The following is a 230,686-nucleotide window of genomic DNA, read 5'->3' as shown; positions in this document are numbered from 1 at the left end:
GGCCTCGCGGGCGGCGGCAGCGGAGTGCGGCCACAGATCCTTCGTCTGCTCGTGGCGATGCTCAACGCGCGGGTGCATCCAGTGATCCCCGAGGTGGGCTCGATCGGCGCTTCCGACCTGTGCCAGTTGGCGCACGTCGGCCTGGTCGTCATCGGCGAGGGCAGCGCCGAGTTCGGCGGGGAGGTGCTCGACGGCGCCGCGGCGCTGCGGCGGGCCGGTCTCACACCGGCCGGGCTCGGCCCCAAGGACGGGCATGTGCTGTGCAGCGCGAGCCCGCTGGCCGCCGGTCAGGGCGCACTCGCCCTGCACGAGGCCGCCGCGCTCCTCGCACTGGCCCAGGCGGTCACGGCACTGACCTACGAGGGCTTCCGGGCCAACACCAGCCCGCTCGACCCCCGAGTGCTGCGCCTGCGTGCCGCCCCCGGCCAGGCCCGGGCCGCACGTGAGCTGCTCACCCTGCTGGACGGCGGCGAACTGGGCGATCCCCGAAACGCCCGGCGGGTCCAGGACCCGGTCAGCCTGCGCTGCGCCGCCCAGGTGCACGGCGCCGCGTACGCGGCCCTGGAGTTCGCCGACGCCGCCCTGGATCCGGAACTGAACGGCTGCGGCGACAATCCGGTGGTACTGCCCGACACCGGCGAGATCCTCTCCTCCGGCAACTTCCACACCCCGGCGCTGGCACTGGCTCTCGACACCCTCGCGCTGGCACTGGCCCAGACGGCGGCGGTCTCGGCCGAGCGTATGCGCCGGCTGCTCGATCCCACCGTCAGCGGACTGCCCGCGAACCTCTCCCCGTACGGGCCCGAGCGCTCGGGCTTCGCCCCGCTGACCAAGACGGCGCAGGCGCTCGTCGCCGAGATCCGGATGCTCTCCGCACCGGTGTCCACCGACCCCCGGCACGGCGCGGACGCCGTCGAGGACGACTCGACGAACGCGGCGCTCGGAGCACGCCGGCTGGCCACGGTCCTCGGCCGACTGCGGGCCCTGCTCGCCGTGGAGGCCGTGGTGGCCGCCCAGGCGGTGGACCTGGCCGCGCCGCCCGTCCTGGGGCGTGGACCCCGGCTTCTGCATCGGGCGATCCGAGCGGCCGTGCCCCGCCTCGACGACGACCGGCCCTGCGGGGTGGACGTGGAGGCGGTGAGTCACGGCATCCTGGGGTCCGACGACGTCCGGGACGCGCTGCGCGCGCTGCTGGAAGAATCGTCAGCCCCGGCGGGAGGAACGTCATGACCAGCATCGACGTGCACCAGCACCTGTGGACCCCCTCGCTGGTGGCAGCCCTGCGCTCCCGCCGCGAGCCCCCCTTCCTGGACGGCTGGACCTTGTATCTGCACGGTGAGCCGCCCTACGGGATCCCGCCCACCGACCACGACATCGCCGGCCGCGCGGAACTCGCCGCCGCCGACGGCCTCGGCCGGGTACTCGTCTCGTTGTCCGCCCCGATCGGCGTGGAGTGGCTGCCCGCCGCCGAGGCCCGTCCCCTGCTGGACGCGTATCACGAAGGATCGGCCGCACTCCCGAAACCGTTCGACGCCTGGGCCGCCGCGTGCGTACGGGACATCGATGCCACCGCGACGGCCAAGGACCTCGACCGGGGCTTCGCCGGCCTCCAGCTCCCGGCGAACGCGCTCGCCGACGCGGCGGGTTACGCGCGGTGCGCCCCGCTCCTCGATCTACTCGAAGAACGCGATCTGCCGCTCTTCGTCCACCCCGGACCGGCGGCCGGCGAACCGGCGGGGCCCGGCTGGTGGCCCGCGATGGTCCCGTACGTCCAGCAGATGCACGCCGCCTGGTTCGCCTTCCGCGCCTTCGGCCGGCCCCGCCATCCGCGCCTGCGCGTGTGCTTCGCCCTGCTGGCCGGACTCGCCCCGCTGCACGGGGAACGCTTCGCCGCCCGGGGCGGTGGATCGGAGCCCGGCAAGGACCCCGGCGTCTTCGTCGACACCTCGTCCTACGGTCCTCGTGCCGTCGACGCGGTCGTCCGCGCCCTCGGCAGCGGCGCCGTCGTCCAGGGCTCGGACCGGCCCTACGCGGAGCCGCCGCTGCACCCCGGTTTCGGTCTGGGCGGAGCGGCGGCGTACGCCTTCCGTATCGCCAATCCGAGACGGCTTCTCACCGGGAAGTGACAGCGAAACATTCGGCCTGCTCACCCAGACCAACTCGAACTGCTGACCGACTTTCGGTCCCGATGACGAGCCGGGATGCCGGGTCCTACGACCCGGTGCCCCGGCTCACCTCGCGTTCACGCAGACCGCGCGGGTCGATCACCTCACGGACGAGCCGCAGCTCGGTCTCGTCGGGCAGGCGGGTCTCGGGGGCGCCGGTCGCGTCGATCTCGAAGCCGGTGCCGGCGTGGACCTCCTCCGCGGTGACGCCGGGATGCAGGGAGCGCACGCGCAGCCGGCCGTCGTCCCCGTAGTCGAGGACCGCGAGGTTGGTGACGACCACGCCCAGGTCGTGGAACCTCAGCCCTTTGGCGCCGCGCGCACGGTCGTTGCCCACCCCGCAGACCACGTCGACCTTCTCGACGAAGACCTTCGGGGTGTGCCGGGCCACCCAGTAGTCGGTGCGGTGGTTGGCCGTGTTGCCCGGAGCGCCGCGCACGCCGATGAGCTGCCGCGTGGGGCGACGCCAGTCTCCGATCAGGGAGATGTTCTGGTTCCCGTACCGGTCGATCTGGCTGGCGCCCATCATGCTCTGCCTGCGGCCACTGGCGACGATGTCGAAGACCCGCCGGTACGGCACCCAGCCCTCGACCACACCCCCGTCGGCGGCGGTCCGCCCAAGCGGCGGGGGGTCGCTCATGAAGTAGGCCTCGCCGTCGGTCAGCACCAGGTCCGGGCTGGTCGTCAGCCGGGCGAGACGCGCTCCGATCGAGGGCAGCACCCCGGCCGTGTGCGCCAGCACCTCTCCGGCCCCGCGCCACGCGTCCGCGCAGGCGACGGCACACACCTCGGCCCGGGTGATCTCCGTCATCGCCCCTCCTCCTGTCCCGCGCGGTGGGCGTGGAACTCCGCCACCGCCTCCTGGTACGCCTGTTCGTCGCCGTCGAGGAACGTCTTGCGGAACAGCTTCCAGGAGTCGGCGTCCCGCGCCGCCGACGCGTAGTGCGCCTGGAACGCCTCGTCCCGCCCGTAGTCGGGATCGCAGGAGGTGAAGTGGGCACCGCGGGGCGCCTCGATGACACCGTTGACGAAGAGACGGCTGATCAACAGTGACTGTGCGGGCCCGGAGGCGAGCAGGTCCTCCGGGGCGACGATCCGCTCGGCGCTCACATAGCAGCGGTCGGCCGCCATCGCGAACAGGTCGTCGAAGTACGGATCGGGGCCCAGGTACTGGGCGTTGCCCGCGCGGTCGGCGCGGTTGACGTGCACCAGGGCCACATCCAGTCGCAGCGCCTTCATCGCGACGTACTCATCGTCGTCGTACGGGGAGGCGATCGTCACCAGGTCGGGGTTCATCGTGAGGACGTCGGAGCCCAGGCCCGCGCGGGTGGGCAGGAAGGACAGCCGGCTCGCGGCGGCCCGCAGCCCGGTGACGAACATGCCCTCGTCGTACTCGGCGGTCTCCACGTCGCCCCGTTCCCGTACGGCGCGGAAGTGCGGGTCGAGGGCGATGCTGTCCAGCGAGACGAAGCCGTAGACGAGCTTGCGGACCCTGCCCGCCGCGCACAACAGCCCCACGTCCGGACCGCCGAACGAGACGACGGTCAGATCGCGCACGTCGGCGCGCAGGAGTTCACGCACCAGCGCCATCGGTTTGCGCCGCGATCCCCAGCCGCCGATACCGATCGTCATGCCCGACTCGACGGTGCCGACGAAGTCCTCCAGGGACATCGACTTGTCACCCATGGACCGTTCCTCCCACGCTCTCACCCATACGGAGTCTTACCTAGCAAACAATTGTTAGGTTACGTTGGCTCGACCGACAACCCCCTCGGAAGCCGGGCCCGAGGATTCGTCCCCGCCCCGGCGAGCGGCGCGAGAAGGAGCCCCGGTATGAGCGCCCCCACTGCCCCCGTCCATCCCGCCCTGCACACCGCGCTGTGCGACCTGGTCGGCGTCCGTCACCCGATCGTGCAGACCGGCATGGGGTATGTCTCCGGTCCGGAACTGACGGCCGCCACCGCGGCGGCAGGCGGGCTCGGCATCCTGGCCAGTGCGACGCTCTCCCTCGACGAGACCCGGGACGCCGTCCGTGCCGTCCGGGAGCGCACGGACGCGCCGTTCGGTGTGAACATGCGCGGCGACGCCCCCGACGTCCTGGAGCGCGGCGCCCTCCTGGTGCGCGAGGGCGTGAAGATCGCGTCCTTCGCCCTCGCGCCCAACGAACGCGTCGTGCGCGAGCTGAAGGACTCCGGGCTCGTGGTCATCCCGTCCGTCGGGGCCCGCCGTCACGCAGAGAAGGTCCAGGCGTGGGGTGTGGACGCCGTCGTCGTCCAGGGCGGTGAGGGCGGCGGCCACACCGGGGGCGTACCCACCTCGATCCTGCTCCCGCAGGTCGTGGACGCCGTCGACATCCCGGTCATCGCGGCCGGCGGGTTCCGCGACGGACGGGGGCTGGTGGCCGCGCTCGCCCAGGGCGCCGTCGGCATCGCGATGGGCACCCGGTTCCTGCTGACCAGCGACAGCACCGTGCGCGACTCGGTCAAGGCCGAGTACCTCGCGCGGGGCGTCGCCGACACCGTCGTCACCCCGGTCCTCGACGGCATCCCCCAGCGCGTACTGCGGACCGAGGCGGTGGAACGGCTGCTGAGGGAACGGGCGCCCGCGAGACTCGTCCGTTCGCTGCGGCACGCCGTCGCGTTCCGGAAGGTCTCCGGCACCCCCTGGTCCGACCTGGTCCGCGAGGGACTGGCGATGCGCCGCAGCCATGAACTGGGCTGGTCCCAGGTCGTCATGGCGGCGAACACCCCGATGATGCTGCGCGCCGCCATGGTCGACGGCAGGACGGACCTCGGCACCCTCGCCTCCGGCCAGGTCACGGGCGTGATCGACGACCTGCCCAGCTGCGCCGAACTCGTCGAACGCATCATCGCGGAGGCCGACGCCGTCCTCACCCGCCTGACCACGGCCGGAGCGAAACGGTGACCCCGGACGGCCGCCCCGCGATCCGGCCCCGCGACACAGGAGGTCCCATGGGCACGGAAATCATCACAGCAACCGTCGACGCGCGTGGCATCGCCGAGGTCGTCGTCGACTGCCCGCCGGTCAACGCCCTGCCGGTGGCGGGCTGGTATCAGCTGGCGGAGACGGTCGAACGGCTCGGCCGCGACCCGGATGTGCGGGTGGTGCTGCTGCGTGCCGAGGGGCGCGGTTTCAACGCCGGTGTGGACGTCAAGGAGTTGCAGGCCGACACCAGCCACGCGGCCGTCATCGGGGTGAACCGGGGCTGCTTCGCCGCGTTCGCAGCGGTCTACGACTGTGCGGTGCCGGTCGTCACCGCGGTCCAGGGCTTCTGTCTGGGCGGCGGTATCGGGCTGGTCGGCAACTCGGACGTGATCGTCGCGGCGGACGACGCGTACTTCGGGCTGCCCGAGGTGGACCGGGGTGCGCTGGGCGCGGCCACCCACCTGTCCCGGCTGGTCCCCCAGCACAGGGCCCGCGCCATGATGTACACCTGCGCGACCGCGTCCGCCGCCGAACTGCACGCCTTCGGTTCGGTGCTGGACGTCGTCCCGGCCGTCGGACTGCGGGGCCGGGCCCTGGAGGTCGCCGCCGAGATCGCCGGGAAGAACCCGACGGTGATCCGGGCCGCCAAGGAGGCCTTCAACGGCATCGACCTGTGGGACGTCAAGCGCAGTTACCGCTACGAACAGGGCTTCACCTTCGAGATCAACCTCTCGGGTGTCGCCGCCGAGGTCCGCGACACCTTCGGCGGTCGTGCGAACGGCCGTACGGACGGGAAGGGGTGAGCGGTGGATCTCACCTGGAGTCCCGAGGAGGAGGCGTTCCGGCGGGAGGCCCGGGAGTGGCTCGCGGCGAACGTGCCCAGGAGTCCGCTGCCCTCCGGTGACACCCGTGCGGGGTTCGCCGCCCATCTGGAGTGGGAGCGCACGCTGTTCGAGGCCCGCTGGTCGGTCGTGTCCTGGCCCGAGGCGTACGGCGGGCGGGACGCGTCGCTGTGGCAGTGGCTGGTGTTCGAGGACGAGTACTACCGGGCCGGGGCGCCCGCCCGGGTCACCCAGAACGGCATCTTCCTGCTGGCCCCGACGGTGTTCGCGTTCGGTACGGAGGAGCAGCAGCGGCGCGTTCTGCCGAGGATGGCCGCCGCCCAGGACCTGTGGGCGCAGGGCTGGTCCGAGCCGGGCGCGGGCAGCGACCTCGCCGGTATCCGCAGCCGGGCGGTCCGCGACGAGGAGGCCGGGGGCTGGCGGCTGACCGGCCAGAAGACCTGGACGACTCGCGGCGCCTTCTGCACACACCTGTTCGGCCTCTTCCGCACGGACCCGGCGGCGGAGCGCCACCGCGGCCTCACCTACTTCCTCGTCTCCCTGGACGCACCCGGTGTGACCGTCCGCGGCTTCGAACGCCTCGACGGCGACGAGGGGTTCGCCGAGGTCTTCCTAGACGGCGTCCTCGTGCCGGACGCCGATGTGCTCGGCGGGGTCGGGGAGGGCTGGCGGGTGGCTATGGCGACGACCGGATCCGAGCGCGGGCTGACTCTGCGCTCCCCCGGCCGCTTTCTGCACACCGCCGACCGACTGCTCGATCTCGCGCGGGCGACCGGGCCCGGGGCGCATCGGGACCGGGTCGTTCAGTCGTGGATCGAGGCCCAGGCCTATGAGTTGTTCACCCTGGAACAGGTGACCTCGATCGTCGAGGGCCGGCAGGTCGGCGCCGAGTCCAGCCTGAACAAGCTGTTCTGGTCCCAGCTCGACATCGCCCTGCACGAGACGGCCGCCGACCTGCTCGGTTCCGAGGCCGAGGTCGACGGGCCCTGGAGCCGGGGTTTCCTCTTCTCGCTGGCGGGCCCCATCTACGCCGGGACGAACGAGATCCAGCGCAACATCGTCGCCGAGCGGCTGCTCGGCCTGCCGAGGAGGTGACCGTAGGCGATGCGTTTCGCCGTAACCGAACGGGACGCGGCTCTCGCCGAGGCCGCCGGTGAGGTGCTGGCCAAGCAGGCCGGTACCGAGCAGATCCGGGCCGGGTGGCCCGGTGGACGCGCCGAAAGTGTCGACGTCGTGTGGCGCACCCTGGCCGGGGTCGGTGTCATCGGCGCCCTGATCCCTGAGACCGCCGGGAGCTCCGGCGATCTCGGCCTCGGTCTCGACGAGAACGCGCTCCCGCCCCTGATGGAGGCCCTGGGCCGCGCCGGCCTGCCGGTTCCCGCCGCCGAGACGGTGGCCGTGGGCGCCCCCCTGCTCGCCGCCGCGGGAGCGCCCCAGCTCCCGTCCGTCATCGACGGATCGAGCCTGCTCACGGTGTCCTTCACACCCGATGCTCCGGTCCCCTTCGCCGCACGCGCCGAGTTGATCGCCGTAGCGGACAAGGACCGGCTGCGCCTGTACACGCGCGGCGAGGTGGAGACCGAGCCCGTCGGATCGGTCGACGGCTCGCGGCAGTCGGCCCGGGTCCGCGTCCCGGCGGGCGGTGGGCTGGTGCTGGCCGAGGGGCCCGCCGAGTTGGCGATCGCCCACCGGCGCGGGGTACTGGCCACGGCCGCCCTGCTGGTCGGACTCGCCGGGCGGATGCTCGAACTGACTGTGGCGCATGTCCGGGAGCGACAGCAGTTCGGTGTGCCGGTCGGTTCGTTCCAGGCGGTCAAACACGCCCTGGCCGATGTGGAGCTGGCGGTGCGGTTCGCCCGGCCGGCGGTCCTCGCGGCGGGTTGGGCCCAGGCGGCCCGGGATCCGGAGGCCGCCGTACGGACGTCGATGGCGAAGGTGCTCGCCTCGGAGGCCGCCAGGAAGGCAGCCCGTACGGCGATCCAGTGCCACGGCGCCATCGGGTACACCACTGAGTACGACCTCCATCTGTACGCCAAGCGGGCCTGGGCCCTGGCCGCGGACTGGGGCGGGCCCGCGGAGCACCGGGAGTTCATCGCGCGGCGGCTGGGACTCGCCGGGACGGCCGGCATCGTCGGTGAAGGAGCGGCAACATGAGCGGTATCTGTCGGGACCGGGTCGTCGTCGTCACCGGAGGGGGGCAGGGCCTGGGTCGTGAGCACGCCCTCGCCCTGGCGGCCGAGGGAGCACTGGTCGTGGTCAACGACCTGGGCGAGGCCGCGAAAGCCGTGGCCGAGGAGATCGGGGCCGCCGGGGGCAAGGCTGTCGCCGACCTGGGCGACGTCAGCGACTGGGGTTACGCGGAGCGGCTCATCGGGCGGGCGGTCGACGAGTTCGGCGGACTGCACGCGCTGGTGAACAACGCGGGCATCAACCGCGACCGGATGCTGGTGTCCATGACGGAGGCGGACTGGGACCTGGTCCTGAAGGTCGACCTCAAGGGGCATGCGGCACCGCTGCGGCACGCTGCCGCGTACTGGCGGGAGATGAGCAAGCAGGGCCGGCCAGTCGACGCCAGGATCGTCAACACCAGTTCCGGCGCTGGGCTGTTGGGCAGCGTCGGCCAGGGCAACTACGGCGCCGCGAAGGCGGGGATCGCGGCGCTCACCGTGATCGCCGCCGCCGAACTGGCCCGGTACGGCGTCACCGTGAACGCGATCGCGCCCTCCGCCCGCACCCCGATGACCGAGGCCGTCGAGGCGTTCGCCGAGCAGATGCGGGCACCGGAGTCCGGCTTCGACGCCCCGCACCCAGGCAACGTCTCGCCGCTGGTGGTGTGGCTGGCCTCGGCCGGGTCGGGCGATGTCACCGGCCGCGTCTTCGAGGTCGAGGGCGGCACGATCGGCGTCGCCGACGGCTGGCAGCACGGCCCCCAGCGGGTGCGCGACCGGCGCTGGACTCCCACCGAGATCGGCCCGGCGGTACACGCGCTGCTCACCGAAGCGCCCCTGCCGGCACCGGTGTACGGCGCCTGAACGCGGCCTGGGGATACTCGGGCCCGAACACCCGGCCGCCGAGCCACCACCCGCCGGCGTGCGGGGAAGGACGGCCCCCGCCGAGAACAGGAAAACCGCCGAAAACCACCCGGCGATACGCCCACTGCCCACCGAAGCGCCCTCACCCACACCGGTGTACGGCACCTGAGCACGCAGCCCACGGACAGCGCGGGCCCGAACACCCGGCCGCCGAGCCACCACCCGCCGGTCGGCGGGGGCCGGCGCGTGCGGAGAGTTCGGCCCGGCCCCTCCCACGTCGCCAGGCAGACCGGACCGGCGTCCCCACTCGGCCCGCCGCTGGTGGCCCGGCGGCCGTGCCGGGGGCATGCCGAACCACGGCGCCCCCACAGCGCGGCCGGAGGGAGTGGCCGCGTCAGCGGCCAGTGCGGATCAGCCCCGTCAGATAGCGCCACAGCGACGAACGCTGCCGTGCCGACGGGTCCGGGAGTTCCGTCTCGGCCGACGGGCCCGCCGAGTCGTACGCCAACCGCCGCTCGGGCACCGGGGCGAGTTCGTAGCGGACGGGCAGCGACCGCAGCCCGCGCATGAACGGCGAGGAGCGCCACGGCAGTTGGTCGACGGGGAGGGCGAGGTCCAGATGGGAGAACCGTTCGAACAGCCGGCCCACTCCGACCGACGCCACCGTCGACGCAAGTTCGCGGGCCGGGCACTGGCGCGGTCCGGCGCCCCAGGACAGGTGTGCCCGGGTGCTGACCGTGGTGCTCGGGCAGACGTTCTCGGCGAAGAGGGGGTCGGCGTGCGCGGCGGCGGAGGAGACCCACACCGGGTCGCCCGCCCGGATCGTGTAGTTGCCCAGCACGGTGTCCCTGGCCGCGAAGCGGGGCACGAAGTTGACCAGCGGCGGTTTACGCATGACGACCCGGTTCATGGTCTCCCGGACCATCCCGGCGGACAGGCTGGCCCGTACTCCGCCCTCGCCGGAGATGACCTCGACCACCGTGTTGGAGACGAGGATGCCGACATGGTCGGAGGTCATGCCCAGCAGCATGAACAGCTCGCGGGCCAGTTCGTCGACCGAGAGCCCCGGGTGCGCGGCTATCAGGTACGAGGGGAAGTCGTCCCCGGGCTTGTCCAGTTTCACCGCCGCGAGTTCGGCCAGTGTCGCGAGCAGCCGTTCCAGGGCGGGTTCCGCGTCCGGGCCGGCGTCCAGTACCCGCCACATGTCCATCAGGGCGTCGTCGCCCTGCGAGCCGGGGAAGCCCAGCAGACGGCTGGCGACCATGAGCGGAAGAGGCCGGGAGAACTGGGCTGACAGATCCGCCAGGCCCGTACCACCGCCCTGGCCCATCAGGCTGATCAGTTCGTCGGCGTATTCGGTGACGGCCCTCTTGAGCCGCTTCGCCTGCGGGTGGGCCGGATCCTGGAACGGTTTCAGCGCCACGTCCCATGCGGCCCGCAACGGCCGGTAGCCGGGGCCGCCCTGGATCAGCACATGGTTGACCTCAAGAGACGGTCCGAGCGGCCAGTCGGACGGCACTCTGCCCTCCGAGCGGGCCCGCCACCTCTCGAGTCCCTTGGGCCATCCGTCGTCGTCCTGCAGTACCTGGAGCGACTCCTTGTAGCCCAGGACCAGCCAGGCGGGCACGCCCAGCAGATCGACCGGTGCGACCGGGCCGTGCCGCTGCCGCAGTCGTTCGTACACGAGCGCGGGACGCGTTTCGTAGTCCCTGGTCAACAGCGGTTCAGGGGTCATCTCCTCCAGCCGTGTCTCGTCCAGGTCCACGGATCCGCCGTCGCCCCACTGGGATTTCATCTGCGCGCCGCCCCTCCAACACTCCCCGTACCGGCTCACGTTCAGCCGGTAGTTGGAAACGGTGGGGACCCTACCGCAGGGCGTACGGCGGAGTAACAACGGGGGCGCGACTCACAGGTACGAGCCCGCCGAAGGCGGCTTCCACATGGCCTCCGCGAGGCCTCCACACTGCCTCCACGCCCGGCTTTCAGGCCGCCGAGTATCCGAGCTGGCGCCGCATGTAGGGGGTCAGGAGGGTCTTGGCCTTGGCCAGGGTGGCGGTACGGCCCCCGAGGACAGCGGTCTCACCGCCGGGCACGGGCACCATGGTCACTCCGTCGGCGGGGCCGAACGGCACCACGAGCGGGGTGCGGTGGATCGGACGGTAGAAGCGCGGACGCCTGCGATGCCTGCCCGAACTCTGGAGGTAGGCACGGATGTTGTGTACGGCGAGGTCCGCCTGGGCGAGTGCGACAGGGGTGATCTTGAGTTCGCTCACGTCGTTCACGTCGCCCACCGCGAACACGTCCGGCCATCCCTGGACCCGGAGCGTGCGGTCGACCCTCACATGACCGGCGTCGTTCAGCCAGTCGCTGTGGCCGGCCATGCGCAGCCAGAACGTGTTGGGGGTGGTACCCGTGGCCCAGAAGGAGCGGTCGGCCTCGATGATCTGACCGTGGGCGTCGCGATAGGTGCCGAAGTCGTTGCCCGGCGACATGAAGGAGTCGAGCCGGACCTCCACGTCATGGGACTCCAGCCAGGCGCGGGCCCGCTTCCCGGCGCGTTCGCTGCCCGTGGCATGCAGCAGCGCCTGCCCCGAGTGGGCGAGGGTGACCCGGGCGTCGGGCCGGGCCAGACGGATCTCGGCGGCGAGTTCGACGCCGGAGGGCCCGCCACCGACGACGAGGAGATGATCCGCGGCGGCGATGTTCCGCTGGTGCTGGGCGAACGACTGGGCCGCCTCCTCGACGGTGGTGCCGGTGAACCGGGCCGGTTCCGGGTAGTCGGCGCCGGTGGCGATCACCACCACGTCGTACGGAAGGCGCTCGCCGGATGCCAGCACCACGTGCCGCTCGACGGTGTCGATACGGACCGCCTTGCCCACGACCATCCGGCCGTTGCTCAGCAGTCGGTCGTACGGGATGAACGGAGTGACCGTCCACGCGGGGTGCACTCCCGCCCGCAGAGAGGCGATACGGTGGAAAAAGACCTCCTTGCGGTCCACCAGCGTGACCCGCGCCGTCTCGTCCAGTCGTCGCGCCAGCCGTACGCCCGCATAGCCGCCGCCGATCACCACTACGTCGCCGTCGTGCACGCCGAGTCTCCTGTGCCTGTGGGGGAGCGAGCGCCGGGACGTGGGGGCCGTCGGCCACTCGACTGAGGCCGAGCCTAGCTCTTGAAACTTAAAGAGTCGATGAACTTCGGTGCGCATTCCGTGAAGTGACGGCCGGGACGACCGCCCTCGCGCCGCCCCCGCGAACACGCCGCGCCTGGTGGCGAACGGGGCGTTCCCGGCCGGATGACGGCCCGGTGACGGCCCCCCTTGCCCGCCGGTCCGGCGTAAGTATGGTGACCCCGTGAAGGCGCTGCTGTTGCCCAGTGAGCAGAAAGGTTCAACCAGGTGAGCTCCAGGATCCAGCCGACCGCCCAGGTCGACGAGACGGCCACGATCGGCGACGGGACGACGGTCTGGGATCTGGCCCAGATACGGGAGGACGCCCGGCTGGGCACCGGGTGCATCGTGGGCCGGGGAGCGTATGTCGGCCCGGGGGTGCGGATCGGCGACAACGTGAAGCTCCAGAACTACGCGCTGGTCTACGAGCCGGCGGTGCTCGGCGACGGGGTGTTCGTCGGCCCGGCGGCGGTCTTCACCAACGACTACTTCCCGCGCTCGGTGGACCCGGAGGGCCGGCTGAAGCGCGGTGGCGACTGGGAGGCCGTCGCGGTGGTCGTCGACGAGGGGGCTTCCCTGGGAGCACGTTCGGTGTGTGTGGCGCCGGTGCGCATCGGCCGCTGGGCGCTGGTCGCGGCGGGCGCCGTGGTGACCCGGGACGTGCCCGACTTCGCGCTCGTGGTCGGCGTACCGGCGCGAAGGATCGGCTGGGTCGGCCGGGCCGGCGTACGACTCGGCGAGCGGGAAGGCGAGCCGGGCGTGTGGGAGTGCCCCGAAACGGGCGCGCTGTTCGACGAGAAGGACGGCGAACTCGTCGAGCGCGCGTAACTTTTCAGTCTCACAAATCGCAAATCTTCGAACATCTACAGGCATAACATGTGTGCGAAGTATGCAGAGCAAGCACAATGAGCACACTGACCAGTGCCCAGGGGGGGTTACCGGGTGGATACGCCTGTGCCAAAAGCGAGGAGCGACAACCGCTCCGCCGCCGCATGGCTGATTTCTGACGCATGACGCCTGATTTCTGACGCCTGGCGTCCGAGTCTCCGGCGTCCGACGTCCGTTGTCCGTCGTTTGCTTCCGTCGCGCGCCCAGCTGCGCCGCGGCGATCACCAGTCTGTTCACCACAGGACCCACAGGGGGGTTGGTGTGCCCAAACCATGACCACAACACGTCTGGCAGCGCTCGGTCGTGAGGAACCGCCGCTGCTCGCGCTGGCCCAGCGCCTCCTCAGCGTCGCCGAGGCGGGACTGCCGTCGATGCTTCTTCCCGGCGGCGAGGCCTTCGTCTTCACCATGGCCGGGCGGGAAACCCCCGGCGGTTCCTGGACCCTGGAGCGGCGCGGGACCAGCACCCGGTACGCGGCCATCACCGTGCTGGGCGCCCAGTTCCTTCCCGAGGACCGCCAGCGCGCGGTGCTCGGCGGGCACACGGCCCAGGAGTTCACGGGACTGCTCGTCCAGTCACTGCCCACGGTGACCAACCTCGGTGACGCGGCGCTGATCGCCTGGGCCGCCGCCGAGACCGACCACCCCAAGCTGTCCGACGCCCTCGCTCGGCTGGACGCCCTGGACGACGAGAGTCGGCCGCAGTACACCGTCGAGGCGGCGTGGGTGCTGTCGGCGCTCGCCGCGGCTCGGCAGACGATGGATGTGGAGAGACGTTTCTCCGCAGCTCGGGACCGCCTTCTGCGGGCCCGCATCGGGGACAGTCCGCTGTTCCCCCACGCCACCGGGCCCGGCCTGGTGCCGTGGTACCGGTCGCATGTGAGCTGCTTCGCCGACCAGACGTACCCGCTCCAGGCCCTGGCCCGCGCACACGCGAGCGGCGACGGTGCCGGCGATCCGGAGGCACTGGCCGCCTCCGAGGCGTGCGCGGCCCGTATCTGCGAACTGCAGGGCGACGGCGGGCAGTGGTGGTGGCACTACGACGCGCGCACCGGCGGTGTCGTGGAGGGTTACCCGGTCTACAGCGTCCACCAGCACGCGATGGCGCCGACCGCTCTGTTCGATCTGACCGACGCCGGCGGCAGCGACTTCGGCGCGGCGATCCGCAAGGGCCTGCGCTGGATGACGGACGTACCCGAACTGGCCGCCGGGAACGCGGAGCCGATGATCCTCGACGAACTCGGCGTCACCTGGCGCAAGGTCTACCGGGGTGACCCGAAGAAGGCGGTGCGCGCCGCCCGAGGACTCGGCACCCGAGTCGCTCCGAACCTCCGGCTCAAGGCCCTGGACCGGGTGTACCAGCCCGTCTCCGTGGACCGCGAATGCCGGCCGTACGAATTCGGCTGGATGCTCCACGCCTGGCTGGGGAGACGAATATGAGCGAGCGCCGGACCCTGTTCGGGGTCGAGCTGGACCCGCTGACCATGGACGAGACCGTCGAGCGCTGCCTCGAAGCCGTCCGTGACGGCAGACAGCTGGAGATCGGCGTCGTCAACGCCGCGAAGCTGGTGAACATGCGGCGCGACCAGCGGCTCGCCGACGCCGTGTCCGGCTGCGATCTCGTCGTCGCCGACGGACAGGCCGTCGTCTGGGCCGGCCGGGTGCTGCGCGCCCCGCTGCCCGAACGGGTCGCCGGTATCGACCTGTTCCTGCGGCTGCTGACCGAGGCCGAGTCGGCGGGTATCTCCGTGTACTTCCTCGGCGCCAAGGAAGAGGTGCTGGAGGAGATGCTGCGCCGGGTGGCCGACCGCTTCCCCGGCCTGAAGGTGGCCGGCAGCCGGAACGGCTACTTCGACGACTCCCAGCAGGAAGCCATCGCCGGCGCGATCGCCGACAGCGGCGCCCAGATGCTGTTCCTCGGCATGACCTCGCCGAAGAAGGAGATCTTCACCGCCGCATACGGCGAACGCACCGGCGCCCGCGTCGTGCACGGCGTCGGCGGCTCCTTCGACATCCTCGCGGGGATCACCAAGCGCGCCCCCGAGGCCTGGCAGCGGCTGGGCGTCGAGTGGCTCTACCGCGCGCTGCAGGAGCCGCGCCGACTGGGCCGGCGCTACCTCACCACCAATGCTGCCTTTGTCCTCATGACGGCGCGGGAGTTCTTCCGGCCCACTCCGTCACCCGCTACCGCGAACAGGAGCCACTGATGCGCGTCGTCGTGGTCGGACAGGGATACGTCGGCCTGCCGCTGGCCATCCGCGCCGCCGAGGTCGGACACGAGGTGATCGGCTACGACGTCGACTCCCGGCGGATCAAGACCCTCGCCGCCGGTGAGTCGTTCGTCGAGGACGTGTCCTCCGAGCGGATCCGTGCGGCACTGGACAACGGCTCGTACCGCCCGAGCGAAGCGGCCCGCGACTGCGGCGGTTTCGACATCGCCGTGGTGACCGTGCCGACCCCGCTGCACGAGGGCACTCCCGACCTCCGTTACATCAGGGAGTCGGCGGTCACCCTCGCCCGGTACCTGCGCCCCGGCGCCACCGTCGTCCTGGAGTCGACTACCTACCCCGGCACCACCCAGGAGCTGTTCGCGCCGATCCTGGAGGACGGCTCGGGCCTGACGGCGGGAGCCGACTTCCACCTCGGGTACAGCCCGGAGCGGATCGACCCCGGAAACGCGGTCTGGGGCTTCAAGGAGACCCCGAAGGTCGTCTCCGGGGTCAACGAGGCCTCACTCAAGGCCGTTCAGGACTTCTACGCGCAGCTCGTCGACACCACGGTGCCGGTCAGTTCACCCAAGGAGGCCGAACTCGCCAAGCTCCTGGAGAACACCTTCCGGCATGTGAACATCGCGCTGGTCAACGAGATCGCGATGTTCGCCCACCACCTGGACATCGACGTCTGGCAGGCCATCGACGCGGCCTCCACCAAGCCGTTCGGTTTCATGAAGTTCACGCCCGGACCGGGTGTCGGTGGCCACTGCCTGCCGATCGACCCCTCGTACCTGTCCTGGCGGGTACAGCGTGAACTCGGCCAGAGCTTCCGCTTCGTGGAGCTGGCCAACGACATCAACAACCACATGCCCGAGTACGTGGCGCGCCGGATCAGCGACCTCTTCAACGAGAGACGTCGTTCCGTGAACGGCTCGCGCATCCTGCTGCTCGGTCTCGCGTACAAGAAGAACACCAGCGACGCCCGCGAGTCGCCGGCGCTGCGCATCTCCCAGCTGCTGCTCGACATGGGGGCCCAGGTCAGGGCAGCGGACCCGCACGTGGTCGAGAGTCTGCCGGTGGACAGTCGCCTGGTACGGGTCGAACTGACCCCGGACGAGCTGACGGCCGCCGATGTGGTGGTCCTGCTCACCGACCACGACAGCTTCGACTACGACCTCGTGACCGAGCACGCCCCCTTTGTCCTCGACTGCCGCCGCCGGCTGTCGTCGGGGCCCACGATCGAGGTGCTCTGAGCCATGCCGCGAATCGTCTGCGTCGCCGGGGCCCGCCCCAACTACATGAAGATCAAACCGGTGATGGACGCCCTGGAACGCCGGGGCGCCGAAGTCGTCCTCGTCCACACCGGTCAGCACTACGACCCTGCCATGAACGACGTGTTCTTCTCCGACCTCGGCATCCGCCCGCCCGACCGCTTCCTCGGGGTCGGCTCGGGCAGCCACGCCGAGCAGACCGGACGCGTCATGACCGCGTTCGAACCGCTCCTCGACGAGGTGTCCCCGGACATCGTCGTGGTGGTCGGGGACATCAACTCCACCCTGGCCTGCGCCCTGGTCACCGCGAAGGCCGGCCCGCTGCTCGCCCACGTCGAGTCGGGGCTGCGCAGCCGCGACTGGAGCATGCCGGAGGAGGTCAACCGGGTAGCCACCGACCGGGTCAGCGACTATCTGCTGGCCCCCTCCCCCGACGCCGCCGAGAACCTGCGCGCGGAGGGCTACCGGGACGATCAGATCCACCTGGTCGGCAACGTCATGATCGACACCCTGCTGGCCAATCTGGAGCGGGCCAGAGCCTCGGCCGTCCTGGACGAACACGGCCTGACCAAGGGCGAGTACGGCCTCGTCACCCTGCACCGGCCGGCCAATGTGGACGACCCGGAGGTGCTTACCGGGCTACTCAAGGCTCTGGGGGAGATCGCCGGCCGTCTTCCGCTGGTGCTGCCCGTGCACCCGCGCGCTTCGCGGCGGCTGGCCGAGATCGGCGTCCCCGGGGGCATCCGGCTCGTACCGCCCGCCGGATACCTGGACTTCATCGCCCTGCAGGACTCCGCCCGCGTTGTGCTGACCGACTCCGGTGGCATCCAGGAGGAGACCACCGCGCTGGGCGTGCCCTGTGTGACTCTGCGGGACAACACCGAGCGGCCCATCACCGTCGAGCAGGGCACCAATGTGCTGGCGGGCCGTGATCCGGCACGGATCGTGTCCACCGTGAACCGGGTGCTGGACGCTCCGCCCGCGCCGCGCAGACCCGAACTGTGGGACGGCCACGCGAGTGAACGCATCGCGGACGTGCTGCTGGAGGGGGGCACCGCGAACACGCGGCGGAGACCGACCGACCTGCCGAGAGCCGAGGATCGAACGTTCCCCATATGATCCGCTTGAAACACTTGCTCGTAGAACATTTGGCCGCAAGGGGGGACCACCATGGATCTCGCTGAGATCTTCCGGGTCATGCGCAGGCGCTGGTACGTCCTGCTGCCCGGACTGCTGCTGACCGCCGGTCTGGTGGCCGCCGTCGTGGTGGTGGTCCCGGTCACCTATCAGTCGCAGAGCACAGTGCAGCTCATGAACTCGGAGAAGGCCACCCGCGCGTATGACGGCAACCCCTTCCTCAGCACCCAGACCTCGCTGACCGGAATGGCCGACAGCCTGGCCCGCAACCTCAACTCCGACGGGTCGATCCGGGACCTCAAGTCCCGTGGTGCCAAGGGGAAGTTCGAGGCCAAGATCGCCGACAACGCCCAGGGGCCGCTCCTGTGGCTCACGGTCACCGGCACCGACAAGGCCTCCGTGCTGGCCTCGGACCGCATCCTGACCAAGTACGCGGGGGACCGGCTCAAGCAGTTCCAGGAACAGCAGTCGGTCGCCCCGAACGCCATGATTCGTATGTGGCCCATCGTGGACCCGCAGCCGCCGATGGCGCAGACCAAGACCAGGCTCGAATACATGATCATGGCCGGCGCCGGAGGCCTGGTCCTGACCCTGGCCGCCTCCTTCTACGTGGAGGCACGCCGCAGGCCGCGCCCGCAGGTGCAGTCGGAAGAGCCCGAGCAGCCGGCCGAAGTCCCCGAACCGGCGGCCGATTCCCGTGTCACCGCTCCTCGGCCGTCGGCCGAGGAGTCGCCCGCGGAACGGACCATCGCCCTGCGGACCCCGCCCGCCTGGGCCCGGTCCGCCGTGAACAGTCCCCCCGCGGAGCCGAGGACGGGACGGACCGCCACGGTCGTGGCACCCGCCGCCGAGCCGCTCGACGAGGAGTCGACTCATGGACAGCGTTCGCACACCGGACAGCGAGACCGCTGAACCGAGCGACACCCCCGCTCCGGCCACCGCCTCCCTGGGCGGAAAGGTCCGGTCCGCCGCGCGCTGGAGCCTTATCAACACCGTCGTGATGCGGCTGGGCAACTTCGCGACCGGCATCCTGCTGGCGCGCTTCGCCCTCGGGCCGGCGGAGTGGGGGGTCTACGGCATCTCACAGACCGTGCTGCTGGTCCTGCTGTCCGCGAACGAGCTGGGCGTGGGCCTGGCCATCGTGCGCTGGGAGGGCGACGCACGGCGGTTCGCGCCGACCGTGCTGACCCTCAGCGCCCTCTCCAGCGGTGTGCTGTACGTGGCGCTGTTCGCGGCGGCACCGACGGTGGCGGGCCTGCTCGGCTCGCCGGACGCCGCGGGCGTGCTTCGGGTGATGTGCCTGTGTGTGGTGATCGACGGAATCGCACAGGTACCGGCCGGCTTCCTCACCCGTGAGTTCGCCCAGGGCAGGCGGATGGTCATCGACGGGCTCAACTTCGTGGCCAGCACCGCGGTGACGCTGCTGCTGGCCTTCGAGGGCTGGGGCGCGATGAGCTTCGCCTGGGGAGCCGTCGCGGGGAACGTCGTGGCGCTGGTCGGCTGCGGGCTGGCGGCTCCGGGCACCCTGAAGTTCGGCTGGGACCCCGACCAGGCCCGGGCGCTGCTCAGGTTCGGGCTTCCGCTGGCGGGGGCGAGCATGCTGGCCCTCGCCGTCGTCAACGTCGACACCATGGTGGTGGGCGCGACGCTGGGCAACGTGGCTCTGGGCTTCTACGTCCTCGCCTTCAACATGTCCGGCTGGCCGGTACGGATCATCTCCGAGGCCGCCCGCCGGGTCTCCTTCGCCGGCTTCTCCCGGCTGGCGGACTCGCCGCAGGCGCTGGCCCAGGGCTTCAGCCGCGCGCTGGGTGTGGTGATCACCGGCACCGTCCCGCTCTGCGTCCTGCTCGCCTGCCTCGCGGAGCCGGCCATCGTGACGATCTACGGAGACCGGTGGGCCCCCGCCGCCGCGGCGCTGCCCTGGCTGATGGTCCTCGGCCTGATCCGCATCGGCAGCGAACTCGCCTACGACTGTCTGGTCGCGATCGGCCAGCGCCGGTCGCTCTTCCTGGTGCAGGGTCTGTGGCTGGCGGCGCTGGTCCCGGTACTGCTCGTCGCCGCCAGGCTCCACGGCATCGTGGGCGTCTCACAGGCCCATGTCCTGGTCGCAGGCGGCCTGGTGGTGCCCGTGTTCCTGGTCGCCCTCCGCCGTGGCGGCATCGGTTTCGGCCGGGTCGCCGCCGCCTGTGCGTGGCCCTTCTTCGGCGGGGCCGTGATGGCCGGGATCGTCCTCGGTCTGCAGCCCCTGCTCGGCGACGGGCAGCTCGCCCTTCTCGCCATCAGCGCGATCGCCCTGGCCGGTTACACGCTGTGCGTCCTGCCCAGCCGGGACTTCCTGCGCGGCGTCGGCCGCGGCGACCGGCCCCACCGCGGCCGGCACCGGTCCCCCGCACCCGTCCGGCACCCCCAGAAGGACATGAGGTGAACCCGATGTCACGGCGCATCAGCCGGAACTCGCTCATGGGACTGCTGCTCGCGGCCCTGCTGGCGGTCCTGGGCTCGGCCTGCTCGGGATCGGACCGGTCCGTGTCGCAGGACTGCGCGAAGGACGGGCCGACCTGCGGTACGAACCGGTCCTCGGCGTCACCGAGCCCGGATCCGTCGGCCACGGTCGGCGAGGCGACGAGCAGTCCCACCGCCTCGCCGTCCCCGACGGTGAAGCCCACACCGACCAAGGCGCCCACCGCGACGAAGAAGCCCGAGGCGACGACGGGTGCCACCAGCGCGCCCGGCGCACCCGCGGCCAGGACCAACTGCGCCTCGCCCGGCGCCTGCGGCTTCCCCGACGCCGACACGACCGGTCCGCGCGTCGCCCTCAAGCCCAAGAAGAGCGGCTACTGGGCGATCCGTACCGACGGGCTCGTCATCCGGGGCTGGGACATCACCGGCACGCTCGACATCTACGCGAACAACGTCACCGTCATCGACACCAAGATCACCTCGGACAGTTGGTGGGGCATCAACCTGCGCCCCGGATACAGCGGCCTGAAGGTGCTGCACTCCACGATCACGGCCGTACCCGGCAAGGGTCCGGACAACGGCGGCGTGGACTACGCGGTGTCGAACATGGGGGTCAGCTCCATCGAGGTCGGCTGGTGCGACGTCTCGGTGTTCGGGGACGCCCTGTCCATGGGGCAGGGGAACCTGCACGACAACTACGTGCACGACATCGAGCCGTTCATCAACCTGGGCGGCGAGTGGCAGCACACCAACGCGGTGATCAGCGGCGGCGGCAACACCGGGCACCTGATCATCCGCCACAACACCCTGCTGAACCCGACCAGCCTCAAGCAGGGTGCCTCGGGCAGCATCGGCCTCTTCGCCGACACCGGGGTGGTCCGCAACGTCACCGTGGACGACAACTGGATAGCCGGCGGCGCGTACGCTCTGTACGGCGGTGACACCGGCGCCACCGGAATCAGGGTCACCGACAACATCTTCTCGACGGAGTACCACCCCGGATCCGGCGGCTACGGCGTGGTCGCCCACTGGAACGCGGGCGGCGCCGGGAACGTGTGGAGCAACAACCGGATGTCCGACGGCCGCCTGGTGAAGCCGGAGCCGTCGTCGTGAGCGGGGTGGTGCGCGCGGTCGCACGGGCGCCCTGGACCCTGCTCAAGTCGTTGTTCGGCTGGCTGGTGCTCTTCGAGGTGCGGAACAAGGTCCTGCTGGCCCCCACCGCGGTGCGGCTGCGCCGGATCGAGGACGCCGAGACCCGGCGGCTGGCCGCCGGCCTGCCGTCGCCGCCCTCGGCGCTCGTCGCCACGGTGATCGCCACCCACCGACGCCCCGAGGCGCTGCGTGCCGCGGTCCGCTCGGCTCTGGACCAGACCGTGTCCGACCAGGTCGTCATCGTGGTCGACGACGGCGCCGGCCTGGCCGAACTCCCCGACGATCCAAGGCTGTTCGCCGTCTCCCTGGCAGCCAACACCGGGGTCGCGGGAGTCGTGCGCAATGTGGGTATCCGCCTCAGCCGCTCGCGGTACGTGGCGTTCCTCGACGACGACAACCTCTGGGAACCCGACCACCTGGAACGGGCGCTGGCGGTCCTGGACTCCCCGGGCGGGCCCGACGGCGTCTACACGGCACTGCGCCGCGTCCTGCCCGACGGCAGCGAGAAGGACGTCCTGTCGGTGCCCTACGACCGGCGCAGGGCGGCCCGCGAGTCCTTCCTGGACACCAACGCCTTCGTCGCCCGGCGCGATCGCTCCCTGCGCTTCAGCCGGCTGCGCCGGACACCGGAGGTGATGCCCCGCGAGGACTGGGAGCTGATCCACCGGTACGCGCGTGGGCACCGGGTGCTCCATGTACCGCATCCCACCGTCCGCTACCTGGTGAACCCGGCCAGCTTCTACACCCAGTGGTGACAGCGGGATGAACCGGCCCTGCTGCTCCGACCATCGCCGCGTCGGCCACTGCTCCACCGACCGTTGCTCCGCCGACCGTTGCTCCCTCGACGGTTGCTCCTCTCCCGTTCCGAACACAGGTGGTTGATCCCATGCCCCGCTCCCGCGCCCTCAGGAACAAGTTCGTCGACGCGCCCGGCTCGCTGGGCGAACGCATGCGCGTCGCCCGCTGGGAGCGGTTCCGGCGCTGCTTCCCCGGCATCGAGAACATGAGCGTCCTCGACCTGGGCGGGACGGCCGAGATGTGGCTGCGCGCACCGGTGCGCGCGAAGCACGTCCACCTGATCAACCTGGAGGAACACCCCGCCGAACTCCCGGACTGGATCACCGCGGAGGTCGCCGACGTCACCGACGAGACGGTCGCCGCCGAGCTGAGCGCCAACGGCGGTTACGACCTGGTGTTCTCCAACTCGACCATCGAGCACGTGGGCGGCCACAGCCAGCGCCGCAAGTTCGTCTCGGCCGTGGAGTCCCTGGCGCCGCTGCACTGGATCCAGACGCCGTACCGCTACTTCCCCGTCGAGCCCCACTTCGTGGCGCCCGGCTTCCAGTTCCTGCCGCTGGCCGCGAGGGCCCGTCTCGTGCGGCGCTGGCCGCTCGTCCACAGCCGCCCCGACAGCCCGGAGTCGGCGATGGACGCGGTGATCAACATCGAGCTGCTGACCCGCACCGAAATGCGTTACCTGTTCCCCAGGTCGGTGCTGCTCAGCGAGCGGGTGCTCGGTGCCCCGAAGTCACTCATAGCCGTCAGAACGGAGCCCGTATGCTGAACAACCTGATCAACAGACATGACGCGGACCGGTTACTGCGCAAGGTACGGCGACTGGAACTCGACCCGGTACTCGCCAAGTTACGGGTGCGGGGCGGCGCGCGGGTGGTGCGGCACTGGTCCCAGGTCGACCCGTCGCTGACCGAATGGTGGGCGATACCGGCGGTCGTCAAACGCTGGAACCTGCTGATGACCGGCGATCCCGACACCTCCTTTCCCGAGTACGTGGCCGCCGAGCACTTCGCGCCCCGCACCGATCTTCGCGGCCTGTCGCTCGGGTGCGGCACCGGCGGCAATGAGCTTCTCTGGGCGAGGACCGGCGCCTTCTCCCTTCTGGCGGGCGTGGACGTGGCGCCCGAGCGCATCGCCTTCGCCACCCGCGCCGCCGCCGAGCACGGCCTCGCCGACGTCCTGCGCTTCCGGGTCACCGACGTCAACCGGATGACCGCCGACGGGGAACGCTTCGACGTACTCCTCGGCCTCCAGTCCCTGCACCATTTCGACGACCTCGACGCCGGCCTGCCGAGGCTTGCCCAACTCATCGAACCCGACGGCATGTTCGTGATCGACGAGTTCGTGGGCCCCACCCGGTTCCAGTGGACCGACGGTCAACTGGATGCGGCGAACGTCATGTTGGCCCAGCTCCCCGAGGAGCGGCGGCGCCAGGCCGACGGCCGGATCAAGCGCCGGGTCGTGCGGCCCAGCAGGCTGTCGATGGTGCTGGACGACCCCTCGGAGGCGGTGGACGCGGCGGCGCTGCTGCCGTGCCTGCGGCGCGAGTTCGACGTCGTCGAGGAACGACCGTACGGGGGCACGGTGTTGCACATCGCGTTCTCGGGGATCGCACACAACTTCCGTGACCAGCAGCCTGAGACGCTGGCGCTGCTGGAACGGTGCTTTGCCGCGGAGGACGCGGTGCTTTCTGATGTGGGGCACGATTTCGTGGCCATGGTGTGTCGGCCACGGAGGGCTGGCCAGCCAAGGAGGTTGCCGCTATAGGTTGTCGGACTTCTGCGGCGGCGTCGTGGCTGGTCGCGCAGTTCCTCGCGCCCCTTTCAGGGGGCCGGGGTCTTGTTCAGGGCGCCCGGTGTCGCCAGTGCGGTTGCCGCCGCGCGGGCGGCCGGGCGGCCCAGGGCCGCGCGTGAGGTCTCCCGGAGGAGGACGGCGGAGCGGAACGCCGCCGTGGCGAGGGGGCCGTGGCGCCTGCGGTACAGGCGGACCCGGTTGAGGGTGAGGATGGTCCAGAGGCGGGGCGACACCTGGGAGTCGCCGCCCAGGTGGACGGCCTCGGCTGTCGGCTCCAGCTGGGTGGCGTAGCCCAGGTCCCGCGCGCGCAGGCAGTACTCGGTCTCCTCCGAGTAGAGGAAGAAGGACTCGTCCCACAGGCCGCAGGCGGCCAGACAGTCCCCCGAGACGGCCATGAGGGCGCCGGTCGCCCAGTCCGCGCGCGTGGACCGCTGATACGCGGCGGGGTCGGTCACCAGCTCACTCAGACGCGGGAAGCGCCCGGCGCGGGTGTTTCCGATGAGTGCCTCGCCGAGCGCCCGGGTCACACTCGACTCACGGCGCAGCGAGCGGTGGGGCGTGTCCCGGCCCTCTTCGTAGAGGAGGGGTACGGCGATCCCGACGCCCTGACCGAGACTGTCGACGAGGCGTTTGGCGCAGCCCTCCCGCATCCGGATGTCGGGGTTGCAGATCAGCACGCTCCCGTACTCACCGGCAGCGCCCAGTGCCGCGTTGACCCCGGCCGCGTAGCCGGCGTTGCGGCCGGTCTGGACGACGGTGGCGTCGGGGGCCAGTGTCCTGAGCACCTCGACGGTGTCGTCGGCGGAGTCGTTGTCGGCGACGACGAGCCGCCAGTCGAGGCCGGCCATCCCGTCGGGCAGCGCGGCGAGGAACCCGGGGAGCACTGAGGCGCTGTTCCAGGTGACGACGATGACGGCGACAGGACTCATCGGGACTCCGCGAGTTGGGGGGCCTGGGCCTCGGATGCCTTACGGGGCACGGGGACCGGGACGGCTTCGTCCGCCGATGCCGCTGCCTCGACCGGTGCCTCGGCCGCCTCGCGGCGGATGAAGCCGAGGTAGCTGCCGCCGGCGCCCAGGGTCAGGAAGAACATCCCGGCGTACATGGGGAAGCTGAGCGCGTCGAAGGTGGCGCTGATGACCAGGGCGACCAGTGCCGAGGCGAGGAACGCCTGTCCGAGTTCCCGGTCCGACTCGGTGCGGGCGATCCGGCGGATGGCACCGCCGGTGTGGATCCCGGTGACGAACAGGGCGAGCAGCGCGACGAGTCCCACGATGCCCATCTCGGCCAGGGTCAGCATGTACTGGTTGTCGGTGAAGAAGTACAGGTCGGGGGTGAAGGTGCCGAACCCACGGCCGAACCAGGGGTGTTCGTCGAGATAGGGGACGATCGCGCTGTACTTCACCGTGCGCGCCTGGGTGCTGCTGTCGGAACCGGCGAAGAAGGTCGCGAACAGGTTGGTGATGGTGCCGATCAGCCCCGGAATTATCACCTTGAAACCGGCCACCGACCCCAGGGTGATCCCGATCGCGGCCCAGCGGCGCCCCGGCTTCCAGCGGGGCACCATCACCAGGATCACGATGGCGGCACCGATGATGGACGTCCTGGACACCGTCAGCGGAAGCGCCCCCGCCATGATCGCCACCGGGGCCCAGCGGCGCAGCGCGCCGGCGTGACGGCGTACCGGATCGAACGCCTGGTGGACGGCGAAGGGAACCAGGATGGCCAGCATCCCGCCGAACTCCAGCGGGTGGGCCGTGGTGGAGCGCGGGCGGGTGAACGAGCCGCGGTCCATGGCGCTGATCCCGGCGGTGCTGGACTGCAGGCCGGGGATGTGGATGGAGTCGGCGATGTTGGTCGCCGCGAAGAAGTCGTAGTAGCCGATCAGGGCGACCACCGTGCCCAGGACGACGAGCCGGCGCATCAGGGTCTCCAGCCGGCCGCGCTCCTGGATGCCTGCCGAGGCGAGCACCACCAGTGCCACCCACACGCCGAGCCCGATGAGCCCCCGGTCGGCCCCGAGAACCTCCTCGTGCGAGCTGTCGCGGCTCGCGTCCGCGAGGTACGACAGCAGTACCGCGACGGCGAGGAGGCACATCGCCACGCGCGGCAGCCTGGTGCCCTCGGCGGGACGGATACGGCCGCCGAGCCAGGTCGCGAGATACCAGAGGAGTCCCAGCAGGGCGAAGACGTTCGCGGGGGTGCCGACGCCGCCCAGCGCGGGCAGGGTGAGGTTCGACGGGACGAAGAAGGCCAGCACCAGATAGCCGGTGAGGATCGTCGTGGCGTCCAGCTTCCGCACCAGCAGGCCCCTGGGCGCCCGCTCGGGGGGCTTGACACGATGGCGCCGGGGAACGTACCCGGCCGTGGCACGACCGCGCCGACGGACCACCGCGACGCCCTCGGCCAGGATGGACAGCAGGAACGCGCTGACCATCCCGACGATGAGCACCGACGCGATGTTCTGGTAGCGGGCCTTCGACTGCGAGACCGGTGTCTGTGGCAGCACGACCGGCGCGGCCTGCACGGAGTACCTGGCCGGCACCTTGGAGGCGGCCTGCAGGGCCTTCAGCTGCTCCCCGGTGAAGTTGGTGAGGGTGGTGGTCTCCCGCAGCACCTTCGCCCGGTCGGTGCCGGTGACGCTCAGGGTGAGCAGCGGGCTGTCGGCCTCGGGCGCGAATCCGGCCGTGTAGCGGTCGGTGACGCCGCGGGAGTGCAGTTCCTTGGCCGAGTCGCTCGACTGGAGCGTCCTGATGAGCACGTCCGCCGTGACGACGAGCGAACCGCCCGCGTTCGATATGGGGTTGCCGAAGGTAGGTGCCAGATCGGCGACCGCGGTGGAGTCGAGCAGCGTGACGGAACTCTGCGACTCGTAGGACACCGGGATGGTCCGGTACAGATATCCGCCCGCGAACAGACTGAGCAGGGTGAGAGGCACCATGAAGTACCAACGCCTGCACATGATCGCCCAGATGTCGCCAAGGCTCATGACTTCTCCCCCCGGCCCGGTGCCGCGTGACCGGACGTCCGGGCTCCGGCCAAGCATAGGCCTCGCGATCTGGTGGCGATCCGCCCCCGCGCCTGCGAGGATCGGTGCCGACGGAAGGAATCCCCGTGTCGCCCCGTGACGTCGCCGAAGCGCTGCTCCGCCGCTGGTATGTGCTTGTTCTCGCGCTTTTGCTGACGGCGGCCGGGGCCTACCCCGTGATCCGTCCGGCCCCGGAGTACCTGAGTTCGGCGGTCGTGGTCCTCAAACCGCCGGTGACGGGGAACCAGCCGAACCAGCTGACGAATCTCCAACCGCCGCTCGCCACCCTCTCGTACGGTGTCATCCAGCAGCTCGAATCGCCCGCCGGACGCAGGGAACTGAGCTCCACGGGCGTCCACGGCAGGTATCAGCTGATCCCGCGCAACAGCGGCACCAGCGCGACGCCCGCCTATCTGATCCCCTCGCTGCAGATACAGGCGCGGGCGGCCGACCCGGTGGCGGCCGACACGGCGGTCCGCCGGATCATCGGCGTCTACGCCGAACACGTCGCGGACATCCAGGAGGCGCAGGGGATCTCGGCGGCCGCGCGGATCAACGCCTCTGTGCTGGTCGCCCCGAGCGCGGCCCAGGTGCTCGGCACCAGGAGCCGCGTGCTGGCCGGTACGGCCCTGCTGGGCGCGACCGCCGCGCTGCTGAGCGCGCTGTGGTTCGACCAGTACGCGCTGCGCCGCAGGAGCAGGAAGGGCGTCTCGCCGGACGCGCGTCACCACCCGGGCGGGATTCCGGTGACGGGCTGAGCCCCGCAGCGGGCGCGCGGCACCTCGGCGCCGGTCGGTCGCGGTCCTCGGACTGAACGGGAGCATCAGATGCCGCGGCGCTTCCACGACTCCCACCACAGCCACTCCCGCCCGCGTTCGGCCACCGCCGACCACACCAGTGGCTGCAGGTACGGCATCGTCTTCGCTCCGATCCGCTGTCTGAGCCGCAGCGCGCGGTACTCGGGCAGCGCCTCGAACGACGGGAGGCACTCCTCCGCGAAGGCCACCAGTTCGTCGACCGGGACGACCTCGGTGCGTCCCCGGTCGTAGGCGCGGTAGGCGCGGCGCAGTGCGAAGCGGGCGAGGCGGGTGTGCACGGCCTCCGCGAGCCGGTCGGCCTGGGGCAGCAGGTCGGCGCACTTGTCGAGTACGGAGTCGTAGGCGACGAGGCGTTGGCGCAGGTCGTCGAGCTGGCCGCCGAAGTCGGTGGTGGACATGTTGTTGCCGTGGACGCGGTAGAAGGCCTGGTCGGCCCCGCGTACGTAGCCGACGTCGGCGCGGGCGGCGAGCCGCATCCACATCTCGATGTCGCCGGCGTGGGGAAGCGTGGGGTCGTAGCCGCCGACCTCGCGCTGGAGGCTGGTGCGGACGACGACCTCGGGTGAGGTGATGCAGCCGGTGCCTTCGCGGAACCGGCGGTCCAGCCACCAGTGTCCGGGGTAGACGGTCGAACCGGTGCCACTGGTTCGGGCCTTGGGCAGCGGGCCGCCGTGCTGGAAGCGCAGGGGGCGGCCGTAGGCGAACCCGGCCTCCGGGTGGGCGTCGAGCAGGGCGGCGGCGCGCACCAGCGCGCCGGGGACCAGCCGGTCGTCGGCGGAGAGGAGAGCCACGTAGTCGCCGTCCGCCCATTCGAGGAGGCCCTCGTTGTAGGTGGCGATGTGGCCCTTGTTGGTCTCGTGGACGCGGACCTGGATGCGTGAGTCGGAGGCCGCCAGTTTGAGCGCGGTCTCCGCCGAGTCGTCGGGAGAGGCGTCGTCGATGATGAGTACCCGGACGTCAACGCCGTCCTGCTCGTCCAGGACGCTGCTCACGCAGTCGGCGAGGAAATGGCCGTACTTGTAGCACGGGATCACGACACTGACGGTGCTCATCGGTTGGGAAAGCCAATCCCCGGCGGTGGCCTCCCGCGAGTGTGCGGGAGGCCACCGACAGTGGGTTGTGGTCGGTCAGTTCTTCTTGCGGACGGTCTTGCTGGTGAGGGTCCAGACCCGGGCCGTCACCGTGTGGCGCTGCTTGTCCAGGGCCGTGACCGTGATCTTGAACCGCGTGCCGTCCGGCAGCGGGGCGGACAGGTGGACGGACACCTTGTGGGTGGCCCGGTTGTAGGAGACGACGGCCTTGACCTTGAGCTTCCCGGCGGCCGCGGCCTTGGCGCCCGGCAGGACGGTCACTGTCGCCTTCACCGTGGACAGCTTGGCCGTGCTGGGCAGGGCCGCGACCAGCGCGTGGTCCGCGTCGGCGGTGTGCGCCAGCGAGGAGCTGGTCACCTCCGAGGAGGACGTGCCCGACGTCAGCGACGCGGACGGGTTGTCGGCGGTGAAGATCGGGCCGACCCAGTAGTTCGCGGATCCGTAGGAGCCGTTGGGGAAGGCCACGTCACTGCCGTACCGGTACAGCCCGTTGTGGGCGGTACTGATGTCGGCGGTGGCGGTCAGCGGGTAGGACTTGTGGGCCGACGCGAAGTAGCCGCCGTCCACCGCGTAGTTGCCGTTGGGCGCGTGGTAGGAGACGACGTACGCCGTGTCGGCGCTGATCGCGACCGGGGTCGCGAACGTCATCGTCTGCCAGCCGGAGGCCGACTCGGTGGTGAAGGTGCCGGTGGCGAGGAGCGTGCCGTCGGCGGACCAGAGGCTGCCGGTGTGGGTGCCGGTGTTCGTGGCGCCCTTGTAGAAGGTGACACCGGTGACCCAGCCGCTCGCCGAGGACTGGAACCTGGTGCCCAGTTCGAGGGAGTTGGGGTCGTCGGTGACGGCCGTCCTGGCCGGCACGGTGCTGGTGTTCCACAGCGTGCAGGGGCAGGTGACCGCGGGCGGGGTGGAGCTGGTGGTGAACGACCACGTCACCGGGGCGGTCATGGTGTTGCCCCACAGGTCGGAGGCCTGGACGGAGGCGGTGTACGTGGTGTGCAGCTCCAGTTCCGTCGACGGGGTGAACGTCGCCTTGTTCGACGCGGGGAGCGTGACGGTGCCCGGCACGGTGTTGCCGTTCGGGTCCTTCAGGGTGAACGCCAGGCCCTCGGTGTCGATGGCGTGGTCGAAGACGGCGGACACGGGTGCCGTGATCGACGCGCCGGTGGCGCCTGACGTCGGGGACGTCGAGGTGACGGCGGGCGGGGTCGTACTGGCCCCGGCGGTGTCCAGCACCACGTCGACCCAGTAGTTGCTGCCCGAGGACGCCGAGGACGGGAAGGCGCTGGTCGAGCTGTAGCGGTAGACGCCGTTGCCGCCGTCGGTGCCCGACTGGAGCGCTGTCAGCGGGGCCAGGCCGGCCGCGCTGTTGGAGAAGTAGCCGCCGTCGTAGGAGTACCCGCCGTTGGGGGCGAAGTACGAGGCGACATAGGTGGTGTTGGCCTTGACGGTCACCGGGGTGGCGAAGTTCAGCTGCTGCCAGCCGGAGGCCGTCTCGTTGGTGAAGGTGCCGGTGGCCAGGCGGGTGCCGGAGGCGCTCCACAGGCTGCCGGTGTGGGTGCCGGTGTTGGCGGGCGACTTGTAGAAGCGGACGCCGGTGATGGAACCGGCCACCGTGGTACGGATCTTGACGCCGAGCTCCAGCGGGCCGTTGTCACCCGCGTTGAGGGTGCCGGGCACCGCGGTGGCGGGCCAGACGGTGCAGGGGCAGGCCTGCGGGCCGACGGTCACCGGGCGGGTGGTGACGGCACCGATGTTGACGCTGTCGTCGACCGCGCGGACCTTGATGGAAGCGGAGCCCGGGGCGGTCGGTGTCCAGCTGTAGGTCCAGGACGTCAGTCCGGTGGCGGCGTTCCAGGTGGTGCCGCCGTCGGTGGACACCTCCACGCGGGCCACCACGCCCCCGGAGTCACTGGCGGTGCCACTGATCGTGACCGGCTTCAGTGCCGGGACGGTGACCCCGGAGGCCGGGCTCGTCACGGTGACGGCCGGGCCGGTGGTGTCGGTGGTCGCCGTGGCGGAGACGAGGTTGCTCTGCAGGGTGAGCGGCTGGACGCCCATGTCGGCGAGGACGTTCACCGTCGCCTGCTGCATCCGGGCGTCCTCGGTGACGACGACGTCATCGGGGTCGTACACCGGAAGGTTGGTGAGCCCCCACGACCACTGCACGGTCCCCGCCCCGAACACCAGGGCTCCGGAGTCCTGGTCGCGGAACTCGACGAGATTGTGCGTCGCCGTGCCGTTGCCGTACATGTTGCCCCAGTCGAGGCGGTACTTGCCGTCGTTGATGTCCACGGTCGTGGACGACACGTCGATGGCTCCGGCGGGCCTGGTGGCGTTGTTGAGGTCGCTGTCCCACTCGTAGCCGAGGGTGCCGGTGGGGAAGGTGGCGGTCTGGCCGGACGTGAGGTTGGCGATGGAGGTGTTGCGCCAGATCCGGTTCTTGCCGTACGAGCCGGGGACCGTGATCGCGTCGGCGCGGTAGCCGTTCACCGTGAACATGGAGCCGGTGAGGATGTTCGGCGGCTGGTAGGTCTGACCGTAGGAGGTGCTGGTCGGGTCCATCCAGGTGCCGGTCCAGGTGCCGCTGGGGTCGGCGATGCCGTTGCCCTGCGACATCTTGGTCATCTTGTAGCAGACCAGGGTGCGGTTCGCGGTGCTCGTGCCGTCGTTGCTGGCGGCGAGCCGGGTCTTCCAGAAGACCTCGTTGCCGCTGAAGAAGGCCTGCTTGACGCCTGCTTTCCGGGCCGCCAGGACGTTGGAGTACTGGCTCTGCGTCCAGTACTCGTCATGGCCGGAGGAGAGGTACACCTTGTGCTTCGGCAGCAGGGTCGCGCCGTTGGTCGACACGTCCACGCCCGACAGATAGCTGACGTCGTAGCCGTTGCGCTCCAGCCAGGACAGCATCATGAACTCGGAGCCGTAGATGCCGTTGTCACCGCCGATGTCCAGCGGCCGGTTGTAGCTGACCTCGTAGGCGCGGCCGTCGGGCGCGGGTCCCGCGCCCCCGTAGAGGTCCTGGCCGCCGTAGTCGTTGTAGGCCTGCCAGGTCTGGTCGCTGGTCTGCACGACGATGTCCGAGGTGCTGGAGTCCTTGCGCACGACGAACGGGTACGGCATGACGCCGTCGCCGTCGTTCTGCGTCAGGTTCGCGATGTACAGGCCGGACACCGCGTCGCTGGGCACCGTCCAGTTCACGGTCACGGGCCAGTTGCCGCAGTCGACCAGGCCGGTGCTGCTCTTCGTGGTGCAACTGGCGGGGTTCGCGCCGTAGTTGGCCGGATAGTTCACGGCCACCTGGGCCGCGGTGGATATCAGGCGCGCCCCGTCGCCGTTGTACCAGCCCAGCCGGTAGATCTCGACGTGGTACGTGACCGGTGACTGGATCTTGAACTGGACGGTGTCACCGGCCTGGACGCTCTCCTTGGTGGAGAACCCCTTGATGCCACCGTAGGCGTTGGGCGCGTACCAGTCGGACATGGGGCTGCCCGTCTTGGAGTTCTCGCAGACGACCGGGTTCGAGCCCGTGCCGCACGGATCGGAGACCGCCGCCTGGGCGGGCAGGGCCTGCGGAAGCACCGCCCATATCAACGCTGCTACGACGGCGAGGCGCCCGCCCCGGATCCGTCTGCTCCATCTGTTCATGTGTACCTCTCAGCCGTGCTGTGCACTGTGCAGGGCCGACCCATGGAGTCGGGGTGGAGCGTGATGTGGGGGCCGATCAGCTGTCGAGCGCCGTGGTGAGCGTGTCCACGACGCGTTGTTGCTGTTCGGGGCTTATCTGGGGGAAGAGCGGCAGCGACAGGATCCGGTCCGCCGCCTTCTCGGCGTGGGGGAAGTCGCCCCGGGCGTGGCCGAGATGGCGGTACGCCTCGGTGAGGTGGACGGGAGCGGGGTAGTGCACCCCGGCGCCGATGCCCTCCGCGTTGAGCTTGCCCACGAGGTCGTCGCGGTCCGTGCCGGAGACCTGGACGACGTACAGGTGCCAGACGTGCAGGTTGCCCGCGGCGGTGGCCGGAAGCACGACGCGCCCGGCGGCCGCCAGGTCGGCGAGCAGCTCGTCGTAGCGGGCCGCCGCCGACCGCCGGGCCGCGTTGCCGTCCGCGAGCCGCGCCAGTTTCGCCCGCAGGACGACGGCCTGCAGCCCGTCCAGCCGGCTGTTGAACCCGGGGACGTCGTGGCGGTACTTGGCGACGCCGCCGTGGTTGGCGATGGCGCGGATCAGGTCGGCCGACTCCTCGTCGTCGGTGAGGACCGCGCCCGCGTCTCCGTAGGCGCCGAGGTTCTTGCCCGGGTAGAAGCTGGTCGCGGCGATCCCGCCGCTGCCCGGTGACCGGCCGTCGCGGGTGGCGCCCTGGCACTGGGCGGCGTCCTCGACGACCCGTACGTGGTCGGGCAGTCGGGCGGCCAGGTGTGTCACTTCGGCCATCTGCCCGTACAGGTGCACCGGCACGACCGCGCGGGTGGCGGGGCCGACCGCGTCGAGGGCGGCCTGCGGGTCGAGCAGGTAGGTGTCGGGCAGACAGTCGGCGAGGACGGGTCGTGCGCCGATCCTGGCCACCGCGCCCGCGGTGGCGATGAAGGTGTTGGCGGGTATGACGACCTCGTCGCCGGGCCCGACCCCGCTCGCGCGCAGGGCGAGTTCGACGGCGTCGGTGCCGTTGGCGACGCCCACGCAGTGCGCGACACCGCCGAAGTCGGCGTACTCGCGCTCGAAGGCCCGCACCTCGTCGCCGCCGATGAACGCGGTGTTGGCCAGGACTCGTTCGAATCCGGCCCGTACCTCGTCGGCGACCTCCTCGTGGGCCGCTCTCAGGTCCACAAGCGGTATCTGGTTCATCTCAGCGGTCCCCCCACTGTTGTTCGTGTCGCGAGTTCGTCGAGCGCGGGCGCCGCCGCCTCGCGCAGCCGCCGGGCCGGGCTCCCCACCCAGACCTCGCCCGGCGGCACATCGCCGAGCACGGCACTTCCCATCCCGATCAGCGACCAGGCGCCGATCACCGTGCCCTCCCTGACCAGGGCACCGGAGCCCACATAGGCGCCCCGTTCCAGCCGCACTCCCCCGCCCAGCCGGACGCCGGAGGTGATCGTAGCGAAGTCCTCGACCACGTCGTCATGGGTGAGGACGGCCTGTGGCATCACCGCGACATGCGCGCCCACCCGCACAGCGGCGGTCAGGACACAGTGCGCGAGCAGCACCGAGCCCGGGCCGACCTCCGAGGTCGCCGACACCGACGCCGTCGGGTGGATCACCGTGGCGTAGCGGTCGGCGGGCAGACCGAGCCTGCGGACCAGCCGGGCGCGGGCCGCGTAGTCCCGGGGATTGCCGACGCAGATCACGACCCGTGCCTCGGGCAGGTCGTGGACCAGGTCGCAGCCGCCGAGTACGGGCACACCGTCCACCTCGGTGCCGTGCAGGTCGGAGTTGTCGTCGAGGTGCCCGAGCAGCTCGATGTCACCCGCGTCCCGTACGGCCTGGGCGGTCTCCCGGGCGAAGCCGCCCGCGCCGATGATCAGCAGTCCGCTCATCTTCGGGCCTGTTCACGCAGCGCCGCCACGACGCGGTCCTGCTGGGCCTCGGTCAGCGTGTGGAACAGCGGGAGGATCAGCGAATCCCGGCTGATCCGCTCGGTCACCGGCAGCGGTGCGCTCGGGTGGCCCTCGTAGGCCGGTTCGAGGTGCGAGGCCATGATTCCGCGCCGGGCGGAGACACCGGCGTCGGCGAGCGCGCCGAGCAGGTCGTCCCGGCCGACGGGGAAGTCCTCGTCCAGCAGCACCCAGTAGGACTGGAAGTTGCTCTGCCCGTGCTCGGGGTCACGTACGGGGGTGAGGCCCGGGACGTCCCGCAGCAACGCGTCGTAGCGGGCCGCCAGTTCACGGCGGCGGGCGATCATCGCGTCGAGTTTGCCGAGCTGGACGAGGCCGATGGCGGCCTGGACGTCCGTCATCCGGTAGTTGTAGCCGACCTCGAGGTAGCTCTCCAGGACCGGCTTGTTGCTCGAATGGCGTTCGGCGGCCGAGGCGTTCATGCCGTGCTCGCGCAGCCGGCGCAGGCGTACCGCCCACTCGGCGTCGTCGGTGGTGATCATGCCGCCCTCGCCGGTGGTGACGAGCTTGCGGGGGTGGAAGGACCAGGCGGCGATCAGCGCGCCCTGTCCGACGGGCTTGCCGCCGACGGTCGAGCCGATGGCGCAGGCCGCGTCCTCGACGAGCGGCAGATCCCAGTCGGCGCAGGCGGCGCGCAGGCTGTGCACGTCGGCCGGTACGCCGCCCTGGTGGACGGCGAGGACGGCCTTGGTGCGGGGGGTGCGGACCGCGTCCACGGTGGCCGTGGTCAGGTTGCCGGTGGCGGGGTCGACGTCGGCGAACACGGGTTCGGCGCCGACGTAGCGCACGGCGTTGGCGGTGGCGATGAACGACAGCGACGGCACCACGACCTCGTCGCCGGGTCCGAGGCCGAGCGCGACGAGCGCCAGGTGCAGGGCGGTGGTGCAGGAGCTGACGGCGATGCCGTGCTCGGCGCCCACCCGCTCGGCGAAGGCCTGCTCGAACGCGGCGGCCCGCGGGCCCTGGGCGACCCACCCCGACAGCACGGCGTCGGAGGCGGCCCTGGCCTCCTCCTCGCCGAGCCAGGGGATCATCACCGGGATGCGGTCGGTGCTCACTTGGCGGCCTCCGCTGCGGCGGCGTCGGCGACGCGCTCGGCACGCCACCACTCCACCAGGTCCCTGAGCCCGGTACGCATGTCGATCCGCGCCGTGAAGCCGAGCCGCTCTGCGGCCTGACTGGTGTCGGCGAGCCGCCGGACCACCCCGTTCACCGCGCGGGCGGGCCCGTGCTCCGGCTCCAGGCCGGACGCGCCCATGGCCTCCAGCAGGCCGTCGGCGAGCTGGCGCAGCGAGGTCTCCGTGCCGCTGGCGACGTTGAACACCTCGTCCGTCACATCCGACTCGGCGGCCAGCACATTGGCTCTGGCGATGTCCCGGACGTCGACGAAGTCCATGGTCTGGGTGCCGTCGCCGAGGATCAGCGGCGGCTCGCCCGCCTCGATGCGTTCCATCCAGCGGATGAGCACCTCGGTGTAGAGGCCGTGGATGTCCATCCGCGGGCCGTAGACGTTGAAGTAGCGCAGCGCCACGTAGTCCAGTCCGTACATGGCGTGGAAGCTGCGCAGCATGCCCTCGTTGAAGGCCTTCGCCGCGCCGTAGAACGTGTCGTTGTTGTACGCGTGGTGCCGCTCGGTCGTCGGGAAGGTCTCGGCCATGCCGTAGACGGACGCCGAGGACGAGGCGATCACCTTGCCCACTCCGGCCTCGGCCGCCGCCTCCAGGACGTTGAAGGTGCCGTCGACCATGACCTCGTTGGCCAGCCGGGGCTCCTGCGCGCACTGGGTGATTCGGATCGCGGCGAGATGGAACACCAGGTCGGCGCCCTCGGTGACCTTCCGTACGGTGGCGGCGTCCCGGATGTCACCCTCGACGACCTCCACGACCCCGCTGGGCATGGCTTTGGCGAGGTTGGCTCTCCGGCCCCGGACGAAGTTGTCCAGCACCACGATCTCGCGGGCGCCGCCCTCCGCCAGGAGGTCGACAAGGTTGGAGCCGATGGTGCCGGCTCCCCCGGTGACCAGGATCTTCTTGCCTCGTACGCTGCTCAACTGCCCTGCCCTCTCAGTGATGGTGACCGTCAACGGCCGGCACGCAGGCCGACGACCGCGCCCTTGAACTCCAGGCTCCGGGACGCCGCCTCGAGAATGTCCAGCACCCGCAGGCCCGCCCGGCCGTCGGTCAGCGGCGCCCGGCGCTGTCTGATCGCGTCGCCGAACTCGTCGACCATGCTGCGCAGCGCCTCTTTCTCGCCGATGGCGGGCGCGACCATGTCTCCGGAGCGGTACGAGACGAGCATGTCCCGGCGTTCGTCCGCGCCGATCTCCTGGGGCGCGGACAGGTCCACACCCCGGTCGAAGATCGCCACGCGCTGGGCGGGGTTGAGGTCGTCCCAGATCAGCGTGCGTTTGGCGCCGCCCACCATGGTGGTGCGGACCTTGGTCGGGGACAGCCAGTTGACGTGTACGTGGGCGATGGCCCCCGTGTTGAGCTGGAGTGTCAGGTAGGCGACGCAGGCCTGTCCGGCACCGATCGGGTCGGCCCCGTGGGCGGCGACGGCGACCGGCTCGACGTTGTCGGGGAGGATGAAGTCCAGGATCGACAGGTCGTGCGGGGCGAGGTCCCACATGACGTCGATGTCCTTCTGGACGAGCCCCAGGTTGATGCGCACCGAGTCGACGAAGTGGATCTCGCCGAGTTCCCCGGAGCGGACCAGTTCCCGGATGCGGCCGACAGCGGGCGTGTAGCAGTAGGTGTGGTCGCACATCAGGGTGAGGCCGCGCTCCTCCGCCTCGGTGACCAGCCGCACCCCGTCGGCGTAGGTCGCCGCGAGGGGCTTCTCCACGAGGACGTGCTTTCCGGCGCGCAGGGCGGCCAGGGCGATGTCGAGGTGGGTGCCGGCGGGCGTGGCCACAGCGACGGCGTCCACGGAGGGGTCGCCGAGGACGGCCGCGTAGTCCGCGGTGGCCTGGACGGTCGAGTAACCGCCGAGGACCCGCTGGGCCCGGTCCACGTCGAGGTCGCACAGCCAGCGCAGCCGGAACTGCTCGCTGGCCTGGAAGTTGCGTACGAGGTTGGGGCCCCAGTAGCCCGCCCCGACGACCGCGATCCCCAACGGCTCCGTGGTCTGCGTCACTTGGCTCTTCTTCCCTCGGTCCATCAGTAGGCCCCCGTTCCGCGCACCACAACGGACCCGGTGCGCGCCAGAATCTCCAGGTCGAGTCCCATCGACCAGTTGTCCACGTATCCCAGATCGAGCCGGACCGCCTCGTCCCAGGGCAGGTCCGAGCGGCCGCTGACCTGCCACAGCCCGGTGAGGCCGGGCTTGACGAGCAGCCGGCGCTTGACCTCCGGCGTGTACTCCTCGACCTCCTCCGGCAGCGGCGGGCGGGGGCCGACGAGCGACATGTGGCCGCTGACCACGTTGATGAGCTGCGGCAGTTCGTCGATCGACGTCCGCCGCAGCACCGAACCCACCCGGGTGATCCGCGGGTCCTCCTTCACCTTGAACAGCAGACCGTCGCTGTTCTCGTTGAGGTGCTCCAGTTCCGCCCGGAGGGACTCCGAGTCCGGCCGCATGGTGCGGAACTTGAACATGGTGAAGTGGTCGCCGTACCGGCCCACCCGCCGCTGCCTGAACAGGGTCGACCCGCTGCTGTCCAGCCGGACGATCAGGGCGATCAGCAGCATGGGCAGCGCGAGGAGCACCAGGAGCACCGCCGCGAGCGACCGGTCGAGGAGCTCCTTGGGCAGCCGGGAGATCCGGGTCAGCTTCGGTGCCTGTATCCGCATCAACGGCACCCCGTTGGTGGGGCGTACCGCCAGCCGGGACGCGGACACGTCGGTCAGTACGGGGGCCAGCAGGAAGTCGACGCCCTGTACGGCCGCGGTCCATGACATCCGGCGCAGGACGGAGGCATCGGCCTCGGGGACCGGCAGTGCGACCACGGTGCTGATGCCCATGACCCGGACGACGTCGTCCATGTCGCCGACGCCGCCGAGGACGGGAAGCCCCAGCGCGTGGATCTCCGCCCGGTTCTTCGGATCGCTCAGGCACACCCCGGCGACCTGCAGTTCCTGTGCGCCGCCGCGACGGAGTACGGAGACCAGCTCCACGACGCCGCGAGAGGGCCCGACCAGGAGTGTCGTGCTCCGGTCCCGGCCCCGCGCCCATCTTCGGTGCAGTCGGCGGCGGAGTGCGTATCTGACCGGCAGGGCGATCACGACAGCCGGCACGGTGGCCATGATCATGTCATGGAGGAGCCCCTCGTCGTGCGCGAACACATAGTGCGCGACCGCGGCCAGCGCCGGGAGCACGAGGGCCCCACGAAGCACCCGTCGGTACTCCTCGGTTCCCAGACCCAGGGCGGTGCGGTCGTAGGAGCGGTGGGCGATCATGACGACGATCCACATCGGAGGCAGCACCAGAGCCACCGCCCAGCGGCCGTACACCGCGTGGATCAGGATGGCCGCGACAACGGCGGCAAGGCCGTCCGCGACCAACAGAACGATCCGGTATTTGCGATCCCAACGTCTTCGGCGAGCTTCCGGAGTTCTGCGTTCCGCAACCAGTTGCTCATGCGTGACCTCAATGGCCATGCTCCCCCCACCACATGCGCGGCTACCCCCCGATCGAAGTGCCCTCCACACAGCGACACTGGAAAGCGAGGGAGCGTCAGCGGTTCCCCAACCGCCTCATGCCCCCCAGCATGCTTTTCCTACAAGTTCAAATTCGTGCAAAAAGCCGCACCGTGACATGTAGTCAAGGACAAGTTCCCCACCCAAACCGGTCCGGCGGCACTCAATCTAGACCACCAAACGCAGTGACGGGAACGGTTGAACGAAACACACATCGCATTAGTGACACTGACGGCATACTGCCCACGTGACGAGCATCGTGATACCGGCCCACAACGAGGCACGAGTCATCGGCCGACTCCTCGATTCGCTGCTGGCCGACCTTCCCGAGGACGAGACCGACATCGTGGTCGTATGCAACGGCTGCACGGACGACACCGCGGGAATCGCGGCCGCGTACGGACCGCGCGTCCGGGTGGTCGAGATCCCCACCCCCTCGAAGCACGCCGCTCTGCGGGCGGGCGACGACCACGCCCGCGGCTTCCCCCGCCTCTACGTGGACGCCGACGTCGTGCTCACGGGGGCTGACGTACGGGCGCTGACGGAGCCCCTGGACGACGACACCTCCGACATCCTCGCCACCGCCCCCGACCGGCGGATCCCGCTGGCCGGCTGCGCCTGGCGGGTCCGCGCCTACTACCGGGTGTGGCAGCGGCTCCCCGCCGTCCGGGAGGGACTGTTCGGCCGGGGCGTCATCGCGGTCTCCAAGGCCGGGCACACCAGGATCGCCGCGCTGCCGCCGCTGATGGCGGACGATCTGGCCGCCTCCCTCGCCTTCACCCCGCGGGAGCGGCTCGTGGTCGACGGCGCCGCTGTCGTGGTCCACCCGCCGCGCACCTGGCCGGACCTGATGAGACGGCGCGTCCGGGCCGCGGTGTCCACCGCCCAGGTGGAACAGCACCAGGCACCGGAGGAAGCCTCGGCGCGCACGAGCGTGGCGGATCTGAAAGCCCTGGTCCGCAGGGATCCGAAGCTCCTGCCCAGTGTCGTAGTCTTCGTCGCGGCAGCGGTCGCCGCCCGGCGGGGGGCCAGAAAGGCCATCCGGGCACAGGACTTCGGCACCTGGCTACGGGACGAGAGCAGCCGGCAGAACTGAGCACCGCACCTGGAGTTCTCGATCATGTATCTCACCGACCGTTCCGCCCCCGCACGGGCGGACACCGAACAGGGCCGAAGACGTGGCCCGGGGCGCGGGGTCGCCCCGGTGGTGCTCGTGCTGGGCTCGGTCAGCCTGATAACCGACATCTCCTCGGAGATGGTCACCGCCGTTCTGCCGCTCTACCTCGTCACCACGCTCGGCTTCACCCCGCTGGTGTTCGGCACCCTCGACGGTGTCTACAACGGCGTCAGCGCGCTGGTCCAGCTCACCGGCGGCCACATCGCCGACCGGGTGCGCAACCACAAGCTGATGGCCGGGCTCGGGTACGGTCTGTCCGCACTGTGCAAGCCACTGCTTCTGCTCGTGAGCAGCATCGGCGCCCTCGGCACCGTCCTCGCCCTGGACCGGACCGGCAAGGGCCTGCGCACCGCCCCGCGCGACGCCATGATCTCCCTGTCCACGCCTCCCGAGCGGCAGGGCCGCGCCTTCGGCGTGCACCGGGCGATGGACACCACGGGCGCGATGCTGGGCCCGCTGGCCGCCTTCTTCATCCTGCGCGCGGCGACCGACGGCTACGACGCCGTGTTCGGCGTGAGCGCGTGCGTCGCCGTACTCGGTGTGCTCGTACTGGTGCTGTTCGTACCGGGCAGACGGCGCGACACTCCCGCGGACGAAGCGGGCTCGGCCGACGACAAGCCGCCCGTGCGCGTACGCGAGGCGCTGGCCCTGCTGCGGATTCCCCGGCTGCGGGCACTCGCCCTCTGCGCGGCACTCCTCGGTCTGACGACGGTCAGCGACGCCTTCGTCTACCTGCTCCTGCAACGGCGGGCGGGCATCGCCGACGAGTGGTTCCCACTGCTGCCGCTGGGCACCGCCGCCGTGTTCCTGCTGCTGGCCGTGCCCTTCGGCGCGCTGGCCGACCGGGTCGGGCGCCGCACCGTGTTCCTCGCCGGGCACGTCGGTCTGCTCACCGGCTACGGCCTCCTGCTGTGGGCCCCCGCCACGCCGGCCCTGCCCTTCCTCGTCCTCGCTCTGCACGGCGTGTTCTACGCGGCCACCGACGGCGTGCTGCCGGCCGCCCTCGCCGACGTCGTGCCCGAACAACTGCGCGCCAGCGGCCTCGCCATCGTCGGGACCAGCCAGGCGCTGGCCCGGTTCTGCTGCTCCCTCGCCTTCGGCGCCGCCTGGACGGTGTGGGGCGACGGTCCCGCGCTGGCCGGATCGGCGGTCGGTCTGCTGTGCTGCGCGGTCGTCGCGGCCATGGTGCTGCGGCCGGCCGGTGAGACCCGATGACCACCACAGCCACGATGCCCCAAGGATCCGGATGACCTCGCTGCGCCGCCGCCTGCTCGTACTCGTCGCGGGAGTGCTGGTCCTCGCGGGCGTGGGAACCGGTGTGGTCCTGCACGCCGCCGACCGCGCCGACCGGGCGAACCGGTCGCAGCCGGGCGGGCCCGCCGTCAGTACGGGCAAACTCACACTCGACCAGAAGAGCCGCCTGACGTTCGTCAACGCGGCCGCCGGCCCGCACCGCACCGCGGTCGCCTCGGTCCCGTCCGCCGACCCCGGCGCCGGCCGGACCGCCTCGGACCTGAAGTGCGCGCGCTTCTACGCGGCGGCCGGCACCGGCGTCTGTCTCCAGTCCGTCCCCGGGGTCCTCAAGCAGAGCAACCGCGCCCTGCTTCTGGACGCGAACCTGCGCACCGTACGCACCTACCCGCTCGCGGGCGCCCCCAGCCGGGCCCGGGTCTCCCCCAGTGGCCGTTTCGTCGCCTGGACCGTCTTCGTCTCCGGCGAGTCCTACGCGTCCGCCTTCTTCTCCACCCGGACCTCGGTCCTGGACACCCGCACCATGAAACTGACGCCCAGCCTGGAGACGTTCTCCGTCGTGCTGGACGGCAAGCCGTACCGCGCCTCGGACATCAACTTCTGGGGCGTCACCTTCGCCTCCGACGACGACACCTTCTACGCCACCCTCAACACCGGCAACAAGACCTATCTGGTGCGCGGTTCGCTCTCGGAGCGCAAGGTCACCACCCTGATCGAGAACGTGGAGTGCCCCTCGCTCTCGCCGGACGGGACGCGTGTCGCCTTCAAGAAGCGGGTCCTGTCCCGTACGGCCCTCTGGCACGAGTACGTCCTCGACCTCGGCACCCTCAAGGAGACGGCGCTCGCCGAACGCCACAGCGTCGACGACCAGGCCACCTGGCTCGACAACAGGACGATCGCCTACGCCCTGCCCACCAACGGCAAGGTCGGCAGCAGCGACCTGTGGACGGTACCCGCGAACGGCACGGGCAGCCCCCGCCTGCTGATCGCGGGGGCCTCGTCCCCGGCGCCCCTGTAGCCGGCGAAGGGCGGGAACGCCCGGGTCCGATCCCGCTCAGCCCAGGAAACTCAGTCGAACCTGACGGTTGGCGTTGTCCTTGTTCGTGTCCACCAGACACACCGACTGCCAAGTCCCCAGCTCCAGTCGCCCGCCCAGCACCGGCAGCGTGGCATGTGGTGGGACCAGGGCCGGCAGGACGTGGTCGCGGCCGTGGCCGGGGGTGCCGTGGCGGTGCTGCCAGCGGTCGTCGGCGGGAAGCAGGGTGTGCAGCGCGGCGAGGAGGTCGCTGTCGCTGCCCGCACCCGTCTCGATGACCGCGACTCCGGCGGTGGCATGCGGGACGAAGACGTTGAGGAGACCGTCCCGGCCGTCGGCCACCTCCCTCAGAAACATCTCGCAGTCATGGGTGAGGTCGACGATCGCCTCCCGGCTGCCGGAGACGATGTTCAGGACCTGAGTGGTGAAGGCATGGGACATGCCTCCCATCATCACCCGCCGACCGGGCGCCGCCCGGCCCCGCTTCCACCACTTGACACCAGCGGTCCATTCCGCGAGACACCATTGACCGTGGTCACGTCACCTGGCTACTTTCAGCGGCATGTTGCGTTCAGCCATGCTCACCACGCGCGGTCACATCGACCTGCTGCGGGTGGCCTCCGCCGCGTGTCGCCGCGGCTGCTGACGCCTTCTCCTCCTCCTTTCACGCCCGCCTGGGCGCCGCCCCACCCGCACGTCCGGGATCCTTTCTGATCCGCTCCGGACGCGGCGGCGCCGAGGCACACCTCCTCCCCGGTCGCTCACCTCCTCGTGGAGCACTCATGAGCATCAGCCATGCCCCGCCCGGCTCCCCCAAGCCCGATATATCGACTGAATCGGGTTCCGCTTCGTCCGAACCCGACCGCGGTCACACCGACAGCGGCGTCGGCGGCGACACCGGGCGCGCCCTCCCCGACCTCGAACCCATCGTCCCCAGCTCCACACGCCGTACCCGCGTCCCCCGCTGGCTGCGCCGCACCTCCGGCCCCCTCCTGCTCCTGGCGCTCTGGCAGGTCCTCTGCAGCACGGGCGTGTTGACCGCCGACATCCTCGCCTCCCCGGAGCGCATCGCCGAGGTCGGCAGTGATCTGATCGCCGACGGTTCGCTGGGCAACGCGATGGGCACCTCCCTCCAGCGGGTGGCCCTCGGGCTGCTCCTCGGCACCGTCATCGGCACCGGACTCGCCCTCGTGTCCGGCCTGTTCCGGGTCGGTGAGGACCTCGTCGACGCGCCTGTCCAGATGCTCAGGACCGTGCCGTTCGTCGGTCTGATCCCGCTCTTCATCATCTGGTTCGGCATCGGCGAGGCCCCGAAGATCGCGATCATCACCCTCGGCGTGACCTTCCCGCTCTACCTCAACGTCTACGCCGGGATCCGAGGCGTGGACGCCCAGTTGATCGAGGCCGGGGAGTCGCTCGGACTGTCCCGGTGGGGACTGGTCCGGCACGTCGTCCTGCCGGGCGCGCTGCCCGGGGCGATGACCGGCCTGCGCTACTCCCTCGGCATCGCCTGGCTGGCCCTCGTCTTCGCCGAGCAGATCAACGCGGACGCCGGCATCGGCTTCCTCATGGTGCAGGCGCGGGACTTCCTGCGGACCGACGTGATCGTGGTCTGCCTCATCGTCTACGCGTTCCTCGGCCTGCTGGCCGACTTCGTCGTCCGCTCCCTCGAAAGGCTGCTGCTGCAATGGCGACCCACGTTCACCGGACGCTGACCACACCGACCGTCCGGGTCGACGGACTGACCCGGTCCTTCGACGGCCGCGCCGTCATCGACGACCTGCGACTCGACGTCCGGCCTGGCGAGTTCGTGGCCCTGCTCGGCCGCAGCGGCTGCGGCAAGTCCACACTCCTGCGTATCCTCGCCGGCCTCGACCGCGACATCTCGGGCACCGTCCTGGTTCCGCGCCACAAGGCCGTCGCCTTCCAGGCACCCCGGCTGATGCCGTGGAAGAAGGTGTGGCGCAACGTCCTGCTCGGGCTGCCCGGCAAGCCCGGACGCGAGGTCGCCGAGCAGGCGCTCACCGAGGTCGGCCTCAGCCATCGCTCCGACGCCTGGCCCAAGACGCTGTCCGGCGGCGAGGCCCAACGCGCCTCACTGGCACGGGCGTTGGTTCGCGAGCCCGATCTCCTGCTGCTCGACGAGCCGTTCGGGGCGCTGGACGCGCTCACCCGCATCAAGGCTCAGCGGCTGGTCGGCGAACTCTGGCAACGCAGGGGCTGCGCCGTCCTCTTGGTGACGCACGACGTCGAGGAGGCGGTACTGCTCGCCGACCGCGTCCTGGTGATGGACGAGGGTGTCATCGCGTACGAGACGACGGTCGACCTGGACCGTCCGCGCGACATCACCGACCCACGATTCGCCGAACTGCGCGCCCGGCTCCTCGAACGCCTGGGCGTCGACACCGCCGCCGAAGCCGCCTGATCCGTCGAATACGCGCAACACCCCTCCGCTGCGCCTGATTCGCCCCCTCACCGCATAGAAACGATCGGAACGAACCACCATGCGACGACACCTCGTCACCGCCGCTCTGCTCCTGCCCCTCGCCCTTCTCGCCTCGGCCTGCGGCGGGAGCTCGGCCGCCGACTCCTCCATCGGCTCGGGCAGCGGTACGGACGGCAAGGGGTCCATCACGCTCGACGTCGGTGACCAGAAGGGCGGTTCGGAGGCCGTGCTGCGGGCCGCCGGGGAACTCAAGAACCTGAACTACAAGATCAAGTGGTCCACCTTCACCTCAGGACCGCCCCTTCTCGAAGCCGTGAACGCCAAGGCCGTCGACATCGGCAGCGTCGGCAACACCCCGCCGGTCTTCGCGGCCGGCGCCGGTTCCCACATCACCGTCGTGGGCGCCCTGCGCGGCGGATCCAAGGGCGAGGCCATCCTCGTGCCCAGGAACTCGAAGCTCAGGAGCGCCGCCGACCTCAAGGGCAGGTCCGTTGCCGTGGCGCAGGGTTCCTCCGCGCACTACCAGCTGATCGCCTCCCTCAAGCAGGCCGGGCTCACCCTCGACGACATCAAGGTCAAGTACCTCCAGCCGGCCGACGCGCTGGCCGCGTACACCAGCGGCAGCGTCGACGCGTGGGCGGTGTGGGACCCGTACACCTCACAGATCCTCAAGGGCGGACAGGGGCGCGTCCTGGCCGACGGCGAGGGTGTGGTCAACGGGCTCAACTTCCAGGTGGCGGCGCCCTCCGCGCTGGGGGACAGCAAGAAGGCGGCAGCCATCAAGGACTTCGTGGAGCGACTGCGGCGCGCTCAGGACTGGGTGTACGCGCACCCCGACGCGTGGGCCAAGGTGTGGGCGAAGGACACCGGGCTGCCGTACGAGGTGGCGCTCGCGTCGGTGAACCGGTCCAACGCGACCCGCGTCCCGGTGGCGATCGACGACGCGCTCGTCGCCTCCGAGCAGCGCATCGCCGACACGTTCACGGGCCTCAAGCTCATTCCGAACAAGGTCGACTTCGCGAAGTACGTGGACCGGCGCTTCAACGACGACCTGCCCCCGTCCACCACCGCGCCGCGCCCCAGCAAGGAGTCGTGACCGCGCGACGACCATCCGTCCGACCGGGGTCGGGAAGATCCTCGCCCCTCCCCCGGTTGGTAGAAGCGTGAACAACACCGGGATTCGTGATGGCGTACGAGAAGTCGATGTCGTCGTCATAGGCGCTGGTCAGGCCGGTCTGTCCAGCGCTTATCACCTGCAGCGCACCGGTTTCGTGCCGGAGCGTGACTTCGTGGTGCTCGATCACGCCCCGCGTCCCGGTGGCGCCTGGCAGTTCCGCTGGCCGTCGCTCACCTACGGCAAGGTGCACGGGATGCACGCGCTGCCCGGCATGGAGCTGACGGACGCCGATCCGGCGCGGCCGTCCGCCCAGGTCATCGGCGAGTACTTCGACAGCTACGAGCGCGCGTTCGGTCTGCGGGTGCGCCGGCCCGTGGAGGTACGGGCGGTGCGCGAGGACGGCGGGGACGGACGGCTGCTCGTCGAGACCTCGGACGGCGACTGGTCCGCGCGGGCGCTGATCAACGCCACCGGCACCTGGGACCGGCCGTTCTGGCCGCGCTATCCGGGCCAGGAGACCTTCCGTGGACGGCAGTTGCACACCGCGCAGTACCCCGGGCCCGAGGAGTTCGCGGGACAACGGGTGGTCGTCGTGGGCGGTGGCGCGTCCGGTACCCAGCATCTGATGGAGATCGCTCCGTACGCCGCCGCGACCACCTGGGTGACCCGGCGTCCGCCGGTCTTCCGTGAGGGACCCTTCACGGAGGAGTTCGGGCGGGAGGCCGTCGCGCTCGTCGAGGAGCGGGTACGCCAGGGTCTGCCGCCGAAGAGCGTCGTGTCGGTGACCGGACTGCCCCTGAACGACGCGATCCGGCAGGCGCTCACCGACGGCGTCCTCGACCGGCGGCCCATGTTCGACCGGATCACCCCGGACGGGGTCGAGTGGGCCGACGGAGAGCGTGTCGATGCGGATGTGATCCTCTGGGCGACCGGATTCAGGGCCGCGATCGACCATCTGGCCCCGCTCAGACTGCGCGAGCCCGGCGGCGGCATCCGTGTCGAGGGGACACGCGCTGTCGCCGATCCGCGCGTCCATCTCGTCGGCTACGGCCCGTCGGCGAGCACGATCGGCGCCAACCGGGCCGGCCGGGCAGCCGTACGGGACATCAGGCGGCTGCTCGACCAGGAGCCGGCCGCTGTCTGACGTCCCGTACGACTACGCGGCCCGGATCATCTGGCGGGCAGTCCGCTCTGTTGCCCCTGACCCGGGCTCTGCCGACCTGGGCTCTGCTGACTCTTCTGGTTCTTCTGGTGCTGGTTGAACTCGGCGACGTTGCGCTGGTGTTCGGCGTAGTCGGCCGTGAAGCGGGTGTCACCCGGTTTGACGGTGACGAAGTACAGCCAGTCGCCCGGAGCGGGGTTGATGGCGGCGCGCATCGCCTCCTCGCCGGGGTTGGCGATCGGCGTGGGGGGCAGGCCCATGCGCTGGTAGGAGTTGTACGGACTGTTCAGTCGGGTGTCGTTCGCCGTCGTCCTGAGCGTGGACCTGTTCAGCGCGTAGTTGATCGTGGAGTCCATCTGGAGGGGCATCCCGCGTTCGAGCCGGTTGAAGACGACCCTGGCCACCTTCCCCATGTCCTGCCTGGTGGCGGCCTCGGCCTGGACGATGCTCGCGATGGTGACGGCCTGGTAGACATTCATGGCGTTGCGCTGCGCGCCGGCGGTGATGGGCGGACCGCCGAACCTCTGGTTGGCGGTGTCGACCATGGCCGACAGCAGGGATTCCGGGGTGGCCTTCTCCTTCAGCGGATACGTCGCCGGGAAGAGATAGCCCTCGGGGTTGCCCTCGGCGTCGCCCGGCAGTTTCAGCCGGGCCTTGCCGAGCGACTTCCTCGTGCTTCCGGCCGGCAGGGCGAGAGCCTTGTCGACCGCCTCGTACACCTGCATGGAGCGCCAGCCCTCGGGGATGAGGAGGGAGGTCGGCCGGGGGTCCCCTTCGCTGTCGACGCTCAGCAGCGGCACCGCCACGGCGGTGGCCGCGACGACGGCGCCGGTCGCGATGAGGAGGGCCCGGCCACGGCGCGTCAGGCGAATCGTGCTCCGTGACGGAGTGTTCATCTGCATGCGGGCACGGTAACCCGCAAAGAGTCACAAACCGGGCATATCTTCATCTTGTCCGACCACTGGTGTCACCCGGTCGGCTCCAGCTGGGCATCCCGGCGGACGAGCGCCGCGTACCGCCCGTCCCGCCGCAGCAGCTCCTCGTGCGTACCCCGTTCGACCGCGTGCCCGGAGTCCAGGACCACGATCTGGTCGGCGCCCCGGATGGTGGACAGCCGGTGGGCGATGGTGAGTGTGGTGCGGTTGGCCGACAGGGCGTCGATGGCTTCCTGGACGGCGTGTTCGGTGCGGGTGTCCAGGGCGCTGGTCGCCTCGTCAAGGATGAGGACGGGCGGGTCGCGCAGGATCGTACGGGCGATGGCGAGGCGCTGCTTCTCGCCACCGGAGAAGCGGTGGCCGCGTTCGCCGACGACCGTGTCGTACCCGTCGGGCAGGGACGAGATGTGGTCGTGGATCTGGGCCGCGCGCGCCGCCGCGTGCAACTCCTCGTCGGTGGCGTCGGGTTTGGCGAAGCGCAGGTTGTCGGCGACCGTGGCGTGGAAGAGGTACGTCTCCTGGGAGACGACGCCGACCGCGCGGGCGAGCGTGTCGAAGTCGAGGTCGCGGACGTCGACGCCGTCGATGGTGACCCGGCCGCCCGTCACGTCGTACAGCCGGGGCACGAGGTGGCCCAGCGTGGACTTGCCGGCGCCGGTCGGGCCGACGATCGCCAGGCTGCCGCCCGCCGGGACGGTGATGTCGACGCCGTCGAGAATCGGGCGGCTCTTGTCGTCGTACCGGAACTCGACGCCCTCCAGCCGGACTTCGCCCTTGACCGTGTCGAGGTGGACCGGATTCTCCGGTTCGGTGATGTCGATGGGCAGGTCGAGGTACTCGAAGATGCGCTGGAAGAGCGCCAGCGAGGCCTGGAGCTGGACTCCGGTGCTCAGCAGGCTGACGGCCGGCCGGAACAGTCCCTGCTGGAGCGAGACGAAGGCGACGAGCGTGCCGATCGAGACGGACGGGCCGCCGAACTGGAGGGCGAGGCCCGCGGTCCAGTAGATGACGGCGGGCATGGCGGACATGACGATGCCGATGACGGCCATCCGCCAGCGACCGGCCATGCTGGAGCGCACTTCGAGGTCGACGAGGCCCTCGGACTCCTCGGCGAACGAACGGGTGAGCGAGTCGGAGCGGCCCATCGTTCGGCCGAGCAGAATGCCGCTGACCGACAGCGACTCGGTGACCGTGGCGGCCATCGCGGCCATCTGCTTCTGCCGCTGGGTGGTGATCCGCTTGCGTTCGTTGCCGACGCGGCGGCTGATCCAGACGAACACCGGCAGTAGGAGAAGCGAGACGGCGGTCAGTCGCCAGTCGAGGGCGATCATCGCGACGATCGTGGCGACGACGCTGGTGAAGTTGGAGACCAGGGAGGTCGCGGTGGAGGTGACGGTGGCCTGCATACCGCCGATGTCGTTGGCGATGCGGGACTGGACCTCGCCCGTGCGGGTGCGGGTGAAGAAGGCGAGCGACATGTTCTGCAGGCGGCCGTAGACGGCTGTGCGCAGATCGTGCATGACGCGCTGGCCCACGGTCGTGGAGATCAGCGTCTGCAGCACACCGAGGACACCGCCGAGGACGGCGCTGACGATCATGCCGAGGGCGAGCAGACTGAGCAGTCCGGTGCGGCCTTCGGGGATCGCGACGTCGAGGGTCTCCTTCAGGAGGAAGGGGGTCGCGACGGACACGAGGGACGCGGCGGCCACCAACAGGCCGACCACGGCGAGTCGGCCGCGGTAGGGGCGGAAGAGTTTCAGGATGCGGCGGACCTGGCGCGGCTGCTCCGCCGAGTCGGCGGAGGGGGTCCAGGTGGATTGTTCGGGCTTCATGGGCTCCTTCGGGAGAACCGGCGACGAAGACGACTGCCGGAGCTTAGCTCATTGTTACCTATACTCACAATGAACTGCATCCTGATATTGTTCCCGTATGAGTTCCCCCGACGCCGACGGTCCGCTCGCCGACCAGTTGCTGAGCCTGACCCGCCGTCTGCACCGCATCCACAAACACCAGCTGGAACAGCGCGGAGTCGGCATCACCCCGGCCCAGTCCCGGCTGCTGCGCAGCCTCTCGCACCACCTCCAGCGCCATGGCACTCCGCCCCGGATGGCCGATCTGGCGGAGCATCTGGAGGTCGTACCCCGGGCGGTGACGACGCTGGTGGACGCACTGGAGGCGAGCGGCAGGGTGCGCCGGGTGCCCGATCCCGACAACCGTCGGGTCATCCGGATCGAACTCACGGACGACGGACGAAAGGCGCTGAGCGAGTTGCGCGGAGCCCGCAGGGCGGCGGCGGAGGAGATTCTGGCGCCACTGACGAACGAACAGCGGACGGTACTGGGGGGACTGCTGGACACGCTGACGGACGGCGTCGGCGCGCCGCCCGAGCGCCACTGCTGACATGGATACGGGCCGTGGGTCTTCTCCGGTGACCACCGGAGAAGACCCACGGCCCGTATCAGCGGGACAGGTCAGCTCGCGGGTTCCTTCACGTGGTCGACGTCGGACGCCTCGGCCTCCGCGCCGTTCTCATCGTCCTCAGCCTCTTCGGTGATCACGATTTCCCGGTCCAGCACCTTCCTCGCGCGCTCCAGGTCCAGGGCGCCCTCCCAGCGGGAGACCGCGAAGACGGCGACGCAGTTGCCGAGCAGGTTCGTGACGACGCGCATCGAGTCCATGATGCGGTCGACGCCGAGGAGCAGGGCGACGGCTCCGGCCGGGATGGCGCCGAGCGAGGAGGCGGTCGCGGACAGGGCGAGGAAGGCCGAACCGGGAATGCCGGCCATGCCCTTGCTGGTGAGCATGAGCACCAGGACCACGGTGATCTGCTGGCCGAGGCTGAGGTCCACACCCACGGCCTGGGCGATGAACAGGGTGCCGATGGAGAGATAGAGCGAGGCGCCGTCGAGGTTGAAGGAGTACCCGGTGGGCAGCACCAGCCCCACGGCGTCGTCGCGGGCACCGGCCTTGCGCAGCTTCAGCATCACGCGGGGCATCACGGACTCGGTGGACGCGGTGCCCAGCGCGAGGAGCATCTCCTCACGGATGTAGCGGAGGAACTTCCAGAGGCTGAGCCCGGTGACCATCTTGAGGGCGACGGCCAGCAGCGCGACGAAGAGCGCGGCAGCCGCGTAGCAGAGGATGATCAACTTGGCGTAGGTCTCGATCACGCCGAGTCCGTACTGCCCGATCAGGACGGCCATCGCGCCGAACACGGCGATCGGGGCGAGGCGCATGATGAAGCCGACGACCGCGAAGATGATCTCCTGGGCCTGCTCGACGGCGGGCAGCACCTTCGGCACCTTGGTGTGGCCGAGATGGAGCAGTGCGGCACCCACCAGACAGGCCAGGATCAGCACCTGGAGGAGTTCGTTCTCGGCGAAGGCGCCGATGAAGCTGGTGGGTATGGCGTTGACGATGAACTCGGTCGTGGAGGGCAGTGAGCCGCCGCCCGTCTTCGCGTCGACCGCCGAGGTGTCGAGCGTGGACGGGTCGACGTTCATCCCCGAGCCGGGCTGCACGAGGTTGGCGGCGAGCAGCCCGATGATCAGGGCGAGCGTGCTCGCCACCTCGAACCAGATCAGGGCCTTGAGCCCGATGCGGCCGAACGCCTTGAGGTCTCCGGCCTTGGCGATGCCGACGACGACCACGCAGAACACGAGCGGCGAGATGATCGTCTTGATGAGCCGGGTGAAACCGTCGCCGAGCGGCTTGAGATCCGTGGCCACGTCGGGCCACAGCTTCCCGACGACGATGCCGAGCACGAGCGCGCAGGCAACCTGCGCGAACAGTGAGGTACGCAGTATGCGTGCGACGCGTCGCGGCAGGGACGGTACGGACTGCGGCACGAGCACTCCTCCAAGAAGTTTCTGGGATGCGGAAAACTGCTTCCGCGTCGCACACTATTGATCAGCTGTTCGCGCCGTCTGCGACCTGCGTATGACGGCCGTGTAAATCATCGGCCGCCACCACAGCACGCTCACCGCACTGTCAGCAGCGGTCGCGGTCCTCCGTGAGCACCCCCTGCACGGTCACCAGCGCACGGTCGTGACATCCCGCCGAGCCGTACAGCCGGTAGCGCTCGCTCGTCGTCCCGACGGCGTGACGCTGGTCGCGCGGCACGTTCGCCGTAAACGTCGCGTCGCCCGTGTACGCGTCGTCGAGCCACGACCACGCCGTACGCCGGCCCGCCGAGGTCTCGGTGACGGCCTCCCGGTCGCCCAGTGTCAGCACGGTCCGCAGCCGGTCGCCCGCGCCGAGCGTGGTCGTGCCGTCCATCGTGTACGTCCGGGCCGTGCGGGTCGTTCCGGCCGGCCCGCGCCCGTCGACGGTGACGTTCTCGGCGTCCGTCCAGGTGGCGGTGAGGCCGTCGGTGTTCTCGCCGTCGGTCCAGCGGTGCGTGGAGGTGTTGGTGAGGGCACGGCTGACGGTGGTGACGACCCGGCCGTGCGAGGTGTCGACGTACCCGGCGACGGTCAGACGGTGCGCACCGTCGGTGTCGAGGCGGTGTTGCCGGTCGGCCGAACCGGGGGTGTACGTGGAGGAGTTTACGAGGTCACCCGCGCGGTGGGCGATGAGTCGTCCGGTCACCCGAGCACGCTCGGTGTCCTGCCAGACGAGGACGTTGACGGGGGTGCTCCAGCCCGCCTGCCCCTGTGGGACGCCCACGACGGAGACCTCCACGTCGTGCGGACGGCCGTCGTTGAGAAGCCCGGCGAACGGTGTCAGATCGTATTCGATCGGTTTGATGTCGAAGGCGCGCGGTCCCGGGATCACGTACCAGAGAAAGGGGTTGGACCAGCCGCCTGTCCACACGGTCGGGAACGGGGCGGCGATTCCGGCCAGTTGGCCGTCGACCTTGATCTGCACCTCGCGGTACGGGCCACCCGCCGCCTTGCAGGAGTAGGGAGCGGCGTCCGGGACCGTGAGGTACCAGTACTCCTCGCAGCCGCCGCCGGACCCCGTCGCGTACACCTCGGCGACGATGCGTTCACTGTTGCGCGGGGTGGTGAGGGTGCCGTCGCGGAGGGTGAGAACGCGGTCGGGAGTGTCCTGTGCGGCGGGTGTGCCCGCGTAGAACGTCAGCGTGACCCTGATGTCGAGGATGCCGGTGTAGGTGTCGTCGACAACGTTGCCGATGAGCATCTCGACGGGCTGGGCCCTGCGCAGGGTGTCGCTGTAGCGCGTCACGTCCTTCTCGACGGACCAGGAGATCCCGTCGGGCGAGGGCTGCGGAGTGGAGGTCCGGAGGACTTCGACGCCGCCGATGTGGAGATAGCCGAGGCGGTCGTACTGACGGCCCTTCACCTTGCCGTCCATCCGGAGCACGACCTTGCTCCAGTTCGCGCCGCAGCCGCTCGGGGGCGTGTACGTGCCCTCGAAGGGCGTGAAGTCCTTGAACCGGGCCTCCGCGACGGTGACTTCGCAGGAAGTCCGGCCGGCCGGCCGGGTGACGGGTGGCGCGGCGGTGACCGGGTCGTGCCAGTCGGTGCCGAACTCGGCGGGAACGTCGACCGGGCGGGCGGCCGCCGCCACAGCGGCGGCGGACTGGGCGGGACCCGCCCCGAGGAGGGTGCCGGCCAGAAGGGTCGCTCCGGCAAGCATGGACATGAAGATCCGGCTTCTCATGGCCGGTGTTCTACGGCCAGTCGGCCCCGTACGGCAATGAGGCGAACAACCGCCAATCGGGCCGAATCCACGCCTCTCGCCGGAAAACCGTTTGCCTCCGAGCACTGTGTGACGCGAACCTTTCACGGCCCGTTGTCGGCCTTCCCGGCCCTTCCCACCCCCACATTCACCCCCTCATGCGAGATGCGAGCCACTGGGACGTCATGAAGATCCAAGACCTTCCGTATCCGGACCCCGGTGTACCCGACGCACGCTCCGGCCCCAGATTTCTGTGGTGGCTCTTCCGCAACCAGCTCGGCGGGCAGCTCACCGCCCTCGCCTGGGGACTGGTGCACTTCGTGGCCGTCTCCGGGCTGCCCTTCGGCGTCGGGTTCGCCGTCCAGGCCGTCGTCGACCGCTCGGGCCAGAAGCTGGCCCTCGCGGGCGGGCTGATGGTGCTGTGCGGCGTCGCCATCGCGCTCGGCGACAGCATGCTGCACCGGGCCGCGGTGACCAACTGGATCACGGCGGCCGCCCGGGTCCAGCAACTGCTGGCCCGCAGGACCGCCCAGTTGGGCTCCGCGCTGACGCGACGGGTCGCGGCCGGTGAGATCGTCGCCGTCTCCACCGGGGACGTGGAGAAGATCGGCTGGTTCGTCGAGGCCGTCTCCCGGTTCACCGCCGCCGCCCTGACCGTCGTCCTCGTCTGCGTCGGCCTCTACGTCTACCAGCCGGCACTCGGCATCGTCGTCGCCGTGGGCATCCCGGTCCTCGCCCTGGCGGTACTGCCGCTGCTGCCCAGGGCCACCCGGCGGGCCGACTTCCAGCGCGAGAAGGCGGGCCGCGCCACCGAACTGGCCTCGGACACCGTCGCGGGACTGCGGGTGCTGCGCGGTATCGGCGGCGAGGAACTCTTCCTCGACCGCTATCGCCGGGCCTCGCAGGAAGTACGGCACGCGGCCGTGCGCAGCGCCCGTATGTGGGCACTGATCTCGGCGATCCAGGTGCTGCTGCCGGGCCTGCTGATGGTCGCGGTCGTCTGGCACGGCGTACATCTGGCCAGGCAGGGCCGGATCACCGTCGGAGAACTGGTCACCGTGTACAGCGCGGTCATGCTGCTGTCGTATCCGCTGCGGCACTTCGAGGAGATCGCCATGGCGTACTCCTTCTCCCGACCCTCCGCGAAACGGGCCGCGCGGGTGCTTTCCCTGGAGCGCGCCACGGACACCGCCGGCTCACTCGACGCGATGGTGCCGGCCGGGGATCTGTACGACCCCGCGACCGGGCTGCTGGCACCCGCCGGGTGTCTGACCGCCGTGGTGTGCGGCGATCCGGACGCGGCGGGTCTGCTCGCGGAGCGGCTCGGCGGACATCCTTCCGAGAAGGGCACCTCGGCACTCCTCGGTGGCGTGCCGCTGGACGAACTGCCGCTCTCCAGCACCCGCACGGCCGTCCTCGTCCAGGACAAGGACCCTGTGCTGCTCTCCGGTTCGCTGCGCGAACTGCTCGACGTGCCCTCCTCGGGTGCGGTGAGCGCCGCCGACGCGCTGGCCGCCGCACAGTGCGGGGACGTGCTGGAGGCGCTCGTGCAGGGCTCGCTGGACGCGGAGGACCCCTTGGACGCGCGGATCACCGAGCGAGGACGGTCGTTGTCGGGCGGACAACGCCAACGCCTGGCGCTGGCCCGGTCGCTGATCACCGACCCCGAGGTGCTCGTACTCGACGAACCGACCTCGGCGGTCGACTCGCACACCGAGGCCCGGATCGCGGACGGGGTGCGGGAGTTGCGCGCCGGCCGGACGACGGTCGTGTTCACCTCCTCACCGCTGCTCCTCGACCATGCCGACCGGGTCGTGCTGGTCCACGACGGCGAGGTCGCGGCCGTCGGTGTGCACCGCGAACTGGTGAGCAAGGATCCGCGGTACCGGGCCGTGGTGACCCGGGAGACCGAGGACGAGGCGTCCGTCGGCGACGAGCTGGACGACCTGCGTGACCTGAACGAGCTGGAAGATCTGGAAGAACTCAAGGAAATCGGAGAGACGGCATGATCGGCGTGGCGCCACCGGCGTACGACCCGGCGGCCCCGACAACGGCGAGCACCCTGCCGGTCGGCGCCCCCGCGACCGTACGCGCCTACGTGGCCGAACTGTTCCGCAGGCACCGTCGTGCCTTCCTGCTCCTGGTCACGGTCAACACGGTCTCCGTCCTGGCCTCCATGGCCGGCCCCTACCTGCTGGGTGACCTCGTCGAGCGGGTCTCGGACCACACGCGGGAGCTCCATCTGGAGCTCACCGTCGGCCTGTTCGCCGCGGCGCTGGTCGTGCAGGCCGTGTTCGTACGGCAGGTGCGGTTGCGCGGTGCGATGCTCGGCGAGCGGATGCTGGCCGACCTGCGCGAAGACTTCCTCGTCCGGGCGGTCGGGCTGCCGCCGGGTGTCCTGGAGCGGGCGGGCACCGGTGACCTGCTCTCCCGCATCACGACCGACATCGACCGGCTCGCCAACGCGATGCGCGAGGCGGTGCCTCAGCTCGCCATCGGTGTGGTGTGGGCGGCGCTGTTGCTCGGCGGACTCGTCGTCACCGCGCCGCCGCTGGCGCCCGCCGTACTGCTCGCCGTGCCGCTGCTGGTGGTCGGCTGCCGCTGGTACTTCCGGCGCGCGCCCTCCGGCTACCGCGCGGAGGCCGCCGGGTACGCCGCTGTCGCCGCCGTGCTCGCGGAGACCGTGGACGCCGGGCGGACGATCGAGGCCCACCGCCTGGGCGACCGCCGGGTCGAGCTGTCGGACCGACGGGTCCGTGAGTGGACGGCCTGGGAGCGCTACACACTGTGGCTGCGGTGCGTGCTCTTCCCCGTCATCAACGCCACCCATGTGACCGTGCTGTGCTCGGTGCTCATGATCGGCGGGGTGTTCGTGCTCCAGGGCTGGATCGACGTGGGCCAGCTGACCACCAGCGCCCTGCTCGCCCAGATGCTCGTCGACCCGGTGGGAATCATCCTGCGCTGGTACGACGAGCTCCAGGTCGCCCAGGTGTCGCTGGCCCGGCTGGTCGGAGTCCGGGACATCGAGCCGGACGCCGGGGACTCCTCGCTGGCCCCGCAGGGCCGGGACGTGCACGCGGACCAGGTGCACTTCGGCTACCGGGAGGGTGTGGACGTACTGCGCAAGGTCTCCCTGGAGGTCGCGCCCGGCACCCGACTGGCTCTGGTGGGCCCCTCCGGCGCGGGCAAGTCCACGCTGGGCAGGCTGCTCGCCGGGATCTACGCCCCCAGGGCCGGCCGTATCACGATGGGCGGCGCCGAACTGTCCAGGATGCCCGCCGAGGAGGTCCGCTCGCACGTCGCGCTGGTCAACCAGGAGCACCACGTCTTCGTCGGCTCCCTGCGCGACAACCTGCTGCTCGCCCGCACGGACGCGGGGGACGCCGAGCTGTGGGCGGCGCTGGGCGCGGTCGACGCGGACGGCTGGGCCCGTGCGCTGGACGAGGGCCTGGACACCGAGGTCGGCTCGGGCGGGGCCACGCTCACCCCGGCGCAGGCCCAGCAGATCGCGCTGGCCCGGCTGGTCCTGGCCGACCCGCACACGCTGGTCCTGGACGAGGCGACCTCGCTCCTCGACCCGCGCGCGGCCCGTCATCTGGAGCGGTCCCTGGCCCGGGTCCTGGACGGCCGTACGGTCGTCGCCATCGCCCACCGGCTGCACACGGCCCATGACGCGGACGTCATCGCCGTCGTGGAGAACGGCCGGATCAGCGAGCTGGGCAGCCACGACGACCTGGTCGCGGCGGACGGGGCCTACGCGGCGCTGTGGCGGTCGTGGCACGGGTGAATCACCGGTGGCCGGGCATCGGGACGGGGCCGGTTCGGCGTCGTCCCGTTGCGCGGTCCCGACGATGAGTGGAACGCTGGAAGCGGCTGCCCGCCCCTGTGGGCGGCGCCGGGGCCGGTCCCCACGCACCTGGAGGTACCCGTGGACAGTGACGAGGGATGGGGAGACGACGTCTACCAGCCCGACGGATCCGAGGTACAGGACGACGCGGGTCTGCTGGACGCCGAGGACACCCTGGTCACCGACGGGGTCGATGACCCCCTCGACCGCGGCTGGTCCCCTCCGGACCGGCCCTGGGCGGTGGAGCGCTCCGGTGTGACGGCGGCGGAGCGTCGTCGGGGCGAGACCCTGGACCAGCGCCTTGCCGAGGAACTGCCGGACATCGCGGCACCGGACGGCGACGGCATCGGCGACTGCGCGGGGACCGACGGCGAGCCGCTGGACAACGAGGTGGGCGCCGCCCGCTCCGGCCGTCTGGTGGCCCCGAACGAGGGCGCGCACGAGGACGGGGAGAGCGGGCTGATCGCCACCGACGTGGGTATCGACGGCGCCGCGGCCTCGGCCGAGGAGGCCGCGATGCACATCGTCGACGAGGACGCCCTGTCCGGCTGACCGTCCCCCTGTCCCGAGGGCCCGGTGGGGCCGTCGAACGTTCGAACGAGGAGAACACTCATGCAGCAGGACAAGCAGCCCGCCTACCAGCCGGTCGTCTTCCGGGACCGGGCCGCCGGATACGCCTTCCTGACCCGGTCCACCGCGACGAGCGAACAGACCATCGAGTGGGACGACGGCGAGACGTACCCGGTCGTGGATGTGGAGATCTCCTCGGAGAGCCACCCGTTCTACACCGGCAAGGCCCGGACGGTGGACACCGAGGGCCGCGTCGCCGCGTTCGAACGGCGATACGGCGGCGCGGAGGGCAAGAGCTGAGACCACCGTCTCAGTAGCCGTTGTCCGGCGAACCGGCCTCAGATGAAGTTGAGCGCCGCCGCGCAGCCCACTCCCCCGAGCAGCATGAACGCCGGCATGAGCACCTTGAGCTCCACCCAGCTGCCCGCCCGGAACCGCAGCGCCTTCGGCGGACCGATCGGGTACCAGCGCTTGCGGCCGACCGGGATCGGCCACAGAACCGGGCAGCCGGACACCGTCAGCGCGTCCCCGATGTCGTGCACCAGCGCGCCGAGCACGATCGGCAGCCCGAGCCACAGGTACGTCTGCCCCGGGTCGGTGAACAGCCAGTCCGAGCCGTTGCCCGGCTTGTCCAGCACACCGGCCAGGATCCAGGCACTGGTCGCGGCCAGCAGCCAGACCAGGATGTCGGCGCTGGAGCCACGGGTCGCCCGCCACAGCAGGCCTTCGATGGCGAGCACGATGTGCACGAAGAGGAGCGCCAGCACTCCCCAGCGGCCCCCGGTGATCGCGACGGCGGAGGCGCCCGCGCCGATCAGGACCGCCCACAGCCAGGTGTGCGTCAGCGTCCGGTGCCCGCCCGAGCGGCGCGGATCGCCCTGCTTCTTCGTCGCCTTGTAGACGGCGTAGGAGAGCTTGTCGACGATCTCGCACAGTCCGCGCGAGATCGGTCCGAAGGCCCGCGAGATCGTCGCCGCCTTGTGGTCGAGATCCGGAGCGAGTGCCGCTCCGGCACAGATCAGGGCACCGACCAGGACCACCGGCCAGGGCATCGGCTTGCCCGCCGCGGCCGCGGCGGCTCCGACACCGAGCCAGGCAGCGGCCCCCGAGAGTGAGTGTGCTGGTCCCATCATGGCCGTTTCCCGCCCTATTCCTCGTACGCCGCTGTCCAGTTGACCGGGCGCGCTGACGCTCCGTCGGCGACACAGCGTAGCGGCCATGATCTTCGGACGGGCAGCCGATTCCCCCATCACCTGGGATCACAGGCAAGATGGGGGCGTGACCCTCATCGATCAGCTGCCGCAGACCGCAGACCCCGACGCCCTCTACGAAGCCTTCGAGTCGTGGGCCCAGGAGCGCGGTCTCACGCTCTACCCGCACCAGGAGGAGGCGCTGATCGAGGTGGTCTCGGGTGCGAACGTGATCGTGTCGACGCCCACCGGGTCCGGCAAGAGCATGATCGCGGCGGGTGCGCACTTCGCCGCGCTGGCCCGGGACGAGGTCACGTTCTACACCGCTCCGATCAAGGCCCTGGTCTCGGAGAAGTTCTTCGAGCTGTGCAAGATCTTCGGCACGGAGAACGTCGGCATGCTGACCGGCGACGCCTCCGTCAACTCCGATGCCCCCGTCATCTGCTGCACGGCCGAGGTGCTGGCCTCCATCGCGCTGCGCGACGGCAAACAGGCGGATGTCAACCAGGTAGTGATGGACGAGTTCCACTTCTACGCCGAGGGCGACCGCGGCTGGGCCTGGCAGATCCCGATCCTTGAGCTGCCGCAGGCGCAGTTCATCCTGATGTCGGCGACGCTGGGCGACGTCGCGATGTTCGAGAAGGACCTCACCCGCCGTACCGGCCGCCCGACCTCGGTGGTCCGCTCGGCGACCCGTCCGGTCCCGCTGTCGTACGAGTACAGGCTGACGCCCATGACCGAGACGCTGACGGAGCTGCTGGAGACGAGGCAGGCGCCCGTCTACATCGTGCACTTCACACAGGCGCAGGCGGTGGAGCGGGCGCAGGCGCTGATGAGTATCAACATGTGCACCCGTGAGGAGAAGGACAAGATCGCCGACCTGATCGGCAACTTCCGCTTCACCACCAAGTTCGGCCAGAACCTGTCCCGTTACGTCCGGCACGGCATCGGTGTCCATCACGCCGGCATGCTTCCCAAGTACCGCAGGCTGGTCGAGAAGCTTGCCCAGGCAGGCCTGTTGAAGGTCATCTGCGGCACCGACACCCTCGGCGTCGGCGTCAATGTGCCCATCCGTACGGTGCTGTTCACGGCGCTGACGAAGTACGACGGCAATCGCGTACGGACCCTGCGCGCGCGTGAGTTCCACCAGATCGCCGGCCGGGCGGGCCGCGCGGGCTTCGACACTGCGGGCTTCGTCGTCGCGCAGGCTCCCGAGCACGTCATCGAGAACGAGAAGTCGCTCGCCAAGGCGGGCGACGACCCGAAGAAGCGGCGCAAGGTGGTCCGCAAGAAAGCGCCCGAGGGTTTCGTCGGCTGGACGGAGGGCACCTTCGACAAGCTGATCACCTCCGACCCGGAGCCGCTGACCTCGCGCTTCCGGGTGACTCACACCATGCTGCTGTCGGTGATCGCCCGCCCCGGCAACGCCTTCGACGCGATGCGGCACCTTCTGGAGGACAACCACGAGCCGCGCAAGCAGCAGCTGCGGCACATCCGGCGCGCGATCGCCATCTACCGCTCGTTGCTGGACGGCGGTGTCGTCGAGAAGCTGGACGAGCCCGACCCGACGGGACGCATCGTGCGCCTGACGGTGGATCTCCAGCAGGACTTCGCGCTGAACCAGCCGCTGTCGACCTTCGCGCTGGCCTCGTTCGAGCTTCTGGACCCGGAGTCGCCGTCGTACGCCCTGGACATGGTGTCGGTCGTCGAGTCCACGCTGGACGACCCGCGCCAGATTCTCGCGGCCCAGCAGAACAAGGCGCGCGGCGAGGCCGTCGGGGCGATGAAGGCGGACGGCGTCGAGTACGAGGAGCGCATGGAGCGCCTCCAGGACGTCTCGTACCCGAAGCCGCTGGAAGAGCTGCTCTTCCACGCCTACGACACCTACCGCAAGAGCCACCCGTGGGTCGGCGATCATCCTCTCTCCCCCAAGTCCGTCATCCGTGACATGTACGAACGCGCCATGTCCTTCACCGAGTTGGTCTCCTACTACGATCTGGCCCGCACCGAGGGCATCGTGCTGCGCTATCTCGCCGGCGCCTTCAAGGCCCTCGACCACACCGTCCCCGACGACCTCAAGTCCGAGGACCTGCAGGATCTGATCGCCTGGCTGGGCGAGATGGTGCGCCAGGTCGACTCCAGCCTCCTGGACGAGTGGGAACAGCTCGCCAACCCGGAGGTGATGACCGCTGAGGAGGCCCAGGAGAGGGCTGACCAGGTCAAGCCGGTCACGGCCAACGCGCGGGCCTTCCGTGTGCTCGTCCGCAACGCCATGTTCCGCCGCGTCGAACTGGCCGCGCTCGACCAGGTGGGGGCCCTCGGCGAACTGGACGCGGAGGCAGGCTGGGACGCCGACGCGTGGGGTGAGGCGATGGACAGGTACTGGGACGAGTACGAGGACCTCGGCACCGGCCCCGACGCACGCGGCCCCCGGCTGCTGATGATCGAGGAGGAGCCGCAGAACAGGCTGTGGCGCGTCCGCCAGACCTTCGCCGACCCGAACGGCGACCACGACTGGGGAATCAGCGCGGAGGTCGACCTCGTGGCGTCCGACGCGGAGGGCCGTGCGGTCATCAAGGTAACGGCCGTCGGTCAGCTGTGAACACAGGAGAATCGCACCCATGACGAACGCAGCCGAGAGACTCGTCGACCTGCTGGACCTGGAGCAGATCGAGGTCAACATCTTCCGTGGCCGCAGCCCCGACGAATCCCTCCAACGGGTCTTCGGCGGCCAGGTGGCGGGCCAGGCGCTGGTCGCCGCCGGGCGCACCACGGACGGCGAGCGTCCGGTGCACTCGCTGCACGCGTACTTCCTGCGCCCGGGCCGTCCGGGCGTGCCCATCGTGTACCAGGTCGAACGGGTCCGTGACGGCCGGTCGTTCACGACCCGGCGGGTCACGGCCGTGCAGCAGGGCCGCACGATCTTCAATCTGACCGCCTCCTTTCACAAACCCGAGGAAGGCAGCTTCGAACATCAACTGCCGCCGGCCCGGAAGGTCCCCGATCCGGAGTCCCTGCCGAACGTCACCCAGGAGATCAAGGAGCATCTCGGCGCGCTGCCCGAGCAGTTCGAACGTATGGCGCGCCGTCAGCCCTTCGACATCCGTTATGTGGACCGATTGCTCTGGACCCCCGAGGAGGTCCAGCAGTTGGAACCGCGCAGCGCGGTGTGGATGCGCACCGTCGGCCCACTGGGGGACGACCCGCTCGTCCACACCTGCGCGCTGACGTACGCCAGCGACATGACGCTGCTGGACGCCGTCCGCCTGCCGGTGGAGCCCCTGTTCGGCCCGCGGACCTTCGACATGGCCTCGCTGGACCACGCCATGTGGTTCCACCGGCCGTTCCGCGCGGACGAGTGGTTCCTGTACGACCAGGAGTCACCCATCGCCACGGGTGGGCGCGGGCTGGCCCGCGGCCGGATCTACGACGTCGAGGGCAGGCTGCTCGTCTCCGTGGTCCAGGAGGGGTTGTTCCGGAAGCTGGGCTGAGCGTCGTCCGGCTCAGACCCGCGCGGCGCGCTTGCGGCCCCGTGCGGGTCGTGGGCTTCTGCCTCGCAGACGGCCCAACAGGCCGCGGGTTCGCTGCGGTACACCGGATTTCCCGGACACCTCCGGGCGGCCGTCCCGCAGCGGGGGCTCCGGCCTGGCGCGACCCTGTTCGGGAGCTTCGTGCGCGGGCGGGGTCTGTTCCGACGTAGGGCGCGGCGCGGGTCGGTGGTCGCGGGCCTCGGCGAGGGTTACGGTCAGGTCCGCGCGGAGCCAGAGGATCTCGTCCGGATCGTCCGCCGTCATGATCCGTTCAGCGAGACCGGCGGTGGGTGAACCCGGAACGCCGTGGGCCGGCTGCTGCGGCCGCAAGCGGTTCACATGGGCGCGTTCGTAGGGGTCGTCCACGATTTCCGCCACCTGGGCGGGGTCGAGGAAGGACGCCACGACCGCGGCCCGCGCCCACGGGTCGTCGGCCGCGCGGAGCAGGAATCCCAGTTGCCGTCCCCGCCAGTTGCGGGGCCTCAGGTCCAGGCCTGCTTCGAGTTGGTCCCGCAGGCTCCGCGAGGTGCGGCCGGTCAGCAGCGGGGCGCTGTCCTTGCCGGCGGCGAACTGCCGTAGTTCGTCCGCGAGATACAGCCACACCACGGCCCGGTAGCGATTGAGATAGAAGGTCACCGGTGTCACCAGGCCCAGTCGCGCCAGGCGGGTGAACCGGGTGGGCGTCACCTCCATGAGCTTCGCACCGTCGGCCGTGCCCACCGCTCGGACGCGTTGGCGCAGCGTCTCCGGGAAGTGTTCGTCGTTGCGCAGCCGGTGGATCTCGTCACGGTCGACGCGTCGGCCGCCGCCCCCTTCGTCGGGAACGGTCCGGACGCAACCGAGGTGGACCGCGAGATCGAACTCGCGCCGTTTCAAGCCCAGTTCACGTGCGGCACGGCTCGGTGCGAAGGGCGCTCCGGCGGTGCGGAGCGTGTCGGTGGGCGGTGTGGTGGCGGTCTGAGCGGGTCGCGTGATGCTGACGCCTGACATGGTCGGTCTCCCCCGTGGAGTGGATGGCCCGCACGGTGTGCGCCGGCCTCGGGAAAAACCGTATCCGGTTTGGCGGCCGGCCCGGCAAGGCTGTGGATAACTCTTGCCGGAACGCCATATCCGCAGGTCAGATGTCCGATGTCGGAATGTGTTCGGGTTGTCGGGCATCCACGTCGAGGTGTTCGCCGACCCGGTTGACGAGGAGTGTCATCTCGTAGGCGATCTGGCCGATGTCGGCCTCGGCGGCACTGAGCACGCACAGACAGCTGCCGGTGCCGGCCGCCGTGACGAACAGCACCGCGTCGTCGAACTCGATCATCGTCTGGCGCACCCGGCCCGCGCCGAAGTGGCGTCCCGAGCCTTTCGCCAGGCTGTGCAGGCCCGACGACACGGCGGCCAGATGCTCGGCGTCCTCACGTCGAAGTCCCGTGCTCGCGCCGGTCACCAGCCCGTCGTTCGACAGAACGAGCGCATGTCGTATGTGTTCGACACGCTCGGTCAGATCGTCGAGAAGCCAGCCAAGTCCTTGGTTCTCCGCCATGTTTCCGAATCTCCCCGTACGGCAGGTCCTCCAAGCCGAAGGATCCGGTCAGTCACACTTCCCCACGGCCGCCCTCCGAGCAAGCAGGATGGGCGCATGGCACACAAGATGACTGACGAGGAATGGCGGGCGTTCGTCTCGCACGGCACCCGCACCGGAAAACTGTCGAGCGTCCGCGCCGACGGGAGCCCGCACGTGGCCCCGATCTGGTTTCTACTCGACGGTGACGACCTGGTGTTCAACACGGGGAAGGACACGGTGAAGGGGCGCAACCTGGCCCGCGACGGCCGGATAGCGCTGTGCGTGGACGACGACCGGCCGCCCTTCGACTTCGTCGTGATCCAGGGCCGGGCGACGCTGTCGGAGGAGCTGGCCGACGTCCGGCACTGGGCCGCGCGCATCGGCGCGCGCTACATGGGCGAGGAGCGAGCCGAGGAGTTCGGTGCCCGCAACGGTGTTCCCGGGGAACTGCTCGTCCGCGTCCGCATCGAGAAGGTGCTGGCGCAGGCCGCCGTCGCCCACTGAGGAGGGGCGCGGCCCACCCGCGTACTCCTCGCCTCAGCTCACGGAGTCGAGCAGCCGGGCGGTGTGCATCCGCCCGGCGTACTCGACCAGTCGGATCAGCACTTCCTTGCCCGAGTCGCGGTCGCGGGCGTCGCAGAGCACCACGGGTGTGCCCTGGTCGAGGTCGAGGGCGCGCGACACGTCCTGAGCGTTGTAGGAGCGGGCGCCCGTGAAGCAGTTGACGGCCACCACGAACGGGATGTGGCGGTGCTCGAAATAGTCCACGGCGGGGAAGCAGTCCTCCAGTCGGCGGGTGTCCGCGAGGACGACGGCGCCGAGGGCGCCCTGCGAGAGTTCGTCCCACAGGAACCAGAAGCGGTCCTGGCCCGGCGTGCCGAAGAGGTACAGGGACAGCCCCGAGCGAATGGTGATGCGGCCGAAGTCCATGGCGACGGTCGTGGTGACCTTCTGGTCGACGCCGTCGGTGTCGTCCACCAACTGGCCTGCCTCACTCAGCAGTTCCTCGGTGCGCAGCGGCCTGATCTCACTGACCGCACCGACCAGGGTGGTCTTGCCCACGCCGAATCCGCCGGCGACCAGAATCTTCAGTGCCAGTGCGGACATGTCGTCCTCCGTGGCTTCGGGGTGCTCGGAGACCATCGATCACTTCTCTCGGGAGGGCCGGCATCGGTCGACGTTCATTGATGTGTACCGCGCTCCCGCGGTGGCTCCGCGCGCGGCGTCGCAGCGTGTGCGCGAGGTCGGCGTCACGGCAACGGCTTCTCCTGGCCAAGGAGTTGGGCCTCTCATCTACAGCGCCCTCAGTCCTTCGATCACCTCGCGCAGAATGCGTTCGTCGGGCAGCTGTGCGGGCGGCACCGGGCGGCTGACGGTGACACAGCCCAGTTCCAGGAGGTCGCCGAGCAGCACCCTCACCACCCCTACGGGGAGGTCGGCGTCCGCGGCGAGTTCGGCGACGGACTGTGTCTCCGTCCGGCACAGGTCGATGAGCGTCCGATGCTCGGGGCCGAGCGCGGTGTCGTCGTCCGTGCCGGGAGCGCCCGGGTCGAGCGTGACGAGCGCGATCAGGTCGAAGCGCACCCCCGTGGGGCCGGGTTTGGTGCGTCCGCCCGTCATGGCGTACGGGCGGACGAGGGGCCCGGCCTCGTTGTCGTACCACTGGCTGCCCGGCTCCCGCAGGGTGCCTGTCGTGTCCTCGGTCATCTGTGCGGAGTGCCCTCTCGCCTCATCCGGCTGCGGGCGGGCGGGCCGCTGCCCGCGGCGCCGTGTGAAGGTGCTCGCCCACGCGTTTCACCAGCCGCGCCATCTCGTACGCCACGAGACCTATGTCGGCGGTCACGGCGGTGAGCACCGCGAGGCAGGAGCCGTCGCCCGCGGCGGCGACGAAGAGGAAGCCGTCGTCCATCTCCACCATGGTCTGCCGCACGCCACCGGCGCCGAAGTGCCGTCCCGCGCCCTTGGCAAGGCTGTGGAAGCCCGAGGCGACGGCGGCGAGGTGCTCGGCGTCCTCGCGTTCGAGATCGGTGGAGGCGCCCACCGCGAGCCCGTCGTTGGACAGCACCACCGCGTGCCGTACCTCGCTGACGCGCAGTACGAGGTCGTCCAGCAGCCAGTCGAGTTCGCCGGAGCGCCGCTCCGCCCTCGTGCCCGGATCCTTGATCATGCGCGGTCTCCTTCACTGCTGTCTCTGCCGGTTTCGGAACCTCGGGCGGCTCCGCGGCCGGGTGATCTGCCGCCGCCTCGCACCCAGCCGGCGTGGTACGCCGCCATGCGGTCTCGTACGGCCTCCGGGGTGCGCTTCTCCTCGTTGCCCGGACCCGGCGTCCGAGGCGGCTCCGCCGGGCGCTGTTCCCGGAGTTGAGGAGCGAGGTGCGCCTGGCGGACGCGCCGCGGGAGGTCGTCGCTCTCCTCCGCGTCGCCGGGGTCCTCGGGAGGACGGTGCAGCCGCAGGGCGGTGACTCCTGGTGGTGGGGTTTCGGAGGCGGACTCCGCCACGGCCTGTACGGGAGCCACGAGTGCGGGGCGGTCCGCCGACGCCCGCACCGGCTCCTGGGACGGGGCGGTGGCAGCGGGCACGCGCGCGTACTCGCGCTCGACTGCTCGTTCCCGGTCCACCGCCGCGCGGGGCGAGCGTTCCGCCGCGCCGCCGTGCAGCAGTGCCGTGGGCAGCAGGACGACCGCGGTGGTCCCGCCGTAGGGAGAGGTCCGCAGGTGCACCTTGATGCCGTGCCGCGCGGCGAGCCTGCTGACCACGAAGAGCCCGAGCCGGTCGCTGTCGAACAGGTCGAGCGTCTCGGACTGTTCGATGCGGCGGTTCGCCTCCGCGAGGGTCTCCCGGCCCATCCCGAGCCCCCGGTCCTCGACCTCCACCGCGTAGCCGTTGCCGACCGGCTCGCCGGTGACGCGTACCCGGGTGTGCGGGGGTGAGAACTGGGCGGCGTTCTCGACGATCTCGGCCAGGAGATGCGTGAGGTCGGCGACGGCGGCGCCGGTGACGGCCGCCTCGGGGAATTGGCGTACCTCCACGCGCGCGTAGTCCTCGACTTCGGAGACGGCGGCGCGGACCACGTTCGTCAGGGAGACCGGCAGACGCCAGGCCCGGCCGGGCGCCGCTCCGGAAAGGATGATCAGGCTCTCCGCGTGGCGCCGCATACGGGTGGTGAGGTGGTCCAGCCGGAACAGGTCGCTCAGTTCGTTCGGGTCGTCGGACCTGCGCTCCATGCTGTCCAGGAGGCTCAGTTGGCGGTGGACGAGGACCTGGCTGCGACGCGCGAGGTTGACGAAGACCCCGGAGATGCCGCTGGCGAGTTCCGCGCGTTCCACGGCGGCCCGCAACGCGGCCCGGTGCACGGTGGCGAGGGCCTCCGCGACCTGCTCGGTCTCGTCCTCGGCCGGCGCTCCGGGGGGTGCCTCGGCCCGGATGTCGATCTCCTCTCCCGCGCGCAGCCTCAGCATGGCCTGCGGGAGTTTGTGGCGGGCGATCTCCAGGGCGCTGTTGCGCAGACTCACCAGCTCGACCACGAGGCCGCGTCCGATGCGTACGGAGATCACCAGGGAGGCGAGGACGGAGGCTAGGCCGAAGAGCACCGCGGCGCCGGCCGGGGTGAGCAGGCCCCGGGCGAAGGGATCGGCCCGGTGCGCGACGTCGTTGCCCGCGTCCGTCTCGATGGCTCGCATTCCGCCCTGCACGCGCGCGTGTGTCCTGGCCCAGGTCGCTTCGGGTGCGGCGACGATCGCCCTGACGCCGGGGCGGACACCGAGCACCTTGTCCTCGACGGCGGCCAACGTGGCGTACGCGTTGCCCGCCGCGAGGGTCTGCCAGCTGGTGCGCTCCGGGCCTCGCAGGTCCGGGGCGGTGGCTTCCAGAAGGTTACGGCGCGTGTCGACGGCTCCGGTGAAGAGGCGCAGCCGCTGTCCGTCGAGCCGACCGGCGAGCCGCGCCCCGGCGAGAACGGTGTCCTCCTGGGCCAACGCCTCTCCCGCGCGGGAGAATTCGAGCAGTACGCGCGCGTCGGAGCCGAGTTGGGCGTCCTGGATGCCGGTGAGCGCACCGCCTACGGCGAAGGCTTCGGAGATGCTTTCGGTGTACCGCGCGTACGTCTCGGCCCATCCCGTGCGGCGGTCGAGCACCGACGCTCGCAGCGTGCTCAGTTGTTCGACGCCGACGACGAAGGTTTCCAGTCGCTCCGCGACTCCGGCGGGCAGTTCCTCGCTGTCGGCGACGGTGTTGCGCTCGCCGAGGCGAAGCTTCGCCACGGTCCGGTCGGTGTGCTCCCCGAGCGTCCTGAGTTCGGGTCCCGGGACGGCGGCCGGATCGGTGGCGCGGCGTACGGCGGCCTCGCGTTCGGCCTGGAGCGCGGCGACGGCGGCGGCGATCGGGGCGCGCACCTGGGAGTCGACGCGCTGCGACTGCCGCAGCCGGGCGACGTCCTGGGCCGTGGTGACGGTGGCGTAGGCCCACAGCGCGAGCAGCGAGACAACCGGCACCATCAGCAGGCAGACGATCTTGGCGCGGACGGTTCCTGGCCGCAACCGCCTGCGTCCCGCGCGCGAGGGCACCTCGTCGGGCAGGGTGCCGAGCAACTCGTCGGAGCCTTCGTCGGCCGGCGGACCGGCGTGCGCGCGTCGTCCGCGCGTCGGGGGCGGGGGCGCCGTCCCGGCGCCGGGTATCGAGGTCCTTCGGGGTGTGCGCATGGCCTCCTCGCTCGTGGTGGTTCGGGGTCTGCCCGTGGGTCGTCGACGGCGGCGGCGCGTCACTGACGGGCGGCGACGCTGCCGACCGGTCGCTGGGCGGACGCGGATTCCTGGCGTTCGCCGGCCGTCGGCGACAGGGCGACGAACGCCGAGGTCAGGAAGAGGTAGGACCCGAGGCCGACGGCGAGGGGGAAGATGAACTGCATCGCCGTGGCCCCGGGCAGCGTCTCGCCGGAGGGCGTGACGTCCACGTGCACCGCGAACATCCCGGTGTAGTGCATGCTGCTGACGGCCGCCCCCATGACGAGCGAGGCGACGGTCACCGCCATCGGCGACTTGATGTTCAGAGCCGCCCACAGGGCCGCGGTGGCCGCGACGACGGCGATCACCACGGAGAGCGCGACGAGCGCCGGGTCGTACTTCACGTCGCCGTGCAGGCGTACCGCGGCCATGCCGAGGTAGTGCATGCTCGCCACGCCGAGCCCGGTGGTGAGTCCGCCGACAAAGAGGGCGCGGGATCGGTCGTGTCCGTAGCCGACGGCGAAGACTCCGGTGGAGACGACGGCCATGGCGACGAGGAGACTGAGGATCGTCAGCGGCACGTCGTAACGGATGTCGGTGCCGCCGACGCTGAAGCCGAGCATGGCCACGAAGTGCATGGTCCAGATGCCGGTGCCGATCGCGGAGGCCGCGGTGAAGAGCCAGTTGCGGCGCGAGCGCCCGGTCGCGCCGAGCGCGCGGACGGTGCAGCGCAACCCGAGGGCGGCGCCTGTGCAGGCCATCACGTATGACAGTGCGGGGGTCAGCCAGCCGAAGGCGGCGTGGTCCAGGTGTCCCATGACCAGGGGACGCTAGTGGGGGCATGGGCGCACACCGGGGGCGCATTTCGAAAGGTATTGAAATATGGCAGGGAAATGCGCCTGAACGATCGCGTCCAGCTCGAACATGCGCGCCCTGGGGTACTTCGCGTCTGTACGGGATCATGCGGAACATGAGCGACGACCACACACACGTCCAGGAGTTCTTCACCGTCCGCGCGGCCGACTGGGACAGCAGATTCCCCGACGACGGGCCCGCCTACGCCGCCGCGGTCGCCGACCTGGGGCTGCGTGAGGGGTCCCGTGTGCTGGACGCGGGCTGTGGCACCGGGCGCGCCCTGAAGCCGCTGCGTGCCGCCGTGGGACCCTCGGGAGTGGTCCTGGGCGCGGATCTGACCCCGGCCATGCTGGAGGCCGCGCTTCGGGCCGGACGGGGCCTTGACGGACAGCTGCTGCTCGCCGACGCGGCGGCCCTTCCCCTGCGTTCGGAGTCGCTCGACGCCGTGTTCGCGGCGGGCCTGATCGCGCATCTGCCGCGTCCTGGCGAGAATCTGCGGGAACTCGCGCGCGTGGTGCGCCCCGGCGGCACCCTGGCGCTGTTCCACCCGGTCGGCAGAGCCGCACTGGCTGCCCGGCAGGGCCGGCGAATCACCTCGCGGGACCTGCGGGCGGAGGCGAATCTGGGTCCACTGCTGGCCGGTGCGGGATGGCACATGACGTCGTACGTGGACGAGGACGCACGATTTCTGGCGCTGGCCGTGCGCCCGGGCTGACCGAGGCCCTCGTCGTGCGGGGCGGCGTCACCGCTGATGCCCTCTTCTGCCGTGGGCGCCGCGACTCTACGTTGGACAGCGGCAGGTGGACGCTCAGCCATGGCAACCACACAGGGGGAAGGTGGTCCGCGTGTTCGGCGGTATCCATGAATCGATCACGAGGTTCCTCCGATCCTGGCGCTCGGAAGCGGAAGGGAGCGCGAGGCGGAAGGAACCCGCACACAATCTCTTCGAGGCGGCTGCCGTGTATGTGTCGGCGTGCGCGGAGGACGACCAGGACCGGATGGACGAGGCCGTGGCCTGGGTGTCCCCGGAGGCACTGTCGTTCGGGGTGAACGAGCTGGCGTGCCGTGCCGTCATCGCGCTGGCCAGAGAGCGCGACGAGTCGCCGCGGACGGTGGCCCGGGAACTCCTCGGGCTGCCGACGACCTGACCGAAGCGGGTACATCCGGTCGATTCCCCCTGCCCGGCGGGAAAGCAGCAGCTCCGGGAGGGGTGGGAGTCGTGACAACAGCCTTCCGATCGGATTAGGGTGCGCGCCGACGGAAGAACCGATGGGGAGGCTGGGATGGCAGAGACGGACGAGGAAGCCGTCGCCACCGCGGACGACGCGCTCTACGTGCTCACTGCGGCGCTGCTGACGCCCGCGCAGTTCCCGAGCGTGCTGGGCGACGACTATCCGGAGGCATGTGCGGCGCTCGGACTGGCGCCTCTGGCCGACGGTTACGGGCTGGTGCTCGGCCAGGACGGCGACGGTGCGCGATGGACCGTCGCCATCGACGACGTCTCCCTGGTCGCGGTCGCGATCGCGTCGTGGGACTGCGGAATGGAATACGACCTGTCGCCGGAGGAGCACACGGTCGTCGCGGCTCTGCCCGGCTGGCCTCTCGCCGTGGCCGTCGCGGCTCCCGACGTCCCCGCCCCGCACGACCCGGGCCCCGAGGTCGCGGACCGGCCGCCACTCGCTCCGCCGGACACCACCTCATGGGGCCCTGCCCAGCGCCGTCTGGGCGCCGACGAGATCGCGCGCCAGTGGGCGACCTGGCGGGAGCAGCTCGGTGACGAGGACTTCGCTCCTGCGGGTGGTGGGGCGGCCGCGTCCGGGAGTGAACCGGTGACGGCCGAGGCGGACACGGGCCGGGCCGCGGAGACCGCGGGCACGTCCGAGGTGGGCGCGGCACCTGCCGAAGCCACCCCGGGGCAGGCGGGCGGCGGCGTGAAGCGACCCGCCGCGGGCATCCGGCGCGTCATGGCGGAGGCACGGGCGTACGTGGAGACACCGCCGCCCCTCGGCCGTGTCCGCTCCTCCTTCGCTCCGGGCGACGCGCGGACTCTGCGGGCCGACGGTCCCGGCTGGTCGATGGTGGCAAGAACCGACGACATCGCGTTCGTCCTGCTCGACGACCAGCCCGGAGAGGTACTGCCGGTGGGCCGGGGCCCGGAGCTGCCCGGTCTCCTGGAAGCGCTCGACAAGATGGCCGTACGCCCCAGTTGAGCGCGTCGGTACTCCAGGCGCTTTTGCGGGCCCTTCGGAGGGTCAGCGGCAGTGGGCGCGGGACATCGGGCGACGCCCCCTCAGCGACCGATCTCCTTGCGTGTGACGCGGCGCAGCCTGCGCCGCTGGGCGGGGTCCAGCGTGAGGTAGGCGGCTGCCGGGACTCCCAGCACTATCAGCAGCGCGGCCCACCACGGCAGCCAGAACAACAGGATGATCCCGACTGCCACGCCCCCTGCGGCGATCTTCGCGTTCCTCGACATGAGTGTCGCCTCCTTCGCGGCCAGTGCCGCTCTCTGCTCTGAAAAACGGGCCCGCGCCTCGCACGGTTCCGGACCACGCCCCTGAGACGTCCCTGAGATTCGACCCCTACTCGCCCCTGAGGGGCTCTCCCACCTCGTACATGTGCCGCAGGGCCTGCCGGTGCGAGTCGACGAGCCCTGTCTCCGTAAAGGGCATACCCACCTCACGGCAGTAGGCGCGCACCGTCGGCCGGGCGAGCCGCAGATGGGTGCGGGGCATGCTCGGAAGAGATGGATCGGGCCGACCTGAGGAAACGTACGAAACGGCGCCCGTGGCGACCCTGGCACCACCACCCGTCTCCCGGCGGGAGAATTCCCTGGTGCCATCAGGGGTGCTGTACCCTCGGCGACGCGTACCCCCAGTAGTCAAGTTTGAGGAATGCCCATCACCGTGCAGAGGATTCCCGCGGCGACGCCGTCCGAGATCTCCGAACTGGCCGGCTGCTGTGCCGTGTTCGTACCCGGCGATCCGGCCCGCACCGGCCGGGTGGCGTTCTGGCGACCCGACGGCGCCGCCCCGCCCGCCGTGTCCGCTGGAACCGTCGACGACCTGACCGTGGTCCTGGCCGGAGACCGGGGTGTCGAGCGGACAGCGGTGACCGCCGTCCTGCTCCCGGTGGGTGCCGCGTTGCCGGTCCTCACGCGGGCGCGTGCCGCCGCGCACGGGCACAGGGCGACGGCGTTCTGGGGTACGGCCGCCGTTGTCGCCCTGCAACTGGCCGCGCGCGGACTGCTGCTGCCCGGCCTCTCCGCGGCGGACCACGACGCCTGGCGGGCCGGACCGCTCGGCGCGGCGGACATGGAACGCGTTCGCGAACTCGCCGCCGCGATGCCCCCGGAGGCGCATGCCGTGCCCTTGGAGGACACGGAGCCGCCACGGCTTCCCGACCCCGAGCGGCTGCTGCGGGCCTTTCTGGACGCCGTGGCCGACGCGCTGCCCCGCTCCCCCGCCGCCTCCCTCGCCGCGGGCGGGACCACCTACGCGGCGCGGGAACCGCGACAGGTGCCGGAACAGCGCGTGTGGGCCGCGGAGGTCGCCGCCGGGCACGACGCGGGGGTGCGGATCTCACTGCGGGTGGAGGTACCTGGGCTGGCATCGGCCGGGCCGGACGAGACAGCCCTGCGGTTCCGTGCCGTGCTCCAGGTGCACAGCGTGAGCGAGCCCGGACTGGTCGCGGACGCGGCCGAGGTGTGGGCTTCGGCCGGCGCACCCGGCCGATCCTTCGGCCCCCGCGCGCGGATGGACGCCCTGCTCGCGCTGCGCCGTGCGGCCCGGACCTGGCCGCCACTCACGCCTCTGCTCTCCGCGACCGTGCCGGACGCCGTCGAACTGGCCGACGAGGAGATCACCGAGTTGCTCGGGGAAGGTGCCCGCACCCTGTCCCTCGCCGGGGTGGAGGTGCACTGGCCCAGGGAGCTGGCCCGCAAGCTGACCGCCCGCGCGGTCATCGGGCCGCCCGACGAGGACACGGGCCCCGGGAAAGTCGCGTCGGACACTCCGTCGTTCCTGTCCGCCGACGCGCTGCTCGGCTTCAACTGGCGGTTCGCACTCGGCGACCGGCAACTCACCCGCGAGGAGCTGGACCGGCTCGCCGAGGCGAACCGGCCCGTGGTCAGGCTGCGCGACCAGTGGGTCCTCGTGGACCCCCAGGAGATCCGCCGCGCCCACGCGCAGCAGGACCGCAAGGTCACGCCTGTCGACGCGCTCAGCGCCGCCCTGACGGGTTCCACGGAGGTCGACGGCCGATCGGTCGAGGTACGGCCCACCGGGTGGCTGGCGACCCTCCGGGACCGCATCTCGGACCCGGAGGCGCAGGACCCGGTCGGTCAGCCGGCCTCGCTCGACGCCACGCTGCGCGACTACCAGCTGCGGGGCCTGAACTGGCTGGCCCGGATGACGTCCCTGGGTCTCGGGTGCTGTCTGGCCGACGACATGGGCCTCGGCAAGACGATCACCCTGATCGCACTGCATCTGCACCGGCAGACGGACCGGTCGGCCGCCGGGCCCACCCTCGTCGTCTGCCCGACGTCCCTGATGGGCAACTGGCAGCGCGAGATCGAGCGGTTCGCGCCCGGGACGCCCGTACGCCGCTTCCACGGGTCGCGGCGCGACCTGGAGTCCCTGGTCGACGGCGAGTTCGTACTCACCACGTACGGGACGATGCGCCTGGACGCCCGGCGGCTGGCCGAGGCGCCCTGGGGTCTGGTCGTGGCGGACGAGGCACAGCACGTCAAGAACCCCTACTCCGACACGGCGCGGGAGCTGCGTTCCATCGGTGCACGCGCACGCGTGGCGCTCACCGGCACCCCGGTGGAGAACAACCTGTCGGAACTGTGGGCGATCCTCGACTGGACGACCCCGGGTCTGCTGGGCCGGCTCGGCACCTTCCGTGCGCGGTACGCGCAGTCCGTCGAGGGCGGCCAGGACCCGGCCGCCGCCCAGCGGCTGGCCCGCCTCGTACGCCCGTTCCTGCTTCGGCGGCACAAGTCGGACCCTGGCATCGCACCCGAGTTGCCGCCGAAGACGGAGACCGACCGCGCCGTGTCGCTCACCAAGGAGCAGGCGGGGCTGTACGAGGCGGTGGTGCGGGAGACGCTCGCGGAGATCTCCGCCGCCGGCAGCATGGCCCGACGTGGGCTGATCATGAAGCTGCTGACCGGCCTGAAGCAGATCTGCAACCATCCGGCGCAGTTCCTCAAGGAGGACCGCCCGAAGATCGCGGGACGCTCCGGAAAGCTGGAGCTCCTGGACGAACTGCTCGGCACCATCCTCTCCGAGGGAGCGAGCGTTCTGGTCTTCACCCAGTACGTGCAGATGGCACGGCTGTTGGAACGGCATCTGACGGCGCGCGGGGTGCCCTCGCAGTTCCTCCACGGCGGTACGCCCGTCGCGGAACGCGAGGCGATGGTGGAGCGTTTCCAGGAAGGCGAGGTACCCGTCTTCCTGCTGTCGTTGAAGGCCGCCGGCACGGGCCTGAACCTGACAAGGGCCGAGCACGTAGTGCACTACGACCGCTGGTGGAACCCCGCGGTCGAGGCCCAGGCCACCGACCGCGCGTACCGCATCGGCCAGAGCCGTCCCGTTCAGGTGCACCGTCTGATCGCCGAGGGCACGATCGAGGACCGTATCGCCGAGATGCTGGACCGCAAGCGGGCACTGGCCGACGCGGTGCTCGGCTCGGGTGAGGCGGCGCTCACCGAGCTCACGGACACGGAACTGGCCGATCTGGTGCGGCTGCGAGAGGGGACGTGATGAGTCGGCACGGCGGTGACGAGTACGAGGGTGACCACGACGGTGAGGCGCCCGGCGGCGCCGTGGCCGGGGCCGACCTTGAACGTACGTTCGCCGCGCTCCCTCCCCCGCCGGGGCGCGGATTCGCGGAGACGTGGTGGGGGCGCGCGTGGCTGAAGTCGCTGGAGGACGCGGCGTTGGACGCCGAACAGGTGCGGGTGGGCCGTCGGCTCGCCCGTGCGGGGGCGGTGGGTGCCGTCTCGGTGCGCCCAGGACGTATCACCGCCGTCGTCCTTGACCGCGACCGCACCGCGCACCGGTCCGACGTCCTGCTGCAGGAGCTGTCCGCCGAACAGTGGGACCGCTTCCTGGACATGGCGGTCGAGCGGGCCGGCCATATCGCGGCCCTGCTCGACCGGGACATGCCCTCGCAACTGGTGGAGGACTCCGCTGCCGCCGGAGTCGAACTCCTGCCCGGCATGGGTGATCTGGAGCCGCGGTGCGACTGCGACGCCTGGGACCACTGCGGTCATACGGCCGCTCTCTGCTATCAGGTGGCGCGGCTGCTGGACCAGGACCCGTTCGTCCTGCTGCTGATGCGGGGACGCGGCGAACGCGCCCTGCTGGACGACGTCCAGAGTCGCGGCACCGTCCCCGCCGAGGTGCCCAGCGGGCCGGAGGGTGTGGACGGGGCCGAGGCGTACGCGGCCGGGAGCGTCCTCCCGGCGCTGCCCGCCCTGCCCCCGCTGCCCGAGATCCCCGGCACACCGCCGGCCCTGGACACCGACACGCCGCCCGCGCCCGGGGTGGACCCCGGCGCGCTGGAGTTCCTGGCCGCGCGGACGGCCGTAGAGGCACACCGGCTGCTCGCCGAGGCGCTCGCGGACGGTCATGAACGGCGGCCTTCGGAAGCGGAGTTGACGGTCGGCCAGGACGCGGTGCGACTGGCCGTGGGCGGTCCTCCGGAGGTTTCGGACCGTCTCGCCGAGGGGTCTGGGCGCAGTCGGGAGCAGTTGGCGTCGGCTGTGCGCGCCTGGCGGGTCGGGGGCGTGGCAGCCCTGTCGGTCCTGGAGGAGGAGTGGACGGTCGGGGGCGAACAGCTAGCCCGCGCGCGTGCCGCGATCGACTCCGCCTGGGACGAGGACGAGCGGCCGACGCTGCGGGCGGCTCGCAACCGGTGGACCGTGCTCGGCGCCGAGAGCCAGTTGCGCCTGGGGCGTGACGGCCGCTGGTGGCCGTACCGGAAGCACGGCGGCAGGTGGGTGCCCGCCGGCCGAGCAGCTCAGGACCCGGCGACCGCGCTCGCTTCGATGGAGCACATAACCGTGGAAGAGCCTGGCTGAAGGCACCGCCGTCCGCCGGGACCTACTTCGAGTTCGGCCGCCTTCACGACCTGGCTCTGGTACGCCGCGTCACCGACCTGCGGAAGGAGCGAGTCCAGGTCACTCGGGAACTCGCTCGGCAGCTCCGTCGGGAAGCCGGACGGAAGGTCGGTGGGGAGCCCGGACGGCAGCGTGGGCAGCCTGGTGGGGAGTTCGGTGGGCAGTGCCGTCGGGATACCGAGGGAGGGCTCGGTGGTACGGCTCGGACTGCGGCTGCCCTCGGGCGGATTCCTGTCCGGGCCGCTGTCGCCGCCGGACACCATGAGCACCACGGCGACGACAGCTGCGACCGCGACGACGGCGGCGATCAGGATGAGGAGAGGACCCGGCCTCCCGCCGGGTCCCCGGTGTCCGCCCGGGTGGTCCGCGCTTCCGTGACCTCCCCCGGAGTGCGGGCCGAAGCCCCCGGGAGGCGGGCCGAAGCCCCCGCCCGGAGGCGGACTGTCCCCCGGAGGCCCGGGCGGTTGGGGCGGTACGGGCGGCATGGCCATACCGTCCAGAGTCGCCGCGAACCGGTCAGCACGCGACCCCCACACGGAAGTTGATACGGACTCATGCCATGGACCGCATGATTCCGGAGCAATCCGAGCCAGGATCGGCCACAGAGGACCAACCGCGGCGCGGTTGTCCACGCCGGCGACCGGGGACCCCCTCAGAAGACAGGCGCCCCCGGAACGCGACTCAGCCTCGCGCACCCAGCAGATGGTCCATGGCCAGCTGGTCGAGCTGCTCGAAGGCCATCCCGCGCGCGGCCGTGGCGTCCACGTCGAACTCCTCGAACGCCGAGCGGTCGGCGAGCAGCCCCTGGAGGCCGTCCGCCGCCGTCTGCTGCGCCAGCTCGTCCAGCCGCGAGGCGCGCAGGGCCGCCTGGACCTCCGGGTCGGCACGGAAGGCGGCGGCCCGCTCCTTCAGGATCAGGTAGTTGCGCATGCAGCCGGCCGCCGAAGCCCACACGCCGTCGAGGTCCTCGGTCCTCGGGGGCTTGAAGTCGAAGTGCTTCGGGCCCGCGTAACCGGCGCTCTCCAGAAGGTCGACCAGCCAGAAGGCGGCACGCAGGTCGCCGGCGCCGAAGCGCAGGTCCTGGTCGTACTTGATGCCGGACTGGCCGTTGAGGTCGATGTGGAAGAGCTTGCCCGCCCACAGGGCCTGGGCGATGCCGTGCGGGAAGTTCAGCCCGGCCATCTGCTCGTGCCCGACCTCGGGGTTGACGCCGTACATCTCCGGGCGCTCCAGGCGCTCGATGAAGGCCAGGGCATGGCCGACCGTCGGCAGCAGGATGTCGCCGCGCGGCTCGTTCGGCTTGGGCTCGATCGCGAACTTCAGGTCGTAGCCCTGGGCGACCACGTACTCGCCGAGGAGGTCGAAGGCCTCCTTCATGCGGTCGAGGGCGACGCGTACGTCCTTGGCGGCGCCGGATTCGGCGCCTTCCCGGCCGCCCCAGGCGACGTAGGTCTCCGCGCCGAGTTCGACCGCGAGGTCGATGTTGCGGATCGTCTTGCGCAGCGCGTAGCGGCGCACGTCACGGTCGTTCGCGGTGAAGGCGCCGTCCTTGAAGACGGGGTGCGTGAAGAGGTTGGTGGTGGCCATCGGTACGCGCATACCGGTCGCGTCGAGGGCCTGGCGGAAGCGCTTGATGTGCGACTCGCGCTCGGTGTCCGAGGACCCGAAGGGGATCAGGTCGTCGTCGTGGAAGGTCACTCCGTGAGCACCGAGCTCGGACAGGCGCTGCACCGTCTCGACCGGGTCGAGCGCACGGCGGGTGGCGTCGCCGAACGGGTCCCGTCCCTGCCAGCCGACGGTCCACAGGCCGAAGGTGAACCTGTCCTCGGGGGTGGGCTGGTAGTTCATGCCGCGGCTCCTTGCGTTTGCTCCGACTATTTCGTCATGGCGGTTTACAAATTAGTATGCGGAAGCATCTCTGGGAAGAGACAACGTGTCCCTGAAACGTTTCCCTGAGCAGAGACTGAGGGTGGGGACGGGTCGCCGCGACCCGGACACACACGGAAAACACCAGGCCAGATCCCGCGGAGCCGCGGAAGAGGGAGAGCTCGATGTCAGCAGCCGAGGGTCCGCTCGTTGTCGGCGTGGACACGTCGACCCAGTCCACCAAGGCGCTGGTCGTCGACGCGGCCACGGGGCGGGTGGTGGCAAGCGGCCAGGCGTCGCACACCGTCACCACCGGGGCGGGCCGCGAGAGCGACCCGCGGCAGTGGTGGGACGCCCTGTGCGAGGCGCTGAGCCAATGCGGTGACGCGGCCCGCGAGGCGGCCGCCGTGTCGATCGGCGGCCAGCAGCACGGGCTCGTCACCCTGGACGCGCACGGCGAGCCGGTCCGTCCGGCGCTGCTGTGGAACGACGTGCGCTCCGCGCCCCAGGCCCGTCGGCTGGTCGAGGAACTGGGCGGCGCGAAGACCTGGGCGGAGCGCACGGGAAGCGTTCCCGGCGCCTCCTTCACGGTCACGAAGTGGGCCTGGCTCGCGGAGCACGAGCCGGAGGCGCTTCGGGCCGTCAAGGCCGTACGCCTCCCCCACGACTACCTGACCGAGCGGCTCACGGGCCTGGGCACCACCGACCGCGGCGACGCCTCCGGCACGGGCTGGTGGGCGTCCGGGACGGAGGCCTACGACGCGGAGGTGCTCGCCCATGTGGGGCTCGACCCCGCGCTGCTGCCCCGGGTGGTCCGGCCCGGCGAGGTGGCGGGAACCGTCCGTGACGGCCATGACCTGCCCTTCTCCAAGGGCACCCTGGTCGCCGCGGGCACGGGGGACAACGCGGCCGCCGCCATGGGCCTCGGGCTGCGCCCCGGAACTCCGGTACTGAGCCTCGGCACGTCGGGCACGGTGTACGCGGTCTCGACGCACCGGCCCGCCGACCCCACCGGCACCGTCGCGGGCTTCGCCGACGCACGCGGCGACTGGCTGCCGCTCGCCTGCACCCTCAACTGCACGCTCGCCGTCGACCGCGTGGCGGCGCTGCTCGGCCTGGACCGCGAGGCCGTCGAGCCCGGCACGGGCGTCACGCTCCTGCCCTACCTGGACGGCGAACGCACCCCGAACCTGCCGGGCGCCTCGGGACTGCTGCACGGGTTGCGTCACGACACGACCGGCGGACAGCTCCTCCAGGCCGCGTACGACGGGGCGGTGCACTCGCTGCTCGGCGCTCTCGATCTGGTGCTCGACGCGGAGGCGGACCGATCGGCACCGCTGCTGCTGATCGGCGGCGGCGCACGTGGCACGGCCTGGCAGCAGACCGTACGACGGCTGTCCGGGCGGCCGGTCCAGGTGCCCGAGGCCAAGGAACTCGTCGCGCTCGGCGCCGCGGCGCAGGCGGCGGGCCTGCTGACCGGCGAGGACCCGGCCGCGGTCGCGCGTCGCTGGGACACGGCCCGGGGGCCGGTGCTGGACGCCGTGGAGCGGGACCAGGCGACGCTGGACCGGATCGCCGGGGTACTCTCCGACGCATCGCCGCTGCTGGAGCGGGGGACGGCCGCCGAGTGACGGCCCGAGAGGCGGACACGAGGCGACGGAGCCGCACCGACATCAGCCGGCACCAGCTGAAGGACGTCGGCGTACGCCCGTCCGTGGACGTCGGCTCACGGACACCGACCGAGGACTGACGGAGGCATGACCGCACCGCTGCACGAGGCCCGTCCGCCGGGAGCGGGCGCCCGGCTGCCCGACACCCAGCAGGGCATGCGCCGCCGCAACCTCGCGCGGGTGATGCACACCGTCAGCGCCGAGGGGCCGCTGTCCCGTGCCGGGGTCGCCTCACGCATCGGGCTCACCCGGGCTGCGGTGTCGACGCTGGTGGACGAGCTGATCCGCTCGGGGCTGCTCGAAGAGCTGGGGCCCGAGCGGCCCGGCCGGGTCGGGCGCCCCGGGTCGGCGCTCGCCGTGAGCGGGCGCGGACCGGCCGGGATCGGGGCAGAGGTCGGTGTCGACCATCTCGCGGTCTGCGCGGTCGATCTGCGGGGCGTGGTCCGGGCGCGCGCCGTACGTCACGGCGCCAACCGCGGGCGCTCCCCCGAACCGGTGATCGCGGAACTGACCGGTCTGGTGCGGGAGGTGATCGCCGAGGCGGAGTGCGAGGGCCTGTGGCCGGCCGGGCTCGCGGTCGCCGTACCGGGCCTCGTGGCCCGCGACGGGCACACCGTCGTCCGCGCCCCGAACCTCGACTGGCACGACACCGACCTCGGCGCACTGCTTCCCGTCGACTTGCCCCTGACGGTGGACAACGAGGCCAACCTCGGCGCGCTGGCGGAACTCTGGCTCGGGGACGGCACTCCGCCGGACTTCCTGCATGTGTCGGCCGAGATCGGCATCGGCGCGGCGGTGGTCGTGGACGGGCGACTGCTGCGCGGAACACGCGGATTCGCGGGCGAGTTGGGACATGTGCCGGTCCATCCGGACGGGCCGCGGTGCGCGTGCGGTGGTCGCGGGTGTCTGGAGCAGTACGCGGGTGAGGAGGCGGTCCTGCGGGCGGCGGGCGTCGAGCCGGGCGAGGATCGCGTCGGGCTGCTCGCGGAGCGCGCCGCTCAGGGTGATCCGGACGTACGGCGAGCCCTGGACGGCGCCGGCACGGCACTCGGTATCGCGCTGACCGGGGCGGTCAATCTGCTGGACCCGGAGACCGTCGTCCTGGGCGGCGCGCTGTCCGGGCTCGCGCCGTGGCTGCTGCCCGCGCTGGAGGCGGAACTGGCCCGGCGTACGGCGGGACCCGCCTGTGCGGTGACGGTGTCGGGGCTGGGGCCCGAGGGCCCGCTGCTGGGCGCCGCGCACTCGGTGGTGCGGGCGGTGCTGGACGATCCGGGGGCGGTGGCGGGGCGGGGCTGAGCGGGCGACCTTCCGGGCATCCGCAACCCCCGGGCACACCGGTGCGTCCCTCAACCAGTACTCCTCACCTTCTTCACCTTCCTCGAAAGGCCTTTCACGGATGGAGCGGACCCGGGCGTTCCCCAGCAGACGGCGACTGTTGAGGGGCGCCGCGCTCGCCGTCGGCCCCTACGCCCTGCTGCCCGGGCCGCGGGTCGGCGCCCAGCCCCCGTCGCCCGACTACCCGCCGGCCACCTGGGAGCCCGCGACCACCGCCAACTACACGGCGTCGCAGCGCCCGTTGACCCTGCGTCCCGACCTCGTCGTCATCCATGTCACTCAAGCGTCCTACTCCACGACCCTGGCCGTCTTCCAGCACCCGCGGAAGAAGGTGTCCGCACACTACGTCGTGCGGTCCGGCGACGGGCACGTGGCCCAGTGCGTACGGGAGCACGACATCGCCTGGCACGCGGGCGACTGGAACCACAACCGGCGCAGCATCGGCATCGAGCACGAAGGGTGGGTGGACCGGCCCGGCTGTTTCACGGACGCCCTGTACGAGCGGTCCGCGACGCTCACCGCGACGGTCTGCGCGCGCTACGGCATACCGATGGACCGTTCGCACATCATCGGGCACTACGAAGTGCCCGGCACCGATCACACCGATCCCGGACCGAACTGGGACTGGACGCGATACATGCGCCTCGTCAACGCCGCCTGAGCGGAACGGTGGTGCCGCCGATCGGTCCACCGCGTCGAAACGGTTGTCCGCTTCCTTCGCCCGAGTGACGATGTCACCAGCCGCATCGCCCGCAGGGAGGCCCAGTTGACCGATCCATGGGTGGCCCTGGAGTCGGGAGCCGACCCCGTCGAACGGGGACGGGTGCTGCGTCGCGCGCACGAGACGTTCACCGAGGCGGGGACGGTGACCCGGCCGGTGCGTTCCGTGGTGGCCGACTCCTGGAGACGTTCCGCCCGGGCAGGGGTGGGGCCGGACGGCTCCGCGAGCGTGGAGCTGGCGGACGGTGAGCTCGGCTCCTACCGTGCGGAACATCCGCTGGCCCGGGTGATGCCCCTGTTCCGGGAGCTCATGGGCACCTTCGCCGCCGACGGCGAGCATCTGCTGGCGGTGTGCGACGTGCAGGGCAGGCTGCTGTGGGTCGAGGGGCATCCGGCCACCAGGCGGCAGGCGGGGCGGATCAACTTCGTACCGGGGGCGCGCTGGTCGGAGTCGGCGGTCGGTACGAACGCGCCGGGGACGGCGGTCGCCGTGGACCGGCCGGTGCAGGTGTTCGCGGCCGAGCACTTCATCCGGCAGGTGCAGCCGTGGACGTGCGCGGCGGCTCCGGTGCACGATCCGCGCACCGGGCGGGTGCTCGGTGCCGTGGACATCACCGGTCGGGACGGGCTCGCGCATCCGCACAGTCTCGGGTTCGTGCAGGCGGTGGCACGGGCGGCGGAGTCCCAGTTGGCGCTGCTCGCCCCGGCCCGCCCCGCCGCGGACGCGCTCGATCTGAGCGCGCTGGGCCGTGACGAGGCTCATCTGCTGGCCGCCGGGCGCGCGTTGCGGCTCAGCCGTCGGCACAGCGAGCTCCTTGTCCTGCTCGCCCGCCATCCGGAAGGGCTGACCGGGGACGAGCTGCTGTGCGCGCTGTACGAGGACGAGTCGGTCACACCGGTGACGCTGCGCGCCGAACTGGCCCGGTTGCGCCGGGTCCTGGCTCCCGGGTTGCTGGCGTCGCGCCCGTACCGGTTGACGATGCCGGTCGAGTCGGACATCGCCGTGGTGGAGCGCGCGCTCGACACCGGGGCGATCACCACGGCGGTGCGGGCGTACTCCGGCCCGTTGCTGCCCGGTTCCCGGGCACCGGCGGTGGCGCGGCTGCGGCGCAGGCTCGCCGACGGTCTGCGCACCGCGCTCGTCGCCCGCCGGGACCCGGACCTGCTGGCCGACTGGGTCCACGCGCCGTGGGGCGAGGACGACCTCGACGTATGGCGTGCGCTGGCGGCAGTGCGACCGACGGTGGCCGTACGGACACGCCTGAACGGGCTGGAGTCGGAACAGGCGGCGCCACGGGGATGGGCGCGGCAGTCCGCCCGGCGCTGACCGGCATACCCGGCTTCACCTGGCGCCCCACGGGACGGCACCCTCGTACGTGTCACACGTCGGCGCATCCCTCAGGCGCAACCTGTCTGCAACCTCGCCGGTCCTAGCCTCGCGGCGAGAGCGGCCCAACGGCGGGCGGCTCTGCTGAAGGAGGCAGGCCAGCATGACCCGTTACGCGGCGCCCGGCACCGACGGCGCGATCGTCTCCTACCAGGCGCGCTACGACCACTTCATCGGCGGCGAGTACGTGCCGCCTGTCCGAGGGCAGTACTTCGAGAACCCGAGCCCGGTGAACGGGCAGCCGTTCACGGAGATCGCGCGAGGCACCGCCGAGGACGTGGAGCGCGCGCTCGACGCGGCGCACGCGGCGGCGCCGGCGTGGGGCCGTACGTCCGTGACCCAGCGGTCCGACATCCTGTTGAAGATCGCCGACCGGATGGAGGCGAACCTCGAAGCGCTGGCGGTCGCCGAGACCTGGGAGAACGGCAAGCCGGTACGGGAGACGCTCGCCGCCGACATCCCGCTCGCCATCGACCACTTCCGCTACTTCGCGGGCGCGATCCGAGCGCAGGAGGGGTCGCTCGGCGAACTCGACGACGACACCGTGGCGTACCACTTCCACGAGCCGCTCGGGGTGGTCGCGCAGATCATCCCGTGGAACTTCCCCATCCTGATGGCGGTCTGGAAGCTGGCGCCCGCTCTCGCGGCGGGCAACGCGGTCGTGATCAAGCCCGCCGAGCAGACACCCGCGTCCCTCCACTACTGGATGAGCCTGATCTCGGACCTGCTGCCGGCGGGTGTCGTGAACATCATCAACGGCTTCGGCGTGGAGGCGGGCAAGCCGCTCGCGTCCAGCGCGCGGGTGGCGAAGGTGGCGTTCACGGGTGAGACCACGACGGGGCGGCTGATCATGCAGTACGCCTCGGAGAACATCAAGCCGGTCACGCTGGAGCTGGGCGGCAAGTCGCCGAACATCTTCTTCGACGACGTGTGGGCCGCGGACGACGACTTCCGCGACAAGGCGCTCGAAGGCTTCACCATGTTCGCGCTCAACCAGGGCGAGGTGTGCACCTGCCCGTCCCGGGCGCTCGTCCAGCGCGGCAACTACGCCGACTTCCTCCAGGCGGCGGTCGCCCGCACCGAGCTCATCAAGCCGGGTCACCCGCTCGACACGGACACGATGATCGGCGCGCAGGCCTCCAACGACCAGCTGGAGAAGATCCTCTCGTATCTGGACATCGGCCGGCAGGAGGGTGCCCGGATCCTCACGGGTGGCGAACGCATCGACTACGACGGTGAGTTGAAGGGCGGGTACTACGTCCAGCCGACCATCTTCGAGGGCGACAACCGGATGCGGATCTTCCAGGAGGAGATCTTCGGACCGGTGGTGTCCGTAACCTCCTTCGACGACTTCGACGACGCGATCAAAACCGCCAACGACACGCTGTACGGCCTCGGGGCGGGCGTGTGGACCCGGGACATGAACACCGCCTACCGGGCGGGCCGCGCGATCCAGGCGGGCCGGGTGTGGACCAACTGCTACCACGCGTATCCCGCACACGCGGCGTTCGGCGGCTACAAGCAGTCCGGGATCGGCCGTGAGACCCACAAGATGATGCTGGATCACTATCAGCAGACGAAGAATCTGCTGGTGTCGTATTCGCCGAAGAAGCTGGGCTTCTTCTAGGCAGAGATCAAGGGCGCCTGACCTGGGCAGATGCCCGTCAGGCGCCCTTGATGGCGTATGCCTGGGCCGCGAGTCGGAATATGGCTCTGCTCCCGATACCTCCCACAGCTGTCCCACATCTGACCAGCAGTTCCGGGATATGTCCGGGCCAGATCCCAGCTGACACGCCTTCAGGGGTGGCCGGCCGGCTCTTCCCACCCCTTCATCGACCGCTCGATCAGCCGGTTGGCGTGGGCTCGTGTTTCGGCCAGGAATTTGGCGTAGTAGCGGAAGAGGACATGGATGCTCTGTCCGGCTCGGCGTGCGCACTCTGCGGGGTCGACGCCGGAGGCCAGCCAGAACGAGATGCCTGCATGGCGCAGGTCGTAGGGGCGCTTGGCCAGTTCCAGGGTGTGCTCCTCAGGCGTGAGGGCGGCCTCGCGTGCTCGCCCCCAGGTGATGCCCTGTCAGAGTTCGCCGAGCAAGCGGCAGACCTGATCCAGCACGCTGACGTCGAGGCGGAACTCGTTCAGCATCAGGTTGTTGCCGCCCTGATGCTGTGTGCCCGGATGAACGGCAAGGACGACGACGCTGTCCAGCAGGACGATGCTGCAGGGCATCGCAGTACTCGGCGATCACGAAAGCCTCACGTCAGCGCCTGGCCTCCTCGCGCATGGCGAGCACCGCAGGCGCCGGCGCGGGGTCCGATCTCGGAGCACCTCGTCCTTGGCGTCCTCAAGCCCCAGCGTGAGCCCGGCGATCTCCGCGTCGTCGCCGGGGATCTCCGAGATCTGCAGTGCCTGCTCGACCTCGAACTCGCCCAGATCGGGCGGCAGGCAGTCCACATTCTCCCGGGCGAAGGTCAGCTGTCGGCGAGATGCCGGTCGTCTGCGGCATCGGAAAGGCACTTCACAGTGGCAACAATCCTCATGCGTCCAGACCACCGCGTTTGACGAGCTGGCTCGCGATGACGTTCCGCTGGATCTCGTTGGTGCCCTCGCCGACGATCATCAACGGAGCGTCGCGGAAGTAGCGTTCGACGTCGAACTCCGTGGAGTAGCCGTAACCGCCGTGGATGCGAACGGCGTTGAGGGTGATCTGCATGGCGGTCTCGGAGGCGAACAGCTTCGCCATTCCGGCTTCCATGTCCACCCGGCGTCCGGCGTCCGCCTCCCGGGCCGCGTACAGGGTGAGTTGGCGGGCAGCCGTCAACGAAGTGGCCATGTCCGCGAGGTAGTTGCCGATCGACTGATGCCTCCAGATCGGCTTGCCGAACGACTCCCGCTGCTGGGCGTAGGCGAGGGCGTCCTCGAACGCCGCCCGGCCGACCCCGATCGCGCGGGCGGCGACCTGGAGGCGTCCGGTCTCCAAACCCTTCATCATCTGCGCGAAGCCCTTGCCCTCCACACCGCCGAGTACGGCGTCGGCCGGGGCCCGGTAGTCCTCGAAGGACAGCTCGCAGCTCTCCACTCCCTTGTAGCCGAGCTTGGGCAGGTCACGGGAGACGGTCAGCCCAGGACCGTGCTCCACGAGCAGGATCGAGATGCCGTTGTGGGCCGGCGTGGCGTCCGGGTCGGTCTTGCACAGCAGGGCGATCAGGCCGGACCGGCGGGAGTTGGTGATCCAGGTCTTCGCCCCGTCGACCACGTATCCGCGATCGCCGTCCTTGCGGGCGACAGTGCACATGGCCTGCAGGTCGGAGCCGCCGCCCGGCTCGGTCAGGGCCATGGTCGCGCGGGTCTCGCCGGTGGCCATCTTCGGCAGGTACCGACGCTTCTGCTCCTCCGTGCCGAAGTGCAGCAGCAGCTTGGCGACCACGGTGTGGCCGCCCATCGCGCCGGCCAGGCTCATCCAGCCGCGCGCCAGTTCCTCGGTGATCAGGACATAGCACGGGGTGGAGACGGGGGTGCCGCCGTACGCCTCGGGGACGGCGAGGCCGAAGACGCCGAGCCGCTTCATCTGCTCGATCAGACCCTCGGGGTAGGTGTTCGCGTGCTCCAGTTCCCGGACGACCGGCTTCACCTCCTTGTCGACGAAGTCGCGCACCGTACGGACGATGAACTGCTCGTCCTCGGACAGGATGTCGAGGGTGCTCATGGGACGGGGCTCCTTGCTGAACTGGCGGATGGCGAAAGGCGGTTCAGATGACGCGTTCGGCCCTCAGGCTGTCGATGTCGGCCGTGCCGTACCCCAGCTCGGCCAGGACCGTCTCGGTGTGTTCGCCCGCCGCGGGGACGGGATCCATACGCGGCGCGAGACCCGCCAGGTCCGTCGGCGGCAGCAACGCCGGCACCGTGGCTCCGCCGGGAATCCGTACGTCCCGCCAGCGGTCCCGGCCGCCGAGGACCGGGTGCTCCAGGAACTCCGTCACGTCGTTCACCCCGGCGTTCGCGATGCCCGCCGCGTCCAGCAGCTTCATCGCCTCGTCGCCGTCCAGCTCAGCGAACCGCTCGGCCACAATCGCGTTCAGCTCTTCGCGGTGGGCGACCCGGGAGGAGCCGCCGGCGAAACGTGCATCGGCGGCGAGCCCTGGCAGACCGAGGAACCGGTCACACAGTGCTGCCCATTCGCGCTCGTTCTGGACGGAGAACAGCACCGCCTTGCCGTCGGCGGCGGTGTAGGCGCCGTACGGGGCGATGGTGGCGTGCTGGGTGCCGAGGCGCGGGGGCTGGGTGCCGCCGAAACGGGTGTAGTAGGCGGGCTGGTTCAGCCACTCGGCCAGTGCCTCGAACAGCGAGACCTCCACGGCACGGGCGACGCCGGTGGTGGCGCGGGTGAGCAGCGCGGTGAGGATGCCGGAGTAGGCGTACATGCCTGCGGCGATGTCGGCGATCGAGACGCCGACACGGGCGGAACCGTGCTCGTTGCCGGTGAGCGAGACCAGGCCGGTCTGGCACTGCACCAGCAGGTCGTACGCCTTGCGGTCGGCCCATGGGCCGCTGGAACCGTAGCCCGAGATGGAACACGGGATGAGAGAGGGAAATCGTTCGGCGAGCGCATCAGCGCCCAGACCCATGCGTGCGGCTGCGCCGGGGGCCAGGTTCTGCACGAACACGTCCGCTCCTGTGAGGAGTTGCTCCAGGACGACTCTTCCCGCGTCCGACTTCAGGTCGAGCGTGACGGACTCCTTGGACCGGTTGAGCCACACGAAGTAGCTGGACTCGCCGTGCACGGTGGTGTCGTAGCGGCGGGCGAAGTCGCCTCCGCCCGGCCGCTCCACCTTGATGACCCGGGCACCGAGGTCGGCCAGCTGGCGGGTGGCGAAGGGGGCGGCGACCGCCTGTTCGAGGCTGACGACGGTCAGGCCGGCCAGCGGCAGCGCTTCGGTGGGCTCGGTCATGGGTGACCTCCAGGGGGATGCGGGTCCCGAACCGGGGCTACCATCATGAATGCTCATGGTGATGCCAGTGAAATAGCATTGCGTGATACCCCCATGCACACACCGGATGGCTGCGGAAGGAAGGCCCCTCTTGGACGTCAAGCAGCTCAAGGCGATCGTCACGGTCGCCGAGGTGGGCAGCGTCACGCGTGCCGCGGCGCTGCTGCATCTGGTGCAGCCCGCGGTGACCCGGCAGATCCGCACCCTGGAACAGGAACTCGGCGTCGACCTCTTCGAGCGGACCGGGACGGGCATGCGCCCCACCGAGGCGGGCTCGATCATGGTCGACCGTGCCCGGCGGGCCCTGAACGAGCTGGAGCGGGCCCGCGCCGAGGTGCAACCGGCCCCGGGCGAGGTGTCCGGCATCGTCACCGTCGGCCTGCTGGAGAGCACCAGCGACCTGCTTTCCGAGCCGCTGGTGACCGCTGTCGCCCGCAGCCATCCCGGCGTCGAGCTTCGACTGATGACCGCCTACTCGGGTCACCTCCAGCAGTGGCTCGACGACGGCGACCTGGATCTGACCCTGCTCTACAACCTGGACAGCACGCCCTCACTCAACGCCCACCCGCTGGTGCGCGAGCGTCTGTGGGCGGTCGCTCCGCCGTCGGCCGGCCTGCGTGCCGACCGTCCGGTGCCGCTCGCGGAGGCGGCGGGGCATCGGCTCGTCATGCCCGCCTCGGGGCATGCGCTGCGCCGGCTGATCGACGCGGCGGCGGTGCGCGCCGACTCCGCCCTGGACGTCGTCGTGCAGACCAACTCCATGCGGGTGCAGAAGCAACTCGTCCGTGCGGGGCACGGCTGGACGGTGCTGCCCGGCGTGGGCATCGCCGAGGACGTCGCACAGGGCACCCTGAGCGCCGCGCCGCTGTGCGAGCCCGACGTGTGGCGGTCGATCGTCCTCGGCACTCCGCGGTCCGGGCGCACCCCGCCCGCCGTGGAGGTCGTCGCGCGTGAACTGGTCCGCAGGATCAACTCGGCGGTGGCCGAGGGCAGATGGCCGTCCGCCCGGATCCAGGGCACTGACGCCGCCGAGGACGAGTGACGCGCCGCACCCCGAGAACACCGTCGAAGGAACCTCCATGAACGACACCGGCCCCCGGTCGACCGCCATCGCCCGCGCCCAGGACGGCGTCGCGCTGGCCTACCAGCTCCAAGGCGACGGATATCCGCTCGTCCTCCTGGCCGGGCAGGCGAACAACCACCACTGGTGGGACGCCGTACGCGGGGACTTCCACGCCACGCACTCCACCATCACCCTCGACCAGCGCGGCACCGGTGACAGCGGCAAGCCACGAGGGCCTTACTCCACGCAGCAGTTCGCCGAGGATGTCATCGCCGTCCTCGATCACGCGGGCGTCGAGCGGGCCGACGTCTACGGCACCTCCATGGGTGGCCGCGTGGCCCAGTGGGTGGCCGCCCGCCACCCGGACCGCGTGCGGCGGCTCGTCCTGGGCTGCACCTCGCCAGGCGGCCCGCACGCCGTCGAGCGCGACAGGTCCGTCCGACGGGCCCTGGCCCAGCCGGACCCGGAGGCCGCCCGGCAGGCGCTGACCGACCTGATGTACTCCCCCGCCTGGCGCGCCACCCACCCCGGCCCCTACACCACCCTCGGTGATCCCGGCATGCCCCCGCACGCCCGCCACGGCCATCTGATCGCCAGCAACGGGCACGACGCCTGGGACGCCCTTTCCCTCATCGCCGCGCCCACCTTGATCCTGCACGGCGACCAGGACCGGCTCACTCCGCCGGACAACCTCCCCCTGCTCGCCGCCCGCATACCCGACGCCCGGACGCATCTGTTCCCTGGCGCCCGCCACGCCTACTTCGAGGAGTGCCGCACGGAGGCCGGTCCGCTCGTCGAGGCGTTCCTCGGCGAAGGCGAGCGGTCGTAGCCGAACCACGGGCCATCGGGGCCCGCGGCTCCCGCTATGCGAGCAAGGCATGCGGATATCACGCATTTCTATTGTCCAACCTCATCCATCAGCACCCATGATGTGTGGCACCTTGAGCCGACCGATCAGCGGAGTCGCTACGGATGAGCCAGACACATGCCCCGGCACCCTCCTGGCAGGAGGACGTGTTCACCGCGCTGAAGAAGCGCGGAGTCCAGCAGATCGCCTACGTCCCCGACTCCGGTCACTCCCACACCATCCGTGAGGCCCGACGCGATCCGGCCATCCACGACGTGGTGCTGACCACCGAGGAGGAGGGGGTCGCCGTGGTCAGCGGGGCGTGGCTGGGCGGTCAGCGAGCGGTACTGCTGATGCAGAGCAGTGGCGTCGGCAACTGCGTCAACATGTTCTCCCTGCCGCAGATGGCCCGGTTCCCCTTCCTCACGCTGGTGACGATGCGCGGCGAGTACGCCGAGTTCAACCCGTGGCAGAGCCCCATGGGCCGCACCACCCAGCAGGCCCTGGAGCTCATGGGCATCACCGTCCTGCGGGCCGACGACCCCGAGGACGTCGCGGAGACCGTCGAGGCCGCTCTGGACTCGGTGTTCGAGGCCGGTGAGCGCGTCGCCGTGCTCCTCGGACAGAAACTGATCGGCCGCAAGAAGTGGGAGCGCAACTGATGACCGCCGCTCTCCCCCGCCTCGACCGGCGCCGCTTCGTCGCCGACCTGATCGGCCGCCTCCCCGAGGACGCCCTGATCGTCACCGGCCTCGGCTCGCCCAGCTATGACGTGTTCGCCGCCGGCGACCGCCCCGGCACGTTCTACCTCTGGGGCGCGATGGGCGCCGCCGCCCCGCTCGCCCTCGGCCTCGCCCTGGCCCGGCCGGACCGCCCGGTCGTCGCCATCACCGGCGACGGCGAACATCTCATGGGCATCGGCGCCCTGGCCACCATCGGGGCCGTACTCCCGCCCAACCTGACGGTCGTGGTGCTGGACAACGCCCACTTCGGCGAGACCGGTATGCAGCCCAGTCACACCGGGCTCGGCACCGACCTCATGGCCGTCGCCCAGGGCTTCGGCATCCGCGATGTCGTGCGGATCACCGACGCCGACCGGACGGAGGACCTCGCCCTGCGGATCAAGGCGCGCGCGGCGACGACGTACGCACAGGTGCTGATCACCACCGAAGAGCCGCCGCGCGCCCTTCCGCCCCGCGACGGGGTCGCCAACAAGAACTCCTTCCGCGCCGCACTCGGTCTGAGCACCTTCTAGCCGACAGGACTCTCCATGCAGCGCTACGAGATGTTCATCGACGGGGAGAACCGGAAGCCCGGCGCGGGCGAATGGTTCCCCACCGACAGCCCCTACCTGGGCACCCCATGGGCCGAGATCGCCAAGGGCACAGCGGAAGACGTCGACGACGCCGTCCGAGCCGCCCACCGCGCCCTGCACAGCGGACCCTGGGCCGAACTCACCGCAAGCGCCCGCGGCGCGCTGCTCCGACAGCTCGGCGACACCATCGCCGCGCACGCCCGCCGCCTCGCGGAGACCGAAGTCCGCGACAACGGCAAGCTGTTCACGGAGATGTACGGCCAACTGACTTACGTCCCCCAGTGGTTCCACTACTATGGCGGGCTCGCCGACAAGATCGAGGGCACCGTCCCCCCGTTGGACAAGAAGGGCTACTTCGCCTACACGAAGAAGGAGCCCGTCGGGGTCGTCGCGGTCATCACTCCCTGGAACTCCCCGCTGTTGCTGCTCGCCTGGAAGATCGCCCCGGCCCTGGCCGCCGGCTGCACGGTGGTGGTCAAACCGTCGGAATTCACCTCCGCCTCCACCCTCGAACTGGTCCAGCTCCTCCACGAGGCAGGACTGCCGCCCGGCGTGGTCAACGTCGTCACCGGATTCGGCCAGGACGTCGGCGCCGCCCTCGTCGAGCACCCCCTCGTCCGCAAGATCACGTTCACCGGCTCGGACACCACCGGCCGCCGCATCAACCAGGCCGCCGCACGCGACTTCAAGCGCGTCAGCCTCGAACTCGGCGGCAAGTCGCCCAACATCGTCTTCGCCGACGCCGACCTGGACGCCGCCGTCAACGGCGCCGTCTCCGGCATCTTCGCCGCCACCGGACAGACCTGCATCGCCGGATCCCGGCTCCTGGTGCAGCAGGACGTGCACGACGAGGTCGTGGGCAACTTGGTAGACCTCGCGCGCACCGCCCGGATGGGCGACCCCATGGACGAGGCCACCCAGGTCGGACCCATCACCACCCCGGCCCAGTACGCAAAGATCCTCGACCACATCGACATCGCGCAGCGCGAAGGCGCCCGGCTCGTTCTCGGCGGCAAGGCCGCGGACACCGGAGGCCGGTTCGTCGAGCCGACCGTCTTCACCGGCGTACGCAACAGCATGCGCATCGCCCAGGAGGAGGTCTTCGGTCCCGTCCTCGCCGTGATCCCCTTCCACGACGAGGACGAGGCCGTCACCCTCGCCAACGACAGCCGCTACGGCCTCGGCGCCGGCGTCTGGACCAGCGACATCGGCCGCGCCTTCCGCATGGCCGACCGCATCCGCTCCGGCACCGTCTGGGTCAACACCTACCGCGCCGTCAGCTACCTGACGCCCTTCGGCGGCTTCAAGGACTCCGGCATCGGCCGCGAGAACGGCATCGGCGCCGTCACGGCGTACCTGGAGGACAAGAGCGTCTGGATCAACACCGGCGCGGCCACCGGCAATCCGTTCGTCCTGCGCTGAAAGGCCCCACAAAGACATCTCCCCGGCGACACGAGCAACGGAGCTTCCCATGTCGCAGTCCAGCACCCCCGTCCCCGCACCGACCCGGGTCACCGCCAACGTCATACGCGGCTGTCTGGGCAACCTCGTCGAGTGGTACGACTGGTTCATCTACGCCACGTTCAGCATCTACTTCGCGTCCGTGTTCTTCCCCAAGGGCAACCAGACGGCCCAACTCCTGTCCACAGCGGTCGTCTTCGCCGTCGGCTTTCTGATACGTCCGCTCGGCGGCTGGCTGCTCGGCGCATACGCCGACCGGCACGGCCGCCGTCAGGCACTGACCCTGTCGGTCACACTCATGAGCATCGGCTCGCTGACCATCGCGTTCACCCCCTCCCACGACGCCATCGGCCTCTGGGCACCGGCCCTCCTGGTGCTGGCGAGGCTCGCCCAAGGACTGTCCGTCGGCGGCGAGTTCGGCTCCAGCGCCTCCTACCTCGCCGAGATCGCCCCGCCCGGCCGACGAGGCTTCTACTCCAGCTTCCAGTACGTGTCGATCGTGCTCGGCCAGCTGGCGGCGCTGCTCGTGATGATCGTGCTGCAGAACCTGCTGACCGAGGACCAGTTGCAGGGCTGGGGCTGGCGCATCCCCTTCGTGATCGGCGCCGTCTCCGGTCTGGTCGTGATGTACCTGCGCCGCACCATGGAGGAGTCGCAGCACTTCCAGGAGGAACAGGCGAAGGCCGCCGCGCAGGAGGCGGACGTCAACGAGCGCAAGGGGTTGCGGGCTCTGTTCGCCGAGTACCCGCGCCAGCTGATCGCCGTGTTCGGGCTGGCCATCGGCGGCACCGTCGCCTTCTACACCTACACCACCTACCTGCAGAAGTACCTGGTGAACACGGCGGGCATCCCCAAGTCGACGGTCTCCGTCATCGGCTTCGCCGCCCTGTTCGTGTTCATGCTGCTCCAGCCTGTGGCCGGCCATCTGTCCGACCGCGTAGGCAGACGCCCGGTGATGTTCGTCTTCTGCGTCGGCGGCATGCTGCTCACCGTCCCGATCATGACCGTCCTCGGCCACACCGGTAGTCCGTGGATCGCCTTCCTGCTGATGACGATCGCCCTCACCTTCGTCAGCTGCTACTCGGCCCTGGCCGCCATCATCAAGGCGGAGATGTTCCCCACCAAGGTCCGGGCCCTGGGCGTCGGCCTCCCCCACGCCTTGGTCGCCGCCACCTTCGGGGGGATGACCGAACCCATCGCCCTGGGCCTCAAGAACAGCGGCCACGAGACGGTCTTCTTCTGGTACGTCACCGGGTGCATCGCGCTGACCTTCCTGGCCACCCTCCTCGTACCCGAGCCGTCCCGCACCTCGCTTCTGGAAACCGCCGAGACCCCCGCCTCCCATCCCCGGCCGAAGACGGCACCGCTCACCTGACCACAGCCAAGCCGCACGCCAGACCTCAAGGACAGAAGGACGATGCAGCCCACCCCACCCCCGCTCAGCACCTACGTGGAGTCGTGGACTCCGGGGCCGGTCGAGGAGGAGGACCCGCTGGACGCCGGCCCGGCGGCGGCCCTGTCGGCGGTCCTGAACCTCCCCGGCCCCGGCCCGAGGGCCGACGGGCTGCTCCCCCCGCTGTGGCAGTGGCTCTATTTCCTGAACTGGCCCGCCGGGCGGGAACTCGGCGCCGACGGCCACCCCTCGAACGGCCACTTCCTGCCGCCCCTTCCCCACCGGCAGCGCATGTGGGCGGGCGGCCGCTGCGAGATCACCGAGCCGCTCCGCCTCGGCGTACCCGCCGAACGTGTCAGCTCTCTCGCTTCCGTGACCGCCAAGCTGGGGCGCACCGGGGAGATGTTGTTCGTCACCGAGCGCCGCGAGTTCCGCCAGCACGGGCGGACCTGCCTCGTGGAGGAACAGGACATCGTCTACCGCTCCGGACGCAGCACCGGACAACACCCTTCCGGCGTTGACGAGTTGACCCGCCCTCACGGGGACGAGCCGTGGCAGCTTCCCCTGCACCCCGACCCTGCCCTGCTCTTCCGCTTCAGCGCCCTGACCGCGAACGCCCACCGCATCCACTACGACGCCCCGTACTGCCGGGGTGAGGAGGGCTACCCCGGACTCGTCGTCCACGGCCCCCTGCTGGCCCTGCTGATGCTGGAACTCGCCCGCCGTCACGCCCCCGACCGCCAGGTGCGCTCCCTGTCGTACCGGCTGCGTCGGCCCGTGTTCGCCGGCGAACACCTCCTGGTCTGCGGCACGCCTCGCGGCGACCGCGCCGAACTGCGCGTCGCCACCCATCGGGAGGAACGGCACGCCGGGGCGGAGGTGACCTTCGCATGATCCCGGTCCTCTCCGCCCGCAGCCTCCTCTTCGTGCCGGGACACCGGCCCGACCGCTTCGACAAGGCCGCCTCCTCCGGCGCCGACGTGGTGATCATCGACCTGGAGGACGCGGTCGCCGCCGAGGACAAGGACCGCGCCCGCGCCAACGCCGCGGCCTGGCTCGCCCTCGGCAACCGCGCGATCGTACGGATCAACGCGCCCGGGACCCCGTGGTCCGAGGCCGACCTGCGCGTGACGGCCGACCACGGCTGCCCGGTCATGGTGCCCAAGGCGGAGGACCCCGCCGTACTGGCCAGCCTGGCCGCCCGGACGGCCGGCCGATGCGGCCTCGTCCCACTCGTCGAGACCGCGCTCGGCGTGGAACGGGCGCGCGAGGTGTGCGCCGCACCGGGCGTCACCCGTGCCGCTTTCGGCAACGTCGACCTGGCCGCCCAACTCGGCATCGCCCAGGACGATCACACGGCGCTTGCCCACGCCCGCTCCCGACTGGTCGTCGCCTCGGCCGCGGCGGGCATCTCCCCGCCCGTCGACGGCGTCACCACCGCCGTGCGGGACATGGACACGCTCTCCGCCGACATCGCCCACGCCCGACGGCTGGGCTTCACCGGCAAACTCTGCATCCACCCCCACCAACTCCCGCGAGTGGCCGCGGGGTTCGCGCCCTCGGCCGAGGAAGTGCGGTGGGCGCGCGCGGTCCTCGACGCCGGGCACTCGGTCACCACGGTCGACGGGCAGATGGTCGACAAACCGGTGCTGGAACGCGCACGCCGCGTCCTGGCACAGGCCCACGGACCGCACCCCGCAACCTGACAGGGCTGGTGCTCCGAACGCGGGCGCGACGAAGTACGACGCACGTGCCGGGCCGCGGCGGCGGAGTCGGTTCTGTCGTCACTCGACGCGGGTCTCTATTCCACCGGCCGCATCCTGCATTCCATGGCCAAGAACGGGTCGGCGCCGCAGTACGCCGCCCGCACGACCCCGTCAGGCGTGCCCTACGGCAATATCGCCTCTCTGTGTCTGTGCACAGGCCTTCGGGACGACGCAAGAGCTGTCCGACGCCGAAGCGACGGCCGAGCCAGTCATGAGTGCTCTTTCCGGCCGTCCGTCGTCTCCGAGGCCCACTCGGAAACCCGCTGGCAGGCCACGCTCTGCCCGGTGCCCGGCTCCGGGCTTCCGGGCTGTTCACGAGGTGGAAGCCGCCAAGCCGGTCCCTTTGTCCCGAGGGCTCCCGTCCGACAGGACGGCCCCGTCGACGGGGCCGTCACGGTTCGTGCGGGGTCGGTCCTGTGGCGGCTGGACGTCGCCGCCGGCACGGCCGACGTCGCCTCGGGGCCCGACCCGTCAGGCGTCGGCGTCCGCGCGTGAGACGAGGTCCGCGATACGGGCCCACATCTGCGGCGGGTTGGAGTACATCGGGAAATGGGCGCAGTGTTCGATCTCGGCGAGTTCGACGCCGCCTTCGGCCAGGGCGGGGAGGTAGGACAGCGTGCTGTTCTGCTCCCCGTACATGAACGTCTTCGGCGTGGGGAGTGCGAGGAACCGGTCGAGCAGCTTGCCGTGGTCGGAGAGGTCGACCATGGACTCGAAGATGGCCCTGACCGCCGCGGCCCGGACCTTGTGGGGAAGGCTCGACGCGTACAGGGCGCCGCCGTAGAAGCGTGAGCCGCCGACGCGTTCGGCGAACCGGGCCAGGAACTCGTCGGGGTCGTCCTGGGAGTGGGTGACGATCTGCCGACTGAGAAAACAGTCCTCGGGTGCGACGTTGCCCTCGATGTTGGTGAAGCTCGCGACCCTGGCGGGGTCACCGTCGGCGAGCATGAGTGCGGTCAGGCCGCCCATCGAGTGTCCGACGACGTGGAAGCGGTCGATCTGCCGGGCCTCCAGGACCTGTTCGGCGACGGAGACGAGGAAGGGGATGGAGACGGCGCCCAGGTCCGCACAGGTGCTGTCGCCGCAGCCCGGCGCGTCGTAGGCCAGGACGGGCCGGTCGGCCAGCGCGGTCTGATGGACGACGTCCGCGTAGTCCTCCTTCGTCGAGCCGAAGCCGTGCAGGAAGACCAGGGGCGTGCCGGTCCCACCGCGGTGGAGGCCGGACACCTTGACGCGGGTCGCGCCGACGGTAAGGGGAAGCGTGAAGCCTTCGAGCTTCCTCACCGGGCTCATCGGACCTCCTCCAGCTGTTGTGCGGCCGCTTCTCGCGCCGTGGTTCCGAAGGCGGTCCGCAGTCGCTCGATCGCGGTGATCAGCGTGTCGTCGTCGACAGCGAAGCACACGCGGATGCGCCCGGGCGCGTTGAACGCCTCGCCGGGTACGACCGCGAGATGGACCGTGTCGAGGAGCCACGCGGCGAGGTCGGCGCTGCTGATCCAACCGCGGCTGCGGAGCAGTCCGCTGACGTCGGGGAAGGCGAACATGCCGCCGTCGGGCAGCGGGCAGGAGATGCCGTCGATCCCGTTCAGCGCCTCCACCAGAAGCGCGCGCCGGCGCCGGTAGTCGCGTGCGGCCTCGACGGGGGTGCCGGTGTCACCGAGGGCGGCGAGGGCGGCCCGCTGGTTGACCGTAGGGACATGGGTGATGGTGCGGGACACGTGCCGTCGCGCCGGGGCGATGACCTCCGGCGGCGCCGCGAGCCAGCCGACGCGCCAGCCGGTCATGGCATGTTCCTTGGACACTCCGCCGACGACGACGGTACGGCCGCGCAGTTGCGGTGCCACCCGTAGGATCGACCGGTAGGTCCCGGTGTAGTCGAACGCCCGGTAGATGTCGTCGCTGATGACCCAGATGCCGTGCTGCTGTGCCCAGTCGGCGATCTCCCGCAGCCGCGCCTCGGGGTGGACGGCGCCGGTGGGGTTGCCGGGGCTGGAGAGGATCACCGCCCGGGTGCGCGGGGTACGGCAGTGGTCGAGTGCCTCGGCCGAGAGCCGGAACGCCTCGTCGGTGGCGACCGGGACGGCGACACCGCTGGCGGCGGTGACGACTTCGGCGTGCCCGGGCCAGCCGGGCGCGGCGACCAGGACCTCGTCACCGGCGTCGATCAGTGCCTGGACCGCGAGGAAGAGGGCGTGCTTCGCACCGAGGGCGATCTGCACGTCGTCCGCGCTCCAGGGGAGCCCGGTGTCACCGGCGACAGTGGTGGCCACGAGTGCACGCAGGGTGGGGTCGCCCTGGGCGGTCCCGTAGTGGTGGGTGGCGGGGTCGCGGACCGCGGCCACGGCGGCCTCCACCACCGCGGCACTGCTGGCCGCCTGGGGCTCACCGGCAGCGAGGGTGATGACGTCCGCGCCCTGGGCCCGTAGCGCTTCGGCCTGGGCGGCCACGGCGAAGATCGGGTTGTCCGTCATGGGTGTCGTCACCGCCCGGCAGGTTCGAAGTTGTCGTACAGGTCAAGGGTGCTGCGGCCTTCCCGGAGCCGCTTCATCAGCTCGTTCTCGTGGGCCACGCGCACGTCGGCGCGGTCGAGGATCCGCTCGGTTTCGGACGCCGGAAGCGCCACGACTCCGTCGACGTCGCCGACGACGAGGTCGCCGGCGTGGACCGTGACGCCACCGACCTTGACGGGTCGCCTGAGAACGCCGCGGAAGTCCTTGCGGGTGCCGAGGATGGAGTTGTTGCGGGAGAAGACCGGGAAGCCGAGCGCCTCGGTCTCCGCCGCGTCGCGGACGCCTCCGTCGATGAGGAGGCCCGCGATCCCGCGCTGTTGGGCGGCCACCGTGAGGATCTCGCCCCAGTGGCCGAAGCGGGCGCCGCCGAGGTCGGCGACCAGGACCGACCCGGATGGGGCCTGCAGTACGGCGTGGTGCAGGGCGAGGTTGTCGCCGCCGGCACCCTGCACGGTGAACGCCGGGCCGCACAGCCGGGCACCGGACCACAGGGACCGGATCTGGGAGGACAGGGCCACGGGAAGTCCGGACGCCTCGGACAACGTCGCACTGGAGTGGCCACGGGCTAGGTCGTTCGTGCTCACGAGGGGTCCTTCCGGGTCTGGTCGTTCGGGGTCTGGAGCGAGTGGTAGCCGTGCCGCGCACGCGCCTCGGCGAGCGTGGCACCGGCGCGGACCGCGTCGACGATGGCGTCCTCGACGCGGTCGATACGGCGGGCGATGTCCGCGACCTCGTCCCAGCGGGCGGCCGGGACGGCCACGGCGCCGTCGTCGTCGGCCACGAGGATGTCGCCGGGACGGATGAGGACGCCGTCGACGGTGACGGCCGTCTGCACCGCGGCCACCCGCACGCGGTCCTTGCCGGTGCGCATGAAGCGGGAGACCGACCAGATCGGGTAGCCGACGTCTGTCGCGACGGCGACGTCCCGGCAGGTGCCGTGGATGACGGTGCCCGCGATGCCGCGAACGTGGGCGATCTGGCTCATGATGCCGCCCCACACCGTGCAGTCGGTGCGTCCGGCGTTGTCGATCAGGATGACCGCTCCGGCAGGGACGTCGTCGAGGAAGTCGCCTACGGTGCCGCCGGCCTCGTCGACCGGTTCGTAGGTCACGGTGAAAACCGGTCCGACCGTCCGTTGGCCCTGGCGCAGCGCGCCTATGCCGTGGAGGGATCCGGGGAGCCCGAGCGAATCAAGGGCGTCGGAGAGGGAAGCGGTGGACGGGGCGGGGGCGAGGTTCGCGGTGGCGGTGGGGTCACTCATCGGACCGACTCCTTCTCTCCGGCGAGGCGGGCGTCGTGCATGGCCCGGGAGAGGGGCGCGCCCGCGCGCACCTCGTCCGCGATGGCGCGCTCCCGGGCCACGATCCCGGTGGCGATCTCGGCCACTTCCTCGGCACGGTCCCGCGGGACGACGACGAGACCGGTCTCGTCGGCGAGGACGACGTCGCCCTGCGCGACCGTGAGCCCGGCGACGGCGACCGGCTCGCCTGTGGAGCGCTGCTGCAGCCTGCCCCTCGCCGTGGCGGGTATCGACCCCCGCGAGAACACGGGGAAGTCCAGCTCACGGGCCTCCGCCACGTCCCGGCACACACCGTCGGCGACGACACCGCGCGCACCGCGAAGGGAAGCGCCCAGGCTCAGGATGCCGCCCCAGCAGGACACGTCGGTGCGGCCCTGGTTGTCGACGACGATCACGCTTGTGTCGTCCGCGCTCTCGATGGCCGTGGTGGCGATGTGGGCTCCGGCAGGGCCGTCTGTACGTGGTTCGAGCCCGACGGTGACGGCGAATCCCACGACGGCCGCCGGACCCCACACCGGGCGGATGCCGCCGACTCCGGAGGGAAGCCCGAGCTGGTCGAGCGCGTCGCTGACCGCGGCGGAGTCGAGCGCCGCGAAGCGGTCCAGGAGAGATGAGTTGCTCATGGCTTCCACTTCAACAGCCACCAATTATATTGTGAAGGTCTGATTTCATCTCTCAGTAAGAGGCGGAGCGAATCATGGTCGAGATCCGGCAGGCCCGCTATTTCGTCGCGGTCGCCGAGGAACTCCACTTCGGCCGTGCGGCGCAGCGCCTGCAGATGTCCCAGCCGCCGCTCTCCCAGGCGATCAAGCAGCTTGAACAGCAGCTCGGCTGTGAACTACTGCACCGCACCCAGCGGTCGGTCGCCCTCAGCGCCGCCGGGACCGTGTTCCTGGACCACTGCCGCGCACTGATCCGGCAGGCCGAGGAGGCGGAGATCGCCGCACGCCAGGCCGCCACCGGACAGGGTGGGCGACTGACCCTGGGTGCGGTCACCTCGGCGTTCTCCTGGCCGTTGCCCCTTGTGCTGAAGCGGTTCCACGAGGCGCTGCCGGACGTCGAGATCCGCACCCAGGAAATCGACACCCACGAGGCCGGCCCGGGCCTCCTCGACCGCTCGCTCGACTGGGCGATCGTCCGCCAGACCGCCCCGGTCCGCGGCACCACGGCAACCTCGCTCTACGCCGACAGGTTCGTGGCGGCCCTCCCCTCGGGTCACCCGGCGGCGGACGACGCCGGTCCACTGGATTTGGCGGACCTCGCGGGCGACTCCTGGGTGTGGCTGCACCGCCACATCTCGCCCGACTACCACGACGCCATGGCGACCATGTGCCGAGCCGCCGGCTTCAGCCCCGTTCCCAACCACTGGGCACGGTCGGTGACCTCGCAGATCGCCATGGTCGAGTGCGGGCTCGGCGTCACCGTCGTACCGGCCGCCGCGTCCGCGTCACACCCCGCCGTACGATTCAGACCACTCCGTCACGCGACGGCGACCATCGAACTGACCGCCATGACAAGGTCCGAACCTGGTGCGCTGGCCGAACGCCTCACCGCCATCGCGTCGCGACTGACCACAGCGTCGGCGCCGCCGCACGACTGACCGCGGGCGAACAGTCAGACGTCGCACTCGACTTTCAGGCTGATCAGAAACGACTGACTCTCTGGCGCATTTCCGTCGTCAACACCGGTGACAGCCTCAGTGCGCTTCGTTCGTCGGCGAACAGGCGAACGCCATCCGCTCCGCACCACTGACGGTCATCCGGAACACGATGGTTGCGTCACCGGAGCCGGAATCCGCCACCGCCTGCTTCACGGCGTCGGCACGGCACCGATCTGCTCCTCGGCTGGTGGTCACCGGGCTGTTCTCTCTCCCGCGGCGGGTGGTGGCGCTTGGGCCCACGGGCGAGGAACGAAGCCGGTACGCAGCCCGCTGCGTACCTCGGGATCCCGGGACGCCATCCAGACGCGCATCACGGCGCGCGCGACGCACCTGACGGCGGCACGAAGCCCCACGTGACAGGAGGGCGTCGACCGCACCGTGGTGTCGCGAGCGGAGAGCTTGCTACTCCGCGCAGTTGGTGGCGTCCCGCCGGTCGAGTGGCGTGCTGACCGGTTGGAGGTAGAGCAGGTTGTTGCAGTGGCGGGTGTAACGGCCGGGAAAGTTGTACGACTCGAAGGAGATGCCGTCGGCGGAGTCGGCCAGACCGGCGCGCTGGGTGAATGAGGCATCGCCTCTGAAGACGGTCGTGCCGTCGTTCTTCTCGACCCAGACCTCGAAGTTCTTGTGACGCAGGTAGTAGCCGGGGAAGTTGGCCGACTCCAGGGAGACCGTGCCGGTGCCGGCGAGGCCGGGGACGCCGCGGAACTGGGAGTCGGCGAGGTTGGTGACGTTCGCCTGGGTCTTGGCCCTGAACCCTTCGTGCCGGATGTAGCGGTCGGGGAAATCGCGCAACTGAACCTGCACGATCCCGACGAACGCTTTGCGGCGATGCTCGAGTTCCGGCTCACTCGGCAACGACCGTCCGCGGAAGGCGGCTGGCCCACCAGCGCGAGCGCGATCACCGTACCGGCGGAGCCGATGAGGGTCGGCGCTCACCGGGACGTCACCGTGCACCGGGCATCCGGCCTGTACGTTGACTCAATCAGCCGGGCGAATGTGGGTGTCCGGTCAGAGCGGCGGACCGCCGGGAGCGGGGCGGTCGGGTCGGAGCCGTCGCGGGGCGGGGAGAGCGCTGAGACCACCGCGTCATGGCCAGCGGCGGCCTCGGCCACCTTGCCGGGCACGGAGGCGTCGAGGACCAGCGGGGTCAGGGCCGGGTGCTCGGGCAGGCCGGCGGCCGAGCCGGAGCGGGTCTCGGCTGTCACCTCATGGCCGCGGCTCAGCGCCTCCGCGAATAGGCCTGAGCCGATCATGTCCGTGGCCGCCGATCAAAAGGATCTCCACAGGGGTACTCCTGTTCGTTTCCGGATGAGTCTCAGGTGGGGAGAGGCTGGAGGGGAGGGCGGGGCTGACCGGTCACGGTCGCGCGGGGCCGTGCACCGTTCCGCGCGCGGAGTGGGCCAGCAGCTTGGTCACGAGCTCGCGCAGGATCAGCCGCTCGACCGGGGTGAGCGGCTCCATCAGGTCGGTGGTGACCTGCGGGACGTGCGCGGCGAGGGCACGTTCCAGCAGTTCGCGACCCTTGGGGGTGGCTTCCAGCAGCGCGGCCCGGCGGTCGTCGGGGTGGGGGTGGCGGGCGAGCAGCCCGGCCTCCTCCATGCGGGCGATCAGACGGGTCAGCCCACCCGAGGTGAACGACAGATCCTCGGCCAGGCGGGCACTGGTGGTCCGGTTCTCCCGGTGGCGGGCCAGACGAAGGAGCACCTCGAATTCGGAACCGCCCAGTCCGGCGGCCTCACGGATGGTGCGCTCGGCCCGTCCGCCGATCGCATCCGTCAGCCGCAGGATGTCGCCGTACAGGACGACTGTCTCGTCGTTCAGCAGCTCATTCATGAAGCTGACGATACAGCTACCCTGATACTCTCCTCATGAGCAAATAAGGGGGAAATCATGCCATACAGCCAAAGTTGAAGACTGGAATAAAGCTGCTGGCGCAGGTATCTTCTCCATCGACCATTGCACTGAAGCACCGCACTGAAGGGGAACAGCCATGCCGGTCGGACGACGTCAGGTACTCGCCGCAGGTTCGCTCACGGCCGCAGGGGTCGCACTGGGCGCCGGAACGGGATACGCCGCGCGGCCAGGTGAGGAGACCAAGAGTCTGAAACAGCTGTACCGCGAGGCGAAGGCGGAGGGTGGCACCCTCACTGTCTACGCGGGCGGCGACACCGCCACCCAGCAGGACGGCAACAAGGCCGCCTTCGAGAAGGCGTTCCCCGGCATCACACTGAACATGGTGGTGGACTACAGCAAGTTCCACGACGCCCGCATCGACAACCAGCTCGCCACCGGCTCCCTCGTCCCGGACGTCGTACAGCTGCAGACCCTGCAGGACTTCTCCCGCTGGAAGAAGGAAGGGTTTCTGCTTCCGTACAAGCCCGCCGGATTCTCCCGCGTCCACCCGGCCTTCAAGGACCCCGACGGCACCTGGACCGGCATATTCGTCGACGCCTTCTCGACCATCTACAACGTCGACAAGGCAGGCGGGAAGGCACCTGCCTCGGCCCGGGACCTCCTCGCCCCCCGGTGGAAGGGGAAGATCGTCTCGACGTACCCGAACGACGACGACGCGGTGCTGTACCTGTACAAGCTCATCGTGGACAAGTACGGCTGGGAGTGGCTGCGGCGGTTCGTCGGCCAGGACGTGGCCTGGGTGCGCGGTACGCAGGAACCCGCCGACCGGGTCGAGGCGGGCACCGCGGCCGTCGCACTGGGCACGGACGGCATGCTGAGCCCGGCGGCGGGCGTGAAGACCCGCTTCGTCATCCCGAAACACGACCCGTTCATGGCCTGGGCCCAGCGCGCCGCCATCTTCCGGCACGCGAAGCGTCCCGCTGCCGCGAAGCTGTACTTGAACTGGTGGCTGTCGAAAAGGACCCAGTCCGACTTCTCTATGTGGTCGGTACGCACCGACGTCCAGCCCCACGCGGGCTACCACCCCATCTGGGAGTACCGCAACGCCCACCTCGACGGCTTCGAGGGCTTCATGGCGGACCGGAGCCTCGTCGAACGCTTCAGGCAGCAGCTCACTCTCTGCGTCGGCGAGGTGACGGGGGCGCCCTCCCCTGGGTGGCTCGGCCTGCACCCGGGACGCGGGAGTGTCTGATCAACGGCCCTGTCTCACCTTCGGCGGTGCCGGAGGGTTGCCAAGGTCGTTGACATTCACGTGCGAGATGTCAACGATCTTGTAGATGTGGTGTTCTCGGGGCTGATACCCCGGGTCATCGAGGACTTGACCGACGAAGGCGAGCCGATCCTGGTGCGAACACGGACGCCGGCGGACAAGGGGTGTCGCCGAGGTTATCGTTTCACGAGCTCTGTGCGCGGCCAGGTGACGACAATCAGAACGTGAGAAGCCGAGATTTCTCGTCCGTGTGAAAGGCGGCGGTCGTCTCGCGCAGCCGCAGCTGTAGCTGGGCCAGGAGCATCTGATCGGCGTCATGGAAGTCCAGACCTGACACCTCCCTGATCCGGCGCAGCCGGTATCGCAAGGTGTTGACGTGCACCCGCAGTCGGGCAGCAGCGTCTTCGGTCAGGCATCCCGCGGCCAGGTAGGCGGCGAGGGTCTCGGTGAGGACGCCGTCTGGGCCGTCGTGCTCGACGAGGCGGCGCAGCGGACCGGTGGTCGGCGGCAGGCCGAGCGACTGGGCGACGTCGCCGAGGCGGTCGACCAGCACCTGGAGTGCCGTCTCGTCGAGGGTGGCCACGGCGGGCGCCGAGCCCCCGGCACCGCGCAGGGCGCGCAGCACGGCGTCGACCTGAGCCCGGACGGCGGGCACACGGCCGGGTTCGGCGGCGGGCCCGGCGACCGCGGCCAGATAGTCCCCTCCAGGTCCTCCCGGCGACCGGGCGACGAAGTCCGCGGCCAGCGAGCGGGCCGCGGCCAGGATCTCGTCTCTGGACGGCTGCGGCCAGGCCACCAGCACGTACACCGCACGGTCGCCGCGCACGGCCACCGCCGAGGGGCGCATTGCGGTGAGGTAGAGCGTCAGGGCGTCCTCGAGCCTGCGAAGGCCGGCGGCTGCGACGGCGGCCTCTGCGGGGGCGGTGTCCGAGGCAGCGTCCGAGGCGGTGTCCCCTGAGCGCAGGCCCACGGCGATCAGGCACAGCGCCCCGGTGTGCAGTTGTAGCTCACGGGCCGCGCCTTCCCCGGCCGGGCCCCCGGCGAGCACCGCCGCGGCCAGTTCGCAGCGCTGCTGCCGGGCCCAGGCGGAGCCGTCGGAGCGGGTGTTGGCCAGGTGCAGCGCGACGACCGGGGCGAACAGTTCGAGCCATCGGGTGTGTTCTTCCGGTAGCGGGGCGGTGACGACTGCCCAGACGTAGCCGAGGACTTCGGAGTTGGCACGTACGGCAATCGCCACCCGGGGCAGGAGGCCCGGTTCGTACGATTCGATGTACACCGGCGCGGTGGAGGAGTGCAGCCGGTCGAAGGCGCCCTGCTCCGCGAGCTTGTGCAGCCGGCTCGGATGCACCGCGCGGCTGAGGATCGTCTCCACCCTCGATTCGTCCGTGTCGTCCTGTCCTGCCGACCAGGCCAGCACCGCCGAGGCCGCGTCCTCGATGGTGACCGGGGCCTGGATCATCGCGCTGACCGTGTTGGCCAGCGCGAACAGGTCGCTGGTGGCGCCCGCGGGCTCCCACTGCGCCCGCGAGTGGTCCAGCAGGCGCTGCCGCAGGATCGTCGCGACGTGCATCCATGAGGCGTCAGGGTTGACCTCGACGACCGGCACCGGGCAGTCGGCTGTCTCAGCGGGGACCGGTCCCTTCACTGCGAGGCCACGCGCACCGGCGCGCTGCGCGGCACTGCCGAGGGTGAGCAGCTCTGCCCCCCGGGTCACGCCCACGCACAGCACCAAGCACCCCGCCTCCATTCCCTCCGCGTCGGCCGGGTCGTGAATGGCCACCCCGGCGAGGGGCTGGTCAGCGCCGCCCGGATCGACGGCGAGCCGCAGCAGGGGCTCGCCGATGTCCTGGACGAGGCGGTGCAGGGTGGGGGCTTGCTCCATGGCGCCACCCTAGCCGGATTGTCGTAGACACCCACTCGACGACCTCAGGTTTGATGCTCAGCACAAAACCTGGTGGGGCATGATCCGGCAGGCTACAGCCCATGGTCGTGAACACGGAGGTACGGGAGCTGACCGGCGTCGAGGAACTGCTGGCGGCGACCGACCTGATCACCGAGGTATGGCAGGCGGAGATTCCACCGGTGCCGTTTCCCTTCATGCGGGCCCTCAGCCAAGCCGGGGCACAGGTGCTCGGCGGCCTCGTCGACGGGCGGCTCGCCGGAGTGGCGGTGGGTTTCCTCGGCTCCGATCCTGACGGGCCTCTGCTGCACTCGCATGTGGTCGGCGTCGGCAGGGAGTGGCGGCGCACGGGTGTGGGCCGGGCGATCAAGCTCGGCCAGCGCGACTGGTGCCTGGAGCGCGGCATCAGGCGGATGGCCTGGACGTTCGACCCGCTGCGGACCGCCAACGCCTCCTTCAACCTGGCCGGACTCGGCGCCACGGGCGTCTCGTACCACGCGGAGTTCTACGGGCAGATGAACGATGCCTTCAACCGCGGAATACCGACGGACCGGGTCCTGGTGCACTGGGATCTGGCGGCCACCGAGCCCGGCCGCTCGCCCGCTCCGGCCCGTTGTGACAGCCCCCTGTTGGATATCGGTGAGGCGGGAGGGCCGGTGCGCCGGGCCGTGGGCCCCCGGCCGGGCGAGGAGGTGCGGCTGCGCGTCCCTGCGCTGCTGCCTGATGACGTTTCCCTGGTCCTGGACTGGCGCCTCGCTCTGCGCGAGGCGATGCGGCCGCTGCTGCGGTCCGGATACCGATGGACGGGAGCCGACCGGAACGGCACCTACGTCCTCACCACTCCCCTTGACCTGCAGATCCCGACGAGCCCGAGGAACCAATGAACCTGAACATCGAAGCTGTCGAACTGCGGCGGGTCGCCATCCCGCTGGCGTCCCCGTTCCGCACCTCGTTCAGCACCCAGACCGAGCGCGATGTGCTGCTGGTACGGGTGATCACCGACCAGGCCGAGGGCTGGGCCGAGTGCGTCGCGATCGCCGACCCGCTGTACTCGAGCGAGTTCACCGACGGTGCGCACCGGGTTGTCGCGGACCATCTGCTGCCGCGCCTGTTCGCCGCGGACCGGCTCAACGCCGATCTGGTGGCCCCGCTGCTGGAGCCGGTGCGCGGGCACCGGATGGCCAAAGCGGCGGTGGAGACGGCCGTGCTCGACGCCCAGCTGAAGGCCGCCGGAGTTCCGCTGAGCCGCCACCTGGGGGCGACCGCGACGCATGTCGACTCCGGCGTGTCGGTGAGCATCTACGACGCCGTACCGGAGCTGCTCGACGCGGTGGCGGGCTACCTGGAGGCCGGATACCGCCGGATCAAGCTCAAGATCGAGCCGGGCTGGGACATCGAACCGGTCGCCGCGGTGCGGGAGCGATTCGGCGACGATGTGCTCCTCCAGGTGGACGCCAACTCCGCCTACACCCGCTCCGACGCCCGCCACCTCGCGCTCCTCGACGCGTTCGGGCTCCTCTTGATCGAGCAGCCACTCGACGAAGAGGACATCGCCGGCCACGCCCAGCTCGCCCGCGTCGTGCGGACCCCGATCTGTCTCGACGAGTCGGTCGTCTCCGCCCAGGCCGCGTACGAGGCGATCCGCACCGGCGCCTGCGGAATCGTCAACATCAAGCCCGGCCGGGTCGGCGGCTACCTCGAAGCGCGGCGCGTGCACGACGTCTGCGCGGCAGCCGGCATCCCCGTCTGGGCCGGCGGCATGCTGGAGACCGGCATCGGCCGGGCGGCCAACCTCGCCCTGGGCGGCCTGCCCAACTTCACCCTGCCCTCGGACATCTCGGCCTCCGACCGCTACTTCGAGCAGGACCTGACCGAGCCGATCACGATGACCGAGGACGGCCGCATCGAAATCCCGACCGGGCCCGGCATCGGCGTCGCCCCGATCCCCGAAGTACTGGCGGAACTCACGGTCACCGCGCAGGTGCTCAAGCCATGACCCTCCTGGACGAACTGACCGCGCGCACCGAGGAGATGGCCCGGGCAACCCTCGACCTGTGCCTGGCGGAGTCGCCGTCCGATGACTTCGGCCGACTGGCCCAGGTCGCGGAGCATACCGCCGAGCTGGGCACCCGCCTGCTCGGCCGCGCGCCCGAGTGGATCACCGAGCAGGACCGGCCGGCGCTGTACTGGGAGCCGACGCCGGGTGGCGTGCTGCTGCTCGGCCACCTCGACACGGTGTGGCCGGTCGGCACCCTGGCCCGCTGGCCGAAGCCGTTGCGCACTCGAACCACCCTCAGTTGCCCCGGCGTCTTCGACATGAAGGCCGGGGTAGTGCAGGGCCTGTACGCGATGGCGGCGCTCGGCTCCCCCGCGGGCTGCGGCATGCTGCTGACCACCGACGAGGAGATCGGCTCACCTGTCTCCCGACCGCTGATCGAAAAGGCTGCCGCCCGTGCCGGGGCAGTTCTGGTGCTGGAGGCCAGCGCGGACGGCGCACTCAAGACCGGCCGCAAGGGCGTCAGCCAGTATGTGGTACGGGTCCAGGGGCGGGCCGCGCACGCCGGCCTGGAACCCGAGAAGGGCGTGAACGCGCTCCTGGAGCTCGCCGAACAGGCCCGCACCGTCGCCTCGTTCGGTTCCGGCGGGCTCACCGTCACTCCCACTCTCGCCGCCGCGGGCACCACGACCAACACCGTCCCGGCCGAGGCCCACTTCCACGTGGATGCCCGCGCCGGCACCCGCGCCGAGCAGGACACCCTGCATGCCCGGATGGCCGCACTGTCCCCGGTGCTGCCCAGTGCCTCGGTCACCGTCGAGGGCGGCCCCAACCGCCCGCCGATGGAGGCGGGCCAGGCCCTGCCCCTGCTGGATCTCGCGCGCCTCGCCGCCCGGGACCTTGGCCTCGGAGACATCCGCGCGGTCAGTGTCGGTGGCGCGTCCGACGGCAACTTCACCGCCGGGATCGGCATCCCCACTCTCGACGGCCTCGGCGCGGTCGGCGCACACGCGCACGCCGAAGGCGAGTACGCCGTCATCGCCGAAATGCCCCGCCGGGCGGCCCTCGTCGCCGGCCTCGTCGCCCGCCTGCTGCCACCTGTGTGACGTCGCCGCAGCCCTGTCTTCCATCCCTCGGCCCGGGAGCTGGCGACGTCGAGACTCTCGGGCCACGGCGTACCACGCACCATGTGTCCGGACGAGGCGCCGGACCGCACGCGGTATGTGGCCGGACGCACCCCGGTGCGCAACGGGCCGACCTGTCTACCCGCGGCGTCATCCAGGCCGACACCTGGTATCTCGCACTGCGCGAGGCCGGCCTGGCCTACGTCGTCGCGCTCAAGCCGCACCGCGGCACCTGGGCCCGCGCCGACCAGCCGCACACCCCTGTCGAAGCGGCCCACGCCCTGACCTGGCGCGATGCCAAGCATCCAGGCGACTGGACACCCGTAGAGCGTCACTTCCGCGACGGGCGCACAGACCTGGTTGGCTGCCGATGTCCGCCTCGGCGGCCACAGCCCCGACTCACCCCACACAGCCGCCTGCCCGCACCCGCCGGCCGCCTCGCCGCAATCGTCGGACTCCGCGGACTGCGGCCATGGATCGAGCAGAGCTACAAGCAGACCAAGGACGAACTCGGCTGGGCCGACTTCCAGGTTCGCTCCGACCGCGCCATCCGCCGCCACCAGACCCTGGTCGACTACGCCTTCTCCTTCTGCCGCGACCACCCGCGATGGGCACCGGTGCCACCGCCTGGCCGGAAGTACGAGCAGTTGCCCCAGAGCCCGACCGCTGGACCGCTGCATACCCCCAGGCGGCTGCCCCGGGGCAAGGAGATCCGGACCGTTCCCGGACCACGTTGCCACTCGCCCGCCGACAGCGCACCGTCACCGCAGGTCAGCGTGGGTACTGCTCGTGTACCACCAAGAGACGAAGAATCTGCTGGTGTCGTATTCGCCGAAGAAGCTGGGCTTCTTCTAGGTGCTGAAAAAGGGCGCCTGAACAGGGACTATGCCCTTCAGGCGCCCTTCGAGACGCACGATCAGGCCGCGATTCGAAACAGGCCCTTACTTTCGATATCTCCCACCTGTGCCCCAGACCCGACCAGCAGTTCCGGGCCTTTTCCGGGCCAGAGTCAAGCTACGACACCCTGCGCGTTGTCCCTCGGCGCAGCCCACCGCTGCATGGACTCCTCGGTCACCCGGTTGGCCTGGTTACGCGTTTCGGCCAGGAACTTGGCGTAGTAGCGGAAGAGAACCTGGATGCCCTGCCCCGCGCGGCGTGCGCACTCTGCCGGGTCGACTGCGGAGGCCGGCCAGAACGAGATGCCGACGTTTCAGTCGGCGGTGGCCCGACAGGCGGGAGGCTGGGGAGGCCGCGCGGGCGGGGTGCCTGTCGGCTCCGCGCGGCCTCCCGCCGAATTGGACATGCCGGTTTCCCGGCCGTCCGGCCCTCCACCGACTACTGCACGAATGCACTGGCAGGCCGTTTTGGATGGATTCGGTCATGGCAGGTATCGCAGGCCACAACCGCCCTGCGACGCCGGTGCGGAATTACGCGCGCCCGGCCAAAGGCCGCCATCCGGAATGTGCGAGGTCGGCGAGAGCACGGACATGACGCACTGGCACATTGCCCCCACTCTCGCAGATCTCCGTCAGAGTCTCGCGATGAGTTCCTTCTGCGGATACTCCACCCGGACCGGCTGACGGTCGGCGATTTCCGCGGACCCCTGCCGCTGGAGTGGGACCCCACCGAACCGTGCCACCAGTGGCTTCCTGTTTTCCGATGCTTATAGCAAGCCCCCGTGGCAAGCCCTCGTGGCGGAATGGGCTCAGAACATGGTGTTGTCGTTGAGGGGAGGGGTCGACGGCACGTCCTGGACGGAGTCCCAGTGTTCGAGGATCTTCCCGTCCTTGCCGACGCGGAAAATGTCCACGACGGCCTGGCCGCGGTCCTCGGGGTTGAGGCGGTAGTGGGCGTGGATCGCCACGAGGTCGCCTTGGGCGATGACGCGCTTGCGTTCCACGATCAGGTTCGGGAACTGCTGGAAGAAGCCGGTGAACTGCTCGCGCAGGCCGGCCGAGCCGTTGGGGATGGTCGGGTTGTGCTGGTAGTACTCCGGCGTCAGGTACCTGACCGCGTCGGGGTTCTTGTCGACGAGGAGTGTGTCGAAGTAGGCGGTGGCCACCTTCCGACTGAAGGCGGTCATCCAGCGGGGGCCGGGCTGGTTCGTGCGCGGCCGGCTGACCGTGCCGAACATGTCGTTGCCGTTGACGGTGGTCGCCGGTACGTCCTGGACCACGTCCCAGTGCTCGGCGATCATGCCCTTCCTGTCGAAGCGGAAGATGTCGACCACGGACGAACCGCGGGTGCCGGGCTCGTAGACCGGGTTGGAGTGGACCATGACCAGGTCACCCTGGGCGATGACCCGCTTGACGTTGTACACGTGGTCCGGGAACCGCGCGTGCCAGTCGCGGATGAAGTTCTTGATGGCCTCCCGGCCGTCGGGGGCCATCGGGTTGTGCTGGATGTAGTCCGCACGGATGTACTGGTCGGCGACCTTGAGGTTGCCCTCTTCGAAGAGCTGCCTGAGTACGCGGACGGCGACGCGCTTGTTGCGCTCCTCGGCGTAGGGGTTCGCCTGCCGGGAGTCCGCGACGGTCAGGGAGGAGGTGGGAGGGGACGCCGTGGCGGCGGGCACGAATACGGCCATGGATCCGATGGTCGCCGTGGCCAGCAGAGCGGCGACGGTCCTCCTGGACAAGTGGGTCTTGCTCATGACGGTGTTCTCCAATACGGATGCGATGAGCGATGCGTTACGTGCTGGCTGTGGGCGGCGGAATCACCCGGGGCTGAAGGCGAGGAGGAACTCGACGGTCCCCTCGTCCTCGACGGCGATCCCGCCGAAGTTCGGTGCGTCGACGCCGTAGTCGGCGAAGGTGACGGGGATCGAGCCGTTCACGCGGAAGCCGTCGGCGGTGCGCTGGGCGTTGAGGTCGAACGTGACGGAATTGGTCTCGCCGTGGATGGTCAGATCCCCCGTGGCCTCGCCGGTGACCCGTTCGCTCCCGTCCGGCACCGAGCCGAAGTCCACGGGCTCGGTGAGCTCGAAGACGGCATTGGGGTACCGCTCGGTGTTCATGATCCGGCCGCGGAACTGGCCGTCGCGTTGGCCGGAGTCGCTCCGCACCGAGGCCAGGTCGACGGTGAAGCTCCCGCTCACAGCCTGGGCGCCCTCGATCTCCAGCTCTCCGGTGACCTCTTCCGTACGGCCCACGGCCGTGACGTTCTGGCCGAAGAGCACCTCGTCGACGCGGTAGCCGGCCTGCGAGCCGCTGCCGACCCGCCACGCGCCCTCGACGCCCTCCCGCTCCTGCTCGCCGGAGCCGGAGGTGCTCTCCGGCCTGGTCGGTGAACTGTCCAGTGACAGCGCGGCTGGTGGGTCGTCCTGGACGTAGTTGATGTAGACGTACGGGCCTCCGACGCCCACGAGGGCGGCGGCGGCAACGCCGACGACCAGCCGGCGCTTCCAGCGTCTGGGGGTGGTGCGTGCCATTGGTTCCTCCGGGAGACAGATGACCGGTTAGTTGATCTTGAAAGTTCAAGTATTTGGTCAGAAAGTACCCTGGGCCATGAATGCCATGGGGTCAGCCGTGGGCTGCGAGGGAGACGTGCTCCCACTCGGCCCAGGTGGCCAGCTTGCGCGCGTAGTGGTCCTTGGCCAGCTGGATCGGCGTCCTGCCGAAGAACACCCGCAGCGGCGGGTTCTCGGCATCCACGATCGTCAGCAGGGCGGGACCGACGGCCTTCGGGTCGCCCATGTCGGACAGGTCCAGGCCTTCGGCCAGGGCCTGGCGGACTCCGTCGTAGAGCGGGTCGGGCTCGGAGTTGACCGCGGAGGCGCCGGGCCAGTCGGTGGGATAGGGGCCGGGCTCGACCAGGGTGACCTTGATGTCCTGCCCGGCGACCTCGGCGGCCAGGGCCTCGGACAGCCCCTCCACCGCCCACTTGGAGGCGGCGTAGACACCCAGGCTCGGGAAGGAGAGCACGCCGCCGACGGAGGAGACCTGGACTATGTGGCCGCCGCCCTGGGTGCGCAGCAGCGGCAGCGCGGCCTGGGTGACCCAGAGCACGCCGAAGAAGTTCGTTTCCATCTGGTCGCGCACCTCGGCCTCGGTCAGCTCCTCGACCATGCCGAAGTGGCCGTAGCCGGCGTTGTTGACGACGACATCGAGTCGGCCGAAGTGCGCGTGGGCCTTGTGGACCGCCTCGAACACGGCGGTCTTGTCGGTGACGTCCAGGGGCAGTGCGAGCAACTGCTCGCCGTAGGCGATCGCGAGGTCCATCAGGGACTCCGTGTTCCGTGCGGTCGCGGCGACCCTGTCTCCGCGATCCAGCGCGGCTTCGACGAACGAGCGGCCGAAGCCGCGGGACGAGCCGGTGACGAACCAGGTCTTGGACACGAGAACCTTCCAGTGGGGAAAGGAAGTTGACGGAACGGGAGGTCAGGCCAGGAGCAATTCGGAGACCTGCCACAGGAGCGCGGCCGCCTCCGGGTCCACAGCGTGCGCGGCGACTCCGGTGTTGGTGCCGGGCCGGTGCGGTTCGGCCTCGTCACAGTCCTCGAAGTACCGGCCGGTGACACCGTCGACCACGGACGACGCGGCCAGCAGCACAGAGGTCGCGGCGCCCTGCTCCACCGTCTTGAGGGACAGCTCAGGCGGCTGCGTTCCCTCGCCGATCAGGGCCTGGAGGTGGGCCCCGAACTGCGCCATCTCGGCGTCCCCGACATGACGCATCAGGTTGGTCCGGATCCCGCCGGGCATCAGCGCGTTGACCGCGATCCCGTCGTCGGACCAGCGTCGGCCGGCCTCGACCGCGAACAGCACGTTGGCCGTCTTGGACTGGCCGTAGGCGAGCCACGGGGCGTAGGGCCGCTCGGTGAAGTGGAGGTCGTCGAAGACGACGGGTGAGAAGAGGTGTCCGCTGGAGCTCACCGACACCACGCGCGCACCGCCGGCCGCCGCGAGAGCGCCGTGCAGCCCGGTGGCGAGGGCGAAGTGCCCCAGGTGGTTGGTGGCGAACTGCAGCTCCCAGCCCCGCGGCGTCCGGGTCTCCGGAGTCGCCATCACGCCCGCGTTGTTGACGAGGATGTGCAGTGGCCCTCGCCATGCGGTCACAAACGCCTCGACGGACGCCGGGTCGGTCAGATCCAGGGAGGCGACCGTCACGCCCTCGGAGCCGGTGGTGACCTTGATGTCCTCCGCGGTGCGGCGGCCGGCGGCCGTGTCCCGCACGGCGAGGACGACCTGCGCGCCGGCCCCGGCGAGCGCCCGGGCGGTCTCCACACCGATGCCGGAGGCGGCTCCGGTGACGACGGCACGGCGGCCGGTGAGATCCGTGCCCGCGATGACGTCGGCGGCCGTGGATCCGGCGTGGAAGGGGGTGGTGATACGTGTGCTCGTGGTCATATCCGCACGTGCTCCCGGTTTGCTACGATCAAAAATCGGAGGCTCCTCCGTTTTGCTTGAACCTTAAGCGGAGGGTCCTCCGATTGTCCAGGAGGAAGGAATGCTGTGACCGGCAACACACGCGGACTGCGTGCCGACGCGCGCCGCAATCGGCAACGCCTGCTCGACGTGGCCGTACGCGCCTTTTCCGAGCGGGGCACGGACGCGTCGCTCGAGGGCATCGCCAGAGAGGCCGGTGTGGGCATCGGCACGCTGTACCGGCACTTCCCCACCCGGGAGGCCCTGCTTGAGGCCGCATACCGCAACGAGGTCGCGCGGGTCTGCGACAGCGCCGAGGAACTGCTGACTCAGTACCCGCCCGACCAGGCGATGCGAGTGTGGATGGACCGGTTCATCGACTATCTGACCACCAAGCAGGGCATGGCGGACGCACTGAAGGCCGTCATCGCCTCCGGTGACTCGGACCCGTTCGCCGAGAGCCTGGACCGAATCAGCACGGCCATCAGCACGCTGCTGAAGGCCGGGGCCGAGGCGGGCGTCCTGCGCTCCGACGTCGACCCCCTCGACGTCGGCTTCAGCCTCGGCGGCATCCTGCTGATCACCACCGACATGGGGCTGCGCGACCGCGCGGGCCGCATGCTCGATCTGCTCCTCGACGGACTCCGCCACCGCACGGACTGAACTGGAGACCGCCTGAGACTGGGCGTACACATCAGCCGTTTCGACCACTTCGACGGCCCGACCACCCCATCGGCCCGACCACCCTCGGACCCGGGCCGGCCGCGGCGTGTGCGGTCGCGGACGAGGCCGGTATCAGCCGGCTCTCCGCAATGGGGACCATTACATCCAGATGGAGGAGTACGGGCTCACCGCGAGCGAGCCGTGCTGAAGGGCTGCACCACCCTCGGCCGTCTCGCGGCCCACACCTCGACGACCCGACTCGGTCCGCTCGTCACAGGGGTGACGTACCGTCATCCCGGGCTGCTCGCCAAGATCGTCACCACGCCCGACGTGCCATCCGGCGGCCGGGCCTTCCCCGGACTCGGCACAGCCCGGTACCAGCGTGAGCACACCGGCCTCAGAGTGCCGTTCCCACCGACAGGCGAGCGCTTCGAGCGACTGGAGGAGAGCCGGCGCGCCTGCAATCAGATGTGGACTGCTGCCGCAAGGTCGCGGCGAAGACCTCGTCGCCCGAGTGCGCCCGGGTCCCGGCGGTCGCGGCCTGGGCGGGTGCCACCGCGCTGGTGCCCCGGTGCTCGCCCAGCTCGCGCGCCATCACCCGGGTCATGCCGATGAGCGCGCCCTTGCCGGCCACGTAGGCGATCTGGCCCGGCGCGCCGGCGAAGAAGGTGCGGGACGCCACATTGGCGACGCACCCGCGGCACAGGCTCTCACGCAGCCACGGCACGCACGCCTGCGTGAGCCGGGGCATGGCGGCCCGGCAGTAGGCGTTGCCGCCCGGGCCGTGGACGCCACCGGTGAAGGTGACCCGGTACGGGCGGTTCGGCGTGACACGACGGGCGATGGTGAAGCCGACCGCGTCCTCGTTGTGCATGCCGTTGACGACCCGGGCGCTCAGCTCCCGGTAGAGCTGCTGAGGCGTCGACATCCAGAAGTTGGCCACCGTCGCGTCGAACGCCTTCGCAAGGTCGTACCCGGACGCCTCGCCCTTCAACAACGCGGCCATCACCGCGTTCCGCAAAGCCATGAATGCGCGCTAGCAGATTAATCAACAACGTGATCAATAGCCACTCCATTCCTTGTAGACAAGCCCTGACGGGCCATCTAGTCTCCAACACACTTATTCATATTTCTGAGTATCGAGGTGAGCTCGTGCATCCCTTCCGCAAGGCCGTCGAGAACGGCGACCCGGACGCCGTGGCCGCCCTGCTGGCCGACGACGTCGTCTTCACCAGCCCCGTCACCTTCAAGCCGTACCCGGGCAAGGCCATCACCGCGGCGATCCTGCGCGGCGTGCTCCGGGTCTTCGAGGACTTCACCTACATCCGCGAGATCGCCAACCCCGACGGCCGCGATCACGCCTTCGTCTTCACCGCCACCGTCGCCGGCAAGCAACTCCAGGGATGCGACTTCCTGCACTTCGACGACGACGGGAAGATCGACGAGTTCACGGTGATGGTGCGCCCGCTCTCCGCCGCCCAGGCGCTGGGCGAGGCCATGGGCGCCCAGTTCGAGCAGATCGCCCGAGAGGCCGCCGAACAGTAACCACGACAGGCGAGTGAACAGTGCGGTTATGGGACGTCCTGAGCGGCCGGTGGATCCTCGGGCCGGTGCTGTGCAGCGTTTCGCCCATGAGTTGCGGGTGCTGCGCGAGGCGGCCGGGAAGCCGACGTACCGGGTGATGGCCGGGCGGACGGACTTTTCGGTGACCGTGCTCGCGCAGGCGGCGTCGGGTGAGCGGCTGCCGTCGCTGGCGGTGGTGCTGGCGTACGCGCGGGCGTGCGGGGCGGATCCGGCCGAGTGGGAGCTTCGGTGGAAGACGGCAACCGAGGAAGCGTCGGACGAGGAGGCGGCAGCACGCGAGGAGGAGAAGGAACCGCAGGCACCTTACCGGGGGTTGATGCGGTTCGAGCCCGGTGACCACGGGCTGTTCTTCGGCCGCGACCGGCTCGTGGCGCAGTTGTCGGATCTGGTGCACGAACACCGGTTCGCGGTGGTGTTCGGTGCGTCCGGCAGCGGGAAGTCCTCGCTGTTGCGGGCCGGGCTGATACCCCTGCTTCAGCGGACCGTGCGGGAACTGGGGCGCACGGCCGTACTCCGGGTGCTCACCCCGGGGGCCACTCCGGCGGCGACGCACGGCCGGCTGCTGGCCCCGCAGGAGGGCGAGCCGGACAGCTGGGTGGTCGTCGACCAGTTCGAGGAGATATACACGCTGTGCCGGGACCGGGCCGAACGTGCGCGATTCATTGATCTGCTCCTGGCCGCCCAGGAACCGGGCAGCCGGTTGCGGGTGGTCGTCGCGGTACGGGCGGACTTTTACGGGCGGTGCGCCGAACACCGGGGGCTCGTGGATGCTCTGCGGGACGTCCAACTGCTGGTCGCGCCGATGACCCGGGCGGAGTTGCGGGAGGCGGTCGTGAAGCCGGCCGCGGCCGCCGGGCTGCTGGTGGAGCGGGCGCTGACCGCCAGGCTCGTCGAAGAGGTCGTCGATCAGCCCGGCGCACTGCCGATGCTCTCGCACGCCCTGCTGGAGACCTGGCGGCGGCGCCGGGGCCGGACCTTGACGATGACTTCCTACGAATCGGCCGGCGGTGTGCACGGCGCGATCGCCACCACCGCCGAACACGTCTACGGACAGCTGTCGCCCGCCCAGGCCAGGACGGCCCGACAGATGCTGCTCCGGCTCATCGAGCCCGGACAGGGCGCCGCGGACACCCGGCGCCCGGTCGAGCGCGCCGAACTGGAGGAGTGGTCGGATCCCGAGGTGCCCGCGGTCGTCGAGGAACTGGCCCGCGCCCGGCTGGTGATCGCGGACGCGAACGGCGTGGAACTCGCCCATGAGGCCCTGATGACCTGCTGGCCTCGGCTGCGCGGCTGGATCGAGGAGGACCGCGAGCGGCTGCGCCACCACCGTCGCCTCACCGAGGCCGCCCGCACCTGGCAGGAACTCGGCCGCGACCCCGGAACCCTGTACCGGGGCACCCACCTGGTACGCGCTGAGGATTTCTTCGCTCGTCCCGGGCAGCGCGACGAGCTGACCTCCTCCGAGCGGGCGTTCCTCACCGCCGCGCTCGACGCCCGCGAAGCGGAACGCCGGGTCGCCACCCGGACCACTCGCAGGGCACGTCGCCTCGTCGCCGCGCTCTCCGCCACCCTGGCTGTGGCGCTGATCGCCGGCATGGTCGCCTGGCAGCAGCACCGAACCAGCCGGCAGGAAGCAACCGACACGGCCGCCCGCCGGGTCGCCGCGGTCGCCGACGCGATGCGGACGACCGACCCCAGGACCGCCATGCTGCTCAGCGTCGCCGCCTGGCGGATCGCCCCTCTCCCCGAAACCCGTTCGGCTCTGCTCGGCGCCACCGCCCAAACCGAACTGGACGCCTTCACCGACTCCGGGCCCGGCAGCGACGCCTTGCACCTGCTCGTCGATTCCGGCCGTACGCTGCTCAGCTCGGACGGCCGGAAGTGGCAGACCTGGGACGTGGTCACGCACCGCCGTACCGCCTCGGGGCTACTGCCGGACGGCCAGGTGACGGGGGCCAGTCCGGATGGCCGGGTGCTGGCCGTCGCCGCGGACAGCGGCACGGGCCTGTGGGACGCGTCGGCCGGGCAGTGGACCGGCGGTACCGGACAGCATCTGCCGTTGTCCGACATTCCCGGCTTCGGTTCCAGCAACCGCAGCTACCTGGTGAGCAACCTCGACAGCGATGAGGTGCAGCTGCGTTCCGTCACGGACGGCCGGGTGCTGTTCCGGACGGCGGCGGACAACCCGGCGAACGTGGCCCTGAGTGCGGACGGCCGGCTGGTGGCCGTCTGCCCCCGTGCCGGTCCGACGACGGTCCGGGACATCGTCCGCCACCGCAGCCTCCCCGGCGGCTGGCGGCGTCCCGGAGCGAACCACTGTGACGACGACAAATCGTGGCTCGCGTTCGATGACGGCGGCGACCGGCTCGCCGCCGTCTCCAGCGTCGGCGTGCGCGTCTGGGACACCGCTTCAGGACGGCAATTCGCCGATATCGCCGAACCGGACATCCAGAGCATCGCCTTCAGCCACGACGGGGCATTCCTGGCGGTCTCAGGACACGACGAGATCACGGTGTGGCGGCTGTCGGCCCCCGACGCCCCGGTGTTCCGCCATCCTCTGAACGGACAGCTCCTCTACGGCGGTCTCTCCTGGGATCCCGGTCTGCCGGTCCTGCGCTACCTCGAAGGCAGCACCGTCCACTCCCTCGACCTCGGGGCGGCCCTCACCGCCCGGTGGAGCAGCCACCCCCTGGACAACGCGCTGCTCAGCCCGGACGGCGGTACGCTCGCCACCGCCGAGCGGTCCGGGAGCGGCTACCGTTTCCAGTTGCGCGACACCCGTGACGGGCACCTGCTTCGTACGCTGCCCTCACCCCCGTTGCCCGCCTCCCTCGATCCCGCCGAGCCGGCCGTGGAGCTGGACACACAGGACACCATGCCGCTGATGGCCTTCAGCCCCGACAGCACGGCGTTCACCTACAGCGTCTCCGCCCCGGGCCGCGAAGCCTCCCCCCAGCGGTTTGTCATCTGGGACCTGACCCGCGACCGCGAACGGACCACGCTGGACCTGGCGCACCAGTCATCCAGCGCAGCAGTCCTCGCGGTCGTGCTCGGTCCCGGCGGCCGGACACTGGTGGCCTCCAGGACGCGCGACATCGGTCATCGGAGCGGCGAGGTGTGGAACACCGCGCGCCGCAGCAGAGCGGCCATGCTCAACGGCCTCGACAGTATCCACCTGGCCGTCCGCCCCGACGGCCGGTTGCTCGCCGGAGACGTGGACCTCACCGAGCTGCCGTCCGGCCGGGTCACCCGACGCACTCTCAGCCAGGGCGAGCAGATCAACGCCCTGACCTTCAGCCCCGACGGCTCCCGCATGGCGGCGGGTGACATGACCGGCCGCGTAGCCCTGTGGGACGGAACCCTCCGCCACCGTACGGGCGTCCTGCCGAACCTCTTCCCCGCGGCGCTCGGTGACACCCCCGAAGCAGTCAACGCCCTTGCCTTCAGTCCCGATGGCAGCACCCTCGCCGTCGCCGGCGACTCCGGCACTCTCCAGCTCTGGGACACCGCCACCCAACAACCCCTCGGCGGCAACCTGCCCACCCCCGGCGAGCCCATTCGCTCCCTCGCCTTCAGCTCCGACAGCGCCACCCTCTACGCCACCAGCGACCACACTCCGCTCCAGCGGTACCCCATCACCCCCTCCCACGCCATCACCCAGGCCTGTACCCGCACCGGCACCACCCTCACCGCGGCCCAATGGCACCTGTACATCCCCGACGCGCCCTACCACCCCGTCTGCGACACACGCCGCCCACACTGACCACCGCTGCACCGCACCGGCGCCCGCGAGGCGGTCCGCTGCTGCGGCCGGGCCGGTACCGGCTCCAACTGGTGTCGACGACGAGCCGCACCACGGTCCCCGGCGGTCGGCATTCCCTGACGGTTGGCGTTCCCTGACGGTCGGCGTTCCCTGACCGTGGAGTGACCTCCGCTCGCCGAGCAACCCTGTCGCCGGGCGGCGCGGGCACACGTATGCCGTTCCGGCCCCCGCGATCCCGCGCGTGACACGACGGGCCGGATGCCCGGGAACGCGCCGCTGACCTGTTTGTTTACGCCCTTGAATCGGGTTGCCGGACAACTCACGGCCGCGAAATATCGCTCACACCCCCCTGACCACCACCTACCCGATTCACCCGCGTTTGGTCCCACCGAGCGAAGGAACTCGAAAATGGTCCCCACCCCTGTCAAGAAGTGGCTGCTCACCGTCGCAGCCTGCGCCCTGGCGCTCAGCGGCCTGAGCCTGGCCTCCGCCACGACCGCGAGCGCGACGGGCAACGGCAACGAGACGGACCTCAACGGCAAATGGGACAACCTGCTCCCGAACATCTGCCAGGACGGCTCCAACCGGAGCGGCCAGAGCGTCTGGTACTACAACATCGCGACGCACGAGCTGCACGACAGGAGCTACTACGGCAGGGCCCCGGTCTATTCGAGCCAGTACGGCGGCCCTCGCAACACCCTTCACGTCCTGAACCCGAACTGGCGCGAGATCAAGGGCCACTGCTACTACCCCCAATCGTCCTCCTGGACGTATGAGGGGGCCGAAACAGCCTGGTCCGAGCCGGCAAGCAACTGCGACAACGGCGGCCCCCTCAACTACCAAGTCTCCCAGAGCTACACCACGACGGAGAGCACCACCAAGACGGTGGGCGGCAGCCTCTCCGGCGTCGGCAAGATCGGCAAGATGTTCGAAGTCGGCGGCGGTGCCGAGTTCGAGTACTCGTGGTCCTACGGCAAGTCCATCGGCTGGGGACGCACTGTCGGCATGAGCGTCCCGTCCGGCAGGACGGAATGGTTCGGCGCGAGACCCCTCAAGCGCGTGGTGCGGATCAACCCGCACTTCTGGCTGGACAGCTACACGTGGAACGCCGGCGGGACCACCAAAACCTCCCAGAACTGGGGCGGCTGGGGTTACAGGGCCCTCGTGGACCATGACTACTACTACGACGGCACGGCCAATGTCCTCAACAGCAGCAAGCAGCCGCAGTTCCGCTTCATCCTCCACGGGCGCGCCAACACGCGGAACGACTGCAACTGACGCGTGGCGGCACCCCTGAGATCCGAAGTGCCCGCCGGCCTTGGGCCGGCGGGCACTTCGCCGTCCCCCGCTCTGGTGGTGATCCATGACGAAGAGGGCGACCGGCTCCCGTACGACGGTGTCAACGACCCGAACATCGACGACGCCTCGATCATGACGCCCACGGACCACGTCACGTCCTCCCCGATGACTCGTCACTTACGTCACTCACCGTGATCGCCGGGACACCCGCGGCCGCGCGTACGGACTGGGTGTCGATGGCCACCAGGGAGCAGTCAAAAAAGGGGCGGCCCACTTCGGCAAGCCCGTTGATCACGCGCTCGGACGCTCGCGCGGCTGGCTGAGCACCAAGATCCACCTGGCCGCAGACGGCCACGCACGGCCCCTCGCCTTCACCGTCACCGCAGGCCAGGCAGGTGATGCACCCGCCTTCGAAGGGCGATGTCCCGCATCCGTGCGCCCCGCTCCGGCCGGGCAGGCCCCGGACCCGGCCCCTGGCCGTTCTGGCCGACCGCGCGTACTCCTCACGCGATATCCGCGCCCACCTGCGGCGCTGGGAACCTCCGTGCGGTCATCCCGCAGCCGTCCGCCCAAGTCGGCCACCGCCTGCGGCGAGGTCGCTTCGGTGGCCGTCCACCCGGCTTCAACAGCGAGGCTTACAAGCAGTGGCGCGGCCTGGCCGCACGAACCGACAAACTCGCGATCGCCTGCCAGGCCGCACTCCACCTCGCAGGCATCCTCAGCAAGAACCCCCGGCTCGCCGCCGTCGCCGCCCTGTCTCTTGACACCGGCGTCGCCGCTCGGCGCCCACCGCAGGCGCCGCCGTGAGCGGCGAGTTCAACCTCGTCCGGGTCATCGACAGCCCGCTCACAGGCCCCAGCACCGCGCCCACTCCAGCGGGCGTGGGGGGCCTGCTCGTCAGCCGGCCAAAACGATCGGACGGTCAGGCGTTCGGCCCTCGGCGACTGCCGCAATCCGGGTCGCGCGTCAGTGCGACGACCCCGGCGGCCTGCTCGGCGCTGGTGAACACCGCCGCGGCGGCGCAGTCGCGCAGCACGAATGCCAGCTCCTCCGGGGTGATCATGACGTTCACGGGATTGACGACCCCACCAGGGTTGACGAAACAGACAGGGGTACCCCCCGGTTCTGGGCGTACAACGAGACCGCGTCATCGGGCCAACCTCGCGGGCGATCAGCGCCGCCGCGACGCGGTCACTCTCCGTGTCGAGCTTGCGGGAGGTCAGCGTCCGCGTCGAGGTCACCAGCGCGGGCTTGTCCCCGAACAATGCCGCGGCCCGGCGGACAAACTCGCCGGGGGGAGTTGACGTCGTCCATGTGGGCCTCCTGTCGCTTCTCGTCAGGCCGGGACTACGGGCAGGATGACGCGGGAGGGCCGGGCGGGGTCGTGGAAGACCTGCTGGCGGGCCACTCGGGCCGTGGTCGCGCTCTCCTCCGGTTCGCCCGTGTCAGGTTGCGGTCCCAGCGGGGGAAGTTGCTGGAGGTGACCTGGACCCGTATCCGGTGACCCGCCCGGAAGACGATGCTGGTCGACCACAGGTCCACGACGTGCTCGGCCGCCTCGCCCGGCGTCGCCGCACGCACCCGCACGATGCCGTCGGCCACATTGCGGGAGACCCCGTTCTCGTCGACGTCGCACAGGCGTGCCACCCAGTCGGTCGAGGGTCCGTCCGTGGCCGCGAAGAGCACCGCCCGCACCCGGCCGGTCACCTCGACGTCATCGGTGAGCGGTTCGGTGGTGAAGACCAGGACGTCCTCACGCGCTTCGACGGCCGTCTGGTCGAGCGGCCCGGTACGGAACTCATCGGTCATCAGGAGCGCGCCGCCGGTGGTGGGCACCGGATCCATCGGGTCGTAGGTGAACTCCTCGGCCTGCTCGGCGGTGGTCGGCGGCTCCCGCGTCAGGCGTCCGCCCGCACGCAGGTGGAAGTCCGTGTCCACCGCCCGCGACAGCGGCCATTCCGTCTCCTCGCGCCACTGGTTGGTTCCCATCACGAACAGCAACACCGTGCCCGTGTCAGGCTCCAGCGCCGCCCCCTCGCCGAGCGTGCGCGCGAACCAGTCGAACTGCAGGTCGTGCACGCGTCCCCGCATGCCCATGAACTCGGAGTGCGCAGCGAATCCGAAGTTGACGTCACCGACCACGTGCTGCCAGTTGGTGTGGGTCCATGGGCCCATGATCAACGTGGCGGACCGGCCTGCCCGGCGCATGGCGGTGAAGTTGTCGAGCGTGCCCTGGGTGAAGATGTCGTACCAGCCGCCGAGTTGGAAGGTGGGCAGGTCCACCTCGTCGTGCCGGCCCGCGACAGTGCAGGACCGCGCCCAGCCGAGCTCCCGCCGGGAACGCTCGTAGCCCAGTTCGGGCAAGTCGTGCCGGGCGAACGCGGGAAACCGCCCAGCCGGCAGTTCTCCGTAACCGTCGCCCGCCAGGCCGTCCAGATCCTGCACGAGCCCGCCGAGACTGCCCACGAGCGCGCCGGGGTCGGTGCGGTGACGGCGCATCAGGGTGTCGGCGCCCTGCATCAGGGACCAGGGCACGGTGATGCCGAGCTCGATCGCACCGCCGCGCGAGAACAGCCCGTCGTCCGGATCGGACCAGGTGATCATCGGCGCGATGGCCTTCAGCTCCGGCGGCTTCGACAGTGCCGCCATCCACTGGGTGTTGCCGAAGTAGCTGCCGCCGATCATGCCGACGGAGCCGTTCGAGCCGGGCAGGGTGGCGGCCCACCGCACGGTGTCGTAGCCGTCGCTCTCCTCGTATGTCCACGGCTCCCACTCCCCTTCGGAGGCGAACCGGCCCCGCGTGTCCTGGAGGACCACCATGAAACCGCGCCGGGCCGCCGCCAGAGGTTCGAGTACGACGCCCATCATGGGCGTCTGCTTGCCGTACGGCAGCCGGCTCAGCAGCACCGGCCACGGTCCCGTGCCACCAGGCCGGTAGACATCCGCGCGCAACACCGTGCCGTCACTCATCTGAGCCGGAACATCGAACTCGATCCGAATCTCTGCCATGTGCCGCTCCTTTGCATGCCACGACGCTGTCAGGCACATGGTCGAACCTGGTCCCCGTACCGCACTACACCCGAACGGGGGTGACTACGGCGCTCCTGGGACAGTCCCGCCAGCCCGTCGGGCCGTTCCAGGGCGATGAAGCGGCCCGCTCCCGGCACCTGCGCGAAATCGGCGGCCGGCAGCAACTCCTCGTCGGTCGGCCGGTCCGAAGGCCGCGACCAGTCCTTCTCGCCGTGGACGAGGTGGACGGGTGCCTTGACCTCGGGGTAGCGCGAGCGGGCGGCGACGAGGCTGGGCATGTTCTGGTACACGGCCCTGGCGACGGTCGAGTAGCCGGGGCGGCCGCCCACCTGGAGCTGGTCGCACACGGTCACCACCTGATGCTGACCGAGTTCCGCCTGGTCGGCTGCGCACGACGTGGTCCGACCGATTTCGACCAGGCTTGTGAGATCCTCTGGGGCACGCTGTACGGCATCGCGTCGCTCAGTTACCTCGGCAGCGTCGGCAACGATCGGGCCCGCTCCCTCGTCGAACAGGCGCTTCGTACGATCCTCCTCGGCCGGCGAACCGAGACGCCGCCGAACGGTCGACCGGCGAACAGCCAGGTGCTCCGACCGCTGTGGTTCGCCGGGTTTCGAGGCAGGACCGGAGCGTTCGTCGAGTTCGTCTTCGTGGGGCTGCCGATCGATCGTGACGATGTCGAGGAGGCTCAGGAGACGGCGTTCGAGCTCGACGGCGGCCCCGGAGCGGCTCCGGGCGGTGCTGTCCGAACTGGAGTCGCGGACTGCGCGACGTTGAACGTCGTGCTGGACGGGGGGAGTTCGGGCGAGATTCAGGTCTTACGTGTCCATGACGCGCAGCGTGAACTACTGCCAAGCGCCGACCACTCAGGTGAGGCTGGGGACATCCGGGCGGCGAGTGATGCGTATCGCCGCTGGGCCACGAACCACGTTGCACCTCGGGAGTTCTCACGCGAGCAGATCACAGGCGCGGCCGTAGCCGCCGCAACGCCGTCATGGCGGTCACGGCGCTCCTGGCAGGGGGCGGTGGCCTCGTAGCCGTGAACCACGCCGCCAACGCGTCCGACGTCACCGCCACCGCTTCTACGACGCGGTCAGCCCAGACGATCAGCTGTCCGGCCGGCGGGGGAACCTCACCTCGTTGCGCTCCAGGCGATCCGACACGACAACCGCCCAAGGCAATCAGTCGGATCGGCGGTCCCACCGGCGAGCGTGGTCAGCAGGCCGCCGTCGGTCTGCTTGAGCTTGGTCACGTGGTGTCCTCGTGCGGCGACGGGGCGCCCCGAAGTGGCGCCCCGTCGCGGTGTCTTCGTCGCCCCGGTCAGTCGGCCGGTGTCAGGGCGACCTCGGCGCTGCCCGAGAGGGACGGCAGGCCGTCCGGGGGCGTGTCGGTGTAGGTGGCGTTGAAGACCGCCTTGAGGTTGTCCGAACCGGAGTGACCGCCGTCCACGAACGTCTTGAACGAACCGGAGCAGCCGTTGCTCGTCGACAGCGGGTGGCCGTGCGAGTCGTGGCCGAGGATGAACGAGACGCTGACCTTGGCGCAGTCCACCGGCTGGTCGTCGGTGACGGTGACCTGCCAGGTGACCGTGTCACCCCAGTGGAACGGGGTGCCGCCGTGCGGGGCCGGGTCGGTGGTGAGCGCGACGACCGGCGCCTTGTTGCCGACGACTACGGGGACGGACGCGGAGGCCGAACGCCCGGTGCTGTCGGTGACCTTCAGCGTGGCGTCGTAGACCGCGTTGTTGGTGAACGTGTGCTTCGGGTTCGCCTCCCTGGAATCGACTTGGCCGTCGGCGTCGAAGTCCCACGCGTAGCGGAGGGCGTCGCCGTCGGCGTCCTTCGTGCCGGCGCTGGAGAACTGGACGGTCAGCGGGCTGGTGCCGTTGACCAGGTCCGCGGCGACCTTGGGCTCGGGGGTGCGGTTGCCCCGGGTGAAGTCGATACGGGAGAGCTGGGCCTCGGGCAGTTCCGCGAAGTACCCGGTGCCGTACTCCAGGACGTACAGCGCGCCGTCCGGGCCGAACTCGGCGTCGATCGGGCCGTCCGTCTTGATCGTGGGGATCGCGTCCTCGATCTTGAGCACCTGGTTCTTCTTGCCGAGGGTGATGGCCTTCATCTGGTCGCGGGTCCACTCGTAGAAGAGCGGCTTGCCGTCGAAGTACTGGGGCCAACGGTTCTGGGCCTTGTTGCGCTTGTCGTACTGGTACGCCGGGCCGCCCATCGGGCCGATGCCGCCCGTGCCCAGCTCCGGGAACTCCGCCGACGCGCCGTAGCCGTACACGATCTCCGCGTCCTCGACCGGGGGCAGCACACTGCGGCCGGTGTTGTGACGCGAGTCGTTGACGGGCTTGGCGCAGTCGAAGGCGCCGCTGGAGGTCTGGGTGGCGAAGTCGTAGTCCTGGTACGGCATGTCCTGGGTCACGCAGAACGGCCAGCCGTAGTTGGCGGGACGGTCGACGACCATCCAGCGCCCCTGGCCGGCGGGGCCGCGGTTGGGGTTGCCGCTCTGGGCGTCGGGCGAGTAGTCGCCGACGTAGACCTCGCCGGTCTTGTCGTCGACCCCGAAGCGGAACGGGTTGCGCAGACCCATGGCGTAGATCTCGGGACGGGTCTTCGCGGTGCCCTTCGCGAAGAGGTTGCCGCTCGGTATCCGGTATCCGCCGCCGGGCTTGACCTGGATGCGCAGGACCTTGCCGCGCAGGTCGTTGGTGTTGCCCGCGGTGCGTCGCGCGTCGTACGCCGGGTTGCGCTCGGGGCGGTCGTCGAGCGGGGCGTAGCCGTCGGAGGAGAACGGGTTGGAGTCGTCGCCGGTCGACAGGAACAGGTTGCCCTTGCCGTCGAAGTCGATCTTGCCGCCGACGTGGCAGCAGATGCCGCGGTCGGCCGGTACGTCGATGACCTTCTGCTCGGTGGCGAAGTCGAGCTTGTTGCCCACGAGTTTGAACCGCGACAGACGGGTGACGCCCTTGTACTTGGCGAAGTCCGCGTCCGTGCCGAACTGCGGCGCGTCCCCTTCGTTGACCCCCGGGGTGGCCGGGTCGTCCATGGGGGTGGCGAGGCGGGGCGAGTAGTAGAGGTAGACCCAGTGGTTCTTGGCGAAGCCGGGGTCGACGGCGATGCCCTGCACGCCTTCCTCGTCGTGCTGATAGAGCCCCGCGGGGCTCTTCTTCAGGTCGGCGGCGAGGAAGTTCACGCCGCTCTTGGGGTCGTGAACGCGGACTTCTCCGGTGCGTGCCGTGTGCAGTACCCGCCGGTCGGGCAGGACAGCCAGGGCCATGGGCTCGCCCGGGCGGTCGTTGAGGGTGACCTTCTGGAAGTCCGACGCGGCCGGGGGTGCGGGGGCCGACGGGGTGGCCTGGGCTGCGGGGAGGGGAAGGAGCCCGACGGCTCCGGTCAGGGTTGCGGCCCCCAGGAGGGTGACGATCCGTCTGTTGCGCACTCAGAACTCCTTCGGTCTGGGCGGCGGCCGCGGAAAGGGTCCGCGGCCGGCCGACGGTTGCGGGTGGAGGGGCTGAAGGGCCAGGCGCGCTCGGTACGTCCGGCACCGGAGCGCGTCTGGCCGAAGGCGGGTGACGCTTCGTCAGTTGCAGGCGCGCAGGGCCGCGAGGTTGTCGTAGCCGATCTTGGCGAACTCCAGGGACTGGCCGGGGACGGTCGCGCTCGGTGCGGTGTCCTGCTCGACCATCGGGTTGCGGTGGTTCTTCGCTCCCACCCGGGTGAAGAACCGCCGGTAGTCGATGTCACCCGTGCCGAACGGCACCATGTCGTAGCCCAGGCCGCTCTGGGTGTTGACCACACCGTCCTTGGCGTGGAACAGCGGGAACCGGGCGCTGTTGCGCTCGACGAGTGCGGCCGGATCGAAGACGCGCTCGCGCTGGGAGCCGTCGTGGGCGGTGTACGTGTGGAACTTGTACTGGGCCACGTGCGCCCAGAAGACGTCCAGCTCCAGGTGGACGCTCCCCCGGTCCGTCACCTTCAGGAAGTACTCCAGCTTGCGGATTCCGGAGCTGCGGGTGGGCCGCCCCTGCGCGTCGAGCGGGCCTCCGTCGAGCAGGAAGTCGTAGGCCGCGTCGTGGTTGTGGGTGTAGAGCTTGATGCCCTCGCGGCGTGCGACGGCGCCCAGGGTGTTCCATTTCTGCGCGGCGACGTCCCAGTCGGCCCGGTAGGGGGTGTTGGTGGGGTCGGCGCCGGTGCCCATGTGCTCCATGCCGAGGATGTTGGCGATCTCCAGCCAGCCCTTGAAGGTGTCACGGTCGGACGACGTGAGCGGCCAGGACGGCGGGATGTAGCCGTGGCTGCCCTGCGCCCGCAGCCCGTACTCGTCCAGCCATGAGCGCAGGAGCCTCGCGCCCTTGACCGTGCCCAGATCGGCGCCGCCGGGCGCGTTGGCGTGCTGGCCGTAGCCGGCGAACTCCACCTGGCGATAGCCGAAGCGCGACAGTTGCTTGAACACCTCACGGAAGCCGGAGGGCAGGTCGGAGGCCAGCGGGTCACGGCCGACCGCGTCCCGGACGGTGTAGAGGATGATGCCGCGCTTGTGCGGCGGAACCAGCGCGGAACGGTCACGGTCATGGCCTGCGGCCGCCGTCGATCTGTTCTGCGCCAGGGCGGGCGCCGCGCCGAAGACCGGGGCGGCGATCGCCGCTCCGGTGACGGCCGTGCAGGTGCTGAGGAAGCGGCGGCGGTTGACGCCGAGTGTGCGGCGCAGGGCGTCGTCGGTGACGGCTTCGTCGTTGAACGCGGTCACAGTGGTTCTCTCTTTCGTTGTTGTGGTGCTGCGGGTGCCCGGCGGCTGTCGCCTCCGGCCAGGCCGGCGTGCCGCAGGAGAATTGACTTCACTTCGGTGGCCGTGGCCGCTCCACGGCCGGCACTGCGGGCGGGATGGAGAACAGGACGAGCGAACGGTCGTCGTCGCTCGGGGGGAAGCGTCCGTCGCTGCCGCGAACAGGTGACGGGCCGAGGGGCACGACCGTCATACGGCGATGCGGGTGGTGCTTCTCGCGGGCGGGCGCTGCGGCTGCCGGGGGCCTTGGCGTGGGGGGCGAGCGGCTCCATGAACGCTTCGCCCGGATCGTGGTGCCCAGACTTTGCCGCCGGCCGCCGAACCGATGTGCCGGCGCCCCAGCGGTACGTCGCCGAGTTCGCGGAAGTAGCACCGGGCCGCGAGTTCGGGGGCGTGCGGGTCGAGGTGCGGGTGGCCGAGTTTGAGTCCGACCCCGTCGTAGCCCGGGCCCGCGAGCAGGCCGAGGGCGTTGCCGGGACGCGGGCCGGTCACGCTGTGGGTGCCATGGCCGAGGCGGCGTCGCCGGCGGGCGTCATGTGTGGCTCACCTTCGTGCGGGGGGGCGCATGCCACGGGTAGGCGCCCCCGTGCCGCCGCAGGAGAGATGCAGCCGGAGGGGACAGGCCGAGGGGGGCCAGGAGGAGGGCGCGGATCACTGTGCCTCCCTCAGACGGTCGGCGAACGACAGCAGCGCGGTGAACTGCTCCGAAAGACCCGACGGGCCCGCGTCGGGGTCCTTGAAGTAGAACCCCAACTGCGCGAGCGGGCCGGACAGGCCCACCTCGTGGGCGCGGGCGACCAGGCGGGCCAGGTCCAGGACGAGCGGTGCGGCCAGGGCCGAGTCGCAGCCCTGCCAGATGGTCTGCAGGATCATGCGCGACCCGAGGAAGCCCTCGAAGGCGATGTGGTCCCAGGCGGTCTTCCAGTCGCCGAGTACCGGTACGTCGTCGATGTGCACCTCGCCCTGTGGTGTGTGCCCGAGGGTGTCGGCCAGGACGCGTTCCTTGCCGGCGTTCTTCGCCGCGGCCGCGCCCGGGTCGGCCAGGGCCGCCCCGTCACCGCCGCCCAGCAGGTTGGTGCCGGACCAGGCGCGGACCTCGAGGGCGCGCTGGACGAACATCGGGGCGAGCGCGGCTCGTAACAGGGTCTGGCCGGTCTTTCCGTCACGGCCCGCGTGGGGCAGTGCGCCGGCCGCGGCGGCATCCGTGAGGGCCGAGGTACGCAATCCGGTGGACGGCGTGAAGTTGACGTAGGGGCAGCCGGCTCGAACGGCGGCGGCCGCGTACAGAGAGCTGGGTGGCAGCCGTACGGTGTCGGGCGCGGGCAACGGCTCGGTGGAGGACACGTTGACGACGACCACCCGTGCCAGTGCGTTGCGCCCGCGGAAGGAGGTGAGGTCGGCCGCGAAGGCCGCGATGAGTTCCTCGTCGCTTCTTGTGTCGCCCGGGAGCGGGCCGCCGAGCTGTATCTCCTCGTCCGCGGCCTGGAGTTCGGCCCGCACGGCGGGACCCAGCCCGTGCGGCAGGACACCCGCGTCGGTGAGCTGTTCGGCCCGCTTGGGCAGCGGGCTCTGGGCTGTGTCATGGCCGCCGAAGACGAGCGTGGGCAGCGGCGGCAGACCTGTGCCGTCGAAGGGTGCGGTCTCGGTGACCATGCCGGTCGGCGGCCACAGCCCGGCGGTGATCGCCGCGCATCCGGCGACGGCGGTGGTGGCGACCGATCCGCGGGCTCCGACGAACCAGACACCGGTACGTGTTGTCCGCCCGCCGGTCCGGGGCTTCGATGCGTTCCCGTCTTGGTTCACGTGCTGCCTCCCTGCCATGTCGATATTCCGATGTGGTTGGCGGACGGTGGGCAGGGGCTCGGTGGCCTCCCGCCCACCGTCGGCATGGGGACGGCTTCGGCCGCGGCTCGGAGGTCTGCTCCGTGATGCGCGCGGTTGCGGCGTGCGAGGGGGCGGCAAGGGGCCGCCGCTGAGAAGTGCGCGGTGCCTGAAGGTCCTTGGCCCTGCGCCGTGCAGGGTCGTCGTCTTCGGTTGTCCGGTCGATCGAGGGGTGCGCCGTACGGCTGTGACGCGTCGTCAGTCTCGAACCACTGTGCGGCTCTTGTACACGAAGGGACCGTAGCCTCGTTCGTCCTTGGCCGGAACCCCTCGCGCAGGGAAACGGCTAACTTTCTCCAGAGTCAGGACAAAGCGGTTTCCGGGCAGCCCGCATCGACCCGGCGGCTCTCCCACTGCCGCGCACCGACCGGTTCCTGGCTCTCACCAGGCCGAAAGGTGGCAGGACGCCTACTTGTCGCTGCCGCCGAACGCCGCGTCGAACGAGGCCGTCGGCGGGTCGAAGTCGTACGCCTTGAGGCGGGTCAGTGCTTCGGGTGCGCCGTGGAGTCGGTCCATGCCCGCGTCCTCCCACTCGACGGAGACGGGGCCCCGGTAGTCGATGGAGCGCAGCATGCGGAAGACGTCTTCCCAGGGGACGTCGCCGTGGCCGGCGGACACGAAGTCCCAGCCGCGGCGGGGGTCGCCCCAGGGCAGATGTGAGCCGAGGCGGCCGTTGCGGCCGTCGAGCCTTGTGCGGGCCTCTTTGCAGTCGACGTGGTAGATCCGGTCACGGAAGTCGTAGAGGAAGCCGACCGGGTCGAGGTCCTGCCACACGAAGTGGGAGGGGTCGAAGTTCAGGCCGAAGGCGGGCCGGTGGTCGACTGCCTCCAGGGCGCGCTGGGTTGTCCAGTAGTCGTAGGCGATCTCGCTGGGGTGGACCTCGTGGGCGAACCGCACGCCCTGGGCGTCGAAGACGTCGAGGATCGGGTTCCAGCGGTCGGCGAAGTCCTGGTAGCCGCGGTCGATCATCGACTCGGGGGCGGGCGGGAACATCGCGACCAGGTGCCAGATCGCGGAGCCGGTGAAGCCGATGACGGTGTCGACGCCGAAGGCCGCCGCCGCCCGCGCGGTGTCGGCGATCTCCGCCGCCGCCCGCCGCCGTACGCCCTCCGCGTCACCGTCGCCCCAGATACGGGCGGGCAGGATCGCCTGGTGCCGCTCGTCGATGATGGCGTCGCACACCGCCTGGCCGACCAGGTGGTTGGAGATCGCCCAGCACTTGAGGCCGTATTTGTCGAGGAGCTGGTGGCGGCCCGCCAGATAGGAAGGGTCCGCGAGCGCCTTGTCGACCTCGAAGTGATCGCCCCAGCAGGCGAGTTCGAGACCGTCATAGCCGAAGTCACGGGCCAGACGGCAGACCTCTTCGAGAGGCAGGTCGGCCCACTGGCCGGTGAACAGGGTGAACGGGCGTGGCATGGTGCCTCCGAGCGGGGTTCCTTGCCGGTTTTCTACCGGACTTCGGCCGCGACGGCCTGGACAGGGGTGTAGACGGAGTTCTTCCGCGCGCTCTCCTCCACGGCGGCGAGCACCCGCTGGACCTGCAGACCGTCGGCGAAGGACGGCCTCGGGTCGGTTCCGGACGCGATGGCCTCGACGAGGTCGCGGGCCTGGTGGACGAAGGTGTGCTCGTAGCCGAGCACGTGGCCGGGCGGCCACCAGCCCTCCAGGTAGGGGTGATCGGCCTCGGTGACGACGATCCTGCGGAACCCCGCCGTGGCGGCGGGCTCCCGATGGTCGTGGAAGGACAGCTCGTTGAGCCGCTCCAGATCGAAGGCGAGCGAGCCGAACTCACCGTTGATCTCCAGGCGCAGGGCGTTCTTGCGCCCGGACGCCATGCGGGTCGCCTCGAACGTGGCGAGCGCTCCCGAGGCGAGCCGGCCCGTGAAGACGGCGGCGTCGTCGACCGTCACGGGCCCACGCAGCGGGCCGCCGGACGCCATAAGCCCGGAGGACGCACCGTTGAGGCGGGGGCGTTCCTTCACGAAGGTCTCCATCTGGGCGGAGACGCCGACCAGGGCCTCACCAGCCAGGTACTGGGCGAGGTCGACGATGTGCGCGCCGAGGTCGCCGAGTACCCCCGATCCCGCGTGCTCCCGCTGCAGCCGCCAGGTCAGCGGGAAGTCGGGGTCGACCAGCCAGTCCTGGAGGTAGCCGACCCGTACGTGGCGCAGGGTGCCGAGCCTGCCGTCCGCTATGAGGCCGCGCGCGAAGGTGAGGGCCGGCACGCGTCGGTAGTTGAAGCCCACCATCGCCAACTGCCCGCGAGAGCGGGCCGCTTCGGCGGCTGCGACCATGGCCTCCGCCTCGGCGACCGAGTTGGCCAGGGGCTTCTCGCACAGCACGTGCTTGCCTGCCGCCAGCGCCGCGACGGCGATCTCCGCATGGCTGTCGCCCGGTGTGCAGATGTCGACGAGTTGCACGTCGTCGCGGGCTATGAGGGCGCGCCAGTCGGTCTCTGTCGCGGCCCAGCCGTGCTTGGTCGCTGCCGCTCGGACGGCACCCGGGTCGCGGCCACAGATCGCGGCGAGCACCGGGCGCCGGGGCAGGTCGAAGACGTGGCCCGCAGTGCGCCAGCCCTGGGAGTGGGCTGCGCCCATGAACGCGTAGCCGACCATGCCGACGCCCAGTGTCGGCGTATCGGCGTCTGCCTGTCCCATACGGAGGTCCTCCTGGTGGTGGGGGTGATTCAGTGGGTCGGCCGCAGGTCCGTCGTGGCTGGTCGCGCAGTTCCCCGCGCCCCCATCGGGCGCGGCTGAACCGCATGCCTGAATCAGCCGCCCAGCCCCTGGCCCCGTTACCTCTACTTGAAGCCGGTCGGCATGTACTGGTCGACGTTGGTCTTGTCGACGACCGCCGAGTAGAGCGTCAGGGAGGAGGGGATCTCGAACTCGGAGAGGCCGCTCACCCCCTTGCCCTGGCCCAGAGCGCGGGCCAGGTCGATGGCGGAGGCGGCCATGGTCGGCGGGTACAGGACGGTCGCCTTGAGCACGCTGTTGCCGGCCTTGATGGCGTCCATCGCGGACCTGGCGCCCGCGCCGCCGACCATCAGGAAGTCGTCGCGGCCTGCCTGGTCGATGGCCCGCAGCGCGCCCACGCCCTGGTCGTCGTCGTGGTTCCACAGCGCGTCGAAGCTCGACTGGGCCTGCAGCAGTTGGGCCATCTTGGCCTGGCCGGACTCGACCGTGAAGTCGGCCGCCTGGCGGGCCACCTTGCGGATGTTGGGGTAGTTCTTCAGGGCGTCGTCGAAGCCCTTGGTGCGCTGCTGGGTCAGTTCGAGGTTGTCGAGGCCGGCCAGTTCGACGACCTTGGCGTTGTTCCTGCCCTTGAGCTGCTCGCCGATGTAGTGCCCGGCGTTCAGGCCCATGCCGTAGTTGTCGCCGCCGATCCAGCAACGGTAGGCCTGCGGGGAGGCGAACACGCGGTCCAGGTTGACGACGGGGATACCTGCCCGCATGGCCTGCAGGCCGACCTGGGTGAGCGCCTTGCCGTCGGCCGGAAGGATCACCAGGACGTCGACCTTCTTGTTGATCAGTGTCTGGACCTGGCCGATCTGCTGGGCGGTGTCGTTGGAGCCCTCAGTGATCTCCAGCGTGACGTCCGAGTACTTCTTCGCACGCGACTTGGCGTTGGAGTTGATGGCGTTGAGCCAGCCGTGGTCGGCCTGCGGTCCGGCGAAGCCGATGGTGACGGCCTTGCCCGGCTTGTCGTCCGCGACCGGGGCGGCGTTGTCCGCGGCCTGTTCCTGGTCCTTGGACTCGTTGCTGGTACAGGCCGTGAGCAACGCGCCGGCGGAAACGGCGGCGGTGCCGAACAGCAGTGCTCTACGGCTGGTGGCGGGGGTTTTTGCCATGACGGATCGACCCTTCGGCTGGGTGGTGTGCGGGAGCGGGAGGAGGCGGGGGGGGCCGGACGGCGGTGGTCAGGCACCGCCGTCCGGCGTGCCGCACGGTGTCAGGTGTCGCCGTGCGGCGAGCGGCGCTGGACCAGGACCGCGGCAACGATGATGGCGCCCTTCGCGATCTGCTGGACAGCGGTCTCCAGGTTGTTCAGAGCGAAGATGTTGGTGATCGTGGTGAAGACCAGGACACCGAGGACGGAGCCGACGATGGTGCCGCGGCCGCCGCTGAGCAGGGAGCCGCCGATGATCGCCGCGGCGATGGCGTCCAGCTCGTACAGGTTGCCGTTGGTGTTCTGTCCTGATCCGGCGAGCACGATCAGCATGAAGGCGGCGATACCGCAGCACAGCCCGGACAGCAGGTACAGGTACAGGCGCTGGCGGCGCACGTCGATGCCGGCGAGGCGGGCCGCTTCCGCGTTGCCGCCGACCGCGACGGTACGGCGGCCGAAGGTGGTGCGGTTGAGCACCAGCCAACCGATGACGGTGACCGCGGCGAAGATCAGGACGAGGGGTGGGACGCCGAGTATGTAGGAGTCCCTGGCACCCAGATCGAGCACCGATTCGACGCTCACGATCTGCGTGCTGCCGTCCGTGATCTGCAGCGCGAGGCCACGGGCGGAGGCGAGCATGGCCAGCGTCGCGATGAACGGCACCATCCTGCCGTAGGCGATCAGCAGACCGTTCACGAGACCACAGCCCACACCGACGATCATCGCGGTGAAGAGGATGCCCGCGAAGCCGAACTCCTGGGTGGCCACGGTCGTCGCCCACACCGAGGCGAGCGCCACGATCGCGCCGACCGACAGGTCGATGCCGCCGCTGGTGATGACGAAGGTCATGCCGACGGTGACGACGCCGATCACGGACGCCTGGGTGAGGACGAGCTGCAGATTGCTCGTCGCGAGGAACTCGTTCGGTGCGGTGATCCCGCCGACCGCGACGAGGACGGCGAGGACTCCGAGCAACGACAGGGTGCGCACGTCCCACCCCCACCGCGGACCCGATCGGCGCGAACTCCCGTGCTCCCCCGCCAACTTGGCGGCGGACGTCGGCGCACCCTCGTGCGCCGCGGTGCCTGGCTGTGTCATGGCGTCGGGCTCCCTTCCATCACAAGATCAAGTACGCGGTGCTCGTCGAGCTCACGGGCGTCCGCCGTGTGCACAACGCTGCCTTCGCGCAGCACCAGCACCCGGTCGGCGAGGCCCAGGACCTCGGGCACCTCACTGGACACGAGAAGTACGGCAAGGCCCTCGTCGGCCAGGCGGCGAATCACCGCGTAGAGCTCCGCCCGGGCGCCGATGTCGACACCCCTGGTCGGCTCGTCCAGCAACAGCACCTTGCAGCCGCGCAGCAGCCAGCGGGCGAGCACGGCCTTCTGCTGGTTGCCGCCGGACAGGGTCCTGATCGCGGCGTCGGGATTGTCCGGCCGCAGGGACAGTTCCCGCACCGCCTGGTGCGTCGCGGCCCGCTCGGTACGGCGGTCGAGCCACCCCGCGCGGGCGAACCGGGACAGCGTGGAGATCGAGACGTTGCTGCTGACGGATTCCAGCATCAGCAGGCCCTGTGCCTTGCGCTCCTCGGGCGCGAGACCGATGCCGGCGCGGACGGCGGCGCGGACACTTCCGGGGCGCAGGGGTGTGCCGTCGACCAGGACACGGCCTTCGTCGGCTTTGCGAGCGCCGTAGATCGTCTCCAGGATCTCGCTGCGCCCGGAACCGACAAGCCCTGCCAGACCGACGATCTCACCGGGCCGCAGCTCCAGGTCGACGGGGGTGAACTCCCCTCGCCTGCTCAGCCCTTCGACCTTCAGCACCGGTTCCCGCTCCGCCGCGAACCCGGCCTCGGGCCGCTCGGGGAAGACGTACTCCACGTTCCGCCCGGTCATCAGGGCCACGACCTCATGGGTCGGTGTGCTCTTGGCGGGCAGGCCGCCCGCGACCGACCGGCCCTCCTTCAGGACCGTGACCCGGTCGCCGATGCGCCGGATCTCGTCGAGCCGGTGGGAGATGTAGATGACGGCGACGCCGTCGGCCGTCAGATCGCCGACGATCCTGAACAGGTTGTCCACCTCTTCGGGGTCGAGCGCCGCCGACGGCTCGTCCATCACGATCAACCGAACCTCGTGGGACAGTGCGCGGGCCATGGAGACGATCTGCTGCTGCGCCGCTGACAGGTCACCGACGAGCCGGGTCGGATCGATCTCCGCGTGCCCCAGCCGTTTCAGCAGCTCCGTGGTCGCCGTACGGGCGGCGGAGCCACGCACGACGAACCCGGCCGACGTGGGTTCATGTCCGAGATAGACGTTCTCCGCGACGGACAGCCCCTCGATCAGATCGAGTTCCTGGTAGATGGTGGCAATCCCGAGACGCATGGCGGCGATCGGCGACCGCAGGGTCACGGGCTCACCCTGCCAGGTGATCTCACCGCTGTCAGGCTGGTGTGCGCCGGCCAGGACCTTGATGAGAGTCGACTTTCCGGCTCCGTTCTGGCCGAGCAGGCAGTGCACTTCGCCGGCCTGGACGTCGAGGGCGACGCCGTCGAGGGCCCGGACTCCGGGGAACGACTTGGTGATGCCGGACATGGTGAGCAGGGGTGGTTGTGGTGCCATGAAGGATCCCCTCGGCGGGTGCGGTCCGTGAGCGGGCAGGACAGGGCTGGGCTGGGCTGGATGTCTCGGTTGCGTGGGCGGCTGTGGGAGCCCCGGTGTCGTCCGCGCCGGGCCGACGCGGAGGCTGGGAACGGCGGGGCAGGAGTGATCGCCCGGCCAAGGTGCAGGGGGTGACGGCCGCCGACACTTCATGGGGGTTACGGTCTTGCTGTGGCATTCGCGGTGACACCGGTGACCTCACTGGCGCGCGAGTGGCTCTGCTGATGTCGCCGGGGCGTCACGGGGTTGCCGCGGCGCACCGCGGGGTGCGGGATCGTCAACGAGGGTGCGCTGACACTTGGTTGTGGGCTTGGTCGGTGGCGCCACCGGGTTGCACCGGCGCGCCCGGTGATCCGCTGCCGCCGGGTTCGGGCAGTGGTCAGGCCGGCGAGAAGACATGGTCGCTGATGAGCCGGGCCGCGCCGATGGCTCCGGCAGCCGACCCCAACTCCCCCAGCACGATGGGCAGGTTGCCCGTGGCCAGCGGCAACGACTGCCGGTACACCTGGGTCCGGACGCTGGCCAGCAACGTGTGCCCGAGCCCGGTCACTCCGCCGCCGATCACCACCAGTCCCGGATTGAAGAAACTGACGAGCCATCCGATGACCTGGCCCAGGTGCTGTCCGCCTTCGCGGATCAGCTCCAGAGCCACCGGTTCCCCGGCCGCCGCGGCAGCCGACACATCCTCGGCCGTCAGGCGTCCGGATGCCTCCAACCGGGCGGCGAGGTGTGCGGAGCGGCCCTCACGCGCGGCCCGCTCCGCGTCAGCGGCCAGCGCGGCACCGCTGAAGTGGGCCTCCAGGCAGCCCCGGTTGCCGCACACGCACGAGCGGCCTTCCGGTTCCACCTGGATATGTCCGATGTCGCCGGCGCTGCCCGTCACCCCACGGTGGACCTCACCACCGACGACGATGCCGCAGCCGATACCGGTACCGATCTTGACGCAGAGGAAGTCGCCCACGGAACGGGCGACGCCCGCGTGCTGCTCCCCCATCGCCATCAGGTTCACGTCGTTGTCGACCATCACCGGGCAGCCCAGTTCCTGACTGAGCGCCTCCCGTACGGGGAAGCCGTCCCAGCCGGGCATGATCGGCGGGGCGACCGGCACACCCTCGGGGAAGCGGACCGGACCCGGGACGCCGATACCGGCGCCGTCGAACCCCTCCGCGAGCCCGGAAGCCCTCAACTTCGCGGCCATCACCAGGACTTGCTCGAAGACCGCGACCGGGCCCTCACGTACGTCCATCGGGTGATTCAGCTGCCCCAGGACCTCCAACTCCGCATTGGTCACGGCGACATCGATCGACGTGGCACCAATGTCGACGCCGAGAAAACGCAGTGTCGGCGCGAGCCGGATGTTGTGCGACCGACGGCCGCCCCGGGACGGGGCCAGCCCGTCCGCGACGACCAGACCCGTCTCCAGCAGTCGGTCGACCTCGACTGCCAGTTTCGAACGGGACAGGTCCACAAGATCACCCAGCTGGGCACGCGAGTTGGACCCGTTGTCACGCAGCAGGCGAAGCAGTCGCGCCTGATGCGCGTTCTCAGGTCGAGCAGTCATCCGTCTCACGTTCCCTCCCCTCACCCACGACTGGGGTCCCGGAGGCCGGCTTTCGCCGACTGCGTCGTCAGGCTGTCGAAGAGGAACGTAACAGCGATTTTCCAGACTGAGAAGCACTTGTGCGGCAGTCGGGCATTCTTTTTCCACCTACAGGACAAAGATGAGGGACCTCCCATCCGCGCGAGGGACTTCACGATGCCCGGACGGGGAGCTACGCCGACTCCGCCCTTCCGGCACTGCGGCAGTAAATGCGTAACGTCGAACGCCGACTCACGAGAGGCTGACACCATGCGGAAACTGACCTTTGCCATGAACGTGAGCCTGGACGGCTACATCGCCGCGCCCGGCGACGACCTCGGCTGGAGCGTGCCGAGCGACGAGCTGTTCCAGTGGTGGTCCGACCGGGTGGACGTGGCCGGCCTCGGCGGCCGGACGACCGCCCTGCCCATGGCCGCGTCGGTTCTCGGCCTCGCCCGGGCGGCGGCCTGCTGCTTCCTCGCCCTGTGCCGGCCCTGGCGACCCGGCGCCGACCCGCTGGCCCAGTCCTCCGGTTGATGCCGGCACCGGCCCGCTGCCGCACATCACCGACGCGGCCACATCACTCGCCTTCTCCAGGAGCCGCACCTCCCGAGACGGATCCACGTGATCCGGGAACGCCCCCTCCGGCCGGCCGCGAAGCGGCCGGATACAGTGCGCGAGAAGGCAGCGTGGCAGAGAGGGGAAGCGTGACCGACACCAGCGACACTCGATCCGCCGACAGCGATGTGCGCAGTCCACGGCAGAGCCGCGTGCTCCGCCTGCTGCGCTATCTCCCCCTGGTCGCACCCGTCCTGCTGTGGACCGTGCCCTGCTGGGTGCTGCTGTACGCCGGGCAGCACTGGCCGCTGCCCGTCACCCTGGCCGGCACCGCCCTGTTCGCCCTCGGGCTGATCGGTATGCCGCTCGCGATGGTGCGCGGCCACGGACGGCGCCAGCAGGACTGGGCGGCGATCACTGGTGGCACCCTGCTGGGCGCCAGCTGGGTCGTGTTCACCTGGTCCGTCCTGCTCGGTGTCCTGCTGCGGGCAGCCCTGACCGTGGCCGGCGTCGGAGACGGCCAGGATCGGGCCCGCGTCGTCACCTGGGCCGTCCTCGGCGTCGCCGCCGTACTGCTCGCCTGGGGGTACGCCGAGGCCCGTCGCGTACCACGAGTCCGCGAGCTGGACGTTCTGCTCCCGCGCCTGGGCGCCGGGCTGGACGGCACCCGTGTCGCCCTCATCACCGACACGCACTACGGGCCCCTCGACCGCGCCCGCTGGTCGGCACGGGTCTGCGAGGTCGTGAACACCCTGGAGGCCGACCTGGTCTGCCATGCCGGTGACATCGCGGACGGCACGGCCGAGCGACGCCGCGCCCAGGCCGCCCCGCTCGGCACCGTGCGGGCCGGCCGGGCCCGGGTCTACGTCACCGGCAACCACGAGTACTACAGCGAGGCCCAGGGCTGGGTCGACCTGATGGGCGAGCTGGGCTGGGAACCGCTGCGCAACAGTCATCTGCTGCTCGAACGGGGCGGCGACACCCTCGTCGTCGCCGGCGTGGACGACGTCACCGCCGAGTCCTCCGGCCTGGCAGGCCACCGCGCCCACCTCGCCGGGGCCCTGGACGGCGCCGATCCCGATCTCCCCGTTCTGCTCCTGGCCCACCAGCCCAAGTTCGTCGACCGGGCGGCGGACGCGGGCATCGACCTCCAGCTCTCAGGCCACACCCACGGCGGCCAGATCTGGCCCTTCCACCACCTGGTCCGCCTCGACCAGCCCGCCCTCGCCGGCCTCAGTCACCACGGCACCCGCACCCTCCTCTACACCAGCCGCGGCACCGGCTTCTGGGGCCCGCCGTTCCGCGTCTTCGCCCCCAGCGAGATCACCCTGCTCGTGCTCCGCTCGCCCGTGCCGGCACCCGGCCGTCGAGGGTGAGCAGGGTGGTGTAGTTCGCCGTCACTTCGTACGGCGGTGTTCGTCACGGCGTCGCTCCGTCTCCCGCGTAGAGGTAACCGCCGGGGTTGGCGGGGTCCGCGATCAGTAGTACCTGATCGCCGGTGCGGGGGATGCGCAGTTTCGACACGATGGTCTGGAGCGTGAACGGGTCGGCGGTGGCCCCGGTCAGCTGGAGGACCAGGTCGACTACCGGATCGAAGTTGACCAGCTTGCCGGTATCGCCGATCGACACGACGACGGCGGGGACCGTCGGTACACCCATGGCGAGCAACTGCCGCACGTTGGCACCGGAGTTGTATGCGCCGAGCGACTGCTGGAGCTTGGCGTAGTCCTCCCCGCCGAGCGTCGCGCGGGTCATCCGGCCGTAGAAACCCTTGCCGCCGGCCACCTGCTCCACGATCTTGGCGGCCTTCTCCTCGCGGCTCCTGCGCTTGCCGAAGATTCCCATTCCGTGCCTGCCCTTCCGGTCCGTTCTGCCTGGTGGTGTGGACGTTAGGAGGCGGACAGCGCCTACCGATCCCAGGTTCGACCACCAGTTCCCCCACGACGTACGCTCTGCCCATGCCGTCCCCGAGCCAGCCGTCGACCGGCGAGCGCCGTCCGCGCGCCATGGTCATCGACACGGCCTGGCGCGGCCTCGGGCCCGGTCCCCAGGCGCTGAGCGGGCCCGGTGGCGCGCCGCTGACCCGGACGGTCAAGCTGATCGTGCTGCCGCTGATCGTCCGGCCCGCGCTGCGTCCGGAGCTCGCCGCCGACTTCCTCGACGCGCCGGGGGCGGAGCAACTCACCGCGCTGATACGGGAGTCCGGTGCGGTTCTGGAGGCGACGGCACGGTGGTTCACGCTGTTGAAGAAGACCCGCCGGGCACTGGGGATCGTGGCGGGCAATCCCCAGGACCTGTATTTCCAGCGGTGCTTCGAGCTGGCGACCGAGCACGGGGAGCCGGGGCCCGGCGCGGACGCGGTGGCGAGGGCCGTACTCGAAGACGTCGTGGACGCGTCCGGCGGACGGACGGTGGAGGCGCTGAAGGAGCATCTCGCGGACACGGCCCGGCGCGCCCGGCTCGACGCCGAGCTGACAGCCGCGTGGGACGGACACGAAGCGGTGGCGGGCGCCGCCGACACGAGCCTCGCGGCCGAGGTTCTCGAGGCCTGCGGCGCGGCGGGGGCCGATTCGCCGGCCTTCGCCGCCATGGTCCGGGCCGGGCACGGCAGCCTGCTCGGGCGAGCCCTGTGGGCGGCGCACCCGGCCGACGTCTGGGACCGCGCCGACGTACCTCCGCACCTCGGGCTGACCGCGCACCGTACGCCCCCGCGCCCCGAGGTCGGCCGGAGCGCCTCGACCGCCACACTCCCCGCGCCGTTCGACCGCACGCTCTTCGAACGGCTCTTCACCGTCCTCCAGGCGTCGGCCCACCGTGAACAACTGCCGACCGTGCCGGAGCTCGTCCGGCGGGAGGTCGACCGCAGCTGCGCCCCGCTCGGCCTGTACGACGAGAGTCTCCGCGTCACCGTCGTACTCGGCGGCCGACTCGCGGTGGGCCTCGATCCGCTGGGCGCCGGGGCCTCCGTGGCGGGGGCGACGGCGGCACACCGCATCGTCAACAGCCGCTGGCAGCGGGAGGCTTCGGTCCTCCGGGCCCGCAGGATGACCGTCTCCCCCCGCCCCGACCCGGACGGCGGTGCGCTGGACGCCCTCGCCCAGGACCTGCGCACCCCGTGGGCCGCCTATATGCGGCGCCTTTGGGTACGGCTGCACGGGCGCGACGTCCGCGACGCGGCACTGCACGACGCGTCATCGGCCTGGGGTGTGCTCGACGGGGTCGCCCGCTCGGTGATGATGGACCACCGCGCGCGAGTCCGTACGGCACTGCGCTCCCTGTCCGCGACCGCCGTGCCCGCCGCCGAGCCGAGGAGCGCGTGATGCCCGAACGGCGCCGCGCCGTCACACGAGCCGAGGACCACACCGTACACATCTCGGGACCCGCCACCGGTCCCCCGTTCGCCCGTGCCGTCCTCGACGTCGCGGGCGCCGTCCTGACCTGGCCCGTCCTCGGCCCGACAGGGCTGCCGGCAGCGGAGATTCACGACGTGGGGCAGGCCCAGCAGTGGCTGTGGGCGGTCTACGGCGAGCGTACGGCCGCCGCTGTCGACGCCGTCGCATCGGGAACGCCGGCCGCCGAGCCGATGTTGCCGGAGGAGCCGACAGCTCTCGCCGAGGCCGCCGCCCGCCTCGCCCTCGGACACTGGGCGGCCCGCTGGTGGCCGACGTCGCACTTGGACGGGATTCCCGCACTCGAACCGTCGCTGCTGGGCCTTGAGTTGGCCGCGCTGACTCACGAATGCCAACAACTCCTCGATGAGTCAGGCGAGTCGGAGGGATCCGAACTGCTGGAGGAGCACCTGGCCGCACTCGACCCGCTGATCCGCTGGCAGCAGTCGGCGGCCCCGCCTCGCCAACTGCACCGAGTCCTACGGCTGATCGAGGACGCGGCCGACAACCTCGGGCTGGACGGAGAGGCAGCGCGGCGCCTCCGGTCGGCCCTGGAACGGGATCACCGGCCGACCGTCCCGCCGTTCGAACTCGCCGAACTCGTCGTACGGCAGCGGGAGTTCGCCCTCGCTGCGGGCAGTCCCCGAACCGCTACCGGCCGTGTGATCGCCCGGGGCTCGGGGACCAACGACTGGTGCCGCTATCCCCCCGGCTTCGTCGACGCGGCCGAGGAGGCCGTGTCCTGGACCGCGTACGCGGTCGGCGCCGGGCGTCGGATCGAGGTCGAGGTCGTCGCCGACATCGCGGCCCCGATGGGCGGGGTGTACCTCGCAGCGGAGGTCCAGGTGGACGGCGGCCCGCCGAACCGCGTTCCGCTGGCCAGGCGGGACGACGTGTGGACCGGACGGGCGGATCTGGACATCCCGGCGTCGACGACACCGGGCATCGAAGTCGGCATCCTGCTGCCGGGGTTCGACCCGGGACCGGGCGCCGACGACCGTACGGCACGTGAGGGGGTACGAGCCCTGGCCCGGCACCGGCTCGGCGTCGCGGCGACACCGCACAACGGCGTGGCCGCACACCCGGACCCGTTCCTCGCCGAGATCGCGGCTGCCGCTGCCATGGAGGAGGACTTCTAGCCCATGCCGGAGCACCTGGAAGACCCGGAATGCCTGGAAGACGCTGAAGGCCCGGAAATCGCGGCGGAACAGGAAGAGCAGTCGGCCGGGCTCAGCTACGGCGAGCCCTTCGACAGCGGCTTCGCACTCGCCGAGCACCATCAACTCACCCCGGATCTCCCGGCAGCGATGGCCGTCTACGGCGAACTCCTCGCCGTGGCCGAGTCGTTCGAGGACTCCCCCGACGTACGACTTCTGCGCGGGCACCTGTTGTCCGACACCGGGACGGTTCAGCTCGCGGCCACGGATCTGCCCGGGGCGGCCCTGTCCATCGGGCGGTCCCTCGATCTCGTGCGGGGCATCGCCTCCGTGCCGATGGGACCGAACGGCCGCCGGCTGTGGCTGGAGATCCTGCTGAAGACCCTGCTGGCCAGGGTCGAACTGCTGCGCAGGACCGGGCAGATCGACGAGGCGCAGGAGGCGATGGACGAGGCGACGGCCCTGTTGTCGGAGTTCGACGACGTGGAGGGGCTGCGCACCGCCGAGATCGGCCTGAGCCGGGTGCATCTGCTGATGGCCCGCAGCGCGTGGGGCGCGGCCGAGGAACTGGCCACCGCACTGCTGGCCGACGCGCCGCTGGCCGAGCCGTATCTGCTGGACTGTCTGGGGGTCGTCTGCGCCTCGACCGTGCGGTTCGAGCAGGCGGAGGACTACTTCGCCCGCGCAGAGGAGGCTTATCTGACGCTGGGCCACCACGCGGGGCGCCAACAGGTGCTCTCCCACCGGGCGTACGCGGCGCTGCAGGCCGGCGACCTCGACCGCGCGGAGGAGTTGTACGCGGAGGCCGCCGAGATCTTCGAACGGCAGGGCCAGGCCGAGGACCTGGCGGTCTGCGAACAGGCCCGTGCCGCCATCGCCGCACACCGCGGGGACGCGGCCGGCGCCGCCGCTCTGACGGCGTCCAGCCTGGCCCGCTTCCAGCAGGTCGGTGCCGCGATCGCCGCCGCCGACACCATGCTGCTGGGCGCCCGGCACGCGTACGAGCGGGGCGACATCGACGAGATGAAGCAGCTCGCCCAGGGCGCGCGGGACGTGTACCAGGAGCGCGGGGTGTTCGAGCGGTGCGCCCAGGTGGACCTGATGCTCGCGCGAACACTCGAGGACAACCTGAACCGGACCGACCACGGCGTCCACGAACGCACCTCGCTCGCCAATGCCCTTTCCCTCGCCCTGCCCGCCGCCCTGACGCTGGAAGCGGCCCGTTACGACTTCGCCACCGCCCACGCTCGCAGCCAGTGGCTCCAACTGGCCGACGAGGCCATGCAGTTGGTCTTCCGCCTGGCCCTCCGCAGCAACGACCAGGGGCTGATCTTCGAACTGGTGGAACACCGGTGCGCGGGCGCCTCCTTGGCGCTGAGCCGTACGTCCACCGCCGACAGGGCGGCGGCGGTCTTCCCGGACGCCGCCATGAAGACGTACGCCCCGGATGGCGACGCTCCCCTGACGCTGGGTGGCATCGCGGCCGAGGCCGCCGCCTCCGTCGGTCTGCGGGTCGCACCGCCGCCGAAGATCGTGATGTCAGCGGAGGCGGGCGGCCGTACCGCGCTCCAGGAGTACGTCCAGGCAGCCGAGTTCCGCTATCACCGGCGGATCGTGAGCGAGGAAGAGGTGCCGTTCTGTCCGCCGACGCTCTGACCGACCCGAACCGCCCGGTGGTCCAGGTCCGCCTCGCCGACGCCGGTGATCTGCACATGACCTGGACGTGGGCCCGTGGGGCCCAGGGCTTCGGCACCGGGTACACCCCGGGGCCGGACGTCGACGAGGCCGTTCGGGCGCTGGCCGCCGAACTGCCGGGCGGCGGCACGGAAGGCATGCGGCGCGCGTTCGAGTCCGGCGCGCTGGCCACGCACGAGGACGAGCGCCGACTCTCCCGCATGCTGGCCGAGGTGCTGTGGCCTCCGGGCCTGACCGACCAGATCCGCCAGGTGTCCGCCCGCCTGGGCCGTCCGCTGATGCGACTCCAACCGTCGCCCCGGGTCGCCCAGGTGCCGTGGGAGCTGCTCGCCGTGGACGGTGACGACAGCGACGTACGTCTGATCGACCTCGTGGACATCGCCACCACGGCACCGGCATCGCTACGCCGGGCAGGCACCACCCCGACCGATCAGAACCCGGACCCGGACTCGGACTCGGACGCCGTGGTTCTCGTCCTGGACCCCCGCGTCCCGGGCTTTCGCGCCGACTCCCCGCTCGGCTCGGTCCTGGGGCAGCCCGGCTCGGACCCGGCGCTGCTGGCCCTCGTACAGCGGAGGCTCGACGCGGGCACCGTCGTACCGTCCGTCGCCACCCCCGCCGAGGCCTTCCGCCGTACCGACCTCGACCGCGACTGGCTGGGCGAGGCGCTGCGCAAGGGCGCCCGTCGCCTGATGTACGTCGGTCACGTCAGCGGCGCCCCCGTCGCGGGCGGGCAGAGCGAGGACGTCACCCTCCATCTGTGCTGCGGCCCGGAGACCACGGGGATGACCGAACCGGTGCGCACCCACCGCCCGTTGTCCGCCAAGGACCTTCTCCTGGGCACGCTCCCGCTGCGCGCGGACGGCGTGCCGGGCGTCCGACTGTGGCCCGCACCGCCGCGCGTCGCGCTGATCGCCTGCGAGAGCGGCGGCGATCTCCGTTTCGCGGAGTCCTTCGGCCTGGCGACGGCGATGATCCACAACGGCGCCCAGCTGGTCACCGCCACCCGCTGGGTGCTCCCCACCAGCTTCGCCTACCACCGTCTGGCCGGTCTGCCGGAATCCGTACGGCCACTCACGGAGGCCGTGGTCGCCGTGGACGCGGCCCACGAGGACCACGACCCGGTCCGCTATCTCGGCGCCTGGCAGCGACAGAGGCTCGACCAATGGCGCGTCGACGGCCAAATCGAGCACTCGCCCCTCCTCTGGGCGGCCCTGACCTGCATCGTCAGGTGAGGGGCCAGGGGTGGTGAAGGCAGTACGCGCCCACCCCGATCGCGGCGGTCCCGGTGACCAGCAGGGTGACGACGAACCTGATGTGCGCCGTGCGCTCACGACGTTCGTGGTCGGGGTCGGCGGTGAGGAGGGACGGGTCGGCGGGCGCGTAACGGAGGGGGATGTCACGGCCGAGGGACTCGGTGATGTCCCGGATCCCCTGCACGCACAGCGCCGTGACCTCGACGCCCTCGTGGGTGGTGAAGGCGACGACGGAGGCGTGGCTGACGCTCTCGACGCCTTCGGCGTCGGTGTGGACGTCCCTGGTGACGGCGACCACGCGCCCCTGGACGGTGACGCCCTCGGCCAGCTGAGCGGCGCGGGAGCGGGCGTACGCGCCGTCCCGGCTCAGCGCCACGACGAGGAGGAGCAGGCCACCGACGCAGATCAGCCCCCACTGCCAGCCCCAGGCGAAGAACGACTGGACGACCAGTCCCAACACCAGCAGGATCACCATGCAGTTCGGTCCGCCGACCCCGGAGGTCCGTCCCTCGCTGTCCAGCATGAGGTAGAACCGCTCCGGCCGCCGCCGTGGGAACCGGACCGGGAACTCCTGCCCCACCCAGGCCACCAGCACCCGGTCGCCCCGCCTGTTCTCGTGGCGCAGCCTGAACTCCCGCCCGGTGCCGGGGTCCTGGTACTCGATCGTCACCGGTATCCCGTGCTCGCCCGACTCACCGTGTCCCGGCGGATGCACCTCCACGACCCGGGCCGTCACCCACACCGCCCGCTGCGGCCGGGTCAGCCCGGCCAGCGAACACGCGTAGCCCAACAAGGCCAGCCCAGCGGGCAGCGTCCACCACAGCCCGAGCATCTTCTGCAGGTCCATGGGGCGAGGTTCTCGCTGCCGGAACTCCTACCGATCCCAGGTTCGGGTCGGTCCCGGAACGGGCCTGTGCCGGGGCCGACCGTGAAGCGTCATGTGAAGCCGCCGGCAGCCTTCGGTGAGCAGTGCCGACAGCCGGCATTCATGGGGTCGTCGTCGCCGTTCCCGTGGTCCCGTGTGCCTCGTCGGCCAGGTACGGAGGATCGACGGCGTCATCGCTTTCGGTGATGTCGTTGTCCTCTTGGGAGCCGCTGTGCACCGCGTCCGTCTTCTCGGTGGAGTCGTTGTTGCCGTCACTCTTCTTTTGCCGCTTCTCCGAGGCGAGTTCCCTGGCCCTCTTCTCGGAGTACAGCCTCATCTCGGCCTCTGTCCGGTGCTCGAACACTGTTGTCTCCATGTCATGTCGGTTCGTGGGGGCCGGTGCACGCACATGGCTCACGGCTGAGCCCCGGTCCCGCCCGCTGAGTCACTCGTCCGGAAGTGATGACCGGGCAGCCGAAGGTTCTGTGACAGTGTCACAACGTTGGCAGCCGCGGCACCAGCCACCCGGATCAGGCCGAGGTGGCCTCGCCGTCGAACTGGATGGCACGGATCTCCCGGCGGGAGGAGATGCCGAGCTTCGAGAACACCTTGCGGAGGTGCCATTCGACCGTGTGCCGGCTGATGAACAACTGGGCACCGATCTCGGGGTTGGTGAGCCCCTTCCCTGCGAGCCGGGCGATCTGCGCCTCCTGCGAGGTGAGAGCCGTGGGCGTCGCGACCGTGTGGGTGCGGACCTTCGCCCCCGTGGCCTGCAACTCGCCTCGCGCGCGTTCGGCGAACGCCAGCGCCTCGAAGCGGCTGAACATCTCGTGTGCGATGTCCAGTTGGGCACGGGCGTCGACGCGTCGGTTCTCGCGGCGCAACCACTCCCCGTAGAGGAGATGCGCACGGGCGAGTTCCGTGCGGACCCGGGTCCGGCCGAGCCGCTCGATCGCCTCGCGGTAGAGCCGCTCCGCGGTGTCACCCTCGCTGAGCAGCGCCCGCGAGCGCGCTTCCACGCCCAGCGCCCAGTCCGTGCCGCTGGCTCGCGTCGCCTCCGAGAGCCGCTCCAGCGCGTCGGTGGCCGAGTCCGGCGAGCCGCTCCGTACGGCCGCCTCGATCAGTTCGGCCAGGCTGTAGCGCGGCCAGGTGAACTCCCGCTGCTCGGCTGCTGCCTCCCGGGCCGCGGCCAGCGCCCGCGGGTACTGGCCGAGCCCGTTGCAGAGCACCGCCTCGTACCAGCGTGTGACGGTGACAATGGCCCCCTGGCCCCGCGGCACCGCCCCGACCAGGACCTCGTCGATCAACGTTCGGGCCTCGCCCTCGCGCCCCCGCCAGACAGCCAGGCCGAGGGGGCCCAGACGTGGCGTGCTGCTGTTGCCGGTTGCCGCGCACACCGCCGCGGTCTCCTCGATCAGCGACCCGGCCGCCGCCAGTTCCCCCGCGATGAGGTGTACGAACACGCGGGAGTCGAGTGCGTCGGGGAGAGCGCTGAGCGCTCCGGCCTCCCGGGTGACCATCACATGCCGCGTCGCGGCCGCGTGCCAGTGCTCGTCGTCCCACAGATCCGAGGCGATGAAGGACCCGAACCAGAGTCGACGCAGTTGCTCCTGTACGGGGAGGCGCTCGTCGCAGAGCGCTTCGAGTGCCCGCTCCATCATCGGCGCCGAAGCCGGGTAACCGTCAGTGAGTCGGACCGTGAGGGCGTCCAGCACCGTGTCGGACACCTGTGGCTGCCGTGCCGGCGGTGCCGCACGGGCGGCCTCACCCACCTCCAGCAGTCCTGGGCCGCGCGCCAGGCGGCCGGCGAATATCGCCGCCGCGATGGCGTCCAGGTAGGTCTCACGAGCGAGTACGACCTCGTCGAGCCGTCCGAACCGGCGAGCGGCGGCGAGCAGCAGCGACGGGGCCTCGCCGCCACGGCTCTGGCCGAACGCGATCCCGGCGCGCAGCACCTCTGTCCGCGCGCGGCCCAGCTCGTCGAGGGGTCCGGCCGCCGCCATGGCGAGGAGGGTGGCAGCCGGCTCGAACGCCCCGGCGTGGAGTTTCGACTGTGCCGCGTCCAGCGCGCGCTGTGCGCGTCGCGCGGGATCCGGTGTCAGCGCGGTCGCACGCTGGAGGAACGCGGCGGCCTCGGCGACGCCACCGCGCGCGTGGGCTCGGCCCGCGGAGCGCTCCAGTTCGGCGGCCACTGTCTCGTCGGGTCCCGAGGCGGCGTCGGCCAGGTGCCAGGCCCTGCGGTCGGGGTCGAGCCGGGCATCGGTGGCGTCGGCCAGCGCCCGGTGCACCTCTCGACGTTCGCCCGGGTCTGCGCCTCGATAGGCCGCCGAGCGCACCAGCGGGTGCCGGAACCGTACCCGGTTGCCGAGGGTGATCAGGTCCATCGCGCCTTCGTGCGACCCGGCGGTGTCTGCGTCGATCCCCAGGCGTTCGGCCGCGCGCCTCAGCAGTGTGACGTCGCCCAGCGGTTCGGCGGCGGCGATGAACAACAGACGCCGGGAGTCGTACGGCAGCTCCTGGACGCGGCGGAGGAACCCCTGCTCGATCTGGCTCGCCAGCGGCCAGGCGTCCGGACGCTCGAATCCCCCGGTCATCTCCGCCGGGGTCAGCCCGCGCGGCAGCTCGAGCAGGGCCAGCGGGTTGCCGCGTGACTCGGCGACTATGCGGTCACGCACCCGTTCGTCGAGCGGACCGGTGACGACCGAGTCGAGCAGGGTTCGGGAGTCGCGCTCGGTCAGTCCCGTGACGGAGAGTTCGGGAAGGCTGCGGAGAGCGTGGCCGGCACTGGGTTCACGGACGGCGAAGACGAGCACAACCGATTCCGCGAGCAGACGGCGCGCAACGAACGCCAAGGTCAGCGCGGACGCCTCGTCCAGCCACTGCGCGTCGTCGACTAGGCAGATCAGCGGCTGGTCACCTCCGGCGTCCGCGATGAGACTCAGAGCGGCCAGACCCACGAGGAACCGGTCGGGCGCGGCTCCGGCGCGCAGACCGAAGGCCGTGCCGAGCGCGTCACGCTGGGGCTCGGGCAGCTGGTCGAGACCGGCGAGCAGCGGAGCGCAGAGCTGGTGCAGTCCGGCGTAGGAGAGTTCCATCTCGGACTGGACGCCTGCCGCCCTGATGGTGCGGCAACCGGTGGCACGGGTGAGGAGGTGTCTCAGCAGCTCGGTCTTGCCGATCCCGGGCTCACCGCGCAGGACGAGGACACCGCTGCGCCCGGCTCTGGCACCTGCCACGAGATCGTCGAGGGCTTCGCATTCGTTCTCCCTGCCGAGAAGCCCGGCCCGTGAACCGCGCCTCGCCATGGCAGCTCCCTTGTCAGAACTCTTCGCTCGATATGCTAATCCGTCCGTTGATCGCCACGCCCATGATCGACCGCGACGGGTCGGCTCGCCTGCGGACCCGCAGAACGGCTGAGCGGGCTCACCCGTCCCGGGGGCGAAGACGTGTCGTCACCCGGCGTCGGTGCCTGCCGTGTCGCTCGCCGGGTGTCCGTCCTGGAGTGCGGCCAGCGCGGCGGCGAGCTTGCCGCGGCTGGTGATGCCCAGGCGGGGATAGACGCGGTACAGATGGGCTCCGACGGTGCGGTGCGAGATGAACAGGCGCTGGCCGATCTCCCGGTTGCTCAGCCCCTGCGATGCGAGCACCGCGATCTGCATCTCCTGCGCCGACAATCGGTCGCTGGTGTTCGCGTGCCGTCGGCCGCTCGACTCACCGGCGGCACGCAACTGTTCACGGGCCATCTCGGCCCACGGCCGCGCACCGATCCGGTCGAACTCGTCGCGGGCGCTGCGCAGCGGACTACGGGCGTCGACGTTGTGGCGTTGTCGACGCAACCGGCGGCCGTGGTGCAGGTGCAGTCGGGCCCGCGCCAGGGCCCAGCCCGCGGGCAACGCGGCCAGCGCCTCGGTGTAGCGCTCGGTCGCCGTGTCGTCCGGCGCCAGCACCGCCTCGGTGTAGGCGTGAGCCACCACCATCATTTCCGAGGGCAGTCGGGCGGCCAACTCGGGCAGCCCGTCGAGTAGTTCCCGGGCCTGTGCCACGGTGCCCGCGGCCACCGCGGCGTCCGCCAGGTCCGGTGCGAGCAGCCAGCGGCTGACCGAGTGGTAGTGCGGGTCGGTCGGATCGAACGCGCGCGCGAAATTGTCGTACGCCTCCGCCGAGCGGCCGTCGAAGAGTGCGAGCAGGCCCTCGACCTGCTGTGCCATCACGGCGGCGAACGGCATGCCGGGGAACAGCCGGTGGGTGCGCAGCTCACCGAGCATCCGTGCCGCGTCCTCGGTCTCCCCGCGCAGCGCCGCCACCAGACTTCCCGTCGCCTTGACGCCCAACCAGACGATCCACTCCCCGGTCTCCTCCGCCAGGACGAGTCCCTCACCGGACTCCTCGCGGGCCCGATCGAGCTGACCGAGGTACACCCGCGGCCAACTGCCCGCGAGTGACCGGGCGAGCAGCCCGAGTCTGCCCTGCGACCGCCACACCGTGGCCGCCAGTGTCAGGTACCGGGCGGCGAGGGTGGCGTCGCCCAGGACCATCGCGCCGCTGCCCAGGAAATGCATGATCCGGCCGTCCAGGCGGTCCGGCCCGAGGCTGCCGAGCCGTGCGATCACCTCGGCGCCGTATCGGTACGGTTCGGTGTACGCCCGTACCGTCAGGACGACGGGAGAGTCCGGATCGGGGTTCCATCGGTCCAGCTCGGCCGCGGCCAGCGAGCGCACGCGTGCGTCGCCGTCCTGGAAGAAGCACCTGGCGGCGGCCCGCCACAGCAGGTTCTCGGCGACGGACACGTCTCCTGTGTCGAACGCGCCGGCCGCGGTCGTCACCATGTCCTCGATCCGGCGGTGCGGCTCGTCGGGCTCGAACGCCGCCTTGTCGGACACGACCATGAGGCGAGCCCGTTCCAGTGGGCCGAGTTCGCTCATGTCGGCCCGGTCCAACAGCAGTTGGGTGTGCACACGGTCGTTGATCTCGCTGGCCGACTCGACCGCCCGAACCAGGATCTCGGTCCTGCGGCGCGGGTCCTGGACGAGCTCGGCCGCCTGGCGCAGGGCCGGTACGGCCGAGGCCGGCTTGCCCCGGGCCAGCGCCGTGTCGGCGAGATGTTCCAGCCGTGCGGCGAGTTCCTCGTCCGGGCCGAGCGTCGCGGTGGCCAGGTGGAGGAGCTGGCGTTCGGGGGTGTCGGTCATGGCCGCGGCGATGGCGCGGTGGGTCGCCAGCCGGTCGGCGACCGTGGCGCGGGTGTAGATCGCCGAGCGCATCAGCGGATGTCGGAACACGAGGGTACGACCGACCAGACCGACCAGGCCCGCGTCGACCGCCTCCTGCACCGCGTCCAGTGAGACCACCGCGTCACTCAGGCCGCTCGCCACGTCCAGGAGCCGGTTCAGTGGTGCGCCGGGCTCGGCGGCCAGGGCCAGCAGGAGGGAACGGCACCCGGGGCTCGCGGAGTCCGTACGCGCGGCGAACGCGTCCTCCAGCCGCTGGGTGAGGGGCAGGTCGGCCGACTGCGTGCCCATGTCCTGCACCGTCTTGGGCAGTTCGACGAGCGCCAGCGGGTTGCCCGCGGCGCGCTCCAGGACGAGGGCCCGCAGCGGCGCCGACAGTCCCGGTGCGTTCGCGTCGAGCAGTTCGGCGGCGGCCGACCGGCCCAGTGGTCGCAGGTGGAGATCCGGCTGCGTGCTCGGGGCGTAGGAGTCGGGAGCGTGGAGCCGGGACGCCGCCACCAGCAGTACGGGATGATCGCGGGTGCGCCGGGCGACGAATCCGAGGACGTCCCGGCTCGGCGAATCGACCCACTGCAGATCGTCGACGAGCAGCAGGAGCGGTTGCCCGTCGGCCGCGTCGGCGAGCAGTTCGAGCACGGCGAGCGCGACCCGAAAGACATGGGGCTCGGCCTGCGTGGCGCTGAACGCGTCGACCAGCACGGCCCGGTGCGGGGACGGCAGTTTCCCGATGCCGTCGGCGACCGGCTGCAGCAGCAGTTGCAGAGCCGCGAACGGCAGCCACAACTCGGTCTCCACACCGGCCACGCTCAGCACCTTGAAACCGCCCTCGGTTCCCTCGGCGCCGACCGAGCGCAGCAGAGCCGACTTGCCGACGCCGGCGGTTCCGTGGATCAGCAGCGCACCGCCGCGTCCGGCCGCTGCGTCCGCGAGCAGTCCCCGCAGGACTCGCGACTCCTCGTCCCGGCCGATCATCGCGCGGGTGCCCGGTTCGGTCTCAGGAGGGTCCCGGCTGCTGGGCTGAGCATGTGCGGTTTCCTCCGTGCAGGGAGTCACTTGCACGGCATCCTAGCCGCGGCTCGTTACACCCTGGGCACCATCACATCATCAGTAGAACGACTCGGGTTTCGTCCGTGACACAGCGTCGAAGTCCTGATGCTCGGGTGGTCGCACGGCAGAACCGGCCGCGCCGCCGGCTTCGGCCGGTTCTGCCGACTTCGACGGCGTGGGGCATCGGTCCGGCGTCAGGAGGACCGCTTCGCGGGGGTTCCAGGTACGGCGGACGGCGGCCCGATGCGGATGAGCGTCTCGCGGGTCTCCTCGGTCAGGCCGCCCCAGATGCCGTGCCGCTCCCGGTGGTCGAGTGCGTACCGGCGACATGGGATCCGCACCGGGCACCGGTCACAGAGGGCAAGTGCCCGCCGGACGGCGTTCCGGTCGTCCGGGGCCGGAAAGAAGGTCCTGATGTCGGAGTCCCTGCAGTTGGCCGCCCCGCACCAGTTCTCCGTGGCGGGGGCTGATGGTGTGTCCTGCGCTGTCATGTCATCTCTTCCAGTTTCCTGCCGTTGGTCTCGCGCACACGGACGGCGACGAAGACGAACGAGAGCGCGGCGAAGCCCGCGTAGACGGCGTAGGTGGACGACAGGTTCCAGTCCGACATGCGGGGGAAGCTCTCGGTGACGGCCCAGTTGGCGATCCAGTTCGCGGCGGTCGCCACCGACATCGCGGCGGCGCGGATCCTCAGCGGGAACATCTCGCCGACCATCACCCAGAGCACGACACCCCAGGAGACCGCGAAGAAGAACACGAAGGTGTGGGCGGCGACCAGCGCCACGGCGCCCTGCGCGTCCGGAATGGACAGGCTGCCGCCGCTTCCCGTCTTGTACGAGAACGCCCAGGACGCGACGGCCAGCGACACGGCCATGCCGGCCGAACCGGTCAGGGCGAGCGGCTTGCGGCCGACCCGGTCGATCAGCAGCATCGCCACGACGGTTCCGACGATGTTGACGATCGACGTGGAGAGGCTGATCAGAAGGGAGTTGGCCTGGTCGATGCCCACGGACTGCCACAGCAGCGACGAGTAGTAGAAGATGACGTTGATGCCGACGAGCTGCTGGAAGACGGCCAGTCCGATGCCGACCCACACGATCGGCAGCAGCCCGAAGCGGCCGTCGAGCAGATCGCGTACCCGCGGCCTGTGGTCGGTCTTGAGCGCGTGCTGGATCTCGGCGAGCCGCTCCTCGGCGCCCGTGTACGTGCCCCGCAGGTCGCGCAGTACGGCAAGGGCCTCTGTCTCGCGGCCCCTCGCGACGAGGAAGTGCGGTGACTCCGGGATGCGCAGGGTGAGGAGCAGATAGGCGAGCGCCGGGACGACCGCGGCCATGAGCATCCACTGCCAGGCGTGCAGGGCGCCCAGCGGGTTCTCGCTCCTGCCGTCGGCTCCTTGGGCGATACCCCAGTTGACGAGTTGGGAGGCGGTGATGCCGAGCACGATGGCCGCCTGCTGGAACGAGGCCAGCCGCCCGCGATGGTCGGGCGGCGCGACCTCGGCGATGTAGGTGGGCCCGATCAGCGAGGCGAGGCCGATCGCCGCACCACCGACGATGCGCCAGGCGCCCAGGTCCCAGACGGAGAAGGGCATGGACGAGCCGAGGGCGCTGATCGCGAAGAGGACCGCGGCGAGGTGCATCACCCGCCGACGGCCGACGCGGTCGGCGAGACGTCCGGCGACAGCCGCTCCGAAGGCGGAACCGAGCAGAGCGGAGGCGACGATGGTGCCCGTCTCGCTGGAGGTGACGTCGAAGCGATGCTGGATTCCGGTGACGGCACCGTTGATGACGGCACTGTCGTAGCCGAACAGGAAGCCGCCGATCGACGCGGCCGCCGAGATGAAGGTGACACGCCTGAGGTTGGCCGGGCGGAGCGCGGCCCTTGAGTGGGCCCGCCCCGCGGAAGAGGCGTTCGCGGTCATGGACAAGGACTCCTTCACAGGACGGTGCCGACCGCGCAGGCGGCCGCACCGGTCGTGGGGGACGTGGATCGGGAGGACGGCTGAGGTGACGACCGGGGACGGCTCCTCGTCCCGGTCTGCGGGCGTGCCGCCGCTCAGACTCCGACCACCGGGGCGGAGAGCAGTTCGTGGAGACGGGCGAGGTTCGCCGCGCCGACGAGGCCGGCGTCCGCTCCGACGGTGGCGGTGCGGACCTCGGCGTAGACGCGGTGCTCGCCGCCGCCGAGAGCCCGCCGGTAGGAGACCTCCGCCGGACGCCTGATCAGCTCGCCGGTGTCGCCGAGGCCGCCGCCGATGACGAGGACGGACGGGTCGAGGACGGAGGCGAGGTCGGCGAGGGCCTGGCCCAGCCAGCGGCCCGACCGCGCGAACACATCGAGGGAGAAGGGGTCTCCGCCGAGGGCGGCCTCGGTCACATGGTGCCCGTCGAGGCCGGCGGAGGTGCCGTCGCCCAGCGCGAGCACCGCCGCCGCGCGGGCCGGATCGGCAGCCGCCATCTCGCGGGCTCGGCGCGTGTGGGCCGCGCCGCTGGCGTACTGCTCCATGCAGCCGTACTGGCCGCAGGGACAGCGCAGGCCGTCGGGAACCGCCCGGTAGTGGCCGATCTCGCCCGCCATGCCGAAGCGGCCACGGAAGAGCCGGCCCCTGCTGATGATGCCTCCCCCCAGGCCGGTGCCCGCCGTGACCATCAGCATGTCCTCGTGTCCGGCACCCGCTCCGTGGATGAACTCGCCCCAGGCGGCGGCGTTCGCGTCGTTCTCGACGACGACCGGAAGTCCGGTGGCCCCCTGGACGATGTCCCGGATCTCCTTGTCGTGCCAACCGAGGTTGGGCGCGAATCTGACGGTCGAGCGGTCCGCGTCCACGTAGCCGGCGGCCCCGACGCCGACCGCCCGGACGTCGTCCCGGTCCCCGCGCACCTGCTGGACCGCCTCGGCGATGGCGCCGGCGATCCGGTCCGGGTCGCTCGGGGTGGGGATGCGCACGCGGGAGACGACCTCCCCCGCGGGGTCGACCGTCCCGGCGGCGATCTTCGTGCCGCCCAGGTCGACGCCGACGGTCAGACCGCCGTTCTGTTCGTTCACGCGGCACCGCCCACGCCGTCGAACCGACGGTGCGCGTGCCGACATATGTGTACGCCTGACCGGTGCAGGCTGACGAGGCCGAAAGACATGGTGTGTTCCTCACATGGTGAATCGTGTGAAGGCGATGGATTAGCCGTCGGTCCGGCTACCGGCTCAGCTTCCGCGATCCGCAGGCGAGTTGCATGAGTCATTCGACTGCGACCGGCTGTTGTCGCTCGTTGTGTCACACACGCGCCCGTCGTCTTGTCTTGCTGGGGAAGCGAGTTCGATCGGATGGAGACGTGACACGGTGTTGGACAACGAAACAATGAGCGGGGCGGACGGGCACGGGGGCCAGGACGGGACCGGGCCCAGGATGCTGGCGGACGTCAGGCCGCCCTTCGTACCGGAGGGCGCTTCCGCGATGACCGTGGTGGTCGAGTGGCCTCCGGGACACCCCGGAACGCCACCGCACCGGCACTCGGGGCCGTGTTTCGGCTACGTCACCGAGGGCGCCGTCCGGTGGGAGCTCGAAGGCGAGCCCGAGCGGGTGATCAGGGCCGGTGAGACGTTCTGGGAGCCGGGCGGTGACGTGATCCACTACCAGAACGGCAACGCCCTGTCGGACACGCCGGCCAAGTACGTCGTGATCATGCTGTGCGCGCCCGGCCGGCCGATGCTCACGCTGGTCGACGAGGACGAGCTGGAGAAGCGGTCCCATCTGCGCGCACCCCGGCCGTCCGCCGGCTGAACCACCGTCCGAGGACGAGGAGTCCGCCGCACCAGTTCTCGAAGGGGGCCACGGTGGCCGGTAACGGGTCGCTGCCACACAGCAGGACCGAGGTGCTCGTAGGACGTGACCGGGAACTGGAGCTGCTTCGGTCGTACGTCGACCAGGTGCTCGGGCACGGTGGGGTGCTGGTGCTGTCCGGGGAGCCCGGCGTCGGCAAGTCCGTGCTGCTTGACGCCGCGGCTACGGCGGCGACGGCGGTCGGTGCGCTGGTCCTGCGCTCGGACGGGGTCGAGTTCCCAGCGGATCTGAGCTTCGCCGGACTGAACCACGTACTCGAACCCCTGCTGCACGAGTACGACGGTCTCGACCCGGTGCATCGCGAGGCCCTGACCGTGTCGCTGGGCGGGGGCGACGGTGCCCCGGTCGATCGGCTGGTCCTCTACGGGGCCGTACTGGCGCTGCTCCGCCGGGCGGCGAGCGGCCGTCCGGTTCTGCTGATCGTCGACGACCTGCAATGGGTCGACCGGGCGAGCGCCGCCGCGCTCGCGTTCGTGGCGCGGCGGCTGGGCGGGAGCCGGGTGGGCCTTCTCGCGGCCTGCCGTCCCGGGTTCGAGAGTTTCTTCGAACGCGCGGGACTTCCCGAGCTCACCGTGTCTCCACTGGACGACAGGGCGGCGGCCGACCTGGTCGGCACCCGCTTCCCGCTGCTCGCCGGGAGGGAGCTGCGGCGGGTACTCGCCCAGGCCCGGGGCAACCCACTGGCCCTGCTGGAACTGCCGGGCGCGCTCGGCGACGCGCGGGGCAGCGCGGGAGTGGTGCTGACCGACGTGCTCCCGCTCAGCCGTCGGCTGCGGGACCTGTATGCCTCCCGGGTCGCCGAGATGCCCGCCCCCACCCGCCGACTGCTGCTTCTGGCCGCGCTGGAGGGCGGCGGCGACCTGTCGGTGCTGCGCGCCGCCGCCGGCCAGGACGTGCTGCTCCTTCTCGCCCCCGCGGAGCGGGCGCAGCTGCTGCGGATCGAGCACCGGGGACTGGGGCGCCTGTCCTTCCACCATCCGCTGATCCGCGCGACCGTCGTGTCGGGCTCGACCAGCGGTCAGCGGCTGGACGCCCACCGCGCTCTGGCCGAGGCGCTGACCGGACAACCCGATCGACGGGCCTGGCATCTCGCCGAAGCCACGCCCGATCCGGACGAGCAGGTCGCGGCGCTCCTGGAGCACACCGCCCACCGGGTCCGCCGACGCGGCGACGCCGTCGGCGCGTTCAACGCGCTGGTACGGTCCGCTGACCTCACTCCCGGGCCCGCGGACCGCGGCAGACGGCTGGCCGAAGCCGCCTTCGTGGGCGCGGACGTCGCCGGCGAACTGCGTACGGCGGCCGAACTGCTCGTGGAGGCCCGCCGTGCCGACCCCGGGCTGCGGGGGTCGCTGCGCGCGGCGGCCGCCGCCTCCCAGGTGCTGCTCAACCGCGACGGTGACGTCAACACCGCGCACCGGCTCCTCATCGGTGCGATCACGACCCGCGACGGCCGGTCCGACGGCGACGACGAGGCGCTCTTCGAGGCGCTGTGCACCCTGCGCAGGGTCTGTCTGTGCGCGGGCAGACCCGAGCTCTGGAACGCGTATCACGTCGCCATGTCGCAACTGACGGTGCCGATGCCTCCCCTTCAGGAACTGCTCGGCGACGTCTACTCCGATCCGGCACGCTCCTCCGCGACAGCCCTCGGCCTGCTCGACGCGGTGATCCACGACCTGCATCGGGAGACGGACCCGAGCCGTGTCGAACGGGTCGCGATGGCGGCGCTCTTCGTGGACCGGGCGACGGGGTGCCGTGCGGCGCTCTGGCCCGTCGTCGAGGACGGTCGCGCGGGCGGCGCGGTCGCCGCAGCTCTCATCGCGCTGGTGGTGCTGTGCCAGGACGACTTCATGACGGGGCGGTGGGACGAGTGCGGCCGTCTCGCCGCGGAGGGGCTGGCGCTGTGCGAGGCCAACGGATACCAGATGCCGGCCCAGCAGTTCCACCGGGCCCGGGGGCTGCTGGCCGCGGCGCGGGGCGACGACAGCACGGTGCGGGGAGTGGCACAGGAGATCATGGAGTGGGCGGTACCCCGCGGCGCCCGGACCGTCGAGCACTTCGCGCGTCACATGACGGCACTGGCCGCCCTGGGACGCGGTGACCACGAGGAGGCCTACCTCGAAGCGGCGGCGATCAGTCCTGCGGGCGAGCTGGCCGCGCATGCCCCGCTGGCGTTGTGGGTGCCCATGGACCTCGTGGAAGCCTCCGTCCGCACCGGACGCCGAGCCGAGGCACTCGCCCATGTCGCCGTGATGCGGCAGACGGGCCTGCCGGGCATCTCCGGCCGGCTGGCACTGGTCACCGCCGGTTCGGCCGCGATCGCCGCCCCCGAGGACCGGGCCACCGACGCCTTCGAGGAGGCGCTCGCCGTTCCCGGTGCCGAGCGCTGGCCTTTCGACCTCGCGCGAGTCCGGCTGGCCTACGGGCAGCACCTGCGTCGGGCACGGGCCGGGAAGGAGGCCGGACCGCACCTCGCCGCCGCTCTCAATACCTTCCGCCGTCTCGGGGCCGCTCCCTGGGCCGCGCGGGCGGCCGAGGAGCTGCGGGCCGCCGGTCGTACCGCCACTCGGGGGACCCAGCAGCATCCGGTGACGAGCCCGCTCACGGAGCAGGAACACCAGATCGCCGAACTGGCCGCCGCCGGGCTGACCAACAGGCAGATCGGCGAACGTCTGTTCCTCTCCCACCGGACGGTGGCGGCCCACCTGCACCGGATCTTCCCGAAGCTCGGTATCACCTCGCGGGTGACCCTCGGCGAGGCCCTCACCGCGCGGGAAGAGACGCGAGCGCGTCCCTGAGTGACGCGCGTGAGGCGATGCCGAGTTTCGGGAACAGCTGGTAGAGGTGCGAACCCACGGTTCGGGGCGAGAGGTGGAGACGTTCCCCGATCTGCTTGTTGGTCATTCCGGCGGCGGCGAGTGCGGCGATCTCCCGCTCCTGTGCGGTGAGGGTCACGGGACCGTGCCGCGCTCCGCTCCGGGACCGGTAGGTGGCGCGAAGTTCTCCCGTGGCCCGGTCGGCCCACGGCCGGGCGCCCAGTTGCTCGAACACCTCGGCTGCCGCGTCCAGTTGGGCTCGGGCCCGCGTGACGAAGCGCATGCGCCTGAGGCGCTCCCCGTAGGCCAGCCGGATCCGCGCCAGATCGAAGGGCCAGTCCCGCGCTCCCGGGACGGCCAGCGCCTGCTCGAAACACCCGACCGCCTCGTCATCGGGTGCGACCAGCGCGGCCGAGCCGGCCACCAGCAGCGCCAGCCGCGGAGAGAGGGCAGCGACACCGGCCTCCCGCAACGCACGCACGTGCGCCCTCGCCTCGGCGGTGCGCCGGGTGTGCACCGCCGCTTCCACCAGGTCCATGCAGGCCCACAGCGCGTACGGAGCGTGGGAGGCGAGTCGGCCCGCGGGGCTGATCGCCAGGGCGTGGCGGTACGCGCATTCGTAGTCGCCGGCACCGAGTTCGGCGAGGACCCTCGCATGGTCGGCGAAGGTTGCCGCCGTCAGAACTCCACGAGGCACGGCCCACTGCGTGATCCGGTCGGCGGCACCCCGGCTCTCTTCGAAGTGCCCGTGGACGGCGGCGAGCAGAGCCTGGTGGTACACGAACTGCCAGGAGAAGAAGGGGTATTGACGCTCCTCGCAGATACTCAGACCCTCGGCGGCCAGCGTTTCGGCCTCCGCCCACCGGCCGGCCGGGAAATCCTCCATGCACAGCTGTGTGAGCGCGTCGATGTACCGGCGTACATGGCCGCCCCGGCGTCCTCGGCGGACCACGTCCCAGGAGACGTCCCGCGGTTCCGTGACCCGGTCGGGGTGCACGGCGGCCATGTGCGGCGGCGACGCCGGCCTCGGACGGCCGAGGACCGCGTGGAAAGGCTTCCACAGGGCGTCCCGGCCCCCGGCCCAGCACACCCGCTGCAGCAGGTGCATTGCCTCGACGAGGGTGTCGTCCTCGTCGTCGTGTCCGTGGCTGCCGGTGTCGATGGCCTCCACCAGGAGGCGGTGAGCCATGTCGATGTCGCCGTCACCGCCGTTGAGCAGGAGGAGCGCCGACGTGGCGGCGGTCAGCGGAGACCGGGTGACGTCCGGATCCGCGCACCGGGCCCGGTCGAGAAGCTCCGAGGCCGCACGCGGCTCACCGGTCGCGTCGGCGCGCAGATGGGCGGCCCGGATCAGCCGGCGTGCACGGTCCGCGGGGCGCGGGCTCAGTTCGGCGGCCCTGGTGAAGGCGGCGACCGCTGCCGTGGCGTCGCCTCGCCGGACGGCGCGGTGCCCGGCCTCCTCCAGCAGGGCGGAGACACGCTCGTCGGGAACCAGGGTCGCCCGGCCCAGGTGCCAGGCCCGGCGCTCGGGTACCTCCGCGCGGATCTCGGCGAGCGCACGATGGGCCTGGCAGCGCTCGCTCAGGGTGCTGGTCTCGACGACCGCGGCCCTCGTCAGCGGATGCCGGAAGACGACCCGGCGGTTCGTACCGACGAAGGTGATCAGACGGTCCGATTCCGCCGCTGACAGCGCCGCGAGAACCGTCGGGTCGTCCGGTCCGGCATGGAGAACGCCCGGGTCTCCGGTGTCGTCGAGGGCGATGAGCAGCAGGAGCCGGCGCGATGCGGCCGGGAGGCGGGCCACGCGCGCGGCGTGGCGGCTGCGTGGACGCGGGGACAGAGGCAGTGCGTGGTGCGGATCGGCCAGCGCGTCGCGTTGCGGGCCGCCCAGCGCGGCGGGCAGCTCCAAGAGCGCCAGCGGATTGCCCCGCGCCTGCGCCAGGACACGCGCCCGCGCCGGTTCGGCCAGCCCTGGGAAACGGACCCTGAGCAGTTCCGCCGCCGCGTCGCGATCCAGCGGCGGCAACTCGTACTCGGTGAGTCCGGCCCGCTCGACGAAGGTCCCGGTGTCCGATCTGCAGGCAGCGAGGAATCCGAAGCGGCCGCCCGCCCGACGCGCGACCTGGCCCAGCACCACCGCACTGGCCCGGTCGAAACCGGCGAGGTCGTCCACGACGACGAACACGGGGTGTTCGACTGCCGCCCGGCGTAGCAGAGAGATCACCGAGTCGGCGACGTGACGGCCGTCGGGCGCCGGGTCGCCCCCGTAGCCGAGCGCACTGCGCAGCACCCTGCGATGAGGGTCTGACAGGCGCTCGATCAGGTCGCTCAGCGGCAGAAGCAACTGGTGCAGACCGGCGTAGGCGAGTTCGGCCTCGGACCGGACGCCGGCGGCCGAGAGAACTCGGGCACCCGCCTCCGACATGGTCCTGGCGACCTCACGGAGCAGCACGCTCTTGCCCACACCCGGCTCTCCGGAGAGCAGCAGGGCACGGCCGACGGTCGCGCCCCGCCCGAGCAGCGCCGTGATCTCCTGGAGTTGCCGCGTACGCCCCACTACCTCAGGGGCCCGACCGGCGTCCGCGGAGGGAGTCCGGGGCGACGGTTCGACGCGCGGGCCGAGTGACATGGGTACTCCGTACGTTCGCTCCGCCCTCCCACCACACGGCGGGAAGGTCTCGGCTCACCGTGCACCGGCCGGCGAGGGCGAACATCAGTCACGTGACTGCGCGGCGACTCGGGGGTCATTTGACTGATGGTGCCGGCCCACCGGAGCCCTGCAGACTCGTGATGTCACTGAATCACACGAGTGAGCGCGGAACGCAGCACACCGTGTGCCCTTTGATCCCCTTGATCCCACCGATTCACCGAGCGGTGATGTGATGAGAGAATCCGACAGCTGTGCTCCGGTGGTGTGCCGGATGCTGGTCCGCCTGATCGTCGCCGAAGGGGTGGACCGGCCCGTGCTGCTCGATCTGTCCTACGACAGGGCGGATCCCTACGCGGTGTCCCTGACGTTCCACATGTGCACCGACACGACCGTGCGTTGGGTGGTCGGTCGCGAACTCCTCCTGGACGGGCTGGAGAAGCTCACCGGCATCGGCGACATCCAGATCTGGCCCTGCCGGGACCCGGGGGCGGACAGGGTGCACATCGCGCTGTGTCCATGGCCGAAACGCAAGGCGGTCGTCGTGACCGCCCCGGCGCGAACCCTTGGTGGCTTCCTTCGAAGAACCCTCGCGGTGGTGCCCACCGGTACCGAGGAGCGCCACCTGAACATGGACGGAGCCGTCCACCAACTCCTGGGCGGCCCGGATGAGTCGCTTCGATAGGGGCCGTACGAGCCGGACGGCCCGGCGCCGTACGACGTCGCGGACCCCGTCCCCGTCCCCGTCCCCGTCCCCGGGGCACAGGCACCCTGCCTATCTCGAGGTGCAGAAGGAGCGCGCCGAGGACGTCCAGCTGCGGATCGCCGACTGGATCACCCGGTTCGCCGGATCGATGTGGTTCGTCTACCTCCACGTGGTCGGGTTCGCGGTATGGATGGTGTGGACGGAGAGGAGCCCGTGGCCGACGCTCACGCTGATCGTCTCCCTCGAAGCCATCTTCCTGTCCACGTTCGTGATGATCGGTCAGAACCGACAGGCCGAGTTCACCCGCAAGAAGGCCGACCACGACTACGAGGCGCAGGAACTCGAACTGCGTCACAACACGCACCTCACGGAACTCGTCCACACGCTCACCGTCGAGATCCACAAAGCGGTGAACGCCGCGGCCACGAGTGGGACCGACTCCGGCGAGAACGGTGAGCGGATGCCCACCACCCCGGCCTGAGTCACCGGTGCGTGTCACACCGGCCCGGCCTGCGCGGTCTACATGGTGACGGACAACAAGCAGAGGCAGTCATGCGAGAGATTCTGATCGTCGGCGGCGGCTACGCGGGCTTCTACACCGCCTGGGGCCTGCAGAGGAAGCTGCGTCCGGGCGAGGCGCGCGTCACGGTCGTCGACCCGCGCCCGTACATGACCTACCAGCCCTTCCTGCCCGAGGTGGCGGCCGGTTCGGTGGAGGCACGTCACGCCGTCGTGTCACTACGGCGGCACCTGCGCCACACCCGGCTGATCTCGGGCACCGTGACCGGGATCAGCAACGCCGACCGTACGGTGACCGTCCGCCCGGTACGCGGCGACACCTACGAGCTCCCCTACGACGTCCTCGTGGTCACGGCGGGCGCGGTCACCCGCACCTTCCCCATTCCCGGACTCGCGCAACAGGCCATCGGCCTCAAGCATGTGGAAGAGGCCGTGGCCATCCGTGACCGGCTGATGACCGCCTTCGACCAGGCCGCGTCGCTGCCGGCCGGTCCCGAGCGGCGAAGGCTGCTCACCGTCACGTTCGTGGGAGGCGGGTTCTCCGGTGTCGAGGGCTTCGGTGAACTGCTGTCACTGGCGACCGCGATGCTCAGGTCCTATCCGGAACTGACCGTCGACGACCTGTCCTTCCACCTGGTCGAGGCCCGGGGCCGCATCCTGCCCGAGGTGAGCGACAGACCGGGTGCCTGGGTGGTGCGCCACCTGGAACGCCGCGGCGCACATGTCCATCTGAACACGCAACTGCTGTCCGCCGAGGACGGTCACGTCGTCCTCTCCGACACGACGGAGTACGACTCCGAGCTGATCGTCTGGGCAGCCGGCAACGCCGTGAACCCGGTCGTGCACAACCACACGGACCTGCCGCACGACGAGCGCGGCCTGCTGCTGGCCCGCGCCGATCTGCGCGTGGGCACCGACGCCGAACCCGTACCGGACGTGTGGGCCGCCGGCGACGACGCGTCCGTCCCGGACCTGGCCTCGCCGGTGCCGGGCGCACGCACGGTGCCGAACGCCCAGCACGCCGTGCGCCAGGGCAGACGTCTCGCCAGGAACCTCGTGGCCGACCTGCGCGGGCGCCGGGTGAGGAACTACCGCCACGACAGCCTGGGCGTGGTGGCGACGCTGGGACTGGGCCGGGGCATCTTCCAGTACAAGGGCATCGTCATCAAGGGATTCCCGGCGTGGCTGATGCACCGGGGCTACCACGTGCTCGCGGTGCCCAGCTGGGAACGGAAGATACGCGTTCTGGCCGTCTGGCTCACCGCGGCCCTGACAGGCCGGGATCTCGTGTCCCTCGCCTCCGTCCAGTACCCGCGGGACGCCTTCGTCGCGGGTGAGCGGACGCAGAACCCGGACGCCGACCGTGCGAAGGAAGGCAGCACACCATGACCATGTGGGGTTCTCGTTTCCATCGGGGGTACACCGTGGCCGCACGCGAGGAGGCCGCGCGCGGCCTGCCCGACATCGAGGGCTTCCTGTACCGGGAGGCTCACATGGGAGCGACATACCGCCGCGTCGCGGACTTCACCGCGCGCGTGGAGGGGCTCACCCCCGAGCAGAAGCGGCACATCGAGCAGTGGTACGTCGCCGAGCAGAGACACGTCGCGCACCTGGTGACCGATCACATCGCCGAACGCACGAGCGCGCTGGAGGCGCAGCACCGCGTCAGGATCCGGCACTGGCTGCGGGGAACACTCACCGGGATGGCTCTGATCACCCTGGCGATGATCGCGTGTGTCGTGGTGATCCTCGGTTCGTCGCGGTGACCGCCGTGACCGCCGTGCGCTAGGAACGCCCGGTGCGGTACAGGCCCCGGCCGGCGCGCTGGACGCGGGAGGAGGCGACGAGGCGGTCGAGTGTGCTGCGGACCGCGTTGATGCTTCCGCTGTCGGCGTCACGGCCGAGCGCGGCCGCGACGTCACGGGCCCGTACCTCGACGTCACCGGCCTCGGCGAAGTAGGCCAGGATCTGCTCGGTGAGCTTTCCGTACTGCTTGTCCGCGTCGGTGTCCGTCCGTGCGGAGCCGGGCGCGGTGTGCTCGTCCGTCCCAGGAGCGGCGGCCGGTGCGACCAACGCGCTCTCCAGGGCAGCGAGGGCCAGCTGTACCGAGCCGAGATGTGCGACGACTGCCGCCAACTCCCTTTCCAGCGCCTGCTTCTGGAACTGCAAGCGGGCCAGTTCCTCCTGAAGGCCCTCGGCGGTGACCTCGATGCTGTGTGCCGTACGGCTCGCGGAGACCATCGGTTCTCCCCTCCTCAACCCTTGTCGACATCATATGCAGTGCTTGCGTGTCAGACAGAGCATCTCAGTGTCTCGAACAGTGGCATTTCGCAGGTCCGTGAAAACACATCGTCCGGTTCTGTCACAAGGGCGGGTCGGTCACGGTCCATGCAGCGGATGAACCGTAGCAACGGAGGCCGATGGATCATGCATGTCGAAACGTTCCCCACCTCACCCGACGACATCGAGGACGCTGTCGCCGTCTTCATGCGCCACCGCAGGCGCCTCTTCGGGATCGCCTACCGCATGCTCGGCAGCACGGTCGAGGCCGAGGACGTGGTGCAGGAGGTATGGCTGCGCTGGCAGAAGACCGACCGCTCGGTGGTGCTGAGTCCCGGGGCCTTCCTGTCGAGCGCCACGACCCGCCTCGCCATCAACGTCGCGCAGTCGGCACGCCTGCGTCGGGAGACGTACATCGGACCGTGGCTGCCGGAACCCGTCGACACCAGCGCGGACCCCGCGATCGGTGCCGAGCACGCGGAGACGGTGGAGTTGGCGCTGCTGCTGGTGCTGGAGAAACTGACTCCCGTCGAGCGCGCCGCCTACGTCCTGCGCGAGGCGTTCGACTACGCCTACACCGAGATCGCCGACATGCTCGAGGTCAGCCTCGTCAATGTGCGGAAGATCGTCAGCCGTGCCCGGCGGCACCTGCTGGACGAGCGGCGGGAGTCCGTGGACGCGGCTGAACACCGACGGCTCCTCAGCGCCTTCGTCTCAGCGGCCAGAACAGGAGACGTGGCGTCACTGGAAGCCCTGCTCGCGCCCGATGTCGTCAGCCTTTCCGACGGCAACGGCATGCGGGGCTGTGCCCGGGTGCCTGTGCTGGGCCGTGCCCGGGTGGCGAGGCTCGCGGCCTATCGGCAGTTGTGGCGGGACACGGTGCCCGAGCTGGTCGACGCCAACGGGGCTACGGGCGTGCTGGTCCGGCGGGACGGCCGCACGGTCGCTTTCATGACCGCGGCCGCCTCGCAGCACGGCGTTCACCAGGTGCTGTGGGTGTTCACGCCGAGCAAGATCGCCGCCTTCCTCGATTCCCGTTCCCGCGTCACAGCAACGCCCGGTCTCATGCGGGGCGGTGGTTCCAGGAGCGCAGTTTGTCGGGGTTGAGCATGACCCAGACCTGGGCCACCCGGCCGTCCGAGACGTCGAGGCTGATGACGGCGGCGACCTCGCTGCCGTAGCGGGCGACGAGACCGGTCCGGCCGTTGACGGAATGGGTGCTCAGGGTGGTGTGCGGGCTTCGGGCCAGGAGCGTCAGGAGGCTGTCGGCGACCAGCCGACAGCCGTGGACCGGTCCGGTCAACGCCCGTACCTTGCCGCCCCCGTCGAAGAACGCCGTCGCGTCCGAGCACAGCAGCGACGTGAGCAGTTCCTGGTCCTCGGTGACGCATGCCCGGCGCACGGCGTGGGCGACAAAGTCATGTTGCCGCGGTGTCGTGGAACTGGTGCGGCGCAGTTCCAGCCACTGCCTTGCCCGTGCGGCGAGTTCGGCGAGTTCGGGTTCGGTACGGCCAACGATGTCGGCGACCGTGGCCGGGGCCATCCCGAAGGCACGGAACACGAACGCGGCGCGCTCGGCGGTCGACAGCGACTCCAGCGCGTTCAGCACCACCCGCCCGGCCTCCTCCTCCACCTCCGACGGCTGTGCCCCGTGCCCTTCCGCGGAGCCTCCTTCGTAGCGGGCCGGTCCCCCGCCGGGTCGTGCGAGGCGGTCGAGGCAGATCCCTCCCACGGTTCTCGCCAGCCAGGACCGGGGGACGGTGACCTGTCGGCGTACGGCGTCGGACAGCCCGTACCACCGGTGGTACGCCTCGTCGACGACGCTTCGCGCCGCGCCCGGGTCGCCCAGCATCCAGTGGGCGACATCGAGCAGGAACCGGCGCTCCTCCCACAGTTCGTCGATCGGCACCGCATCGCTCGGGTCCACAGGGCATCCTCGCTGCTCTCGCTCGCGCTGCCCCGCACGCGGCAGGGGCGTCGGCTCACCCCGTAAGACCGGGAACTGCCGGACGGTGTGACACGGGCTCGTCGCGACCACGTGTCACACCTGCGGCGGCTGCCCGGTCTTACAGAACAACACCGCACTTCTTTTTGACTGCCGAACGAGGTGACCATGCCATGGAATGGCGTGAACGGGCAGCTTGCCTTCGCGTGGATCCCGAGCTTTTCTTCCCCATATCCAACAGCGGTCCCACTCTTCGGCAGATCGACGAGGCGAAGGCCTTCTGCGGCGGTTGTCCCGTCGCGCAGCAGTGCCTCGACTGGGCCGTGCGGGAAGGACCCGTGGACGGCGTCTGGGGCGGAACAACGGAAATCGAGCGCCGAGCGATGCGAGAAACCGAGACGCGGGTGGCATTGCCATGAACAAGGGGGAAAGAGTCGCCGAATGGGCCGAAGGAAGACTGGGAATCCGCCGGCCGGCCGAAGGAAAGGCGCGGCGGGCGTTTCCGGACCACTGGTCCTTCATGCTGGGGGAGATCTGTCTCTACAGTTTCGTCGTGCTCGTCATCACGGGCGTCTATCTCACCTTCTACTTCCATCCGTCGATGAAGGAGGTGCGGTACGACGGGAGTTACGTGCCGCTGCGCGGTCAGCTGGTGTCGGAGGCCTTCGACTCGACCATGCACATATCCTTCGACGTCCGCGGCGGTCTGCTGATCCGGCAGGCCCATCACTGGGCGGCGCTGGTCTTCGTCGCCGCCGTACTCGCGCACATGATGCGGGTGTTCTTCACCGGCGCCTTCCGCAAACCGCGCGAACTCAACTGGCTGTTCGGATTCCTGCTGCTGGTCCTCGCCATGTTCGCCGGTCTGACGGGATACGACCTCCCCGGCGACCTGCTTTCCGGTACCGGCCTCGCCGTGGTGAACGGCACGATCCTGTCCGTTCCGATCGTCGGCACGTACCTGTCGATGTTCCTGTTCGGAGGCGAGTTCCCCGGCACCGAGCTGGTGGCCCGCTTCAACACCATCCATGTGCTGATCATCCCGGGTCTCATGGTCGGACTGCTGACCGCCCATCTGGCCCTGATGCTCCGCCACCGGCACACCCAGTACCCGGGCCGTGGACGTACCGACAGCAATGCCGTGGGCGTGCCGGCCGAGGTACGGGTGGTCAAGTCCGCCGGGTACTTCCTGCTGGTGTGCGGTGCCGTGTTCGTCATGGCCGCGGTCGCACAGATCAACCCCGTCTGGCAGTACGGGCCTTATCGCGCCGACCAGGTTTCCGCCGGGTCGCAGCCCGACTGGTACATGGGTGTGGCGGACGGTCTGCTTCGGGTGATGCCTGGCTGGGAAGTCGACTTGTGGGGTCATACCCTGGCGCTCGACAACCTGATTCCGCTGACCGTGGGGGTTGGTCTCTTCCTCGCCCTGGGCGCGTATCCGTTCATCGAGTCCTGGGCGACCCGTGACACCCGCGAGCACCACCTTCTGGACCGGCCCCGTAACCGGCCCGTGCGAACGGCACTTGGTGTCGCGTGGCTCAGTTTCTATCTGGTTTCCCTGATCGGCGCGGCGAACGACATCATCGCGATCCGTTTGCACGTCGCGGTCGAGTCCGTGACGTGGGCGGTCCGCACAGGACTGATCGTGGTGCCTGTCGCGGCCTATGTGCTGACCAAACGAATGGCACTCGGCCTTCAACGCGGGGACCGCGACAGAGTGCTGCACGGGCGTGAGACCGGCATCATCAAGCGTATGCCCGACGGCGAGTTCATCGAGGTGCACGAGCCGCTGAGCCAGGAACAACTCCACCTCCTCACCCAGCACGAGCAGTACGGGCCGATCGGTCCCGGCGTCCGCCTCTCACAGCAGTTGCGTTCCCGGATCAGCGAGATGCTGTACGGAGAGGGCACGCAGATCATCAAGCCGACCGCGCAGGAATACCGGGCGCTGCACAAGGGTCGCGCCGACGACCGTTCCTAGGCCGGTGCCGCCTCGCCTGCGAGCCGTATCGTGCGGATCTCCTTGCGGGACGTGATGCCGAGCTTCGAGAACACCTTGCGCAGATGCCATTCCACCGTGTGGGGACTGATGAACAGCTGGGCGCCGATCTCGGAATTCGTGAGCCCGTCCCGGACCAGGCGGGCGATCTGCTCCTCCTGAGGGGTGAGGGTCGTGTGTGTCGCGGCGGGCTGCTTGCGGACCCTCACTCCGGTCGCCTGGAGTTCGCGGCGCGCCCGCTCGGCGAAGGCCCCGGCGCCGATGTGACCGAGCATGTCGTGCGCGACGCCCAGTTGGGCACGGGCGTCGGCCCGGCGGTTCTCGCGGCGCAGCCATTCCCCGTAAAGGAGGTGGGTCCGAGCGAGGTCCATCCGCACGCCCGCGTCACCGAGCCGCTCGATCGCCTCACGGTACAAGGCGTCGGCGGCCTGCCCCTCACTCACCAGAGCACGGACGCCGGCGGCGGTGCCGAGGGCCCACTCGGTACCGCCGGCCTGCGCCATGTCGACGACTCTGCGTACCGCCGCGGCCGCGTCCGTGGGTCTGCCCAGTCGTACGGAAGCCTCGATCAGCTCGACCGTGGACTGGAGGGAGAGACCGAGTTCCCGCGGATTCTCGCAACCCCGCAGAGCGGCCGTGTACGCCTCCGCGTATCTGCCGAGACCGTTGTAGAGCACCGCCGCAGCCCACTGCGTTGCTGTCTCCACCTTGCCTTCCCCGCGCAGGAGGAGATCCTGGGTGACCGCTGCGATCGCCTGCCGGGTCTCGGCCTCCCTGCCCCTCCAGGGCTCGACGACCAGCGCGCTGTAGTGCGCGAAGAAACTGCTGCCGGTCGCCTCACCGATCGCCGTCGCCTCCGCGACCAGAGAGCCGGCACCGGCGAGATCACCGGCGAAGACCCGGTTCGACAGACGGAGCAGGAGCGCCGACGGCAACACAGACAGCGCTCCCGTCCCCCGCGCGAGGTCGACGAGCCGGGCCGACAGCACGGACCAGCTCTCGAAGTCCCAGGTGCTGTGGGCCAGGCGGCATGCGAGCGGGAGCCAGCCGAGCCCTTCCTTCGGCGAGATCCCGTCCGCGCGGAACGCGGCCAGCGCCTGGAGCAGCATCGGCGCGCCCACGGCGTAGCCCTCCGTGGTCAGCAGGGCCTGGCCGTCCAGAAGGAGATCGTCGCGTGTCGGCTCGGCGGGTGTGGGCGTCGCGAGAATGGCCTGGGCCACTTCGAGGATCCCCTCGCCCTGCGGCAGCCGGCCGGCGGTGAGGGCCGCGTAGATCGCGTCCCGGTATGTCTCACGGGCGAGCCCGGCGTCCAGCGGCTCCAGTCGTCTGCCCGCTTCGAGCAGCAGCGGCAGGCCGGCGCCGGCGCTGTTGGAGGCGGTCATGATCCGGCCGCGCAGCAGGGTCGACCGGGCGGCTCCGAGCTCGTCGAGGGGGCCCAGCTCGGCCGCACCCGCCAGTTCCCGGGCGGCGTCGAACGCGCCGGCCTGGTATTTGGCGTGTGCGGCCGCCAGCGCCCTGGCTCCACGGCGCGTGGGGTCGGGCGTCAGCTGGGCGGCCCGGTCGAGGAAGGCCGCCGCGGCGGCGACTCCGCCACGCGCCTGCGCACGGTCCGCCGAACGCTCCAGTTCGGCGGCCACGGCCTCGTCGGGTCGCACCGTCGCACGCGCCATGTGCCACGCCCGGCGGTCGGGATCGAGCCGTGCGTCGGTCACGTCCGCAAGAGCTCTGTGCACCTCGCGCAGGTCGGCCGGGCCTGCCGCGCGATAGGCGGCCGAACGCACGAGGGGGTGGCGGAAGCGCGCCCAGGAACCGAGGGTCATCAGTCCGGCCGCCTCGGCGTCGGCCGCGGCCACGTCCACGGTGATTCCCAGCCGCTCGGCGGCTCGTCTGAGCAGCGTCACGTCGCCGACGGGCTCGGCGGCGGCGAGGAACAGCAGGCGTTGCGTCTCGGCGGGGAGCGCCTGGACGCGGCGGAGGAAGTCCTGCTCCAGGCGGTTGGACAGGGGCCCCGCGCCGGGGCGCCCGGACTCGCCTACGGGGTCCAACGCGGTGAGCGCGTGCGGCAGTTCGAGCAGGGCGAGTGGATTGCCGCGGGTCTCCGCGACGATACGGTCACGCACGCTGCGATCGAGCGGGCCGGTGACGACCGAGGCGAGGAGTGTGTGGGAGTCGTCCTCGAACAACCCGGTCACGGACAGTTCGGGGAGGCCGGTGAACATCTCACCGGTGGTCGGCTCGCGCACGGCGACGGCGAGCACGACCGACTCCGCGAGCAGTCTGCGGGCGACGAACTCCAGGGTCTGTGCCGAGACCCTGTCCAGCCACTGCGCGTCGTCGACGACGCAGACCAGCGGTTCGCTCCCGCCGGCCTCGGAGAGGAGGCTCAGCGTGGCCAGACCCACCAGGAACCGGTCGGGCGCGGCCCCGCCGTGCAGCCCGAACGCCGTGCGCAGAGCGTCGCGTTGCGGCTCCGGCAGCTTGTCGAGTCCCGACAGCAGTGGCGCGCACAGCTGGTGCAGGCCGGCGTAGGAGAGTTCCATCTCGGACTGCACGCCGGCGGCGGTGACGGTACGGCATCCGGTGGCGCGCCCTCGCAGGTACTTCAGCAGCTCGGTCTTCCCGATCCCCGCCTCACCCCGCAGGACCAGGACCCCGCTGCGCCCGTCCCGCGCGCCGGCCAGCAGGTCGTCGAGGGCCCGCCGCTCGTCCCGCCTGTCAAGGAGTCCGGCTCCGGAACCGCGGCTCGTCATGGCGCTCTCCCACGTCAGTCAGATCCTCCCGGCGGTGCGTCGGCCGGTGCATTGCCGGATCACTGCGGCCGTGGTGCGGCCGACGCGAGCCGCGCTCATCGTAAACGGCTGCGTAAGCGGAGAACTTCCGACGTCGAGTGCGTGCGGTGGGCCGAGTGCCGTGCGTGACGGCGGTCCGGACAGGGTCGGCCACGGGCCCACCACGGTACGACCACGCAGTCCCCTACGGCCTTCCAAGGGCGCGCCGGGCGGCCCTCGGGAGCGACATTTGTGCCGGTTGCCTTCGAGCTGCTGACCCACGGAGCAGAGGAGCCGGACGTGGACACACATCTGACCGAGACCTGGCGGAGCCGGGCAACGACGGGCACGTCCGTCATCGCGCCGGACGACGCGACCTGGGTGTTCGTACGGGCCAGGCCCGGCCTGCTCACCCTTGCCCGGCAGATCGTCGGGAACGCGCACGACGCGGAGGACGTCATCCAGGAGACGTGGCTGCGGTGGCAGGGCACCGACCGGACGGCTGTCACCAACCCGTCGGCGCTGCTCAGGACGACCACCGTCCGGCTGGCGATCAACGTGGTCCGGTCCGCCTGGAAGCGCCGGGAGTCCTGTGCCGACCTCTCGCTCCCGGAGCCGATGGACCACCACGCGGGCCCCGAGGCGGTGGCCGAGCGTCAGGACGCCGTGGAACGAGCGGTTCTCCTGCTGATGGAGACCCTTACTCCGAGGCAGCGTGCCGCGTACGTCCTGAGGGAGGGGTTCGGCTGCCCGTACGACCGGATCGCCGGGATCCTGGGCCTCAGCATCGTCAACACGAGGCAGCAGGTCGCCCGCGCCCAGCGGCGTCTCACCGGGGACCACCGCGGGCAACCGGTCGACGCCGTCGCGCACCGGCGTCTCGTTCAGGCGTTCTTCTCGGCAGCCCAGACCGGTGACCTCGGGCACCTGGAGAGGGTGCTGTCCGCCGATGCGAGCGGCACCCGGTGAGCGTCGTGGCAGGTGTGGGCCGGGGATCAGTGGCGGACCGTGTGCCGGTTCAGTTCGGAGGAGACGGCGTTCATGCGCTCGCCGAGGTCCGCGAGTTCCTGGCGCAGTTCCGTGACCCGGGTGCGAAGCTCGGCGGCTTCGGCGGTCAGCGACACGAAGGTGGCGGCGAGGTCGACGCGGTCCTCATCGATGAGGGACATCGTGTCTCCATGACTTCTACGAGGAGTGCGAGCCATTTCCTCGCTGGGATGAATTCGGCCCGCCTTCACAGAGCGGGGGTGGCCCTCTCCTTTCGGTGAGGGCCACCCCCGAGGAATCACTTCTGCCGTGCGAGCCAGTCGGCGAACTTCGTCTCGGCCCGGCGGGCGTCCGAAGCGGGCAGGAGGGTGTCGTCCTCCAGCGGGGCGCCCCAGTACGTCGCCTGCGGGTCCGTGACGATCTTGCGCGGGTCGTTCAGGGCGGTCAGCCCCATGCGGATGAACTCCTCCAGCTGGAACACCTCGGGGCCGCCGACCTCCACCACGCCGCCCACCGGTGCGCCGACCGCGGTGTGGGCGACGGCAGCCGCCACGTCGTCGGAGACGATGGGCTGGATCCTGGCGTCGGGCAGACGCACGGTGTCACCGTCGGTGACCCCGTCTGCGAGTCCCTTCGCGAACTCGAAGAACTGGGTGGCGTGGACGATGGTGTAAGGGTTGCCGGACGCCTTGATCAGGTCTTCCTGGACCTGCTTGGCCCGGAAGTACCCGCTGCCCTGGAGGCGGTCGGTGCCGACCACGGACAGCGCTACGTGATGCGCCACACCGGCCTCGGCCTCGGCCTTCAGCAGGTTGGTCGTCGAGGTGCGGAAGAAGTCCATGACGGCCTCGTCCTCGAACGAGGGCGAGTTCGACACGTCGACCACCACCGACGCACCCCGCAGGACCTCGGCCAGCCCCTCGCCCGTCAGCGTGTTGACGCCGGTGTTCGGCGACGCCGCGACCGCCTCGTGCCCGTGCTCGCCGAGCCCGGCGACCACCTTCGAGCCGATGAGCCCGGTTCCACCGATCACTACGACCTTCATGAGGGAATTCCTTTCGGGTTTTCCTGATGCCTGTATCAGTAGAGACCGGGCACCGGGTCTTTTTGTGACACGTTCTTTCTGTGACACGTTCTATTCGACGAGTTTCCCTGTGGTCGACACGTCCTCCATGAGGGAGGAGATCTCGTCGGGGACGTCCGGAATGCTTTCGCGGGTGACGCCCTCCGTCGGGGACCACACGAGATTCACCCGCAGAGCGGAATCCAGGCCGGGGTAGTCGCTGCGGTTGTGGCAGCCACGCGTCTCGCGGCGCTCCAGTGCCGATTCGAGGGTGGCCCGGGCCGCGAGCGCGGCGGACTTGAGGTCGAAGGCGTGGGCGAGATCCTGGTAGCCGGCGATGTCCGGATGGATGCCGACGTCCCGCACCCTCTTCTCGATCACCGCGAGTTCCGCCAGTCCCGCGCGCAGGCCGTCCTCGTCGCGTACGACACCCGCGTGCTCGGTCATGGTGTCGCGGATGGCGCGTTGCAGGGCACGCACGTTCTCCGGCCCGTCGGCGGCGAGAAGGTCGTCGATCTCCGCACGGGCCTCCGCGACGGCCGCCGCCGACCGCGGCTGCGCCTCCAGGGACCGCGAATACGCGGCGGCGGCCTGTCCGGTGAGCCGGCCGAACACCAGCAGCTCGATGAGGCTGTTCCCGCCGAGACGGTTGGCGCCGTGCAGCCCGCTCGACGCCTCACCTATGGCGTACAAGCCGCGCACGTCCGTGCTGTGGTCCTCCGGACGCACCCACACTCCGCCCATCGAGTAGTGCGCGGTGGGCGCGATCTCGATCGGCTCGCGGGTGATGTCCAGCATCTGCAGGTCCAGCAGGGTCTGGTAGACGCGGGGCAGCCGCGTCATGATCGTCCGCCGGGGCAGGTGCGAGACGTCGAGCCACACACCTCCCCTGGGCGTGCCGCGGCCCTCCTTGATCTCCGTGTACGCGGCCAGAGCCACGCGGTCGCGGGTGGACAGCTCCATGCGTTCGGGGTCGTAGCGGGCCATGAAGCGCTCTCCGAGCGCGTTGCGCAGGATGCCGCCCTCGCCCCGGGCGGCCTCGCTGACCAGGGTGCCGGCCGCGTTCTCCGGCTCGATGATGCCGGACGGGTGGAACTGCACCAGCTCGGCGTCCCGCAGCCTGGCCCCGGCCTCCACGGCCAGCCGGAAGGAGTCGCCCGTGTTCTCGTCGCGCCGCGAGGAGGTGCGCCGCCAGATGCGGGTGTGGCCACCGGCGGCCAGGACGACGGCGTCGGCGTGGATCAGGTAGCGCCTGCCACTGGTGAGGTCGAAACCGTACGCGCCGAACACGGCGCCCTCGTGCACCAGCAGTCGGGTGATGTACACCCCGTCCAGCACCGGAATGTCGAGCTGTTCGGCCCGTCTGATCAGCGTGCGCTGGATCTCCAGGCCGGTGTAGTCACCGGCGAAGGCGGTCCGCCGGAACTTGTGCGCGCCGAAGAAGCGCTGCGAGATCCGGCCGTCCCCCTCCCGGGCGAAGGCCATGCCGTAGCGCTCCAGGTCGTCGATGCCCCGGGCGGCGCCCCGGGTGACGATCTCGACGGTGCGCGGATCGGCGAGGAGGTAGCTCTCCTTCAGGGTGTCGGCGGCGTGCTGCTGCCAGCTGTCCTCCGGGTCCATGGTGGCCAGTGCGGCGTTGATGCCGCCGGCCGCCAGTGCCGTGTGGGCGTCCTCCTTGGGGCGCTTGCCGACGGCGAGGACGTCGATGCCTGCCTCGGCCAGTTCGATCGCCGCGCGCAGACCGGCACCTCCGGTGCCGATCACCAGCACCATGGTGGCAAGACGTTGTTCGGTGACAGCCACGGTCCACTCCGATCGCTGGGGTCTTCATCCAGTACGACCGGGCAGTCCCGCTGTCTGTGACACCCTTGCCGTGGCTTCAGGAGGTCGGCGTGATGGTGGTCGGGGCGCCGTGCCAGGACATCCTCGCGTAGGGGCACAGTGCGTCGGCCCGCTGCAGGAGCGGAGCGGAGACGTCGGGGGTGACCCCGGCCCAACCGACGACCAGGTCGGTGTGCAGGACGTAGCCACCGTCCTCGGGACTGCGGCCGAACGCCACGGTCGCCTCGACGGAAATCGCGGCGGGGTCGAGCCCGACCTGGCGTGCGACTAGGCTCAGCGCGCCGTGGAAACAGGCCGCGAACCCGGCGGCGAACAGCTGCTCGGGGTTGGTTCCGCGGCCGTCGCCGCCCAGTTCGGCGGGCAGGCGCAGGTCGAGGTCGAGGACTCCGTCGTCCGAGCGCGCCCTGCCCGAGGCCCTCCCGTGGGCAGCCGTCCCGCCGGTGACGGTCACCGTCGTGGTGTAGAGGGGCGCGAAGGAGTCCCCGTCGAAGTCCTTCTCGATGGACAGGTCGGGCGGCTGGGCCGGTTCGGTCATCGAGCGCACCTCTGTGTGTGGGGTCTCGGACCACTGGTTGACCGACGAGGGCCCGGTGGTGTGACGACCCGGCCCGTTCAGCGACCCAGCGATGCCACGTAAGGTGCCAGTTTCTCCGGATTCATGACCCACATGGCCCGTTCGATGCCGCGCTCCGAGATGTCGAGGGTCAGCAGGACCACCGCGGTCCCGCCGTCCGAGACGAGGACGGCCGGCCCGCCGTTGGCCTCGACCCACTCGATCTCCTTGTGCGGCCAGAAGCGCGGGCCGAAGGCGGCGAGGTACCGGGAGACGTGCACCAGGCCGGCGACCGGAATCCGGGACGCCCCGCGCAGCCCGTTCCCGTCGGTGTAGCTGATGACGTCCTCGGTGAGGATGTCCTCCAGCACAGCCAGATCGCCGGTCTGTGCCGCGGCGAGGAACACCTCCATCAGCCGTCGGTGCTCGGTGGCGTCGACGGGCTTGCGGCGCTCCGAGGAGATGCGCCTGCGCGCGCGGCTCACCAGCTGGCGGGTGTTGGTCTCGCTGGTCTCCAGCATGTCCGCGATCTGCCGGTAGGGGTAGTCGAAGGCTTCGCGCAGCACATAGGCGGCCCGTTCCACGGGGTTCAGCCGCTCCAGGAGGAAGAGCACCGCCAGGTCGAGCGCCTCGGCCCGTTCGGCGCCCAGCTGCGGGTCGGCGCGGGTGTCGATCGGCTCCGGCAGCCAGGGACCGGTGTACGACTCGCGCCGCACCCTGGCGGACTGGGCCAGGTTGATCGCCAGGCGGGCGGTGACGGTGGCCAGGAACGCCTTGGGGTCACGGACCACGCCACGGTCTGTGTGCTGCCAGCGCAGCCACGCTTCCTGGAGGACGTCCTCCGCCTCCGCGGTGCTGCCGAGTACGCGGTAGGCGATGCCGAAGAGCCGGGGCCGCACCGCCATGAACACCGTCGTCGCCTCGTCGAGGGAGTCCCAACCGGTGAGGGAGTCCATGCCGGCGAGAGAGCCCGTACCGTCGAGGGAGTCCGCGCCGTCCCTCATACCCATGCGTGCCGCCTTCAGTTCCGACCCGTTCGCGCAAACGCTCGCCCATGGTACGCAGGCGGGTCACGACCGGGCGGAGCACGTCATGGCCGAGCCGGCCGGACGGCCGGTACGGACGCGTCCGGCCGTTCGGGCAGCGCGACGAAACCCTCCTCCTCCAGTTCCGCGATCATCTCCGCACGGGAGGCGGGCCACATCCAGAACGTCTCGTCGTCGGCAGCGCGTGTACGGTCCTGTGCCGCGGCAGGCGAGCCGGTGGGAGCTGGCTCGTCGAGGGACCGGCGGCCCCCCTGATGGCTTCGTGGCTTCGTGAGGTGCTGGTGGTGTCGGCCCTCACACCACCTAAAACAGAACTCATACCAACGTTGTGACACTGATGTGGTCGTGGGTGTCACAGATTCGTCCGGAGCTCGGTCATCACTGGAGAGGGCCATGGCTTCCATGGCCCGGTGAATCCGAGGGAGGCCGACACATGTCGGAAAAGGAATCAGCGCAGGGGACCGGAGTACAGACCCCGTCGGAGGGTTGGAAGACGGCGGCGAAGATGCTGCAGGACACCGCTCCGCTCACCGTCCCCGAGGGCGCGTCGGCGATGACCATCTTCGTCGAGTGGGAGCCCGGAGACCCGGGATCCCCGCCGCACCGCCACTCGGGACCGGCGTTCGGCTACGTCGTCGAGGGCGCCGTCCGTTTCGAGATGGAAGGCGAGCCCGAGCGCGTGGTCGAGGCGGGCGGGACGTTCTGGGAGCCGGGCGGCGACCCGATCCACTACCAGGACGGCAACGCGCTCCCCGACGCGCGCACCCGGTTCGTCGTGACGATGCTGTGCGCGCCGGGCAAGCCCATGCTCGAACTGGTCGAGGAGGAGGAACTGGCCCAGCGGGCCCATCTCCGCGCCCCACGGCCCACCGGCTGACCGCCGTACAGGGTCACCGCGAGGGAAGCCCGTCCGCTCCGTGGGAGGGCACGGTGAGGCATGAGCGCCGCTGATGTCGTGCACGGCATGTTGACAGCGCTGTTCGCCGGTGCGGCCGTTCACACGCTGCGGCAGGCCGCGCTCACCCGGGGCGCCGGCTGGCGCGGCCGAGGCGACGTTCTCCTGCACACCGTCATGGCGGCGGCCATGGCGGTGATGCCGTGGCAACCGATCGGTGACGGGCCGGCGCCGGGGTGGACAGCCCTCTTCTTCGCCGCCGCGGCCCTGTGGTTCCCGTTGACCGCGGTTCTCGGCCTCCGCCTTCGTGGCCCCGGATGGGCCGACCTCGTGCACAGATCACCGCACGCGGTCGGCATGGCGGCCATGGCGTGGATGCCGGTGCGGCACAGCGGCGTCACGGACGCGGGCACCGGCGACCTGGTCACCGCCGCACTGACGCTCTTTCTGCTGGCCCACGCTCTCCGGTCGTTGACCCAGGACATGCCCACGCTGCGTGGAGCTTCGGGCGGCGTGAGCATCTCCACCGACCTCGGCGGGCCCTGTGCCCGCTTCTGGCAGGGATCGACGGCCATGGGCACGGCCCTCATGCTGCTCATGCACCACTGACATTCGACGCCGGGCAACCGTGCTGTCCCGAAAGCCGGCCCCCACGGTGTCACACATCGTGTGTCAGCCCGGTCCTAGTGGGAGAAGCATTCCGATTCCGTGTCCATGGCGAAAAGGTGGATCATGAAAGGGAATCCCACAACGGCGGGCCTGGGCAGCCTTCCGCGTCCCGTGGCCGTGGTGGTGGGCGCCGGTGGCGTGCTCGGAGCGGCACACATCGGCGCCGGGTACGCGCTGGAGCACCACGGATTCGTCCCGGACATGATCGTCGGAACCTCGGTGGGTGCCCTCAACGGGGCCATCGCGGCCGCCCATCCCCGCAGCGCGGCGCCGTGGCTGGACCACGTGTGGACCCAACTGCGGCGCCGGGACGTGTATCCGCTCGGGTACCTGTCGACGCGGACCAGCGTCTTCACCGATCGCGGCCTGCGCCGACTGATCGCCCGGGCCGGGCTGCCGCCCCGGATCGAGGAGTTGCCGGTCCCGTTCATCGCGGTGGCCACGGACCTGGTCACCGGTACCGCCGTGCCGCTCGACCGGGGAGACCTCGAGTCCGCGCTGCTGGCCAGCGCGGCCATCCCCGGAATGCTGCCCCCGGTGGTCCGGGCGGGCCGGACGCTCGTCGACGGCGGGCTGATCGCCTACGTCCCGGTGCTGGCGGCCCTGCAGGCCGGAGCGGCCAGCGTGGTGGTGGTGGCGACCGGGCCGGAGAGCGCACCGCTGCGCCCCACCGTTCCGCGCCGACGTGCCGGCGCGATCGCGGCCAGAGCCGGGCTGCTCCTGTTCCGTCATCAGATCGAGCGCGATCTGCACGAGGTGGCCCGGCACATCCCGACCGTCGTACTGCCGACCGGCATCGAAGCCTGGCCCGCCCCGTGGGACTTCGGCCAGACCCAGCGGCTGATCAGCACCGCATGCCTCACAGCGGAACGCTTTCTGGACGGCCTGCGCATCAGCGGGCCGGGGCTGTATCGGGTCGGCGACACCTCGGCGGTTTCGAGAGGCCCGGGCGAGACATCCATTTCTTCCACAACGGAGGCCGGCCTGTGAGCACCATCGCGTTCCTCGGCATCGGCATGCACGGGCACATCAATCCGACGCTGCCGGTCGTGGCCGAACTCGTCCGGCGCGGCCACACCGTCACCTACCACACCTCACCCGCGTTCCGTGCGGAGATCGAGGCGACCGGCGCGACCGTCCACCTGTACCCCGGGGGCGACCAGCCGTTGCCCGATCCGCCCACGCCGGTCAGCTGGATGGAGTCGCTCGCGAGCAGCGCCGTCCGGTTGCTGCCCCCGGTCCTCGCCGACCTGCGCCGCGACCGACCCGCCCTGATCGTCCACGACAGCGCCTGTCTGTGGGGTGCGGTGGCCGCCCGTGAACTCGGGGTGCCGGCAGCCTCCTCGTTCACCACCTTCGCCCTCGACCGGCATGTCCCCAGCCCTACCCGGGGCTCCTGGGACCTGCTGACCACGGCGAGGGCCCAACCTCGCCGTGTCCAGGGCTATCTGCGGTCCCGCTGGGCACTGCACCGCCGCTTCGACGCGCACGGGCTGCCCCTGCTCGACCTGGCGAACATCCGTCAGCCGCTCAACCTGGTCTACACCTCACGGGCGTTCCAGCCCGCCGTCGAGGGTTTCGACGAGTCCTACCGGTTCGTCGGACCGTGCATCGGCGCCCGGCCACCCGACCCTTCGTTCCCGGCCGACCGGCTGCGGGACCCGGTGCTGTTCGCCTCGCTGGGCACGGTCTTCAACGCCGACCCCCAGTTGCTGCGCAGCCTGGCCACCGGGCTCGCCCCGCTGGGCGGCACCGTGATCGTCTCCACCGGGCAGACCGATCCCGAGGCGCTGGGTCCGTTGCCGGCCGACGTGTTCGCCCGCCGCTTCGTGCCCCAGCCCGAAGTGCTGGCCCGCGCGGCGCTGTTCGTCACCCACGGCGGGATGAACAGCGTCAACGAGGCCATGTACGCCGGGGTTCCACTGCTGGTGGTCCCCCAGGGCGCCGACCAGCCGATGGTGGCCCGGCGCGTCGTCGAGCTCGGCGCCGGCCTGTCGATGCGTACCCAGGACGTCGCGAGGGGCTCGGTGCGTGTCCTCGCCCGGCGACTGCTCGACGACCCCGGGTTCCGAGCAGCCGCCCGCACCCTGCGGACCGCCCAGCGCGAGGCGGGGGGATACGAGCGCGCGGCCGACGAACTCGAGCGGTATCTGCACACGGCCGGCTCGAACGGTGAACCGTCCGCGTCGGTCCGGCACGGCGAGGCCGAGTGATGTCCCCAACGGTGGTTGTCCTGTTGCTGTTCGCCGGGCTGTCGGAGGCCGCCGGGCGCATCCTCCCGCTCGTGGCGCGTCGGCCTGGTATGTCGAGGACCCTCGTGGCCGGGTTGCTGCTGCCCGCGGGCCTGGTCGAGGGAGCGGTGTTCGCGCTGTGGCCGTTGACCGCGCGGACCATGACCGAGTCGGTGCTGTCCGCTCCTTCCCCGGGGACCGGCCTGGTGTGGACACCGGGCATGGTCGCTCCACTGGTGCTCGCCGCCGTCCTCGCGTTCCCGTTGCTCGGGCCTCTGCTCCACTTCCTGCTCTTCGTCGGGGTCGGGGCAGGTCTGGTCGGCCCGCTCGCCGCGTCGAGCGGGCTGGGCTGGTGGAGCGCCGCCGGCTGCGTGGCCGTCGCAGGGGCCGGGCTCGGTCTCGCGGTGGAGACCGTCCGGCGGCTTGTCGTGCGGCTCAGCGCGACCCGAGCACAGGAGGCGACCACGTGAACGGGTTCCTGCTCTGGGCCTGTCTGGTCGGGCCCGCCCTGCTGGCCGAAGCGCTGTTGGCCCGCTACGAGGTCCTGGCGTACGGCGCGGGCTGGCGGGTTCCGGCCACCGTGCTCCCGGATGGTGTTCCCTACGCCCGGGGTGCGGCCGCCGACCGTCCACCGGGGGCGTACCTCGTCTACCTCGACGGCATCGGCAAACGCCGCGTACGTGACAGCCGGGACGGCGGCCAACTGGTCGAGGCCCTGATCGCCGGAGCGCCGGAACTGCGGGTACTGGGACAGGTGCAGCCCTATTCACCGCTGGCCGACCCGCTCGCCGACCGGCCGGTGTGGGCGTGGCTGCGCCGCCACCTCGGGCTGGTGCTGTTCCTGCACAACGTCGTGCAGACCTTTGTGGCAGCCGACCATCGCTACCGGCCCCTGTACAACAGGGCCGTCGGCTCTCAGATCGCCACCCAGCTCCGGCTCGCCGGCTACCGGCCCGACAGCGGGACGCCGGTGGTACTGCTCAGCTACAGCGGCGGCGCCCAGGTCGCCACGGGCGCGGTCGACGAGCTGCACAGCCGGCTGCGCTGCCCGCTCCTGCTGATCACACTCGGTGGGTTCCACAACGGAGCCAACGACCTCACCCATGCCGAGCACCTGTATCAACTCACCAGCGCGAACGACCGGATCGAGCAGATCGGCGCCTGGATCTTCCCTCAGCGCCGGCGGCTCCTGCGCCGTAGTGGATGGAACCAGGCCGTTCGCGCGGGGAAGATCACCGTGCATCGGCTCGACCCGGCCACCCACTTCGGTCCACAGAGCTACATCAGTCCCACGGCTCAACTGCCCGACGGCCGCAGCCACCTGGCCCGCACCGCCGACACGGTGATCGCGGTCATCCGCGCCCACCACGACTCCACCCTCGCGCAGCGCGACCCGCTGCCGTGAAAGGCTCGATCGGCCTCCGAAACGATCCCCGGTCCGAGGAGCGGCCCTCGGCAACGGTCCCGTGGCCGATCGGTTTGCCGCCGCCCGCCGGCACAGGAGCGCCGGGACGTCCGGCAGGATGTTCCTGTGCCCTTCGTCCCCGGAGCCAGTGACCGCGCCGTCGAACCGGCACGGATCCGTCTGGCGGCGGCCGGGGCCGCTGTGTTGACCGTCGGCGCGGGGCTGGGACTGCGTGCGGTGGCCGCGGGAAGCCTGGCCAAGTACGGCGGAGACGCGCTGTACACCGTCCTGCTGCTCACCCTTGTGATGGTGGTGGCGCCACGAGCAACTCCCCCGACAGCTGCGGGAACCGCGCTCGCGATCAGCTGGTGCGTCGAGTTCCTGCAGCTCAGCGAGGTGACGACGGAGCTCGCCCGGCGCAGCGCCGTCAGCCGCCTCGTGCTCGGTTCCACCTTCGATCCACCCGACCTGTTCTGGTACACGGTCGGTGCGGCGGTGGGCCTGCTGATCCACACCGCGGTGGACCGCCGTGCGGCACGTCGCCGTACCGCGTGCACGTGACACAGACCGCCTGCGGCGCATTGCCCGCGCGCTGCGGCTCCGCTCCCGTACGGAACGCGGCGATACCCGGACGCTCGACGGCAGGCGTGTACTGGGCGACCCCTGGCTGGACAGGATGTTGAAGCGCTTCGACGCTGCCCCCACTCCCCACAGACTGTCAATAAGGGGACGACGAGGAAGTTTCTCGACTTCGGCCCTCTTGATTCGCGAGAAACATGTCATTAGCGTCGCCGCTGAGTGAAGCGCTTCGACACCCTCGAGAGGATCCGGGAGGAAGGGCCGCCCTGACAGACGAGTACGCCGATTCACCGACTTCCGAAGGGACTTGACCGAGTGTCAGACAAGCAGCAGGCGGACGGCACCTTCCCGAACCCCGTGATCCCCGGCTTCCACCCCGACCCCAGCGTCTGTCGCGTGGACGACGACTACTACCTGGTGTGCTCCAGCTTCGAGTACTTCCCCGGGATCCCCGTCTTCCACAGCCGCGACCTTCTGCACTGGACGCAGATCGGCAACGCCCTCGACCGGCCCGGCCAGCTGCGTCTCACCACCGCCACCCCGTCCTCCGGCGGCGTCTACGCCCCCACCCTGCGCCACCACGAAGGGCGCTTCTGGCTGATCGTCACCAATGTGGCCGAGGGGTGCGGCAACATGCTGTTCACCGCCACCGATCCCGCCGGCCCCTGGTCCGACCCGGTCCGTCTGCCCGATGTCCCCGGCATCGACCCGGACCTCGCCTGGGACCAGGACAACAACTGCTGGTGCACCATCGCCGGAGTGTCTCAGGTCCGCATCGACCCGTACACCGGACAGACCTTCGGCCCGCCGCGGAGAATCTGGTCCGGCGCCCCCGGCGCCAAGGCTCCCGAAGCGCCGCACCTCTACCGGATCGGCGACCACTGGTATCTGCTCATCGCCGAAGGGGGCACCGAACGCGGCCACAGCGTCTCCATCGCCCGTGGCAGCACGCCCACCGGCCCGTTCGAACCGTGCCCGGACAACCCGATCCTCACCCACCGCGGCACCGACCACCCCATCCAGAACACCGGCCACGCGGACCTCGTCCAGGCGCCCGACGGCTCCTGGTGGATGGTCGTCCTCGGCGTCCGCCCGCGCGGCGGAACCCCCGGCTGGCACGCGTTGGGCCGCGAAACCCACCTGGCACCCGTCGAGTGGGTGGACGGCTGGCCCGTCGTCAGCGAGGTCCCGTCCGCCCTGCCCGCCCCCGACTGGCCGCTCTTCCCCGGACCCGCCGAAGAGGTCCGCGACGACTTCGACCTCAGCGAGCCGCACCCGCGATGGATCTCCCTCCGCGACCGGCCCGCAGAACACTGCACCACCAAAGAACGTCCCGGCCAACTCACCCTGCTCGCCCGGGGCAGCTCCCTGGACGAACCCGACGTCATGTTCGTCGGCCGCCGCCAACAACATCTCACCTGCCAGGCACGCACCCTTGTCGACCCGGCCGAGGGCAGCGGCGGCCTCGCCGTCCGCCTGGACGAGGAACACCACTACGAGATCGAGGCGTCCGAAGGCGAGGTGCGCGTCCTCAGCCGTATCGGACCACTGCGCACCACCGTGGCATCCCGCTCCGTGCCCGCCGGGCCCGTGATCCTCCGCCTCGACGTCCGTGACACCCCGCCCAGCGGCCCCCGCACCGGTCCCGACCTCCTCACCTTCGGCATCGAGGAACCGGACAACGCCTTCATCCCGCTCGCCACCCTCGACGGCCGCTACCTGACCACCGAGGTCGCCGGTGGCTTCACCGGACGAGTCATCGGCATGTACGCGGCGACCGGCACGGTCCACTTCGACTGGTTCGACTACCGGCCGCTCACCCCGTGAACGATGTCCGCGTTCTCCTCCGATCCGTTTTCTCTCCGTGCGGGTGGTGGCGCGCCGTCGACGGCGGGCCACCACCCGCAGGCCTGACGGATCAGAGCGCCGTGAAGGTCCACAGCAGGTTGGTGCTGCCGTCGTACGTCCACTGCTTGGTGACGGAGCCGGAGGCGACGTTGCCACCTCCGTCGAGGACCAGGCCGCTGGTGCGGTTGGCTATCGAGTAGCGGCCGGCGCCCCTGTGGGTGATCGTCCACTGCTGGTTGTTTCCGCCGTTCCACGTCGCCTGCTGGGCGACGGAGCCGGCGGTCGTGGCGCCCCAGCCGTCGGCGACCATGCCGGTGGTGCGGTTGACCAGCCGGTAGTAGCCGTTGCCGATGTCCACCGCCTGCCACTGCAGGTTGGGGCTGCCGTCCCATGTCCACTGCTTGAGGCTGGCCCCCAAGGTTGTGCTGCCGCCGCTGTCCAGCGCGAGCCCGTTGGTGACGTTGGTGATCCGGAAGTACGTCGCCGGGTTGAACTGGACTCTCAGTGAGGTGACCTGGTCGTTGTTGCCGGTGACCCTGAGGTCGGGGTTGTCCGCGGTGAAGGTCCACGAGGTACCGGTGAAGTTGTCGCCCGAGTAGCCGACGAGCCGGTAGCCGGGGGCCAGCCAGAGCGATGACAGGCTGAGCGAGCCCAGGCCGGCCTGCTGCAACTGGGCCGCGGTGTAGTCGCCGACGGCGAGGACGGTACCGGGATCGGCGTAGTTGACGTCCTTGAAGGCGACGGCACCGGTCAGCGGCCGCAGGCTGGGAATCCCGCCGGAGAAGGCGAGCTTCAGGACGTAGGCGTTGGCGTTGTACGGCGCCGAGGACGGCAGGGACACCGTCAGCCCGGAGGAAGTCTGTACCGGTGTCGGGAGACTGATGTAGCTGCCGGCCGTCGAGTCGAGCAGTTTCACCGACGTCAGCGAGGAGAGATTGATCTGGCCCGCGGCGAGCGTCTTGATCGTCAGTGAACTGCCGGGCCAGCCCAGGACGGTGGCGTACAGCACGGTGTTCGCCTTGTCGCGGGTGAAGCGGATGTCCTGTGCCGTGCCGGCGGTCGGGTTGGTGAAGGACCCGCCACCCATCTTCGTCGGGCCTTCGCCGTACACGCTCCAGGCGCGGGTCGAGTACACGGACTCGCCGAAGCGCTTCAGGTAGTCGCCGATGCCGAGCAGGATGTCCTTCTGCGCCTGGGGGATGGTCCCGTCGGCCATCGGCGCGATGTTCAGCAGCACGTTGCCGTTCTTGCTGACCCGGTCGAGGAACGAGTGCAGCATCTGCTTGGTGCTGTAGTAGCCGATGCCCTGCGTGTAGCACCAACTGGAGCTGGAGATGCTGTCGTCGGTCAGCCAGTAGGGGGTCGTGAGGTCGCCCGGCCCGCCCCGCTCGTAGTCGAAGACCTCGCCCTTGCCGTTCATGCCGTCCTTGTACGTGGCGACGACCTCGCGGCCCCAGCTGTTGGCCTGGTTGTAGTAGTACGACAGGAACTTCAGCCGCTGTGTCTCGTCCACGGCGTCCAGCTTGAAGTCCTGCCAGAGGATGTCGGGCCTGGCCCGGTCGATGACTTCCTTCAGCTTGTCGTACCAGAGCTGGTTCTCCGCCGCCGCACCGAGCTGCCCGTAGAGCTTCTTCAGGCTGGGGTCGGTCTGGGCGGGCGCGAACTCGTAGAAGCCGTTGTAGTTGTACGCGTGGTGCATGGCGACCAGCAGCTTGAGGCCCCTGTTGCGGATGGCCGTGGTGAACAGGCCCAGCAGGTCCAGCTTCGGCCCCTTGGCGACCGAGTTCCACTCGTTGACCTGGCTGTCCCACATCGAGAAGCCGTCGTGGTGCTCGGCGACCGGCCCGGCGTACTTCGCGCCCGCGTCGACGAACAGCTGCACCCATTCGTCGGGGTCGAAGTTGCCGCCCGCCGACTTCAGCTTCGGGGCGAACTGCACGGTGTTGCCCGCCAGGTCCTTCGCGCCGTTGATGAAGTTGTGGTACGGCCAGGCGGAGGGCTGGCCGTAGGTCGCGATGTGATGCTGGTTGGCGTTGTTGCCGCTCTCGTACATGTTGCGCGGGTACCACTCGTTGCCGTACGCGGGAACACTGAAGACGCCCCAGTGGAAGTAGATGCCGAACTTGGCGTCCTGGAACCACGCGGGGGCCGCCGGGTGCTGGTCGACCGAGTTCCAGTCGGGTGTGTACGTGCTGGGCGCCGCCTGCGCGCCAACCGCACCGAAGATGCCTCCGGCGACGGCCGTCGCGGCCACGAAGGTGGCACTGGCCAGGAACTGGCGCCTGTTGCTCGAAATCGACATGAAGACATCCTCGATGCGGAAGGTGACGGAGACGGGACAGGGGCACGGGAGTCCGCCGCCGCTCACGGTGTCCGGGTCGCCACTTGTTACGCACGAAGATCGACCATGTGTCCCCGGGATGTCAACGGGCGTGCAGGGATGAGTAGCATCCCTTGACCAGGCGTTTTGTGCGTTTTATTTAGTTCTGTTGAGTTATTTCGTCGACCAGACATCGCATGTCTTCGGAAACAGTACGGCGGCGTCCGGGCGGCTAACGCATAGCAATGTGATCGATTGATGGGATGGATCTCGCTTCTATAGCCGCCATCGCGGCATCCCGCTCAACAGTGGACCTGCATGTTTCGGGGAAATCACACCAGGGGCTAGACAGTGCCTCGCCGCACACCCTATAAACATCCCATCTCTCCCAGACGACGACAGACGATTGTCGCCTATGTGGAAAATCTCCCGCTTCGGGACCAGCGTGAGGAAGTACCGATGAGACTCAGAAACGCTCTCTGTTCCAGCGCCGCCCTGTCCGCCCTGGCACTGGTCAGCGCCTGTGGCAGCGGCTCCGACACCTCGACGTCGTCGAGCGGCGCGCCGCTGGTCGGCGTGGACTACCCGCGTTCCGACACCGACTTCTGGAACTCGTACATCAAGTACACGCCGGAGTACGCGAAGGAGCTCGGCCTCTCGCTCAAGACCACCAACTCGCAGAACGACGTCGCCAAGCTGACGGCCAACGCGCAGACGTTCATCAGCCAGGGCGTCAAGGGTGTGGCGATGGCCCCGCAGGACACCGCCGCCATCGCGCCGACGCTGGCACAGCTGGATGCGAAGAAGATCCCGGTCGTCACCGTGGACACGCGCCCCGACAGCGGCAAGGTCTTCATGGTGGTGCGCGCCGACAACCGGGCGTACGGCGAGAAGGCGTGCCAGTACCTGGGCACCAAGCTGGGCGGCAAGGGCAAGGTCGTCATGCTCCAGGGCGGTCTGGACTCCATCAACGGCCGTGACCGCACTGAGGCGTTCAACGACTGCATGAAGAAGAACTACCCGGACATCAAGGTGTTCGGCGAGGCCACCAACTGGGACGGCGCCGTCGCGGCGCAGAAGCTGCAGACCGACCTGACCGCGAACCCGGACATCAAGGGCGTCTACATGCAGTCCAGTTTCGCCCTGGCCGGCACCCTCCAGGTCCTCAAGCAGAAGGGCCTGCTGGTCGAACCTTCGGACAAGAAGCACGTGTTCGTGGTCTCCAACGACGGCATCCCCGAGGAGCTCAAGTCCATCGGCGAGGGCAAGATCGACGCCACCGTCTCCCAGCCGGCCGACCTCTACGCCAAGTACGCCCTGTACTACCTGAAGGCCGCGATCGACGGGAAGACGTTCAAGCCGGGCAGGACGGACCACGACAGCACCATCATCCAGGTCCGTGACGGCCTGCTGGAGGACCAGCTCTCCGCCCCGCTCGTCACCGCCGACGGCGGTACCTACGGCGGTGTCCCCAGCATCAGGAGCGACGACAAGTCCCTCTGGGGCAACAACCTCGGCTGACGGATCGTCAGGACTTCCGGACCAACGAACCCAAGGCGGTTGAGATGAGCGACGGGGAGCGAGCAGTCACCCCCGTGCCCGCCCCGGCGGACGACGGACGGGCCACGGCCGGCCCGCCCGTCGTCGAGGCGACGGGCATAGTCAAACGATTCGGTCCGACGGTGGCGCTGAACGGCGCCCGGATCACCATCAGGCCCGGCGAGACCCACGCGCTCGTCGGCCGCAACGGAGCCGGCAAGTCGACCCTGGTGTCCGTCCTCACCGGGCTTCAGGCACCCGACGAGGGCACGGTCACCTTCGGCGGCGCCCCGGCCCCCCGGCCCTCGGACCGCGACGCCTGGCGCAGCCGGGTGGCCTGCGTCTACCAGAAGTCGACGATCATCCCCACGCTCACCGTCGCCGAGAACCTCTTCCTGAACCGGCACGATCACGGCCGCAGCCGGCTCATCACCTGGCAGGGCGTGCGGCGCCGGGCACAGGAGCTGCTGTCGACCTGGTCGGTGGACGTGGATCCGCAGACCCCGGCCGGTGAACTGAACGTGGAACAGCGGCAGTTCGTCGAGATCGCCCGCGCGCTGTCGTTCGGCGCCCGGTTCATCGTCCTCGACGAGCCGACCGCCCAGCTCGACGGAGCGGCGATCAACCGGCTCTTCGACCGGATTCGGGACCTGCAGGGCCAGGGCGTGACCTTCCTGTTCATCAGTCACCATCTCCAGGAGGTCTACGAGATCTGCGACATGGTGACGGTGTTCCGGGACGCCCGGCACATCCTGACCGCCCCGGTCGCCGAGCTTCCCCGCACCGAACTCGTCGCCGCCATGACCGGCGAGGCGGCGGGCGACCGGCGCGAGGAGCGGCCGAGCACCCTGAGCGCCGACACGACAGCGGCACTGAGCGTCAGCGAACTGAGCGGCGGCTCCTACGACGGCGTCACCTTCCGGATCGGCGCCGGTGAGATCGTCGGGCTCGCGGGAGCCGCGGGCAGCGGTCGTACGGAGGTCGCCGAGACCGTCGTAGGACTGCGAGCCCCGGACGGTGGCCTGGTCGAGATCGCCGGGCGGCGGCCCCGGCCTGGGAGCGTTCCCGCCGCGCTCGCCGCGGGCGCCGGTTTCGTCCCGCAGGACCGCCACCACCAGGGCTTCGTTCCCGACATGTCGATCGCGGACAACGCCACCCTGTCCGTGCCCCACCGGCTCGGCAGGAACGGGTTCGTCAGCGGCCGGACCCGGGACCGGCTCGCCGAGGGGCTGATCGAGAACCTGGCGATCAAGACGCCGGGTCCCGAGCTGCCCGTGTCGGCGCTGTCCGGGGGCAATCAGCAGAAGGTCGTCATGGCCCGCGCCCTGGCCGACGACCCCCGGCTGCTGGTCCTGATCAACCCGACCGCGGGCGTGGACGTGCGCTCCAAGGAGTTCCTCCTCGGCAAGGTCGAGGAGACCGCGGAGACCGGGACCGGAGTGCTCATCGCCTCCGACGAACTCGACGACCTGCGGATGTGCGACCGGGTCCTGGTGATGTTCCAGGGCCGAGTGACCTCAGAGATCACCCGCGGCTGGCACGACCACGACCTCGTGGCCGCGATGGAAGGAGTGGACCTTCATGCCTGACACCGTTCTCGCCGAGACTCCCGCGCCGAAGGCCGCCGAGCCGGGGGCCCGGCGGACCGCGCTCTTCGGCGGCCGGATACCGCTGGCCAGGCTGCGCGACCTCGCGCTCGTCCCCGCGATCGTCGCGATCGCGATCGTCGGACAGATCGTCAGTCCGGTCTTCCTGCAGACCGACAACCTGATCAACGTTCTGCAGACGATGTCCGAGATCGCGCTGCTGGTCCTCGCCCAGACGATGATCCTGATCGTCAAGAAGATGGACCTCTCCCTGGAGTCGACCATGGGCCTCGCGCCCGGCGTCGCGGCCTGGCTGGTGGTGCCGACCGGCGCGGGACACGGCCTCGGGCTCCTCCCCGGTGCCTGGGCGATCCCGGTCACCCTCGCCGTGGGCGCGCTGATCGGGGTGGTCAACTCCCTGCTGATCATCCGCTTCGGCCTCAACGGCTTCATCGTCACCCTCGGCATGCTGATCGTGCTGCGCGGTGTCCTGACCGGCATCTCGGGCGGCCAGACCTTCTTCCAGCTGCCGGAGTCGATGCTCTACCTGGGCACGGCTCAGTGGTTCGGGATGCCGGCCTCCATCTGGATCTGCCTGGCACTGTTCGCGATCGCCATCGTGGTTCTCGGCTGGACCAGTTTCGGCCGCTCCCTGTACGCGATCGGCGGCAACGTCGACGCCGCGAAGGCGGCCGGTATCCGTACCGACCGGGTGCTGTGGATCGTCCTGGTCACCGGCAGTGTGCTCGCCGCCCTCGCCGGACTGCTGCTCTCGGGCCGGCTGGCCTCGGTGGCCTCCGCGCAGGGCAACGGCTACATCTTCACCGTCTTCGCCGCCGCCGTCATCGGCGGAATCAGCCTCAACGGCGGCAAGGGCACGATGTTCGGGGCCTTCAGCGGCATCCTGCTGCTCTTCATGATCCAGAACGTGCTCACCCTGGGCGGCGTCCCCGCGCAGTGGATCGGCGCCCTCAACGGCCTGATCATCCTGGTCGCACTGATGATCTCGCGCATCACGGGCGGCAAGGTCCAGGACTGAGCAGGCCGCCGTCGCCGGGATCCGCGGGAACCGCACGGCCACCGAACCCCCCGCTGTCCTCCTCTCTCTCGTCGCGGGGTCCACGCCCCCTGCCCCCTAGGAGTTGCCATGTTCTCCGCTGCGTCCCCCGTATCGGCATCCGCTCGCATCATCGCCATGGACGTCCTCGACGTACGCTTCCCGACGTCGGAGCATCTGGACGGTTCGGACGCGATGAACCCCGAGCCCGACTACTCGGCCGCCTACGTGGTCCTGCGCACCGATGCGGGCGACGGGCTGGAGGGCCACGCCCTGGCCTTCACCACGGGCCGCGGCAACGACGTCCAGGCGGCGGCCATCGCGGCCCTCGCCCCGCACGTCGTCGGTCTGTCGGTGGAGGAGGTCTGCGCCGACCTCGGCGCGTTCTCCCGCTCCCTGGTCCACGATCCCCAACTGCGCTGGCTGGGACCGGAGAAGGGCGCCATCCACATGGCGACCGGCGCCGTCGTCAACGCGGCCTGGGACCTCGCGGCCAAGCGTGCCGGAAAGCCCGTCTGGCGCTTCCTCGGCGAGATGTCGCCCGAGGAACTGGTCGCCCAGGTCGACTTCCGCTGGCTGAGCGACGCTCTCACCCCCGAAGAGGCGCTGGAGATCCTGCGGAATGCCGAACCCGGCCGCGCGGAGCGCGTCGCCCTCCTCCTGGACCGCGGCTACCCCGCCTACACCACCACCCCCGGCTGGCTCGGCTACTCCGACGAGAAGTTGACCCGGCTGGCCCGCGAAGCGGTCGCGGACGGCTTCACCCAGATCAAGCTGAAGGTCGGCGCGGACCTGCAGGACGACATACGGCGCATGCGCGCCGCCCGTGCGGCGGTCGGGGCCGGTATCCGCATCGCCGTGGACGCCAACCAGAGATGGGACGTGCAGCCCGCGATCGACTGGATGCGCGAACTGGCCCCCTACGACCCGTACTGGATCGAGGAGCCCACCTCTCCCGACGACATCCTCGGCCACGCCGCCGTCCGCAAGGCCCTCACCCCCATCAAGGTCGCCACCGGCGAACACATCGCCAACCGGGTCGTGTTCAAGCAGCTCCTGCAGGCCGGCTCCGTGGACATCGTGCAGATCGACTCCGCGCGGGTCGGCGGCGTCAACGAGAACCTCGCCATCCTGCTGCTCGCCGCGAAGTTCGGCGTGCCCGTCTGCCCCCACGCGGGCGGGGTCGGCCTGTGCGAGATGGTCCAGCACCTCTCGATGTTCGACTACGTCGCCGTCTCCGGTACGACCGAGGACCGCGTCATCGAGTACGTCGACCACCTGCACGAGCACTTCGTCGACCCGGTGCGCATCGCCGACGGCCACTACCTCGCCCCCACCCTCCCCGGACTCAGCGCCCAGATGCACCCCGAGTCCCTCAAGGAGTACACGTACCCCGACGGCCCGGTCTGGGCCGCCCGTGTCTGACACCCGGCGCCCGGTGGACCCCCGCCGGCCCGGCTTCGGCGCGGCCGACCTGCGAGCGACCGCGCCCCTGTCCGGCGTCCGGCGTCCGGCGTCCGGCGTCCGGTGTGTCGGCTCCCCCGGGCACACCGAATCACCCGAACAGCCCGAACACCCCGCAAGCCCCGTCGAGAAGGCGAGAACACCGTGCTCCTGACCGAGCTGCTGCACCCCGGGATCCTCGAAGCGCTGGCCGGAGCCGGCCACGGCGCCCGGGTGCTGCTCGCCGACGGCCACTATCCCGCCAGTACGGCCACCGGCGAGCGCGCCCGCACAGTCCACCTGAACCTGGCACCGGGCCTGCTGGACGTCACCAGCGTGCTCGACGTCCTGTTGACCGCTCTGCCGATCGAGTCGGCCCACGTGATGGTGCCGCCCGAGGGCGAGCCGGAGCCGCCGGCCATCGCGGAGTACCGCGGCCGACTGACGCCCGTCCCGGTCGAGACACTCGGCCGCTTCGAGTTCTACGACGCCGCCCGCTCCCCCGACCTGGCACTGGCGATCGTCACCGCCGACATCCGCACCTACGCGAACCTGCTGCTGACCATCGGCGTCCGCGCAGAGAGGACCCTGAGCACACGATGACCCTCGCCGTCCGCTACACCGCCGCCCGCACCCTCGACACCGCTGCGGTCGAGACCCCCGCTCCCGGTCCGGGCGAGGTGGAACTCGCCCCCGCCTACGTCGGGATCTGCGGCACCGACCTGCACATCTTCCACGGCGACATGGACACCCGCGTCCACACCCCCGCCGTCATCGGCCACGAGATGGCCGGCCGCATCACCCGCACCGGCCCCGACGTCGAAGGCTGGGCACCCGGCGACGCAGTCACCGTCATGCCCCTGCGCTGGGACAACACCTGCCCCGCCTGCCGCAACGGCCACCAGCACATCTGCCAGCACCTCGACTTCATCGGCATCGACTCCCCCGGCGCGATGCAACAGCGATGGACGGTGCCCGCCTCCACCCTGATACGGCTGCCCGACTCCCTAGCCCTGGACCACGCCGCCCTCGTCGAACCCACCGCCGTCGCCGTCCACGACGTCGGCCGGGCCGGGGTACGCGGCGGCGAGCGGGTCGTGGTGGTCGGCGGCGGACCCGTCGGCATCCTCATCGCCCTCGTCGCCCGAGCCACCGGAGCCGACGTCCGCGTGGTGGAACTCAGCCCCCACCGCCGCACCATCGCCGCAGAGCTGGGGCTCACCACCTGGGACCCGGCCGCCGTGGACGTGCCCGAACTCGTACGGGAATGGACCGGGGACGCGGGCGCCGACGTGGCCTTCGAGGTGTCCGGCGCGGCAGGCGGCGTGGACACCGCCGTCGACGTGCTCGGCGTCCGCGGCCGGCTGTGCCTCGTCGCCATCCACCCCCGGCCGCGCGAGATCAACCTCCACCGCTTCTTCTGGCGTGAACTCACCCTCATCGGTGCCCGGTTGTACGACCGCACCGACTTCGAGAAAGCCGTAACCCTCGTCGCCGACGGCACCATTCCCGCCGACCGGCTGATCACCAAGGTCGTGCCCCTCACCCAGGCGCCCGCCGCGTTCGAGGCGCTGGAGGGCGGCGGAGACGTGATGAAGATCCTCGTGAACTGCACCGACGACAGCGACGACGCCCAGGGAGCCGCCGTATGAACGCCTTCGACCTCACCGGAAGACTGGCCGTCGTCACCGGAGCCCGGCGCGGCATCGGCCGGGCCATGGCCCGCGCCCTCGCCCAAGCAGGCGCCGACATCATCGGGGTGAGCGCCTCGCTGGAACACTCCGGCAGCGACGTGGAAAAGGACGTCACCGCAGCGGGCCGTACGTTCGAGGCCATCCGCACCGACTTCGCCGACCCCGAAGCCGTACGAACCCTCGGCGCCGACCTCGCCACACGCACCCGGCCCGTCGACATCCTCGTCAACAACGCCGGCACCATCCGCCGCGCCCCCGCCGCCGAACACACCGACGACGACTGGAACCTGGTCCTCCAGGTCAACCTCACCGCACAGTTCACGCTCACCCGCGCCATCGGCGGAGCCATGATCGCCCGAGGCCAGGGAAAGGTCATCTTCACCGCCTCGCTGCTCAGCTTCCAGGGCGGCATCACCGTCCCCGGCTACACCGCCGCCAAACACGGCATCACCGGACTCACCAAAGCCCTCGCCAACGAATGGGCCCCCCACGGCGTCAACGTCAACGCCATCGCCCCCGGCTACATCACCACCGACAACACCCAAGCCCTCCAAAACGACCCGGACCGCAACACAGCCATCCTCCAACGCATCCCCGCCGGCCGCTGGGGCCACCCCGACGACCTCACCGGCGCCACCGTCTTCCTCGCCTCCAACGCCGCCAACTACATCCACGGCACCACCCTCCCCATCGACGGCGGATGGCTCGGCCGATGAACGCCACCAGTGATCCGGCCCTGGCCGGCGTCCTCGGGGGCGCCCGCCTGATACCCGTACTGACCGTGCCGGACCACACCACCGCCGCCCCACTGACCGAGGCGCTCACGGCGGGCGGCGCCGCCTGTGCCGAAGTCACCTTTCGCACCCCGGGTGCCGAACAGGTAGTCAGGGAAATGGCGGCTCACGGCGGACTCACCGTCGGCGCCGGCACCGTCCTCACCCCCGAACAGGCGGAACGGGCCGTGGAGGCAGGAGCCCGCTTCGTCGTCTCCCCCGGCTACGACGAGGAAGTCGTCGCCAAATGCCGGGAGTTGGGCGTTCCCGTGATCCCCGGCATCGCCACCGCCACGGAGCTGATGCGCGCTCTGCGCGCCGGTGTCGACACAGTGAAACTGTTCCCCGCCGAAGCCCTGGGCGGCCTGGCCACCCTCCTGGCTCTCAGCGCGCCCTTCCCGCAGGCCCGCTTCGTGCCCACCGGCGGGATCAGGTCCGAGCATCTCGCCGCCTACCTGGCCGAGCCCTCGGTCCTCGCCGTCGGAGGCAGTTGGATGGCCACCCCCACCCACCTGGCACAGGGCGACTACGCGACCATCAGCCGCCTCACCCGCGAAGCCGTGGACAGGAGCACACCATGACCGGGACGACCGACGTGATCGCCCTCGGCGAGGTCATGCTCCGCTTCGATCCCGGCGAAGGACGCATCCGCACCACCCGAACCTTCCACGTCTGGGAAGGCGGCGGCGAATACAACGTCGTCCGCGGCCTACGCCGCTGCTTCGGACTACGCACCGCCATCGTCACCGCTCTCACGGACAACCCCGTCGGCCGCCTGGTCGAGGACCTCATCCTCCAGGGCGGCGTCGACACCTCCCACATCCGATGGGCACTCGACAACCACAACGGCCGCACCACCCGCAACGGACTCAACTTCGTCGAACGTGGCTACGGCATCCGCGGAGCCCTCGGCGTCAGCGACCGCACCCACACCGCCACGTCCCAGCTCCGCAGGGGCGACATCGACTGGGACACCATCTTCAGCGGCGGCGTCCGCTGGTTCCACACCGGCGGCATCTTCGCCGCCCTCTCCGACACCACCCTCGACGTCGCCGACGAAGCCATGACCACGGCACGCCGCCACGGCGTCACCGTCTCCTACGACCCCAACTACCGTCCCAGCCTCTGGGCCAACCGGGGCGGGGCCGCCGCCGCCCGCCAGGTCGACCTGCACCTCGCCCGGCACGCGGACGTCGTCGTCGGCGCCCTCGGCCTCGCCGGAACCAGCCCCGAGGCCCGACGTATGAACACCGACGAAGTACCGGACGCGTTGGCCGACATCGCCAGCCGCCTGCCCACCGCCAGAGTGCTGGCGACGACCCTGCGCGAAGTGCCCTCAGCCGCGGTCAACGACTGGTCCTCCGCCGCTTGGTCGCCCGACACCGGCTACGTCGCCGGCCCCCATATGCCGGGCCTGCACATCCTCGACCGCATCGGCTCCGGCGACAGTTTCGCCGCCGGCCTCATCCACGGCCTGCTCACCGGCGACGAGCCCTGGCCGGGCCCGTTGACAGTCGCCCACCTGGAACGCGCCCTCGCCTACGGCACGGCCCACGGCGCCCACACCATGACCACCCCCGGCGACACCAGCATGGCCACACTCACCGAAGTCGAAGCGCTCATGGCAGGCGGCACAGCAGCCGTCAGCCGCTGACCCGCCGCGCCGTCCGGACCCGTATCCGTATCCGTATCCCGACTCGCAGTCGCAGTCGCAGTCGCAGTCGCAGTCGCAAGGAGCACAGTTGAGACATCGGACCGTTGCGCGTCGAAGGATCACGGACACCTCTGTCGAACTCACCGAACTCGGCTTCGGAGCCTCGGTCATCGGCAATCTGTTCCGCGTCACCCAGGCCGCCGACGCGGCCTCGGCGATCGAGGCGGCCTGGGAGGCCGGCATCCGCTACTTCGACACAGCCCCGCACTACGGCCTGGGCCTGTCCGAACGGCGCCTGGGCGCGGCACTACGGCACCGGCCCCGTACCGAGTACGTCGTCTCCTCCAAGGTCGGCCGGCTACTCGTACCCAACGAGCACCCGCAGGGCGTCGACAGCGAGGGCTTCGTCGTCCGTGACGACCTGCGCCGCCAATGGGACTTCAGCCGCGACGGCATCCTGCGCTCCATCGACGACACACTCCACCGCACCGGTCTCGACCGCCTCGACATCGTCTACCTCCACGACCCCGACGACCACTGGCGACAAGCCGCCGACGAAGCCATGCCCACCCTCGCCGAACTCCGCGACCAGGGTGTGGTGGGCGCGATCGGCGCCGGCATGAACCAGACACCCATGCTCACCCGCTTCCTCCGCGAGACCCCCACGGACATCGTCATGCTCGCCGGCCGCTACACCCTCCTCGACCAGACAGCACTCGACGACGTCCTCCCCACCGCCCAGGAACTCCACAAAAGCGTCGTCGCCGTCGGCGTCTTCAACTCAGGACTCCTCTCCCACAACCACCCCACCGAAGGCATGAAATACGACTACCAGGACGCCCCACCCGAACTGGTCGACCGCGCACGAGCGATCGCCGACGTCTGCTCGGCCTTCGGGACGACACTGCCCGCCGCCGCGATCGCCTTTCCCCGCACCCATCCCAGTATCATCAATGTCACTCTCGGCATGCGGACTCAGGAACAGGTCGGACGAAACATGGAACTCCACGGGCAGCCCGTCCCCGAAGGCCTCTGGGACGAACTCCGCGCCCAGGGGCTGATCCGAGCGGACGTGAACGGTGCCCACGGGCGGGGAGGGAGTGCCCAGTGTCGCTGACGGACAAGGCCATCGAACGGATCCGCGAGCTGATCCGCACCGGGGCGCTGCCTCCGGGCTCCAAACTCCCCCCGGAGCCGGATCTGGCCGCCCAGCTGGGCCTGTCCCGCAATCTCGCCCGCGAGGCGGTCAAGGCACTGGCCGTCGCCCGAATCCTGGAGGTCCGCCGGGGCGACGGCACCTACGTCACCAGTCTCCAGCCCAGCCTGCTCCTGGAGGGACTGGGCGGGGCGGTCGAACTCCTGCAGGGCGACTCCGCCGTCCTGCAGGACCTCATGGAGGTACGGCGGCTCCTCGAACCGGCCGCCACCGCACTGGCCGCCACGCGCATCTCCGACGACCAACTGGTCGAGGTCAAGAGCCACTTGGACGCCATGCGCGAGGCACGCGAGGACGTCGAACTGCTCAACGCGCACGACGCGGCCTTCCACCGCGCGGTGGTCGCGGCGACAGGCAACGAAACCCTGCTCACCCTGCTGGAGGGCGTCTCCGGCCGAACCCTGCGCGCGAGGATCTGGCGTGGCCTGGTCGACGACCAGGCGGCGGGCCGGACCCTCGCCGAGCACGAGGCGATCTACGCGGCACTCACCACGCGCGACAGCGCCCTCAGCCAGGCCGCCGCCCTGCTGCACGTCAGCAACACCGCGCAGGCGCTGAAGGAGCACCTGCGCGTCACCCAACCCCTCCCCTCCGAAGCGGCCACGCAGAAGAAGTAGCCCACACACTCCCGAACCGGGCAGGGGCGGCCAGGGACGGGCAGGGACGGGCAGGACTTCGGTCACTGTCCCGTCCATCCGGTCCACCGCACGGAAGCGTCGGTCGGGCAGCGCGTCACCTGGCGGGCCGGCGCGGTGGTGGCCCGTCCCGCCCGCAGCACCGCCAGTACCGCGTTGTCCGGGTCCCCGCCACCGGTCCGGAGGGCAGCCGGTACGCCGGATTCGTAGCCCAGAGGCTGGGCCGCGTATCCGGCCTCGGTCAACGCGAGCCACACGCGCATCAGCGCCACACCCGCGTCGAGCCTGTCGGTGATCGTCCGCCGGGGGCCCCGCAGGACCAGTACGGCTCCGCAGTTGCGCAGTCCGCGGGCCAGGAGACGGGACGTCGCCATGGCCGGTGGTGTCGCCCACCGGGGTGGCACCATCCGGCTTCCCAGGACTCGGCCGACGGCACGGGGCGTTCCCGATGCGGCGAGCAGATCGCTCGGATCGCCGAACGAGCGTCGGCCGTCCTCGGTCCTTGCTCGTTCCCTCAGCCATTCCCGCAGCGCACCGTCGTCGGCGCGCCCGTCCTTCCCGGCGTCGAGCTCGGTGCGGGAGAGCCGGCCCAGAGCCGTGGCTCCGGTGACCGTTTCCAGGGTGAGGTTCTGCTCGGTGCACGTCAGTTCGATCCGCTTCAGGGTGGTCCCGTCGAGCGGTGTCCGCAGCAGATCTTCCCGGTGGGTGCTGCGCAGGCCGAGGGCTCCCTGCCGGGCGAGCACGTCGTCGCGCAGTCGGTCGCAGTGGAACCGGCCCGCGAACCAGTCCGCCTCACCCGGACCGGAGGTGGCGCCGCCGTCCTCCCACTCCCCGTGGGCGAGGTAGGACATCGCCCCCACCGCACAGCCGAGGCTCTCCGCCCAGCCCAGCGGGTCGGCTGCGGCGGAGGGCCAGCGCCCGGGGTCCGGTGCGAGTCGCACCGTACGCCTGTCGACCGGCTCGAAGCGCCAGGGCTGGGCGTTGTACGGGGACGGTGCGAGCCGGGCACCCCGCAGCACGATCCCGAGACGTTCGGGAAGCTGACGTACGGGCGGGGCCGCGGACTCGGACGGGCGGAGGCGGGTCGACGCCTGAGCCGATGCCCGGGCCGCCGTCCGGACCGCTCGCAGGGTCCGCGCGAGTTCCAGCGGCATCCGGACGCGGTGGGCGAGCGCCGCCGCGCGGGGCATGGCCGCCGCGTGCAGGTCCACGGTGACGACGTGCCGCGTCCTGCGGTTCATCAGCAGGTCCAGTACGACCCTGCTGCCCAACGCTCCCATACCGAGCACACAGTAGGAGATCTGCGGCCAGGTGCCGCCGTTGGACAACCGGTCGGCCATGACCGGGAGGTAGTCGCTGGGGAAGTGGGACCTGCCGAACCAGCGCACGGAGTCCCAGACGCGGCTCTCCCGGTGGGCCTCGGCGGTGGCGGTGCCGTAGAACGGCACCGGACGGCGACGGTAGTCGAAGACGTACACGGCCGGTTTCCCGCCGAAGTCCGCACCCGCGACAACGGGGATGCCACGCTGTGCGGCACGCTCGTGGAGCTGGTACTTGACCCAGGCGGACATCTGCGGGTCGATGGCGTCGAAGGCGACATGGACACCGTCCAGCGCCTCGTCCAGGTTCTCCAGCGTCAGCCCCTCCGGACAGACGGTCACCTCGGCGGACGGATTGATGGCGCGTACCCGCTCGGCCAGTACCTCGGGCTTCGGCCGGCCGGCGTCTGCGAGCACACAGGCCTGCCGGTTCAGGTTCGTGACGTCGAAGTGGTCCGGGTCGGCGAGCCGGAAGCGCATCACGCCGAGCCGCGCCAGGGGTTCCACCACCGCGCCGCCGACACTGCCGCAGCCTGCCACGAGCACGGTCGCCGCACGCAACGCCGCCTGCTCACGCTCGTCGACGATGCCGAGGTTGCGGGTCACCGCCTCGGCCCCGGCCTCCGCCACGGCGACGTCCGACAGATCCGTGTCATGAACGTCCGTGGCGTGCTCGTCCGTGCCATGAACGTCCATCTCGTGATCGTCCGTGTCACGCGTCATGGTGACGGCCTCCCCCTCGGCACAGAACGCCCGGACCCTGTTCCGTGCGGCGGCGGAGTCGGCGTGGGTCCCGCTGACGAGTTCGGATCATGAGGGTTCCTGTTCTGGTCGGGGGCGTGTTCCCTGGGTGGCGCGCGCTCACGGCGTGCGTTCGTCGATCAGCCGGAGCAGCTTTCCCGTCCGGGAGTTGACGACGAGCCCGGCGGCCGGAACACACTCCACCGTCAGCGGGCTGATCAGTCCGGCGTCCACGTGCTCCGCGAACATCGGGCGGATCTCGTCGAGGCGGCTCGCAACGGCCTTGCCCACGGCGTCCGGATCACCGAGGTCGCCCGCGATCCGCACCACCAGCTCGTCCCGGCCGTCCTTGCGGCGCTGCACCACCTGCATGCCGACGAGGGGCCGGCCGTCGGCCACCTGCTGCACCACGGCGCGCAGATCCTCCAGATACACGGTGATCGGCCCGACCCGGGCGCCCTCGTCGGAGCGGCCCAGCAGCCGGAACAGCCCTTCCTCACGGTCCACCCAGGCGCCGCGGTCCCCGGTGGGATACCGGATCACGGGCATCAGCCGACGGGCCAGATCGGTCACGACCAGCCGTCCGGGCCGGCCCGGTTCCGTGACGGGCTCGCCGGTGTCGTCGTCGACGATCTCCATCACGGTCTGCGGCCGGTGGGTGCGATGGACCCGGGGATCTGGGTCGTCCGCCACCGGCGCTCCGAGCATGCCGCCGTCCACGCTGCCGTAACCCATCGAGCGGATACGCGCGTTGGGGAACGCCGTTTCGAGGAGCGGGCGTTGGTCCTCGTAGAAGGACTCGCCACCGAACATCACGAGGTGGACGTCGGGTGCGGGACGGCCCGACTCCGTGAGTTGGGCAGCGAGTTGGCAGATGGTCGTCGGCGGCCCCAACAGCGCGGTGGCGGCGAACTCGTGGATGACGTGTGCGGTGTATTCCAGCGGGGCGGACGCGACGGGCAGGTGCACGTTCGGGACCGAGGACTCCTGCAGACACAGCACGTTGAACAGGAAGCTGGCGTACAGCTCCCCGGCGTAGAAGAGGTTGGCGATCCGGTCGCCGGGACGCAGTCCGGCGTGCTCGAAGCCGTTGCCCTGGAGCCGGCTCATGCCCAGCAGTTCCTGGCGGGTGTAGACGGACAGTTTGGGCTCGGTGGTGGTGCCGCCGGACTTGAAGACGATGCCGTCGGTGAGCGGGCCGGTGAGCACCCTGCTGTCGTGGGCGGTGTTGGCGGCCCAGAAGGACGAGTGGTCCAGGACGGGGAGGTCCTCCAGGACCACGGGGCCGGGCGGAACCTGGGCGTACAGGTCTCGGTAGTAGGGCGAGTGGTGACGGACGAAGTCGACGAGTTCGGTGAGGTCGTCGGCGTAGTACGGGGCCACGGTGGAACCTCCTTGGTTCACGGAGAAGGGGTTCGCGGGGAAGGGAGGGGAGCGGAGGGGACGGGACTGGTCGAGAGAGGTGGAGAAGGGCGGGGCATGACGGGCGGCGGATCGCGGTGTTCTCCGCTCAGCCGTCGTCCTCGGTCAGTCCGATGCCGAGGTCCGTGACGTGGTAGATGCGGGTGCCGTCGGCCCACAGCCATGCGTCGGCGACGGCGTAGGGCCCGCGTTCGGTCTCTCCGGTCTCGGTCACCTCCAGCTCGACGGTGATCGTCCTGTTGCGCGGGGTCACCTGGCCCCGGTACTTCCAGGTGAGGGGGCGCCCGGGGAGTACCGGTTCGAAACGCGGCCGGCGCAGAGCGTCACCCAGGCCGCTCTCCAGCACGTAGAACTGGAGAAGTTGGTACATGGCCTGCACGCCCAGGGACCCCGGCTGGACCGGGTCCTGGAAGAAGTGGGCCTTGAAGAACCATTCGTCGGCGTCCACGTCCTTCTCCGCCCGCAGCCTCCCGAGCCCGGCCCGTCCGCCCTCCGGCCACCAACCGGTCACCCGGTCGAGCATCAGCAGCATCGGACCGGGGAGGTGGAGCGGCCCGTCGAAGTACTTCGCGGGCCTGGTGCCGAGATCGACACGGACGTCGCACGGCCGTTCCAGGGCCCGCCGTTCGTCGTCGCTCGGCGGCAGTCCGATCTGGTTCTCGAACGCCTCCGGCGGGAAGAAGCCGAACACAGTGGTGAGCGAGAACACCGGCTCGCCGTCGGCGAAGCACTCCACTCCGAAGGTCTCGATGATCATGTCGCCGCTGTGCGCGATGTCGAGCAGCCGGGTCCGGGTGCGCAGCACCTTTGTGCCGGGCCGGATCTCCCGCAGGACCGTTCCCGTGCCGTCGAGGTTGCGGAACAACAGGTCCTCGTCGTGGCCGAGGGCGCTGCCGACATACGAGGCCAGCCAGCCGCTGGCCTGCAGGACGACCTCCATGAGCACCCCGAGCGGCATGACGGGGAAGCCGTTCTGCTCGAAGTACCAGACCTGGTCCGGGACGTCGTACTCCACCTCCACCGCGCTGCCTGCCTGGGGCACCCAGGCGGGACCCTCCACGGCGACGGCACGGCTCATGAAGTGGAACGGCGGCCCCGGCAGCCGCGCCAGCCTGCGGGCGCTGTCGAACGGGGCGTAGGCGGCACCGAAGGCCTCGCTCGGTTTGCCCCACGCGCAGGCGAGCATCGAGGCGTAGTCGTAGCGGAAGCCCTGGGCCTCGGCGACCGCAGTCGTCTCGTGGTGGCCCACGAGGCCGGCGAGCGCGGGGTGCGGGACGGGCGCGCCGGTCGGCTGGACGGCGGCGGGCCCCAGATGCCGCCAGTGGGTCAGCGGCCAGTCCGGGACGAGCCGCAGCCGGACGCCCCGCGCGTGGAACGCCTTGACGCCGTCGACCGTGCACAGCACGTCCGCCACCAGTTCCGGTTCGGGTCCGGTGGACAGCCCCGACACGAACACCTCGTACGTCAACTGCCTGCTGTCGGGCGTCACTTGCCCGCGGCAGAGCATCGGCACAGGGTTGCCCGGGGCCGGTTCGAATCGCCAGCCGTCGCGGTCGACGGTGCAGCCGAGGGCGGCGAGATGGAACGCCATGGCCTGCAGACAACCTTCGAACATGAGGGTGCCCGGCATGCACGGGTCCTCGGGGAAGTGGCCCTCGAAGAACCAGTCGTCGGGTGAGACCTGGGTGACGGCCCGCAGACTGCCTCGGCCCCAGGGCCCACCGACGGGGTCGAACTCCGTTATCTCGTGCAGGAGTCGCAACCGCCCGTCGCCCGTCCGGGGCGAGCGGATGTGGCTACGGGTGAGTTCCCAGCCGGTGCCGAAGCAGTCGAAGGGCCTGCCTTGGGTGAACGCCCGCACCGCGTCGGGCCCGAAGGAACGCGCCGGGGAGCTGACAGGTGGCGGGTCGAAGGGCAGCGCGGGGTCGGGAGTCTCGGTCTGCGGATCCCACAACACGCCTCCGGTGCGGGCGAGTTCTTCGTCGGTGAAGAAGCCCGCCTGGCCGCCCCGCATGGTCAGCCGGAGTTCGTCCCCGACGTAGCAGTCGTAGTGGAAGAAGAACAGCCGGATGCCGCCGTGTTCGCCGTGGCCGTCGATGTGGATCTCGTAGCGGAGTGTCTCGCCCGGGAGTGGCGGGCTGCCGTGGTAGGTCAGTTCGCAGCCGAGAAGGCGGTAGACGCGCTCACCCCGGTTGAGCAGATCCACCCCGAGCCAGCTGATCAGCAGCAGGTCGGCCTGCCCGGCTTCCACCATGATCCCGGCGGGCATGCGTCCGCACGAGTCGAGATACCAGCTGTCGGGTCGGACGTCGGTCTCGGTCCGGATGGTCCCGGTACCCATGGAGGCCGGCTCCGCGTCGATTCCCGTGACGCGGTCCGCGAGCAGCATCGGCGGCGCGGGCATCCGGGTCTGCCGCCGGTACTGGTCCTGCGCGGCGAACAAGGGGCCGAACAGGGCGGACACCGGGCCGGTGGCGAGACGTTCCAGGTCGGCGCGGGTGAAGACAGGGCCGTGGGACACGTCGGGTGCGGCGGGGGTTGGTGGGGCCGCGGGAGCGGCCGCTGCCACGGGAGCCGACGGCATCGGGAGCGGGGACGGGGGCGGGGACGGGGGCGGGGAGGGGTGCGGGGGCGAACCGATGGCGTTCGGCGGCGAACCGGCCGATTTCAGATGAGCGGACAGGAGGTGTGCCGCCGCCCTCTGGCGTGTCGCCAGGAACTCCTCGTGCACCTGGGCCTGGACCGCGAGGAAGTGACGGTGGGCGGAGACGGCGAGGTGCTGTGTCTCCATGACCGCGGTCATCGCGGGGTGGTGTGTGAGGGTGCCGCGGGCGGGCGTGACACCGACCGGCGCGGCGGGTGCCTCGGCCAGGACGGGCAACGGAGCGGCGGCCGGCGCGGGGAGCAGGATCCGATCCGGGTCCCCAACCACCGTGGGAGCAAAGCGAGTTGCCGTTCCCCGCGCCGGGGCTGTGCCCGCGGCCGCACCCATGCCTGCGCCTGTGCCTGTGCCTGTGACCGCGTGGTACTCCGGTGTGCTCGGAAGTCGGGGTGCCCTCGACATCACCTCGTGGGCCGGTGGTGTGCCGGGATCGGGCAGCCGGATCGTCGGTGGATGCGCGGGCAGGGTGAGCCGGCGGCTCGTGGACCGGGGCTCGGGCCGGGCCGCGGCCAGCCTGTCGCACAGCGCGTCGGTGTCCGCCTCCACTCCCGCCGCCACCAACTCGACTGTGGCGCGCAGTAGTTGGCCGATTCCGCGACCCACGGGAGCATCCAGGGACACCGCGACGTGCTCGCGGTCCCCCAGGACCCGCCTGATCCATCCCGCGCAGTGGCTGCGGGGACCGTGTTCGACGAAAACCCGGACACCGTCCTCCCAGGCCTGTTCGACGGTACGGCCGAAGTCGATCGGGCCCAGGGCCTGTTCGGTCAGCGCGTCGGCCGCCGCGTCGGCGCTCGCGCGGTACCAGCGGCTGGTGGAACAGGTGTAGAAACGCACCCCGACATCGGTGGTGGGCAGATGGTGCATCCGCCACCAGGTGTCCCGGATCTCCGCCAACTCCGGTACGTGTGCGGCGACCTGGTAAGGAATGTGCAGCGCCTGGGTGGTACCCAGCCGGTCCAGGACCCGCAGACAGCCGCTCGCCTCACCGCCGAACACACAGGAGTCGGGGGTGTTGACGACCATCAGGTGCACCCCGGGCTCGTCCCCGATGGCGGCCCGCACCCGGTCGACGGGCTCCTCCACCTGGTAACTCGCCCATACGGTGCCCTCGACACCCAGTTTCCGCCAGGCACGGCGCGGCACCTTCAGCTCGCCGACCACACCGTCCGCGAACAGCTGGGCGCGCCGGGCCTGCGCGGACAGGCCGGTGACGTCCGTCCAGGCGCCCAGCGACGCCAGCGCGCTGGACTCGCCCGAGGAGTAACCGAGCGAGGCCTGCGGTTCGATCCGCAGCAGCGTTCGGGTGATCCGGGCGTGCAACTGGCCGAGTACGGACGCTCCCCAGATCTGGTCGAGCGCGTGCCGGGGCCGTGGCCGCTCGCTCTCGTGGGCCCAGCCCACCAGCCCGTGCAGCGGGCCGCTGCGCTCCTCGACGGCGGCGAGCAGGTCGGGAAAGGCCAGCATCACGTCGGCGCCCATGCCCGCGTACGCCATGGACCCCCCGGAGAAGACGAAGGCCACCTCGCCGCCCACGGGTCGGTCACGGAACGCCGTGAGGTCCGGCCGTGCGCCACCTTCCCCCGCGAGCCACTTCCGCGCCGCCTCGGTTCGGTCCGCGAGATCCTCGGGGCCTGCGGCGGCCAGCGCCAACCGGGCCGGACCGTCGGCAGACTCACGGCCCTCGGCGAGGGCGCGCACGACGTCCGCACGGCTGTGCCCCGAGAACACATGGACTCTGCGCGGGAGTTCGGTGACGTAGGGGGCCGGGTCGGCGGCGCGCAGCCGTATCTGGCGGGCGGGCCCGCCCAGCGGGTCCACCCCGGCCACGGCGGTCCGGGCACGCAGTGCGGGGCGGGCCGGGGCGCCGGCCCGTGGCACGGCCCGGTGGTGCAGGGCCAGCGCCGAGGACACCACGGCGAGCAGTCCGCTCGCGGCGTGGGCACGGCCGAACAGATCGGCCGGATCGAAGTGATCCGGTGTGGCGTCCGGCTGCGTGGGGTCCCCGACGGTCCACCGCCGCGCGACGGATTCCTCGTTGTGGCTCTCGGGCGGTGGTGTGTTCGCCAGTTCCGTGCCCGTCAGTTCCCCGTCCGTCAGTTCCGTGTCGGTCAGTTCCGTGTCGGTCAGTTCCGTGTCGGTCAGTTCCGTGTCGGTCAGTTCCGTGTCGGTCAGTTCCGTGTCGGTCAGTTCCGTGTCCAGCAGGGCGAGAACGGTGTCGCCGTCGGCGCGGGCGTCGGCGAGGCGCTTGAGCACCAGTACGACAGCCGCGTCTCCCGGCCGGTCGTCCCGGCCGAGTTCGGCCAGGGCCGCGCGGTGGACGGGCTCGTGCGCGAGGTCCACCGCGCCGACCAGCACGGCGTCGGCGTCGCCCGCCCGCAGCGCCCGGGCGCCGACCTCCAGCGCGACGAAGCCGGATGCCTCCTCCGCGCTGATCGTGAACCCTGGTCCGGTCAGGTCGAGTTGGGCGCTGATCCGGTTCGCGACCAGATTGGGCATCGTCCCCACCACGGCGGACGCCGACTGCGGTGACTGGACGGCGTCCCGCAGTTCCCGTACACGATCGTGGTCAGGGGCCCCGACCTCGTTTCCGGTCCCTTCTCCGGTCCCGAGGCTGTTCTCGTCCAGCAGCTCCGGGATCCGCCAGCGCGTGATGTACCGGGCCACTTCGGGATCGCAGCCCATACCGATGAGCACCATGGTCCGCTCCCCCGGCAGGACCGTACCGTCCGCTGCCTCCCGGGCCGCCTCAAGGACCAGGAGTTGCTGGGCGTGGGTGTGTTCCAGGTCCAGCGGCGGGAACCGCAGTCCGTCCAGGGCTACTTCCACGGTGTTCCGGGCATCGTCCCGGCGCTGCCCGGCGAACAGCGCGTCCCGCAGATCGTGCAGATCCCGGCCGTCACCGACCCGCGCGCCGACGGCGACGACGGCGATCGGCTCCGGCGTCCGAGGGGTGCGCGGCGGCGGGGGAAGCGCCGGGGTTCCGGAGTCGTCGCCGGTCCAGGCGTCGACGATCAGATGGGCGTTGTTTCCGCCGAAGCCGAACGCGCTGACCGCCGCACGGCGCGGCCCTGTCCACTCCTCGGGTTCGTGCAGCAGCCGCAGCGGGGTCCCGGCGAGCGCCGCGAGGGGTTCCTCCGCGCCGACCGTCGGCGGCCGGATCCCGGCGCGCAGGGCGCCCAGCGCCTTCAGCAGCCCGGCGGCACCGGCCGCGGTGATCAGATGCCCCACGTTGGACTTGGCCGAACCCGCGGGCAGATCCGCCGAGTCGGTGAACACCCGGGCCGCGCTGCGTACTTCGACCGCGTCACCGACGGGCGTGCCGGTGGCGTGGCATTCGAGCAGGCCGACGCTCTCGGGGGCGACGCCCGCGGCTTCGTAGGCCTGTCGCATCGCACGTTCCTGGCCGTCCTCCGAAGGGACGAGCAGTCCGCTGCCCCGGCCGTCGTTGGACAGGCCGATCCCACGGATCACCCCGAAGACGGGCGCGCCGGCGGCCAGGGCGTCGTCGAGGCGCATCAGGGCGACGAAGGCGGCGCCCTCGGCGGGGACGAGGCCGTCGGCGTCCCGGTGGAAGGGCCGACTCGATCCGCTGCGGCTCATCGCCGCCAGGCTGCAGAAGCTGACCTGGAGAAAGAGGTCGTCCGCGCTGTTGACTCCGCCCGCCACCATCAGGTCGGCCCTGCGCTCCTGCAGCTTTCGGCAGGCCAGCCCGATCGCGTAAAGGGCGGAGGCACAGGCCGCGTCGAGGGCGAACCCGCCGAGTCCCAGGCCGAGTTCGCGGGCGGTGAGATGTGCGGGCAGGCCGGACATGAAGCGGTTGCGGGGGTCCGGCGGCGGGCCGCCCGAGGTCAGACGCTGGTCGCGCAGCCAGATGTGTTCGGCGTAGGACGCCATGCCGGTGGTGGGGAACGACAGGTTGCCCAGCACCAGTCCCGCGCGGTGCAGCAGTTGTTCCTGGCCGGCCTCCCGAAGTGCGGCGGCGGCTCCGTGCCACGTCCACTGGAAGACGGGATCCAGGGAGGGGTCCAGCGGACCTGAGGCGGTGAAGTCCGTGACGTAGCCGGCCGTCCGGCTCCAGGTCCGGTCCGTGCAGTCGGCCGGATCGCCGAGTGCCCAGGCGTCGGACAGACGCCGACGGTCCTGCGGCGTGTCCCGCAGGCTGACCCGGCCCGCGAGGACGTTGTCCCAGAAGGTGTCGGGGTCGGGGGCGTCCGGCATGACGCAGCCGCGTCCCACGACAGCGATCGGTTCGAAGCGCATGGCCCCGGTCACCTCCGGCCCGGTGTCCCGGCGGGGGCCGGGAGAGTTCGTACGGAACGGTCGCCGCCGGAGGCGGAGTCGGGGCGGGAAGCGGCGGCGACCTGAGGGGCGTCCGAGGCCGAAGCCGGGGCGGAGGCCCGGGCCCGAGACACGTTGGCGGTGTCCGGACGGCGGACGAGGGTCACCCCGAGCAGCTCCGTGTGCACCGATCCGTCAGATTCCAGCAGGGCCACGTCGCAGGAGACGTCGAGGTCACGGGCCGCGCCCCGGGCGAGCACCACGCACCGGGCGCCCTCTCCCGCCGGGCCCCGGCCCGTCGTCCTGAGCTCCACCGCGCCCATCGGGAGGAACGCGCCGTCGTGCGCGTACTCGGCCCATTTCAGGGCGAGTTGGAGTCCCGCGTCGACAGCGGCGGGATCGGTGTGCCAGCCCTCACCGGGCCAGGCCAGTTCGCGTACTCCGCGTACCAGCGCTGCGGCGCCTGTCGCGGAGAGTCCCTCCAGGTCGGTGATCGCGTGGAAGGCCGGACCGTGGAACAGCACATGGCCGTCGTAGATCTCCCGGTCCGGGGGGCTGTCGAGATCCCCCACGTCGTACCGGGCCGAACGGGTGAGCGGGCGGTCCGCTTCCGTCAGGACCTCGACCGCCACCCGGTAGTGCGGCAGCGGAGAACCGCTGGTGAGTTCCAGGACGAGCCGCGGCGTCGCGGGATCCCCGGTGGTGTCCGCGATGGGAGCGGGCCGGCCACGGACCCTCAGCCGTTGTCCCCGCTCCGGGTCCGTGCCGGGTCCGTCGAGGCCGATCCGGCTGAGGACTTCCAGGTCGCGCAGGACGAAGCCCGGGGCGTCGGGACGCCATGCCCGGGCGGCGCCCAGGAACCACTCCGTGACCAGCGCCATCGGCACCACCGGGGTCGCGGCGACGCTGTGGTCCGCCAGAAACGGGTGGGAACCGAGTCCGACCACGATGTCCCCGCCCACGGCCTGTGCCTCAGGCGCGCCCAGGGACGCGGAGGCGTCCGCCTCGCCCGCGGTCAGGGTGACCCGTACCCGAGCAGGATCGGGTACGTCGTTCAGTTCGCGGAGCAGAGCCCGGGCGCCCGCGTCCGTCGGGATCAGTGGCACGCCCTGCTCACGGAAGTGCTCCCGCAGCTCCGGTCCCACCATGCCGCCGTCCCAGGGGCCCCAGGCGATCGACTTCACCAGGCAGTTCGGTCGGTTCACGGCGACGGTGGACACGACCTGCGCCAGGACCTCGTTCGCCATGGCGTAGTCGGCCTGGCCGGCGTTGCCGAAGCGACCCGCCACGGAGGAGAACACGCACACCAGGTCGAGCGGATCGTCCGCCGTCGCCACGAGCAGCGCCCGCAGCCCTTCGACCTTGGTGTCGAAGACGTCCGCGAACTGCGCGTCGGTCTTGTCGGCGAGCCGGCTGTCCGCGAGGACGCCCGCTCCGTGGACGATGCCGCTGATGGGCCCGAACTCCTCGCGCGCCGTGTCGAGGGCCCTGTGCAGCGCCCGCGCGTCGCGGGTGTCCACGGACAGATAGCGCACCCTGGAGCCGCTCGCCTCGATGGTGTCGAGGGTCGCCCGGATCTCGCGGACCGCCAGCACACGGGCGGCCTCGGCGGCCAGTTCCGCCGGGGACGGAATCGTGCCGCCCTGTCGGCGGGCCCGGCCGGCGAGCAGTCCCTTGAGCTGCCTCTCGTCCGTGGCCTCGGCCAACCCGGAGGGTTCCTCGGTCAGTTCGGTGCGGCCCAGCAGGACGATGGACGGCAGATGGGCCTCGGCCAGGGCGCACAGGGTCGCCGCCGTCACCCCGCGGGCACCGCCGGTTGCGACGATCACGGCGTCCGGGCCCAGTGGTCCGGCGTGTTCCCTCGCCGCCTCGGCCGGTCCTGCGGGCTCGGCCCTGTCCCGCAGCGCCCAGCGGGTGCCGTCGGCCCGCAGTCCGATGTCGCCGGCCGAACCACCGCGCAGCAGTTCGGTGGCGAGCACCTCGGCGAGGGCGTCGGCGTCGCGGTCACCGCGCTCGCAGTCGACGGCCTTGACCCCGGCGTCGGGCCACTCCTTCGCGGCGGTCCTGGCAAGCCCGGCCGATCCGCCTAGCCAGGCCCGTTCGCCCTGTCCGCCACCCAGCCCGAAGTCGCCTCCGGTGTCCTGGACGGTGACGAACACCCGACCCTGCGCGGCCAGTTGCCGGGCCACGGAACGGGCCGCGCCGAATGCCTCCCGGTTGACGGAGGTCGCCGCCTCGGCGGAGGTGACGGGGCGCAGACCGGAGAGCAGCACCACGCCACCGCCCTCCGCGTCGGCGACATCGGCGGCATCGGCCAGCACGGCCTCCGTCACGACCGCGGCCCGGACACCGTGTTCTCCCAGCCGTTCCACGAGCCGCCGGGCCACGCCGGTCCCCTCGTCGGTGACCAGGACCGGCCCGTCCCGCAGCCCCGCCAGCTCCATCCCCGGGAGCGGCGCGGGCACCATCACACTGACGGCCCGTGCCAACCGGGGAGGCGGCGGGGCCTGTTCGTCGATCGGACGTGGCGGCGGTGCGGGCAGAGCGACCGGTGCCGCGCCGGACTCGGCTTCACGGAGCTTGTCGGTGATCTGCTGGAGCGTGCGCAGCGGTGCGAGTTCATGGGCGTCGATTCGCGCGAGCGCCGGAACACGCTCACGAAGAACAGACAGAATCTGCACCCGCTTGATGGAATCAATCCCCAGATCCGTCTCCAACTCCATATGGGGTTCAAGAATTTCGGACGGGAATCCCGTCTTCTCCGCGACCACCTCGAAAAGCAGCGCGCCCACGTCTCCCACGACAACCGGATCCGGAGCCGGAGCCGGAGCCGGGAAAGAAACGCCGCCCGGGTTGTCGGCCCGCTGTGCCTCCCGCAACTTGTCACCTATCTCACGCAACGTGCGCAGCGGTGCGAGTTCATGTGCGTCGACCCGTGCGAGCGCCGGAACACGCTCACGAAGAACAGACAGAATCTGCACCCGCTTGATGGAATCAATCCCCAGATCCGTCTCCAACTCCATATGGGGTTCAAGAATGTCGGACGGGAATCCCGTCTTCTCCGCGACCACTTCCAGCAGCAGTGCACCCACGTCCAGCCCGGGGTCGACAGGAGGGGTCGCCGGCTCCGGGGCGGGTGTCGGCGCTGCCGTCGCTTCGGGCTGGGACGCCACCGGCGTCGTGAACTCCACTACAGGTGACGGCAGTTGGGGTGCCGACGGGATCAGAGGAGCCTGGTCCGGAAGCTGGGTGCCTGCGGGCGCACCGAGTGAGGAGGTCTCCAGCGTCCGCAGGAACTGCATATGGCTCTCCGCCATGGTCCGCTGAAACTCGCCGTGTGCTTCAGCGGCCTGCCGCTGGGTCTCCTGGAAGGCCGCCAGCCAGGGATCGGCCGCGGTCGCTCCGACGGGCGGCGCCGGTGCGAACCCGGCCTCCGTGGCTCCCTCGGCCGGTGCTGCCGCGGCGGCGGAGACGGGCCGGGGCAGTGCCTTCGCTCCCCCTGGCGGCGGGTAGAGCGCCCCATGGTTGGCGCCGGAGATCGGCACGGCCATCCGGGGCCGGGGACGGGGGCGGGAAGGTGAGTGGGCGGGGGCCTGCGGACGCGTACCCCGGTCTTCCTCGTCGCGGGCTTCCGTCGTGCCTCCCACCGCCCACAGCGCGTCCAGGTCCACGGCGACACCGGACACCGCCAGGGTGCCCAGGGCCTGCTGGAGCGCCGTGACGCCGTGGACTCCCCGACGGTCCAGGCTGAGAGCCAGGTGTTCCCGGCCGCCGAGGATCTCCCCGGTCAGTCCGGTCAGCGTCGAGCCCGCCCCGACCTCGACGAACGTGCGTACCCCTGACTCGTACATCGCCTCGACACCGGCGACGAACCGTACCGGTGACAGCAGATGCCCGGCGATCCGCTCCCGGATCAGCGCGGGATCCTCCGGATACGGCCGTGCGTCGGCGTTGCCGTACACGTCGAACTTCGGCGCCCGCAGGTCCAGGTCGTCCAGGAACTCGGTGAACGGCTCGACCGCGCCGGCCATCAGCGGAGTGTGGAAGGCACCCGACGCCCGCAACCGCCGTACGGTGACGCCCCGTTCCCGGAGCCGGTCTTCCAACCGGTTCACGGCGTCGGCCCGTCCGGACAGGACGACCTGCCCCGGAGCGTTCTCGTTGGCGGCCCACACCGCGTCCTCGAAGCCATCGGTCAGTGTGGCGACGTCCTCGCGGAGAACGCCCATCACCGCGAGCATGGCGCCCGGTTCCGTGGCCGCGTCACGCATCAGCTCCCCGCGCCTGCGCGCCAGTCGCAGCAGCACCCGCTCGTCGAGAACTCCGGCGGCGTGCAGTGCGACCAGTTCACCGAAGCTGTGGCCGGCGACGCAGTCGGGCTCGACGCCCGCGGCGCGCAGCACGGCGAGCAGTGCGGTGCTCTGCACGGCGAGCGCCGGCTGGGCCCACTCGGTGCGGGTGAGCAGGTCCTGTTGTGCGGCGCGGCTCTCTTCGGTGAAGGCGGGAACCGGGAACACCACCCGGTGCAGAGGGAGTTCGGCGTCGAGTTCGTGCCCTGCCGCCCGGTCCCAGGCCTCCCGGGCCGCAGGGAAGTGTATGGCCAGGTCGGCGCCCATACCGGTGTACTGGCTGCCCTGCCCGGAGAAGAGGAACGCGGTCCGGCCGGGCGTGGGGGTGCCGGTGCGGTAGGTGACACCGTCCGGCGTGGTCAGCGGACGGTCGGGGTCGCGGCGGATCAGCGTGCTCAGCTGCTCCAGGCGCTTGGCGAGATCCTCGGGCCCCGTGGCGGTCATGGCTAGCCGGTACGGATCGGACGGGCGGAAGGCGCGCTGAGCCGCCAACGCCGCGTCGGCCCAGGTGCCGTCGACTGCCTCGTTGACCAACTCCGCAGCTTGCGTGAGGAGTTCCTCCGCCGAGGGAGCGCCGAGGACGATCAGTTCGGTGGGCACCGTCCGGGCCGGCGGAACCGGACGGGACCGCGTCCCCGGTGCGGGAACGTACTCCTCCAGAGTGAGATGGAAGTTGGTGCCGCCGAATCCGAAGCTCGACACGGCGGCCCGCCGGGGCTGTGCCGCGTCCTTCACCCAGGGGCGGGCCTCGGTGTTCAGATACAGCGGACTGCTCTCCAACTCCAGTGCGGGGTTGGGTCGTTCCACCTTGATCGTGGGTGGCAGGACCTTGTGCCGGAGCGCCATCACGGCTTTGAGCAGCCCCGCCGCGCCCGCGGCCGACTTGGTGTGCCCGATCTGCGACTTCACCGAGCCCAGCGCGCACCACTGGCCGTCCGTACGGCCGGACTCCTCGAACACGGTGCGCAGCGCGGTGAACTCCGCGGCGTCGCCGGCCGTGGTCCCGGTGCCGTGCGCCTCGACCAGCTCCACCGACTCGGGGCCGTATCCGGCGGACGCGTAGGCCCGCCGCAGGGCACGGGCCTGTCCGGCGGGTACGGGCGTGTAGATGGCGCTTCCCCGGCCGTCGGAGGAGCTGCCGATCCCGCGCAGCACGGCATGGATCCGGTCTCCGTCGCGTTCCGCGTCATCGAGCCGCTTCAGCGCGAACATCACCAGCGCCTCGCCGAGCATCGTGCCGTCGGCGGCGTCGGAGAACGGCCGGCAGTCCCCGGACCGGGAGAGAGCCGGGGTCTTGCTGAAGCACATGTACATCAGGATGTCGTTGAGGGTGTCGACACCCCCGGTGATCATCAAGTCCGCTGTCCCGACGGCGAGTTCGTTCGCGGCGGCGGTCACCGCGGCGAGCGAGCTGCCGCAGGCGGCGTCCGTGGTGTAGTTGGAACCGTGCAGGTCGAAACGGCTGGCGATCCGGCCGGCGACGACATTGCTGAGCACTCCGGGGAAGGACTCCTCCTGCCACGGCACGTAGTGGCCGGCGATCCGGTCGCAGATCTCCTGGGCCCGCTCCTCCGGAATGCCGCTCTCCCGCAGCGACTTGAGCCACACCGGACGTTGCATGCGGTTGCTCATGGTGTGCAGGAGTTCCAGCGCCGCCGTGCCCAGGATGACCCCGGTCCGCTCGCCGTCGAACCGTTCGGCCCCGCTCAACCCCGCGTCGGCCAGCACCCGTTCGGCGACCGCGAGGGCGAGCAGCTGGGTGGTGTCGGTGGCGGGCAGTGCGTTGGGCGGGATGCCGTACGCCGACGGGTCGAAGTCGGTCTCGGGAAGGAACGCGCCGCGCCGGGCGTAGGTCCGGTCCTGGGCGGACGGATCGGGGTCGTAGTAGTCCTCGACGAGCCAGTGGTCGGCGGGCACGTCGGTGATCAGGTCCCGCCCGGTGAGAACGTTCCGCCAGAAGGCCTCCGTGTCGGCGGCACCGGGAGTCAGCGCGGCGGTGCCGATGACGGCGATGGGAACGTGCGGCGGGCGGTCCGAGCGGGCCGAACCGGTCGGCGCTGTCAAGTCGGCGGGCCCGGACAAGTCGGTCGGAGCGGTCGGAGCGGAATCATCAGGTCCGGATGACCCGGTCGAGGCGGTCGAGGCGGTCATAGGAGCTCTCCGTCTGCAGCAATGGGGGCGCCGCCGGGCGGCGTGAACGGCGTGCGGGCGAAACGACGATGTCCGGCGCGGACCGGAGCCGACCCGCGCGCCGGGGAGTCGTCGTGGGGGTTCAGGCCAGGGGCCGGGGCCGGTAGGCGAACGCGGCGGCGGGCAACGGCACGCCGTGGGTGCGCAGTTGCTGGGCGCGCGTGACCACGGCGGCTCCTTCGAGAAGGTTGAGCGCGATCTGGACCGCGGAACGGTTCTCGGGCAGCGCGAGGAAGCCGCCCTTCGTCCAGCGGTTGAAGGCACCCATCGCGGGTCCGCACCAGATCTGGTAGTCGGTGCGCCGGGCCGACTCGCCGGTGATCGCCCAGCGGCTCGACTGCCCCAGATAGGAACGGAACAGCAACGCCATACGGTGCTTGGGATCCCGCTCCGCACGGTCGAGCTGCCCCGGATCGCGGTCCTGCCAGTACCTGCGGGTGCTGCTCCACGACTCGTCGACTGTGCCACCCAGCACGTCGCGCTCCAGCCGGGCGCGTACGTCCTCGGGGATCGCCTCCAGCGACTCGCAGGTCCGGTACACCTCGTAGAGCTGGTGGGCCCGCGCGGGGAACATCGTGCCCCGGCGCAACACCTGGAGTTTCACGCCGAGTTCGAACATGTCGGACGCGGGCGCCATGGTGACGTCCGCGACGTCCGCCTGGCCGAGGAGCCCCTTGGCCTCGTCTGACAGTCCTGCCTCCAGGGCCACCTGGTTGACGGAGCCCGTGACCACGTACGCCGCGCCCATGGCGAAGGCGGAGGCCAGCGCCTGCGGGGTGCCGAGGCCGCCGGCCGCGCCCACCCGCGGCGGCACCCGATAGCCGTACCGCGCCGTGAGTTCGGTGCGCAGCGCGGCCAGGACTGGCAGGAGCACGCCCAGCGGCCGGTTGTCGGTGTGGCCGCCGCTGTCGGCCTCCACGGTGAGGTCCTCGGCCACGGGCACATGGGCGGCGAGGTCCGCCTCCCGTTCGGTGATCTCGCCGCGTTCCACGAGGACACGCAGGACAGCCGGCGGAGCGGGCGACAGGAACTGCTCGGCCACCTCCGGCCGCGACACCTTCGCGAAGACGCGGGTGCGCCGGACGATCTCTCCCGACGGGTCCGTGGCCAGTCCCGCCACGGCACAGCGGACCACCGCGGGCGTGAGCGCCATGAACGCGGACGCCGACACGACGGGCACGCGCCGGGTGACGAGGAGGTCGGCCACCCGCTCCTCCAACTCCGGTTCCTGCGGGGAGTGGATCAGGTTGACCCCCCAGTTGCGTCGGTCGCCGAGCCCCGCCGCGAGGTCCGCCACAGCTCGTTCGACGCTCCGGTGGTCCAGTCCGCCGGCGCCGAAGAACCCCATCAGATCGGCTCGGGCCAGCGCGACAACCATCCGTGTGGTCGCGATGCCGTTGGCCATCTCACCGCCGACGTACGGGAATCGGACCCCGTGGGCGGTGCAGAACGAGGTGTCTCCCAGCCACTCCGGGTAGAGCGGCGGCAGTGTGCCGAGGACCTCGTGCCGGCCTTCGGCGGCGAGGCGGGTGCGGGCCGACTCGCTGCCGGGAGCCAGGCCCGTCCGGCCGGTGGAGCGTTCCCGCACGATGTGTACGGCTTCTCTGATGCGGTGCGCGCGTCGCACCAGCGCGTCACCCGCGAAGTCGGGGGCCCACGGGTCGATCGGGCCGGTGACGGCGATGCCTCCGCCCGGAGTGGGTGCGCCGCTTTCGGTGAGCACACTCTCTGCAACCATGTTCCGTCCTTCGCCGGCGTGGGTCGTTCCGCCGCGGCCGCGCCGGTGGCAGCCGCGGTGCTGGGGAGGATGAGCAAGGGCCCGCGCCGGCCGCCAGGGGGAGCGGCGGGGGCGCGGCGCGGGCAGTCGTGGGCGGCGTCGAATCACGCGCCTGGCGAACACGTGTGCGTGGCGTCGCCGGGCAGAGGGGTGTTCGACGCCCGGGCCTAGGTGCCGGAGGCTGAACGGAGGGCGCGGTCCTCGGTCCAGTCGATGGTCAGCTCCCGGCGTGCGAAGAGCCAGGATCCGTTCGTACGACGGTAGGAGTCGTGGTAGCGGATGGACCGGACCCGTATCCGGTCCACCCCGTCGACGGGGTGGATCTCGTGCGCCAGGCAGTACGTCTCCCCGGTCGCGCTGTCCCCGGCGAGCCGGACCAGGTGGTTGCCGACGAAGTGCGTGGTGACCCGGCACGGTTCCAGCACGGCCAGCGCCTTCGCCCAGCCGTCGCGCCCGTCGAGTACGAGCGGCGCCCGAAGGCTGCCCGGCGGTCTCATGAGCACCAGCTCGCCCCCCTCACCGAACAGTGACGCGAACAGCTCCGTCATCCGCCGGTCGAGGGCGTGGGCGTATGTGTCGACGAGTTGCCGCAGATCCATCCGGTCCCGCAGATCGTGCCCGTCGTCCGTTGGGACCGCGTACGGCGGGCCGGCCACCGCGAACCCTTGCGAGCGGGCGGGTGCGTGCTCGTCCACCGGGTGGGTGGCCTCCGGGGTGCCGGGTCCGTTCGAGGGTCCGGTGGGGTCGCCCGGGACAGCGTCACCCGGGTCGGTGGGGGTGCTCAGGGGGTGGGGAGGGGTCAGCTCGGTCAGGTCTGTCACGTGCTCCACCAAGCGGGTCGGGGACGTCGTCCTGGAGGGGGTTGGCGGGGTCAGCTGTCGTAGGAGTCCGTGGGTACGGGCAGCGGTAGCCGGAGCGCCTTGATGACGCGTTCGCCGATCGGCCGGAGCAGGGTGTGGAGCCGGCGGGTGGCCGCGGGGCCCAGGGCGTTCCAGGGCGCGGCGGCGAAGCGGTCGGTGAGCTCCTCGACCGTGTCCCGGGCCGAACGCCCCTCGGTGGTGAGTTCCCCGTCGACGTCCAGCAGCCCACGGTCGCGCAGCCTTCGCTCGCCCTCGGCCCATTCCTCGTCGCTCCAGCCACGCCGGGCCTGGATGTCCTCCCGGACCTCGCCGCCGGCCGCGGTGATGCTCACCAGCGCCTCGACACCGTCGAACCCGGCGTGCGTCAGCGCGGCGACATGCCCGTCACCGCGGAACTCCCGCAGCGTGGTCGCCGCCTGCCACAGCGCGAGATGCGGTACCGACGAGGCTTCGAGGGCGGCGTTCGCGGCTCCGAGCGGCCGTCCGGGCACGGTGCACGCGCCGGCGGCGTCGGTCGCGAGTGACGCCGCCTCGGCGAGTTCCGGCCCGTCGAGCACGTCGCCCAGTACCGCACGCAGCGCCGCGTCGACTCCGGCCAGCCGCGCGGCCAGCACCTTCTCGGGTGCCGCCTTCTCCCACACCGCCGGGACCGCCGCTGCGACCACACTCGGCCGGAAATGGTAGAACGCGGCGGTGACCACCGGCGCAGTGACCGCTCCGAGCGGTGCCGCGCGTCCACCGAAGTAGCCACGCCAGGTGCCGCTCAACCCGACGCCACGGAAGGCCTCGTAGACCTGGGGCGCGTAGTAGACCACCGCGTGATACGGCTCCAGGACGTCGTGCAGCACGCGCGCGGGGTCCCGGCGCGCCACCGTCGGCGCGCTCACCTGGAGGCTCCTTCCAGGAGCGCCTCGTCGGCGTCGACCACGGAGACCGGCGTATCCGCCGCACCCACCAGGTCGGGCGCGTCCGGCGGTGCCGCCGGGAAGTGGAGCAGACCGGACAGCCCCCGTTTGTCGATCTCGTTGGCGATCATCAGCCGCTGGACCTCGGAGGTGCCCATCCAGATCCGGTCGACGCGCACATCCCGGTAGAGACGCTCCACCGGGTTGTCCCGGATGAATCCGCGCCCTCCGAAGATCTGCACCGCCCGGTCCACGACGCGTCCGGCGGCCTCCGTGGCCGACACCTTGGCCATGGCCACCTTCGCGTTGAGCGTCTTGGGATCCCCGCCCTGGTCGATGTCCCAGGCGACCCGGTGGACCAGCATGCGATTGACGGCGATGTCCGTCGCGGAGTCCGCCAGCATGGCCTGGATCAACTGGTGCTTGATGATGGGCTTTCCGCCCTGCACCCGCTCACGCGCCCAGTCCGAGGCCAGCCGCAGAGCACGCTCCGCGGCGCCCACCGCGTGCGCCGCGACCAGCACGCGTTCCTCGAAGAACGTCGCCTGGACCAGCGCGAGCCCGTCGCCCACCGAGCCGAGGACGGCGTCCTCGCCGACCTCGACCTCGTCCAGGGCGAAGTGCGGGTGTTCGTAGGCGAAGTTGTGGGAGTAGCGCGGGGTATCGAGGAGCCTCACACCGGGCGCGTCCTTGTCGACGAGGAACATCGTGGGAGCGGCGTCGGGCTGCACCACCGCCAGGACGATCAGGTAGTCGGCCACATCGCCCATGGTCACGAACCACTTCTCGCCCGTGATGCGGTATCCACCGGGCCTGCGCTGCGCCACGGTCGCGATCCGCCGGGGATCGGAGCCCGCCTCGGGTTCCGTGATGGCCCGGGCCCCGAACCTCTCGCCGCGGTTCTCCGGGAACAGATAACGTTCCCGCTGCTCGGGGGTGAAGGCCAGCAGAGCGGCCGCGGTGGGGCGCCACACCGCCGCCCACAGCCCATTGGTGAGCGTCCCCAACTCCTCTTCCACGGTGACCTGTTCGGTCCAGTTGAGCCCCGCTCCACCCCACTCGACCGGTGCGTTCATCGCCTGCAGGCCGCTGTCCAGCACGATCCGGCGCAGGGCGGCGCGGCTCTCGGGGCCGAGGCCGCCCGACGTCTCGCACTCGTCCTCGTAGGCCGCGATTCTCTGCGCGAGATCGACAGCGCGTTCCTTCAGCCGGACGAGCCTCGGTGAATAGGAGAAATCCATCGGAAGTGCCTCTCTGGGCGTGCGAACGCGCTTGCGCACGGTGGCTTTACAGGGCGGCAGAAACTCGGGGCGGAGGGAGCGGTACGGGCCTCGCGCCTCGGCCCTTGGATCATTTGGAACATCAAATGGGCGGACCGTCCCAGCCCCTGGACAGAATCCCGGCGGGGTTCTCACCTGGGGAAGGAATAATGGTTCGAATACGCCGTGCGTCTTGGCCGGATCGGGTCACGAACTCTTCTCGATGGGTCCCACCATGACCGCAATCCGTCCCGCCCGGCTACCCCCGCATGAGGGGGAAACGGAACGATTCGTTCGACAGCGGGAGCGCCAAGCGCCGGCCGGGCGTGGACAGGTTACGCGAGTCACCTCGACTGGGCCGACGTCTCGTCATATGCCATGTGCCTGAGTTCACTTGACGAGCTCGGGGGTCCTTGCTGAAGTGTTCCCCACGACGACGGGGACGCCCGCAGCCGAGTCCGGGCCGACGCACGCATGCGCCCTGGACCAGCGCCCCCGGAGCCCCGCCCCCCGGCAGCCCGATGGCCTTGCCGGACGCCCGTCGCGTCACCGTCCGCGCCTCGGCCTGTCGACGTCGTAGCACCACGGGACGTCGCCCGAAGAGCGGCCGCGACGAAGCATGGCCAATTTCCCTGTCCGGCAACGGTGTTGCACCCGCGCCCGCAAGCTCACCCCCACGATCGGGCCGTCGGCGCTCCTGCTCCTGGCGCCATTCCGACGCGTCGGCCCGATCCCCCACCGTGAAAGCCGACCCGGGCGACCGCCAGGGTTCACCGCCCAAACCGGGCCGAATCTCGCCGGTACCCGGCCAAACATCGCGTGGGCACGATCATCGTATCGAGTTAATGGCGCCAACTTTCCTTGGCACGCGGGCCGAAGCCGCCACTACTGTTCACCTGGGTCTGGACGGATTATCCCTCGAAAGCACCCTTTTCTCCTGTTTGGTCCGATGAGCCCATACAGGTGCCATCACCGCCCGGAGCAAGGAGAGCTCGCCCGATGACTGTTGACTCGATCCCGGACGCGCAACTGGAGCCGCCCCGGCAATCCCTCGACACGGCGGCCGCCCGCAACCTCGCCAACACGACCAAGTCCGCCCCGCAGATGCAGGAGATCACCTCCCGCTGGCTGCTGCGGATGCTCCCCTGGGTGGAGACCAAGGGCGGGGCCTACCGGGTGAACCGTCGCCTGACCTACACCGTCGGCGACGGGAGCGTGGAGTTCGTCCAGGACGGCGCCGCTGTCCGGGTGATCCCCCAGGAACTCGGTGAACTGGCCCTGCTGCGCGGCTTCGAGGACGCGGAGGTACTGACCGCCCTCGCCGATCGGTGCGTCCAGCGCGACTTCCGGGTCGGCGAGACACTGGTGGAGCGCGGTGCGCCCGCGGAACACCTCCACCTGATCGCGCACGGCCGCGTCAGCCGGACCTCCGTCGGCGGCTACGGCGACGAGGTCGCCGTGGACGTGCTCGCCAACGGCGACCGGTTCGGGGACCACGCCCTGCTGAACGGGAGCGCCCCGTGGGAGCACACCGCCACCGCGGTGACCTCGGGCACCCTGCTCACCCTGTCGCGCGCCGACTTCGAGGCCGTCCTGTCCATGGCACCGGGCCTCCGGGACCACATCGAGGGGTTCAAGTCCCTTCCCCGGCAACGGCAGAACCACCGCGGTGAGGCGGAGATCGCGATGTCGGCCGGCCACACCGGCGAGCATGACCTGCCCGGCACGTTCGTCGACTACGAGCTGAACCCGCGCGAGTACGAACTCTCGGTCGCCCAGACCATTCTCCGGATCCACACGAGGGTCGCCGACCTCTACAACGGGCCGATGAACCAGACCAAGGAGCAACTCAGGCTCACCGTCGAGGCGTTGCGCGAGCGCCAGGAGCATGAGCTCATCAACAACAGGGAGTTCGGCCTGCTCCACAACGCCGACTTCAAGCAGCGCATCCAGACGCATTCCGGGCCGCCGACCCCGGACGACATGGACGAGCTGCTCTGCCGCCGTCGAGGGTCGAAGTTCTACCTCGCGCACCCCAGGACCATCGCGGCGATCGGGCGTGAGTTCAACGCGCGGGGACTCTATCCGGACCACGTCGACGTGGGTGGTCAGCAGGTCCCGGCCTGGCGCGGGGTTCCCATCCTGCCCTGCAACAAGATCCCCGTCACGAGGGAGATGACGAGCTCGATCCTCTGTATGCGTACCGGCGAGGACAACCAGGGCGTCATCGGTCTCCATCAGACGGGCCTGCCGGACGAGTACGAACCGGGTCTGTCAGTCCGGTTCATGGGCGTCAACGAGCAGGCGATCACCTCCTACCTGGTCAGCGCCTACTACTCGGCCGCCATCCTCGTGCCGGACGCGGTCGGCGTGCTGGAGAACGTGCAGATCGCCCATCGGCCCAGGTAGACAGCCGCCCACCCCACCAAGGAGCCATCGATGCCCGCGCCCGAGCCAACACCTCCGCAGTCGAGCCTGCCGGCGGCCGCTGACCGCTTCGGGGCGCAGGTCCTCGCCGAGGCCGCGGCCCGTGCCCGCGATGTCAGGGCTGCCACCGGCGGCTCACCCGACGAGCTGTCCCTGCCCACACCGCCCGCGCTCTCCGTGCCGACGCCGCCTCCCCCCGAGGCCCCGACAGCCGTGGTGCCGGATCCGATCCTCGGCCTGGAACGGATCCTGCGCGGCCCCAGCGGCCTGGGCACGGCGGACCTGCGCCTGGTCCTGCCGGAACAACTGCCTCCGCCTCCACAGCCGCCTGCGGCTTCCGCGGAGGGCAGCGCCATCCCGGGCCTCTACCACCACGAGGTGGCGGAGCCCGATCCGGTGCGGGTCGAAGAGGTCAGCCGAAGGATCAGGTCCTGGGCGCTGGACGAGGTCTCTCTGTATCCCGAGGACCTGGCGGAGCAGTTCGACGGCTTCTCCGTGGGCCGTTACATGGTCGGCTGTCATCCCGACGCTCCCAGCGTCGACCACCTGATGATCGCCACCCGCCTGATGGTGGCCGAGAACGCGGTGGACGACTACTACTGCGAGGACCACGGGGGCTCCCCCGTCGGCCTCGGCGAACGCCTGCTGCTGGCGCACACGGCACTCGACCCCGTGTACACGACGGAGGAGTACCAGGCGCAGTGGGCGAAGTCGCTCCACGCCGACGCGCCCCGGCGCGCCTACCGCTCCGCGATGGACTACTTCGTCCAGCTGGCCAGCCCCTCCCAGAGCGACCGGTTCCGGCACGACATGGCCCGGCTTCACCTGGGGTATCTCGCCGAAGCGGCCTGGGCGCAGCTGGACCACGTACCCGAGGTGTGGGAGTACCTGGCGATGCGCCAGTTCAACAACTTCCGCCCCTGCCCGACCATCACCGACACCATCGGCGGCTACGAACTGCCGACGGACCTGCATGCCCAGGCCGCCATGCAGAAGGTCATCGCGCTCGCGGGGAACGCGACGACCATCGTGAACGACCTGTACTCGTACACGAAGGAACTCGACGCTCCGGGCCGGCACCTGAACCTGCCCGTCGTGATCGCCGAACGCGAGGGTCTCTCCGACCGGGACGCCTATCTGAAGTCCGTCGAGGTCCACAACGCCCTCATGCACGACTTCGAGACCAACGCCGCCGCCCTGGCCGCCGACTGCCCCGTCCCAACCGTGCAGCGCTTCCTGCGGGGCGTGGCCGCATGGGTCGACGGAAACCACGACTGGCACCGGACCAACACCTACCGCTACAGCCTGCCCGATTTCTGGTAACCGCTTCCGATAAGAAGAATGGACTCGTCTGTGACCAGCACGACCAGCACCGAACTCATCGCCACCGACGCTCCTGTGCGTATCCCCGGCCCGGCGTCTCCCTACCAGGGAGACATCGCCCGCTACTGGGACGGGGAGGCCAGGCCCGTGAACCTGCGTCTCGGCGATGTCGACGGTCTCTACCACCACCACTACGGCATCGGTGATGTCGACCACGCCGCGCTCGGCGACGCCGAGGACAGCGAGAGCGAGAAGAAGCTGATCGCCGAGCTCCACCGCCTGGAGTCCGCGCAGGCCGATCTCCTCCTTGAGCACCTCGGCGACATCGGGCGGGACGACACCCTGGTGGACGCCGGCTGCGGGCGCGGCGGGTCGATGGTGATGGCGCACCAACGATTCGGATGCAAGGTCGAAGGTGTCACGCTGTCGGCCAAGCAGGCCGACTTCGCCAACCGGCGTGCCCAGGAACTCCGTATCCAGGACCACGTCCGCGCGCGTGTCTGCAACATGCTCTCCACACCCTTCGAGACCGGGCAGGCCGCCGCCTCGTGGAACAACGAGTCGAGCATGTACGTCGACCTGCAGGACCTCTTCGCGGAACACTCCCGCGTCCTCAAGGTCGGCGGTCGCTACGTGACCATCACCGGCTGCTGGAACCCGCGGTACGGCCAGCCCTCGAAGTGGGTCTCCCAGATCAACGCGCACTTCGAGTGCAACATCCACTCACGTCGGGAGTACCTGCGTGCCATGGCGGACAATCGTCTGGTGCCCCAGGCGGTCATCGATCTCACGCCCGCCACCCTGCCCTACTGGGAGCTGCGGGCAACGTCCTCGCTGGTGACGGGAATTGAGGAGGCGTTCATCAACTCCTACAGGGACGGGTCCTTCCAGTACGTCCTCATCGCCGCCGACCGAGTCTGACCTTCTGCCACCGGTTCACGGCTGGGCGGCACAGTACGCCCAGCCGTCCTGGCTGGCCTTGTCAGGGTGACGGTGCCGCCTCGGGAGTACGGGCGGCGGCGAGTACGTCGGGCAGGGGCAACGCCAGCGCGGCGGCGAGCTCGGCCAGCTCCGCTCGTGTGGGATGGACCGGACCGTGTGCCCCGTCCTGGGCGAAGACCCGGATGCGAGGGGTGCGGATACCGGTCCGTATGGCGAGGGCCTGCGCGTTCAGGTGACGACGGCGCATGCCCTTCTGCAGCAACTCCGAAAGATCAGCCATCCGCTTCGTCTGCCCAGCCCTGACCATTTCATCCGGTTCACCCGGCTGAACGACGAAGAGACGAAGCCGACAGAGCCGATCAGTCTCCGTCCGGCCGGTCCTTGCCGACCGGGCGGAAGCACGCCGACACCGTCTTGCCGTGCCGCTGACACTTCATCTGCAGCTCGTCGGCGAGCATCCGTACGATCCCCACGCCGCGGCCGGAGGTCTCGCCCGACTGCGGGTCGCGCTGACTCGGCAATGTCGGGTCCTCGTCATGGACGTTCACATGGAGGCAGTCCCCGTCCCAGGTGAGGACCAGACTCGCGTCGCTGCGCGCGTGGACATGTGCGTTGGTGAGCAGTTCGGACACTGTCAGGACGACAGCGTCCACCGTCTCCGGCTCGTCAGCGGCCCAGTGAAGCGACTGCAACTGCCTGCGCGCCCGGTGCCGACCGGCGCGTACGCCTCCTGAGGCGGGAAACGAATGTGCCCAGCCCATCGCCTTGATCGCCACCGACTTCTCCTTCCTGTCATCCGCGTTCCTGTCATCCGCGCTCAACTCGTACATATCGCCTGCCCACCGGCCGCGATCCCAGTCGTCCGCGACCGGTCCCTTGCCGTACGAGTGCCGTACGAGTGCCACGCGAGTGCCGTACGAACCCGGCTGACGGCGGTACGCCGGATGCCCCGAGCGGCGAATAAGAAACAGATAAATTCCCGCGTGTGCGCAGATCATGACGGGGCACACGGCGGAACGGAGGTTGATAACAATGGTTCCCCTGATACTCGTTCTGCTTCTCGCCCTGATCCTCTTCGGTGCCGGGTTCGCCCTGAAGGCCCTGTGGTGGATTGCCGTGATCGTCCTGGTGATCTGGCTGGTCGGATTCCTCGCTCGCTCCACCGGAGCGGGCGGAAAGCGAGGCCGCTGGTACCGCTGGTAGATCGCGGGCACAGAGCCCGAGGAGGGGTGGGGGCACACCGAAAGCCGGTGTGCCCCCACCCCTTTTCCGCTTGCGCCTAGGCGGTGTCTTCAAAAGATCTTGAGTAGTGGATCATGGTGGGGTGATACGTCGCCATGAACTGTCCGATGCCGAGTGGGAGTTCGTCGGGCCACTG

189 protein-coding genes and 8 pseudogenes (1 of these 197 cut by a window edge) are annotated in these 230,686 nt (G+C 70.6%); 108 read left to right on the top strand and 89 right to left on the bottom strand.

What is annotated here, in order from left to right:
- Both PV734_RS00975 and PV734_RS00970 read left to right on the top strand, forming a co-directional pair.
- On the top strand, positions 1–1,230 hold the 3' portion of the coding sequence (locus tag PV734_RS00975; RefSeq protein WP_319091556.1) for an HAL/PAL/TAL family ammonia-lyase. It extends 363 nt beyond the left edge of the window; the window shows 1,230 of its 1,593 coding nt (coding positions 364–1,593); its start codon lies off the left edge, out of view; it ends in the stop codon at positions 1,228–1,230.
- Positions 1,227–2,126 carry an amidohydrolase family protein gene (locus tag PV734_RS00970; protein ID WP_319288510.1) on the top strand — a complete coding sequence of 300 codons (900 nt, stop codon included), beginning with the start codon at positions 1,227–1,229 and terminating at the stop codon, positions 2,124–2,126. The genes PV734_RS00975 and PV734_RS00970 overlap by 4 nt, the downstream gene beginning before the upstream one ends.
- A gap of 85 nt (positions 2,127–2,211) precedes the next feature.
- Here PV734_RS00970 and PV734_RS00965 read toward each other — a convergent pair whose 3' ends face one another.
- Positions 2,212–2,976, bottom strand: a complete 765-nt coding sequence (locus tag PV734_RS00965) for a CoA-transferase subunit beta (RefSeq protein WP_319288509.1) — start codon at positions 2,974–2,976, stop codon at positions 2,212–2,214.
- Positions 2,973–3,851: a CoA transferase subunit A gene (locus PV734_RS00960; protein ID WP_319288508.1), complete on the bottom strand. Its 879-nt coding sequence runs from the start codon at positions 3,849–3,851 to the stop codon at positions 2,973–2,975. Before PV734_RS00960 ends, PV734_RS00965 begins: the two co-directional genes overlap by 4 nt.
- 147 nt (positions 3,852–3,998) lie before the next feature.
- Here PV734_RS00960 and PV734_RS00955 point away from each other — a divergent pair, with 147 nt between their 5' ends.
- From PV734_RS00955 to PV734_RS00935, 5 genes are read left to right on the top strand one after another with little or no spacing between them, the layout of a single operon-like run.
- Positions 3,999–5,090, top strand: coding sequence for an NAD(P)H-dependent flavin oxidoreductase (locus tag PV734_RS00955; RefSeq protein WP_319091552.1), 1,092 nt, complete (start codon positions 3,999–4,001; stop codon positions 5,088–5,090).
- A 47-nt stretch (positions 5,091–5,137) separates the two neighbouring features.
- Positions 5,138–5,914, top strand: coding sequence for an enoyl-CoA hydratase family protein (locus tag PV734_RS00950; protein WP_319091551.1), 777 nt, complete (start codon positions 5,138–5,140; stop codon positions 5,912–5,914).
- A gap of 3 nt (positions 5,915–5,917) precedes the next feature.
- Positions 5,918–7,048 carry an acyl-CoA dehydrogenase family protein gene (locus tag PV734_RS00945; RefSeq protein WP_319288507.1) on the top strand — a complete coding sequence of 377 codons (1,131 nt, stop codon included), beginning with the start codon at positions 5,918–5,920 and terminating at the stop codon, positions 7,046–7,048.
- A gap of 9 nt (positions 7,049–7,057) precedes the next feature.
- Positions 7,058–8,107 carry an acyl-CoA dehydrogenase family protein gene (locus PV734_RS00940; RefSeq protein WP_319288506.1) on the top strand — a complete coding sequence of 350 codons (1,050 nt, stop codon included), beginning with the start codon at positions 7,058–7,060 and terminating at the stop codon, positions 8,105–8,107.
- Positions 8,104–8,985 (top strand): SDR family oxidoreductase, encoded by an 882-nt coding sequence (locus PV734_RS00935; protein WP_319091548.1) that lies wholly within the window; start codon positions 8,104–8,106, stop codon positions 8,983–8,985. The genes PV734_RS00940 and PV734_RS00935 overlap by 4 nt, the downstream gene beginning before the upstream one ends.
- Positions 8,986–9,379: 394 nt before the next feature.
- On the opposite strand, the gene PV734_RS00930 is transcribed toward PV734_RS00935, so the two are convergent.
- Positions 9,380–10,780 carry a cytochrome P450 gene (locus PV734_RS00930; protein ID WP_319091547.1) on the bottom strand — a complete coding sequence of 467 codons (1,401 nt, stop codon included), beginning with the start codon at positions 10,778–10,780 and terminating at the stop codon, positions 9,380–9,382.
- Between the two features lie 187 nt (positions 10,781–10,967).
- Positions 10,968–12,074 carry an NAD(P)/FAD-dependent oxidoreductase gene (locus PV734_RS00925; RefSeq protein WP_319091546.1) on the bottom strand — a complete coding sequence of 369 codons (1,107 nt, stop codon included), beginning with the start codon at positions 12,072–12,074 and terminating at the stop codon, positions 10,968–10,970.
- Positions 12,075–12,380: 306 nt separating this feature from the next.
- Between PV734_RS00925 and PV734_RS00920 the strand changes: the two genes are divergently transcribed.
- The 11 genes from PV734_RS00920 (at position 12,381) to PV734_RS00870 (ending at position 23,834) form a co-directional block, all read left to right on the top strand.
- Positions 12,381–12,980, top strand: a complete 600-nt coding sequence (locus PV734_RS00920) for an acyltransferase (RefSeq protein WP_319091545.1) — start codon at positions 12,381–12,383, stop codon at positions 12,978–12,980.
- A 332-nt stretch (positions 12,981–13,312) separates the two neighbouring features.
- Entirely contained in the window at positions 13,313–14,479 is a 1,167-nt protein-coding gene (locus tag PV734_RS00915) for a hypothetical protein (protein WP_319091544.1), read from the top strand.
- Positions 14,476–15,246, top strand: coding sequence for a WecB/TagA/CpsF family glycosyltransferase (locus PV734_RS00910; RefSeq protein WP_319091543.1), 771 nt, complete (start codon positions 14,476–14,478; stop codon positions 15,244–15,246). Before PV734_RS00915 ends, PV734_RS00910 begins: the two co-directional genes overlap by 4 nt.
- Positions 15,246–16,505 (top strand): nucleotide sugar dehydrogenase, encoded by a 1,260-nt coding sequence (locus PV734_RS00905; RefSeq protein ID WP_319091542.1) that lies wholly within the window; start codon positions 15,246–15,248, stop codon positions 16,503–16,505. The genes PV734_RS00910 and PV734_RS00905 overlap by 1 nt, the downstream gene beginning before the upstream one ends.
- 3 nt (positions 16,506–16,508) lie before the next feature.
- Positions 16,509–17,642 (top strand): non-hydrolyzing UDP-N-acetylglucosamine 2-epimerase, encoded by a 1,134-nt coding sequence (gene wecB / locus PV734_RS00900; protein ID WP_319288505.1) that lies wholly within the window; start codon positions 16,509–16,511, stop codon positions 17,640–17,642.
- A gap of 51 nt (positions 17,643–17,693) precedes the next feature.
- Positions 17,694–18,572 (top strand): chain length determinant protein, encoded by an 879-nt coding sequence (locus PV734_RS00895; RefSeq protein WP_319091540.1) that lies wholly within the window; start codon positions 17,694–17,696, stop codon positions 18,570–18,572.
- Complete coding sequence (locus PV734_RS00890) at positions 18,535–20,085, top strand: oligosaccharide flippase family protein (protein WP_319288504.1); 1,551 nt, start codon at positions 18,535–18,537, stop codon at positions 20,083–20,085. Before PV734_RS00895 ends, PV734_RS00890 begins: the two co-directional genes overlap by 38 nt.
- Positions 20,086–20,090: 5 nt before the next feature.
- Positions 20,091–21,233 (top strand): hypothetical protein, encoded by a 1,143-nt coding sequence (locus PV734_RS00885; protein ID WP_319091538.1) that lies wholly within the window; start codon positions 20,091–20,093, stop codon positions 21,231–21,233.
- Positions 21,230–22,027, top strand: coding sequence for a glycosyltransferase family 2 protein (locus PV734_RS00880; RefSeq protein ID WP_319288503.1), 798 nt, complete (start codon positions 21,230–21,232; stop codon positions 22,025–22,027). The genes PV734_RS00885 and PV734_RS00880 overlap by 4 nt, the downstream gene beginning before the upstream one ends.
- 131 nt (positions 22,028–22,158) lie before the next feature.
- Positions 22,159–22,836, top strand: a complete 678-nt coding sequence (locus PV734_RS00875; RefSeq protein WP_319091536.1) for a class I SAM-dependent methyltransferase — start codon at positions 22,159–22,161, stop codon at positions 22,834–22,836.
- Positions 22,830–23,834 carry a class I SAM-dependent methyltransferase gene (locus PV734_RS00870; protein WP_319288502.1) on the top strand — a complete coding sequence of 335 codons (1,005 nt, stop codon included), beginning with the start codon at positions 22,830–22,832 and terminating at the stop codon, positions 23,832–23,834. The genes PV734_RS00875 and PV734_RS00870 overlap by 7 nt, the downstream gene beginning before the upstream one ends.
- Positions 23,835–23,890: 56 nt before the next feature.
- Here PV734_RS00870 and PV734_RS00865 read toward each other — a convergent pair whose 3' ends face one another.
- Together PV734_RS00865 and PV734_RS00860 are read right to left on the bottom strand one after the other, a co-directional pair.
- Positions 23,891–24,790 carry a glycosyltransferase family 2 protein gene (locus tag PV734_RS00865; protein ID WP_319091534.1) on the bottom strand — a complete coding sequence of 300 codons (900 nt, stop codon included), beginning with the start codon at positions 24,788–24,790 and terminating at the stop codon, positions 23,891–23,893.
- Entirely contained in the window at positions 24,787–26,850 is a 2,064-nt protein-coding gene (locus tag PV734_RS00860; RefSeq protein ID WP_319091533.1) for an O-antigen ligase family protein, read from the bottom strand. The genes PV734_RS00865 and PV734_RS00860 overlap by 4 nt, the downstream gene beginning before the upstream one ends.
- Positions 26,851–26,975: 125 nt before the next feature.
- Between PV734_RS00860 and PV734_RS00855 the strand changes: the two genes are divergently transcribed.
- The gene (locus tag PV734_RS00855) at positions 26,976–27,647 is read left to right on the top strand and encodes a hypothetical protein (protein ID WP_319091532.1); all 672 of its coding nucleotides are present in this window, start codon (positions 26,976–26,978) and stop codon (positions 27,645–27,647) included.
- Between the two features lie 65 nt (positions 27,648–27,712).
- Here the strand turns inward: PV734_RS00855 and PV734_RS00850 are convergent, their stop codons facing one another.
- The 8 genes from PV734_RS00850 to PV734_RS00815 all read right to left on the bottom strand — a co-directional run bounded on the left by PV734_RS00850 (position 27,713) and on the right by PV734_RS00815 (position 38,904).
- Complete coding sequence (locus tag PV734_RS00850) at positions 27,713–28,759, bottom strand: glycosyltransferase family 2 protein (RefSeq protein ID WP_319091531.1); 1,047 nt, start codon at positions 28,757–28,759, stop codon at positions 27,713–27,715.
- 75 nt (positions 28,760–28,834) lie between these two features.
- The gene (locus PV734_RS00845) at positions 28,835–32,440 is read right to left on the bottom strand and encodes a DUF4082 domain-containing protein (RefSeq protein WP_319288501.1); all 3,606 of its coding nucleotides are present in this window, start codon (positions 32,438–32,440) and stop codon (positions 28,835–28,837) included.
- Between the two features lie 76 nt (positions 32,441–32,516).
- Positions 32,517–33,635: a DegT/DnrJ/EryC1/StrS family aminotransferase gene (locus PV734_RS00840; protein ID WP_319288500.1), complete on the bottom strand. Its 1,119-nt coding sequence runs from the start codon at positions 33,633–33,635 to the stop codon at positions 32,517–32,519.
- The gene (locus tag PV734_RS00835; protein WP_319091528.1) at positions 33,632–34,324 is read right to left on the bottom strand and encodes an acetyltransferase; all 693 of its coding nucleotides are present in this window, start codon (positions 34,322–34,324) and stop codon (positions 33,632–33,634) included. The genes PV734_RS00840 and PV734_RS00835 overlap by 4 nt, the downstream gene beginning before the upstream one ends.
- Positions 34,321–35,460, bottom strand: coding sequence for a DegT/DnrJ/EryC1/StrS family aminotransferase (locus PV734_RS00830; RefSeq protein ID WP_319091527.1), 1,140 nt, complete (start codon positions 35,458–35,460; stop codon positions 34,321–34,323). The genes PV734_RS00835 and PV734_RS00830 overlap by 4 nt, the downstream gene beginning before the upstream one ends.
- Entirely contained in the window at positions 35,457–36,452 is a 996-nt protein-coding gene (locus tag PV734_RS00825) for an NAD-dependent epimerase/dehydratase family protein (protein WP_319091526.1), read from the bottom strand. Before PV734_RS00825 ends, PV734_RS00830 begins: the two co-directional genes overlap by 4 nt.
- 29 nt (positions 36,453–36,481) lie before the next feature.
- Positions 36,482–37,537: a Gfo/Idh/MocA family oxidoreductase gene (locus PV734_RS00820; protein ID WP_319288499.1), complete on the bottom strand. Its 1,056-nt coding sequence runs from the start codon at positions 37,535–37,537 to the stop codon at positions 36,482–36,484.
- Positions 37,538–37,560: 23 nt separating this feature from the next.
- The gene (locus tag PV734_RS00815) at positions 37,561–38,904 is read right to left on the bottom strand and encodes a sugar transferase (RefSeq protein ID WP_319091524.1); all 1,344 of its coding nucleotides are present in this window, start codon (positions 38,902–38,904) and stop codon (positions 37,561–37,563) included.
- Between the two features lie 382 nt (positions 38,905–39,286).
- Here PV734_RS00815 and PV734_RS00810 point away from each other — a divergent pair, with 382 nt between their 5' ends.
- Genes PV734_RS00810 through PV734_RS00800 form a run of 3 tightly spaced genes read left to right on the top strand, consistent with a single transcriptional unit; the run spans position 39,287 to position 42,485 of the window.
- Positions 39,287–40,135, top strand: a complete 849-nt coding sequence (locus PV734_RS00810; RefSeq protein WP_319091523.1) for a glycosyltransferase family 2 protein — start codon at positions 39,287–39,289, stop codon at positions 40,133–40,135.
- Between the two features lie 24 nt (positions 40,136–40,159).
- A complete protein-coding gene (locus PV734_RS00805; protein WP_319091522.1) occupies positions 40,160–41,431 on the top strand; it encodes an MFS transporter in 1,272 nt (423 codons plus the stop codon).
- 31 nt (positions 41,432–41,462) lie between these two features.
- Positions 41,463–42,485, top strand: coding sequence for a TolB-like translocation protein (locus tag PV734_RS00800; RefSeq protein WP_319091521.1), 1,023 nt, complete (start codon positions 41,463–41,465; stop codon positions 42,483–42,485).
- Between the two features lie 36 nt (positions 42,486–42,521).
- Here PV734_RS00800 and PV734_RS00795 read toward each other — a convergent pair whose 3' ends face one another.
- Entirely contained in the window at positions 42,522–42,944 is a 423-nt protein-coding gene (locus tag PV734_RS00795; RefSeq protein ID WP_319091520.1) for a secondary thiamine-phosphate synthase enzyme YjbQ, read from the bottom strand.
- 121 nt (positions 42,945–43,065) lie between these two features.
- Between PV734_RS00795 and PV734_RS45750 the strand changes: the two genes are divergently transcribed.
- The 5 genes from PV734_RS45750 to PV734_RS00775 all read left to right on the top strand — a co-directional run bounded on the left by PV734_RS45750 (position 43,066) and on the right by PV734_RS00775 (position 47,210).
- On the top strand, positions 43,066–43,149 hold the full coding sequence (locus PV734_RS45750; RefSeq protein ID WP_351276907.1) for a putative leader peptide: 84 nt from the start codon (positions 43,066–43,068) through the stop codon (positions 43,147–43,149).
- 136 nt (positions 43,150–43,285) lie between these two features.
- The gene (locus PV734_RS00790; protein ID WP_319091519.1) at positions 43,286–44,218 is read left to right on the top strand and encodes an ABC transporter permease; all 933 of its coding nucleotides are present in this window, start codon (positions 43,286–43,288) and stop codon (positions 44,216–44,218) included.
- The gene (locus tag PV734_RS00785; protein ID WP_319288498.1) at positions 44,191–44,928 is read left to right on the top strand and encodes an ABC transporter ATP-binding protein; all 738 of its coding nucleotides are present in this window, start codon (positions 44,191–44,193) and stop codon (positions 44,926–44,928) included. Before PV734_RS00790 ends, PV734_RS00785 begins: the two co-directional genes overlap by 28 nt.
- 79 nt (positions 44,929–45,007) lie before the next feature.
- Positions 45,008–46,045 (top strand): ABC transporter substrate-binding protein, encoded by a 1,038-nt coding sequence (locus PV734_RS00780; RefSeq protein WP_319288497.1) that lies wholly within the window; start codon positions 45,008–45,010, stop codon positions 46,043–46,045.
- A gap of 67 nt (positions 46,046–46,112) precedes the next feature.
- The gene (locus PV734_RS00775; protein ID WP_319288496.1) at positions 46,113–47,210 is read left to right on the top strand and encodes an NAD(P)-binding domain-containing protein; all 1,098 of its coding nucleotides are present in this window, start codon (positions 46,113–46,115) and stop codon (positions 47,208–47,210) included.
- A 26-nt stretch (positions 47,211–47,236) separates the two neighbouring features.
- Here the strand turns inward: PV734_RS00775 and mltG are convergent, their stop codons facing one another.
- Complete coding sequence (gene mltG, locus PV734_RS00770; protein ID WP_319091515.1) at positions 47,237–48,130, bottom strand: endolytic transglycosylase MltG; 894 nt, start codon at positions 48,128–48,130, stop codon at positions 47,237–47,239.
- Between the two features lie 65 nt (positions 48,131–48,195).
- On the bottom strand, positions 48,196–49,995 hold the full coding sequence (locus PV734_RS00765) for an ABC transporter ATP-binding protein (protein WP_319091514.1): 1,800 nt from the start codon (positions 49,993–49,995) through the stop codon (positions 48,196–48,198).
- A gap of 97 nt (positions 49,996–50,092) precedes the next feature.
- On the opposite strand from PV734_RS00765, the gene PV734_RS00760 reads away from it, so the two are divergent.
- The gene (locus PV734_RS00760) at positions 50,093–50,563 is read left to right on the top strand and encodes a MarR family transcriptional regulator (protein ID WP_319091513.1); all 471 of its coding nucleotides are present in this window, start codon (positions 50,093–50,095) and stop codon (positions 50,561–50,563) included.
- Positions 50,564–50,634: 71 nt separating this feature from the next.
- Here PV734_RS00760 and PV734_RS00755 read toward each other — a convergent pair whose 3' ends face one another.
- Together PV734_RS00755 and PV734_RS00750 are read right to left on the bottom strand one after the other, a co-directional pair.
- The gene (locus tag PV734_RS00755; protein ID WP_319091512.1) at positions 50,635–52,011 is read right to left on the bottom strand and encodes a cation:dicarboxylate symporter family transporter; all 1,377 of its coding nucleotides are present in this window, start codon (positions 52,009–52,011) and stop codon (positions 50,635–50,637) included.
- 142 nt (positions 52,012–52,153) lie between these two features.
- Positions 52,154–53,791: a peptide-N4-asparagine amidase gene (locus tag PV734_RS00750; RefSeq protein ID WP_319091511.1), complete on the bottom strand. Its 1,638-nt coding sequence runs from the start codon at positions 53,789–53,791 to the stop codon at positions 52,154–52,156.
- A 203-nt stretch (positions 53,792–53,994) separates the two neighbouring features.
- Here PV734_RS00750 and PV734_RS00745 point away from each other — a divergent pair, with 203 nt between their 5' ends.
- The 4 genes from PV734_RS00745 to PV734_RS00730 all read left to right on the top strand — a co-directional run bounded on the left by PV734_RS00745 (position 53,995) and on the right by PV734_RS00730 (position 58,526).
- Positions 53,995–55,818: an ABC transporter ATP-binding protein gene (locus tag PV734_RS00745; protein ID WP_319091510.1), complete on the top strand. Its 1,824-nt coding sequence runs from the start codon at positions 53,995–53,997 to the stop codon at positions 55,816–55,818.
- Entirely contained in the window at positions 55,815–57,596 is a 1,782-nt protein-coding gene (locus PV734_RS00740) for an ABC transporter ATP-binding protein (protein ID WP_319288495.1), read from the top strand. The genes PV734_RS00745 and PV734_RS00740 overlap by 4 nt, the downstream gene beginning before the upstream one ends.
- 141 nt (positions 57,597–57,737) lie before the next feature.
- Complete coding sequence (locus PV734_RS00735) at positions 57,738–58,208, top strand: DUF5709 domain-containing protein (protein WP_319091508.1); 471 nt, start codon at positions 57,738–57,740, stop codon at positions 58,206–58,208.
- Between the two features lie 60 nt (positions 58,209–58,268).
- Positions 58,269–58,526: a type B 50S ribosomal protein L31 gene (locus PV734_RS00730; protein WP_319091507.1), complete on the top strand. Its 258-nt coding sequence runs from the start codon at positions 58,269–58,271 to the stop codon at positions 58,524–58,526.
- Between the two features lie 38 nt (positions 58,527–58,564).
- Here the strand turns inward: PV734_RS00730 and PV734_RS00725 are convergent, their stop codons facing one another.
- Positions 58,565–59,359: a metal-dependent hydrolase gene (locus PV734_RS00725; RefSeq protein ID WP_319091506.1), complete on the bottom strand. Its 795-nt coding sequence runs from the start codon at positions 59,357–59,359 to the stop codon at positions 58,565–58,567.
- Between the two features lie 145 nt (positions 59,360–59,504).
- Between PV734_RS00725 and PV734_RS00720 the strand changes: the two genes are divergently transcribed.
- Positions 59,505–62,018: a DEAD/DEAH box helicase gene (locus tag PV734_RS00720; protein ID WP_319091505.1), complete on the top strand. Its 2,514-nt coding sequence runs from the start codon at positions 59,505–59,507 to the stop codon at positions 62,016–62,018.
- Positions 62,019–62,037: 19 nt separating this feature from the next.
- Positions 62,038–62,907, top strand: a complete 870-nt coding sequence (locus PV734_RS00715) for an acyl-CoA thioesterase II (protein WP_319091503.1) — start codon at positions 62,038–62,040, stop codon at positions 62,905–62,907.
- A gap of 12 nt (positions 62,908–62,919) precedes the next feature.
- Here PV734_RS00715 and PV734_RS00710 read toward each other — a convergent pair whose 3' ends face one another.
- Together PV734_RS00710 and PV734_RS00705 are read right to left on the bottom strand one after the other, a co-directional pair.
- On the bottom strand, positions 62,920–63,936 hold the full coding sequence (locus PV734_RS00710; RefSeq protein WP_319288494.1) for a DUF6397 family protein: 1,017 nt from the start codon (positions 63,934–63,936) through the stop codon (positions 62,920–62,922).
- A 127-nt stretch (positions 63,937–64,063) separates the two neighbouring features.
- Positions 64,064–64,477 (bottom strand): roadblock/LC7 domain-containing protein, encoded by a 414-nt coding sequence (locus PV734_RS00705; RefSeq protein WP_319091501.1) that lies wholly within the window; start codon positions 64,475–64,477, stop codon positions 64,064–64,066.
- A gap of 96 nt (positions 64,478–64,573) precedes the next feature.
- Between PV734_RS00705 and PV734_RS00700 the strand changes: the two genes are divergently transcribed.
- Positions 64,574–65,002 (top strand): PPOX class F420-dependent oxidoreductase, encoded by a 429-nt coding sequence (locus PV734_RS00700; protein ID WP_319091500.1) that lies wholly within the window; start codon positions 64,574–64,576, stop codon positions 65,000–65,002.
- Between the two features lie 33 nt (positions 65,003–65,035).
- Here PV734_RS00700 and PV734_RS00695 read toward each other — a convergent pair whose 3' ends face one another.
- The 5 genes from PV734_RS00695 to PV734_RS00675 form a co-directional block, all read right to left on the bottom strand.
- Entirely contained in the window at positions 65,036–65,641 is a 606-nt protein-coding gene (locus PV734_RS00695) for an ATP/GTP-binding protein (protein ID WP_319091499.1), read from the bottom strand.
- 150 nt (positions 65,642–65,791) lie between these two features.
- Positions 65,792–66,205: a DUF742 domain-containing protein gene (locus tag PV734_RS00690; protein WP_319288493.1), complete on the bottom strand. Its 414-nt coding sequence runs from the start codon at positions 66,203–66,205 to the stop codon at positions 65,792–65,794.
- A 22-nt stretch (positions 66,206–66,227) separates the two neighbouring features.
- Positions 66,228–66,665: a roadblock/LC7 domain-containing protein gene (locus tag PV734_RS00685; protein WP_006382676.1), complete on the bottom strand. Its 438-nt coding sequence runs from the start codon at positions 66,663–66,665 to the stop codon at positions 66,228–66,230.
- Positions 66,662–69,196 (bottom strand): nitrate- and nitrite sensing domain-containing protein, encoded by a 2,535-nt coding sequence (locus PV734_RS00680; protein WP_319288492.1) that lies wholly within the window; start codon positions 69,194–69,196, stop codon positions 66,662–66,664. Before PV734_RS00680 ends, PV734_RS00685 begins: the two co-directional genes overlap by 4 nt.
- A 59-nt stretch (positions 69,197–69,255) precedes the next feature.
- Complete coding sequence (locus PV734_RS00675) at positions 69,256–70,035, bottom strand: MHYT domain-containing protein (protein ID WP_319288491.1); 780 nt, start codon at positions 70,033–70,035, stop codon at positions 69,256–69,258.
- A 152-nt stretch (positions 70,036–70,187) separates the two neighbouring features.
- On the opposite strand from PV734_RS00675, the gene PV734_RS00670 reads away from it, so the two are divergent.
- The 3 genes from PV734_RS00670 to PV734_RS00660 all read left to right on the top strand — a co-directional run bounded on the left by PV734_RS00670 (position 70,188) and on the right by PV734_RS00660 (position 72,282).
- On the top strand, positions 70,188–70,787 hold the full coding sequence (locus PV734_RS00670) for a class I SAM-dependent methyltransferase (RefSeq protein WP_319091495.1): 600 nt from the start codon (positions 70,188–70,190) through the stop codon (positions 70,785–70,787).
- Positions 70,788–70,917: 130 nt separating this feature from the next.
- On the top strand, positions 70,918–71,220 hold the full coding sequence (locus tag PV734_RS00665) for a hypothetical protein (protein WP_319091494.1): 303 nt from the start codon (positions 70,918–70,920) through the stop codon (positions 71,218–71,220).
- Between the two features lie 135 nt (positions 71,221–71,355).
- Positions 71,356–72,282, top strand: a complete 927-nt coding sequence (locus PV734_RS00660; protein WP_319288490.1) for a hypothetical protein — start codon at positions 71,356–71,358, stop codon at positions 72,280–72,282.
- Between the two features lie 80 nt (positions 72,283–72,362).
- On the opposite strand, the gene PV734_RS00655 is transcribed toward PV734_RS00660, so the two are convergent.
- Positions 72,363–72,545 carry a hypothetical protein gene (locus PV734_RS00655; RefSeq protein WP_319091491.1) on the bottom strand — a complete coding sequence of 61 codons (183 nt, stop codon included), beginning with the start codon at positions 72,543–72,545 and terminating at the stop codon, positions 72,363–72,365.
- A 106-nt stretch (positions 72,546–72,651) separates the two neighbouring features.
- Positions 72,652–72,810, bottom strand: a pseudogene (locus PV734_RS00650) (acyl-CoA desaturase); the annotation flags it as partial.
- 165 nt (positions 72,811–72,975) lie between these two features.
- Between PV734_RS00650 and PV734_RS00645 the strand changes: the two are divergent.
- Positions 72,976–75,837, top strand: a complete 2,862-nt coding sequence (locus tag PV734_RS00645) for an SNF2-related protein (protein ID WP_415924133.1) — start codon at positions 72,976–72,978, stop codon at positions 75,835–75,837.
- On the top strand, positions 75,837–77,159 hold the full coding sequence (locus PV734_RS00640; protein ID WP_415924132.1) for an SWF or SNF family helicase: 1,323 nt from the start codon (positions 75,837–75,839) through the stop codon (positions 77,157–77,159). Before PV734_RS00645 ends, PV734_RS00640 begins: the two co-directional genes overlap by 1 nt.
- Here PV734_RS00640 and PV734_RS00635 read toward each other — a convergent pair.
- Together PV734_RS00635 and xylA are read right to left on the bottom strand one after the other, a co-directional pair.
- Positions 77,099–77,689, bottom strand: coding sequence for a hypothetical protein (locus PV734_RS00635; protein WP_319288488.1), 591 nt, complete (start codon positions 77,687–77,689; stop codon positions 77,099–77,101). The genes PV734_RS00640 and PV734_RS00635 overlap by 61 nt on opposite strands.
- 190 nt (positions 77,690–77,879) lie before the next feature.
- Complete coding sequence (gene xylA, locus PV734_RS00630) at positions 77,880–79,046, bottom strand: xylose isomerase (RefSeq protein ID WP_319091487.1); 1,167 nt, start codon at positions 79,044–79,046, stop codon at positions 77,880–77,882.
- 203 nt (positions 79,047–79,249) lie between these two features.
- Here xylA and xylB point away from each other — a divergent pair, with 203 nt between their 5' ends.
- From xylB to PV734_RS00605, 5 genes are all read left to right on the top strand, one after another.
- Positions 79,250–80,695 carry a xylulokinase gene (gene xylB / locus PV734_RS00625; RefSeq protein ID WP_319288487.1) on the top strand — a complete coding sequence of 482 codons (1,446 nt, stop codon included), beginning with the start codon at positions 79,250–79,252 and terminating at the stop codon, positions 80,693–80,695.
- A gap of 126 nt (positions 80,696–80,821) precedes the next feature.
- A complete protein-coding gene (locus PV734_RS00620; protein WP_319091485.1) occupies positions 80,822–82,030 on the top strand; it encodes an ROK family transcriptional regulator in 1,209 nt (402 codons plus the stop codon).
- Between the two features lie 100 nt (positions 82,031–82,130).
- Positions 82,131–82,730, top strand: coding sequence for an N-acetylmuramoyl-L-alanine amidase (locus tag PV734_RS00615; protein WP_319091484.1), 600 nt, complete (start codon positions 82,131–82,133; stop codon positions 82,728–82,730).
- A gap of 105 nt (positions 82,731–82,835) precedes the next feature.
- Positions 82,836–84,116, top strand: a complete 1,281-nt coding sequence (locus PV734_RS00610) for a GAF domain-containing protein (protein ID WP_319288486.1) — start codon at positions 82,836–82,838, stop codon at positions 84,114–84,116.
- A 163-nt stretch (positions 84,117–84,279) separates the two neighbouring features.
- On the top strand, positions 84,280–85,803 hold the full coding sequence (locus PV734_RS00605) for an aldehyde dehydrogenase family protein (RefSeq protein ID WP_319091481.1): 1,524 nt from the start codon (positions 84,280–84,282) through the stop codon (positions 85,801–85,803).
- A gap of 446 nt (positions 85,804–86,249) precedes the next feature.
- On the opposite strand, the gene PV734_RS00600 is transcribed toward PV734_RS00605, so the two are convergent.
- The 3 genes from PV734_RS00600 to PV734_RS00590 form a co-directional block, all read right to left on the bottom strand.
- A complete protein-coding gene (locus PV734_RS00600; RefSeq protein WP_319091480.1) occupies positions 86,250–86,402 on the bottom strand; it encodes a hypothetical protein in 153 nt (50 codons plus the stop codon).
- Positions 86,403–86,709: 307 nt separating this feature from the next.
- Positions 86,710–87,879 carry an acyl-CoA dehydrogenase family protein gene (locus PV734_RS00595; protein ID WP_319091478.1) on the bottom strand — a complete coding sequence of 390 codons (1,170 nt, stop codon included), beginning with the start codon at positions 87,877–87,879 and terminating at the stop codon, positions 86,710–86,712.
- Between the two features lie 43 nt (positions 87,880–87,922).
- Positions 87,923–89,122 carry a CaiB/BaiF CoA-transferase family protein gene (locus PV734_RS00590; protein ID WP_319091477.1) on the bottom strand — a complete coding sequence of 400 codons (1,200 nt, stop codon included), beginning with the start codon at positions 89,120–89,122 and terminating at the stop codon, positions 87,923–87,925.
- 130 nt (positions 89,123–89,252) lie between these two features.
- On the opposite strand from PV734_RS00590, the gene PV734_RS00585 reads away from it, so the two are divergent.
- The 9 genes from PV734_RS00585 to PV734_RS00545 all read left to right on the top strand — a co-directional run bounded on the left by PV734_RS00585 (position 89,253) and on the right by PV734_RS00545 (position 97,501).
- Positions 89,253–90,203 (top strand): LysR family transcriptional regulator, encoded by a 951-nt coding sequence (locus tag PV734_RS00585; RefSeq protein WP_319288485.1) that lies wholly within the window; start codon positions 89,253–89,255, stop codon positions 90,201–90,203.
- A 37-nt stretch (positions 90,204–90,240) separates the two neighbouring features.
- Positions 90,241–91,053 carry an alpha/beta fold hydrolase gene (locus PV734_RS00580; protein ID WP_319288484.1) on the top strand — a complete coding sequence of 271 codons (813 nt, stop codon included), beginning with the start codon at positions 90,241–90,243 and terminating at the stop codon, positions 91,051–91,053.
- 143 nt (positions 91,054–91,196) lie between these two features.
- Positions 91,197–91,733 carry a thiamine pyrophosphate-binding protein gene (locus PV734_RS00575; protein WP_319091474.1) on the top strand — a complete coding sequence of 179 codons (537 nt, stop codon included), beginning with the start codon at positions 91,197–91,199 and terminating at the stop codon, positions 91,731–91,733.
- On the top strand, positions 91,733–92,326 hold the full coding sequence (locus PV734_RS00570; protein WP_319091473.1) for a thiamine pyrophosphate-dependent enzyme: 594 nt from the start codon (positions 91,733–91,735) through the stop codon (positions 92,324–92,326). The genes PV734_RS00575 and PV734_RS00570 overlap by 1 nt, the downstream gene beginning before the upstream one ends.
- A gap of 15 nt (positions 92,327–92,341) precedes the next feature.
- Complete coding sequence (locus PV734_RS00565; RefSeq protein WP_319091472.1) at positions 92,342–93,808, top strand: aldehyde dehydrogenase; 1,467 nt, start codon at positions 92,342–92,344, stop codon at positions 93,806–93,808.
- Between the two features lie 49 nt (positions 93,809–93,857).
- Complete coding sequence (locus PV734_RS00560; protein WP_319091471.1) at positions 93,858–95,222, top strand: MFS transporter; 1,365 nt, start codon at positions 93,858–93,860, stop codon at positions 95,220–95,222.
- 42 nt (positions 95,223–95,264) lie between these two features.
- The gene (locus tag PV734_RS00555) at positions 95,265–96,134 is read left to right on the top strand and encodes a hypothetical protein (protein ID WP_319091470.1); all 870 of its coding nucleotides are present in this window, start codon (positions 95,265–95,267) and stop codon (positions 96,132–96,134) included.
- Positions 96,131–96,946, top strand: a complete 816-nt coding sequence (locus PV734_RS00550) for a CoA ester lyase (RefSeq protein WP_319091469.1) — start codon at positions 96,131–96,133, stop codon at positions 96,944–96,946. Before PV734_RS00555 ends, PV734_RS00550 begins: the two co-directional genes overlap by 4 nt.
- A 72-nt stretch (positions 96,947–97,018) precedes the next feature.
- Positions 97,019–97,501, top strand: coding sequence for a hypothetical protein (locus PV734_RS00545; protein WP_415924144.1), 483 nt, complete (start codon positions 97,019–97,021; stop codon positions 97,499–97,501).
- Here PV734_RS00545 and PV734_RS00540 read toward each other — a convergent pair.
- From PV734_RS00540 to PV734_RS00520, 5 genes are read right to left on the bottom strand one after another with little or no spacing between them, the layout of a single operon-like run.
- Positions 97,478–98,299, bottom strand: a complete 822-nt coding sequence (locus tag PV734_RS00540; protein WP_319091468.1) for an alpha/beta hydrolase — start codon at positions 98,297–98,299, stop codon at positions 97,478–97,480. The genes PV734_RS00545 and PV734_RS00540 overlap by 24 nt on opposite strands.
- On the bottom strand, positions 98,296–99,477 hold the full coding sequence (locus PV734_RS00535) for an aminotransferase class I/II-fold pyridoxal phosphate-dependent enzyme (RefSeq protein ID WP_319091467.1): 1,182 nt from the start codon (positions 99,475–99,477) through the stop codon (positions 98,296–98,298). Before PV734_RS00535 ends, PV734_RS00540 begins: the two co-directional genes overlap by 4 nt.
- 8 nt (positions 99,478–99,485) lie before the next feature.
- Positions 99,486–100,100 (bottom strand): RraA family protein, encoded by a 615-nt coding sequence (locus tag PV734_RS00530; protein WP_319288483.1) that lies wholly within the window; start codon positions 100,098–100,100, stop codon positions 99,486–99,488.
- Positions 100,097–100,777, bottom strand: coding sequence for an RraA family protein (locus PV734_RS00525; RefSeq protein ID WP_319288482.1), 681 nt, complete (start codon positions 100,775–100,777; stop codon positions 100,097–100,099). Before PV734_RS00525 ends, PV734_RS00530 begins: the two co-directional genes overlap by 4 nt.
- The gene (locus tag PV734_RS00520; protein ID WP_319288481.1) at positions 100,774–101,439 is read right to left on the bottom strand and encodes a 4-carboxy-4-hydroxy-2-oxoadipate aldolase/oxaloacetate decarboxylase; all 666 of its coding nucleotides are present in this window, start codon (positions 101,437–101,439) and stop codon (positions 100,774–100,776) included. The genes PV734_RS00525 and PV734_RS00520 overlap by 4 nt, the downstream gene beginning before the upstream one ends.
- Positions 101,440–101,513: 74 nt before the next feature.
- On the opposite strand from PV734_RS00520, the gene PV734_RS00515 reads away from it, so the two are divergent.
- Positions 101,514–102,416, top strand: coding sequence for a LysR substrate-binding domain-containing protein (locus PV734_RS00515; RefSeq protein ID WP_319288480.1), 903 nt, complete (start codon positions 101,514–101,516; stop codon positions 102,414–102,416).
- A 462-nt stretch (positions 102,417–102,878) separates the two neighbouring features.
- On the opposite strand, the pseudogene PV734_RS00510 reads toward PV734_RS00515, so the two are convergent.
- The 3 genes and pseudogenes from PV734_RS00510 to PV734_RS00500 form a co-directional block, all read right to left on the bottom strand.
- Positions 102,879–103,262 (bottom strand): annotated as a pseudogene (locus PV734_RS00510) (AbfB domain-containing protein); the annotation flags it as partial.
- A 146-nt stretch (positions 103,263–103,408) separates the two neighbouring features.
- Positions 103,409–103,681, bottom strand: a complete 273-nt coding sequence (locus tag PV734_RS00505; protein ID WP_319198864.1) for a hypothetical protein — start codon at positions 103,679–103,681, stop codon at positions 103,409–103,411.
- A gap of 151 nt (positions 103,682–103,832) precedes the next feature.
- Entirely contained in the window at positions 103,833–104,309 is a 477-nt protein-coding gene (locus PV734_RS00500; protein WP_319091459.1) for a MarR family winged helix-turn-helix transcriptional regulator, read from the bottom strand.
- Between the two features lie 157 nt (positions 104,310–104,466).
- Between PV734_RS00500 and PV734_RS00495 the strand changes: the two genes are divergently transcribed.
- Positions 104,467–105,582: an ABC transporter substrate-binding protein gene (locus PV734_RS00495; protein ID WP_319288479.1), complete on the top strand. Its 1,116-nt coding sequence runs from the start codon at positions 104,467–104,469 to the stop codon at positions 105,580–105,582.
- A gap of 235 nt (positions 105,583–105,817) precedes the next feature.
- Here PV734_RS00495 and PV734_RS00490 read toward each other — a convergent pair whose 3' ends face one another.
- A complete protein-coding gene (locus PV734_RS00490) occupies positions 105,818–107,482 on the bottom strand; it encodes a helix-turn-helix domain-containing protein (RefSeq protein WP_319288478.1) in 1,665 nt (554 codons plus the stop codon).
- Between the two features lie 101 nt (positions 107,483–107,583).
- On the opposite strand from PV734_RS00490, the gene PV734_RS00485 reads away from it, so the two are divergent.
- The 4 genes and pseudogenes from PV734_RS00485 to PV734_RS45745 all read left to right on the top strand — a co-directional run.
- Positions 107,584–108,384, top strand: coding sequence for a GNAT family N-acetyltransferase (locus PV734_RS00485; protein ID WP_319091456.1), 801 nt, complete (start codon positions 107,584–107,586; stop codon positions 108,382–108,384).
- Positions 108,385–108,386: 2 nt separating this feature from the next.
- Positions 108,387–109,496, top strand: coding sequence for an o-succinylbenzoate synthase (menC, locus tag PV734_RS00480; RefSeq protein WP_319092008.1), 1,110 nt, complete (start codon positions 108,387–108,389; stop codon positions 109,494–109,496).
- Positions 109,493–110,602, top strand: coding sequence for a M20/M25/M40 family metallo-hydrolase (locus PV734_RS00475; RefSeq protein WP_319091455.1), 1,110 nt, complete (start codon positions 109,493–109,495; stop codon positions 110,600–110,602). Before menC ends, PV734_RS00475 begins: the two co-directional genes overlap by 4 nt.
- A 176-nt stretch (positions 110,603–110,778) precedes the next feature.
- A pseudogene (locus tag PV734_RS45745) lies at positions 110,779–111,318 on the top strand (IS701 family transposase); the annotation flags it as partial.
- Positions 111,319–112,325: 1,007 nt separating this feature from the next.
- Here PV734_RS45745 and PV734_RS00470 read toward each other — a convergent pair.
- The 4 genes from PV734_RS00470 to PV734_RS00455 all read right to left on the bottom strand — a co-directional run bounded on the left by PV734_RS00470 (position 112,326) and on the right by PV734_RS00455 (position 115,965).
- Complete coding sequence (locus PV734_RS00470) at positions 112,326–113,273, bottom strand: nuclear transport factor 2 family protein (RefSeq protein WP_319288477.1); 948 nt, start codon at positions 113,271–113,273, stop codon at positions 112,326–112,328.
- A gap of 63 nt (positions 113,274–113,336) precedes the next feature.
- Positions 113,337–114,050 (bottom strand): YceI family protein, encoded by a 714-nt coding sequence (locus tag PV734_RS00465; protein ID WP_319288476.1) that lies wholly within the window; start codon positions 114,048–114,050, stop codon positions 113,337–113,339.
- Positions 114,051–114,141: 91 nt separating this feature from the next.
- Positions 114,142–114,957 (bottom strand): SDR family oxidoreductase, encoded by an 816-nt coding sequence (locus tag PV734_RS00460; RefSeq protein ID WP_319091451.1) that lies wholly within the window; start codon positions 114,955–114,957, stop codon positions 114,142–114,144.
- A gap of 42 nt (positions 114,958–114,999) precedes the next feature.
- Complete coding sequence (locus tag PV734_RS00455) at positions 115,000–115,965, bottom strand: SDR family NAD(P)-dependent oxidoreductase (RefSeq protein ID WP_319288475.1); 966 nt, start codon at positions 115,963–115,965, stop codon at positions 115,000–115,002.
- A 105-nt stretch (positions 115,966–116,070) separates the two neighbouring features.
- Between PV734_RS00455 and PV734_RS00450 the strand changes: the two genes are divergently transcribed.
- Together PV734_RS00450 and PV734_RS00445 are read left to right on the top strand one after the other, a co-directional pair.
- Positions 116,071–116,646, top strand: a complete 576-nt coding sequence (locus PV734_RS00450) for a TetR/AcrR family transcriptional regulator (protein WP_319288474.1) — start codon at positions 116,071–116,073, stop codon at positions 116,644–116,646.
- 108 nt (positions 116,647–116,754) lie between these two features.
- A pseudogene (locus tag PV734_RS00445) lies at positions 116,755–117,171 on the top strand (LLM class flavin-dependent oxidoreductase); the annotation flags it as partial.
- Here PV734_RS00445 and PV734_RS00440 read toward each other — a convergent pair.
- Positions 117,119–117,673: pseudogene (locus tag PV734_RS00440) on the bottom strand (SDR family NAD(P)-dependent oxidoreductase); the annotation flags it as partial. The pseudogenes PV734_RS00445 and PV734_RS00440 overlap by 53 nt on opposite strands.
- A 125-nt stretch (positions 117,674–117,798) precedes the next feature.
- Here PV734_RS00440 and PV734_RS00435 point away from each other — a divergent pair.
- From PV734_RS00435 to PV734_RS00410, 6 genes and pseudogenes are all read left to right on the top strand, one after another.
- Positions 117,799–118,191, top strand: a complete 393-nt coding sequence (locus tag PV734_RS00435) for a nuclear transport factor 2 family protein (RefSeq protein WP_319091447.1) — start codon at positions 117,799–117,801, stop codon at positions 118,189–118,191.
- 28 nt (positions 118,192–118,219) lie between these two features.
- Positions 118,220–121,993 carry a helix-turn-helix domain-containing protein gene (locus tag PV734_RS00430; protein ID WP_319288473.1) on the top strand — a complete coding sequence of 1,258 codons (3,774 nt, stop codon included), beginning with the start codon at positions 118,220–118,222 and terminating at the stop codon, positions 121,991–121,993.
- 408 nt (positions 121,994–122,401) lie between these two features.
- The gene (locus PV734_RS00425) at positions 122,402–123,271 is read left to right on the top strand and encodes a hypothetical protein (RefSeq protein WP_319288472.1); all 870 of its coding nucleotides are present in this window, start codon (positions 122,402–122,404) and stop codon (positions 123,269–123,271) included.
- Positions 123,272–123,349: 78 nt separating this feature from the next.
- The gene (locus PV734_RS00420; protein ID WP_319288471.1) at positions 123,350–123,487 is read left to right on the top strand and encodes a hypothetical protein; all 138 of its coding nucleotides are present in this window, start codon (positions 123,350–123,352) and stop codon (positions 123,485–123,487) included.
- A 46-nt stretch (positions 123,488–123,533) separates the two neighbouring features.
- Positions 123,534–123,698, top strand: a pseudogene (locus PV734_RS00415) (IS5/IS1182 family transposase); the annotation flags it as partial.
- A 14-nt stretch (positions 123,699–123,712) separates the two neighbouring features.
- Positions 123,713–124,099, top strand: coding sequence for a hypothetical protein (locus tag PV734_RS00410; RefSeq protein ID WP_319288470.1), 387 nt, complete (start codon positions 123,713–123,715; stop codon positions 124,097–124,099).
- 115 nt (positions 124,100–124,214) lie between these two features.
- Here PV734_RS00410 and PV734_RS00405 read toward each other — a convergent pair whose 3' ends face one another.
- The 3 genes and pseudogenes from PV734_RS00405 to PV734_RS00395 all read right to left on the bottom strand — a co-directional run.
- Positions 124,215–124,355: a hypothetical protein gene (locus PV734_RS00405; RefSeq protein ID WP_319091444.1), complete on the bottom strand. Its 141-nt coding sequence runs from the start codon at positions 124,353–124,355 to the stop codon at positions 124,215–124,217.
- 284 nt (positions 124,356–124,639) lie between these two features.
- On the bottom strand, positions 124,640–126,301 hold the full coding sequence (locus tag PV734_RS00400) for a CocE/NonD family hydrolase (protein WP_319288469.1): 1,662 nt from the start codon (positions 126,299–126,301) through the stop codon (positions 124,640–124,642).
- Between the two features lie 29 nt (positions 126,302–126,330).
- A pseudogene (locus PV734_RS00395) lies at positions 126,331–126,657 on the bottom strand (alpha/beta fold hydrolase); the annotation flags it as partial.
- 24 nt (positions 126,658–126,681) lie between these two features.
- On the opposite strand from PV734_RS00395, the gene PV734_RS00390 reads away from it, so the two are divergent.
- The gene (locus tag PV734_RS00390) at positions 126,682–127,359 is read left to right on the top strand and encodes a hypothetical protein (protein ID WP_319288468.1); all 678 of its coding nucleotides are present in this window, start codon (positions 126,682–126,684) and stop codon (positions 127,357–127,359) included.
- A gap of 283 nt (positions 127,360–127,642) precedes the next feature.
- On the opposite strand, the gene PV734_RS00385 is transcribed toward PV734_RS00390, so the two are convergent.
- The 10 genes from PV734_RS00385 to PV734_RS00340 form a co-directional block, all read right to left on the bottom strand.
- A complete protein-coding gene (locus PV734_RS00385; RefSeq protein ID WP_319288467.1) occupies positions 127,643–129,763 on the bottom strand; it encodes a PQQ-dependent sugar dehydrogenase in 2,121 nt (706 codons plus the stop codon).
- A 141-nt stretch (positions 129,764–129,904) separates the two neighbouring features.
- A complete protein-coding gene (locus PV734_RS00380; RefSeq protein WP_319288466.1) occupies positions 129,905–131,071 on the bottom strand; it encodes a sugar phosphate isomerase/epimerase family protein in 1,167 nt (388 codons plus the stop codon).
- A 225-nt stretch (positions 131,072–131,296) separates the two neighbouring features.
- Positions 131,297–131,599, bottom strand: a complete 303-nt coding sequence (locus PV734_RS45740) for a hypothetical protein (protein WP_415924131.1) — start codon at positions 131,597–131,599, stop codon at positions 131,297–131,299.
- 159 nt (positions 131,600–131,758) lie between these two features.
- A complete protein-coding gene (locus tag PV734_RS00370) occupies positions 131,759–132,910 on the bottom strand; it encodes an inositol-3-phosphate synthase (protein WP_319288465.1) in 1,152 nt (383 codons plus the stop codon).
- A gap of 486 nt (positions 132,911–133,396) precedes the next feature.
- Positions 133,397–134,404 carry a sugar phosphate isomerase/epimerase family protein gene (locus tag PV734_RS00365; protein WP_319288464.1) on the bottom strand — a complete coding sequence of 336 codons (1,008 nt, stop codon included), beginning with the start codon at positions 134,402–134,404 and terminating at the stop codon, positions 133,397–133,399.
- Between the two features lie 32 nt (positions 134,405–134,436).
- The gene (locus PV734_RS00360; RefSeq protein ID WP_319091437.1) at positions 134,437–135,645 is read right to left on the bottom strand and encodes a Gfo/Idh/MocA family oxidoreductase; all 1,209 of its coding nucleotides are present in this window, start codon (positions 135,643–135,645) and stop codon (positions 134,437–134,439) included.
- A gap of 143 nt (positions 135,646–135,788) precedes the next feature.
- Positions 135,789–136,838, bottom strand: a complete 1,050-nt coding sequence (locus PV734_RS00355; protein WP_319091436.1) for a substrate-binding domain-containing protein — start codon at positions 136,836–136,838, stop codon at positions 135,789–135,791.
- A gap of 101 nt (positions 136,839–136,939) precedes the next feature.
- Entirely contained in the window at positions 136,940–137,974 is a 1,035-nt protein-coding gene (locus tag PV734_RS00350; protein WP_319091435.1) for an ABC transporter permease, read from the bottom strand.
- Positions 137,971–139,494, bottom strand: a complete 1,524-nt coding sequence (locus tag PV734_RS00345; protein WP_319091434.1) for a sugar ABC transporter ATP-binding protein — start codon at positions 139,492–139,494, stop codon at positions 137,971–137,973. The genes PV734_RS00350 and PV734_RS00345 overlap by 4 nt, the downstream gene beginning before the upstream one ends.
- Positions 139,495–139,912: 418 nt before the next feature.
- Positions 139,913–141,094, bottom strand: a complete 1,182-nt coding sequence (locus tag PV734_RS00340; RefSeq protein ID WP_319091433.1) for an ROK family transcriptional regulator — start codon at positions 141,092–141,094, stop codon at positions 139,913–139,915.
- 288 nt (positions 141,095–141,382) lie between these two features.
- Between PV734_RS00340 and PV734_RS00335 the strand changes: the two are divergent.
- Both PV734_RS00335 and PV734_RS00330 read left to right on the top strand, forming a co-directional pair.
- Positions 141,383–141,517: pseudogene (locus PV734_RS00335) on the top strand (dihydrofolate reductase); the annotation flags it as partial.
- A 302-nt stretch (positions 141,518–141,819) separates the two neighbouring features.
- Positions 141,820–143,046 carry a metallophosphoesterase gene (locus tag PV734_RS00330; RefSeq protein ID WP_319091432.1) on the top strand — a complete coding sequence of 409 codons (1,227 nt, stop codon included), beginning with the start codon at positions 141,820–141,822 and terminating at the stop codon, positions 143,044–143,046.
- Positions 143,047–143,089: 43 nt separating this feature from the next.
- Here PV734_RS00330 and PV734_RS00325 read toward each other — a convergent pair whose 3' ends face one another.
- On the bottom strand, positions 143,090–143,515 hold the full coding sequence (locus tag PV734_RS00325; RefSeq protein ID WP_319091431.1) for a hypothetical protein: 426 nt from the start codon (positions 143,513–143,515) through the stop codon (positions 143,090–143,092).
- Between the two features lie 113 nt (positions 143,516–143,628).
- Between PV734_RS00325 and PV734_RS00320 the strand changes: the two genes are divergently transcribed.
- Genes PV734_RS00320 through PV734_RS00305 form a run of 4 tightly spaced genes read left to right on the top strand, consistent with a single transcriptional unit; the run spans position 143,629 to position 149,146 of the window.
- The gene (locus tag PV734_RS00320) at positions 143,629–144,990 is read left to right on the top strand and encodes a hypothetical protein (RefSeq protein ID WP_319091430.1); all 1,362 of its coding nucleotides are present in this window, start codon (positions 143,629–143,631) and stop codon (positions 144,988–144,990) included.
- Positions 144,990–146,198: a hypothetical protein gene (locus PV734_RS00315; protein ID WP_319288463.1), complete on the top strand. Its 1,209-nt coding sequence runs from the start codon at positions 144,990–144,992 to the stop codon at positions 146,196–146,198. Before PV734_RS00320 ends, PV734_RS00315 begins: the two co-directional genes overlap by 1 nt.
- A 3-nt stretch (positions 146,199–146,201) precedes the next feature.
- Positions 146,202–147,872: a hypothetical protein gene (locus PV734_RS00310; RefSeq protein ID WP_319091428.1), complete on the top strand. Its 1,671-nt coding sequence runs from the start codon at positions 146,202–146,204 to the stop codon at positions 147,870–147,872.
- A 17-nt stretch (positions 147,873–147,889) separates the two neighbouring features.
- Positions 147,890–149,146, top strand: coding sequence for a CHAT domain-containing protein (locus PV734_RS00305; protein WP_319288462.1), 1,257 nt, complete (start codon positions 147,890–147,892; stop codon positions 149,144–149,146).
- Here PV734_RS00305 and PV734_RS00300 read toward each other — a convergent pair.
- The 7 genes from PV734_RS00300 to PV734_RS00270 all read right to left on the bottom strand — a co-directional run bounded on the left by PV734_RS00300 (position 149,139) and on the right by PV734_RS00270 (position 159,349).
- Positions 149,139–150,014: a DUF3592 domain-containing protein gene (locus PV734_RS00300; RefSeq protein ID WP_319288461.1), complete on the bottom strand. Its 876-nt coding sequence runs from the start codon at positions 150,012–150,014 to the stop codon at positions 149,139–149,141. The genes PV734_RS00305 and PV734_RS00300 overlap by 8 nt on opposite strands.
- A 139-nt stretch (positions 150,015–150,153) precedes the next feature.
- The gene (locus PV734_RS00295; protein ID WP_319091425.1) at positions 150,154–150,396 is read right to left on the bottom strand and encodes a hypothetical protein; all 243 of its coding nucleotides are present in this window, start codon (positions 150,394–150,396) and stop codon (positions 150,154–150,156) included.
- 166 nt (positions 150,397–150,562) lie between these two features.
- Entirely contained in the window at positions 150,563–153,337 is a 2,775-nt protein-coding gene (locus PV734_RS00290) for a helix-turn-helix transcriptional regulator (RefSeq protein WP_319288460.1), read from the bottom strand.
- A gap of 147 nt (positions 153,338–153,484) precedes the next feature.
- The gene (locus PV734_RS00285; RefSeq protein WP_319288459.1) at positions 153,485–156,310 is read right to left on the bottom strand and encodes an ATP-binding protein; all 2,826 of its coding nucleotides are present in this window, start codon (positions 156,308–156,310) and stop codon (positions 153,485–153,487) included.
- Positions 156,311–156,498: 188 nt separating this feature from the next.
- The gene (locus tag PV734_RS00280) at positions 156,499–156,795 is read right to left on the bottom strand and encodes a WhiB family transcriptional regulator (protein ID WP_319091422.1); all 297 of its coding nucleotides are present in this window, start codon (positions 156,793–156,795) and stop codon (positions 156,499–156,501) included.
- Positions 156,792–158,225, bottom strand: coding sequence for a sugar porter family MFS transporter (locus PV734_RS00275; RefSeq protein ID WP_319091421.1), 1,434 nt, complete (start codon positions 158,223–158,225; stop codon positions 156,792–156,794). The genes PV734_RS00280 and PV734_RS00275 overlap by 4 nt, the downstream gene beginning before the upstream one ends.
- Before the next feature lie 134 nt (positions 158,226–158,359).
- Positions 158,360–159,349 carry an ROK family glucokinase gene (locus tag PV734_RS00270; RefSeq protein ID WP_319288458.1) on the bottom strand — a complete coding sequence of 330 codons (990 nt, stop codon included), beginning with the start codon at positions 159,347–159,349 and terminating at the stop codon, positions 158,360–158,362.
- A 307-nt stretch (positions 159,350–159,656) separates the two neighbouring features.
- On the opposite strand from PV734_RS00270, the gene PV734_RS00265 reads away from it, so the two are divergent.
- Positions 159,657–160,079, top strand: coding sequence for a cupin domain-containing protein (locus tag PV734_RS00265; protein WP_415924143.1), 423 nt, complete (start codon positions 159,657–159,659; stop codon positions 160,077–160,079).
- A gap of 53 nt (positions 160,080–160,132) precedes the next feature.
- On the top strand, positions 160,133–162,934 hold the full coding sequence (locus PV734_RS00260) for an AAA family ATPase (RefSeq protein WP_319288457.1): 2,802 nt from the start codon (positions 160,133–160,135) through the stop codon (positions 162,932–162,934).
- Here PV734_RS00260 and PV734_RS00255 read toward each other — a convergent pair.
- The gene (locus PV734_RS00255) at positions 162,900–165,581 is read right to left on the bottom strand and encodes an AAA family ATPase (RefSeq protein WP_319288456.1); all 2,682 of its coding nucleotides are present in this window, start codon (positions 165,579–165,581) and stop codon (positions 162,900–162,902) included. The two genes, PV734_RS00260 and PV734_RS00255, sit on opposite strands and share 35 nt — an antisense overlap.
- 253 nt (positions 165,582–165,834) lie before the next feature.
- Here PV734_RS00255 and PV734_RS00250 point away from each other — a divergent pair, with 253 nt between their 5' ends.
- From PV734_RS00250 to PV734_RS00235, 4 genes are all read left to right on the top strand, one after another.
- Complete coding sequence (locus tag PV734_RS00250) at positions 165,835–166,284, top strand: SsgA family sporulation/cell division regulator (RefSeq protein WP_319288455.1); 450 nt, start codon at positions 165,835–165,837, stop codon at positions 166,282–166,284.
- Between the two features lie 100 nt (positions 166,285–166,384).
- Complete coding sequence (locus PV734_RS00245; protein WP_319091416.1) at positions 166,385–166,786, top strand: DUF1003 domain-containing protein; 402 nt, start codon at positions 166,385–166,387, stop codon at positions 166,784–166,786.
- Positions 166,787–166,857: 71 nt separating this feature from the next.
- Positions 166,858–168,213 (top strand): NAD(P)/FAD-dependent oxidoreductase, encoded by a 1,356-nt coding sequence (locus PV734_RS00240; protein WP_319091415.1) that lies wholly within the window; start codon positions 166,858–166,860, stop codon positions 168,211–168,213.
- Between the two features lie 35 nt (positions 168,214–168,248).
- Positions 168,249–168,590, top strand: coding sequence for a hypothetical protein (locus PV734_RS00235; protein WP_319198832.1), 342 nt, complete (start codon positions 168,249–168,251; stop codon positions 168,588–168,590).
- A 19-nt stretch (positions 168,591–168,609) separates the two neighbouring features.
- Here PV734_RS00235 and PV734_RS00230 read toward each other — a convergent pair whose 3' ends face one another.
- The gene (locus tag PV734_RS00230; RefSeq protein ID WP_319288454.1) at positions 168,610–169,065 is read right to left on the bottom strand and encodes a hypothetical protein; all 456 of its coding nucleotides are present in this window, start codon (positions 169,063–169,065) and stop codon (positions 168,610–168,612) included.
- Between the two features lie 186 nt (positions 169,066–169,251).
- Here PV734_RS00230 and PV734_RS00225 point away from each other — a divergent pair, with 186 nt between their 5' ends.
- Positions 169,252–170,211 (top strand): sigma-70 family RNA polymerase sigma factor, encoded by a 960-nt coding sequence (locus tag PV734_RS00225; RefSeq protein WP_319091412.1) that lies wholly within the window; start codon positions 169,252–169,254, stop codon positions 170,209–170,211.
- Here PV734_RS00225 and PV734_RS00220 read toward each other — a convergent pair.
- Positions 170,168–171,031, bottom strand: a complete 864-nt coding sequence (locus PV734_RS00220) for an RNA polymerase subunit sigma (RefSeq protein ID WP_319288453.1) — start codon at positions 171,029–171,031, stop codon at positions 170,168–170,170. The genes PV734_RS00225 and PV734_RS00220 overlap by 44 nt on opposite strands.
- A 191-nt stretch (positions 171,032–171,222) precedes the next feature.
- On the opposite strand from PV734_RS00220, the gene PV734_RS00215 reads away from it, so the two are divergent.
- Together PV734_RS00215 and PV734_RS00210 are read left to right on the top strand one after the other, a co-directional pair.
- The gene (locus tag PV734_RS00215) at positions 171,223–171,468 is read left to right on the top strand and encodes a WhiB family transcriptional regulator (protein WP_319091410.1); all 246 of its coding nucleotides are present in this window, start codon (positions 171,223–171,225) and stop codon (positions 171,466–171,468) included.
- Complete coding sequence (locus tag PV734_RS00210) at positions 171,465–173,030, top strand: cytochrome bc complex cytochrome b subunit (protein ID WP_319288452.1); 1,566 nt, start codon at positions 171,465–171,467, stop codon at positions 173,028–173,030. Before PV734_RS00215 ends, PV734_RS00210 begins: the two co-directional genes overlap by 4 nt.
- Here the strand turns inward: PV734_RS00210 and PV734_RS00205 are convergent.
- On the bottom strand, positions 173,027–175,798 hold the full coding sequence (locus tag PV734_RS00205) for a helix-turn-helix transcriptional regulator (RefSeq protein WP_319288451.1): 2,772 nt from the start codon (positions 175,796–175,798) through the stop codon (positions 173,027–173,029). The two genes, PV734_RS00210 and PV734_RS00205, sit on opposite strands and share 4 nt — an antisense overlap.
- A 318-nt stretch (positions 175,799–176,116) precedes the next feature.
- On the opposite strand from PV734_RS00205, the gene PV734_RS00200 reads away from it, so the two are divergent.
- Complete coding sequence (locus PV734_RS00200) at positions 176,117–176,785, top strand: sigma-70 family RNA polymerase sigma factor (RefSeq protein WP_319288450.1); 669 nt, start codon at positions 176,117–176,119, stop codon at positions 176,783–176,785.
- 26 nt (positions 176,786–176,811) lie between these two features.
- On the opposite strand, the gene PV734_RS00195 is transcribed toward PV734_RS00200, so the two are convergent.
- The 5 genes from PV734_RS00195 to PV734_RS00175 all read right to left on the bottom strand — a co-directional run bounded on the left by PV734_RS00195 (position 176,812) and on the right by PV734_RS00175 (position 181,217).
- Positions 176,812–176,985 carry a hypothetical protein gene (locus tag PV734_RS00195; RefSeq protein ID WP_319091406.1) on the bottom strand — a complete coding sequence of 58 codons (174 nt, stop codon included), beginning with the start codon at positions 176,983–176,985 and terminating at the stop codon, positions 176,812–176,814.
- Between the two features lie 116 nt (positions 176,986–177,101).
- A complete protein-coding gene (locus PV734_RS00190) occupies positions 177,102–177,848 on the bottom strand; it encodes an SDR family oxidoreductase (RefSeq protein WP_319288449.1) in 747 nt (248 codons plus the stop codon).
- Positions 177,849–177,938: 90 nt separating this feature from the next.
- Positions 177,939–179,639 (bottom strand): L-aspartate oxidase, encoded by a 1,701-nt coding sequence (locus PV734_RS00185; protein WP_319288762.1) that lies wholly within the window; start codon positions 179,637–179,639, stop codon positions 177,939–177,941.
- Positions 179,640–179,745: 106 nt separating this feature from the next.
- Positions 179,746–180,243, bottom strand: coding sequence for an Ohr family peroxiredoxin (locus tag PV734_RS00180; protein WP_319091404.1), 498 nt, complete (start codon positions 180,241–180,243; stop codon positions 179,746–179,748).
- 77 nt (positions 180,244–180,320) lie between these two features.
- Positions 180,321–181,217, bottom strand: coding sequence for an RNA polymerase sigma-70 factor (locus tag PV734_RS00175; protein WP_319092005.1), 897 nt, complete (start codon positions 181,215–181,217; stop codon positions 180,321–180,323).
- 523 nt (positions 181,218–181,740) lie between these two features.
- Between PV734_RS00175 and PV734_RS00170 the strand changes: the two genes are divergently transcribed.
- The 8 genes from PV734_RS00170 to PV734_RS00135 all read left to right on the top strand — a co-directional run bounded on the left by PV734_RS00170 (position 181,741) and on the right by PV734_RS00135 (position 188,913).
- The gene (locus tag PV734_RS00170; RefSeq protein WP_415924130.1) at positions 181,741–182,184 is read left to right on the top strand and encodes a cupin domain-containing protein; all 444 of its coding nucleotides are present in this window, start codon (positions 181,741–181,743) and stop codon (positions 182,182–182,184) included.
- A gap of 60 nt (positions 182,185–182,244) precedes the next feature.
- On the top strand, positions 182,245–182,811 hold the full coding sequence (locus PV734_RS00165) for a DUF5134 domain-containing protein (RefSeq protein ID WP_319091403.1): 567 nt from the start codon (positions 182,245–182,247) through the stop codon (positions 182,809–182,811).
- A gap of 123 nt (positions 182,812–182,934) precedes the next feature.
- Positions 182,935–183,861: a patatin-like phospholipase family protein gene (locus tag PV734_RS00160; RefSeq protein WP_319091402.1), complete on the top strand. Its 927-nt coding sequence runs from the start codon at positions 182,935–182,937 to the stop codon at positions 183,859–183,861.
- Complete coding sequence (locus PV734_RS00155; protein WP_319091401.1) at positions 183,858–185,084, top strand: macrolide family glycosyltransferase; 1,227 nt, start codon at positions 183,858–183,860, stop codon at positions 185,082–185,084. Before PV734_RS00160 ends, PV734_RS00155 begins: the two co-directional genes overlap by 4 nt.
- Positions 185,084–185,572, top strand: coding sequence for a hypothetical protein (locus PV734_RS00150; protein WP_319091400.1), 489 nt, complete (start codon positions 185,084–185,086; stop codon positions 185,570–185,572). The genes PV734_RS00155 and PV734_RS00150 overlap by 1 nt, the downstream gene beginning before the upstream one ends.
- Positions 185,569–186,507, top strand: coding sequence for a hypothetical protein (locus PV734_RS00145; protein ID WP_319091399.1), 939 nt, complete (start codon positions 185,569–185,571; stop codon positions 186,505–186,507). Before PV734_RS00150 ends, PV734_RS00145 begins: the two co-directional genes overlap by 4 nt.
- Before the next feature lie 126 nt (positions 186,508–186,633).
- Positions 186,634–187,068: a DUF2809 domain-containing protein gene (locus PV734_RS00140; RefSeq protein ID WP_319288448.1), complete on the top strand. Its 435-nt coding sequence runs from the start codon at positions 186,634–186,636 to the stop codon at positions 187,066–187,068.
- Between the two features lie 333 nt (positions 187,069–187,401).
- The gene (locus PV734_RS00135) at positions 187,402–188,913 is read left to right on the top strand and encodes a glycoside hydrolase family 43 protein (RefSeq protein WP_319288447.1); all 1,512 of its coding nucleotides are present in this window, start codon (positions 187,402–187,404) and stop codon (positions 188,911–188,913) included.
- Positions 188,914–189,004: 91 nt separating this feature from the next.
- Here PV734_RS00135 and PV734_RS00130 read toward each other — a convergent pair whose 3' ends face one another.
- Positions 189,005–191,236 carry an alpha-L-fucosidase gene (locus PV734_RS00130; RefSeq protein WP_319288446.1) on the bottom strand — a complete coding sequence of 744 codons (2,232 nt, stop codon included), beginning with the start codon at positions 191,234–191,236 and terminating at the stop codon, positions 189,005–189,007.
- A 477-nt stretch (positions 191,237–191,713) separates the two neighbouring features.
- On the opposite strand from PV734_RS00130, the gene PV734_RS00125 reads away from it, so the two are divergent.
- From PV734_RS00125 to PV734_RS00075, 11 genes are all read left to right on the top strand, one after another.
- Entirely contained in the window at positions 191,714–192,775 is a 1,062-nt protein-coding gene (locus PV734_RS00125; protein ID WP_319091395.1) for a sugar ABC transporter substrate-binding protein, read from the top strand.
- 44 nt (positions 192,776–192,819) lie between these two features.
- On the top strand, positions 192,820–194,382 hold the full coding sequence (locus PV734_RS00120) for a sugar ABC transporter ATP-binding protein (protein ID WP_319091394.1): 1,563 nt from the start codon (positions 192,820–192,822) through the stop codon (positions 194,380–194,382).
- Positions 194,375–195,418: an ABC transporter permease gene (locus tag PV734_RS00115; protein ID WP_319091393.1), complete on the top strand. Its 1,044-nt coding sequence runs from the start codon at positions 194,375–194,377 to the stop codon at positions 195,416–195,418. The genes PV734_RS00120 and PV734_RS00115 overlap by 8 nt, the downstream gene beginning before the upstream one ends.
- A gap of 108 nt (positions 195,419–195,526) precedes the next feature.
- Positions 195,527–196,861, top strand: coding sequence for an enolase C-terminal domain-like protein (locus PV734_RS00110; protein WP_319091392.1), 1,335 nt, complete (start codon positions 195,527–195,529; stop codon positions 196,859–196,861).
- Between the two features lie 183 nt (positions 196,862–197,044).
- Positions 197,045–197,482 carry an RbsD/FucU domain-containing protein gene (locus PV734_RS00105; protein ID WP_319288445.1) on the top strand — a complete coding sequence of 146 codons (438 nt, stop codon included), beginning with the start codon at positions 197,045–197,047 and terminating at the stop codon, positions 197,480–197,482.
- Complete coding sequence (locus PV734_RS00100) at positions 197,479–198,531, top strand: zinc-dependent alcohol dehydrogenase (protein ID WP_319288444.1); 1,053 nt, start codon at positions 197,479–197,481, stop codon at positions 198,529–198,531. Before PV734_RS00105 ends, PV734_RS00100 begins: the two co-directional genes overlap by 4 nt.
- Positions 198,528–199,289: an SDR family oxidoreductase gene (locus PV734_RS00095; RefSeq protein ID WP_319091389.1), complete on the top strand. Its 762-nt coding sequence runs from the start codon at positions 198,528–198,530 to the stop codon at positions 199,287–199,289. Before PV734_RS00100 ends, PV734_RS00095 begins: the two co-directional genes overlap by 4 nt.
- Positions 199,286–199,927: a bifunctional 4-hydroxy-2-oxoglutarate aldolase/2-dehydro-3-deoxy-phosphogluconate aldolase gene (locus tag PV734_RS00090; RefSeq protein ID WP_319288443.1), complete on the top strand. Its 642-nt coding sequence runs from the start codon at positions 199,286–199,288 to the stop codon at positions 199,925–199,927. Before PV734_RS00095 ends, PV734_RS00090 begins: the two co-directional genes overlap by 4 nt.
- Positions 199,924–201,000: a sugar kinase gene (locus PV734_RS00085; RefSeq protein ID WP_319091386.1), complete on the top strand. Its 1,077-nt coding sequence runs from the start codon at positions 199,924–199,926 to the stop codon at positions 200,998–201,000. The genes PV734_RS00090 and PV734_RS00085 overlap by 4 nt, the downstream gene beginning before the upstream one ends.
- 88 nt (positions 201,001–201,088) lie before the next feature.
- Positions 201,089–202,117 (top strand): aldo/keto reductase, encoded by a 1,029-nt coding sequence (locus tag PV734_RS00080; RefSeq protein WP_319288442.1) that lies wholly within the window; start codon positions 201,089–201,091, stop codon positions 202,115–202,117.
- Positions 202,108–202,833, top strand: a complete 726-nt coding sequence (locus PV734_RS00075; protein WP_319288441.1) for a FadR/GntR family transcriptional regulator — start codon at positions 202,108–202,110, stop codon at positions 202,831–202,833. Before PV734_RS00080 ends, PV734_RS00075 begins: the two co-directional genes overlap by 10 nt.
- Positions 202,834–202,895: 62 nt before the next feature.
- Here the strand turns inward: PV734_RS00075 and PV734_RS00070 are convergent, their stop codons facing one another.
- The 8 genes from PV734_RS00070 to PV734_RS00035 form a co-directional block, all read right to left on the bottom strand.
- Positions 202,896–204,893 carry a ThiF family adenylyltransferase gene (locus PV734_RS00070; protein WP_319288440.1) on the bottom strand — a complete coding sequence of 666 codons (1,998 nt, stop codon included), beginning with the start codon at positions 204,891–204,893 and terminating at the stop codon, positions 202,896–202,898.
- A 138-nt stretch (positions 204,894–205,031) separates the two neighbouring features.
- The gene (locus tag PV734_RS00065) at positions 205,032–206,294 is read right to left on the bottom strand and encodes a phenylacetate--CoA ligase family protein (RefSeq protein WP_319288439.1); all 1,263 of its coding nucleotides are present in this window, start codon (positions 206,292–206,294) and stop codon (positions 205,032–205,034) included.
- A 127-nt stretch (positions 206,295–206,421) separates the two neighbouring features.
- Positions 206,422–213,258, bottom strand: a complete 6,837-nt coding sequence (locus tag PV734_RS00060) for a beta-ketoacyl synthase N-terminal-like domain-containing protein (protein ID WP_319288438.1) — start codon at positions 213,256–213,258, stop codon at positions 206,422–206,424.
- Between the two features lie 8 nt (positions 213,259–213,266).
- Positions 213,267–219,689 carry an SDR family NAD(P)-dependent oxidoreductase gene (locus PV734_RS00055; protein ID WP_319288437.1) on the bottom strand — a complete coding sequence of 2,141 codons (6,423 nt, stop codon included), beginning with the start codon at positions 219,687–219,689 and terminating at the stop codon, positions 213,267–213,269.
- 208 nt (positions 219,690–219,897) lie between these two features.
- Positions 219,898–221,553 carry a PfaD family polyunsaturated fatty acid/polyketide biosynthesis protein gene (locus PV734_RS00050; RefSeq protein ID WP_319288436.1) on the bottom strand — a complete coding sequence of 552 codons (1,656 nt, stop codon included), beginning with the start codon at positions 221,551–221,553 and terminating at the stop codon, positions 219,898–219,900.
- 206 nt (positions 221,554–221,759) lie between these two features.
- Positions 221,760–222,413: a nuclear transport factor 2 family protein gene (locus tag PV734_RS00045; RefSeq protein WP_319288435.1), complete on the bottom strand. Its 654-nt coding sequence runs from the start codon at positions 222,411–222,413 to the stop codon at positions 221,760–221,762.
- A gap of 50 nt (positions 222,414–222,463) precedes the next feature.
- A complete protein-coding gene (locus tag PV734_RS00040) occupies positions 222,464–223,339 on the bottom strand; it encodes an SCO6745 family protein (protein ID WP_319091377.1) in 876 nt (291 codons plus the stop codon).
- Positions 223,336–224,598, bottom strand: coding sequence for an acyl-CoA dehydrogenase family protein (locus tag PV734_RS00035; RefSeq protein WP_319091376.1), 1,263 nt, complete (start codon positions 224,596–224,598; stop codon positions 223,336–223,338). The genes PV734_RS00040 and PV734_RS00035 overlap by 4 nt, the downstream gene beginning before the upstream one ends.
- 1,017 nt (positions 224,599–225,615) lie before the next feature.
- Here PV734_RS00035 and PV734_RS00030 point away from each other — a divergent pair.
- From PV734_RS00030 to PV734_RS00020, 3 genes are read left to right on the top strand one after another with little or no spacing between them, the layout of a single operon-like run.
- Positions 225,616–227,025 carry a family 2B encapsulin nanocompartment shell protein gene (locus PV734_RS00030; protein WP_319288434.1) on the top strand — a complete coding sequence of 470 codons (1,410 nt, stop codon included), beginning with the start codon at positions 225,616–225,618 and terminating at the stop codon, positions 227,023–227,025.
- 30 nt (positions 227,026–227,055) lie between these two features.
- Positions 227,056–228,366, top strand: coding sequence for a family 2 encapsulin nanocompartment cargo protein terpene cyclase (locus PV734_RS00025; protein ID WP_319288433.1), 1,311 nt, complete (start codon positions 227,056–227,058; stop codon positions 228,364–228,366).
- An 18-nt stretch (positions 228,367–228,384) separates the two neighbouring features.
- On the top strand, positions 228,385–229,287 hold the full coding sequence (locus PV734_RS00020) for a geranyl diphosphate 2-C-methyltransferase (protein WP_319091373.1): 903 nt from the start codon (positions 228,385–228,387) through the stop codon (positions 229,285–229,287).
- Positions 229,288–229,348: 61 nt separating this feature from the next.
- Here PV734_RS00020 and PV734_RS00015 read toward each other — a convergent pair whose 3' ends face one another.
- Together PV734_RS00015 and PV734_RS00010 are read right to left on the bottom strand one after the other, a co-directional pair.
- Complete coding sequence (locus tag PV734_RS00015) at positions 229,349–229,588, bottom strand: XRE family transcriptional regulator (protein ID WP_319091372.1); 240 nt, start codon at positions 229,586–229,588, stop codon at positions 229,349–229,351.
- Between the two features lie 79 nt (positions 229,589–229,667).
- Positions 229,668–230,084, bottom strand: coding sequence for an ATP-binding protein (locus PV734_RS00010; RefSeq protein ID WP_319288761.1), 417 nt, complete (start codon positions 230,082–230,084; stop codon positions 229,668–229,670).
- 256 nt (positions 230,085–230,340) lie between these two features.
- On the opposite strand from PV734_RS00010, the gene PV734_RS00005 reads away from it, so the two are divergent.
- Positions 230,341–230,511, top strand: coding sequence for a hypothetical protein (locus PV734_RS00005; RefSeq protein WP_044472719.1), 171 nt, complete (start codon positions 230,341–230,343; stop codon positions 230,509–230,511).
- Positions 230,512–230,686: the final 175 nt, after the last annotated feature.

Source organism: Streptomyces sp. AK08-02 (genome assembly GCF_033795085.1).
Classification (GTDB): domain Bacteria; phylum Actinomycetota; class Actinomycetes; order Streptomycetales; family Streptomycetaceae; genus Streptomyces; species Streptomyces echiniscabiei.
The sequence above is the reverse complement of the archived record's forward strand: the minus strand, read 5'-3'. Positions and strand labels throughout refer to the sequence as shown.

Excerpts from the sequence above, each read along its gene's own strand:
- PV734_RS00865 (WP_319091534.1), bottom strand. The coding sequence starts at position 24,790 with ATGAGTCCTGTCGCCGTCATCGTCGTCACCTGGAACAGCGCCTCAGTG.
- mltG (WP_319091515.1), bottom strand. The coding sequence starts at position 48,130 with ATGCAGATGAACACTCCGTCACGGAGCACGATTCGCCTGACGCGCCGT.
- PV734_RS00470 (WP_319288477.1), bottom strand. The coding sequence starts at position 113,273 with ATGAGCAAGACCCACTTGTCCAGGAGGACCGTCGCCGCTCTGCTGGCC.
- PV734_RS00575 (WP_319091474.1), top strand. The coding sequence starts at position 91,197 with ATGAGCCAGACACATGCCCCGGCACCCTCCTGGCAGGAGGACGTGTTC.
- PV734_RS00230 (WP_319288454.1), bottom strand. The coding sequence starts at position 169,065 with ATGGTCTCCGCGAGCCGTACGGCACACAGCATCGAGGTCACCGCCGAG.
- PV734_RS00240 (WP_319091415.1), top strand. The coding sequence starts at position 166,858 with ATGCGAGAGATTCTGATCGTCGGCGGCGGCTACGCGGGCTTCTACACC.
- PV734_RS00430 (WP_319288473.1), top strand. The coding sequence starts at position 118,220 with ATGGGACGTCCTGAGCGGCCGGTGGATCCTCGGGCCGGTGCTGTGCAG.
- PV734_RS00850 (WP_319091531.1), bottom strand. The coding sequence starts at position 28,759 with ATGAGCACCGTCAGTGTCGTGATCCCGTGCTACAAGTACGGCCATTTC.
- PV734_RS00960 (WP_319288508.1), bottom strand. The coding sequence starts at position 3,851 with ATGGGTGACAAGTCGATGTCCCTGGAGGACTTCGTCGGCACCGTCGAG.
- PV734_RS00225 (WP_319091412.1), top strand. The coding sequence starts at position 169,252 with ATGCATGTCGAAACGTTCCCCACCTCACCCGACGACATCGAGGACGCT.
- PV734_RS00930 (WP_319091547.1), bottom strand. The coding sequence starts at position 10,780 with ATGAAATCCCAGTGGGGCGACGGCGGATCCGTGGACCTGGACGAGACA.
- PV734_RS00490 (WP_319288478.1), bottom strand. The coding sequence starts at position 107,482 with ATGGAGCAAGCCCCCACCCTGCACCGCCTCGTCCAGGACATCGGCGAG.
- PV734_RS00035 (WP_319091376.1), bottom strand. The coding sequence starts at position 224,598 with ATGGATTTCTCCTATTCACCGAGGCTCGTCCGGCTGAAGGAACGCGCT.
- PV734_RS00340 (WP_319091433.1), bottom strand. The coding sequence starts at position 141,094 with ATGACTGCTCGACCTGAGAACGCGCATCAGGCGCGACTGCTTCGCCTG.
- PV734_RS00130 (WP_319288446.1), bottom strand. The coding sequence starts at position 191,236 with ATGTCGATTTCGAGCAACAGGCGCCAGTTCCTGGCCAGTGCCACCTTC.
- PV734_RS00050 (WP_319288436.1), bottom strand. The coding sequence starts at position 221,553 with ATGGTTGCAGAGAGTGTGCTCACCGAAAGCGGCGCACCCACTCCGGGC.
- PV734_RS00515 (WP_319288480.1), top strand. The coding sequence starts at position 101,514 with ATGGTCGAGATCCGGCAGGCCCGCTATTTCGTCGCGGTCGCCGAGGAA.
- PV734_RS00695 (WP_319091499.1), bottom strand. The coding sequence starts at position 65,641 with ATGGTCTCCGAGCACCCCGAAGCCACGGAGGACGACATGTCCGCACTG.
- PV734_RS00120 (WP_319091394.1), top strand. The coding sequence starts at position 192,820 with ATGAGCGACGGGGAGCGAGCAGTCACCCCCGTGCCCGCCCCGGCGGAC.
- PV734_RS00355 (WP_319091436.1), bottom strand. The coding sequence starts at position 136,838 with ATGGCAAAAACCCCCGCCACCAGCCGTAGAGCACTGCTGTTCGGCACC.
- PV734_RS00275 (WP_319091421.1), bottom strand. The coding sequence starts at position 158,225 with ATGACCGCGAACGCCTCTTCCGCGGGGCGGGCCCACTCAAGGGCCGCG.
- PV734_RS00495 (WP_319288479.1), top strand. The coding sequence starts at position 104,467 with ATGCCGGTCGGACGACGTCAGGTACTCGCCGCAGGTTCGCTCACGGCC.
- PV734_RS00600 (WP_319091480.1), bottom strand. The coding sequence starts at position 86,402 with ATGCCCTGCAGCATCGTCCTGCTGGACAGCGTCGTCGTCCTTGCCGTT.
- PV734_RS00895 (WP_319091540.1), top strand. The coding sequence starts at position 17,694 with ATGGATCTCGCTGAGATCTTCCGGGTCATGCGCAGGCGCTGGTACGTC.
- PV734_RS00885 (WP_319091538.1), top strand. The coding sequence starts at position 20,091 with ATGTCACGGCGCATCAGCCGGAACTCGCTCATGGGACTGCTGCTCGCG.
- PV734_RS00690 (WP_319288493.1), bottom strand. The coding sequence starts at position 66,205 with ATGACCGAGGACACGACAGGCACCCTGCGGGAGCCGGGCAGCCAGTGG.
- PV734_RS00280 (WP_319091422.1), bottom strand. The coding sequence starts at position 156,795 with ATGACAGCGCAGGACACACCATCAGCCCCCGCCACGGAGAACTGGTGC.
- PV734_RS00020 (WP_319091373.1), top strand. The coding sequence starts at position 228,385 with ATGGACTCGTCTGTGACCAGCACGACCAGCACCGAACTCATCGCCACC.
- PV734_RS00805 (WP_319091522.1), top strand. The coding sequence starts at position 40,160 with ATGTATCTCACCGACCGTTCCGCCCCCGCACGGGCGGACACCGAACAG.
- PV734_RS00910 (WP_319091543.1), top strand. The coding sequence starts at position 14,476 with ATGAGCGAGCGCCGGACCCTGTTCGGGGTCGAGCTGGACCCGCTGACC.
- PV734_RS00210 (WP_319288452.1), top strand. The coding sequence starts at position 171,465 with ATGAACAAGGGGGAAAGAGTCGCCGAATGGGCCGAAGGAAGACTGGGA.
- PV734_RS00325 (WP_319091431.1), bottom strand. The coding sequence starts at position 143,515 with ATGGGAATCTTCGGCAAGCGCAGGAGCCGCGAGGAGAAGGCCGCCAAG.
- PV734_RS00715 (WP_319091503.1), top strand. The coding sequence starts at position 62,038 with ATGACGAACGCAGCCGAGAGACTCGTCGACCTGCTGGACCTGGAGCAG.
- PV734_RS00170 (WP_415924130.1), top strand. The coding sequence starts at position 181,741 with ATGTCGGAAAAGGAATCAGCGCAGGGGACCGGAGTACAGACCCCGTCG.
- PV734_RS00115 (WP_319091393.1), top strand. The coding sequence starts at position 194,375 with ATGCCTGACACCGTTCTCGCCGAGACTCCCGCGCCGAAGGCCGCCGAG.
- PV734_RS00560 (WP_319091471.1), top strand. The coding sequence starts at position 93,858 with ATGTCGCAGTCCAGCACCCCCGTCCCCGCACCGACCCGGGTCACCGCC.
- PV734_RS00390 (WP_319288468.1), top strand. The coding sequence starts at position 126,682 with ATGCTGACCGAGTTCCGCCTGGTCGGCTGCGCACGACGTGGTCCGACC.
- PV734_RS00760 (WP_319091513.1), top strand. The coding sequence starts at position 50,093 with ATGAGTTCCCCCGACGCCGACGGTCCGCTCGCCGACCAGTTGCTGAGC.
- PV734_RS00345 (WP_319091434.1), bottom strand. The coding sequence starts at position 139,494 with ATGGCACCACAACCACCCCTGCTCACCATGTCCGGCATCACCAAGTCG.
- PV734_RS00905 (WP_319091542.1), top strand. The coding sequence starts at position 15,246 with ATGCGCGTCGTCGTGGTCGGACAGGGATACGTCGGCCTGCCGCTGGCC.
- PV734_RS00605 (WP_319091481.1), top strand. The coding sequence starts at position 84,280 with ATGACCCGTTACGCGGCGCCCGGCACCGACGGCGCGATCGTCTCCTAC.
- PV734_RS00160 (WP_319091402.1), top strand. The coding sequence starts at position 182,935 with ATGAAAGGGAATCCCACAACGGCGGGCCTGGGCAGCCTTCCGCGTCCC.
- PV734_RS00190 (WP_319288449.1), bottom strand. The coding sequence starts at position 177,848 with ATGAAGGTCGTAGTGATCGGTGGAACCGGGCTCATCGGCTCGAAGGTG.
- PV734_RS00620 (WP_319091485.1), top strand. The coding sequence starts at position 80,822 with ATGACCGCACCGCTGCACGAGGCCCGTCCGCCGGGAGCGGGCGCCCGG.
- wecB (WP_319288505.1), top strand. The coding sequence starts at position 16,509 with ATGCCGCGAATCGTCTGCGTCGCCGGGGCCCGCCCCAACTACATGAAG.
- PV734_RS00485 (WP_319091456.1), top strand. The coding sequence starts at position 107,584 with ATGGTCGTGAACACGGAGGTACGGGAGCTGACCGGCGTCGAGGAACTG.
- PV734_RS00310 (WP_319091428.1), top strand. The coding sequence starts at position 146,202 with ATGCCGGAGCACCTGGAAGACCCGGAATGCCTGGAAGACGCTGAAGGC.
- PV734_RS00475 (WP_319091455.1), top strand. The coding sequence starts at position 109,493 with ATGACCCTCCTGGACGAACTGACCGCGCGCACCGAGGAGATGGCCCGG.
- PV734_RS00675 (WP_319288491.1), bottom strand. The coding sequence starts at position 70,035 with ATGGGACACCTGGACCACGCCGCCTTCGGCTGGCTGACCCCCGCACTG.
- PV734_RS00685 (WP_006382676.1), bottom strand. The coding sequence starts at position 66,665 with ATGATCAAGGATCCGGGCACGAGGGCGGAGCGGCGCTCCGGCGAACTC.
- PV734_RS00725 (WP_319091506.1), bottom strand. The coding sequence starts at position 59,359 with ATGATGGGACCAGCACACTCACTCTCGGGGGCCGCTGCCTGGCTCGGT.
- PV734_RS00350 (WP_319091435.1), bottom strand. The coding sequence starts at position 137,974 with ATGACACAGCCAGGCACCGCGGCGCACGAGGGTGCGCCGACGTCCGCC.
- PV734_RS00590 (WP_319091477.1), bottom strand. The coding sequence starts at position 89,122 with ATGACCGAGCCCACCGAAGCGCTGCCGCTGGCCGGCCTGACCGTCGTC.
- PV734_RS00955 (WP_319091552.1), top strand. The coding sequence starts at position 3,999 with ATGAGCGCCCCCACTGCCCCCGTCCATCCCGCCCTGCACACCGCGCTG.
- PV734_RS00730 (WP_319091507.1), top strand. The coding sequence starts at position 58,269 with ATGCAGCAGGACAAGCAGCCCGCCTACCAGCCGGTCGTCTTCCGGGAC.
- PV734_RS00265 (WP_415924143.1), top strand. The coding sequence starts at position 159,657 with ATGAGCGGGGCGGACGGGCACGGGGGCCAGGACGGGACCGGGCCCAGG.
- PV734_RS00290 (WP_319288460.1), bottom strand. The coding sequence starts at position 153,337 with ATGGCGAGGCGCGGTTCACGGGCCGGGCTTCTCGGCAGGGAGAACGAA.
- PV734_RS00400 (WP_319288469.1), bottom strand. The coding sequence starts at position 126,301 with ATGGCAGAGATTCGGATCGAGTTCGATGTTCCGGCTCAGATGAGTGAC.
- PV734_RS45750 (WP_351276907.1), top strand. The coding sequence starts at position 43,066 with ATGTTGCGTTCAGCCATGCTCACCACGCGCGGTCACATCGACCTGCTG.
- PV734_RS00025 (WP_319288433.1), top strand. The coding sequence starts at position 227,056 with ATGCCCGCGCCCGAGCCAACACCTCCGCAGTCGAGCCTGCCGGCGGCC.
- PV734_RS00100 (WP_319288444.1), top strand. The coding sequence starts at position 197,479 with ATGACCCTCGCCGTCCGCTACACCGCCGCCCGCACCCTCGACACCGCT.
- PV734_RS00970 (WP_319288510.1), top strand. The coding sequence starts at position 1,227 with ATGACCAGCATCGACGTGCACCAGCACCTGTGGACCCCCTCGCTGGTG.
- PV734_RS00185 (WP_319288762.1), bottom strand. The coding sequence starts at position 179,639 with ATGGTGCTGGTGATCGGCACCGGAGGTGCCGGTCTGCGCGCGGCGATC.
- PV734_RS00595 (WP_319091478.1), bottom strand. The coding sequence starts at position 87,879 with ATGAGCACCCTCGACATCCTGTCCGAGGACGAGCAGTTCATCGTCCGT.
- PV734_RS00525 (WP_319288482.1), bottom strand. The coding sequence starts at position 100,777 with ATGAGTGACCCCACCGCCACCGCGAACCTCGCCCCCGCCCCGTCCACC.
- PV734_RS00015 (WP_319091372.1), bottom strand. The coding sequence starts at position 229,588 with ATGGCTGATCTTTCGGAGTTGCTGCAGAAGGGCATGCGCCGTCGTCAC.
- PV734_RS00795 (WP_319091520.1), bottom strand. The coding sequence starts at position 42,944 with ATGTCCCATGCCTTCACCACTCAGGTCCTGAACATCGTCTCCGGCAGC.
- PV734_RS00030 (WP_319288434.1), top strand. The coding sequence starts at position 225,616 with ATGACTGTTGACTCGATCCCGGACGCGCAACTGGAGCCGCCCCGGCAA.
- PV734_RS00410 (WP_319288470.1), top strand. The coding sequence starts at position 123,713 with ATGTCCCGCATCCGTGCGCCCCGCTCCGGCCGGGCAGGCCCCGGACCC.
- xylA (WP_319091487.1), bottom strand. The coding sequence starts at position 79,046 with ATGAACTACCAGCCCACCCCCGAGGACAGGTTCACCTTCGGCCTGTGG.
- PV734_RS00465 (WP_319288476.1), bottom strand. The coding sequence starts at position 114,050 with ATGGCACGCACCACCCCCAGACGCTGGAAGCGCCGGCTGGTCGTCGGC.
- PV734_RS00150 (WP_319091400.1), top strand. The coding sequence starts at position 185,084 with ATGTCCCCAACGGTGGTTGTCCTGTTGCTGTTCGCCGGGCTGTCGGAG.
- PV734_RS00555 (WP_319091470.1), top strand. The coding sequence starts at position 95,265 with ATGCAGCCCACCCCACCCCCGCTCAGCACCTACGTGGAGTCGTGGACT.
- PV734_RS00535 (WP_319091467.1), bottom strand. The coding sequence starts at position 99,477 with ATGACGGACAACCCGATCTTCGCCGTGGCCGCCCAGGCCGAAGCGCTA.
- PV734_RS00840 (WP_319288500.1), bottom strand. The coding sequence starts at position 33,635 with ATGAACCAGATACCGCTTGTGGACCTGAGAGCGGCCCACGAGGAGGTC.
- PV734_RS00660 (WP_319288490.1), top strand. The coding sequence starts at position 71,356 with ATGGCAGAGACGGACGAGGAAGCCGTCGCCACCGCGGACGACGCGCTC.
- PV734_RS00915 (WP_319091544.1), top strand. The coding sequence starts at position 13,313 with ATGACCACAACACGTCTGGCAGCGCTCGGTCGTGAGGAACCGCCGCTG.
- PV734_RS00300 (WP_319288461.1), bottom strand. The coding sequence starts at position 150,014 with ATGGACCTGCAGAAGATGCTCGGGCTGTGGTGGACGCTGCCCGCTGGG.
- PV734_RS00060 (WP_319288438.1), bottom strand. The coding sequence starts at position 213,258 with ATGCGCTTCGAACCGATCGCTGTCGTGGGACGCGGCTGCGTCATGCCG.
- PV734_RS00635 (WP_319288488.1), bottom strand. The coding sequence starts at position 77,689 with ATGGCCATGCCGCCCGTACCGCCCCAACCGCCCGGGCCTCCGGGGGAC.
- PV734_RS00860 (WP_319091533.1), bottom strand. The coding sequence starts at position 26,850 with ATGAGCCTTGGCGACATCTGGGCGATCATGTGCAGGCGTTGGTACTTC.
- PV734_RS00790 (WP_319091519.1), top strand. The coding sequence starts at position 43,286 with ATGAGCATCAGCCATGCCCCGCCCGGCTCCCCCAAGCCCGATATATCG.
- PV734_RS00935 (WP_319091548.1), top strand. The coding sequence starts at position 8,104 with ATGAGCGGTATCTGTCGGGACCGGGTCGTCGTCGTCACCGGAGGGGGG.
- PV734_RS00655 (WP_319091491.1), bottom strand. The coding sequence starts at position 72,545 with ATGTCGAGGAACGCGAAGATCGCCGCAGGGGGCGTGGCAGTCGGGATC.
- PV734_RS00315 (WP_319288463.1), top strand. The coding sequence starts at position 144,990 with ATGCCCGAACGGCGCCGCGCCGTCACACGAGCCGAGGACCACACCGTA.
- PV734_RS00875 (WP_319091536.1), top strand. The coding sequence starts at position 22,159 with ATGCCCCGCTCCCGCGCCCTCAGGAACAAGTTCGTCGACGCGCCCGGC.
- PV734_RS00870 (WP_319288502.1), top strand. The coding sequence starts at position 22,830 with ATGCTGAACAACCTGATCAACAGACATGACGCGGACCGGTTACTGCGC.
- PV734_RS00965 (WP_319288509.1), bottom strand. The coding sequence starts at position 2,976 with ATGACGGAGATCACCCGGGCCGAGGTGTGTGCCGTCGCCTGCGCGGAC.
- PV734_RS00180 (WP_319091404.1), bottom strand. The coding sequence starts at position 180,243 with ATGACCGAACCGGCCCAGCCGCCCGACCTGTCCATCGAGAAGGACTTC.
- PV734_RS00215 (WP_319091410.1), top strand. The coding sequence starts at position 171,223 with ATGGAATGGCGTGAACGGGCAGCTTGCCTTCGCGTGGATCCCGAGCTT.
- PV734_RS00455 (WP_319288475.1), bottom strand. The coding sequence starts at position 115,965 with ATGACCACGAGCACACGTATCACCACCCCCTTCCACGCCGGATCCACG.
- PV734_RS00680 (WP_319288492.1), bottom strand. The coding sequence starts at position 69,196 with ATGCGCACACCCCGAAGGACCTCGATACCCGGCGCCGGGACGGCGCCC.
- PV734_RS00520 (WP_319288481.1), bottom strand. The coding sequence starts at position 101,439 with ATGAGCAACTCATCTCTCCTGGACCGCTTCGCGGCGCTCGACTCCGCC.
- PV734_RS00700 (WP_319091500.1), top strand. The coding sequence starts at position 64,574 with ATGGCACACAAGATGACTGACGAGGAATGGCGGGCGTTCGTCTCGCAC.
- PV734_RS00845 (WP_319288501.1), bottom strand. The coding sequence starts at position 32,440 with ATGAACAGATGGAGCAGACGGATCCGGGGCGGGCGCCTCGCCGTCGTA.
- PV734_RS00540 (WP_319091468.1), bottom strand. The coding sequence starts at position 98,299 with ATGAGCCCGGTGAGGAAGCTCGAAGGCTTCACGCTTCCCCTTACCGTC.
- PV734_RS00175 (WP_319092005.1), bottom strand. The coding sequence starts at position 181,217 with ATGGACTCCCTCACCGGTTGGGACTCCCTCGACGAGGCGACGACGGTG.
- PV734_RS00785 (WP_319288498.1), top strand. The coding sequence starts at position 44,191 with ATGGCGACCCACGTTCACCGGACGCTGACCACACCGACCGTCCGGGTC.
- PV734_RS00710 (WP_319288494.1), bottom strand. The coding sequence starts at position 63,936 with ATGTCAGGCGTCAGCATCACGCGACCCGCTCAGACCGCCACCACACCG.
- PV734_RS00940 (WP_319288506.1), top strand. The coding sequence starts at position 7,058 with ATGCGTTTCGCCGTAACCGAACGGGACGCGGCTCTCGCCGAGGCCGCC.
- PV734_RS00255 (WP_319288456.1), bottom strand. The coding sequence starts at position 165,581 with ATGTCACTCGGCCCGCGCGTCGAACCGTCGCCCCGGACTCCCTCCGCG.
- PV734_RS00705 (WP_319091501.1), bottom strand. The coding sequence starts at position 64,477 with ATGGCGGAGAACCAAGGACTTGGCTGGCTTCTCGACGATCTGACCGAG.
- PV734_RS00565 (WP_319091472.1), top strand. The coding sequence starts at position 92,342 with ATGCAGCGCTACGAGATGTTCATCGACGGGGAGAACCGGAAGCCCGGC.
- PV734_RS00095 (WP_319091389.1), top strand. The coding sequence starts at position 198,528 with ATGAACGCCTTCGACCTCACCGGAAGACTGGCCGTCGTCACCGGAGCC.
- xylB (WP_319288487.1), top strand. The coding sequence starts at position 79,250 with ATGTCAGCAGCCGAGGGTCCGCTCGTTGTCGGCGTGGACACGTCGACC.
- PV734_RS00580 (WP_319288484.1), top strand. The coding sequence starts at position 90,241 with ATGAACGACACCGGCCCCCGGTCGACCGCCATCGCCCGCGCCCAGGAC.
- PV734_RS00835 (WP_319091528.1), bottom strand. The coding sequence starts at position 34,324 with ATGAGCGGACTGCTGATCATCGGCGCGGGCGGCTTCGCCCGGGAGACC.
- PV734_RS00195 (WP_319091406.1), bottom strand. The coding sequence starts at position 176,985 with ATGTCCCTCATCGATGAGGACCGCGTCGACCTCGCCGCCACCTTCGTG.
- PV734_RS00405 (WP_319091444.1), bottom strand. The coding sequence starts at position 124,355 with ATGATCACCCCGGAGGAGCTGGCATTCGTGCTGCGCGACTGCGCCGCC.
- PV734_RS00500 (WP_319091459.1), bottom strand. The coding sequence starts at position 104,309 with ATGAATGAGCTGCTGAACGACGAGACAGTCGTCCTGTACGGCGACATC.
- PV734_RS00615 (WP_319091484.1), top strand. The coding sequence starts at position 82,131 with ATGGAGCGGACCCGGGCGTTCCCCAGCAGACGGCGACTGTTGAGGGGC.
- PV734_RS00640 (WP_415924132.1), top strand. The coding sequence starts at position 75,837 with ATGAGTCGGCACGGCGGTGACGAGTACGAGGGTGACCACGACGGTGAG.
- PV734_RS00550 (WP_319091469.1), top strand. The coding sequence starts at position 96,131 with ATGATCCCGGTCCTCTCCGCCCGCAGCCTCCTCTTCGTGCCGGGACAC.
- PV734_RS00070 (WP_319288440.1), bottom strand. The coding sequence starts at position 204,893 with ATGACGCGTGACACGGACGATCACGAGATGGACGTTCATGGCACGGAC.
- PV734_RS00005 (WP_044472719.1), top strand. The coding sequence starts at position 230,341 with ATGGTTCCCCTGATACTCGTTCTGCTTCTCGCCCTGATCCTCTTCGGT.
- PV734_RS00090 (WP_319288443.1), top strand. The coding sequence starts at position 199,286 with ATGAACGCCACCAGTGATCCGGCCCTGGCCGGCGTCCTCGGGGGCGCC.
- PV734_RS00950 (WP_319091551.1), top strand. The coding sequence starts at position 5,138 with ATGGGCACGGAAATCATCACAGCAACCGTCGACGCGCGTGGCATCGCC.
- PV734_RS00365 (WP_319288464.1), bottom strand. The coding sequence starts at position 134,404 with ATGCCACGCCCGTTCACCCTGTTCACCGGCCAGTGGGCCGACCTGCCT.
- PV734_RS00165 (WP_319091403.1), top strand. The coding sequence starts at position 182,245 with ATGAGCGCCGCTGATGTCGTGCACGGCATGTTGACAGCGCTGTTCGCC.
- PV734_RS00110 (WP_319091392.1), top strand. The coding sequence starts at position 195,527 with ATGTTCTCCGCTGCGTCCCCCGTATCGGCATCCGCTCGCATCATCGCC.
- PV734_RS00670 (WP_319091495.1), top strand. The coding sequence starts at position 70,188 with ATGAGCGACGACCACACACACGTCCAGGAGTTCTTCACCGTCCGCGCG.
- PV734_RS00320 (WP_319091430.1), top strand. The coding sequence starts at position 143,629 with ATGCCGTCCCCGAGCCAGCCGTCGACCGGCGAGCGCCGTCCGCGCGCC.
- PV734_RS00425 (WP_319288472.1), top strand. The coding sequence starts at position 122,402 with ATGGTCCCCACCCCTGTCAAGAAGTGGCTGCTCACCGTCGCAGCCTGC.
- PV734_RS00780 (WP_319288497.1), top strand. The coding sequence starts at position 45,008 with ATGCGACGACACCTCGTCACCGCCGCTCTGCTCCTGCCCCTCGCCCTT.
- PV734_RS00765 (WP_319091514.1), bottom strand. The coding sequence starts at position 49,995 with ATGAAGCCCGAACAATCCACCTGGACCCCCTCCGCCGACTCGGCGGAG.
- PV734_RS00745 (WP_319091510.1), top strand. The coding sequence starts at position 53,995 with ATGAAGATCCAAGACCTTCCGTATCCGGACCCCGGTGTACCCGACGCA.
- PV734_RS00360 (WP_319091437.1), bottom strand. The coding sequence starts at position 135,645 with ATGGGACAGGCAGACGCCGATACGCCGACACTGGGCGTCGGCATGGTC.
- PV734_RS00750 (WP_319091511.1), bottom strand. The coding sequence starts at position 53,791 with ATGAGAAGCCGGATCTTCATGTCCATGCTTGCCGGAGCGACCCTTCTG.
- PV734_RS00740 (WP_319288495.1), top strand. The coding sequence starts at position 55,815 with ATGATCGGCGTGGCGCCACCGGCGTACGACCCGGCGGCCCCGACAACG.
- PV734_RS00890 (WP_319288504.1), top strand. The coding sequence starts at position 18,535 with ATGGACAGCGTTCGCACACCGGACAGCGAGACCGCTGAACCGAGCGAC.
- PV734_RS00800 (WP_319091521.1), top strand. The coding sequence starts at position 41,463 with ATGACCTCGCTGCGCCGCCGCCTGCTCGTACTCGTCGCGGGAGTGCTG.
- PV734_RS00570 (WP_319091473.1), top strand. The coding sequence starts at position 91,733 with ATGACCGCCGCTCTCCCCCGCCTCGACCGGCGCCGCTTCGTCGCCGAC.
- PV734_RS00085 (WP_319091386.1), top strand. The coding sequence starts at position 199,924 with ATGACCGGGACGACCGACGTGATCGCCCTCGGCGAGGTCATGCTCCGC.
- PV734_RS00205 (WP_319288451.1), bottom strand. The coding sequence starts at position 175,798 with ATGACGAGCCGCGGTTCCGGAGCCGGACTCCTTGACAGGCGGGACGAG.
- PV734_RS00125 (WP_319091395.1), top strand. The coding sequence starts at position 191,714 with ATGAGACTCAGAAACGCTCTCTGTTCCAGCGCCGCCCTGTCCGCCCTG.
- PV734_RS00250 (WP_319288455.1), top strand. The coding sequence starts at position 165,835 with ATGAGAGAATCCGACAGCTGTGCTCCGGTGGTGTGCCGGATGCTGGTC.